156 protein-coding genes, 4 pseudogenes and 2 riboswitches are annotated in these 161616 nt (G+C 71.7%); of the genes and pseudogenes, 75 read left to right on the plus strand and 85 right to left on the minus strand.

From position 1 onward, the window contains the following. Nucleotides 1-8: 8 nt before the first annotated feature. The gene (locus NH2_RS14845; protein WP_245650582.1) at nucleotides 9-953 is read left to right on the plus strand and encodes a PfkB family carbohydrate kinase; all 945 of its coding nucleotides are present in this window, start codon (nucleotides 9-11) and stop codon (nucleotides 951-953) included. A 66-nt stretch (nucleotides 954-1019) separates the two neighbouring features. Here NH2_RS14845 and NH2_RS28800 read toward each other — a convergent pair whose 3' ends face one another. The 3 genes from NH2_RS28800 to NH2_RS14860 all read right to left on the minus strand — a co-directional run bounded on the left by NH2_RS28800 (nucleotide 1020) and on the right by NH2_RS14860 (nucleotide 2451). Next, nucleotides 1020-1196, minus strand: a complete 177-nt coding sequence (locus NH2_RS28800; RefSeq protein WP_157103788.1) for a hypothetical protein — start codon at nucleotides 1194-1196, stop codon at nucleotides 1020-1022. A 443-nt stretch (nucleotides 1197-1639) separates the two neighbouring features. Then, on the minus strand, nucleotides 1640-2185 hold the full coding sequence (locus NH2_RS14855) for a DUF4254 domain-containing protein (protein ID WP_157103789.1): 546 nt from the start codon (nucleotides 2183-2185) through the stop codon (nucleotides 1640-1642). Then, nucleotides 2182-2451: a hypothetical protein gene (locus tag NH2_RS14860; protein WP_157103790.1), complete on the minus strand. Its 270-nt coding sequence runs from the start codon at nucleotides 2449-2451 to the stop codon at nucleotides 2182-2184. Before NH2_RS14860 ends, NH2_RS14855 begins: the two co-directional genes overlap by 4 nt. A 163-nt stretch (nucleotides 2452-2614) precedes the next feature. On the opposite strand from NH2_RS14860, the gene NH2_RS14865 reads away from it, so the two are divergent. Next, on the plus strand, nucleotides 2615-3679 hold the full coding sequence (locus tag NH2_RS14865) for a DUF397 domain-containing protein (RefSeq protein WP_218021706.1): 1065 nt from the start codon (nucleotides 2615-2617) through the stop codon (nucleotides 3677-3679). Here the strand turns inward: NH2_RS14865 and NH2_RS14870 are convergent. Beyond that, nucleotides 3645-3935: a hypothetical protein gene (locus NH2_RS14870; protein ID WP_157103791.1), complete on the minus strand. Its 291-nt coding sequence runs from the start codon at nucleotides 3933-3935 to the stop codon at nucleotides 3645-3647. The two genes, NH2_RS14865 and NH2_RS14870, sit on opposite strands and share 35 nt — an antisense overlap. A 196-nt stretch (nucleotides 3936-4131) precedes the next feature. Here NH2_RS14870 and NH2_RS14875 point away from each other — a divergent pair, with 196 nt between their 5' ends. Continuing rightward, a complete protein-coding gene (locus NH2_RS14875; RefSeq protein WP_218021707.1) occupies nucleotides 4132-5031 on the plus strand; it encodes a GntR family transcriptional regulator in 900 nt (299 codons plus the stop codon). Further along, the gene (locus NH2_RS14880) at nucleotides 5028-5531 is read left to right on the plus strand and encodes a GNAT family N-acetyltransferase (protein ID WP_067653860.1); all 504 of its coding nucleotides are present in this window, start codon (nucleotides 5028-5030) and stop codon (nucleotides 5529-5531) included. Before NH2_RS14875 ends, NH2_RS14880 begins: the two co-directional genes overlap by 4 nt. A gap of 94 nt (nucleotides 5532-5625) precedes the next feature. On the opposite strand, the gene NH2_RS14885 is transcribed toward NH2_RS14880, so the two are convergent. Beyond that, nucleotides 5626-7368, minus strand: coding sequence for an ATP-dependent DNA ligase (locus NH2_RS14885; RefSeq protein WP_067653861.1), 1743 nt, complete (start codon nucleotides 7366-7368; stop codon nucleotides 5626-5628). A 104-nt stretch (nucleotides 7369-7472) separates the two neighbouring features. Between NH2_RS14885 and ramB the strand changes: the two genes are divergently transcribed. After that, on the plus strand, nucleotides 7473-8879 hold the full coding sequence (ramB, locus tag NH2_RS14890) for an acetate metabolism transcriptional regulator RamB (RefSeq protein WP_067653862.1): 1407 nt from the start codon (nucleotides 7473-7475) through the stop codon (nucleotides 8877-8879). A 3-nt stretch (nucleotides 8880-8882) separates the two neighbouring features. Here the strand turns inward: ramB and NH2_RS14895 are convergent, their stop codons facing one another. After that, nucleotides 8883-10712 (minus strand): acyl-CoA dehydrogenase, encoded by a 1830-nt coding sequence (locus NH2_RS14895; RefSeq protein WP_067653863.1) that lies wholly within the window; start codon nucleotides 10710-10712, stop codon nucleotides 8883-8885. A gap of 273 nt (nucleotides 10713-10985) precedes the next feature. Between NH2_RS14895 and urtA the strand changes: the two genes are divergently transcribed. The 6 genes from urtA (at nucleotide 10986) to NH2_RS14925 (ending at nucleotide 16651) form a co-directional block, all read left to right on the plus strand. Continuing rightward, nucleotides 10986-12248 carry an urea ABC transporter substrate-binding protein gene (gene urtA / locus NH2_RS14900; protein WP_067653864.1) on the plus strand — a complete coding sequence of 421 codons (1263 nt, stop codon included), beginning with the start codon at nucleotides 10986-10988 and terminating at the stop codon, nucleotides 12246-12248. A 70-nt stretch (nucleotides 12249-12318) separates the two neighbouring features. After that, nucleotides 12319-13203: an urea ABC transporter permease subunit UrtB gene (urtB, locus tag NH2_RS14905; RefSeq protein ID WP_067653865.1), complete on the plus strand. Its 885-nt coding sequence runs from the start codon at nucleotides 12319-12321 to the stop codon at nucleotides 13201-13203. Continuing rightward, a complete protein-coding gene (gene urtC, locus NH2_RS14910) occupies nucleotides 13200-14327 on the plus strand; it encodes an urea ABC transporter permease subunit UrtC (RefSeq protein WP_067653866.1) in 1128 nt (375 codons plus the stop codon). Before urtB ends, urtC begins: the two co-directional genes overlap by 4 nt. After that, entirely contained in the window at nucleotides 14324-15163 is an 840-nt protein-coding gene (gene urtD / locus NH2_RS14915) for an urea ABC transporter ATP-binding protein UrtD (RefSeq protein WP_067653867.1), read from the plus strand. Before urtC ends, urtD begins: the two co-directional genes overlap by 4 nt. Continuing rightward, the gene (urtE, locus tag NH2_RS14920; protein ID WP_067653868.1) at nucleotides 15147-15839 is read left to right on the plus strand and encodes an urea ABC transporter ATP-binding subunit UrtE; all 693 of its coding nucleotides are present in this window, start codon (nucleotides 15147-15149) and stop codon (nucleotides 15837-15839) included. The genes urtD and urtE overlap by 17 nt, the downstream gene beginning before the upstream one ends. 8 nt (nucleotides 15840-15847) lie before the next feature. Then, on the plus strand, nucleotides 15848-16651 hold the full coding sequence (locus tag NH2_RS14925) for a GntR family transcriptional regulator (protein ID WP_084505559.1): 804 nt from the start codon (nucleotides 15848-15850) through the stop codon (nucleotides 16649-16651). Here the strand turns inward: NH2_RS14925 and NH2_RS28805 are convergent, their stop codons facing one another. From NH2_RS28805 to NH2_RS14945, 4 genes are all read right to left on the minus strand, one after another. Then, nucleotides 16652-19351: an ABC transporter substrate-binding protein gene (locus NH2_RS28805; protein ID WP_157103792.1), complete on the minus strand. Its 2700-nt coding sequence runs from the start codon at nucleotides 19349-19351 to the stop codon at nucleotides 16652-16654. It abuts the gene before it with no gap. A 150-nt stretch (nucleotides 19352-19501) separates the two neighbouring features. Continuing rightward, a complete protein-coding gene (locus NH2_RS14935) occupies nucleotides 19502-20395 on the minus strand; it encodes a hypothetical protein (protein WP_067653873.1) in 894 nt (297 codons plus the stop codon). 22 nt (nucleotides 20396-20417) lie between these two features. After that, nucleotides 20418-20966, minus strand: coding sequence for a carboxymuconolactone decarboxylase family protein (locus NH2_RS14940; RefSeq protein WP_067653877.1), 549 nt, complete (start codon nucleotides 20964-20966; stop codon nucleotides 20418-20420). Between the two features lie 112 nt (nucleotides 20967-21078). Continuing rightward, nucleotides 21079-21831, minus strand: coding sequence for a TetR/AcrR family transcriptional regulator (locus tag NH2_RS14945; RefSeq protein ID WP_067653879.1), 753 nt, complete (start codon nucleotides 21829-21831; stop codon nucleotides 21079-21081). 60 nt (nucleotides 21832-21891) lie between these two features. Here NH2_RS14945 and NH2_RS14950 point away from each other — a divergent pair, with 60 nt between their 5' ends. From NH2_RS14950 to NH2_RS14960, 3 genes are all read left to right on the plus strand, one after another. Then, complete coding sequence (locus NH2_RS14950; protein WP_067653881.1) at nucleotides 21892-22299, plus strand: VOC family protein; 408 nt, start codon at nucleotides 21892-21894, stop codon at nucleotides 22297-22299. A gap of 193 nt (nucleotides 22300-22492) precedes the next feature. Then, nucleotides 22493-22960, plus strand: coding sequence for a hypothetical protein (locus tag NH2_RS14955; RefSeq protein WP_067653883.1), 468 nt, complete (start codon nucleotides 22493-22495; stop codon nucleotides 22958-22960). Further along, nucleotides 22953-23315: a hypothetical protein gene (locus NH2_RS14960; protein WP_218021708.1), complete on the plus strand. Its 363-nt coding sequence runs from the start codon at nucleotides 22953-22955 to the stop codon at nucleotides 23313-23315. Before NH2_RS14955 ends, NH2_RS14960 begins: the two co-directional genes overlap by 8 nt. A 1-nt stretch (nucleotide 23316) precedes the next feature. On the opposite strand, the gene NH2_RS14965 is transcribed toward NH2_RS14960, so the two are convergent. Beyond that, a complete protein-coding gene (locus tag NH2_RS14965) occupies nucleotides 23317-23991 on the minus strand; it encodes a polysaccharide deacetylase family protein (protein WP_245650583.1) in 675 nt (224 codons plus the stop codon). Nucleotides 23992-24048: 57 nt separating this feature from the next. Next, nucleotides 24049-25452 (minus strand): dihydrolipoyl dehydrogenase, encoded by a 1404-nt coding sequence (gene lpdA, locus NH2_RS14970; protein WP_067653887.1) that lies wholly within the window; start codon nucleotides 25450-25452, stop codon nucleotides 24049-24051. Between the two features lie 112 nt (nucleotides 25453-25564). Between lpdA and NH2_RS14975 the strand changes: the two genes are divergently transcribed. Beyond that, nucleotides 25565-27637, plus strand: a complete 2073-nt coding sequence (locus tag NH2_RS14975) for a prolyl oligopeptidase family serine peptidase (protein WP_067654169.1) — start codon at nucleotides 25565-25567, stop codon at nucleotides 27635-27637. A 1-nt stretch (nucleotide 27638) separates the two neighbouring features. Here the strand turns inward: NH2_RS14975 and NH2_RS14980 are convergent, their stop codons facing one another. Then, on the minus strand, nucleotides 27639-28502 hold the full coding sequence (locus tag NH2_RS14980; RefSeq protein ID WP_067653889.1) for an alpha/beta hydrolase family protein: 864 nt from the start codon (nucleotides 28500-28502) through the stop codon (nucleotides 27639-27641). A 22-nt stretch (nucleotides 28503-28524) separates the two neighbouring features. After that, the gene (locus tag NH2_RS14985) at nucleotides 28525-29157 is read right to left on the minus strand and encodes a TetR/AcrR family transcriptional regulator (RefSeq protein ID WP_369690047.1); all 633 of its coding nucleotides are present in this window, start codon (nucleotides 29155-29157) and stop codon (nucleotides 28525-28527) included. 303 nt (nucleotides 29158-29460) lie between these two features. Here NH2_RS14985 and NH2_RS14990 point away from each other — a divergent pair, with 303 nt between their 5' ends. The 3 genes from NH2_RS14990 to NH2_RS15000 all read left to right on the plus strand — a co-directional run bounded on the left by NH2_RS14990 (nucleotide 29461) and on the right by NH2_RS15000 (nucleotide 30984). Next, nucleotides 29461-30150: a ZIP family metal transporter gene (locus tag NH2_RS14990; RefSeq protein WP_067653898.1), complete on the plus strand. Its 690-nt coding sequence runs from the start codon at nucleotides 29461-29463 to the stop codon at nucleotides 30148-30150. Between the two features lie 160 nt (nucleotides 30151-30310). Beyond that, entirely contained in the window at nucleotides 30311-30559 is a 249-nt protein-coding gene (locus NH2_RS14995; protein ID WP_218021709.1) for a FitA-like ribbon-helix-helix domain-containing protein, read from the plus strand. Then, the gene (locus tag NH2_RS15000; RefSeq protein ID WP_067653901.1) at nucleotides 30556-30984 is read left to right on the plus strand and encodes a type II toxin-antitoxin system VapC family toxin; all 429 of its coding nucleotides are present in this window, start codon (nucleotides 30556-30558) and stop codon (nucleotides 30982-30984) included. The genes NH2_RS14995 and NH2_RS15000 overlap by 4 nt, the downstream gene beginning before the upstream one ends. Before the next feature lie 380 nt (nucleotides 30985-31364). Here NH2_RS15000 and groL read toward each other — a convergent pair whose 3' ends face one another. Continuing rightward, nucleotides 31365-32990, minus strand: coding sequence for a chaperonin GroEL (gene groL, locus NH2_RS15005; RefSeq protein ID WP_067653902.1), 1626 nt, complete (start codon nucleotides 32988-32990; stop codon nucleotides 31365-31367). Nucleotides 32991-33188: 198 nt separating this feature from the next. Continuing rightward, nucleotides 33189-33512 (minus strand): hypothetical protein, encoded by a 324-nt coding sequence (locus NH2_RS15010; RefSeq protein WP_067653904.1) that lies wholly within the window; start codon nucleotides 33510-33512, stop codon nucleotides 33189-33191. Between the two features lie 83 nt (nucleotides 33513-33595). Here NH2_RS15010 and NH2_RS15015 point away from each other — a divergent pair, with 83 nt between their 5' ends. After that, nucleotides 33596-34228 carry a suppressor of fused domain protein gene (locus NH2_RS15015; RefSeq protein WP_067653905.1) on the plus strand — a complete coding sequence of 211 codons (633 nt, stop codon included), beginning with the start codon at nucleotides 33596-33598 and terminating at the stop codon, nucleotides 34226-34228. A 23-nt stretch (nucleotides 34229-34251) separates the two neighbouring features. Continuing rightward, entirely contained in the window at nucleotides 34252-36303 is a 2052-nt protein-coding gene (locus NH2_RS15020) for an NAD(+) synthase (RefSeq protein WP_067654171.1), read from the plus strand. Here NH2_RS15020 and NH2_RS15025 read toward each other — a convergent pair. From NH2_RS15025 to NH2_RS15045, 5 genes are all read right to left on the minus strand, one after another. Next, the gene (locus NH2_RS15025; protein ID WP_067653907.1) at nucleotides 36300-37007 is read right to left on the minus strand and encodes a Clp protease N-terminal domain-containing protein; all 708 of its coding nucleotides are present in this window, start codon (nucleotides 37005-37007) and stop codon (nucleotides 36300-36302) included. The two genes, NH2_RS15020 and NH2_RS15025, sit on opposite strands and share 4 nt — an antisense overlap. Nucleotides 37008-37103: 96 nt before the next feature. Next, nucleotides 37104-37985, minus strand: a complete 882-nt coding sequence (locus NH2_RS15030; protein ID WP_067653909.1) for an RNA polymerase sigma-70 factor — start codon at nucleotides 37983-37985, stop codon at nucleotides 37104-37106. Nucleotides 37986-38119: 134 nt separating this feature from the next. Further along, a complete protein-coding gene (locus tag NH2_RS15035) occupies nucleotides 38120-38959 on the minus strand; it encodes a CDP-alcohol phosphatidyltransferase family protein (protein WP_067654173.1) in 840 nt (279 codons plus the stop codon). 59 nt (nucleotides 38960-39018) lie between these two features. Further along, nucleotides 39019-39732 carry a phosphatidylserine decarboxylase gene (locus tag NH2_RS15040; RefSeq protein WP_067653911.1) on the minus strand — a complete coding sequence of 238 codons (714 nt, stop codon included), beginning with the start codon at nucleotides 39730-39732 and terminating at the stop codon, nucleotides 39019-39021. A 156-nt stretch (nucleotides 39733-39888) separates the two neighbouring features. Further along, nucleotides 39889-40161: a GlsB/YeaQ/YmgE family stress response membrane protein gene (locus NH2_RS15045; RefSeq protein WP_067653913.1), complete on the minus strand. Its 273-nt coding sequence runs from the start codon at nucleotides 40159-40161 to the stop codon at nucleotides 39889-39891. 213 nt (nucleotides 40162-40374) lie between these two features. On the opposite strand from NH2_RS15045, the gene NH2_RS15050 reads away from it, so the two are divergent. Then, a complete protein-coding gene (locus tag NH2_RS15050; protein WP_067653915.1) occupies nucleotides 40375-41403 on the plus strand; it encodes a beta-ketoacyl-ACP synthase III in 1029 nt (342 codons plus the stop codon). Nucleotides 41404-41418: 15 nt separating this feature from the next. Here the strand turns inward: NH2_RS15050 and NH2_RS15055 are convergent, their stop codons facing one another. Next, the gene (locus NH2_RS15055) at nucleotides 41419-41874 is read right to left on the minus strand and encodes an SRPBCC family protein (protein WP_067653916.1); all 456 of its coding nucleotides are present in this window, start codon (nucleotides 41872-41874) and stop codon (nucleotides 41419-41421) included. Between the two features lie 117 nt (nucleotides 41875-41991). On the opposite strand from NH2_RS15055, the gene NH2_RS15060 reads away from it, so the two are divergent. The 11 genes from NH2_RS15060 to mnhG all read left to right on the plus strand — a co-directional run bounded on the left by NH2_RS15060 (nucleotide 41992) and on the right by mnhG (nucleotide 55789). Beyond that, the gene (locus tag NH2_RS15060; protein ID WP_067653917.1) at nucleotides 41992-43659 is read left to right on the plus strand and encodes an FAD-dependent oxidoreductase; all 1668 of its coding nucleotides are present in this window, start codon (nucleotides 41992-41994) and stop codon (nucleotides 43657-43659) included. 283 nt (nucleotides 43660-43942) lie between these two features. After that, nucleotides 43943-45379, plus strand: a complete 1437-nt coding sequence (locus NH2_RS15065; RefSeq protein WP_067653919.1) for a sensor histidine kinase — start codon at nucleotides 43943-43945, stop codon at nucleotides 45377-45379. A 36-nt stretch (nucleotides 45380-45415) separates the two neighbouring features. Continuing rightward, on the plus strand, nucleotides 45416-46822 hold the full coding sequence (locus NH2_RS15070) for a WS/DGAT/MGAT family O-acyltransferase (RefSeq protein WP_067653925.1): 1407 nt from the start codon (nucleotides 45416-45418) through the stop codon (nucleotides 46820-46822). Nucleotides 46823-46894: 72 nt separating this feature from the next. Beyond that, nucleotides 46895-47323 carry a hypothetical protein gene (locus NH2_RS15075; RefSeq protein ID WP_067653927.1) on the plus strand — a complete coding sequence of 143 codons (429 nt, stop codon included), beginning with the start codon at nucleotides 46895-46897 and terminating at the stop codon, nucleotides 47321-47323. A 10-nt stretch (nucleotides 47324-47333) separates the two neighbouring features. After that, a complete protein-coding gene (locus NH2_RS15080) occupies nucleotides 47334-49727 on the plus strand; it encodes an AAA family ATPase (RefSeq protein ID WP_067653929.1) in 2394 nt (797 codons plus the stop codon). A 139-nt stretch (nucleotides 49728-49866) separates the two neighbouring features. Further along, the gene (locus tag NH2_RS15085) at nucleotides 49867-52689 is read left to right on the plus strand and encodes a Na+/H+ antiporter subunit A (protein ID WP_067653931.1); all 2823 of its coding nucleotides are present in this window, start codon (nucleotides 49867-49869) and stop codon (nucleotides 52687-52689) included. Continuing rightward, a complete protein-coding gene (locus NH2_RS15090) occupies nucleotides 52686-53066 on the plus strand; it encodes a Na(+)/H(+) antiporter subunit C (RefSeq protein WP_067653933.1) in 381 nt (126 codons plus the stop codon). Before NH2_RS15085 ends, NH2_RS15090 begins: the two co-directional genes overlap by 4 nt. Continuing rightward, nucleotides 53063-54667, plus strand: a complete 1605-nt coding sequence (locus NH2_RS15095; protein ID WP_067653935.1) for a Na+/H+ antiporter subunit D — start codon at nucleotides 53063-53065, stop codon at nucleotides 54665-54667. Before NH2_RS15090 ends, NH2_RS15095 begins: the two co-directional genes overlap by 4 nt. Beyond that, the gene (locus NH2_RS15100) at nucleotides 54664-55200 is read left to right on the plus strand and encodes a Na+/H+ antiporter subunit E (RefSeq protein ID WP_067653937.1); all 537 of its coding nucleotides are present in this window, start codon (nucleotides 54664-54666) and stop codon (nucleotides 55198-55200) included. The genes NH2_RS15095 and NH2_RS15100 overlap by 4 nt, the downstream gene beginning before the upstream one ends. Then, the gene (locus NH2_RS15105; RefSeq protein WP_067653939.1) at nucleotides 55197-55457 is read left to right on the plus strand and encodes a monovalent cation/H+ antiporter complex subunit F; all 261 of its coding nucleotides are present in this window, start codon (nucleotides 55197-55199) and stop codon (nucleotides 55455-55457) included. The genes NH2_RS15100 and NH2_RS15105 overlap by 4 nt, the downstream gene beginning before the upstream one ends. Further along, nucleotides 55454-55789, plus strand: a complete 336-nt coding sequence (gene mnhG, locus NH2_RS15110) for a monovalent cation/H(+) antiporter subunit G (RefSeq protein ID WP_067653941.1) — start codon at nucleotides 55454-55456, stop codon at nucleotides 55787-55789. The genes NH2_RS15105 and mnhG overlap by 4 nt, the downstream gene beginning before the upstream one ends. 260 nt (nucleotides 55790-56049) lie before the next feature. Here mnhG and NH2_RS15115 read toward each other — a convergent pair whose 3' ends face one another. The 5 genes from NH2_RS15115 to napA form a co-directional block, all read right to left on the minus strand. Further along, nucleotides 56050-57375: a phosphatase PAP2 family protein gene (locus NH2_RS15115; protein ID WP_067653943.1), complete on the minus strand. Its 1326-nt coding sequence runs from the start codon at nucleotides 57373-57375 to the stop codon at nucleotides 56050-56052. A 61-nt stretch (nucleotides 57376-57436) separates the two neighbouring features. Next, nucleotides 57437-58594, minus strand: coding sequence for a glutamate--cysteine ligase (locus NH2_RS15120; RefSeq protein WP_067653945.1), 1158 nt, complete (start codon nucleotides 58592-58594; stop codon nucleotides 57437-57439). A gap of 10 nt (nucleotides 58595-58604) precedes the next feature. After that, nucleotides 58605-59294 carry a superoxide dismutase[Cu-Zn] gene (sodC, locus tag NH2_RS15125; RefSeq protein WP_067653947.1) on the minus strand — a complete coding sequence of 230 codons (690 nt, stop codon included), beginning with the start codon at nucleotides 59292-59294 and terminating at the stop codon, nucleotides 58605-58607. Nucleotides 59295-59383: 89 nt separating this feature from the next. Next, a complete protein-coding gene (locus tag NH2_RS15130) occupies nucleotides 59384-59968 on the minus strand; it encodes a LytR C-terminal domain-containing protein (protein ID WP_067653949.1) in 585 nt (194 codons plus the stop codon). A gap of 66 nt (nucleotides 59969-60034) precedes the next feature. Beyond that, on the minus strand, nucleotides 60035-60358 hold the full coding sequence (gene napA, locus NH2_RS15135) for a nucleoid-associated protein NapA (protein ID WP_067653951.1): 324 nt from the start codon (nucleotides 60356-60358) through the stop codon (nucleotides 60035-60037). 127 nt (nucleotides 60359-60485) lie between these two features. Between napA and NH2_RS15140 the strand changes: the two genes are divergently transcribed. From NH2_RS15140 to NH2_RS15165, 8 genes and pseudogenes are all read left to right on the plus strand, one after another. After that, nucleotides 60486-61073: a peptide deformylase gene (locus NH2_RS15140; RefSeq protein ID WP_067653958.1), complete on the plus strand. Its 588-nt coding sequence runs from the start codon at nucleotides 60486-60488 to the stop codon at nucleotides 61071-61073. Continuing rightward, nucleotides 61073-62059 (plus strand): N-acetylglutamate synthase, CG3035 family, encoded by a 987-nt coding sequence (locus NH2_RS15145; protein ID WP_067653960.1) that lies wholly within the window; start codon nucleotides 61073-61075, stop codon nucleotides 62057-62059. The genes NH2_RS15140 and NH2_RS15145 overlap by 1 nt, the downstream gene beginning before the upstream one ends. 10 nt (nucleotides 62060-62069) lie before the next feature. After that, nucleotides 62070-62885 (plus strand): exodeoxyribonuclease III, encoded by an 816-nt coding sequence (locus tag NH2_RS15150; RefSeq protein WP_067653963.1) that lies wholly within the window; start codon nucleotides 62070-62072, stop codon nucleotides 62883-62885. Between the two features lie 91 nt (nucleotides 62886-62976). Next, nucleotides 62977-63603, plus strand: a complete 627-nt coding sequence (locus tag NH2_RS15155) for a TetR/AcrR family transcriptional regulator (protein WP_084505563.1) — start codon at nucleotides 62977-62979, stop codon at nucleotides 63601-63603. Between the two features lie 28 nt (nucleotides 63604-63631). Continuing rightward, nucleotides 63632-63740: riboswitch (TPP riboswitch) on the plus strand. Further along, nucleotides 63733-65355, plus strand: coding sequence for a phosphomethylpyrimidine synthase ThiC (gene thiC / locus NH2_RS15160; RefSeq protein WP_067654175.1), 1623 nt, complete (start codon nucleotides 63733-63735; stop codon nucleotides 65353-65355). Its footprint overlaps the riboswitch before it by 8 nt. Nucleotides 65356-65614: 259 nt before the next feature. Beyond that, a pseudogene (locus tag NH2_RS30190) lies at nucleotides 65615-65761 on the plus strand (TetR family transcriptional regulator); the annotation flags it as partial. Nucleotides 65762-65802: 41 nt separating this feature from the next. Beyond that, nucleotides 65803-65949: a hypothetical protein gene (locus NH2_RS29515; protein ID WP_218021710.1), complete on the plus strand. Its 147-nt coding sequence runs from the start codon at nucleotides 65803-65805 to the stop codon at nucleotides 65947-65949. Then, nucleotides 65946-66740 carry a thioesterase family protein gene (locus NH2_RS15165; RefSeq protein WP_067653967.1) on the plus strand — a complete coding sequence of 265 codons (795 nt, stop codon included), beginning with the start codon at nucleotides 65946-65948 and terminating at the stop codon, nucleotides 66738-66740. Before NH2_RS29515 ends, NH2_RS15165 begins: the two co-directional genes overlap by 4 nt. A 93-nt stretch (nucleotides 66741-66833) precedes the next feature. Here the strand turns inward: NH2_RS15165 and NH2_RS15170 are convergent, their stop codons facing one another. Beyond that, a complete protein-coding gene (locus NH2_RS15170) occupies nucleotides 66834-67262 on the minus strand; it encodes a VOC family protein (RefSeq protein ID WP_067654177.1) in 429 nt (142 codons plus the stop codon). 86 nt (nucleotides 67263-67348) lie between these two features. On the opposite strand from NH2_RS15170, the pseudogene NH2_RS15175 reads away from it, so the two are divergent. After that, nucleotides 67349-67954, plus strand: a pseudogene (locus tag NH2_RS15175) (NAD(P)-dependent oxidoreductase); the annotation flags it as partial. Here the strand turns inward: NH2_RS15175 and NH2_RS15180 are convergent. Beyond that, nucleotides 67951-69315, minus strand: a complete 1365-nt coding sequence (locus tag NH2_RS15180) for an FAD-binding oxidoreductase (protein ID WP_067653969.1) — start codon at nucleotides 69313-69315, stop codon at nucleotides 67951-67953. The pseudogene NH2_RS15175 and the gene NH2_RS15180 overlap by 4 nt on opposite strands. Nucleotides 69316-69476: 161 nt before the next feature. Between NH2_RS15180 and NH2_RS15185 the strand changes: the two genes are divergently transcribed. Next, nucleotides 69477-70607 carry a response regulator transcription factor gene (locus NH2_RS15185; protein ID WP_067653970.1) on the plus strand — a complete coding sequence of 377 codons (1131 nt, stop codon included), beginning with the start codon at nucleotides 69477-69479 and terminating at the stop codon, nucleotides 70605-70607. A gap of 59 nt (nucleotides 70608-70666) precedes the next feature. Beyond that, complete coding sequence (gene thiD, locus NH2_RS15190) at nucleotides 70667-71521, plus strand: bifunctional hydroxymethylpyrimidine kinase/phosphomethylpyrimidine kinase (RefSeq protein ID WP_067653971.1); 855 nt, start codon at nucleotides 70667-70669, stop codon at nucleotides 71519-71521. Here the strand turns inward: thiD and NH2_RS15195 are convergent, their stop codons facing one another. Continuing rightward, nucleotides 71522-72220: a TetR/AcrR family transcriptional regulator gene (locus NH2_RS15195; RefSeq protein WP_067653973.1), complete on the minus strand. Its 699-nt coding sequence runs from the start codon at nucleotides 72218-72220 to the stop codon at nucleotides 71522-71524. A 74-nt stretch (nucleotides 72221-72294) separates the two neighbouring features. Between NH2_RS15195 and NH2_RS15200 the strand changes: the two genes are divergently transcribed. The 4 genes and pseudogenes from NH2_RS15200 (at nucleotide 72295) to NH2_RS15215 (ending at nucleotide 76379) form a co-directional block, all read left to right on the plus strand. Further along, complete coding sequence (locus NH2_RS15200; RefSeq protein WP_067653975.1) at nucleotides 72295-72948, plus strand: SAM-dependent methyltransferase; 654 nt, start codon at nucleotides 72295-72297, stop codon at nucleotides 72946-72948. A 65-nt stretch (nucleotides 72949-73013) separates the two neighbouring features. Beyond that, nucleotides 73014-73940 (plus strand): annotated as a pseudogene (locus NH2_RS15205) (dolichyl-phosphate beta-glucosyltransferase); the annotation flags it as partial. A gap of 68 nt (nucleotides 73941-74008) precedes the next feature. Continuing rightward, complete coding sequence (locus NH2_RS15210; protein ID WP_067653978.1) at nucleotides 74009-75949, plus strand: glycosyltransferase family 39 protein; 1941 nt, start codon at nucleotides 74009-74011, stop codon at nucleotides 75947-75949. A gap of 103 nt (nucleotides 75950-76052) precedes the next feature. Next, entirely contained in the window at nucleotides 76053-76379 is a 327-nt protein-coding gene (locus tag NH2_RS15215; RefSeq protein WP_157103795.1) for a DMT family transporter, read from the plus strand. A gap of 120 nt (nucleotides 76380-76499) precedes the next feature. Here NH2_RS15215 and NH2_RS15220 read toward each other — a convergent pair whose 3' ends face one another. The 8 genes from NH2_RS15220 to NH2_RS15255 are packed head-to-tail and all read right to left on the minus strand — an operon-like array spanning nucleotide 76500 to nucleotide 86530. After that, nucleotides 76500-77462, minus strand: a complete 963-nt coding sequence (locus NH2_RS15220; protein WP_245650585.1) for a linear amide C-N hydrolase — start codon at nucleotides 77460-77462, stop codon at nucleotides 76500-76502. 56 nt (nucleotides 77463-77518) lie between these two features. Beyond that, nucleotides 77519-78124 (minus strand): TetR family transcriptional regulator, encoded by a 606-nt coding sequence (locus tag NH2_RS15225; RefSeq protein WP_067653982.1) that lies wholly within the window; start codon nucleotides 78122-78124, stop codon nucleotides 77519-77521. 4 nt (nucleotides 78125-78128) lie between these two features. Beyond that, nucleotides 78129-78899: an enoyl-CoA hydratase family protein gene (locus tag NH2_RS15230; protein ID WP_067653983.1), complete on the minus strand. Its 771-nt coding sequence runs from the start codon at nucleotides 78897-78899 to the stop codon at nucleotides 78129-78131. Then, on the minus strand, nucleotides 78899-80059 hold the full coding sequence (locus NH2_RS15235) for an acyl-CoA dehydrogenase family protein (protein ID WP_067653984.1): 1161 nt from the start codon (nucleotides 80057-80059) through the stop codon (nucleotides 78899-78901). The genes NH2_RS15230 and NH2_RS15235 overlap by 1 nt, the downstream gene beginning before the upstream one ends. Then, entirely contained in the window at nucleotides 80056-82065 is a 2010-nt protein-coding gene (locus tag NH2_RS15240) for an acetyl/propionyl/methylcrotonyl-CoA carboxylase subunit alpha (protein ID WP_067653985.1), read from the minus strand. Before NH2_RS15240 ends, NH2_RS15235 begins: the two co-directional genes overlap by 4 nt. Before the next feature lie 9 nt (nucleotides 82066-82074). After that, nucleotides 82075-83673, minus strand: coding sequence for an acyl-CoA carboxylase subunit beta (locus NH2_RS15245; RefSeq protein ID WP_067653988.1), 1599 nt, complete (start codon nucleotides 83671-83673; stop codon nucleotides 82075-82077). Continuing rightward, nucleotides 83670-84821, minus strand: coding sequence for an acyl-CoA dehydrogenase family protein (locus NH2_RS15250; RefSeq protein ID WP_245650586.1), 1152 nt, complete (start codon nucleotides 84819-84821; stop codon nucleotides 83670-83672). The genes NH2_RS15245 and NH2_RS15250 overlap by 4 nt, the downstream gene beginning before the upstream one ends. Then, nucleotides 84818-86530, minus strand: coding sequence for an acyclic terpene utilization AtuA family protein (locus NH2_RS15255; protein WP_084505564.1), 1713 nt, complete (start codon nucleotides 86528-86530; stop codon nucleotides 84818-84820). Before NH2_RS15255 ends, NH2_RS15250 begins: the two co-directional genes overlap by 4 nt. A 103-nt stretch (nucleotides 86531-86633) precedes the next feature. On the opposite strand from NH2_RS15255, the gene NH2_RS29240 reads away from it, so the two are divergent. After that, nucleotides 86634-86786 carry a CG2302 family histidine operon protein gene (locus NH2_RS29240; RefSeq protein WP_169811493.1) on the plus strand — a complete coding sequence of 51 codons (153 nt, stop codon included), beginning with the start codon at nucleotides 86634-86636 and terminating at the stop codon, nucleotides 86784-86786. On the opposite strand, the gene NH2_RS15260 is transcribed toward NH2_RS29240, so the two are convergent. Then, a complete protein-coding gene (locus NH2_RS15260) occupies nucleotides 86783-87268 on the minus strand; it encodes an SRPBCC family protein (RefSeq protein ID WP_067653992.1) in 486 nt (161 codons plus the stop codon). The two genes, NH2_RS29240 and NH2_RS15260, sit on opposite strands and share 4 nt — an antisense overlap. A gap of 88 nt (nucleotides 87269-87356) precedes the next feature. Here NH2_RS15260 and NH2_RS15265 point away from each other — a divergent pair, with 88 nt between their 5' ends. Next, entirely contained in the window at nucleotides 87357-88442 is a 1086-nt protein-coding gene (locus NH2_RS15265) for a helix-turn-helix domain-containing protein (protein WP_067653994.1), read from the plus strand. A gap of 26 nt (nucleotides 88443-88468) precedes the next feature. Then, nucleotides 88469-89023, plus strand: coding sequence for a PIN domain-containing protein (locus tag NH2_RS15270; protein ID WP_501193508.1), 555 nt, complete (start codon nucleotides 88469-88471; stop codon nucleotides 89021-89023). A 46-nt stretch (nucleotides 89024-89069) separates the two neighbouring features. Here the strand turns inward: NH2_RS15270 and NH2_RS15275 are convergent, their stop codons facing one another. Beyond that, the gene (locus NH2_RS15275) at nucleotides 89070-89648 is read right to left on the minus strand and encodes a hypothetical protein (RefSeq protein ID WP_157103797.1); all 579 of its coding nucleotides are present in this window, start codon (nucleotides 89646-89648) and stop codon (nucleotides 89070-89072) included. A 443-nt stretch (nucleotides 89649-90091) separates the two neighbouring features. On the opposite strand from NH2_RS15275, the gene NH2_RS15280 reads away from it, so the two are divergent. Next, nucleotides 90092-91408: a lipase family protein gene (locus tag NH2_RS15280; RefSeq protein ID WP_084505565.1), complete on the plus strand. Its 1317-nt coding sequence runs from the start codon at nucleotides 90092-90094 to the stop codon at nucleotides 91406-91408. A gap of 55 nt (nucleotides 91409-91463) precedes the next feature. Further along, on the plus strand, nucleotides 91464-93011 hold the full coding sequence (locus NH2_RS15285) for an LVIVD repeat-containing protein (RefSeq protein WP_067654001.1): 1548 nt from the start codon (nucleotides 91464-91466) through the stop codon (nucleotides 93009-93011). Between the two features lie 290 nt (nucleotides 93012-93301). On the opposite strand, the pseudogene NH2_RS15290 reads toward NH2_RS15285, so the two are convergent. From NH2_RS15290 to thiO, 6 genes and pseudogenes are all read right to left on the minus strand, one after another. After that, nucleotides 93302-94057 (minus strand): annotated as a pseudogene (locus NH2_RS15290) (adenylate/guanylate cyclase domain-containing protein); the annotation flags it as partial. 386 nt (nucleotides 94058-94443) lie between these two features. Next, nucleotides 94444-95205 (minus strand): ABC transporter permease, encoded by a 762-nt coding sequence (locus NH2_RS15295; RefSeq protein WP_067654003.1) that lies wholly within the window; start codon nucleotides 95203-95205, stop codon nucleotides 94444-94446. After that, a complete protein-coding gene (locus NH2_RS15300) occupies nucleotides 95205-96149 on the minus strand; it encodes an ABC transporter ATP-binding protein (protein ID WP_067654005.1) in 945 nt (314 codons plus the stop codon). Before NH2_RS15300 ends, NH2_RS15295 begins: the two co-directional genes overlap by 1 nt. An 84-nt stretch (nucleotides 96150-96233) precedes the next feature. Further along, nucleotides 96234-97034 (minus strand): thiazole synthase, encoded by an 801-nt coding sequence (locus NH2_RS15305; protein ID WP_439951751.1) that lies wholly within the window; start codon nucleotides 97032-97034, stop codon nucleotides 96234-96236. After that, a complete protein-coding gene (gene thiS, locus NH2_RS15310; RefSeq protein ID WP_067654007.1) occupies nucleotides 97027-97242 on the minus strand; it encodes a sulfur carrier protein ThiS in 216 nt (71 codons plus the stop codon). Before thiS ends, NH2_RS15305 begins: the two co-directional genes overlap by 8 nt. Next, a complete protein-coding gene (gene thiO / locus NH2_RS15315) occupies nucleotides 97239-98456 on the minus strand; it encodes a glycine oxidase ThiO (RefSeq protein WP_084505578.1) in 1218 nt (405 codons plus the stop codon). The genes thiS and thiO overlap by 4 nt, the downstream gene beginning before the upstream one ends. A gap of 112 nt (nucleotides 98457-98568) precedes the next feature. Here thiO and thiE point away from each other — a divergent pair, with 112 nt between their 5' ends. Further along, a complete protein-coding gene (thiE, locus tag NH2_RS15320; protein WP_067654009.1) occupies nucleotides 98569-99285 on the plus strand; it encodes a thiamine phosphate synthase in 717 nt (238 codons plus the stop codon). 9 nt (nucleotides 99286-99294) lie between these two features. Here the strand turns inward: thiE and NH2_RS15325 are convergent, their stop codons facing one another. Continuing rightward, nucleotides 99295-99981, minus strand: a complete 687-nt coding sequence (locus tag NH2_RS15325) for an NUDIX hydrolase (RefSeq protein WP_067654011.1) — start codon at nucleotides 99979-99981, stop codon at nucleotides 99295-99297. A 124-nt stretch (nucleotides 99982-100105) separates the two neighbouring features. Between NH2_RS15325 and NH2_RS15330 the strand changes: the two genes are divergently transcribed. Genes NH2_RS15330 through NH2_RS15340 form a run of 3 tightly spaced genes read left to right on the plus strand, consistent with a single transcriptional unit; the run spans nucleotide 100106 to nucleotide 104922 of the window. Further along, a complete protein-coding gene (locus tag NH2_RS15330) occupies nucleotides 100106-101380 on the plus strand; it encodes a GlnX family signal transduction membrane protein (protein ID WP_157103798.1) in 1275 nt (424 codons plus the stop codon). Next, nucleotides 101377-102345: a glutamate ABC transporter substrate-binding protein gene (locus NH2_RS15335; protein WP_067654017.1), complete on the plus strand. Its 969-nt coding sequence runs from the start codon at nucleotides 101377-101379 to the stop codon at nucleotides 102343-102345. The genes NH2_RS15330 and NH2_RS15335 overlap by 4 nt, the downstream gene beginning before the upstream one ends. Nucleotides 102346-102351: 6 nt before the next feature. Further along, nucleotides 102352-104922, plus strand: a complete 2571-nt coding sequence (locus tag NH2_RS15340; protein WP_067654020.1) for a serine/threonine-protein kinase — start codon at nucleotides 102352-102354, stop codon at nucleotides 104920-104922. Between the two features lie 33 nt (nucleotides 104923-104955). Here the strand turns inward: NH2_RS15340 and NH2_RS15345 are convergent, their stop codons facing one another. The 4 genes from NH2_RS15345 to NH2_RS15360 form a co-directional block, all read right to left on the minus strand. Then, a complete protein-coding gene (locus NH2_RS15345) occupies nucleotides 104956-106143 on the minus strand; it encodes an acetate kinase (protein WP_067654023.1) in 1188 nt (395 codons plus the stop codon). 13 nt (nucleotides 106144-106156) lie between these two features. Next, a complete protein-coding gene (gene pta, locus NH2_RS15350) occupies nucleotides 106157-108226 on the minus strand; it encodes a phosphate acetyltransferase (protein WP_067654026.1) in 2070 nt (689 codons plus the stop codon). Nucleotides 108227-108313: 87 nt separating this feature from the next. Continuing rightward, nucleotides 108314-109072 (minus strand): HAD-IIA family hydrolase, encoded by a 759-nt coding sequence (locus NH2_RS15355; protein ID WP_067654185.1) that lies wholly within the window; start codon nucleotides 109070-109072, stop codon nucleotides 108314-108316. 49 nt (nucleotides 109073-109121) lie between these two features. Further along, on the minus strand, nucleotides 109122-109652 hold the full coding sequence (locus NH2_RS15360; protein WP_067654029.1) for an ester cyclase: 531 nt from the start codon (nucleotides 109650-109652) through the stop codon (nucleotides 109122-109124). A gap of 160 nt (nucleotides 109653-109812) precedes the next feature. Between NH2_RS15360 and NH2_RS15365 the strand changes: the two genes are divergently transcribed. The 3 genes from NH2_RS15365 to fgd all read left to right on the plus strand — a co-directional run bounded on the left by NH2_RS15365 (nucleotide 109813) and on the right by fgd (nucleotide 112358). Next, complete coding sequence (locus NH2_RS15365; RefSeq protein WP_157103799.1) at nucleotides 109813-110454, plus strand: TetR/AcrR family transcriptional regulator; 642 nt, start codon at nucleotides 109813-109815, stop codon at nucleotides 110452-110454. Beyond that, the gene (locus NH2_RS15370) at nucleotides 110451-111269 is read left to right on the plus strand and encodes an SAM-dependent methyltransferase (protein WP_067654035.1); all 819 of its coding nucleotides are present in this window, start codon (nucleotides 110451-110453) and stop codon (nucleotides 111267-111269) included. Before NH2_RS15365 ends, NH2_RS15370 begins: the two co-directional genes overlap by 4 nt. Before the next feature lie 78 nt (nucleotides 111270-111347). Next, entirely contained in the window at nucleotides 111348-112358 is a 1011-nt protein-coding gene (gene fgd / locus NH2_RS15375) for a glucose-6-phosphate dehydrogenase (coenzyme-F420) (protein WP_067654038.1), read from the plus strand. Here fgd and NH2_RS15380 read toward each other — a convergent pair. From NH2_RS15380 to NH2_RS15400, 5 genes are all read right to left on the minus strand, one after another. Continuing rightward, the gene (locus NH2_RS15380; RefSeq protein ID WP_067654041.1) at nucleotides 112355-112831 is read right to left on the minus strand and encodes a MarR family winged helix-turn-helix transcriptional regulator; all 477 of its coding nucleotides are present in this window, start codon (nucleotides 112829-112831) and stop codon (nucleotides 112355-112357) included. The two genes, fgd and NH2_RS15380, sit on opposite strands and share 4 nt — an antisense overlap. Next, on the minus strand, nucleotides 112828-113457 hold the full coding sequence (locus NH2_RS15385) for a DJ-1/PfpI family protein (RefSeq protein WP_067654044.1): 630 nt from the start codon (nucleotides 113455-113457) through the stop codon (nucleotides 112828-112830). The genes NH2_RS15380 and NH2_RS15385 overlap by 4 nt, the downstream gene beginning before the upstream one ends. 40 nt (nucleotides 113458-113497) lie before the next feature. Next, nucleotides 113498-114712, minus strand: a complete 1215-nt coding sequence (locus NH2_RS15390; protein ID WP_067654047.1) for an O-succinylhomoserine sulfhydrylase — start codon at nucleotides 114710-114712, stop codon at nucleotides 113498-113500. Continuing rightward, complete coding sequence (locus NH2_RS15395) at nucleotides 114709-115125, minus strand: rhodanese-like domain-containing protein (protein ID WP_067654050.1); 417 nt, start codon at nucleotides 115123-115125, stop codon at nucleotides 114709-114711. The genes NH2_RS15390 and NH2_RS15395 overlap by 4 nt, the downstream gene beginning before the upstream one ends. A 15-nt stretch (nucleotides 115126-115140) precedes the next feature. Beyond that, nucleotides 115141-115256: riboswitch (SAM riboswitch) on the minus strand. A 66-nt stretch (nucleotides 115257-115322) separates the two neighbouring features. Further along, entirely contained in the window at nucleotides 115323-115757 is a 435-nt protein-coding gene (locus NH2_RS15400) for an Rv0361 family membrane protein (RefSeq protein ID WP_067654053.1), read from the minus strand. A gap of 237 nt (nucleotides 115758-115994) precedes the next feature. Here NH2_RS15400 and NH2_RS15405 point away from each other — a divergent pair, with 237 nt between their 5' ends. Then, nucleotides 115995-117386: an FAD-dependent oxidoreductase gene (locus NH2_RS15405; RefSeq protein ID WP_067654187.1), complete on the plus strand. Its 1392-nt coding sequence runs from the start codon at nucleotides 115995-115997 to the stop codon at nucleotides 117384-117386. 71 nt (nucleotides 117387-117457) lie between these two features. After that, on the plus strand, nucleotides 117458-118333 hold the full coding sequence (locus tag NH2_RS15410; protein WP_067654056.1) for an amidohydrolase family protein: 876 nt from the start codon (nucleotides 117458-117460) through the stop codon (nucleotides 118331-118333). A gap of 46 nt (nucleotides 118334-118379) precedes the next feature. Here NH2_RS15410 and NH2_RS15415 read toward each other — a convergent pair whose 3' ends face one another. Continuing rightward, entirely contained in the window at nucleotides 118380-118862 is a 483-nt protein-coding gene (locus NH2_RS15415) for a DUF456 domain-containing protein (protein WP_067654059.1), read from the minus strand. A gap of 166 nt (nucleotides 118863-119028) precedes the next feature. Here NH2_RS15415 and NH2_RS15420 point away from each other — a divergent pair, with 166 nt between their 5' ends. The 3 genes from NH2_RS15420 to NH2_RS15430 all read left to right on the plus strand — a co-directional run bounded on the left by NH2_RS15420 (nucleotide 119029) and on the right by NH2_RS15430 (nucleotide 121017). Continuing rightward, entirely contained in the window at nucleotides 119029-119310 is a 282-nt protein-coding gene (locus tag NH2_RS15420; protein ID WP_084505567.1) for a type II toxin-antitoxin system RelE/ParE family toxin, read from the plus strand. Nucleotides 119311-119442: 132 nt separating this feature from the next. Further along, on the plus strand, nucleotides 119443-119820 hold the full coding sequence (locus NH2_RS15425; RefSeq protein ID WP_067654062.1) for a helix-turn-helix domain-containing protein: 378 nt from the start codon (nucleotides 119443-119445) through the stop codon (nucleotides 119818-119820). 99 nt (nucleotides 119821-119919) lie between these two features. After that, a complete protein-coding gene (locus NH2_RS15430) occupies nucleotides 119920-121017 on the plus strand; it encodes a CaiB/BaiF CoA transferase family protein (RefSeq protein WP_067654065.1) in 1098 nt (365 codons plus the stop codon). A gap of 267 nt (nucleotides 121018-121284) precedes the next feature. On the opposite strand, the gene yczR is transcribed toward NH2_RS15430, so the two are convergent. Beyond that, the gene (gene yczR, locus NH2_RS15435; RefSeq protein WP_067654068.1) at nucleotides 121285-122778 is read right to left on the minus strand and encodes a MocR-like transcription factor YczR; all 1494 of its coding nucleotides are present in this window, start codon (nucleotides 122776-122778) and stop codon (nucleotides 121285-121287) included. A 62-nt stretch (nucleotides 122779-122840) separates the two neighbouring features. Here yczR and NH2_RS15440 point away from each other — a divergent pair, with 62 nt between their 5' ends. Then, entirely contained in the window at nucleotides 122841-123089 is a 249-nt protein-coding gene (locus tag NH2_RS15440; RefSeq protein ID WP_067654071.1) for a hypothetical protein, read from the plus strand. A gap of 56 nt (nucleotides 123090-123145) precedes the next feature. Further along, nucleotides 123146-123679, plus strand: a complete 534-nt coding sequence (locus NH2_RS15445) for a methylated-DNA--[protein]-cysteine S-methyltransferase (RefSeq protein ID WP_067654074.1) — start codon at nucleotides 123146-123148, stop codon at nucleotides 123677-123679. A gap of 70 nt (nucleotides 123680-123749) precedes the next feature. Here the strand turns inward: NH2_RS15445 and NH2_RS15450 are convergent, their stop codons facing one another. Genes NH2_RS15450 through NH2_RS15465 form a run of 4 tightly spaced genes read right to left on the minus strand, consistent with a single transcriptional unit; the run spans nucleotide 123750 to nucleotide 126043 of the window. Further along, nucleotides 123750-124175, minus strand: coding sequence for a hypothetical protein (locus NH2_RS15450; protein WP_067654076.1), 426 nt, complete (start codon nucleotides 124173-124175; stop codon nucleotides 123750-123752). Continuing rightward, a complete protein-coding gene (locus NH2_RS29520; RefSeq protein ID WP_218021711.1) occupies nucleotides 124172-124450 on the minus strand; it encodes a hypothetical protein in 279 nt (92 codons plus the stop codon). Before NH2_RS29520 ends, NH2_RS15450 begins: the two co-directional genes overlap by 4 nt. 34 nt (nucleotides 124451-124484) lie before the next feature. Next, nucleotides 124485-124718, minus strand: coding sequence for a hypothetical protein (locus NH2_RS15460; protein WP_067654080.1), 234 nt, complete (start codon nucleotides 124716-124718; stop codon nucleotides 124485-124487). Between the two features lie 35 nt (nucleotides 124719-124753). Beyond that, entirely contained in the window at nucleotides 124754-126043 is a 1290-nt protein-coding gene (locus NH2_RS15465) for an adenylosuccinate synthase (protein ID WP_067654082.1), read from the minus strand. 219 nt (nucleotides 126044-126262) lie between these two features. Between NH2_RS15465 and NH2_RS15470 the strand changes: the two genes are divergently transcribed. Together NH2_RS15470 and NH2_RS15475 are read left to right on the plus strand one after the other, a co-directional pair. Then, nucleotides 126263-126922: a hypothetical protein gene (locus NH2_RS15470; RefSeq protein ID WP_067654084.1), complete on the plus strand. Its 660-nt coding sequence runs from the start codon at nucleotides 126263-126265 to the stop codon at nucleotides 126920-126922. Beyond that, the gene (locus NH2_RS15475; protein ID WP_067654086.1) at nucleotides 126919-127689 is read left to right on the plus strand and encodes a site-2 protease family protein; all 771 of its coding nucleotides are present in this window, start codon (nucleotides 126919-126921) and stop codon (nucleotides 127687-127689) included. Before NH2_RS15470 ends, NH2_RS15475 begins: the two co-directional genes overlap by 4 nt. Nucleotides 127690-127869: 180 nt before the next feature. Here the strand turns inward: NH2_RS15475 and NH2_RS15480 are convergent, their stop codons facing one another. Next, nucleotides 127870-129018: an FUSC family protein gene (locus NH2_RS15480; protein ID WP_067654088.1), complete on the minus strand. Its 1149-nt coding sequence runs from the start codon at nucleotides 129016-129018 to the stop codon at nucleotides 127870-127872. Nucleotides 129019-129025: 7 nt separating this feature from the next. After that, a complete protein-coding gene (locus NH2_RS15485) occupies nucleotides 129026-129463 on the minus strand; it encodes a DUF3151 domain-containing protein (RefSeq protein WP_067654191.1) in 438 nt (145 codons plus the stop codon). A 1329-nt stretch (nucleotides 129464-130792) separates the two neighbouring features. Between NH2_RS15485 and NH2_RS15490 the strand changes: the two genes are divergently transcribed. Next, nucleotides 130793-131614 (plus strand): Rv0361 family membrane protein, encoded by an 822-nt coding sequence (locus tag NH2_RS15490; RefSeq protein ID WP_174552836.1) that lies wholly within the window; start codon nucleotides 130793-130795, stop codon nucleotides 131612-131614. Nucleotides 131615-131699: 85 nt separating this feature from the next. Continuing rightward, a complete protein-coding gene (locus NH2_RS15495; protein ID WP_369690048.1) occupies nucleotides 131700-132722 on the plus strand; it encodes a fused (3R)-hydroxyacyl-ACP dehydratase subunits HadA/HadB in 1023 nt (340 codons plus the stop codon). Here NH2_RS15495 and NH2_RS15500 read toward each other — a convergent pair whose 3' ends face one another. The 3 genes from NH2_RS15500 to fbaA form a co-directional block, all read right to left on the minus strand. Then, nucleotides 132723-134213: a glycoside hydrolase family 183 protein gene (locus tag NH2_RS15500; protein ID WP_245650588.1), complete on the minus strand. Its 1491-nt coding sequence runs from the start codon at nucleotides 134211-134213 to the stop codon at nucleotides 132723-132725. Nucleotides 134214-134344: 131 nt separating this feature from the next. Beyond that, complete coding sequence (locus NH2_RS15505) at nucleotides 134345-135463, minus strand: BTAD domain-containing putative transcriptional regulator (RefSeq protein ID WP_067654094.1); 1119 nt, start codon at nucleotides 135461-135463, stop codon at nucleotides 134345-134347. 28 nt (nucleotides 135464-135491) lie between these two features. Next, nucleotides 135492-136526: a class II fructose-bisphosphate aldolase gene (gene fbaA / locus NH2_RS15510; RefSeq protein WP_067654095.1), complete on the minus strand. Its 1035-nt coding sequence runs from the start codon at nucleotides 136524-136526 to the stop codon at nucleotides 135492-135494. 249 nt (nucleotides 136527-136775) lie between these two features. Between fbaA and NH2_RS15515 the strand changes: the two genes are divergently transcribed. Next, on the plus strand, nucleotides 136776-137462 hold the full coding sequence (locus NH2_RS15515) for a DedA family protein (RefSeq protein WP_169811494.1): 687 nt from the start codon (nucleotides 136776-136778) through the stop codon (nucleotides 137460-137462). Nucleotides 137463-137465: 3 nt separating this feature from the next. Here the strand turns inward: NH2_RS15515 and NH2_RS15520 are convergent, their stop codons facing one another. The 9 genes from NH2_RS15520 to clpB all read right to left on the minus strand — a co-directional run bounded on the left by NH2_RS15520 (nucleotide 137466) and on the right by clpB (nucleotide 146805). After that, nucleotides 137466-138551: a glycoside hydrolase family 76 protein gene (locus tag NH2_RS15520; protein WP_084505580.1), complete on the minus strand. Its 1086-nt coding sequence runs from the start codon at nucleotides 138549-138551 to the stop codon at nucleotides 137466-137468. A 181-nt stretch (nucleotides 138552-138732) separates the two neighbouring features. After that, nucleotides 138733-139407, minus strand: coding sequence for a TrmH family RNA methyltransferase (locus NH2_RS15525; RefSeq protein WP_067654097.1), 675 nt, complete (start codon nucleotides 139405-139407; stop codon nucleotides 138733-138735). Nucleotides 139408-139416: 9 nt separating this feature from the next. Continuing rightward, complete coding sequence (locus NH2_RS15530; RefSeq protein WP_067654098.1) at nucleotides 139417-139737, minus strand: DUF4190 domain-containing protein; 321 nt, start codon at nucleotides 139735-139737, stop codon at nucleotides 139417-139419. A gap of 37 nt (nucleotides 139738-139774) precedes the next feature. Beyond that, complete coding sequence (locus tag NH2_RS15535) at nucleotides 139775-140467, minus strand: lysoplasmalogenase (protein ID WP_067654100.1); 693 nt, start codon at nucleotides 140465-140467, stop codon at nucleotides 139775-139777. Then, nucleotides 140467-141525, minus strand: coding sequence for a beta-ketoacyl-ACP synthase III (locus tag NH2_RS15540; RefSeq protein WP_067654102.1), 1059 nt, complete (start codon nucleotides 141523-141525; stop codon nucleotides 140467-140469). Before NH2_RS15540 ends, NH2_RS15535 begins: the two co-directional genes overlap by 1 nt. A 48-nt stretch (nucleotides 141526-141573) precedes the next feature. Continuing rightward, the gene (gene pyrE / locus NH2_RS15545; RefSeq protein WP_067654104.1) at nucleotides 141574-142149 is read right to left on the minus strand and encodes an orotate phosphoribosyltransferase; all 576 of its coding nucleotides are present in this window, start codon (nucleotides 142147-142149) and stop codon (nucleotides 141574-141576) included. Nucleotides 142150-142339: 190 nt separating this feature from the next. Beyond that, nucleotides 142340-143272 carry a TtfA family protein gene (locus NH2_RS15550; protein WP_084505581.1) on the minus strand — a complete coding sequence of 311 codons (933 nt, stop codon included), beginning with the start codon at nucleotides 143270-143272 and terminating at the stop codon, nucleotides 142340-142342. An 88-nt stretch (nucleotides 143273-143360) separates the two neighbouring features. Then, nucleotides 143361-144188 carry a DUF5666 domain-containing protein gene (locus tag NH2_RS15555; RefSeq protein WP_067654106.1) on the minus strand — a complete coding sequence of 276 codons (828 nt, stop codon included), beginning with the start codon at nucleotides 144186-144188 and terminating at the stop codon, nucleotides 143361-143363. Nucleotides 144189-144252: 64 nt separating this feature from the next. Beyond that, nucleotides 144253-146805: an ATP-dependent chaperone ClpB gene (clpB, locus tag NH2_RS15560; RefSeq protein ID WP_067654201.1), complete on the minus strand. Its 2553-nt coding sequence runs from the start codon at nucleotides 146803-146805 to the stop codon at nucleotides 144253-144255. A 204-nt stretch (nucleotides 146806-147009) separates the two neighbouring features. Between clpB and NH2_RS15565 the strand changes: the two genes are divergently transcribed. Continuing rightward, on the plus strand, nucleotides 147010-148170 hold the full coding sequence (locus NH2_RS15565) for an FAD-binding oxidoreductase (protein ID WP_067654108.1): 1161 nt from the start codon (nucleotides 147010-147012) through the stop codon (nucleotides 148168-148170). Between the two features lie 12 nt (nucleotides 148171-148182). After that, a complete protein-coding gene (locus tag NH2_RS15570; protein WP_067654110.1) occupies nucleotides 148183-148974 on the plus strand; it encodes an FAD-binding oxidoreductase in 792 nt (263 codons plus the stop codon). A gap of 4 nt (nucleotides 148975-148978) precedes the next feature. Here the strand turns inward: NH2_RS15570 and NH2_RS15575 are convergent, their stop codons facing one another. From NH2_RS15575 to NH2_RS15600, 6 genes are all read right to left on the minus strand, one after another. Then, a complete protein-coding gene (locus NH2_RS15575; RefSeq protein ID WP_067654112.1) occupies nucleotides 148979-150148 on the minus strand; it encodes a globin domain-containing protein in 1170 nt (389 codons plus the stop codon). 315 nt (nucleotides 150149-150463) lie between these two features. Further along, on the minus strand, nucleotides 150464-150868 hold the full coding sequence (locus tag NH2_RS15580) for a heat shock protein transcriptional repressor HspR (protein ID WP_067654114.1): 405 nt from the start codon (nucleotides 150866-150868) through the stop codon (nucleotides 150464-150466). Beyond that, on the minus strand, nucleotides 150868-152040 hold the full coding sequence (gene dnaJ / locus NH2_RS15585) for a molecular chaperone DnaJ (RefSeq protein ID WP_067654116.1): 1173 nt from the start codon (nucleotides 152038-152040) through the stop codon (nucleotides 150868-150870). The genes NH2_RS15580 and dnaJ overlap by 1 nt, the downstream gene beginning before the upstream one ends. A 24-nt stretch (nucleotides 152041-152064) precedes the next feature. Further along, on the minus strand, nucleotides 152065-152745 hold the full coding sequence (gene grpE / locus NH2_RS15590) for a nucleotide exchange factor GrpE (RefSeq protein ID WP_067654117.1): 681 nt from the start codon (nucleotides 152743-152745) through the stop codon (nucleotides 152065-152067). After that, nucleotides 152742-154589, minus strand: a complete 1848-nt coding sequence (gene dnaK, locus NH2_RS15595; protein WP_067654119.1) for a molecular chaperone DnaK — start codon at nucleotides 154587-154589, stop codon at nucleotides 152742-152744. The genes grpE and dnaK overlap by 4 nt, the downstream gene beginning before the upstream one ends. Before the next feature lie 148 nt (nucleotides 154590-154737). After that, nucleotides 154738-155373 (minus strand): HhH-GDP family DNA glycosylase, encoded by a 636-nt coding sequence (locus tag NH2_RS15600; RefSeq protein ID WP_067654121.1) that lies wholly within the window; start codon nucleotides 155371-155373, stop codon nucleotides 154738-154740. A 101-nt stretch (nucleotides 155374-155474) separates the two neighbouring features. Here NH2_RS15600 and NH2_RS15605 point away from each other — a divergent pair, with 101 nt between their 5' ends. Continuing rightward, nucleotides 155475-156107 (plus strand): maleylpyruvate isomerase family mycothiol-dependent enzyme, encoded by a 633-nt coding sequence (locus tag NH2_RS15605; protein WP_067654123.1) that lies wholly within the window; start codon nucleotides 155475-155477, stop codon nucleotides 156105-156107. Nucleotides 156108-156193: 86 nt separating this feature from the next. Further along, nucleotides 156194-156640: an SRPBCC family protein gene (locus NH2_RS15610; protein WP_067654125.1), complete on the plus strand. Its 447-nt coding sequence runs from the start codon at nucleotides 156194-156196 to the stop codon at nucleotides 156638-156640. On the opposite strand, the gene NH2_RS15615 is transcribed toward NH2_RS15610, so the two are convergent. The 3 genes from NH2_RS15615 to NH2_RS15625 form a co-directional block, all read right to left on the minus strand. Further along, nucleotides 156637-158154, minus strand: coding sequence for a dynamin family protein (locus NH2_RS15615; protein ID WP_067654127.1), 1518 nt, complete (start codon nucleotides 158152-158154; stop codon nucleotides 156637-156639). The genes NH2_RS15610 and NH2_RS15615 overlap by 4 nt on opposite strands. After that, entirely contained in the window at nucleotides 158151-160013 is a 1863-nt protein-coding gene (locus NH2_RS15620; protein WP_067654129.1) for a dynamin family protein, read from the minus strand. The genes NH2_RS15615 and NH2_RS15620 overlap by 4 nt, the downstream gene beginning before the upstream one ends. Nucleotides 160014-160089: 76 nt before the next feature. Further along, nucleotides 160090-161547, minus strand: coding sequence for a hypothetical protein (locus NH2_RS15625; protein WP_067654131.1), 1458 nt, complete (start codon nucleotides 161545-161547; stop codon nucleotides 160090-160092). Nucleotides 161548-161616 lie beyond the last annotated feature (69 nt).

A 161616-nucleotide genomic window follows, 5' to 3' on the forward strand; every position in this document is an offset into this window, starting at 1 on the left:
CGAGGAGAGTGGATGACGTGATCCTCACCGTGACAATGAATCCCGCATACGACACGACCTATCGGGTGGATCGGCTGGAGCGCGGCGGGGCCCACCGGGTCAGTTCGGTGGAGCAGCGCATCGGGGGCAAGGGGGTCACGGTGACGCGGGTGCTGAACCAGCTCGGCCGGTACGCCAAGGCCACCGGCTTCGCCGACCACGCCTTCGCCGCCGCCGCCGAGCTGGAGCTGCCGAACGACTTCGTCCTCGCGCTGCCCTGGGTCCGCCGCACCCTGATGATCGGCGAATCCGCCGACGGCACCGCCACCGAATTCGCCGAGCCCGGCGCGCGGGTCTCCAACCCGCACGCCGCCGACCAGCTCTCGATCCGGATCCGCGGTCTGCTCCCCGGTATCACCGGGCTGGTGATCGCCGGGACCCTGCCGATCGGTATCGAGGACACCCTGCCCGCCGAGCTCGCCGCCGCCGCGATCGACGCAGGCATCCCCACCGTCTGCGATCTCAGCGGCGAACCGCTCCGCCTCGCCGCCCGCGTCCCCGGCGTCGTGCTCTGCGGACACGCCAACGACCTGCTCTCCGCGTCCGGCGGCGATCTCGACTCCCTGCTCCCCGCCACCGAGAAGCTGATGGCAGGCGGGGCCGCGGCGGTAATCGCCGTCCGCGGCCCCGCCGATCTGGTTGCCCGCACCCCCGACGGATGCTGGTGGGCTCGGCTGCCCGATCCACCCGCGGGCAACCCGACCGGTTCCGGCGATGCCGCCACCGCCGCCGTCATCGCCGCGCTCTCGCACACTCCCCCGCCCCCGTGGCCCGCTCTCCTCACCGACGCCGTCGCTACCTCCGCTGCCGCGGTTGTTGTTCCGGCTGCCGGGGAGATCGATCGGGCGGTGCGGGAGCGGGTGCTTTCCCACGTTGTCGTCAGCGAGGCGGAGCCGCTGCCGCTACATCGATAATTACGCGCTGCGTGGAATTTTCGATGCGCACAGCCGGTCTCCATGACGGGAAGCGGCTATTCGGGTTCAGGGCTCGGTGGGGTAGATCCGGTGGTTGCGGTCCCACCACACAATGGTGAAGACGGCGCCGCTCAGATAGCCCCAGAGGCGGGGCAGGTTCCCGTGCCGGAGACGAAAGACCTCGTCGACGACGATCTCCAGGTCGCTCAACCTCCGCTGGGCATCCGTGCAGATGCTGGTCACCGACTGGCTGTGACGGAGTGGCCGCGACCCACCCTTCGAGTGCGTACTGAGCGCCTTCACCTCACGCCAGTCGAGTTTCGACATTCGCGCGAGGAGGTCGAGGATATCCTTTGCCTCTTCGGGATTCAGGTTCCAGTCCCGGTCACCGCTGTAGTCGTGGTCGATCTCGTGGGCCGACCAGCCCCGTCGGGCAGGTCCCCGCGAGTCTCGACCCATGGCCGCTCCGCGTGCGTCTTGTCGCTGTGTGCTGGCCGGTGAGCTTGCCGTACGAGGCGAGAACAGCGTCTACCGTCTCTTGCTGCTCACGCTTCAAACGATCGGCACTCCCCCACTGCCAATGTAGGCTGCGACGTCGTGGACATCGGTCATCGCTGCACCTTCCGACGCGCCGACGTGCTCAGTGTAGGTGCCGTTCGGTGGGAGACCGCCCGCCGAGAGCGTCACTACGCGCATAGAACCGCTAGTCGAAAAGGCAACGGATTCTCGTGACGCCGAGGCGAGCGGCGCGGGCGCCTTTCGAGCGCCGTCGCGGAGGGAGTGGGGAGACTCCGATCCGCACGGGAGCGGGAGAAGGGGGGAAGGCGGCGAGCGCCGGCCGTGAGGTCGATGGCGAGATCCTCGTAGCCGAGGGCAAGGTCGGCAAGTTGCTCCCATACCTCGTGCACGTGCCACTTGGGCGCGAAGGCAAGGATGGCGTGGGCGTAGGCGGACTGCCGGGCAAGGCGATCGAGGACCGAGCCGAGGGTCTCGGTGTGCATGTGCGCGCCGCCGCGCGCGACGGGAAGCCGGGTGGCGACCCAGTGGTCGATGGCGTACACGAGCCGCGCCCGACCGATGGCGATGTCATCGACCGCCGGGTCATCACGGAAGTCGCGCTCGTGCAGACCGGCGAGCAGGTGGACGCAGCGAAGAAGGGGATGGTCCGCGCGCGGTTCGGCTCGACAGGCGTGCAGCAGAAGCTCTTTGGTCGGAAGGGCGGGATGGTTCATCTCGCGGCCCCCTGCAGGCACGCTTCGCGCACGGGTTCGCTGAGACGTCCTTTCTCCCAGGGCGATTCATTGACCGCGAGGGTGACCGCCTCCAGCGTCGTGAGCCCGAACAGGCAGGTGAGGCCGTGCAGATTGGCGAGCTCCTCGACGGTGCGCATAGCGGCCGCCGCCTGCTCGGTGGTGAGCGTGCGCCCGCGCAGATAGGAGACGACCCACCCGTCCTCCGCCACGCGCCGGGCTTGATGCCTGCTTCGTTCGGTCACCATCCAGCGACCATCGATGACATGTATGGACATATCCCCTATCCCCTTGATTTCCCCCGGTCCCGACGGTGACGAGACCGTGTGACAGCGCCCAGGCTACTGTCGTAAACTATACAAGTCAACTTACGATAAGTAGTCCCTCGGCAGGCGGCAGTAGGATCCCGCCATGCCCTTGTCACCCGCGGTCGCGCGTTGGGAGCTGGCACGGCGCTTGCGGCAGCGGCGCCTCGAGCTCGGTATCGGCGCCGCGGCACTCACCAGGCAGCTCGACGTCTCGGCCGCCTACTGGTCGCACATCGAGAACGAGCGGAATCTGGTGCCCGAGGACAAACTCGAACAGCTTCTCGTCATCCTGGAGATCGACGAGAGCGAACAGCACGAACTACTGGCCCTGCGCGACGCCGCCAGGCAACGCGGCTGGTGGGCCGCCCACCCCGGGCTCTTCGACGAGGAGCTCACCCGCTACTACGGCATGGAGTGGGGCGCGCACACCATCCGCAGCTACGAGAGCGTGATGATGCCTGGGCTGCTCCAGGGCGAGGAGTTCGTTCGCGCGCTGATGAATTCGCGCGGCGCCACCGTCGCGCCGGTCGAGGCGGAGGAGCGGGTGCGAGCGCGGCTCACCCGGCAGCGCAGGCTCACCGACGCCGAGGACCCGCTGCACCTCACCGTCGTGCTCGGTGAGGCGGTGCTGCATCAGCAGCTCGGCGGGCCGGAGGTGCTCGGCAGGCAGTTGCGGCACCTGGTCGCGATGGCGGAGGCGTATCCGGCGACGATCGATATCCGTGTGATCCCCTTCGCCGACGCGGGTTTCGTGCCCGCCGGCTCCACCTTCCACCTGCTCGATTTCGATCGGCCCAGGTTGCCGACGCTCGCCTGGTACGAGTCGGCGGTCTTCGGGGAGACCGTGGTGGATGATCCGGCGCGCAATCAGAACCGGGTTCGCGACCTCACCTACCTCTTCGAGCGCATGCATCGCGAGCGAGGCGCTCGGGCGGGCCGAATCGCTTGCCCTGATCCGGGATCGGGCCGCGGCGCTGGAGGCTGGGCGATGAGCGGGTGGTTCGTTTCGTCGTACTCGAGTGATCGGCAGACCTGTGTCGAGGTTCGGTTTCGCGCGGGGCGGGTCGATGTGCGGGACAGCAAGTCGGCGGAGAGCCCGATTCTGAGCTGGTCGGCGGGCGAGTGGCGGGCATTCACCGCAGCCATTCGGGCGGGTGCGCTTCGCTGAGGTCCGGCAAGCGCACGGTCCGGCGGCCGAAGGCCGTGATCAGGTCGGTGTAGGTGTCGGCCAGCTCGGCCAGTCGGTACCAGGCGGCGTGAACACGGGGTGCCGCGAGATCGTCGGCGGTCATGAGCAGGCGGTAGGCACGAACCTGCGAGTACGCGATGCGGTCGACGACGGTGCCGAAGGATTCGGCAACTGGACGGGCATTCGAGCGCGGCGGAGGCAGGTGTTGGGCCGCCCATGTGTCGACCGAACCCACGAGACACTCCCGGCGACAGGGGAACTCGAGCTCCTGATAGAGCGCACCGAGTTCGGTTGCGTATCGCACCACCGGGTGTTCGCCCACGTGGTGCCCCCTGATCGCGGCGCACAGTTCATCCACCGATGGCGGTAGCCGGGATGCACCGCCGACTGATCGCGGTACCGGGTCATCACGCCCATCCCCTCCCCGTTCCATGCGCGTCCCCTTCGCATACTGGCTTGAGCCACTTCCTAGCCCGAGGCCAAGTAGACCATCGCGGCAGCGGCCTCGTCAACAGGTGGCTCAAGCCAGTATTCTCGGAGTTATGAGCGAGGATGGTCCCGTGGCGCGAGCGGTGCCCGCGAGCAGGCGGCTCGCGGAGGAACTGCGCGGCGCCATCGCCGCAGGTGAACTCGGCCCCGGTGCGCGGCTGCCGTCCGAGCGCGTACTCGCGGAGACTCATCGGGTGGCGCGCAATACCGCCCGGGAAGCCGTCCGGCTCCTGTCGGACGAAGGCCTGGTCACGGCGGTGCACGGCAAAGGTGTCTTCGTTCGAGGGCCGCAGCGGCTCCTGCGATTCGGGAGCAGCCGGTACTCGAATCGGTTGCGGGAACGGACCGGGTTGTCGCCGTACCGGGCCGAAGTCGCCGAGCAGGGCCGGGTGGCGCGGGTGGATTGCACCTCGATCACCCGGATCGAGCCACCGGAGCGGGTTGCGGTGCGGCTGGCGCTCGATCCGGACACCGATACCGTTGTTCGCCGGGAGAACTGGTACTACGCCGACGACGAGCCGGTGCAGGTCGGCGTGACCTACATTCCGTGGGCGGTCGCGGAGGGTTCCGTGCTGGCGAGTTCGGCGAACCTGGGCAAGGGCAGCCTGTACGCGCGTTTCGAGGAACGCGGGCACCGAATCGCCCGGATTCGGGAGGAGGTGTCCGCGCGAATGCCGACACCGGACGAAGTGCGAGGGCTGGCGATTCCCGACGGCGTTCCGGTGCTCGACGTGCTGCACACCGGGATCGACCAGAACGACCTGCCATTCGAGGTCACGCAGTTCGTCATGCGCGCCGATCTCAATGGACTCGACTACCGCATGCCGGTGGCGGACGAATGACCGTTATCGTGCGCCCGCGGGCGGCCATGGATCTGGACGCCTGCGCAAAGCTGCTGATCGAGGTGCATGGCAGCGACGGCTACCCGGTCGAAGGTGTCGCCGATCCGGTCTCCTGGCTGACCCCGGCCACCCTCGCCGGGGCTTGGGTCGGCGAACTCGAAGGGGCGGTGGCCGGGCACGCCCTGGTCAGCACGCCGAACGCCACCGATGACGCCGCGCGCCTCTGGGAAGAGCGGGAGCCCCGCGCGCAGATGCTGGTTTTCGGTCGCCTCTTCGTCGGCACGGCGGGCCGGAATCACGGTGTGGGCGAGCGACTCGTGCGCACGGCGATGGCTTACGCGGCCGAGCGGAACCAGCGGCTCGTGCTCGATGTGATGGACAAGGACAAAGCCGCCATCCGGCTGTACGAGCGGCTCGGCTGGGAGCACATCGGCACCGCAACCCACCACTTCGGCGCGGGCAACCGAACAGAAGCACAGTGCTACGTAGCTCCCTGCTGATTCACAGCCCAATGCCCGGAATTTGGAGTAACGCCGAGCAGGATGAACACCGTCGCCCTCGGACGATGGAATCGGATGGAATGGGTGGGCGGCGTCACGGCAGCAGCGCCCTGACCGCCTCGATGGTGTCGGCCTCGGCGGGCGTCTTGTCCGGCCGGTACCGCACCACCCTGGCGAAACGCAGTGCGACGCCGCCGGGGTAGCGGGTGCTGGTCTGCACGCCGTCCAGCGCGATCTCCACCACCAGCGCCGGGTGCAGCAGCACGGTGTACTCGTCCCGGCCGCGCTCGTGCCGCGGGAACTCCGCGGTCTGCCACTGCAGCAGCGCGTCGGTGAGGCCCTTGAAGGTCTTGCCGACCATGATCAGCTCGCCGCCATCCGGGTCGCGGGCGCCGAGGTGCAGGTTGGAGAGGTACCCGGTGCGCCTGCCGTAACCCCACTCGGCGCCGAGCACCACCAGGTCGAGGGTGTGCGTCGGTTTGATCTTCTGCCAGGCCCTTCCGCGCCTGCCCGCGGCGTACGGCGCGGTCAGCGACTTGACCATGACGCCCTCGTGCCCGGCGGCAAGGGCGCCGTCGAAGTACTCGGCGGCGGTCTCGGGGTCGGGGCGCGGCAGCGCGGGGATGCAGTGCTCGGCGGCGACCAGCTCCAGCGCCTGCCTGCGCTCGGCGAGCGGGGTGTCGAGCAGATCGCGGCCGTCCAGGTGCAGGCAGTCGAAGAAGTACGGGTGCAGCAGCAGCTCGCGGGTGGAGGCGACCGGGCGCACGGCGGGGTCGTCGCTGCCCGCAGGCACCGGGCGGGCGGCGCCGTCGGCCGGTTCCAGGATGGCGAAGCGGCTCATGGTCTCCTGGAACGGGCGCGGGCGGCCCGCGTCGGTGAGCGCGAGCGTCTCGCCGTCCAGCACCACCGAGGTGCAGGGCAGCGCGCGGACCAGGCGGACCAGCTCCGGCACGCCCGCGGTGATGTCGCGCAGGGTGCGGGTGTAGACGCGGACCTCGTCGCCGTCGCGGTGCACCTGGATGCGGGCGCCGTCCAGCTTGTGCTCCAGGCTCACCTCGCCGTCGAACTCGCCGAGCGCCTCCTCCAGGCTGGTGCCGGGCGCGGCGAGCATGGGCTGCACCGGGCGGCCGACCTCCAACCGGAACTCGGCCAGCGCGGCCGCTCCGCCGCGCCGGGCGGTGACGGCGGTGAGCGGGAGTTCGCCGCAGAGCATGTGCGCGCGACGCACCGCGGCCACCGGGATGCCCTCGGCCTTGGCCACCGCCTCGGCGACCAGCGCGGTGAGCGCACCCTGCCTGAGCTCGCCGGTGAGCAGCCGGATCAGGAACTCCCGCTCGTCCGGGGTCGCGCTGCCGAACAGCGTCGTGAGCAGCTCCTTCCGCCGGGCCGCCGAGCCGGTGCCGGAGATCCCGGCCAGCTCGGTGAAGGCGGCGTCGACCTCGGCCACGGTGAGCCGGGGTTCCGCGGCGGGGGCGACATCCAGCCCGGAGAGCGTGCGCCACCCGGTCCCGATGCGGCCCTGCCGCAGCTCGCCCGAGAGCCACGCGGTGACCGCGGCCAACTCGGCATCGCCCGCGGACGCCGCAGCCGGCCCGGCATCGCCCGCGGACGCCGTGGCAGGCCCGGCATCGCCCGCAGGCCGAGCGGCACCGCTCCCCGGCTCAGCGGCATCCCCCGGCGCGCCGACGCCCGCGAGCTCGGCTCCACCGGACGAACCTGCCGACGCACCGGACACCCCGGCGGCGCGCAGCACCTCGGCCAACGCTTCGATCTTCGTTTTCCGTGATCGGGTGGCCCGTACGCTCTCCGAGACCCGCACGACATCGGCGAACAGCACGTTCCCAACGTAGCCCCCGGCACCGACAGCAAACGACACCGCTGTGACCAGCATTGCTAATTTCGCCATGGCTCGCGTGCTAAGCAGTTCGTACACTCGACCGCATGGCCAAGACTTACGTCGGCGCGCGGCTCCGCCAGCTGCGCACCGAGCGGGGGCTGAGCCAGGTCTCGCTCGCGCAGAAGCTGGAGATCTCGGCGAGCTACCTCAATCAGATCGAGCACGATGTACGCCCGCTGACCGTACCGGTGCTGCTCAAGATCAGCGAGCTCTTCGGCGTCGACGCCACCTTCTTCTCCTCGCAGGACGACACCAGGCTGATCGCCGAGCTGCAGGAGGTGGTGCTGGACCAGGAGCTCGGCATCGAGGCCGACACCAAGGAGATCGCGGATATCGTCTCGGCGCACCCGAGCATGGCCCGCGCCCTGGTCGCCATGCACAACCGCTACCGCAATACCTCCGCCCAGCTGGCCGCGGCCACCGAGGACCGGTTCGCCGACGGCTCGGGCAGCGGGGCCATCAGCAAGCCGCACGAGGAGGTGCGCGACTACTTCTACCAGCGGCAGAACTACATCCACGAGCTGGACACCGCCGCCGAGGACCTGACCACCCGGATCCGCTTCCACGGCGCCGACGTGAACACCGAGGTCGCCAAGATGCTGCGCGGCCACGGGGTGCGGATCGCGGAGCGGATCGATCTCGGCGAGGGCGTGCTGCACCGCTACGACCCGGAGCAGAAGCTGCTGGAGATCGCGCCGCACCTCTCCGGCGGGCAGCGCAGCTTCAAGCTCGCGGCCGAGCTGGCCTATTTCGAGTGCGGCGAGCTGCTGCGGAAGCTGGTCGACGAGGGCAACTTCGCCTCCGACGACGCGCGCAGGCTGGCCCTGCTCGGGCTGGCGAACTACTACGCCGCCGCGATCGTGCTGCCGTACGAGCACTTCCACGAGGTGGCCGAGGACTTCCGGTACGACATCGAGCGGCTCTCGGCCTTCTTCACCCAGAGCTACGAGACGGTCTGCCACCGACTCTCCACGCTGCAGCGGCCGGAGCTGCGCGGGGTTCCGTTCTCCTTCGTCCGGGTGGACCGGGCTGGCAATATGTCGAAGCGGCAGTCCGCGACCGGCTTCCACTTCTCCTCCAGCGGCGGCACCTGTCCGCTCTGGAACGTCTACGAGACCTTCGCCTACCCGGGCAAGATCATGACCCAGATCGCGCAGATGCCGGACGGCCGCAAGTACCTGTGGGTGGCGCGCACCGTGGAGCGCCGCGCGACCCGCTACGGCCAGCCGAGCAAGACGTTCGCCATCGGGCTCGGCTGCGAGCTGCGGCACGCGGGCCGGGTGGTCTATGCCGACGGCATCGACCTGCCCGAGGTGCAGCCCACCCCGATCGGGGCGGGCTGCCGGGTGTGCGAGCGGGCCAACTGCCCGCAGCGCGCCTTCCCGCCGCTCGGCAAGAAGCTGGACATCAGCGAGCACCGCAGCTCGGTCTCGCCGTACGTGCTGCAGTGAGCGTCAGAAGGCGGCCTCGGCCAGCTCCATGATGTCGTTGTCCAGGTCGGCGAGGACCGCGCGGACGGCGGTCAGCTCGGGCAGCACGTTGCGCGCGAAGAACCGCGCGGCGGCGACCTTGCCGGTGTAGAAGTCGCGGTCGGGTGCGGGCGGCTCGGTGGCGAGCGCGACGGCCGCGGCCTCCGCCTGGACCAGCAGCCGCCAGGCGATGAGCAGGTCGCCGACGGCGAGCAGGAAGCGCACCGAGCCGAGCCCGATCTTGTAGAGCTCGGCGGAGTCCTGCTGCGATGCGCCGAGGTAGCCGGTGAGGATGCCCGCCATGGCCTGCACCTCGGCGAGCGCGGTGCCGAGCAACGCGCGCTCGCGCGCCAGCCGCCCGGTCTCCACCTCCAGGAAGGCCTGGATCTGCCCCGCGACGTGGCCGAGCGCGACCCCGCGATCCCGGATGATCTTGCGGAAGAAGAAGTCCTGCGCCTGGATGGCGGTGGTGCCCTCGTACAGGGAGTCGATCTTGGCGTCCCTGATGTACTGCTCGATCGGGTAGTCCTGGAGGTACCCGGAGCCGCCGAGGGTCTGCAGCGATTCGGTCAGGTACTGGTAGGCGCGCTCCGAGCCGACGCCCTTGACGATCGGCAGCAGCAGGTCGTTCACCCGGGCGGCGGTGTCCGGGTCGGCGCCGGAGACCAGCTGCGCCACATCCTCGTTCTGGTGCGCGGCGGTGTAGAGGTAGACCGCGCGCAGCCCCTCGGCGTACGCCTTCTGCATCATCAGGCTGCGGCGCACGTCGGGGTGGTGGGTGATGGTGACGCGCGGCGCGGCCTTGTCCGCCATCTTGGTCAGGTCGGCGCCCTGGACCCGCTGCTTGGCGTAGTCGAGCGCGGTCAGGTACCCGGCGGAGAGCGTGCCGGTCGATTTCACCCCGACCATCATGCGCGCGTTCTCGATCACCTGGAACATCTGCGCGATGCCGTCGTGCACCTCGCCGACCAGCCAGCCGACCGCGGGCACGCCGCCCCCGCCGAAGGTGAGCTCGCAGGTGGGCGAGGACTTGAGCCCCATCTTGTGCTCGACGCCGGTGACGACGACGCCGTTGCGCGCGCCGAGCTCGAGGGTCTGCGGGTCGAAGTGGAACTTGGGCACGTAGAAGAGCGAGAGCCCCTTGGTGCCTGGCCGCGCGCCCTCGGGCCGGGCGAGCACCAGGTGGAAGATGTTCTCGGTGAGGTCGCCGAGGTCGGCGCCGGAGATGAAGCGCTTGACGCCCTCGATGTGCCAGGTGCCGTCCGGCTGCTGGATGGCCCTGGTGCGGCCGGAGCCGACATCGGAGCCCGCGTCCGGCTCGGTGAGCACCATGGTGCCCTGCCAGCCGCGCGCGAAGCCCTCCCGCGCCCAGTGCTGCTGCTGCTCGGTGCCGACGGTGTAGAGCACCTTGGCCATGACCGCGCCCATGGTGAAGAAGGCGGCCGAGGAATTGGCGCAGGTGATCATCTCGTTCACCGCCCAGGCGAGCACCGCGGGGGCGGGGGTGCCACCCATGCCCTCCGGCAGCGCGAGCGCACCCCAGCCCGCGTCGTAGACCGCGCGCACCGAGCGGGCCAGCGGCTCCGGCACCGAGATCTCGCCGGTGGCCGGGTCGAAGGCGACCGGGTCGCGGTCGGCGGCGGCGAAGGACTCCGCCACCGGCCCCTCGGCCAGCCTGCGCACCTCGTCCAGGATGGCCCGCGCGGTCTCCGAGTCGAGGTCGCCGTAGGCGCCGGTGTCGAGCAGTTTGTCCAGTTCGAACACCTCGAACAGGTTGAACTCGAGATCCCGCAGATTCGCCCTGTAGTGACCCACCGCTCCTCCTGACCGAGCCGCGATTGACATTTTCCGCAGCCTGCCGCAGGGTCTCCGGGCTACGCAACCGTAGGCGTGCGGCCCCACCTCACCGCCGGTCCAAACCCGCTCTCGGCAAGGTTTCACACGGGTGAAACATCGGCAACGAATTCGTCACCGACAGATATTCCTCGGCAAACAACAGCGGCCTACCTTTTATCGCGGATACGGCCTCTGTATACATCCTGACGTGGGCGTATTCCGTTCGTTCGATGAGGAGAAGGGTTCGCCCCCATGTCAGATTCCCGCTCGAGAAAATTCCTGCGCGTCGCCGCGGTGCCGGCCGCGATCGCGCTCACCGGACTCCTGGTGACCGCCTGCGGCGCCAAGGACGACACCTCGACCGAAGGCTCGGGTGCCGCGTCCTGCGTGGACACCTCGCAGCCAACCATCAAGGTCGGCTCGCTGCACTCGCTCTCCGGCACCATGGCGATCTCCGAGGTCACGGTGGCGAACTCGACCAAGCTGGCGGTGGACCAGATCAACGCGGCGGGCGGGGTGCTCGGCAAGCAGATCCAGATCGTGCTGGAGGACGGCGCCTCGGACCCGAAGACCTTCGCGGAGAAGGCCGAGAAGCTGATCAGCTCGGATTGCGTCGCCGCGGTCTTCGGCGGCTGGACCTCGTCCAGCCGCAAGGCCATGAAGCCCAAGTTCGAGAGCTTGAACTCGTTGCTCTACTACCCCGTGCAGTACGAGGGGCTGGAGGACAGCAAGAACATCTTCTACACCGGCGCCACCACCAACCAGCAGATCATCCCGGCGCTGGACTACCTGAAGCAGCAGGGCGTGAAGTCGCTCTACCTGGTCGGCTCGGACTACGTCTTCCCGCAGACCGCGAACCGCGAGATCAAGGCGTACGCGGCGGCGAACGGCATCGAGATCAAGGGTGAGGACTACACCCCGCTCGGCTCCACCGACTTCTCCACCATCGTCAACAAGGTCCGCACCGCCGACGCGGACGCCGTCTTCAACACCCTCAACGGCGACTCCAACGTCGCCTTCTTCCGCGAGTACACCAATGCCGGGCTGCGGGCCGCGGACATGCCGGTGGTCTCGGTGTCGATCGCCGAGGAGGAGGTCGCGGGCATCGGCGCGCAGAACATCGCGGGCCAGCTGACCGCCTGGAACTACTACCAGACCGTCGACTCGCCGGAGAACAAGGCGTTCGTGGACGCGTACAAGGCCGCCTTCGGCGCGGACAAGCCCACCTCCGACCCGATGGAGGCGGCCTACGCCTCGGTCTTCCTCTGGAAGAACACGGTGGAGAAGGCGAACTCGTTCGCGGTCGCCGATGTGCAGGGCGCGGCCGACGGGGTCAGCTTCGCGGCGCCGGAGGGGCCGGTCACCATCGACGGCAAGAACCACCACATCACCAAGACCGCCAGGATCGGCGAGATCCGCCCGGACGGCCTCATCTACACGGTCTGGGATTCCGGCAGCCCGATCAAGCCGGACCCGTACCTCGAGTCCTACCCCTGGGCCGACGGCCTGAAGTAACTCCCCGACACCGGTGCGGGGCGGCACGCGCCGCCCCGCACCGGCTCGATCCCGAAGGGGGTACTCCTCGATGGACGTCATGATCGGCCAGCTCTTCACCGGGCTGAGCCTCGGATCGATTCTCCTGCTCGCCGCGCTCGGCCTCTCGCTGACCTTCGGTCAGATGGGCGTGATCAATATGGCGCACGGCGAATTCATCATGGCCGGCTGCTACACCACCTTCGTCGTGCAGAAGGTGATCTCGTCGGCCGGTGTCTCGCTGCTCGTCTCGCTGGTGATCGGCTTCCTGGTCGGCGGGTTGCTCGGCGCCGCACTGGAAATGGGGCTCATCCGCTGGATGTACGATCGGCCGCTGGACACCCTGCTGGTGACCTTCGGCGTCGGGCTGGTGCTGCAGCAGCTGGCCCGCGACATCTTCGGCGCCCCGGCCAAGAACGTGCTGGCGCCGGAGTGGCTCAGCGGCGGCGTCACGATTCTCGGCGCGGTGGTGCCGAAGACCCGCATCTTCATTCTGGTACTGGCGATTCTCGCGGTGACGGCGCTCGCCGTCGCGCTCAAGACCACCCCGCTCGGCAGGCGGATCCGGGCCGTCGTGCAGAACCGCAGCCTCGCCGAGACCAGCGGCGTCTCCAGCCGGTTCACCGATATCAGCACCTTCTTCATCGGGTCCGGGCTGGCCGGTGTGGCCGGCGTCGCGCTGACCCTGATCGGCTCGACCAGCCCGACCATCGGGCAGAGCTACCTGATCGACGCCTTCCTGGTGGTGGTGATCGGCGGGCTCGGGCAGATCAAGGGCACGGTGATCGCCGCATTCGGGCTCGGGCTGCTCAACTCCTACATCGAGTACTCCACCACGGCCTCGATCGCCAAGGTGATCGTCTTCGTGATCATCGTGATCGTCCTGCAGGTCCGGCCGCAGGGGCTGTTCACCGTCCGGACAAGGAGTCTGGCATGACCACGCTCACGCAACGGTGGCGCGCGAACTCCTCGGTCACCACGCTGGCCGGTTTCGCCGTCGCGGCGGTGCTGCTCTTCGCGGTGGCTCCGGCCGTGCTCAGCGACTTCCGGCTGAACCTGCTCGCCAAGTTCCTCTGCTTCGCCATCGTGGCGGCCGGGATCGGGCTGGCCTGGGGCCGGGGCGGCATGCTCACCCTCGGCCAGGGCGTGTTCTTCGGGATCGGCGCCTACATCATGGCCATGCACCTGCAGCTGGCCGATGCCGCGCGGCTCGGCAACGAGCTGCCGGAGTTCATGGATATCGCCGGGATCAGGGAGCTGCCCGCGATCTGGGTGCCGTTCGCCTCGGCGCCGGTGGCGCTGATCGCGATTCTCGTGCTCCCCGCGCTGGTCGCGGCGGTGCTCGGCTACGGCGTGTTCAAGCGCCGGGTGAAGGGCGCGTACTTCGCGATCCTGAGCCAGGCGCTGGCGGCCGCGCTCGCCATCCTGCTCACCGGGCAGCAGGCGCTCGGCGGGTTCACCGGGCTCTCCGATTTCCGCGCCTTCTTCGGGTTCAAGCTCTCCGACCCGGCGAACCGGCAGATGCTGTTCTTCATCGCCGCGGGCACGCTGCTCGTGGTGGTCGCGGTGGTGCGGCAGCTCATGCGGAGCCGCTACGGCGAACTCCTGGTGGCGGTGCGCGATCAAGAGGAGCGGGTGCGCTTCCTCGGCTACGACCCGGCCAATATCAAGATCGTGGCGTACGTGGTGGCGGCGTTCTTCGCCGGGATCGCGGGGGCGCTCTTCACCCCGATCGTCGGGATCATCTCGCCCGCCGACATCGGCGTGGTGCCCTCCATCGCCTTCCTGATCGGCGTCGCCATCGGCGGGCGCACCACGCTGCTCGGGCCGGTGCTCGGCGCGATCGGCGTGGCCTGGGCGCAGACCTCGCTCTCCGAGCAGTTCCCGTCCGGCTGGACCTACCTGCAGGGCGTGCTGTTCATCGTGGTGGTCGGCTTCATCCCGGCCGGGCTGGCCGGGGTCTGGCCGATGCTCAAGGGCCGCGTCGACTTCGGGCGGTTCCGGCGCAAGCCGGAGCCGGAGCCGGCGGCCCCCGAACGAGAGAAGGTGGCGGCGCCATGACTGCACCGGCCAAGGCGGGGATGTCCGCCGAGTACCTGGAGGTGCGCGGCCTCTCGGTGAGCTTCGACGGCTTCAAGGCCGTCACCGAGGTGGATCTCACCGTGCTCCAGGGCGATCTGCGCTTCCTGATCGGCCCGAACGGCGCGGGCAAGACCACCCTGATCGACGCCATCACCGGCCTGGTGCCCGGCACCGGGTCGGTGCAGAAGACCGGGGTGGAGCTGCTCGGCAAGAAGGTGCACCAGATCGCGCGCGCCGGGATCGGGCGCACCTTCCAGACCGCGAGCGTGTTCGAGCAGCTCACCGTGGTACAGAATCTGGATATCGCGGCGGGCGCGGGACGCTCGGCGCTGACGCTGCTGCGCACCCGCAAATCGGTGCTGCCCGCCATCGAGGAGGCGCTGGAGACCACCGGCCTCACCGCGCTGCGGGACAAGCCGGCCGGCGTGCTCGCGCACGGCCAGAAGCAGTGGCTGGAGATCGGCATGCTGCTGGTGCAGAACGCCACCGTGCTGCTGCTGGACGAGCCGGTGGCGGGTATGAGCGCCGAGGAGCGCGAGGAGACCGGGAACCTGCTGCGCCGGATCGGCGGCGAACGGGTCGTCGTCGTGGTCGAGCACGACATGGACTTCATGCGCTCGTTCGCGAACTCGGTGACGGTGCTGGCCGGCGGCAAGCTGCTCAGCGAGGGCACCGTCGAGCAGGTGCAGGCCGATCCGAAGGTGCAGGAGGTGTACCTCGGCACGGCGGCCGAGATCGACAGCACCGGAGCCGATCTGAGCGATGTCACGGTGATCGCCGTGGAAGAGGAGGCCGACGATGCTCGAACTCGATGACGTGCGCTCCGGCTACGGCCGCACCGAGGTGATCCACGGCGCCACGCTGACCGTGCCGGACGACAGCGTGGTCGCGGTGATGGGCCACAACGGCGCGGGGAAGACCACGCTGCTGCGCACCGCGGTCGGGCTGATCGGGGTGAAATCCGGGCGGATCGCCTTCGACGGCGAGACCATCACCAAGCTCGCGCCCTCCAAGCGGGTGCGCCGCGGCATCGCCTACGTGCCGCAGGGGCAGCAGAGCTTCGGCCAGCTCAGCACCATGGAGAACCTGCAGGTGGTGGCGGACGGCCGCAAGCGCGGCAAGGCGCTGATCGACGAGGCGCTCGACCTCTTCCCCGCGCTGCGCGAGCTGCTCACCCGCAAGGCCGGGCTGCTCTCCGGCGGCCAGCGCCAGCAGCTCGCCATCGCGCGGGCGCTGATCACCGAGCCGAAGCTGCTCATCCTGGACGAGCCGACCGAGGGGATCCAGCCGTCGGTGGTGGCGGAGATCGAGCGCACCATCATCGACCTCACCCGGCGCGGCGGGTTGAGCGTGCTGCTGGTGGAGCAGCACATCGGCTTCGCGTTGCAGGCGGCGCAGCACTACTACGTGCTGCAGTCGGGGCGGATCAGCTCCAGCGGGGAGGGTGGGGCGGGCGCGGAGAGCGCGGTGCGCTCCGCCATGGCGATCTGAGCGCCGCGATGGCGCGGATTCCGCTACGCGAGCGGGTCTACGACGCGCTGCGCCGCGATCTCGCGGGCGGGGTGCTGCCCGCCACCGAGCGGCTCCGGGAGGAGCGGCTCGCGGCCGAGTACGGCGTCTCCCGCACCCCCGTGCGGGAGGCGCTGGCCCGGTTGCTCGCCGACGGGCTGGTGCAACGGCACGCGGACGGGTTGTACCCCTTCCGGCCCCGGCTGGACGAGCTGGACGAGCTGTACGAGCTGCGGATCGTGCTGGAGGCGCGGGGTTTGCAGCGGGCGCTGCCCGCGTCCGCGGCGGCGGCGGGCGCCCCCGCGGGGGTCGACGGCTTCGCACCCGCCGGAGCCGACGCCACCAGCGGAGCGAAGACCATTCGGCCCACTGACGGGCCGGGCGCGGCCCCCTCGGCCCTCCCCGGGCACGACCTCGCGGCGGTGCGAGCCGAACTGGCGATCTGGCGGGCCCTGCGGGACGACCCGCCCGAGCCGGGCCCGGCGCTGGTCGGGGCGGACGAGAGGTTCCACCTGACCCTGCTGCGCGCGGCGGGGAATCCAGCGCTGGCCGATGCCCTGCACACCGTGTACGAGCGGGTCCGCCCGGTGCGCACCATGGACCTCCCCACCCCCGAGCGCATCACGGTCATGACCGCCGAGCACATCGCGGTCGCCGAGCACCTGCTCGCGGGCGACCTGGAGGCCGCGCTGCGCGCGCTCACCACCCACATCGACACCTCGCGCGCCCACGTCCGGCTGCGCGCCGAGCAGGCACTCGAGTACACGAAACTGGCCCGCGTCGTGCGCGACTGACTATTGGTCGGGCTGCGGGCACCAGTCCTCGGATCGCAGCTCGGGATCGGGCTCGGATGGTCCGCAGTATCCGCGGAAATCGGGGACGACCTCGCCGTTCACCACGCGCACGACGGTGATGGGCTTGTTCAGCGGGACGTTCCTGGCGATGTCGCCGCCGTAATCGATGGTGCCGGTCACGCCTTCCAGCGCTTTGCTCGGCTGGCCGTCGTCCTGCTCAGGTGTGTGGATAGCGGTGATCTCGCGCCAGACGGCACCCGTGCTGAGCGGGATCGGCGGCTGCGAGTCGCGCAGGTAGGTGGCCGCGGTGATGATCACCTGGGTGGCGTCGTAGGCCAGGGGGCCGTACGGGTCGGACGGCGGACCGCTGTCGCTCGGCTGGGCGGAGAAGAGTTCGTTCCAGGGCTCGTAGTAGTCCTGGGCGGCGCCGATGGCGGTGTTGGCGAAGGACAGGTAGTAGTACGGGATCGCGCGCGTCCGGGTGCGCATACCGTCATCGGCGACATGATTGGAGACATCGTCGTCGCCGATCAGCAAGCTGTCTTTGCCGCCACACCCCTCCGCGCCGGAGATGAACTCCTCGAAGTCGGCGCCGCGCGCGGCGAAGAACGTCACTCCCCGAAACCCATCACAGATATCCCGCCCCGCGGCCCCGGCATTGAGCCGGCCGTTCACCCCGGGAGGGGCGAAGGCGACCGACTCGACGGCGAATCCGAGAGCGTCGAATTCCTCGCGGGCATCCTGATTCAGGTTGGAGCTGTAGATATCGTCCGCATCGCTGGAGTAGTAGATGCGAACCGTCCTCGGCCGGTTCTCCTCGCGCACCCTCCGATCGGCGAACGCCGCGGCGACCCGGGCCTCACGCCTGTTGCTCGGGGCTACCTGGAAATACAGCGGTGACGACTGCGCGAGGGTGTCCGCGGACAGGGTGGAACTCACCATGGGCACCCCCATCCTCGTCAGCTCGTGGATCAGGGTCAGTACGGTGCCCCTGCTCTGGTCCAGTCCCACGACGCCGACCACGGTCGGGTCGCGGCGCAGCAGGGCGCGCAGCGGCTCGACGAGGCGATGTCCCTGGCCCAGTTGCTTGCCCGCGTTGGCGAGCAGCACCTTGACGAGTGGCGTCGAAGCGGGGCCGTTCAGCTGCCTGGCTTGCGCGACCGCCACTCCCTCGATGGACTTGCGCGGCCCGGCCGCTACGCTCGGTTCCCCGGCCGGTGCGGTGAATCCCTCGATCACGACGATGGTGATGAAGGGCCGGCCCGGATTGCTGCGGTGCTGGCTCTCGGCCTGCCTGTTCTGGTCGGCGATCACGGTTTCGACCTTCCGGAAGGCGTCGTCGGACGGCAGGAAGGAGAACGAGCCGTCGCTGATCCCGACGCATTCGCTGCCGGTCCAGATCAGGTCTCGATCACGCGAGCCGCAGTGCTTCTTCCACACCGCGTCCTGCCACCACAGCACCGTGCCCGCCGCCAGGGCGATCACGACGACCGGCACCCCGATCCGGGTCCAGCGGCTCAACCACCATGCCGGTCGCACCCGCCTGGCGACGGTGTCGATCGGTGACCACACCTTTTCGGGCCCCTCGACCGCCGGGGGTATCCGGATAGGCAGAAACCACGCCGTCTCCCGCCGTCTCCTCTGGTCGCGGAGCAGTGCGCCACGCCAGCGCTGATGAGCGATCTCGGCCTCGGCCGCATCGTGGCGAGGCCGCGCCGGGTCGACGGTCCCGGCATCCGGCGGTGCCGTGGTAGCGGCGGCGATCACCAGCAGCGGGTCGAAGAGCCCGGTTTGATTTCGGACGGCATTGATGGATTCCAGCAGTGCGAAACCGCCGTTGCCCGCGTCGGCATTGTCGACCAGCATTACCGGGTAGACCGTCTCGCGCCGCCGCCACACCTGCCAGAACCTCAGCCGGTAAGCCTGGCGCAGATCTTCGAGAAACGCGTGCAACAGCAGGAGCCGCACGGATTCCTGATCCTCGTTCTGCCATTCGTCCCGGGTCAGCCGGGAGGCGAAGCGCACGAAGTTCCCCGACAGCCCCGGCGCGAGGTAGGGCTGGCGGAGAAACCAGCGATAGTGGCCGGACAGCACCGGCACCCGCCCGGTCACCGCCACCTGGAAGACCACGGCGGTGAGCAGTCGCAGAAACCACAGCGATGCCCGCCACCACCAGGTGTCGGTGCGGCTCTCCTCGTCGGCGCGCTGTATCCAATGGCCGAGCCGGACCGCGAGGCCGCGCTGCTGCAGCAGCAGCCGCATCGCACGGTCCGGGTGGCGTTCGTTGGGGTCGACACCCAGATCCATCAACCACAGCAGCAGCGTGAAACGCTCGAATCGCAAACGCGGACCCCGGACATCGGGATTGCGCACGAAGCCTGACGCCGCCGTCTGCAGGATGCCGCGGATGCGGGCGACGGATTCCGGCGGCTCCAAGTCCGTGCTCGCCGAATCGCCCGGGCGGGAAAGATCCAGATAGCTGCGGCGCAGATCGCTCGGATACTGCGATTTGAGATTGTCGCTGATGGCCCCGAGCACATCGGGGCGATTGGCGTCCCGAACCAGACACAATATCGGCAGCCCCCGGCCCCCGGTGCCCCGCTGCCACGCTGACCGCGGCCAGCGATCACCGACCCGCGGCCGTCGGCACAGCTGGTCGATGACCTCGAAAAGCGCCGCAGCGCCCGGGAATTCTCGCATCGTCGCCCCTCGGAGACCTGACCACCACCGAACGCCAAGTGGCTTCGCTGATCCCTGACCCCGGCGATCCTACGGCCGAATCCATCGTAGCCAGCTCGAACCGATCAAACCCGATCGCGTTGAGACAGTGCGCCTTCGGCGAGCATCGCCTCAGCAGTCGGGTTGCAGCGGGAAGCAGGCGGGTGGCCTGGTGCCGGCGGCCGGTGCCGGGGTGCTGGTCGCGCTCGGTGCGACCGGCTCCCCGGTATCCCCGTCGTCGTGGATGAGCGCCGTCGCGACCACCCCGAACACCACGAAGAGCCCGAGCAGCGCCACCAGGATGATGGCCCAGGTGGTGGTGCGGTGGTGCCGGTGCGGTTCGCGCGGGACCGGCGCGACCCGCGGCACCACCGGCGGCGGGATCACCGACGGCCGCTGCTGCTCCGGCGACTGGTCGAATCCGGCGGCGAGCAGCTCGGCCCGGGGCGGCACCGCCTCGCCCGCGCCGAGTTCCCGGCAGGCGCCGAGTACCCCGTCGGCGGTCCAGGTGCGCGGCCCCTTCGCGAAGTTCTCCAGGTAGATGCGGAGCTCGGTGGCGTCGGCGGCATTGCCGACCACCACGTCGAGCCCGGGCCGCAGCGTGGTGCGGGCCGGGCGCACCACCACCCCGCGGAACGGGACGAGCACCGCCGCGCCGCAGACGTGGCCCGGGTCGCGCAGCCCGCGCTCCAGCGCCGCCCGCACCAGGTACGCGCTCTGCTCCACCCGGTCCGCGAGATCGCCCGAGCCGCTGTCCTCCAGGTCGAGCGGGGAATCGCTGATCGCCCACGGCTTTCCGGACCCGGCCGTGAGGATGCCGCTCTGCCTGCGCCGGAAGCCGAAGACCTCGAGCACCGTGAGCCCGGTCGGGGTGAAGAGCACCGCGCCGACCCGGCGGCTGCCGCCGTTCTCCCCGATCGGCACGTCGAGCAGCGCGAGCCCGGTACTCGGCAGGGCACCGAGACATTCCGCGAATTCCCGCTCGGCACCGGAGAGTTCCGCTCCGGGCCGTACCCGCACCAGCATGAGGTTGTTCCCCCCGACGATCCTAGTTTTTCAGTGCAGGCAAAGTATCCCGCCGAATGCGCAGGGTCGTGATGGTTGCGGCCAAACCCTCGTATTGATTGACCAGCAGGACGATTTCGATGAGCTCGCGCTCGCCGTAGTGCGCGGCCAGCGCCTGCCAGGTGGCGTCGTCCAGGTCGCGCTCGGCGACCAGCTGGTCGACCGCCGCGAGCAGCGCCCGGTGCTTGTCCGACCACCCGTCGGCGCTCGGCCCGGTGCGCAGCCGCGCCACGATCTCGGGCGTCACCCCGGCCCGGCGGCCGAGCCGCAGGTGGTGGTCGTACTCGTAATCGCAGTCGCGCAATTGGGCGACCCGCAGGATCACCAGCTCGGACTCGTGCCGCGGCAGCCGCCCGCCCGGCATGAGCTTGCCGGAGTAGTGCAGCCAGCCGCGGAAGAGCCCGCGGGTGCGGCCGAGCGTGCTGAAGAGCTGCGCGTCCCGCGTGCCGGAGGCGCGGGAGAGCGCCTGCCAGACGAGCCAGTTGATCGGACCGAGTTCGCTCAGCCGTCCGGGGGCGATCCGCGGGGTCATGCGCTGAGTCTAATTGCCCGGCCTTCGCCGGGCGGGGTCTAGTTGCCCGGCCTTCGACGGGCGGGGTTCGCGCCCTTCGGGGCCGTGCGGGCGCGCACCCGTTCGGGGTGGGTCAGCCCTCGATGAGGTCGGCGAAGCCGGCCAGTAGGCGGGCCAGGCCGAATTCGTAGGCGTGCTCGGCGCTGTAGGCGGCGTCGTGCGCCTGCCCGGCGGCGGCGCCGACGCGGGTGGCGAGGGGGTAGCGCTCGGGGTCGATGACCCGCTCCAGCACCGGGCCCACGCGGGACCACCACTGCGCGTCGTCCATGCCGGTCGCGGCGGCATTGCGGGCCAGGTCGATGCCGATCCTTGCGGTGGCGGCGACGAAACCGAGCAGGTGGGTCAGGGCGGCGTCCATGGTGACGTCGTCCAGGCCGAGGCCGTCGAAGGCGGCCAGCTCGTGCTCGTACTTGGCCAGCAGGCCGGGGCCGAGCGGCGGGCGGGTGGCGGGCAGGTCGGTCACCCAGGGGTGCCTGGCGAGCAGCGCGCGGTTGCTCGCGGCCACCGCCGCTATCCGGTCGCGCCACGGCAGGCCGGTGAGGTCGGGATGCCGCATGGCGGCGTAGACGCTGTCCAGCATGAGGTCGAGCAGCTCGGCCTTGCCCGGCACGTAGGTGTAGGTGGCCATGGGGGTGAGGCCGAGCCGGTCGGCGACCGCGCGCATGGTGAGCGCGCCGAGCCCGTCGGCGTCGGCCAGCGCGATCGCCGCCGCCACCACCTCGTCCACGCTGCGGCGCTGCCGCGGCCCGCGGCCGCGCGGGCGCTCGCCCGGCTCGCGCCAGAGCAGCTCCAGCGTGCGCGCCGGGTCGTTCTTCTCGCTTGCCATTCGCCCAGCTTACATGTACAACGTACAGAGTACCTAGTACAGAGTTAATCGGGAGGTCTCGTGCACATCACCGCATCGGCTGTTTCGCTCAATGTCCCCGACCCGCGCGCCTCGGCCGACTTCGCCATCCGGCACCTCGGCTTCGCCGAGCACATGTCGGCCGACGGCTTCGTCGCGCTGCGCCGGGCGGACGCGGGGTTCGACCTGATCTACCTGCGCACCGGGCTGAGCACCTTCAAACCGGCCCGGATCGCGGGCAGCGCGGGCGAGGGGCTGCTGGTGGCGTTCGTGGTGGACGATATCGACGCCGAGTACGCCCGGCTGCGGGCCGAGGGCGCGCCGATCGAGACCCCCATCGAGACCGAGGAGTGGGGCGAGCGCTATTTCCAGCTCACCGACCCGAACGGCATCGTGCTGCAACTGGTGCAGTGGGTCTCCGGCCCGGAGGCGGCCGGGCCGGAGCACTGAGTCGGAGCGCGGCGCAGAATACCGGCTCGGCGCTCACCACGCTGCGCCGGGACGGCCGCCCGCAGCTCTCCAATGTCCTGCACGTGACCGGTGCCGACGGGAAGATCCGCATCTCCCCTCACGCCGACGTGGGCGCACGGGTTGCTGCGCTGATCTTTACTGAACTAGTTCAGTAGACGGCTACACTGGACATATGACCACACGCACGTTCCCGTTCTCCACGCTCATCAACAAGCAGACGAGCGTGTTCCCAGCACTCGCGGACGCCGACGTAGTGCTGGAGCGGCGGGACGCGGAAAACCTGGTGCTCATGCGGTCCGAGCGGTTCCAGGCGATGGTGGTCGGGCTCGGCATGGCCGCGCGTTCGCTGGCCATCGTGGCGAGGGCGAATCGGACGCTGGCGGAGGAGACGTTCGCCGAGGAGCTGCCCTGGCTGGTCTGGCTCCCGGCGGAGGCGCGGGCCGAGTGCGTCCGGGAGCTGCTCGACCACCTGCTGGCGGGCGCCGAGACCGGCTTGCTGCTGCCCTTCGCCCGCGCGCTGCGCGAGTGGCAGGCGACGGCGGAGATCCACTCCGATCCGGAGCTCGCGCAGCGCCTACGCGGGCCCTTCGACACGGGCGAGTCCACCCTCGCGCCGCGCCCGGGTGCGGACGGTGCCTGACAAGCTGCGGCGCGGAGACGAGGCGCCCCGGCCGACGGGGTGGACGGTGCGACTGGTGGACCGGCAGGCTGCCCAGGGCTGGACAAGCCTGCTGAATCAGGCCGCCGAGAGCCTGGACCGGGCGTGGGTGGCCATTACCGGCGACCCACGTTCCCGTGCCGACCCGGGCAGGCAGCACCCGCTGAAGTTCGACCTGCGCCAGGTTCAGGTCGACGGCGTGCTGTTGGAGCAATGGCAGTACGAGGTCACCGGCGGCGCCCGGCTCTGGTACGCCATCGATGACGCCCGCCGCACGCTGTGGATCACGCAGGCGGGTACCGGTCACCCCAAAGCCACGGACAAGCGGCGGCGCTGAGTTACCCGCGCAGCTCCGAGACCCGGACGAACCGATACCCCCGCCCCCGCAACTCCCCGACGATCCGCGGAATCGCGGCCAGCGCCGCCCCGCTCCCGTACATGACGTGCAGCAGCACGATGGACCCCGGGCGCACCGCCCGGACCGCCTCGTCGGCGATCTCCGCGGCCACCGCCGACCTCGGCTCGACATCCCACATGACCGTGGTCCGCCCGTGCTCGGCCAGGTACCGCGGCAGCGCGAGGAACTTCTTGCCGTGCGGCGGGCGGAAGGTGATCTCGCCGGTGTACCCGGCGGCACGAATGGCGGTGTCGGTGCGCTCGACCTCGTCGCGCACGGTCCCCGGCGTCACGAAGACCATGCGGCGGTGGCTGTAGGTGTGGTTGCCCACCTCGTGCCCGGCGGCGACGATGGCGCGGCCCAGGTCGGGGTGGGTGTCGAGGGCGCTGCCATTGAGGTAGAAGGTGGCGGGGACGCCGAGGTCGGCGAGCGTACGGAGCACCTCGGGGGCACGTTCGCTCGGCCCGTCGTCGAGGGTCAGGGCGACCACCTTCTCGGTGCTGTCGACCCGATCGACCAGCTCCCCGCCGAGCTGGAACGAGCGCGCGTTGATCAGCTCGGAGAAGCCGAAGCCGAGCAGGAGAACACAGACGAGAACACCGGCCGACCATCGCACCCGCCCATCCAAACAGCGGCGCCCCGGCCGGGAAAGGCCGGGGCGCCGAAGCGCGGATCAGAAGTTGATCATGTGCCCCGCGAGCCCGTGGAACGCCTCCTGCAGCGCCTCGCTGAGCGTCGGGTGGGTGTGCACATTGCGGGTGAGCTCGTTGACCGTGAGATCCCACTTCTGCGCCAGCGTGAGTTCGGGCAACAGCTCGGAGACGTCGGGGCCGATGAGGTGGCCGCCGATGAGCTCGCCGTACTTCTTGTCCGAGATCAGCTTGACGAAGCCGGTCGGGTCGCCGAGGCCGTGCGCCTTGCCGTTCGCGGTGAACGGGAAGGTCGCGACCTGCACGTCGTACCCCTCGTCGCGGGCCTGCGCCTCGGTGAGCCCGAAGCTGGCGACCTGCGGCTGGCAGAAGGTGGCGCGCGGCATCATGCGGTAGTCGCCGAGCGGGACGGTCGGCGCGCCCGCGATGGTCTCGGCGGCGACCACGCCCTGCGCCTCCGCGACGTGCGCCAGCTGCAGCTTCGCCGTGACGTCACCGATGGCGTAGATGTGCGGCACATTGGTGCGCATCTCGTCGTCGATGGCGATGGCGCCGCGCTCGGTCAGCTGCACGCCGGTGTTCTCCAGGCCGTAGCCCTCGACCCGGGGCGCGAAGCCGACGGCCTGCAGCACCTTGTCCACGGTGACGGTCTCCACCGCGCCGCTCTTGTTGTCCTTGATCGAGACGGTGACCTTGGCGCCGTCGTCGTCGATGGACTGCACGGCGGCACCGGCGCTGATGGTGATGCCGAGCTTCTTGTACGCCTTGGTGATCTCCTTGGAGACGTCGGCGTCCTCATTCGGCAGCGCGCGGTCGAGGAACTCCACGATGCGCACGTCGACGCCGTAGTTCTTGAGGACGTAGCCGAACTCCATGCCGATGGCGCCCGCGCCGACGATGAGAATCGAGCCAGGCAGGTCGCGGGTGAGGATCTGCTCCTCGTAGGTCACCACGTTCTCGCTCAGCGCGGTGCCGGGTAGCAGCTTGGTGATGGTGCCGGTGGCGATGATGGCATTGTCGAACGTGACCGTCTCGGTGCCGCCCTTGGACAGCTCCACCGAGATCGTGTTCGCGTCGGTGAAGGTGCCCTTCCCGTCGAACTCGTCGATCTTGTTCTTCTTCATCAGGAAGTGGACGCCCTTGACCCGGCCGTCCGCGACCTTGCGGCTGCGGTCGTACGCCGCGCCGAAGTCGAACGAGACGTCCCCGGAGATGCCGAAGGTCTTGGCTTCCTTGGTGAAGATGTGGGCGAGTTCGGCGTTGCGCAGCAGCGCCTTCGACGGGATGCACCCGACGTTCAGGCACACACCGCCCCAGTATTTCTGCTCGACGATCGCTGTTCGCAGGCCGAGTTGAGCGGCGCGGATCGCGGCGACGTAACCGCCGGGACCAGCGCCGAGAACGACGACATCGTAGTGGGAAGTCACGGCATCGAGCCTAGTCCTGTATGCGCGGTCCGGCTCAGCCACCCGGGAGCGAACCCCGCCCGTGCGCCGCGCCACCGCGCCGCGCGGCGGCAGCATCCGCCACAATATGGGGATGACCGGCAGCGTTGACCCCAGTGCAAGCGACCCCCACCTGTGGCTGGAGGAGGTAACCGCCGAGCCGGTGCTGGATTGGGCGCGCGCCCGCAACGAGGTCACGGTCGAGCGTTTCGCCTCCTCGGACCGGTTCCACGGGCTGCAGCGCCGGATCCTGGACATGCTGGACACCGACACCAAGATCGCGTTTCCGAATCGGCGCGGCCGGTGGCTGTACAACTACTGGCGGGATGCCGGGCATCCGCGCGGGCTCTGGCGGCGCACCACCTTCGACGAGTACGCGGGCGGCGCGCCGGACTGGGACGTGCTGATCGACCTGGACGCGGTCGCGGCCGACGAGGACGAGAACTGGGTGTGGGGCGGCGCGGTGGTATTGCGCCCGGAGCAGAGCCGCGCGCTGATCAGCCTGTCCCGCGGCGGCGCGGACGCCAAGGTGGTGCGCGAGTTCGACCTGGAGAGCAGGCGCTTCCTCGACCCCGCCGACGGCGGCTTCTTCCTGCCGGAGGCGAAGTCCAGGCTGAGCTGGATCGACCGGGACACCGTCTACGTCGGCACCGACTTCGGCCCCGGCTCGCTCACCGACTCCGGCTACCCGCGGGTCGTCAGGCGGTGGCGGCGCGGCACCCCGGTGGCGGCGGCGGTCACGGTGTTCGAGGGCGCGGCGGCGGACGTCGCGGTCTCGGCCGGGTACGACCGCACCCCCGGCTTCGAGCGGCACTACGTCGCCAGGGCTACCGACTTCTACCACGAGGAGGTGTCGCTGCTCGGCCCGGACGGCACCCTGACCCGGCTGGAGCTGCCCACCGACGCCGACGTCTCCTGGTACCGGGACTGGCTGCTGGTCCGGCTCAAATCACCGTGGCGGCCCGCCGATACCGAGTTCCCGGCGGGCTCGCTACTGGTCGCCGACTTCCCGGCCTTCCTGGCGGGCGGCCGCCAGTTCGAGGTGCTCTTCGCCCCCGACCCGCGCACCGCGCTGCACACCTACGGCTGGACCGAGCACCACCTGCTGCTGGTGACGCTGCACGACGTGCGCACCGAGCTGCAGGTGCTCACCCCCGGCCCGGAGGGCTGGCAGCGCAGGCCGCTGGCCGACACCCCGCCCATGTCGACCACCGGCATCCTGAATCTGGACCGGCTGGAGTCCGGCGACGACTTCATGCTCGCCACCAGTGGTTTCACCACGCCGACGACGCTGCTCGCGAGCTCGGTGGGCGGCGAGACGCGCGAGCTGGCGCGCGAGCCCGCGTTCTTCGACGCCACCGGCATCGAGACCGAGCAATTCTTCGCCACCTCGGACGACGGAACGGCGGTGCCCTACTTCGTGATCCGGCACCGCGACCGCCGCGGCACGCCGGGCCCGACCGTCATGTACGGGTACGGCGGTTTCGAGTCCTCCAACACCCCCGCCTACGCCGCCAGCTCCGGCATGAGCTGGCTGGAGCAGGGCGGCACCTGGGTGGTCACCAATATCCGCGGCGGCGGCGAGTACGGCCCGGAGTGGCACACCTCGGTACTGAAGGCGAACCGGCACAAGGTGTACGAGGATTTCGCGGCGGTGGCCCGGGATCTGGTGCGCCGCGGCATCACCACCGCCGACCAGCTCGGCGCGGTCGGCGGCAGCAATGGCGGGCTGCTCATGGGGGTCATGCTCACCCGGTACCCGGAGCTGTTCGGCGCCATCGTCTGCCGGGTGCCGCTGCTCGACATGAAGCGGTACCACCTGCTGCTGGCCGGCGCCTCCTGGATGGCGGAGTACGGCGACCCGGACGACCCCGCGGAGTGGGAGTTCCTCGGCCGCTACTCGCCCTACCAGAACACCGACCCGGACCGCGCCTACCCGCCGATCCTGCTCACCTCCTCCACCAGGGACGACCGGGTGCACCCCGGGCACGCGCGCAAGATGGCCGCGCTGCTGGAGTCGCAGGGCCACCCGGTCTGGTACCACGAGAACATCGAGGGCGGGCACGGCGGCGCGGCCGACAACAAGCAGTCGGCCTTCCAGGCCGCGCTGCTCTGGGAGTTCTTCGGCCGCATGCTGCGCGACGGCGAGAGCCCCGGCCGGGGCTGAATCACCGGTCGCGCAGCCACTTCTCGACCCGGTCGACGGTGCTGCCGCACTCCCGGATCCAGCCGTTGTGGCCGAGCCGCTCCGGCTGGGTCCAGGTGGTCACCTCGGCCGCGGGCAGCTTGCGCAGCAGGTGCGCGGCCGAGGAGGCGGGGGCGATCTCGTCGCCGGTCATGGTGATGGAGAGGACCGGAAGCTTCAGCCTGCCGATCCGCTCCTCGTAGTCGATGTCCGCGCCCATCGGCACGAAACGGCCGGTGCGGGCGAGCCGGGCCCAGTCCGAGATCAGCACCTTGGACTGCCTGCCGAACCCGGCCGGGCCGCCGATCCGATCGCCCGGCCAGTACCCGGCGACGCCCGCGGTGAGCGCGACCGCGGCGGTTCCGAGCAGCATTCCGGGGCCGGAGAGGCCGCGAAAGCCGCGGTGATAGGGGGTGCCGGAGGCGACCAGGACGAGCCCGCCGAGCCTGCCCCTGACCCGCGCGGCGTAGAGCACCGAGAGCTGGCCGCCGAGGCTGTGCCCGAGCAGGTACGGGGTGCTCTGCGGGAAGCGGTTGCGGACCACCTGGAAAATGGCGGGGAAATCCACCGAGACCAGCTCGTGGTAGCCGTAGCCGCTGTTCGCGTCCGGCTCGGGGCGGCTGTCGCCGTTGCCGCGCAATTCGCCGATGGCGGTGTCGAATCCGCGCGCGGCGAGGTCGCGGGCGACGGTCTCGTAGTAACCGCCGGGGACGCCGAGGCCGGGCACGATCACCACCGCGGGGCGCGGGGCGTCCGGCGTCACCGGGTGCCGGTGCGTGCCGGAGGCGCCGAGCAGCCGCACCGGGACGGTGGACCCGTCGGGCATCTGGATCGGAACGGTCTCCATGCGCCGCACGCTACCGCGCTGCTCAGGCGCGGACGGCTCCGAGGATCACCCGGCTCAGCACCGCGATGACCTCGTCCAGCGGGGGGCGCGGGTCGGCGCCGCTCCAGGCGTCGACCACGTAGTTCACCGCGCCGATCACCGCGAGCACGCGCATGTCGTAGTCCCCCGCCGGGACCTCGCCGTGGCCGGCCGCCGACTCCACCGCCTCGGCCAGCATGGCGCCCCAGACCCGGCGCAGCTCCAGCCGGAACTTCTCCACCTTCGGCCCGGCGCCGACCACCTCGACCAGCGCCACCCTGGCCCGGCGCGGGTCGGTGCCGACCGATTCGATGTAGGCGCGGGTGGCGGCGTCGATGCGCACCAGCGCGCTCGCGTCCCCGGTCACCGCAAGCGCTTTGGCGACCGAATCGCGGCACTCGCGGTCGATTTGTTCGTAAAGTTCCAACAGCAGCGACTCGCGGCCGCTGAACTCCTCGTAGAACTGCCGCGAGGAGAGCCCGGCGTCCTTACAGATCGCCCCCACCGAACTGTTGGCGTACCCGTCCCGGGCGAATACCGTCAGGCCCGATTCCAGAAAACGCGCACGCCGTTGACGTTGCCGGTCCTCGACGGGCTGCCCGGCATACATTCGCCCCGTATTCGCATCCTGTGACATCGCCGCAGACAATACAGAAGGGCCCGATCCCCTCGTCATGGATCAGGCCCTTCCCCCGAACCTCCGGCGAACCGCGCGTTAGCCGGAAGTTGGCAGTGTGACTGCTAATCCATGTGCCTCCCGAACAGCGTGGGTACCAGGCGTTTGCCGATCCGAGGTTACGCACCGGCCCGGAATTTCGGGGCGGATTTTGGCGGAGTTTCTTAGATTTTTTTCGGAAGCATGCGCGGTAATCACCGAGCGGTGTTCGGCGGGCGGGAATGGGAGCGCGGCGAAATACGTCCGGCTCCCTAGGCTGAGCGGATGGGAACCGCACTGCTCTTCGGCCTCGGCACCGCCGTGCCGTTGGTGCTCGGCGCATTCGTCGGGCTGCGCTGGTCGTTGCCGAAACAGGTACTCGCGACGCTCATGGCGTTCGGCGCGGGCACCATGATCGCCGCGGTCTCCGAGGAACTCTTCGGCCCCGCTTTCGCTCAGGCCGGGGTGACCGTCGCCGGGCTCGCGCTCTTCGCGGGCGCCGGGCTGTACGTGGGGGCCAACCGCCTGCTGGAGACGAAGCTCGGGGCGAGCGCCGTCGGCTGGGCGCTCGTGCTCGGCACCGTGCTGGACGGGGTGCCGGAGAACACCGCGCTGGGGGTGACGCTCACCGAGTCCGGGGGGCTGGTGCTGCTCGTCGCGATCGCGGTCGGCAATGTCCCGGAGGCGATCAGCGGGTCCGCGCTGCTGCGCCGGGACAGGAACTTCCCGCCGCGCCGCGCCCTGCTGCTCTGGACCGCGACCGGCATCGTCCTGGTCGCGGTGACGGTGGCCGGAAACCTGCTCTCCGACAACCTCTCCGCCACCAGCATCAGCACCGTCCAGGCCTTCGCCGGCGGCGCCACCATCGCGGTGCTCGCCGACTCGCTCATGCCGGAGGCGTACCGGGAGGGCGGGTGGTGGGTCGGGCTCGCCACCGCGGCGGGCTTCCTGGTCGCCTTCGTGCTCGGGGGGTGAGCGCCCGCTCCGACATCAACTGCGGCGGCACCACACCACGCGACCTCGCCACAACCGACTCAGCAACGCGATAGCGCCTACGACACGATTGCCATCGATGATAGCAAGTGACACACTGGTGATATCACTGGGCGCGGGAAAGGCAAGACGCATGAGGAATGTGACGATCCGTAACCTGAGCGACGAAGTACATCGCGCCATCCGCCAGCGCGCGGCGGGCAACGAGCGCAGCGTCGAGGCCGAGATGCGCGCCATCCTCACCGAGGCGGTGAAACCGCCCGAGCGGGTCAAACTCGGAACGCTGCTCACCGGCGCGGTCAGCGACGAGAACCGGCTCACCGAGGACGAACGGGCCGTCTACTTCGGCCGCGACACGATCCCGCACGAGCCGACGGTACTCGACAGGTGATCGTCCTCGACACCAACGTCATCAGCGAACTCACCGTCAAGACCCCGAATGAGCAGGTCACGGCGTGGCTGGACGAGCAAGCGGCCGAGACCCTGTACCTGTCGGCCGTCACCATCGGTGAACTTCGGTACGGCATCGCGACGATGCCTGCGGGACGCCGGCGCGAGGCGTACAGCGATTGGCTCGAGAATCACACCGTGCCCGCGTTCGCCGGGCGCATACTGCCCTACGACCTGGCCGTTACCGAACGATACGCCCGGCTGATGGCACGGGCTCGCAACGCCGGGCGCGCTATCGCCATTGCCGACGGCATGATCGCCGCCACCGCGGCCACCGCCGGCTTCCCGGTAGCGACCCGCGACCTGGCGCCGTTCGAAGCCGCCGGTGTGTCCACCATCGACCCGTGGCAATGGTGCCCGCAATAGGCTCGCCTGATCGCGTGGTAAGGCACCGAAGGCTGCAGCCCGGGTGCGAGCTCAGGTGTATTGCCAATCTCGGCAATAGCCGCGGCTCTCCAATCGGCAGGTTCTCGACGCTGTCCGCGAGGTCACCCGCCTCGACTTCGAGATCGAGATGGCTCCCCGACGGCCCGGCGATCGCGCCGTCCTCTTCGCCTCATCTGAATTCGCACGACGGGAACTCGGCTGGCGGCCCGAGCACGTCGATATCGTCGGCATTGTCGCGGATGCCTCCGCTTTTCAGCAGCAATCCTGCTGAATGGCCGGACCGTCGGGCGACCGGTCGAAACACCGGAAGCCGGCCCGCCCCGAGGGGTGGACCGGCTTCCGGTGTGAGACAGGCGGACTCAGAAGTCCATGCCGCCCATGCCACCGGTCGGGTCGCCGGCGGGAGCCGCGGCCTTCTCCGGCTTGTCGGCGACGACGGCCTCGGTGGTGAGGAACAGGGCCGCGATGGAGGCCGCGTTCTGCAGCGCCGAGCGGGTGACCTTGACCGGGTCGGCGACGCCGGCGGCCAGCAGGTCCTCGTACTCGCCCGAGTCGGCGTTCAGGCCGTGGCCCGCGGGGAGGTTCGAGACCTTCTCCGCGACGACGCCGGGCTCGAGGCCGGCGTTGAAGGCGATCTGCTTCAGCGGAGCCGAGAGCGCGACGCGGACGATGTTCGCGCCGGTGGCCTCGTCACCGGTCAGGGAGAGCGCCTCCAGCGCGGGGGCGGCCTGCAGCAGGGCGACGCCGCCACCGGCGACGATGCCCTCCTCGACGGCGGCCTTCGCGTTGCGGACGGCATCCTCGATGCGGTGCTTGCGCTCCTTGAGCTCGACCTCGGTGGCCGCGCCCGCCTTGATCACCGCGACGCCGCCTGCCAGCTTGGCCAGCCGCTCCTGCAGCTTCTCGCGGTCGTAGTCGGAGTCCGAGTTCTCGATCTCGGTGCGGATCTGCGCGACCCGGCCCTTGATCGCCTCGGCGTCACCGGCGCCCTCGACGATGGTGGTCTCGTCCTTGGTCACCACGACCTTGCGGGCCTGGCCGAGCAGCTCGATGCCCGCGGTCTCCAGGGAGAGCCCGACCTCTTCGCTGACGACCTCGCCACCGGTCAGGATGGCGATGTCGGCGAGCTGCGCCTTGCGGCGGTCGCCGAAGCCGGGGGCCTTCACGGCGACCGACTTGAAGGTGCCGCGGATCTTGTTCACGACCAGGGTCGACAGGGCCTCGCCCTCGACGTCCTCGGCGATGATCAGCAGCGGCTTGCCCGCCTGGATGACCTTCTCCAGCAGCGGGAGCAGGTCCTTCACGGTGGAGACCTTGGAGCCGACCAGCAGCAGGTACGGATCCTCGAGGACCGCTTCCTGACGCTCGGGGTCGGTCACGAAGTACCCGGAGATGTAGCCCTTGTCGAAGCGCATGCCCTCGGTGAGCTCCAGCTGGAGCCCGAAGGTGTTGCTCTCCTCGACGGTGATGACGCCTTCCTTGCCGACCTTGTCCATGGCCTCGGCGATGAGCTCACCGATGGACGCGTCGCCTGCCGAGATACCGGCGGTGGCGGCGATCTGCTCCTTGGTCTCGACCTCCTTGGCGGTGTCGAGCAGCTTGGCGGTGACGGCCTCGACGGCCTTCTCGATGCCGCGCTTCAGGCCGAGCGGGTTCGCGCCGGCCGCGACGTTGCGCAGCCCCTCGCGCACCAGCGCCTGGGCCAGGACGGTAGCGGTGGTGGTGCCGTCACCCGCGACGTCGTCCGTCTTCTTGGCGACTTCCTTGACCAGCTCGGCGCCGATCTTCTCGTACGGGTCCTCGAGCTCGATCTCCTTGGCGATGGAGACACCATCGTTGGTGATCGTGGGGGCGCCCCACTTCTTCTCCAGAACGACGTTGCGACCCTTGGGGCCCAGCGTCACCTTGACCGCGTCGGCGAGGCTGTTGAGGCCACGCTCGAGACCGCGACGGGCCTCTTCGTCGTACGCAATTGTCTTGGCCATTGCGTTGAGATCCTCCATGTGGATGGCTGACACACAGGACGATCCCATGTCGGGTCGCCCCATTTACGCTGGCCAGGTTCGGTGCCCGCGACGGACGACCGAGGGTGTCGAGGTACCCGGTCTCACCGTCCCGACCTGGCACTCGCCTGTGGTGAGTGCCAAAGCCATTTCTAGCACTCGAGCATGCCGAGTGCAAGGTCAACCGGTCCAGCCTGGGTAGTCGGGGATCCACTGCCGGTCGTCGATGCGCAGCAGCAGCGCGACGAAGGCGTCCACCCGGCGCTGATCCGGATCGCGCGGCTCCTCGTTCTCCGTGGTGACCAGCTCCGCGTCGTGCAGCAGCAGCTCGGCCTCCACCCGCATGATCGCCCGGATGAAGGGCGGGGCGACCTCGGGTGGCAGGTCGCCGTTGACGATGTACTCGCCGTCCGGGCCGGATTCGGTGGACACGAACGTCAGCGCGCGGACCAGATCCGCTCGCCGCTCCCCCGCCACCAGGTCGGAATCCGGTTCATCCGCCATTGCTATATCTTATCCGGCCGCGGCCGGAATGCCGGTTCGCCGCCGCGGCGGGCCGGTACCGCGGGTCCGCCTACAGTGGCGAGGTGAGTGAAACACCCGGCCGTCCCGACGTCACCGGGGCACTCGCGCGGCTCTACGCCGACACGGTGCCGGTGTACTGGGCGGGCGATAACCCCTGGTCGACGGGGGGTACCGAGCCGCTGGACGGCATCTCGGCATACCGCAGAACCGCCCCGATGCCGCACTGGCACTACGTGACGCACGGCCTCTCCGATCTCTTCGAGCACGGGCAGCGCTTCGAGTTCACCATGCGGACGCTGAACACCGCGGACAGCACCGAGCCCCCGCAGTGGCCGGTGGATTTCCTGCAGAACCTGAGTCGGTTCGTGTTCCAGTCCGGCGAATGGTTCGAGCCGGGCGACGCGGTGAAATCGGCGGTGCCGCTCGGCGGCGACGGCTCGGCGCTGCGCGCGGCGGGGTTCGTGCCCGACCCGGAGCTCGGCACCGTCGGCGGGCTGATGTTCCTGCAGATCGTCGGGTTGACCACGGCCGAGTATCGGACCGCGCGCGGTCGCGACCTGCTCGACCTGCTGGCCCGGCTGGAGCCCGAGCTGCCGCTGTACGTCACCGACGTCGCCAGGGATTCGCTGGTGCCCGAGCCGCCGCCCGCGGCGCGCTGGCCGCGCTGGGGCGGGGGTCTGGCGGGCAGGCCGTGACGGCGCCGGGAAAGATGGACGCCATGACGCTGCCGTTCGACTCGCTGTACCGGCACGGTTTCGCGCGGGTGGCCGTCGCGGTACCGACCCTGCGGGTGGCCGACCCCGCCTTCAATGCCGCGCGCACCATCGAGCTGGCCCGCGAGGCCGCCGCGGACGGGACGGTGCTGACCGTCTTCCCCGAGCTCGGCCTCTCCAGCTACACCGCCGACGACCTGTTCCACCAGGACGCGCTCGACCTGGCGGTGCGGCAGGCGCTGGCCGACATCGTCGAGGCCAGCCGCGAGATCGCCACCGTGCTCGTGGTCGGGGCGCCGCTGCGGGCCCAGGGCAGGCTGTTCAACTGCGGCATCGTGATCGCGGATGGCGCCGTGCTCGGCGCGGTGCCGAAGAGCTACCTGCCGAACTACCGCGAGTTCTACGAGAAGCGGCAGTTCGCGGCGGCCCGCGAGGTGCTCGCCGATACCGTGGAGATCGCCGGGCAGACCGTTCCCTTCGGCGCCGACCTGCTCTTCCCGACGAATGTCGACGGCTTCACCTTCCACCTGGAGATCTGCGAGGACGGCTGGGTGCCGCTGCCGCCGAGCGGCTTCGCCGCGCTGGCAGGCGCCACCGTGCTGGTGAACCTCTCGGCCAGCAATATCGTCGTCGGCAAGGCCGACTACCGGCGCGCGCTCTGCACCGGGCACTCGGCGCGCTACCTGGCCGCCTACCTGTACTCGGCGGCCGGCACCGGCGAGTCCACCACCGACATGGCCTGGGACGGGCAGGCGCTGGTCTGCGAGAACGGCGACCTGCTGGCCGAGGGCGAGCGGTTCGCCGACCACCCCCGGCTGGTCACCGCCGACCTGGACCTGCAGCGGCTGGCCGCGGACCGGGTGCGCACCACCAGCTTCGCCGACAATGTGCACGACCACCGGGAGCGGCTCGGCCGGTTCCGGAGGGTTCCCGTCACCCTGCCGGTGCCGGGCGGCGCGATCCAGCTGCGCCGGGAGATCCCGCGCTTCCCCTACGTCCCCGCCGACCCGGCCGCGCGCAACGAGCGCTGCGCCGAGGTGCACCACATCCAGGTCGAGGGGCTGAGCACCCGGATGCGGGCGGCGGGCGCACAGCGGCTGGTGATCGGGGTCTCCGGCGGGCTCGATTCGACGCAGGCGCTGATCGTCGCGGCCAGGACCATGGACCGGCTCGGGCTGCCGCGCACCAATGTGCTCGCCTACACCATGCCCGGCTTCGCCACCAGCACCAGGACCAAGACCGACGCGCACCGGCTGATGGCGGCGCTCGGCGTCACCGCGAACGAGATCGATATCCGGCCGTCGGCCGAGCAGATGCTGCGCGACCTGGGGCACCCCGCCGCGGACGGGGCGCCGCAGTACGACGTCACCTACGAGAACGTGCAGGCGGGCGAGCGCACCTCGCACCTGTTCCGGCTGGCGAACATGCACGACGCGCTGGTGGTCGGCACCGGCGACCTGAGCGAGCTGGCCCAGGGCTGGTGCACCTTCGGCGTCGGCGACCACATGGCGCACTACAGCGTGAACGCCTCGGTACCGAAGACGCTGATCCGGTACCTCATCGCCTGGGCGGCGGCGACCGGGGAGTTCGGGGCCGAGGCGAACGCGGCGCTGACCTCCATCCTGGCCACCGAGATCTCGCCGGAGCTGGTGCCATCGGCCGACGGCGACGACGCGCCCGGCCAGAGCTCCGAGGCCACGGTCGGCCCCTACGAACTCCAGGATCTGCACCTCTACCAGCTGCTGCGCTTCGGCTACCGGCCGAGCCGGATCGCCTACCTGGCGCAGGCGGCGTGGTCGGACCGGACGCGCGGGCGCTGGCCCGACCTGATCCCGGAGGACCAGCGCAACGAGTACGACCTGGCCACCATCAAGCACTGGCTGCGGCTCTTCCTGCGCCGCTTCGTGCAGACCAGCCAGTTCAAGCGCTCCACGCTGCCGAACGCGCCGAAGGTCGGCTCCGGCGGCTCGCTCTCGCCGCGCGGCGACTGGCGGGCGCCGAGCGACGCGGTGGCGACGGCCTGGCTGGACGAGCTGGAGCGCAACGTCCCCGGCTAGCCGCCTGCCAGCCCGGCCAGGATCTCGACCAGGTGCGCCTCCACCCGCGCCTTCTCCAGTCCGAGGCCGCTGAGCACGCCGGTGCCGTTCTCCTGCTCCAGCAGCGCGAGCAGCACGTGCTCGGTACCGACGTAGTTGTGGCCGAGCCGGACCGCCTCGCGGAAGGTGAGCTCCAGCGCCTTCTTGGCGTCGGCGTCGAAGGGGATGAGCGGCGGGACCGGCTCGCCGGTCGGCTCGGGCAGCGCGGCGGCGGCGGCCGCGGCGACCGCGTCCAGGGTGACCCCCTGGGTCTCGATCTCCTTCGCCGCCAGCCCCTCCGGCTGGGTGAGCAGCCCGAGCACCAGGTGCGGCAGCCCGATCACGGTGTGGCCGGAGTTGCGCGCCGCCTCCTGCGAGGCGGTGACAGCGCTGCGGGCGCGCGGGGTGAAACGGCCGAAACCCGCGGCCGGGTCGAGACCGGCGTCCGGGCCCTTCGGCACGAAGCGCTTCTGCGCGGCCTGCTTGCTGACGCCCATGCTGGCGCCGATATCGGTCCACGAGGCGCCGGAGCGGCGAGCCTGGTCGACGAAGTGGCCGATCAGGTGGTCGGCCACCTCGCCGAGCGTCCCCGCGGTCACCACGGCGTCGGAGAGCTGTTCCAGGACGTCGTCGGGGCGGGCCTTCTTGATGCCGTCGATCAGGTCGTCGAGTCGGATGTTCGTCATGCGTCAACCATAGGTTGACGGGGCCTGCCCGTCAACCATTGGTTGACGATCAGAGACGGCGGGCGGATCGCCGACAGCTCCCCGCTGTGCAGCCGGTCACCGGAAGCGGCCGAGCTTCGCCGGGTTCAGCACGAACGAGAGCGCGACCAGCCGCGGGCCGTCCGGGAAGTCGCCGAACTCCGGGACAACGACCACGTAGACCGCGCCGTCCACCCGGGCCAGCAACCCGGCCGCGCCATTGACCTCGGCGGCCTCCAGGGTGAAGCCCGCGGGCGCCTTCCTGACCAGACCGAGCAGGAAGGCCGAGACCTTGTCCGCGCCGACGACCGGGCGCCGGGCCGCGCTCACCACGCCGCCGCCGTCCGAGGTGGCGACCACGTCGGCGGCGAGCAGCGCGCGCAGCCCCGCCACGTCGCCGTCCCCCGCCGCGGCCAGGAAGCGCTCCAGCAGCTCGCGGGCCCGCTCCGCCGAGACCTCGAAGCGACCGCGGCCCTCGCGCACCCGGACGCTCGCGCGCGAGTAGAGCTGCTGCGAGTTCGCCTCGGAGAGCTCGAGCATGGCGGCGATCTCGCGGTGCGGGTAGCCGAAGGCCGCGCGCAGCACGAAGACCGCGCGCTCCACCGGGTTCAGCCGCTCCAGCGCGGCGAGCAGGGCGAGCGAGACCAGTTCGCGCTGCTGCGCCGTCTCCAGCGGGCCGAGATCGGTGTCCGGGGTCGGCACCGGCTCCGGCAGCCAGGGACCGACATAGCTCTCCCGCCTGGCGCGGGCCGAGACCAGCCAGGAGCGGCAGAGGTTCACCGTAACGGTGGTCAGCCAGGCCTCCGCCGAGCGGATCTCGGCGGTCTCGGCGGCGGCCCAGCGCAGGTAGGTCTCCTGCACCGCGTCCTCGGCCTCGCTCGCGCTGCCGAGCATGCGGTAGGCGAGCGCGAAGAGCCGCGGCCGCTGTCGCAGGAATTCGTCGAGGTCCGAGCCGCTCACCGGCTCGCCCGCCGACCGCGGCCGGTGCCGGCGCTGCCCGCCCTGCCCCGCGGCGCCTGCCGACCAGCGCGGCCGCCCGCCATGGCGGAGCGGCAGCGGCCGGTGTCGGATCGGGGCATCGGTCGCGGCTCCGGTCAGCGCGGCCGCGGCGAGTTGCGGTTGTTCCCACCCGGCCTGCGCAGCCGGAGCCGCGCGGTGGAGATGGCCGGGCGCGGCAGGCTCGGCCTGCGGCGCCGGGCCGCGCGCCGCTGCGCCCTGCGCTCGGCCGGCTTGTCCTGCCAGGTCTCCGGCCTGGCCGCGACCCAGCGCTGCGAACGCCAGGCGAACGGGATGTGCACCAGGTACAGCCCGATCAGCACGAGCAGCAGCACGATCGGGAAGGTCACCAGCGCGGCGGCCGCGATCGCCACCAGCACCAGCAGCGCCGCCGCGGCCTGCGGCGCCACCCGCACCGACTTCATGGCCAGCGTCGGGATGGTGCTCACGCAGAGCAGCGCGGAGCACACGGTCCAGATGGCGACCTCGTAGAAGCCAACCCACCAGCCGTCGCCGAACTGCACCAGCAGGGCGATCGGGGTCAGCGCGATGAGCGCACCCGCGGGGGCGGGAACGCCGACGAAGTACTCGCGCGACCACTCCGGCCTGGTGTCGTCGTCCATCAGGGTGTTGAACCGGGCCAGCCGCAGCACGATGCTGACCGCGAAGAGCAGCGCGACGATCCAGCCCGCGCTGTACTCGTCGAGCAGCGCCACGTAGAGCACGAGCGCGGGGGCGACGCCGAAGGAGATGGCGTCGGAGAGCGAGTCCAGCTCGGCGCCGATCTTGGTGGTGGCGTCGAGCATGCGCGCCAGCCTGCCGTCCAGCGTGTCGAAGACCGCGGCCGCGCCGACCATGGCCAGCGCGGTCGACAGCTCGCCGTCCAGCCCGAACTTCACCGCGGAGAGCCCGGAGCAGAGCGCGAGGATGGTCACCATGCTCGGCAGCAGCCGGACGCTGCGCCTGCGGCGCCCCTCGGCGCGCCCCGCCTGCGCGATCACGAGAGGACGGCGAGGACGGTCTCGCCGCCGATGGTGCGCTGACCGGGCAGCACCAGCAGGTCGGTGCCTGCCGGGAAGTAGGTGTCGACCCGGGAGCCGAAGCGGATCAGGCCGTAGGTGTCGCCGATGGTGAGCACATCACCGGCGCGCGCCTCGTTGACGATCCGGCGGGCGATCAGCCCGGCGATCTGCACCACCACGACCTGCTTGCCGTCGGGGGTCTCCAGCACCATGCCGGTGCGCTCGTTCACCGAGCTGGCCTCGGCCAGGTCGGCGGAGCGGAACTGGCCGGGCTGGTGCACCACGGTGCGCACGGTGCCGGAGACCGGGGTGCGCTGCACGTGCACGTCGAGCACCGAGAGGAAGACGCTGACCCGGGGCAGCGGGGCGTCGCCGAGCCCGAGTTCCGGCGGCGGCACCGCGGAGTCGACGAGCGCGACCTCGCCGTCCGCGGCGGCGACGACGGCGCCCCTGATGTTCGGCGGCACCCGGTGCGGGTGCCGGAAGAAGCCCGCGCAGGCCGCGGCCGTCAGCAGTCCGGCCCTGCGCAGCCACGTCCGCTTGCGGCCGAGCGCCGCCACCGCGAGCGGAGCGGCCACGAAGGGCAGCCCGGCGGGGTGCAGCGGGGGGATCGAGGACCGGATCAGGTCGGCGATGTGGCCGGCTCCGGTGGTCTCTGGGGTGCCGGACGGGGTCGGGCGGCGTGCCACGGGCTCCTCTTTCGATGTCGGGTACGAGCACCACACCTTACGCCGGGGCGGCCCCCGGATCGTGGTCGGCGCGGGGCACATCCCCGGCAAACGGGTGGGCAGACGAGATCGGCGCCGCCCCGCGCGCGGGCGGCGCCGATCGGTTCGCGCCCTGGGTCAGCCGACCCGGCTGCGCCCGGTGACCAGGCTGACCAGGAACAGCAGGATGACCGCGCCACCGAGGCAGGTCAGGAAGCTGAAGATGAGGCCGCCGCCCTCGACGTCGACACCGAAGAGCTTCAGCAGGAAGCCGCCGATGAGTCCGCCGATGACACCGACGACGATGTTGAGCAGGATGCCCTGCTGTGCGTCCGTCTTCATGAACTTGCTGGCGATCCAGCCGGCCAGGCCGCCGATGATGATCCAGCCGATAATCCCGAGACCGAGCATTGTGTCCTCGCATCACTAGTTGGGTGCGCGCCGCTTCGAGCCATCGACGCGCTGGGCATCGGATACCCCCGGTCGACGGGAATACGCGCGCGTGTCACGGGGGCGAGATAATATGAGGACGCCTCATATCTGCGTTCCGGACAACACCCGGCAACGCAGGACGGCAATCACCGACGCCACCCGCCGGCTCGGCCGTGGGGACAGGAGACGCACATGGTCGCTCGAATCGCACAGACGACCGGAGTTGAGCACACCGCCATCCTCGGGCTCGGGGTGTACCGCCCCGCGCGCATCGTCACCAACGACGAGGTCGCGGGGCCGATCGACTCCAGCGACGAATGGATCCGCACCCGCTCCGGCATCCGCACCCGCCGCTTCGCCGACGACACCGAGACGGTGCGCAGCATGAGCGTCGCGGCCGCGAAGGGCGCGCTGGAATCGGCGGGGGTCGCCGTCGACCAGGTGGACACCGTGATCGTCGCGACCTCGACGCACCTCATGCTCACCCCGGCCGCCGCCCCGCAGATCGCCACCGAGCTCGGCATGGACGGCGCGGCCGCCTTCGACGTCTCGGCGGGCTGCGCGGGGTTCTGTCACGCGCTCGCGCTCGCCTCCGACCTGGTGCGGGCGGGCACCTCGGGGCACGTGCTGGTGATCGGCGTGGAGAAGCTGACCGACACCATCAACAGCAAGGACCGCTCCACCGCGTTCCTCTTCGCCGACGGCGCGGGCGCGGTGGTCGTCGGCCCGGCCGCGGAGCAGGGCATCGGCCCGACGGTGTGGGGTTCGGACGGCACCCAGAGCCACGCCATCCGGCAGGACAAGGACTGGCTGGAGTTCTTCGCCGAGATCGAGGAGAAGGGGCTGGACGCGGTCCGCCCCTACCTGACCATGGAGGGCACCGCGGTCTTCCGCTGGGCCGCGCACTCGCTGGAGAAGGTCTGCCGGGACGCCATCGACCGCGCCGGGCTCGCCACCGACGACCTCGACGCCATGATCCCGCACCAGGCCAACGGCCGGATCATCGAGATCATGGCCAGGGTGCTCGAGCTGCCGGAGAACTGCGCGCTCGCCAATGACATCGAGGAGACCGGCAACACCTCGGCCGCCTCGATCCCGCTTGCCATGGAGCAGCTGCTGCGCAGCGGGCAGTCCAAGCCGGGCGACACCGCGCTGCTCATCGCCTTCGGCGCCGGGCTCTCGTACGCGGCACAGGTGGTGACGCTGCCGAACTGGGCCTGAAGCCCGGGGCCGAGGTCAGGCCGGGGCCTCGACCGCGGCCTTGATCCCGGCCAGCGTCTTCCGCATGCCCTCCACCAGCTTGACCTCGAACGACTCCGCGCCGCCGAGCACCGCGTTGATGGCGGTGCGGGAGAAGGCCGTGGTGCCTTCGGACATGTCCCTGGTCTGGGTGAGCCGGGTGCCGGTGGCGGTCGGCTCGAGGGCGAAGCGCCAGGTGCTTCGATTCTCGGTGACCTTGAAGGCGAACTCGCGGTTCGGCTCGAAGGCCACGATGCGCGAGGTTGTCGGCCAGTACTTCCAGCCGTCCCGGTTGAGGTTGACGGTCCAGGTGCCCGGCTTCAGCGCGCCGAGCGGCACCATCCGCACGCACTGCGGGCTGAACTCGGGAATCCGCCTCGGATCGGCGACAACGGCCCAGACTCGCTCCGGCGGGGCGATGATGTCGACGGTCGCTTCCAGATTCTTCGGCAACGCTGCCTCCTGTTCGCGGTACTGACGGATACACCTAATCCTAGTCGAGCGCGGCGGGGCTGTTCGCCCTGGGCAGAGCAATGCGACAGGTCGGTTTCCGGCGCGCATACTCGTTGGGTGACCTCCCCCGCCGCCGATAAGCCGCTCATTCTCAGCGTCGACGACGATCCCGGCGTCTCCCGCGCGGTCGTGCGCGACCTGCGCCGCCGCTACGGCGCCGACTACCGGATCCTGCGGGCCGAGTCCGGGCAGGCCGCGCTCGACGCGCTGCGCGAGGTGAAGCTGCGCGGCCAGCAGGTCGCGGTGCTGATCGCCGACTTCAGGATGCCGGGCATGGACGGCATCGAGTTCCTGGAGCAGGCCATGGACCTGCACCCCTACGCCCGCCGGGTGCTGCTCACCGCCTACGCCGACACCAATGCCGCGATCGACGCCATCAATGTCGTCGACCTGGACCACTACCTGCTCAAGCCGTGGGACCCGCCGGAGGAGAAGCTCTACCCGGTGCTGGACGGGCTGCTCGAGGCCTGGCGCGGCAGCGAGCACCGCCCGGTGTACGGCACCAAGGTGATCGGCACCCGCTGGTCGCCGCGGTGCTCGGAGGTGCGCGAGTTCCTCGCCCGCAACCAGCTGCCCTACCGCTGGTACCCGGCGGACGAGCCGGAGGGCGCCACGCTGCTCGCCGCCGCGGGCAGGGACATCAGCTGCTGCCCGGTGGTGATCACCGCCGAGGGCGAGCCGCTGGTGCAGCCGACCGACGGCGAGCTGGCCGAGCGGGTCGGGCTGAACACCACCCCCACCGGCGAGTTCTACGACCTGATCGTGGTCGGCGGCGGCCCGGCCGGGCTCGGCGCCGCGGTCTACGGCGCCTCCGAGGGGCTGCGCACGGTGCTGGTCGAGCGCACCGCGACCGGCGGCCAGGCCGGGCAGAGCTCGCGGATCGAGAACTACCTCGGCTTCCCGGACGGCGTCTCCGGCGGCCAGCTCGCCGACCGGGCCAGGCGGCAGGCCGGGAAGTTCGGCGCCGAGCTGGTGACCACTCGCGAGGTGGTCGGGCTCGAGGTGAACGGCTCGGCCCGCACCGTGCGCTTCGCCGACGGCGGCACGCTCTGCGCGCACACCGTGATCATCGCGACCGGTGTGGACTACCGCAGGCACCCGGCGCCGGGCGTGGACGAGTTCACCGGCCGCGGCGTCTACTACGGCTCGGCCATGACCGAGGCGGCGGAGTGCGCCGGGCACGAGGTCTACATCGTCGGCGGCGCCAACTCGGCGGGCCAGGCGGCGGTCTTCCTCTCCCGCAATGCCGGGCGGGTGCACCTGGTGGTGCGCGCCGACTCGCTGGAGAAGTCGATGTCGCACTACCTGGTGCAGCAGATCGCCGGGATCGAGAACATCGAGGTGCACACCTGCACCGAGGTGACTGCGGCCGACGGCGACGACCACCTGCGCGGCATCGTGCTGCGGGACAACGAGACCGGGCGCGAGGAGAAGGCCGCCACCGAGCGGCTCTTCCTCTTCATCGGCGCCGCGCCGCAGACCGAATGGCTGGACGGCACGGTGGCCCGCGACCCGGCCGGGTTCGTACTGGCCGGGCCGGACCTCACCCCGGAGGGCGGCAGGCCCGCCGGCTGGGAGCTCTCCCGCTCCCCGCACCACCTGGAGACCAATGTGCCCGGCGTCTTCGTCGCCGGTGACGTGCACGCGGAGTCGGCCAAGCGGGTGGCCTCCGCGGTCGGCGAGGGGGCCATGGCCGTCATGTTCGTGCACCGTTATCTGGCATGACCGGGTCAGGCCCGGAGGCGGGAGCGAAGCGTAGCCACGGAGGGCCCCCGGTCGTGCCGCGTAGATCTGGCATGACCGGGTCAGGCCCGGAGGCGGGAGCGAAGCGTAGCCACGGAGGGCCCCCGGTCGTGCCGCGTAGATCTGGCATGACCGGGTCAGGCCCGGAGGCGGGAGCGAAGCGTAGCCACGGAGGGCCCCCGGTCGTGCCGCGTAGATCTGGCATGACCGGGTCGGGCCCGGAGTCACGGCGGGCCCTCCGATACAGCGTAGGAAAGGACCGATCGTGAGCGAGCTTGTCTGCGATCCGGCGGAGCTGAGAGAACTCTTCCTGTTCGAGAAGCTGAACGACGAGCAGCTGGCCTGGCTGTGCCGGGACGGGCGGATCGAGCAGCTGGAGCCAGGCGTCGCCTTCCGCGAGGGCGAGCCCGCCACCTGCTTCTACGTGCTCATGGAGGGCGAGCTGCGGCTCACCAAGCTCTCCGCGGGCACCGAGATCGAGCTGACCCGCACCGGCCACCGCGGCTCCTACGTCGGCGCCTGGACCGCCTACCTGGGCGACCGGGCCGACCAGAGCTACGTGTCGACCATGATCATCACCCGGCCTTCGCGGTTCTTCGTCCTCGACGCCGCGACCTTCTCGGCCATGATGCGCGAGTGGTTCCCGATGGCGGTGCACCTGCTGGAGGGCGCCTTCTTCGGCAACCGGGACAAGCACGAGCGGGTGGCCGAGCGGGAGCGGCTGCTCGCGCTCGGCTCGCTCTCCGCCGGGCTCACGCACGAGCTGAACAACCCCGCCGCCGCCGCGGTGCGCGCCACCTCGGGGCTGCGCGAGCGGGTCGCCGGGATGCGGCACAAGCTCGGCATGATGGCGCAGGGCAAGTTCCCGCCCGAGGTGCTGGTGACCCTGGTCCGGCTGCAGGAGGACGCCGCCGAACTGGTGGCGAAGGCCCCCGAACTCACCCCGCTGGAGGCCGCCGACCGCGAGGACGCGCTCGGCGACTGGCTGGAGGCGCACGCGATCGCCGACGGCTGGAACCTGGCGCCCAACTTCGTGCAGGCCGGGATCGACGTGGACTGGCTGGAGCGGGTGGCAGGCACCCTCGAGGGCTGCACCGAGCAGGTCTTCGAGGGCGCGATCCGATGGCTGAACTACACCATCGAGACCGAGCTGCTGATGAACGAGATCGCCGACTCCACCGCCCGGATCTCCACCCTGGTCGGCGCGGCCAAGCAGTACTCGCAGATGGACCGGGCGCCGTTCCAGGTGGTCGACGTGCACGAGCTGCTCGACAGCACGCTGGTGATGCTGAACCGCAAGCTCGGCGACGGCATCGAGCTGGTCAAGGAGTACGACCGCACGCTGCCGCCGATCCCCTGCTACGCCGCCGAGCTGAACCAGGTGTGGACCAACCTGATCGACAACGCGGTCTACGCCATGGACGGCTCGGGCACCCTCACCGTCCGCACCTACCGCGACGACGTCTGCCTCGCGGTGGCGATCGGCGACACCGGCCCCGGCATCCCCGCCGATATCCGGCGCCGGATCTTCGAGCCGTTCTTCACCACCAAGCCGGTCGGCGACGGCACCGGGCTCGGCCTCGACATCAGCTTCCGGATCGTGGTGAACAAGCACCACGGCGATATCGAGGTGGCCTCCGAGCCGGGCTCGACGGTCTTCACGGTTCGCATCCCGCTGGAGCGTCCGGCCGAGGCCGAATAGGCCAATAACTGCAACGCGTTCCACTACACTCCCGACATGGAACGCCTCACCGGACTCGATGCCAGCTTCCTGTATCTGGAGACCGGGACGCAGCACCTGCACGTGTGCGCGCTGCTGGTACTCGATCCCGGTGCGGACGGCGGCGACTACTCCTTCGACGCCTTCAAGGCGGAGCTCGGGCGCAGGCTGGCCTACGTGCCGCAGATGCGCCGGAAGCTGCGGGCGGTGCCGCTCGAGCTGGACTACCCGTACTGGGTCGAGGCGGGCGACTACGACCTGGACTACCACGTCCGGCGGTACGGGCTGCCCGCGCCTGGCGGCCGCGCGGAGCTGGCCGCGCTGGTCGGCGATATCGCGAGCACCCCCATGGACCGCAACCACCCGCTCTGGCAGGTGCGGGTGGTGGAGGGGGTGGACGGCGACAAGGTCGCGGTGATCCTCAAGTACCACCACGCCGCGGTGGACGGCGTCACCGGCTCCGAGCTGCTGATGGCGCTCTGCGACACCGAGCCGGGGCAGCACCCGGACCGGGAGCCGCCCGCCGCGCTCGGCCGGGAACCCGAGCCGAGCGACCTGCGGCTGCTCGCCGAGGCGGCGCTGCGCTTCCCGACCAGGGCCGGGATGCTGCGCATGGTGCCGAAGACCGTCGGCAAGCTGACCGGGATGGTGCGCAGGCGCCAGCGGAACCGCTCCGGCATGGCGCTCCCGCTGACCGCGCCGCGCACCCCGTTCAACCGCACCATCACCCCGCACCGCGTGGTCGCCTTCACCGAGGTCGAGCTGGCCGAGGTCAAGCGGATCAAGAACGCCTTCGGGGTGAAGATCAACGACGTGGTGCTCACGGTGGTCGGCGGCGCGCTCCGCGACTACCTGATCGAGCGCGGCGAGCTGCCGGAGGACAAGTCGCTGCTCGCCACCATCCCGGTCTCGGTGCACGAGTCGTCGCGGCACACGCGCGGGATCAACAAGGTCTCCTCGCTCTTCTGCCAGCTCGGCACCGATATCGCCGACCCGGTGGAGCGGCTGAAGCGGGTGGCGGAGGCGAACCGAGCCGCCAAGGAGGAGCACGAGGAGTTGATCGGCCCCGACTTCCTGCAGGACTGGACCCAGTACGCGCCGCCGAACACCTTCCGGATCGCCATGCGGCTCTACTCCTCGCTCGAGCTCGCGGAGCGGCACCCGGTGGTGCACAACCTGGTGGTCTCCAATGTCGCTGGGCCGCCGCTGCCGCTGTACTTCCTCGGGGTGCGGCTGCTCAGCTCGTATCCGTTCGGCCCGATCTTCCACGGCTCCGGGCTGAACATCACCGCGCTCTCCTACGACGGCAAACTCGACTTCGGGCTGATCGCCTGCCGCGAGCTGGTGCCCGACCTGGCCGAGCTGACCGACCGGATTCCCGGCGTGCTCGATGCGCTGCGCGCGGCCGCCGAGCAAACGGCCTGAGCGGTGCCAGGTACAGTGCTGCCGACGTGCCGGAGCCGCCGGCGCCGCGAACGACCAACGGGGGGATCCACCATGGCCCGACTCTCCGCCGCCGTGCTCGCCGCCGGTGTGCTCGCCCTGGTCGTGAGCGGCTGCGGGCCGGACGAATCGGCCGATGCGAACGGGTTGCGCAAGGGGAGCACCGGTGCCGCGGCCAGTACGACCGCGGCTTCGAGCAGTACCGCCGCGAGCAGCACTGCCGCCGCGCCGAGCAGCGCCGCGGGCACCACGACGCCCGCCGCCGCGCCGAGCGGGACCGGGGCCGACATCACCTGCGCCGACTTCAGGAAGCTCGAGACCGATCAGGAGAAGGCGGTGATCGAGCTGATCCTCGCCGAGAACCCGGACAGCCCGTTCGCGGGCAGCCCGAATGTCGCGCTCGGCACCGCCAAGCTGGTCTGCCTCTCGCCGAGCGTGGCCGACGAGCCCGTGGCCACGGCGGCAGGGCTCGTCGCCGGGTAAGAATGGGGCGGTGGCCGACCTTTCACTGACCGCCCGTCTCAACCCGTCCGCGGCGGATGCCCGCAGGGGGGTGGTGCGGCTGCATCCGGAGGCGCTCGCCGCGCTCGGGCTGCGGGAGTGGGACGGGATCGCGCTCACCGGGTCGAGGCGCACCGCGGCGGTGGCCGGGCTGGCCCCGGCCGGCACCCCGGCCGGGGTCGCGCTGCTGGACGACGTCACGCTCTCCAATGCCGGGCTGCGCGAGGACGCGACGGTGGTGATCGCGCCCGCGACGGTATTCGGCGCCAAGCAGATCCGGGTCAGCGGGTCACTGCACGCCACCCGATCGATCCCGGCGAATACCCTGCGCCAGGCGCTGCTCGGCAAGGTGGTGACGGTGGGCGACGCCGTCTCGCTGCTCCCCCGCGACCTCGGCCCCGACATCAGCTCGGCCGCCACCACCCAGGCGCTCTCCCGCACCTTCGGCATCGCCTGGACCACCGAGCTGCTCACCGTCACCGGCACCGAACCGGCGGGCCCGGTCAGCGTGCAGCCGAACTCGGCGGTGGACTGGGGGCCGGGCGTGGTGACGGCGGCGCTGCCCGGCTCGGCGCGACAGCCCGGCGGGCCCGGACCCACGTCGGAGCCCGGCGGTTCCGAGCAGGCGGCACGGGCCGGCGGCTTCGGGCCGGGGTCCCAGCGGGACGGCCTCGCCCCTGGGTCGGAGCCCGGCGGCTCCGGGACGGCGCCGGACCCCGGCGGGCCCGGGTCCGCGTCGCAACCCGGCGGGCCCGGGACGGCGTCTTCATCCGCCGTGATCGGGGGCGACCGAATTCCGCTCCCGGCCACGGTGACGCGGCGCAGACCGGCCCCCGCCGCCGCCGACCTGATCGGCGTCCAGGGCCAGTCGGCCAAACTCGCCGAGTGGCTCGCCCTCGCCCTGGACGAGCCGGAACTACTCCGCACCCTCGGCGCCTCCCCGCACCTCGGGGTGCTGATCACCGGCCCGCACGGGGTCGGAAAGGCCACGCTGGCCAGGGTGGTCGCCGCCCCGCGCCGGGTGGTCGAGCTGGACGGCCCGTCCATCGGCGCCACCGAGAGCGGCGCCCGGCTGCGCACGGTCGCCGCCGCCGTCGCCGAGGTGAGCTCGGGGCAGGGCGGAATCCTGCTGGTCACCGATATCGACGCCCTACTCCCCGCGACCGCGGAGCCGGTCGCCACGCTCATCCTCGACCAGCTCCGCGCCGCCGTCGCCACCCCGTGCGTCGCCTTCCTGGCCAGCACCGCGCACCCCGGTGAGATCGACGCCAGGCTACGCGGCCCCGACCTCTGCGACCGCGAGATCGCGCTCCCCCTGCCCACCGCGGCGGTCCGCGAGGCGCTGCTCGACTTCCTGCTCCGCGCGGTGCCGACCGGCGAGCTCCGGCTGGCCGAGATCGCCGCCCGCACCCCCGGTTTCGTCGTCTCCGACCTGGCCGCGCTCTGCCGGGAGGCCGCGCTGCGCGCCGCCTCCCGCACCGGCCGCGAGCACACCGACCCGCAGCTCACCCAGGCCGACCTGACCGGCGCGCTCGAGGTGATCCGCCCGCTCTCCCGCTCCGGCAGCGAGGAACTGGCGATCGGCAGCCTCGGGCTGGACGACGTCGGCGACATGGTGCGCACCAAGCAGGCGCTCACCGAGGCGGTGCTCTGGCCGCTGCGCCACCCCGACTCCTTCGCCCGGCTCGGCATCGAGCCACCGCGCGGCGTGCTGCTCTACGGCCCGCCCGGCTGCGGCAAGACCTTCCTGGTCCGCGCGCTCGCCAGCAGCGGGCAGCTCAGCGTGCACGTGGTGAAGGGCGCCGAGCTCATGGACAAGTGGGTCGGCGCCTCCGAGCGCGCGGTGCGCGAGCTCTTCCAGCGGGCAAGGGACTCCGCGCCGTCGCTGATCTTCCTCGACGAGGTGGACGCGCTCGCCCCGCGCCGCGGCCAGAGCAGCGATTCCGGGGTCGGCGACCGGGTGGTGGCCGCGCTCCTCACCGAGCTGGACGGGGTCGAGCCGCTGCGCGACGTGGTGGTGCTCGGCGCCACCAACCGCCCCGAGCTGATCGACCCCGCGCTGCTCCGCCCCGGCCGGTTGGAGCGGCTGGTCTTCGTCCCGCCGCCGGACGCCGAGGCGCGGGTGGCGATCCTGCGCACCGCGGGGCGGGCAGTCCCCTTGGCCGCCGACGTCGACCTGGCCGCGCTGGCGAAGGAGCTGGACGGCTACTCCGCCGCCGACTGCGCCGCGCTGCTGCGCGAGGCCGCGCTCACCGCCATGCGCCGGGATATCGACGCCGCCGACGTGACCGCCGCCGATATCGGCACCGCGCGCACCGCGGTGCGCCCCTCGCTCGACCCGGACCAGGTGGAGTCGCTGCGGCGGTACGCGGAGAACCGCGGCTGAGCGACAGGTGTGCCCGGAGATTGCCGTGCTGCCACCGGAGTGACGAACGCCGCTCCGGCCAGCACCGGCACCGGTCCTGGCCACGCGCCCAAGTAGGATCGGTCCGGACGACCGCCCGCCCGAGACGACGGAGCGTAGTTTGCTCGTAATCCTGCTCGCACATGCCCTCGCCGCTGTGGTGGCCCCGCTGTGCGTCCGGATCGCGGGTCGAAAAGCCTTCTATCCGCTCGCGGCGGTCCCGCTCGCCTGCCTCGGCTGGGTGGTGGCCCACTGGGGCACCACCCAGGTGGTGAGCGTGGCGTGGGCCCCCGCGATCGGGATGGACATCGACCTCCGATTCGATTCGCTCGCCGCCGTGATGGCGGTGCTGGTGCTCGGCATCGGCACCCTCATCCTCTGCTACTGCGCCCGCTACTTCGACGACGACGAGCAGCGGCTCGGCGCCTTCGCGGCCCAGCTGGTCGGCTTCTCCGGCGCCATGTTCGGCGTGGTGACCAGCGACAACATGCTGCTGCTCTACGTCTTCTGGGAGATCACGACGGTACTGTCGTTCCTCCTGGTCGGGCACACCGCGGACCGGGCGGCGAGCAGGCGCGCGGCCATCCAGGCGCTGCTGGTGACCGGCGCGGGCGGGCTCACCATGCTCACCGGCATCGTGCTGCTCGGCCACCTCTCTGGCAGCTTCCTGCTCTCCGACCTGCTCGACGGCGGCGCCCCGAGCGGGGTGGCGGCGAGCGTCGCGGTGGGGCTGATCCTGGTCGGCGCGCTGAGCAAGTCGGCCATCGTGCCGCTGCACTTCTGGCTGCCCGGCGCCATGGCCGCCCCCACCCCGGTCAGCGCCTACCTGCACGCGGCCGCCATGGTGAAGGCGGGCGTCTACCTGATCGCGCGGCTCGCGCCCGCCTTCGCCGAGTCGCCGGTCTGGCACCCGCTGGTGCTCACGCTGGGCGCGGTCTCGATGGTGCTGGCGGGCTGGCGCGCGCTGCAGGTGACCGATCTCAAGCTGGTGCTCGCCTTCGGCACCGTGAGCCAGCTCGGCTTCCTGGTGATGCTGGTCGGCATCGGCACCCCGGAGGCCGCGCTGGCCGGTATCGCCATGGTGGTGGCACACGCGCTCTTCAAGGCCTGCCTGTTCATGGTGGTCGGGATCGTCGACCACGGGGCGGGCACCCGCGAGCTGGGCAAACTCTCCGGCCTCGGCCGCCGCGAGCCGGTGCTGCTCGGCGCCGCCGCGCTGGCCGCGCTGAGCATGGCAGGCATCCCGCCGCTGCTCGGCTTCGTCGGCAAGGAGAGCGCGCTGGCCGCGGCGCAGCACGCCGAGGTACTCGCCGGGCCGGTCCGGATCGCGCTGCTCGCGGTCTTCGTGGCCGGCTCCATGCTGACCGTCGCCTACAGCGCCCGGTTCGTCTGGGGCGCCTTCGCCGACAAGGAGGGCGTCGAGCCGCCGAAGCACTGGCACCGCCCCGACTACGCCTTCCTGGCCCCGCCGGTGCTGCTCGCGCTGGCCGGCCTCGGCGCCGGGCTCGCCGCGCCCTGGGTCGACACGCTGCTCGCGCCGTACGCCCGCACGCTGCCGGGCCCGGCCCCGCAGCACCTCGCGCTCTGGCACGGCTTCACGCTCCCGCTGCTGCTCACCGCGGTCGTCATCGCGGGCGGGGTCGCGCTCTTCGCGGTGCAGGGCCGGATCCACGAGTCCGCGCACCCCCGGCTCGGCAATGCCGACCGGGTCTACGACGCGACGCTCAAGCGGATGGACCGGATCTCGCTGCGCATGACCGCCGCCACCCAGCGCGGCTCACTGCCGCTGAACCAGGCCACCATTCTCGGCACCATGACGCTGCTGCCCGCCATCGCGCTGGCCATCGCCGGGCCCAGCCAGTTCCGGATGCGGCTCTGGGACACCCCCATGCAGCTGGTGATCGCACTGATCATGATCTCCTCCGCGCTGGCGGCGACGGTGCTGCGGAACCGTCTCGCCGCGGTGCTCGTGGTCGGCGTCACCGGCTACGGCTGCGGCGTCATCTTCGCGCTGCACGGCGCCCCCGACCTGGCGCTGACCCAGTTCCTGGTGGAGACGCTGCTGCTGGTGGTCTTCGTGCTGGTGCTGCGGGCCTTCCCGGCGGAGCTGGAGGAGAGCAGGCTGGCCGCCTCCAGGGGCAGCAGGGCGGTGCTCGGCATCGCGGTCGGTTCGGTGGTCGCGGTGCTCGGCGCGGTGGCCGTCGCCGCGCGCGCCTCGACGCCGATCTGGCAGCTCATCCCGGAGGCCGCCTACACCCTCGGCGGCGGCAAGAACGCGGTCAATGTGCTGCTCGTCGATATTCGCGCCTGGGACACCATGGGCGAGATCTCGGTGCTGGTCGTGGCCGCAACCGGGGTGGCCTCGCTGGTCTTCCGGGTGCGCCGGTTCGGCAGCGCGCCGCGCGCCGCGGACGCCCCGAACTACGACCCGGACCGGGTGGGCTGGCTCTCCGCGGGCAGGCTCATCTCCCGGGAGAACCGCTCGATGATCCTGCAGATCGCCACCAGGCTGGTCTTCCCGACCATCATGGTGCTCTCGGTGTACTTCTTCTTCTCCGGGCACAACGCACCCGGCGGCGGCTTCGCGGGCGGGCTCACCGCCGGGCTCGCGCTCACCCTGCGCTACCTCGCGGGCGGGCGCTACGAGCTGGGCGAGGCGCTTCCGGTGGACGCCGGGCACCTGCTCGGCGCCGGGCTCACCCTCGCGGCGGGCACCGCGGCGGCCTCGCTGCTGGTCGGGGCGCCGCCGCTCTCCTCGGCGATCGTCGAGCTGACGCTGCCGCTCTTCGGCGAGGTCAAGCTGGTGACGGCGCTCTTCTTCGACCTCGGCGTCTACCTCATCGTGGTCGGGCTGGTGCTCGACGTGCTGCGCTCGCTCGGCGCCCGGCTGGACAGCGAGCTCGACGCCGACCAGCCGGTCGGCGCGAAGGGGGGCGCCGCGTGACCGCCAACCTGACCCTGCTCGTCGTGGTCGGCGCGCTCGTCGCCTGCGGCGTGTACCTGATCCTGGAGCGCTCGGTAACCAAGATGCTGCTCGGGATGATCCTCTTCGGCAATGCGGTGAATCTGCTCATCCTCACCGTCGCAGGCCCGGACGGTGAGCCGCCGCTGCGCAGCGCGCAGGTGGCCGACGCCGACATGGCCGACCCACTGGCCCAGGCCATGGTGCTCACCGCCATCGTGATCACCATGGGGCTCACCGCCTTCGTGCTCGCGCTCGCCTACCGCGCCCGCATGCTCACCACCACCGACGACGTGCCCGACGACGCAGAGGACGCCGATGTGGCGGGGCGGCGCGAGCGAGAGGACCCGGAGGATTGAGCCCAGAATTCGGCGTGCTGGCCCTGCTGGCTCCCCTGCCCGTCCTCATCCCGCTGCTCGCCGCCGCCGTCACGCTGATCTTCGGCCGCAGGCCGCGGCTGCAGAGCCTGGTGACGCTGATCGCGCTGACCGCGGTGGTCGCCGTCTGCGCGGCGCTGCTCTACCTGGCCGACCGCGACGGCACCACCGCCGTCCAGGTGGGCGGCTGGTCCGCACCGATCGGCATCACGCTGGTAGTGGACCGGCTCTCCGCGGTCATGCTGCTGGTCTCCTCGATCGTGCTGCTCGTCGTCTCCGTCTACGGCGCGGGCCAGAACATCAGGGACGGCGACGAGCGCCAGCCGACCTCGATCTACCGCCCCACCTACCTGGTGCTGACCGCGGGCGTCGGCACCACCTTCCTCGCCGGTGACCTGTTCAACCTCTTCGTCGGCTTCGAGATCCTGCTCGCCGCCTCCTTCGTGCTGCTCACCGTTGGCGCGACCGCCGAGCGGGTGCGCGCGGGCGTCGCCTACGTCATGGTCTCCATGCTCAGCTCGCTGATCTTCCTGGTCGGCATCGCGCTGGCCTACGCCGCCACCGGGACGCTGAACCTGGCCCAGCTGGCGCTGCGGATCGGGGCGGCGCCGGAGGGCGTGCGCAATGCGGTGTACGCGGTGCTGCTGGTGGCCTTCGGCATCAAGGCGGCGGTCTTCCCGCTCTCCAACTGGCTGCCCGACTCCTACCCGACCGCGCCCGCGCCGGTGACCGCGGTCTTCGCCGGGCTGCTCACCAAGGTCGGTGTCTACGCCATCATCCGCACGCACGCCCTCTTCTTCCCTGAGCAGGGCTTCGACACGCTGCTGCTGGTCGCGGGGTTGCTGACCATGCTGGTCGGCATCTTCGGCGCCATCGCGCAGAGCGATATCCGGCGGCTGCTCTCCTTCACCCTGGTCAGCCATATCGGCTACATGCTCTTCGGCATCGGGCTCGCCAGCGAGGCGGGGCTCGGCGGGGCGGTGTACTACGTGGCGCACCACATCCTGGTGCAGACCTCGCTCTTCCTGGTCGTCGGGTTGATCGAGCGGCAGGCCGGGTCGGTCTCGCTGCGCAGGCTCGGCGGGCTGGCCGGGGCGAGCCCGCTGCTCGGGCTGCTCTTCCTGATCCCGGCGCTGAACCTGGGCGGGATTCCGCCGTTCTCGGGGTTCATCGGGAAGGTCGCGCTGCTGCAGGCGGGCGCCGCGGACGGCGGCTGGCTGGCCTGGGTGCTGGTGGCGGGTGCGGTGACCACCAGCCTGCTCACGCTGTACGTGGTGGCGCTGGTGTGGAGCAAAGCGTTCTGGCGCCCGCGCTCCGAGGCGCCGGAGGGGCACCTGGCCATGTCCCGCCCCGCGAACCTGGTGGAGGAGACCACCGACGTGCTCTACGACGAACGCACCGACCCCGGCCGGATGCCCGCGCTCATGGTCGCCGCGACGGCGGCGCTGGTCGTGGTCGGCTTCGCCCTGACCGTGCTGGCCGGGCCGGTCCTCGGCATCGCCAACCGGGCCGCCGCCGAGCTGGACAACCCCGGCGTCTACGTGAGCGCGGTGCTCGGCGACGACGCGGAGGCGTACCGGTGAACCGGGAGAACCTGGGCCGGGTCGGCGTGGTGCTCTGGCTCGCGGGCGTCTACACACTGCTCTGGGGCACGCTGACGCTCGGCAACCTGGTCGCCGGGCTGCTGATCGGCATCGTCATCGTGCTGGTGCTCCCGCTGCCGACCATGCCGGTGACCGGGCGGTTCAACCCGATCGCCTTCGCCGAGCTGGTCGCGGTGAGCGCCTACTACGCGCTGCACTCCAGCCTGCAGGTGGCCTGGCTCGGCATCCGGCCCGGGTCGCAGCCGGTCTCCGGGGTGCTGCGGGTGCGGCTCGACATCCGGTCCGAGCTGGTGCTCGCGCTCTGCGTCGACCTGCTCAATCTCATTCCGGGGACCATGGTGCTGGAGATCGACCGAGACCGGCGGGTGGTCTACGTGCACGTGCTGGACGTGGGCAGCGAGGCCGCGGTCGCGCAGTTCTACCGCACCACGCGGCGGCTGGAGCGGCTGCTGATCTCGTCCTTCGAGCGGCGGCCGGAGCCGGAGATCCCCGTCGAGGAGGCGAAGTCATGACCGTCGTTGCCGGTATCGCCGCGGTGCTGCTCTCGATGGCCGCGCTGCTGACGCTGTTCCGGGTGCTCACCGGGCCGAGCACTCTGGACCGGGTGGTGGGGCTCGACTCGCTCACCGCCATCGCGGCGGCCGGGCTCGCGGTCTACGCCGCCTGGAGCAAGGAGACCTCGATGGTGCCCGCCATCGTGGCGCTGGCGCTGGTCGGGTTCCTCGGGTCGGCCGCGGTCTCCCGCTTCCGGGTCAGGGACGACCGGTGAGGGCGCTGGAGTGGGTCTCCGCGATCCTCATCCTCTTCGGCTCCGCGCTGGCGCTCACCGCGGCCATCGCGCTGGTCCGCTTCCGGGACACGCTCGCCCGCATGCACGCGGCGACCAAGCCGCAGGTGGTCGGGCTGGTGCTGGTGCTGCTCGGCGCGGCCATCCAGGTGCGCGGTGATGTGAACGCGTGGATGCTCGTGCTCATGATGCTGTTCGTGCTGCTCACCGCGCCGGTGATCGCGCACCTCATCGGCCGGACCGCGTACCGCGAGCAGCGCTACCGGGACGGATTGCTCCAGGTCAACGAACTCGGCGACGAGGAAGTGGGGTAGTTCCGGCCCGGCCGGAAGCGCGACCGCTCGCGCGGTGGCTAGTGCCGCCGGACGCGAGCCCGGCGGGCGGGGGCGGCGCACCTTAGCTGCCGGCCCGCGCGCGGGGCGCAGATCAGCTGGCGGGCGCGGGTCAGCTCGCGGGCGCGAGTCGGCGCGGGGGCGAGTCAGCGCGGGGGCGAGTCAGCGCGGGCGCGAGTCGGCGCGGGGGCGAGTCAGCGCGGGCGCGGGTCAGCGCGGGCGCGAGTCAGCGGGAGCGCAGGTCAGCGGGCGGGCACGGGGATGGGGGGCTCCGCGGCGACGGGCTTCGGCACCGCGAACCAGGTGGCGTGGAAGCCCGCGGCGACGGCGGCGAGCAGGGCCAGGATCGCGGTGCCCGCGAAGACCGGGTACTCCGCCATCGGGACGGCGAGGAAGCGGTAGGCGAGCAGCAGCGCGACGAGCACGGCGGCGGCGAAGAGCACGAGGCGCCAGCGGAACCAGCCGTAGCCCCGCTCGGGGTCGCGCAGCGCCGACTCGACGGCGAGGCAGAGCACCGCGCCCGCGACCAGGTCGACGCCGTAGTGGTACCCGAAGCCGAGCGTCGCGGTGAGCGTCGCGCAGAGCCAGAAGGTGCCGCCCCAGCGCAGCCAGCGCGGCGCGGGCGAGCCGTCGACGGCCCGGCGGCTGTGCAGGAAGACGGCGAGCGCCCACGCCGTGTGCATGGACGGCATGCAGTTGCGCGGCGTCACCTGGTCGAAGGGGAGCACCCCCGGGCTGCGGTCGATCGGCGGCACGAACTGCGGCCAGTAGTTCCCCGCCTGCAGCCCCGCGCCGTCCGCGCCGAAGGCGAACATCGGCCCGACCACCGGGAAGATCAGGTACACCACCGGGCCGACCAGCCCGAGCACCAGGAAGGTGCGCACCAGATAGTGCCCCGGCCAGCGCCCGGACGCCACCACTCGCCGCAGCTGCCACACCGCGACCACGATCGCGGCCAGCGGCAGCTCGATGTACACCCAGTGCAGCACCCCGTAGCCCACCGGCCCGAGCGCGTCGACCACCCGGCCGAGCACCCAGGACGGGTCGCCGAGCGCGTGATCGGCCAGCAGCACGTACTCGTCGAGCACCCCGGGGTGCGCCAGGATCGTGAGGTGCAGCCAGACGTCGCCGACCTTGGTCGCCAGGATGAGCAGCGCGCCGAGCGCGACCGCCCGCAGCGCGGTCCGGCGCCGCAGCCCGTGCCAGCGCCAGAGCGCGACCGCGGCGATCCCGGTCAAGACCCAGACCGGCCCGTTCCCGACGGTCGGCGGATCACCGGCGAGCAGCCGAGCGCCCGCGCCGAGCAGATCGATGCCGATCGCCGCGCCCGCCGCCACGAACCGGTCCCGCGGCCGCAGCCCGACCAGCGCGAGCACCAGCCCGGCCCACGGCACCGTCATGGACTTGGGGGTCCCGGCGACATCGCGCCACAGGCTGGTCAGCGGCCCCTCGAAGCCCTGCTCCAGCGCCACCGCCTGGAGCCCCGCCAGCAGCAGGGCGACCGCCGCGACGAGCATGATCGGCAGTAGCGCCCGGCGACTTCGCCGGACCGGGTCCTCGACAAGCATCCGCTCATAGTAAACGGCGTGTGAACAACACCGTCCCCGGTGCTTGAACGGAAGGTCTCCGTCAGGGATTCAGCTCACGCACCAGCGAATCCACCACCGCGATCAGATCGCCCTGGCTGGCCGCCGCCACCCGGCGTTGCCGCTGGTAGTTGGCGCCGTCGCGCGGGATCTCGGCGACCGCGCGCAGCTCGTCGGCGCAGCCGAGCGCGGCCGCGGTCGGCTCCAGCCGGTTCAGCAGGTCGTCCAGGTCGTCGGTGACCAGCCGCTCGTTGCTGTCCGCGTCGGTGATCACGATGGCGTCCAGCCCGTACCTGGCCGCGCGCCACTTGTTCTCCTGCACATGCCAGACCGGCAGCGTGGGCAATGTCTCACCGGCCTCGACCCTGGCATCCAGGTCGACGATCAGGCAGTGGATGAACGCGGCGAGCGCGGCGAGCTCCCGGTGCGTGGAGACGCCGTCGCAGATCCGCACCTCGATCGTGCCCCACTTGGGCGCGGGCCGGATATCCCAGTGCATGCCGCCGAGCTGCTCGAAGACCCCGGTCTTGAACTGGTCGTGGACGAAACCCTCGAACTGCGACCACCTCTCGAACTGGAACGGCAGCCCGGCGGTCGGCAGCTGCTGGAACATGAGCGCCCGGTTCGAGGCGTAGCCGGTGTCCGAGCCGGACCACATGGGCGAGGAGGCGGAGAGCGCGAGCAGGTGCGGATACGAGGGCAGCATCGCGTTCAGGATCGGGAAGACCTTCTCCCGGTGCGACACCCCGACGTGCACGTGCACGCCCCAGATCAGCATCTGCCTGCCCCACCACTGGGTGCGCTCGATCAGCTCGTCGTAGTGCTCGGAGCGGGTGAGCTGCTGCGCCGACCACTGCGCGAACGGGTGCGTGCCCGCGCAGAACAGGTCGACCCCGAGCGGGTCGGCGGCCCGGCGCAGCACGTTCATGGTGCCGGTGAGGTCGTCCAGCGCGGCGCCGACCGTGTCGTGTACCCCGGTGACCAGCTCGACGGTATTGCGCAGCAGCTCCTTCGAGAGCTGCGGCGTGCCGTCGTGCGCGCGCACCTCGCCGACCTCGTCGAAGACCGCGGCCGCGGTATTGGAGAGATCGCGGGTCACCTTGTCGACCAGCGCGATCTCCCACTCGATGCCGATGGTCGGCCGGGGCGAACCGTGGAACTCGACGTGCGTTCCGCTGCCCCTGCGATCAGCCCCGGGCATGCCGCTCCCCCTAGTGGATGACGCCGCAGGCGACGCGGCCCCCCGCGTCACCGGTGGCGAGGGTGGCCTCGTCCGGCCCGGCGACGCCGTCCGCGCGCTGGTACCGGTTCGGGATATTGCCGAAATTGTCGGCGTCGGCGTGCACCACGATCGCCTTGTCCTTGATGTCCGCGAGGGTGACGGTGTCGGAGCTGGTGACCAGCGAGGCGCTGCCGTCGCCGCGCACCTGCAGCGAGGTCAGGTCGCCGCTGGCCGGGTGGCTGTTCGCGCTGCCGACCTGCAGGTGCCCGCCCGCGGAGAGGAAGTCGCCCGCCGGGCCGCCGGTCGGGGCGATCGAGTTGGCCTCGCACTTGCCGACCTGGTGGATGTGCAGCCCGTGGAAGCCGGGCCGCAGCCCGCGCGCCTCGACGGTGATCTCCAGGTGGCCGCTGACCTCGGCGAAGCTCACGGTGCCGATGGTCTGCCCCGACGGGTCCTTCAGGTCGGCGGTCGCGCCCGACTCCGCACCGGAGTGCTCGCCGCCGCCGCCGTGCCCGGACTCGCCCGCCGGGGCCGGGGAGGGGGTGAAGACCGGCGGGGTGGTCCCCACCGCATCGGTCGACTCCTGGCTGTTCGAGCAGCCGGCCAGGCCGAACGCCGCGATCGCGAGCACCGGGGTCACAATCCGCCAGGACGGGCGACGGGACGGGGACGAGGCCATCGGAATGACTCCTTCACGGATGTGGACAGGTTCGTACCGTGCACGATCTTGCCAGGCTCCGATGCGGCACGGCCGGGGGCCCTCCGTGCTCAGTTACCCGTCACGATGACGATCACACCCGGCTCGGAGCCGGAGATTCCGGCGAACCGCGGCTCCGCGACCGCGCCGATCTCCGCCGCGATGGCCTCGGCGGCCGCCTGCTCGGCCGGCGAATCCCCGTAGAAGACCGTGGTTTTCGGGAGCGTGCCGCCCGCGTAGTTGCCGGTGGCGACATTGCTCCAGCCATTGGCGCCGAGTTCGCTCGCGGTGCGCCCGGCCAACCCGGCGACCAGGCTGTTGTTCAGCACCCGGACCGGGACCGCGCGGTTCACCGACGGCGGCGCGGGCGGAGGTGGCGGCGGGGCCGCGGTGGTGGTCTCGACCGCGGTCGGGGTCTCCGGCGGCGTCGAGGCGGCGCTGGTCGCCACCGCGCTGGTGGTCGCGCGCGAGGTGGCCGCCGCGGTGGTCGTGGGGGCCGCGGTGCTCGTCTCCGTGCCGGGCGCGTCCGATGCGCTGGAATCGGAGTCCGACAGCGACATCGCACCCAGCCCGGCGAACACGATGGCCAGGGCGATCAACACCATCGCCAGCGCGCGCAGCGGCGGCCCGCCGGAGGTGGGATTCGGGTTGCTCACGCCGTCGACCCTAGTCGTTCCGACCGGCGTTCGAGGCCGCTGCCTGCGACACGCGGCACACCCGGCTCAGACCTGAAAACCGAGGCGCCGCGCGGCCCTTGCCTTCTGCCTGCTCGCGCGGAGCCTGCGCAGCCGCTTCACCAGCATCGGGTCGGCGGCGAGCGCCTCCGGGCGGTCGACGACGGCATTCAGCACCTGGTAGTAGCGGGTGGGGGACATACCGAACAGTTCGCGGATCGCCTCCTCCTTGGCGCCCGCGTACTTCCACCACTGGCGCTCGAAGGCGAGGATCTCCTGATCGCGCCGGGAGAGGCCGCTTCCGTCCTCGATCACCGGCTCGTCGGCATCCTCCGGGGTACCGGATGGATTCCGGGCAGCTGCGCTGTCCATCTCGCTCCCTCGCCGAGTTCCCATCACGTGCTGGTCCGACCGAATCATTGAACCACGGGCCACGGACGGATTCCGGCCGAGCACCCGGCGTGTTCCCTGCCTTCGGCGTAACGGCAATAATTGCCGCATGGCAATCCTCCCGATCGTGATCGTCGGCGACCCGGTGCTGCACAACCCGACCGAAAAGGTCACCGAGGCGCCGGAGGAGCTGGCGCCGCTGATCGCCGACATGTACGAGACCCTGGACGCCGCCAACGGCGTCGGGCTCGCGGCCAACCAGGTGGGGGTGGCCAAGCGGCTCTTCGTCTACGACTGCCCGGACCGGGGCGCCGACGGCAGCACCGTGCGGCGCAGGGGCGCCGTGGTGAACCCGATCCTGGAGACCTCCGCGCTGCCGGAGACCATGCCCGATCCGGACGACGACGACGAGGGCTGCCTCTCCGTCCCCGGCGAGCAGTACCCCACCGGCCGCGCCGACTGGGCCAGGGTCACCGGCACCGACGAGAAGGGCGAGCCGGTCGAGCTGGAGGGGCACGGGTTCTTCGCCCGCATGCTGCAGCACGAGGTCGGCCACCTGGACGGCTTCCTCTACGTGGACGTGCTGATCGGCAGGCACGCCCGCGCCGCCAAGAAGGCGATCAAGCGGAACGGCTGGGGCACACCGGGGTTGAGCTGGCTGCCGGGTACGGTGCCGGACCCGTTCGGGCACGACTGATGAGTATCGAACCGCAGCCGGCGGAGCGGCTTCCCGCCGTCGGCGATCGGGTGGTGATGCGGTACCGGCTGCCGGAGGGGTATCCGCAGCCGCTCACCGATGTGCTCGGCGAGCTGGTCTCGGTGCACCCGCCGACCGTGCGCACCGGCGACGGCGCGCTCGTCGAGGTGGCGCCGGACAAGATCGTCGCGCTGCGGGTGGTCCCGGCGCGGCCCATCCGCACCTCGGAGATCAGGGCACTGGAGCACGCGGGCGCGGCGGGCTGGCCCGGGGTCGAGCAGACCTGGCTGGACGGCTGGCTGCTGCGCGCGGGCCACGGCTACACGCACCGCGCCAATTCCGCGCTGCCGCTCGGCGACGCGAGCGGCCCGGCGATCGTCGGCAAGGACACCCTGTACCGGATCGGCGCCTGGTACACCGAGCACGGCCTGCCGGTGCAGCTCTGCCTGCCGGACCGGCTGGCCGCTACCCCACCCGGCTGGCACACCTGGAACGAGACGGTGGTGCTCGGCATCGATATCGAGACCATGGTGCTGCCGCAGGGGCCGTCCATGGTGCGCATCTCGCCCGCGCCCTCGCAGGCCTGGCTGGAGCTGTACCGGTACCGCGGCGGCATCCCCGACCCGGTCGCCACGCCGCCGCCGCGGCCGGCGCCGGATGTGCTCAATGCCGTGCGGGACGGTTCGCTCGGCTTCGCCGTGCTCGGCGTCCCGCAGCCGATCGCGGTGGCCCGCGCCGCCGTCACCACCGCGCCGGACGGGCGGCGCTGGGCGGGGCTCTCCTGCGTCGCGGTCGCCACCGAGCACCGGCGGCACGGGCTCGGCGCGCTGATCTGCGCGGAGCTGCTGCGCTGGGGGCAGGAGCGCGGGGCTGGGTATGCCTACGTCCAGGTGGCCGCGGACAACCCCGAGGGGCTCGGGCTGTTCCGGGAGATGGGGTTCGTGGAGCACCACCGCTACCGATACGCCGCGCCGCGGCACAGCTGAGAGGGGCCTCGTGCGGCTCGCGACCTGGAACGTCAACTCCATCCGCTCCCGGATCGACCGGGTCATCGATTTCCTGGACCGGCAGGACGTGGACGTCCTCGCCATCCAGGAGACCAAGTGCCGGGACGACCAGTTCCCGTTCGAGCGGTTCGACGCGGCCGGGTACGAGGTGGCGCACCTGGGCGTGAACCAGTGGAACGGCGTGGCCATCGCCTCCCGGATCGGGCTGGCCGACGTCGAGGCGGCCTTTCCCGGGCAGCCGGGGTTCGACCGGGACGCCGGTGCGGCATTGCTCGCGGCGCCCGTTGTGGACCCGCGGGCGCTCGGCGCGACCTGCGGCGGGGTCCGGGTGTGGAGCCTGTACGTGCCGAACGGGCGAGCGCTGGACGACCCGCACTACCGCTACAAGCTGGAGTGGCTCGCGGCGCTGCGGCAGACCGGCGAGCAATGGCTGACCGCCGACCCGGCGGCGAAGATCGCGCTGGCCGGTGACTGGAATATCGCCCCGACCGACGACGACGTCTGGTCGCCGGAGTACTTCGCGAACAAGACGCACACCTCGCAGCCGGAGCGGGACGCCTTCGCCGCCATCGTCGAGACCGGGTACGCCGACGTCATGCGGCCCTTCGCGCCGGGGCCGGGCGTCTACACCTACTGGGACTACACGCAGCTGCGCTTCGCCAGGAAGGAGGGCATGCGGATCGATTTCGTGCTGGCCTCCCCCGCGCTCGCGGCCGGGGTCACCGACGCGGTGGTGGATCGCCAGGAGCGCAAGGGCAAGGGCGCCAGCGACCACGCGCCGGTCATCGCGGAGTTCACCGACTGAGATCAACGCTGGTAGGAGCGTTTTCCGGTAAAACCGTCCATATGGTCTTGTTCCGCCACGTGGCGAGTCCACGCTGCTAGGGTTACCGGCCATGGGTAGTGAGCCGGCCGTCCGGCCGCGGCAGCGGGCACAGCATCTCGGCCCGCAGCGCAGGCGGCCACAGGTGCTCGACACCGCGCTCACCCTCGCGGTCTCCGAGGGGCTCTCCGCCGTCACCATGGCCTCGATCGCCGACCGCATGCGGGTCACCCGCCCGGTGGTGTACGCCTGCTTCGCGGACCGGGTGCAGCTGATCGACGCGCTGCGCAGGCGCGAGGAGAACTACCTGATCCACGACCTGCTTGCCACGCTCCCCACCCGCGACCTCGGCGAGGACGACACCGCGCTGGTCGCCAGCTTCCGCACGCTGCTCGGCCTCACCGCCGCCCGCCCGGAGTCCTGGCGCTTCCTGGCCGAGACCCCGGACCCGGTGATCTCCGAGGAGTTCGGCCGGGGCAGGCGGCTCGCGGTGAGCCGCTGCACCGCCCTGCTGCGCGGCTCCATGGCCGGCTGGGGCACCGCCGGCGCCGAGCGCAAGCTGCCGGTGCTGGTCGACCAGTGGCTGGCCGCGGGCGAGGGGGCGGTGCAGACGCTGATGGCGGGCAATGCCGACTGGACACCGCAGGATCTCGGCGAATTCGTCGGCGGGCAGGTGTTCCGGATGCTGCGGGACGCGTAGCGAGTAGGGTCGGCCGCGCACAACTTCATCGTCGATAAACGGGGGCTCGCACCAGCGGGCTGAGAGGACGGCTAGGGCCGTCGACCGTATGAACCTGACCGGGTAATGCCGGCGTAGGGAGTGACCATCGTGACAGCTGTCGACAGCGTGACCACCGGGCCCATCGAGGGCAGCGCGAAGCACTATCTCGAGGTGGATGAGCTGCGGGTTCCGGTGCGCCGGATTTCGCTCACCAATGGCGAGCACTTCGACGTGTACGACACGTCGGGGCCGTACACCGATCATCGCGCGACCATCGATCTGGAGGCCGGGCTGCCCCCGCTGCGGGACACCTGGGAGAAGCCTGCGGTCGAGGGGCCGCACACCCAATCGGCCCTGGCGCGGGCGGGAATCGTCACCCCGGAGATGCGATTCGTCGCCGCCCGCGAGGGGGTCGAGCCGGAGCTGGTGCGCGCCGAGGTCGCCGCGGGGCGGGCGGTGATTCCGGCCAACCGCCGCCATCCGGAGCTGGAGCCGACCGTGATCGGCAAGAAGTTCCTGGTGAAGATCAATGCCAATATCGGGAACTCGGCGGTCTCCTCGTCCATCGCCGAGGAGGTGGAGAAGATGGTCTGGGCCACCCGCTGGGGCGCCGACACCATCATGGACCTCTCCACCGGGAAGAACATCCACGAGACCCGCGAGTGGATCCTGCGCAATTCGCCGGTCCCGGTCGGCACCGTGCCGATCTACCAGGCGCTGGAGAAGGTGAACGGCGATCCCACCCGATTGAGCTGGGAGCTGTACCGGGACACCGTGATCGAGCAGGCCGAGCAGGGCGTCGACTACATGACCGTGCACGCGGGCGTGCTGCTGCGCTACATCCCGCTCACCGCGAAGCGGGTCACCGGCATCGTCTCCCGGGGTGGCTCGATCATGGCAGCGTGGTGCCTCGCGCACCACCGGGAGTCGTTCCTGTACACGCACTTCGAGGAGCTCTGCGCGATCCTCGCGCGCTACGACGTCACCTTCTCGCTCGGCGACGGGCTGCGCCCCGGCTCCATCGCCGACGCCAACGACGCCGCGCAATTCGCCGAGCTGCGCACCCTCGGCGAGCTCACCGCGATCGCCAATTCCCATGGCGTGCAGGTGATGATCGAGGGGCCGGGCCACGTGCCGATGCACAAGATCGTGGAGAACGTGCGGCTGGAGGAGGAGCTCTGCGCCGAGGCGCCCTTCTACACACTCGGCCCGCTCGCCACCGATATCGCGCCCGCCTACGACCACATCACCTCCGCCATCGGCGCCGCCGTCATCGCCCAGGCCGGGACCGCCATGCTCTGCTACGTCACCCCCAAGGAGCACCTCGGGCTCCCGAACCGCGACGACGTCAAGGTCGGCGTGATCACCTACAAGATCGCCGCGCACAGCGCCGACCTGGCGAAGGGGCACCCGCACGCGCAGCAGCGGGACGACGCGCTCTCGAAGGCGCGCTTCGAATTCCGCTGGCGCGATCAGTTCGCGCTCTCGCTCGATCCCGATACCGCGCGGGAGTACCACGACGAGACCATGCCCGCCGAGCCCGCCAAAACCGCGCACTTCTGCTCCATGTGCGGGCCCAAGTTCTGCTCCATGCGGATCTCCGCCGACGTGCGGGAGTACGCGGAGAAGAACGGCCTCACCGATGTGGAGGCGCTGGAGGCGGGGATGGTCGAGAAGTCGGCGGAGTTCGCCGGGAAGGGTTCGCAGGTGTACCTGCCCGTCGTCTCCTGAGGCGGTTCGGTGCCCGCACCTGCGGAGCGCCGAGGGGCAGCGCGCTCACGGGTTCGAGGACAGCGGGCGCCGAGCACGATCCGTCCAGCGGATCCGACGGTATCGAGCGCGGGCGCGGGATGGCGCCGGCTCCGTACGCCTCGATCATTGCGCCGACGACCATATTCCCCTCCGCCCCCGGGTACCTTTCGAAAATCTCTGCACCGGGTGCAGAGATTTTCGAATCACCCACCCCTCTCCGCCTCGGTAGGTTGAACCCGTGCCCGGACTCCGCGAGCGAACGAAACAGCTGACCAGGCAGTCGATCGCGGAGACGGCGATACGGCTGTTCCTCGACAGCGGCTACGACCGGACTGCGATGACCGCGATCGCGAAGGCCGCTGAGGTGTCGCGGCGAACCCTGTTCGACTACTTCCCGCGCGGCTCGCGGCCGGGCAGATCACCGCGGTGCAGCAGGTCCTGGCCGAGGACAATCGACGGCACCTCGCCGGGGGAATCTCGGCGGCCGATCGCTACCGCGGCGCCCGTGCCGACGCCGAAACGGCATTCACCCTCCTGCGCCACGGCCTGCGCGGGGCAGAATCGGGATCATGACCGACGCCTTCTACCTTCCCGACCCGGACGACGAGCAGCGCTACCACTCGACCGAGCTGACCCGCGGCCCGTGGTCCCCGGACGCGCAGCACGCGGGCCCGCCATCGGCCCTGCTCGGGCATGTGCTGGAGCGGTGCGAGCCGAAGCCGGGGTTCCAGATCGGGCGGGTCGCGGTGGAGATCCTCGGGCCGGTGCCGCTGGCGCCGCTCACCGCGAAGGCGCGGCTGGTGCGACCGGGGCGCAGCGTGGAGCTGCTCGAGGCCACGCTCGAGTCGGAGCGCGGGCCGGTGATGCGGGCCAATGCCTGGCGCTTCAAGCTGGCCGAGCCGGAGCTGGAGCTGCCCGCCGAGATCCTGCCGACCGGCACCCGCCCCGGCCCGGAGCAGGCGCCGGAGCCGGAGCGCTTCCCCTCGACGCAGCCGGTCGGGTTCCACACCGGTATCGAGTACCGGTTCGCGGCCGGTTCGTTCGCGACGCCGGGGCCCGCGGTGTGCTGGATCCGGCTCAGGTACCCGATCGTCGCGGGCAGCACGCCGAGCCCGCTGGAGCGCACCCTGGCCGCCGCCGACTCCGGCAACGGGGTCAGCGCCGTCCTGGACTGGAGCTCCTACCTCTTCATCAACACCGACCTCACCGTCACCCTGCACCGCCAACCGGTGGGCGAATGGGTCTGCCTCGACGCCGTCACCCTCCCCCAGCGCCACGGCATCGGCCTCGCCGAATCCGCCCTCTTCGACGAGAAGGGCCCCCTCGGCCGCAGCACCCAAACCCTCTACCTCGGCCGCCGCTGACGGTCCACCGCGTCCGGCGATACTCGCACCGCCCCGGCGAGTTCGGGGAGTTCGGGGAGTACGCCGCCACCTACCGCTGACCGCCCGCGGCGCCTACGCCCCGCCGCCGCGGGCGGAGATCTGCTGCACCGCCCAACTGTTGCCGTCCGGGTCGTCGAAGAAGAAGAACCCGACATTGTCCAGCGGGTCCGGCACCTCGCGCGGATTCACCCCGACCACCTGAACATCCGAGACCGCGACCCCGCGCTCCACCAGCTCGGCGTGCGCCGCCCTGACATCCGGCACCACCAGCTGCAGCCCCTTGAGCGAGCCGGGCACCATCTCCGGCACCGCCCCGCTGCCGATCACGATCGAGCACCCCGACCCGGGCGGGGTGAGCTGCACGATCCGGATCGCCTCGCCGTCCGGCGCCTGCCCGATGGTGTCGTGGTCGATATCGAACCCGACCCCTTCGGAGTAGAAACGCTTGGCCCGGTCGATATCGGACACCGGGACGACGACGACCTCGAGGGTCCACTTCACCGGCGGCACTCCCTTCACTCGATTGGTGCCGCCGACGGTACTGGAGCACCGCGCATGTTTCCGAGACGCAGGGCGCGGTTTTCGGAGCGACCGGAACGGTGGGCAGGCTGGTGGTCGAGCAGGGCCTGGAGCGCGACCACGAGATCACCGCCTGCACCCGCGATGCGGCGGGCGTCGGCGCCCCGCACCCGAGCCTGCGGGTGGTCACCGGCGATGTCCTGGATGTGACCGCGGTGCAGCGCGCGGTGGCCGGGCAGGACGCGGTGATCGTCGTGCTCGGCAACGGCCGCAAGGGGGTCGTCCGCGCCGATGGCACCCGCACGGTCATGGCGGCCATGCGCCGCACCGGGGTCGAACGGCTGGTCTGCCAGACCACGCTGGGGGCGGGCGACAGCAGGGCGAACCTCAACTTCCTCTGGAAGTACGTCATGTTCGGGCTGCTGCTCCGCCCCGCCTACGCCGACCACCAGCTCCAGGAGCGGTACGTCCGGGAGGCGACCGACCTGCGCTGGACCCTGGTGCGGCCGAGCGCCTTCACCGACGGCCCCGCCACCGGCACCTTCCAGCGCGGTTTCGGGGCCGACGTATCGGGGCTGGCGCTGAAGATCTCCAGGGCCGATATCGCCGGCTTCCTGCTGGACCAGGTCACCGACGAGACCTACTTGAATCGGGCCGTCGGGATCTCGGACTAGCCGAGCGCGTGGTTCGCCACGAAGGCCGCGCCCGGCGCGACCGCGTCCCTGACCCGGCAGAGGCGGGCCCAATCCTCGCCGTCGTAGAGCCTGCCCGACTCCACCCGGTTCTCCGCGAAGGTCGGGATCAGGTTCGGCCGCGACCAGGCGGACATCGCCCTGACCACGCCGAACGCCGCCGCCCGGCCGGCGACCGCGGCCTGCGGGGTCGGCGCGACCGCCACCGCGAGCAGCGCGAACTCGCCGGGCACGTGGGCGAGCGCGCCGCCGTCGACGGCGGGCCTGCCGAGCGCGCCGCCCAGGTGCCGCAGCTCGGCGAACATGAGGCCGTGCGCGACGCCGTCGCCGACCTGATCCAGGAACGCCGAGACGGCGGCGGCGTCGAGCGGGCCGAGCACGCTGTGGTCGCCGACGCACGGGGTCGGGGCGGGCGGGTCCATGTGCGTGAAGAGCAGCTGCGCGGCGGGGATGCGGGCGAAGGTGTCCAGCTCGGGGGCGAGCGCGCGCAGCGGGGCGAGCACCGCGGCGGCGGTGTCGTCGTCGGCGAGCACGGCGCCGTCGATGATCACCAGGTCGCGGCCGGCGAGGAACGGCGGCAGCTCGGGCAGCGGCGGGAAGCTCATGATCCGCAGCGAGGTGGTCGCGGACTCCGGGGCGCTGCGGCTCCACTCGGCGTAGGCGGTGACCACCTCGGCGGCCATGGCCCGATCCCAGAGCAGCATGCCGGCGAAGACGTCGGCGTAGGGCAGCAGCTCGAATTCGACGGCCACCACGACGCCGAAGTTGCCGCCGCCGCCGCGGATCGCCCAGAAGAGGTCGGGGTGCTCGGTCGCGGTCGCCCGCACCAGGGTGCCGTCGTGCAGCACCACCTCGGCGGCGCGCACCGAGGTGGCCGCGATGCCGTGCCTGCGGGCGTAGAAGGAGAGCCCGCCGCCGAGCAGGTAGCCGATCACCCCGACGTCGGGGGCGCTGCCGTGCAGCGCGGTCAGCCCGTGCGCGGCAGCGGCCTCGATCACCTGCTGCCACTGCGTGCCGCCGAGCACCCGCGCCACCCGCGCGGCCGGGTCGATGGTGACGCCGGTGAACTCGGTGAGCCGGAGCAGCAGCACATCGTCGAGTCGGCGCTCGCCGAGCGGGGTGGCGCCGTGCCCGGTGCTCTGCGGCGCCACCCGCAGCCCGGCCGCCCCGGCGGCGCGGACCAGCCCGGCCACCTCCTCGACGCTGCGCGGCAGCGCGACGGCGGCGGGCCGCAGGTCGACGGCGAGGTTCCACGGGGTGCGGGCGGCGTCGTAGCCGGGCTCACCGGGCAGGTGCAGCTCGCCGTGGCCGCGGAGCGAGTCGAGCGGGAGGGTGCTGGTCATGGTCGGGCCTTTCGATCGGTGCGATGCGACCAACTCTGCGAGCCGCGAGCGGCCGGGAACATCCCGGACGACCGGGGAGAACCGACCCGTAGGTTCTGGTGGGTACCGGTCCCCAGAGATCTGGGATAGCGCAGGTCGCAGCGGTACCGCACACTGATTCCATGGCCAGAGGACTCACCGCCGCCCGCGTTCGGCAGGATGTGGACGTCGTCGCGCGCGCCGGCCTCGACCTGGACACCTTCCTCGCGGAGGCCAGCGCCTCGGTGGCGCGGGCGGTGCCGTGGGTCAGCGCCTGCATAGCCACCCACGACCCGGTGACACACATGCTCACCAGCGCCCGCAAATACGGCGACCTGCATACCCGCAACAGCCACGACCTGGAGTTCGGGCTGATCGAGTACGGCACGGTCGAGCCGACCGCCTTCACCGAGCTGGCCCGCGCCGACGTGCCCGCGGCCGGCGTGCACCTCATGACCAATGGCGAGGTCGAGCGCTCCGGCCGGATGAGCACCTTCATGAAGCCGCTCTTCGGCTACGCCGACGAGGCCAGGCTCGCCTTCCGCGACGGCACCGAGGTGTGGGGCGCCATGGCGATCTTCCGCGGCGACGGGGACGCCCCCTTCGACGCCGCCGAGGTCGATTTCCTCGCCTCGCTGGCCGCGCCCTTCGCGCACGGCGTGCGCACCGGCATGCTCGCCCAGCTGGCCGAGGCGCGCCCGCCCGCCACCGTCACCGGCCCGGCCGTGGTGATCGTCGGCGCGGACGACCAGATCGTGCAGATGAGCCTCGGCGCCGAGCAGCGCATCGGCGACCTGGACCACGGCGCCAACGGCGGCGACCCGCTCTCCCCGATCGGCGCGCTGATCGGCGCGGCCCGCCGCTACGGTCGCGGCGAGACCACGGTGCCGCCGCGCTGCCGGCTGCGCACCGGCTCCGGCATGTGGCTCGTGCTGCACGCGGGCCCGCTGACCACCCGCGACGGCAGGCAGGGCGAGGTGGTGATCACCATCGAGGAGGCGCGCCCGCCGGAGATCGTCGCCATCGTGGTCGCCGCCTACGGCCTGACCCCGCGCGAGCGCGACGTGGTGCAGCTGGTGCTGCAGGGCGTCGACACCAAGGAGATCGCGGGCACGCTGCACCTCTCCACCTACACCGTGCAGGACCACCTCAAGGCGGTCTTCGACAAGGCCGATGTGCGGTCGCGCCGGGAGCTCATCTCCAAGGTGTACTTCGACCAGTACGTGCCGCGAATGGGCGCGGAGCTCTCGCCGACCGGGTGGTTCGTCGCCTGAGCCGAGCGCCGCCCGGCAGCCCCTCGAGCCCGCCGAGCGCAGCGAGGCAAGATGAACCCATGCACTTGCTGCCGTTGCCCGCTTCCGGGCAGACCCCGGTCCGCGTCCTCACCATCGCGGGCACCGACTCCGGCGGCGGCGCCGGAATCCAAGCCGACTCCCGCACCATGGCGCTGTGCGGCGTGCACGCCTGCGTGGCGGTGGCCGCGGTGACGGTGCAGAACACGCTCGGCGTCAGCGGCTTCCACGAGATCCCGGCGGAGGTGGTGGCGGCGCAGGTGCGCACGGTGGTCTCGGATATCGGGGTGGGCGCGGCCAAGACCGGCATGCTCGCCTCGACCGCGATCATCGAGGCGGTGGCCGCGGTCTGCCGCGAGCTCGGGATCGGGCGGGACGGCGCGATACCGCTGGTCGTCGACCCGGTCGCCGCCTCCATGCACGGCGATCCGCTGCTGCACGCCGAGGCGCTGGATGCCGTGCGGCACACGCTCATTCCGCTCGCCACCCTGGTCACCCCGAACCTGGACGAGGTGCGGCTGCTCACCGGCATCGAGGTGGTCGACGACGCCACCGCCCGCGCGGCCGCCGAGGCGCTGCACGCGCTCGGGCCGCGCTGGGCCATCGTCAAGGGCGGGCACCTGCGCTCCTCGGCGATCAGCAAGGATCTGCTCTTCGACGGCGAGCGGTTCCACGAGTTCAGCGCGGCGCGCATTCCGACCGGGAACGATCACGGGGGCGGAGACACGCTCGCCGCCGCCGTGGCCTGCGCCCTCGCGCACGGGTACGGGGTGCCGGAGGCGGTGGAGTTCGGCAAGGAGTGGACTCGGCGCTGCCTCGAAGCGGCCTACGATCTCGGCGCCGGGCACGGGCCGGTCTCTCCGCTCTGGAGGTTGGGGGTTGCGCCGGGGGCGTGATCAGCCGCGTTCTACCGCCTGCGCGAGCGACGCGTCGAGATCCAGCACGATTCCATGCAGGCGGGAACCCGCCTCGACCAGCGCGGTGACGATCGCCCCGAGATAGGCGACGAACCGCTCGACCGGCATCGGCGCCGGCTCGGAACGATCCGACCCCAGCCACCAGTCGGTGGCCGAGGCAACCGCCCCGAACACCGAGTAGTTCACCAGCTCCAACCCGGACACATCGAGCTCGGAATCCCCGACCTCCGCGGCGACCAGCTCGGCCGCCCACCGCGCGGAGCGCCGCGCCGACCGCAGCGCCCGCTCGGATTCCCCCGCGTTCCGGGTGAAGTGGCTGTGCAGCAGGAACCGGAAGACGTTCGGGTGCTGATCAACCACGAGCACGTACTCGGTGACGGCCCGGCCGATCAACCCCCGCACCGGGTCGGCGGTGAGATCGGCGACATCGGCGATCCTGGCCCAGAGCAACTCGCGCATCCGGTCGACGACGGCGTCGTAGAGATCGGTCTTGTCCTCGAAGTGCCTATACAGCTTGGGCTTGGCGGCCCCCGCCTCGCGCGCGATGTCGCCCATGCTGACCCCGGGGCCGAGCGCGTCGAGCGCGCGGACGGCCGCGTCGACGAACTCCTCGCGCATGCGCACCCGGTGCGCCCGCCAGCGTTCGGTGCGGGCGTCGACCCGGGTGCTGCGCGTCATCCCCGCAGCCTACTTTTTTGCCGGTTCGGCACGGTAAGTGGCGGGAGCGGAGCGGGCGGCGGCACCATGCGACCATGCACGATCACCACGCGGCCCCGCCCGCCACCATCTCCACCCGCGAGCACTGGGACACCTTCTACCGCGAGCGGGACCGGGTCTGGAGCGGAAACCCGAACCCGATCCTGGTCCGCGAGGCAGGCGAGCTCACGCCGGGCACCGCGCTCGACCTCGGCTCCGGCGAGGGCGGTGACGCCATCTGGCTGGCCGGGCTCGGCTGGCGGGTGACCGCGGTCGACGTCTCCCAGGTCGCGCTGGACCGGGCCGCCGGGCACGCCGCCGACGCCGGGGTCGGCGACCGCATCACCTGGGCACGGCACGACCTGCACACCGGCTTCCCCGCCGGACGGTTCGACCTGGTCTCCGCCCAGTTCCTGCACTCCCAGACGGCGCGGCCGGGTGAGCGCGACGGCATTCTGCGCAGGGCCGCCGATGCCGTCGCCGTCGGCGGCGCGCTGGTGATCGGCTCGCACCAGGGGTGGCCCAGCTGGATGGACGAGCCGCCCTTCGCCCACGAGTTCCCCACCCTGGAGCAGGTGCAGGAGGCGCTGGCGCTCGGTGACGACTGGCAGGTCGTCACCGCCGAGCTGATCGAGCGCGACGCCCCCGGCCCCGAGGGACAGCCCGGCACCCGCGCCGACAGCGTCCTGCACCTGCGCCGCCTGCGGTAACGCTCGCAGGAACCTCACAGCCGGGCCCCAGCCCGGTGGCAGCGGCGACCCCGAGTCTCGTACCCATGACCGAGACCGTGACCGTCGCGCCGCCGACGGAGAGAAGCGCGACCGCGGAGCACCCACCCGTGCTGGACGTGGTCATCCCCGTCTACAACGAGGAGACCGACCTCGGCCGCTGCGTCCGCGGCCTGCACGCCTACCTGCGCACCGGCTTTCCCTTCCCGGCCCGCATCACCATCGCCGACAACGCGAGCACCGACGCCACGCTCGCGGTGGCCGATGCGCTCGCGGGCGACCTGCGCGGCGTGCGCGTCGTGCACCTCGACCGCAAGGGCCGCGGCCGCGCCCTGCGCACGGTGTGGGAGCACTCCGACGCCCGCGTCGTCGCCTACATGGACGTGGACCTCTCGACCGACCTGAACGCCCTGCTCCCCCTGGTCGCCCCGCTGGTCTCCGGCCATTCCGACCTGGCCATCGGCACCCGGCTGGCGGGGTCGTCGCGGGTGGTGCGCGGCCCGCAGCGGGAGATCATCTCCCGCTGCTACAACCTGATGCTGCGCGCCTGGCTGCGCGCCCGCTTCACCGATGCCCAGTGCGGCTTCAAGGCCATGCGCACCGAGGTGGCGCGCAGGCTGCTGCCGCTGGTCGAGGACAGCGAGTGGTTCTTCGACACCGAGCTGCTCGTGCTCGCCGAGCGCGCCGGGCTGCGCATCCACGAGGTCCCGGTGGACTGGATCGACGACCCGGACTCCCGGGTCGACATCGTCGACACCGCCCGCAAGGACCTGCTCGGTGTCTGGCGGGTCGGCCGCGGCCTCGCCTCCGGCGCGCTGCCCGTCGAGGAGCTGCGCCGCGCCATCGGCCGCGAGCCGCTGGTGCCGGGGGTGCCGCTCGGGATGGTCGGGCGGCTGGTGCGGTCCGCGGTGATCGGCGTGCTCAGCACCGCCGCCGACGTCCTCGTGCTGGCCCATCTGCTCGCGACGCTCGGCAGGTTCGTCGGCCTGCGCTGGGTGTTCCGCGATGCGGGCGCCCGCCCGACCCCCACCGGAGGATCCCGGTGACCGCCACGCTCGCCCCGCCCGCCGCCGCAGCGCCCTCGGTGCGCGAAAACCGCTGGGAGCGGCCCGCACTGGGCGCGCTGCTGCTCGGCACGCTGGTCGCCTACCTGATCAACCTGAGCGCCAACGGCTGGGCCAACAGCTTCTACTCCGCCGCCGTGCAGGCCGGTTCGGAGTCCTGGACCGCGTTCTTCTTCGGCTCGTCGGACGCCGCCAACTCGATCACCGTCGACAAGCCGCCCGCCTCGCTGTGGCTCATGGAGCTCTCGGTGCGGCTCTTCGGGCCGAACAGCTGGAGCATCCTGGTGCCGCAGGTGCTGCTCGGCGTCGCCACCGTCGCGGTGGTGTACGCGGCGGTGCGCAGGCCGTTCGGGCCGGGGGCCGGGCTGATCGCCGGGCTCACGCTGGCGGTGACGCCGGTGGCGGTGCTCATGTTCCGGTTCAACAATCCGGACGCGCTGCTGGTCTTCCTGATGGCCGCCGCGGCGTATGTGATGGTGCGGGCGGTCGAGGACGGGCGGACGCGCTGGCTGGTGCTGTGCGGTGCGCTCATCGGGTTCGGGTTCCTGGCGAAGCAGTTGCAGGTGTTGCTCGTGGTGCCGGGGCTGGCGCTGGTCTATCTGTTCGCGGGGCCGCCGCGGCTCGGCAAGCGGGTGCTCCAGCTCTTCGCCGCCGGCGCGAGCCTGGTCGTCGCGGCCGGTTGGTGGCTGCTCGCCGTGGAGCTGTGGCCCGCGGACTCGCGACCGTGGATCGGTGGGTCGCAGCACAATTCGATTCTGGAGCTGACGCTCGGGTACAACGGGCTCGGACGGTTGAACGGCCAGGAGACCGGCAGCGTCGGCCCCGGTGGGGAGTTGCCCGCCGGTGGGAACGGGATGTGGGGCAGCACCGGGCTCACCCGGATGTTCGAGGCGGCGCAGGGTGGGCAGATCGCCTGGCTCATTCCGGCCGCCATGGTGACGCTGATTGCCGGAGTGCTGTTGCGCGGCAGAGCCGGTCGCGGCGATCGGCAGCGCGCCTCGCTGCTGCTGTGGGGAAGCTGGTTGCTGGTCACCGGGCTGGTGTTCAGCTTCATGGCGGGGATCTTCCACCAGTACTACACGGTGGCGCTGGCGCCCGCGGTTGCCGCGCTGGCCGGGATCGGGGCGGTGCTCGCCTGGCGCAATCGCTCGCGGGCGCTGGTCCGGTCGGCGACCGCGCTCGCTCTCGCGCTGACCACCGCGACGGCGTGGCTGCTGCTCTCCCGCAGTGCGGAGTTCCTGCCCTGGCTGCGCTGGGCCGTGCTCGGCGCCGGTGCGCTCGCCACCGTCCTCGCGCTCGTCGCCCTCCCCCGCCGCGCCGCCGTCGCCGCCGCGCTGATCGCCGCCTTCGTCGCGCTCGCCGGGCCGGTGGCCTACAGCGTGCAGACGATCGCGACCGCGCACTCGGGGTCCATCCCGTCGGCCGGGCCGAACGTCGGCCGTGGCATGGGTGGGCCCGGTGGGATGCGCGACCGTGCTGGATTCCCGGCTGCCGCTCCCGGCGGCTCGGCGACAACGGGCACCGACGGCGCCCGCACCGGCGGCGGCGCGATGGGCGGCCTCCTCGGCAGCTTCGCCCCCACCCAGCGGGTCGTCGCGCTCCTGGAGAGCGACGCCGACAACTTCACCTGGGTCGCCGCGGCGGTCGGCTCGAACAGCGCCGCCGGCTTCCAGCTCGCCACCGAACTCCCGGTCATGCCCATCGGTGGCTTCAACGGCAGCGACCCCTCGCCCACGCTGGAGCAGTTCCAGCAGTACGTCCGCGAAGGAAGGATCCACTACTTCATCGGCGGCAACCGCGGCGGCCCCGGCGGCTCCAGCACCTCGACCAGCTCCCAGATCGCCACCTGGGTGCAGCGGAACTTCACCGCCACCGAGGTCGACGGCGTCACCCTCTACGACCTCACCGCGAGCGAGTAACCCGAGAACCGACCGGCGCGAGCGGCCCCACCGCTCGCGCCGATCGCGTGTCACCGGACGATGGACCTGCACGCCCGTCCCCATCCGTCCCCAGGAGAGCCCAGTGACCCCGTACCTCTTCCTCGCCGGCGCGATCCTCGCCGAGGTCTTCGCCACCAGCCTCCTAGGCAGCACCCAGGGTTTCTCCCGGCTGTGGCCGACGGTGGCGGTACTCACCGGCTACGGCATCGCCTTCGCCATGCTCTCCCAGGCCATCGCCAGGAATATGCAGGTGGGGATCGCGTACGCGCTGTGGTCGGGGGTGGGCACGATCCTGATCGTCGGGATCGGCATCCTGTTCCTGAAGGAGCCGCTCACGGCGGCGAAGGTCGCGGGGGTGGCGCTGGTGGTGGCGGGGGTGGTGATCCTCAATCTGGCCGGGACGCACTGAGGTAGTCGGCGCCGCCGATGTAGTCGGCGTGGCCGTGGGGATGGGTGGCATCCCCCGAGGCAGTGCGGCGGCTCGCCGAGGCGCTGCAGCCGGTGTGGGACTTGGCCGAAGCCGACAGCATCAGCCGAGCACCCACTGCGGCTCGGCGGCAGGCTCGAAACGGCTGCTGACGTCGCCGAGCAGCCCCGGCCCGACGGTCAGCTTGCGGCACTCGTCGAAGTCCAGTTCGGAGAGCCGGGCCCAAACGATGTCCGGGCTGAACGAGGACTCGTAGGCGTAGACCCCGCGGCCCAGGTCGGCAAGGGTGCGCCAGATCGTCGCCGCGATATTCGGCCGCTCCGGATCCGGCGCGCCGAAGGGCTGCGCGGCATTGCGCATGACGCTGAGCAGCGCGGCGTAGGCGCGGCCGGGGGTCTCGGCGGCGGGCAGCCGGTCCAGGTAGTACCCGGCCCGGACGAAGCGGTCGGCCGCCTCGGTGGTACCGGGCAGCGGCAGATCGCCGCCGAACCCCGCATAGCGGCTGCGCAGCTCGAGCTGCTGGTCGAAGGGCGGCGAGTTGGTCATCACGGTGTAGGCGCGGTCGTGGTGCAGATGCGGCTTGCCGTCCAGGTGCTCGATGACGAGCGAATCGCCGCTGGCGTCGTCCAGCGCGAGGTGCACGGTGCCGAGCCGCCCGGAGCGCGGCTCGACCAGCGGAACCACCTGCATGGGCTGCTCCGCGAGTAGCTGCACGCACTCCGCGACGGTGGCGCAGCGATCCAGGAAGTACTGCGCCCAGAGCGAGACCGCGAGCGCTGGCAAATCCGGAGCACGCTCCCCGAAGTCGGACTCGGCGAGCCAGAGCACGTGCGCCCCGAGCCCGCGCTCGTTGATGCCGTCGGTGCTCGCGCCGTCCCACACGGTGGCGACGACGCTGCCGTAAGTCGCCGTCCAGCGCAGCGGATTCGGGTCGCTACCGTGCCCGACCCGGGCAACCCCCCGGGGAAGCGACCAGAGGTTGGTGTCCATCTCCTCGGGCCAGTCCATATTCCGCCCGACCAGAACGCCCTGCTCGCTCGCCGTCCACATCACCCGTGTGCACATGCGCTCTCCTCGCGCTCGGCTACCGATTAGTTACCTAGCGCACATGCTACTGCGGATCAGCCCTGCAGCGCGGTATGCAGCGTGGCGGCCCACTGCTGCACGATCTGCTTCCGCCGCACCGAGTCGTCGGTGAGCACGTCGGCCAGCCCGAGCCCGCGGGCCAGGTCGAGGGTGGCCTGGACGAGGTGGTGCGCGACCGGGTCGGAGTCGTCCACCTCGAGCGCCTCGACCGCGCGCCGGTGCGCCGCCCGCCCGAATTTCGCCTCCAGCGGGACGATGCGCTCGCTCAGCGCCGGGTCGGCGGCGGCGTGCGTCCACACCTGCAGCGCCGCCTTGAAGAGCGGGCTGGTGTAGGACTCGACCAGCCCGGAGACGACCGCCTCGGTGCGCGCGGGGCCGGAGGTGGCGGCGAGCGTCGCCGCCTCCGCCCTGGCCTGGCCGTCGCGCACGTCGAACATGTACTCCAGCGCGGCGGTGATGAGGTCCTCGCGGGTCGGGAAGTGGTGCTGGGCGGCACCGCGCGAGACCCCGGCGCGTTCCGCGACCACCGCGACCGTCGCTGCGGCCCAGCCGAATTCGGCCAGACAGTCGATGGTCGCCTCGAGCAAACGCTGCCGCGTGGCGCGGCTGCGGTCCTGCTTGGGTTCGTGCGGAGTCACCATGGGCTCATTCTGCCCAGGAGGGCGGGCGGCGCTGCAGGAAGGCGGTCATCCCCTCGCGCACCTCGGCCGTGCCGAAGAAGCTCGCGGAGCGCTGCGCGAGCTCGTCGGCCGAGCTGTCGAAACCGGCCAGGATATCGGCATTGACCAGGCGTTTTGCCTCGGCCAGGCCCTGCGGGGCGCCCTTGCGCAGCTCGGTGCGGAAGCGGTCGATCTCGGCGGCCGGATCCTCGGCGGCAACGGTCACCAATCCGATCGCGGCCGCGACCCCCGGACCGAATCTCTCACCCGTCAGGTAGTAGCGGCTCGCCGCGCGCTGATCCAGCCGGGGCAGCAGGGTGAGCGAGATCATGAAGGGCGCCAACCCGATTCGCACCTCGGTGAGCGCGAAGCTGCTGCCGGGTCCGGCCACCACGATGTCGCAGCCCGCCACGATGCCCATGCCGCCCGCCCGGACATTGCCGTCGATCCGGGCCAGCACCGGCTTGGGAATCTCGACCAGCCTGCGCAGCACTCCGATCATGCTGCGGGTGCGCTGGTCCGCGGCGACCGCGGGGTCGGCGTCGCTCGCCTCGCTCAGATCCGCGCCGGCGCAGAAGGTATTGCCGGTGTGGGTGAGCACGATGCCGCGCACGGCGTCGTCGGCGGCGGCCGCGTCCAGCCCGGCGAGCAGCTCGGCGACGAGCCTGCCGGAGAGCGCGTTCCGATTGTGCGGCGAGTCCAGGGTGAGCGTGGCGAAACCCGTGCTCACCTCGTATCGCACCAGCGGCTCTGCCATCAGTACGACTTCGGCAGGCCGAGCGAGTGCTGGGCGACGAAGTTGAGCACCATCTCCCGGCTCACCGGCGCGATCCGCGCGATCCGGGCCGCGGCCAGCATGGAGGCCAAGCCGACCTCCTTGGTCAGCCCCGAGCCGCCGTGCGTCTGCACCGCCTGGTCCAGCGCCTTGATGCTGGCCTCGCCCGCGGCGTACTTGGCCATATTGGCGGCCTCGGCGGCGCCCATCTCGTCGCCGGTGTCGTAGAGCACGGCGGCCTTCTGCATCATGAGCTTGGCCAGTTCGACCTCGACCTTGGCCTGCGCCAGCGGGTGCGCGATGCCCTGGTGCGCGCCGATCGGGGTCTTCCACACGGTGCGCTCGCGGGCGTACTCGACGGCCCGGTCCAGCGCGTAGCGGCCCATGCCGACGGCCATGGCGGCACCCATGATGCGCTCCGGGTTGAGCCCGGCGAAGAGCTGCATGAGCGCGGCGTCCTCGCTGCCGACCAGCGCGGTGCCGGGCAGCCGGACATCGTCGAGGAAGAGCGTGAACTGGGTGTCCGGCTCGATGATGTCCATCTCCTGCGCCGTCTTCTCGAAGCCGGGGGCGTCGGTGGGGACGATGAAGAGCGCGGGCTTGAGCTTGCCGGTCTTGTGATCCTCGGTGCGGGCCACGATGAGCACCGCCTCGGCCTGGTCGACGCCGGAGATGTAGACCTTGCGGCCGTTCAGGATCCAGTCGCCGCCGTCCCGGCGCGCGGTGGTGGTGATCTGGTGCGAGTTGGAGCCCGCGTCCGGCTCGGTGATGCCGAAGACCATCTTCGCCGAGCCGTCGGCGAGCTTGGTCAGCCACTCCCGCTTCTGCTCCTCGGTGCCGTACCGGGTGATGATGGTGCCGCAGATGGCGGGCGAGACCACCATGAGCAGCAGCCCGGCGCCCTGCGCGGCGAGCTCCTCCATCACCAGCGCGAGCTCGTACATGCCCGCGCCACCGCCGCCGTACTCCTCCGGCAGATTGACCCCGAGGAAGCCGAGCTTGCCCGCCTCGTCCCAGAGTTCGTGCAGCGGTTCGTGGTTGCGCGCCCGCGGCAGCACGTAGTCCAGGTAGGGGTACTTGCCCGCGAGCGCGGCGACGGCCCGGCGCAGCGACTTCTGCTCGTCGGTCTCGATGAAACTCATGCGTTCTCCTGAGAAATCGCTGCTTCCGCGGCATCTTGCACCACCGCGAGGACGGTGCCGACGTCGACCTGATCGCCGACGCCGACGTGCACGGCGCTGAGCACGCCGTCGGCGGGGGCCGCGATGGTGTGCTCCATCTTCATGGCCTCCAGCCAGAGAATCGGGGTGCCCGCGCTCACCGCGGCGCCCACCTCGGCACCGAGCCGGATCACCGTGCCCGGCATGGGCGCCAGCAGCGAGCCGGTGGCCACCAGGTCGGCCGGGTCGGTGAAGCGCGGCAGCTTGCGCAGCGCCACCGGGCCGAGCGGGGAGTCCACCGCCACCAGCTCGCCGTACCTGGCGACGGCGAACTGCCTGCGCACCGGCCCGCGCTCGCCCGGCACCGCGAGCACCACCCGGTCGGGGGTGGATTCCAGCACTTCCAGCCCGTCGTGGCCGTCCACCGCGATCACCCCGCGGGTGACCCGGTAGCCGATCTCGCGCACGGCGCCGTCCCTGCCCTCGAACCGCTTGACGGTGGACTGCGAGGGCAGGTTGCGCCAGCCGCTGGGCAGCCCTGGCAACGCCCGCGCCGCCGCGCGATTGGCGGCGGCATCGGCCAGCGCGGCGGCGACGGCGGAGAGCTCGGTGCCGTCGGCGTCGGTGAGCGGCGCCGCGAGCGCGGCGAGGCCGTGCGTGGCGAAGAAGGCGGTGTCGGTGTCACCGGCCAGGAAGGCGGGGTGCCGCAGCACCCGGACCAGCAGGTCGCGATTGGTCACCAGCCCGTGCAGCCGGGCGCGCTGGAGCGCGTTGGCGAGCAGCCGGGCCGCCTCGCCGCGGGTCTCGGCGACCGAGATGACCTTGGCCAGCATGGGGTCGTAGTGCACGCCGACCACCGAGCCGTCGACCACGCCGGTGTCCAGCCGGATGCCGGAGCGCGCGGGGAGGTCGAACTCGGCGAGCACGCCGGGGATGGCGATCCGGTGCACGGTGCCGCTCTGCGGCTGCCAGTCCTGCGCCGGATCCTCGGCGTAGAGCCGGACCTCGATGGAGTGGCCGCGCTGCGCGGGCGGCTCGGCGGGCAGCGCGGCGCCGTCGGCGATCTCCAGCTGCCACCGGACCAGGTCCAGCCCGGTGGTGCACTCGGTGACCGGGTGCTCCACCTGGAGCCGGGTGTTCATCTCCAGGAAGAAGAAGTCGCCGCGCTCGTCGGCGAGGAACTCCACGGTGCCCGCGCCGGTGTAACCGATCGCCTCGGCGGCCAGCCGGGCCGCCTCGAAGAGCCGCGCACGCATCCCGTCCACCCGCTCGACCAGCGGCGACGGCGCCTCCTCGACCACCTTCTGGTGCCTGCGCTGGATCGAGCACTCGCGCTCGCCGACCGCCCACACGGTGCCGTGCGTGTCGGCGAGCACCTGCACCTCGATGTGCCTGCCGGTCTCCAGGTAGCGCTCGCAGAAAACGGTGGGGTCGCCGAAGGCGGACTCCGCCTCCCGGCGCGCGCCCGCCAGCTGCTGCTCCAGCTCGGCGAGTTCGCGGACCACCCGCATGCCGCGGCCGCCGCCACCCGCCGACGCCTTGATCAGCACCGGCAGCAGGTCGGCGGTGACCAGGGCCGGGTCCAGCTCGGCGAGGACCGGGACCCCGGCGGCGTCCATCATCTTCTTGGCCGCGACCTTGGAGCCCATCTGCTCGATCGCGGCGACCGGCGGGCCGATCCAGGTGAGCCCGGCTTCCTGAACCGCGCGGGCGAACTCGGCGTTCTCGGAGAGGAACCCGTAGCCGGGGTGGATCGCGTCGGCGTCCGCTGCCAGCGCGGCCTCGATGACGAGGTCGCCGCGCAGGTACGTCTCGCCGGGGGTGTCGCCCGGCAGGCGCACGGCCGCGTCGGCCTCGGTGACGTGCGGCGCGGCGGCGTCGGCATCGGAGTACACGGCGACGGTGCCGAGCCCCATCCGCCGGCACGTCGCGAAGACCCGGCGCGCGATTTCGCCACGGTTGGCGACGAGAACGGTTTCGACAGTCATGGGAACGCCCTACATCCGGAAGACGCCGAAGCCCGCGGCGCCCTCGATCGGTGCGGTGTGCACGGCGGAGAGCGCCATGCCGAGCACGGTGCGGGTATCGCGCGGGTCGATCACGCCGTCGTCGTAGAGCCGCCCCGACATGAACATGGCCAGCGACTCCGCCTCGATCTGCGCCTCGATCATGGCCCGCATCCCGGCGTCGGCCTCCTCGTCGAAGCCCTGCCCGCGCGCCTCGGCGGCGGCCCGGCCCACGATGGAGATCACCCCGGCCAGCTGCGCCCCGCCCATGACCGCGGATTTCGCGCTGGGCCAGGCGAAGACGAAGCGCGGGTCGTAGGCGCGCCCGCACATGCCGTAGTGCCCCGCGCCGTAGGAGGCGCCCATGAGCAGCGAGATGTGCGGCACCGTCGAGTTGGAGACGGCATTGATCATCATCGAGCCGTGCTTGATGATGCCCTTCTGCTCGTACTCCTTCCCGACCATGTAGCCGGTGGTGTTGTGCAGGAAGAGCAGCGGCGTATTGCTCCGGTTGGCCAGCTGGATGAACTGCGTGGCCTTCTGCGACTCCTCGGAGAAGAGCACGCCGCGGGCATTCGCCAGAATGCCGACCGGGTAGCCGTGCAGCTCGGCCCAGCCGGTGACCAGGCTCGACCCGTAGAGCGGCTTGAACTCGTCGAACTCCGAGCCGTCCACGACGCGGGCGATCACCTCGCGCGGGTCGAACGGGATCCTGAGGTCGGGCGGGACGATGCCGAGCAGCTCCTCGGCGTCGAAGAGCGGCTCGCGCACCGCGGCGCGCGGCGCCGGCCCCTGCTTGCGCCAGTTCAGCCGCCGGACGATGGAGCGCCCGATCCGGATGGCGTCCTGCTCGTCCACCGCGTAGTAGTCGGCCAGCCCGGAGACCCTGGCGTGCATATCGGCGCCGCCGAGCGATTCGTCGTCCGACTCCTCGCCGGTCGCCATCTTCACCAGCGGCGGCCCGCCGAGGAAGACCTTGGAGCGCTCCTTGATCATGACCACGTGGTCGGACATGCCGGGGATGTAGGCCCCGCCCGCCGTGGAGTTGCCGAAGACCAGCGCGATGGTGGGGATCCCGGCCGCCGAGGCGCGGGTGAGGTCGCGGAACATGCGCCCGCCCGGGACGAAGACCTCCTTCTGCGTCGGCAGGTCGGCGCCGCCGGACTCCACCAGTGAGATCACCGGCAGCCGGTTCTCCCGCACGATGTCGTTGACCCGCAGCGTCTTGCGCAGTGTCCACGGATTCGAGGTGCCGCCGCGCACGGTCGGGTCCGGCGCCACGATCATGCACTCGACGCCCTCGACCACCCCGATCCCGGCCACCGTGCTGCCCCCGACGTGAAACTCGCTGCCCCACCCCGCCAGCGCGCAGAGCTCCAGGAACGGCGAGTCCTCGTCGATGAGCAGCTCGATGCGCTCGCGCGCGGTGAGCTTGCCGCGCTTGCGGTGCCGAGCCAGCTTGTCCGGCCCGCCGCCCGCGACGGCCTTGGCGAACTCGGCGCCGACCTCGGCCAGCTTCTCGGTCATGGCGTCCGCGGCGGTGACGTACTCCGGCGCGGCGGTGTCGACGGTACTGCGCAGCACGGTCAAGACCGGTACCCCAATCGCTTCGCGGCCAGTGCGGTGAGGATCTCGGTGGTGCCACCGCCGATCCCGAGGATGCGCATGTCACGGTACTGCCGCTCGACCTCGGCCTCACGCATGTAGCCGAGCCCGCCGAAGAGCTGAACCGCCTGATCGGCAACCCACTCGCCGGCCTCGACGGCGGTGTTCTTGGCGAAGCAGACTTCCGCGATGAGGTCGGTCTCGCCCGCCGCGGCGCGCTCGACCACGTGCCGGGTGTACACCCGGGCGACATCGGTGCGGCGGGCCATCTCGGCGAGCGTGTTCTGCACCGCCTGCCTGCTGATCAGCGGCCGCCCGAAGGTCTCCCGGTCCCGGCACCACCGCACGGTGAGGTCAAGGCAGCGCTGCGCCTGGCTGTATGCCTGCGCCGCCAGCCCGGCGCGCTCGCTCACGAAGGCCTGCGCGATCTGGGCGAAGCCGCTGTTCTCCGGCCCGACCAGGTTGCCGACCGGCACCGGCACATCGACGTAGGAGAGCTCGGCGGTGTCCGAGGCGCGCCACCCCATCTTGTCCAGCTTGCGGCTCACCGTGAAGCCGGGTGTCCCCTTCTCCACCACCAGCAGCGAGACCCCGCCCGCGCCCGGCCCGCCGGTGCGCACCGCGGTGACCACGTAGTCGGCGCGGCAGCCGGAGGTGATGTAGGTCTTGGCGCCATTGACGATGTAGTGGTCGCCGTCCCGGACCGCGCTGGTGGTCAGGTGCCCGACGTCGGAGCCGCCGCCCGGCTCGGTAATGGCGAGCGAGCCGATGAGCTCACCGGCCAGCGTGGGCCGCACCCAGCGCTCGATCTGCTCCGGATCGCCCGCCGCGACCAGGTGCGGCACCGCGATGCCGCAGGTGAAGAGGGAGGCGAAGAGGCCACCGGAGGCGCCCGCGCAGTGCATCTCCTCGCAGACCAGCGCGGCATCGATGCCGTCGCCGCCCGCGCCGCCGACGGCCTCAGGGAACTGGATGCCGAGCAGCCCGAGCGCGCCCGCCTTCTTGTGCAGCTCGCGCGGGATCTCGCCGTCCCGCTCCCACGCGTCGAGGTAGGGGAGGACCTCGCGTTCGACGAAACCGCGGACGGTGCTGCGCAGTTCGCGCCGCTCCGCGGTGTTCCATGCAGTGTTCACAGCAGCTCCGTGGGAATCTCGACGTGCCGGGACCGCAGCCATTCGCCGAGTCCCTTCGCCTGGGGATCGAATCGGGCCTGGTAGGCGACGCCCTTGCCGAGCAGGCCGTGGACGACGAAGTTCAGCGCCCGCAGGTTGGGCAGGACGGTCCTGGTGACGGTCAGCTCCGCGGTCTCCGGGAGCAGGGTGCGCAGCGCGTCGACGGTGAGCGTGTGCGCCAGCCAGCGCCACTGCTCCTCGGTGCGCACCCAGACGCCGACATTGGCATTGCCGCCCTTGTCGCCGCTGCGCGCCAGCGCGATCGTGCCGAGCGGGCGGGTCTCGGTGTCGCTTGGTGTGAGCGGCTCCGGCAGCGCGGGGTCGGCGACCTCGAGCAGGTCGCGGGTGGCGGCGGGGGCGCCGATCCGCACGATCGCGCCGTCCGGCAGCACCGCGGTGTGCCTGACCGCCTCGGCGGGCACGTACCCCGGCGTGAAGACGCCGTAGGGCGCGCCGTTGCCGGGTGGGGAGGTGAGGGTGAAGCCGGGGTAGCTCGCCAGCGCCAGCTCCACCGCCACCGCGGAGAAGGCCCGCCCGACCTTGTTCGGGTCGGGATCGCGCACCACGCAGCGCAGCAGCGCGGAGGCGCGCTCCTCGGTGTCGGCGTCCGGGCGGTCGAGCCGGGCCAGCGACCACTCCAGCTCGGCCGGGCGGGTGGGCAGCCAGGACTCCAGCTGCCGCCGCGTGAGCTCGGCCTTGGCCTCGATATCGAGGCCGGTGAGGACGAAGGTCATCTCGTTGCGGAAGCCGCCGAGGGTGTTCAGCGAGACCTTGGTGGTTGGCGGCGGCGCCTCGCCGCGCACTTCGTCGATTCGCACCCGATCCGGGCCGTCCTGCGTGAGCCGGATGCTGTCCAGCCGGGTGGTGACGTCCGGCCCGGCGTAGCGCGCGCCCTGGATCTCGTACACGAGCTGCGCCGCGACGGTGTCGACGGTGACGGCGCCGCCGGTGCCCGCGTGCTTGGTGATCACGCTGCTCCCGTCCCGGCGCAGCTCCGCGATGGGGAAGCCGGGGCGGCCGAGGTCGGCGATCTCGGTGAAGAAGGCGAAGTTGCCCCCGGTCGCCTGGGTGCCGCACTCGATCACGTGCCCGGCCACCACCGCGCCCGCCAGCGCGTCGTAATCGTCGGCGGCCCAGCCGAAGTGCGCCGCCGCCGGGCCGGCGACCAGGGCGGCGTCGGTCACCCGACCGGTCACCACGATGTCGGCGCCCGCCTGCAGGCACTCCGCGATTCCCCAGGCGCCGAGGTAGGCATTGGCGGTGAGCGGGGCGCCGAGGCCGAGTTCGGCGGCGCGGTCGAGCAGGTCGTCGCCGGTGACGTAGGCGATCTTCGGCTGGAGGCCGAGTTTCGCCGCGACCACCCGCAATTTCTCCGCGAGCCCGGCCGGGTTCAGCCCGCCCGCGTTGGCCACCAGCTTCACCTTCCGGTCCATGGCGCGCCCAAGACAGTCCTCGACCTGGCGCAGGAAGGTCTTGGCGTAGCCGAGCTCGGGGTCCTTCATCCGGTCCCGGCCCAGGATGAGCATGGTGAGCTCGGCCAGGTAGTCGCCGGTGAGGACGTCGAGCCCGCCGCCGTCGAGCATCTCCCGCATGGCGACGGCGCGGTCACCGTAGAAACCGGAGCAGTTGCCGATCCGGAGCAGCTCCGGGTCGGCCGCGAGACTGGTCACGCGGGTGGCCTCCTGTGCGAGCGTGGTAGCGGTTCGAGGGTGACACCGGGGCTGTAAAAAAGCAAGCCCGCGCGCTTGTTAATGGGTTGGGTAGGCTGCGGGGGTGTCCTCGAACCTCACCGTGCTCCTGCTTCTCGCGCTGGCCGGGTTTCTGCTCGGCGGGGCGATCACCCTGTGGAAGACGCAGCGGTGGCCGGCTGTTTCGCTCGGCGTGTGCGCGGTGCTCGCTGGGGTCGGGGCATTCGTCTGGAGTTAGCCGTCGCGGATGTCGGCGCCCCGCTCGGCGAAGGCCTTGAAGTCCAGCATCTGCTGCCGCGACTGCTTGCGGAAGGAGCCAGGCATCAAGCGCCCGAGCAGTCGGACTATCCTGCTGTCGAACCGGTACTCGCTCTCACTCTCCCAGAGCGTCGTCTGCGGACCGGCCACGGTCAGCCGATCGCGCACCGCGCTCCACATACCCGGCCCGGCGATCTCGCGGTCGAAGTGCACGGTGACACCCTCCGGGATGTCCTCGAACCGCGCCGGCTCCCGGCGCGTGATCACCTCGACGCACTCCATCTCCCGCGACCCCTGCCGCATGACCACCCGCGACTCGGTGCCGAGCTGCCCGTGTTCACCGCGGATCGGCTCGTGCGACACCACCCCGCGCAGCCACTTGGGGATATTCGCCGGGTCGGCGAGCAGCTGGGCCACCCGTTGGCGCGGGAGGGCGATCTCGATCGAGGTGGTGTATCGCACGGTGCCGAAGTCTATCAGTCTTCACTTATATAGAAGGCCCGCGACCGCACTCTGGCACGCCAACGGCCTATGTGTGAAAATCCCACATATGGACGGTAAGGCCCTCGGAGCGCGGATCGCAGCCGCACGGACGAGCCTCGAACTGACGCAAGACAACCTCGCGAACCGCGCCGGCATCGAGCGAACCGCCCTTGTACGGATCGAGAAGGGTGAGCGGAAGGTGTCGGCGGTCGAACTCGTGTCCCTGGCCGCGGTCCTCGAAACTCCGTTGGCGTGGTTCGTGCGCGACCCATTGCCCACGGTGGTCAGCCGACGCTCCGAAGCGGTACCGACCCACGAGGTCACCGCCCGGCTCGATCGCGAACTCGAGTTGTTCGCCGGCGATGTCGCGACGCTGGTGAGCAGGAACGTGATCGAACCCGTCGCCGATCGCCCTACCTGGTCGACCCCGCGATCACACGCGGAGAGCGAGCGCCTCGCGGGCGAGGTGCGCAGGCACCTCTCAGCAGGGTCGGACCCGCTGCTCGATCTCGGCCGAGTTGCCGAGACCTTCGGCTTGTATTCGTGTTCGCTACCACTCGGCGCGGGTGGGGCAGATGGCGCACTCGTCGAGGTGGCGGAGGGGTGTGGCGCGGCGGTGATCGACGGCGATACCCGATCGGGACGCCGCCGCATGTCACTGGCGCACGAACTCGGGCACTGGCTGTTCGGAGACGTCTACGACGCGACAGCGGGCGACGCCGAACGGATGGTCAACTCTTTCGCCGCATACCTCCTGGCCCCGCGAGCGGGTGTGGCGAAGCTGCGGCAGGATCACCCGGGAGAATCGGCGCGCGACCGTGCGATCCGAGTCGCCGGCACATACCGAATGTCGTGGTCGGCGGTGATTCTGCACCTCCGGAATCTGAGTGAAATCACCGAAGACGACTATCGCAGCATGGAAGGGCGCGTACCGGTGCCCGGCGAGTTCGCGAAGCTGGCGATCGTCCTCGATACCGACGAACTTCGCCCGCCATCGGTGTCCCCGGGAATGGCCGCTGCGATAGTGGCCGCGTACGTCGACAGAAGGATGACTGCCGCTCGTGCCCTGGAACTGTTGCGGGGCAGCCTCGCCGACGAGGGCGAGCTACCCCCTCAGCGAGACGAAACCGCCACCGACTTCGCGAGCCTGTGACCGCGTCGACCGAGGGTCGCTGGGTGATGGACACCTCGACTTTCACGCACTTCTGCCGAGCCCGCCGTCAAGACATCCTGCAGCGCCTCGCTCCGCACGGCATCATCCTGCTTCCCGACACCGTCCTCACCGAAGTCGAGGCCGGGCGCGACCGTGGGTACGACATCCCGCCGATCGCGAGCTTTCCGTGGGTCGAACGGGGAATCCTGACGCTTGAAGAGGAGTACACCCAACTTCTCATCAAGGTCGACATGCCGTCCAAGAGGACGGATCCACCACGTAAGCATCTCGGTGAGTGCGCGGTTCTGGCATGCGCCAAGCATCGAACGATGGTGGCAGTGATCGATGACGGCGACGCCAGAACTCAAGCCAGGCAGCGCGAACTGCCGTACATCACAACGATGTGGATCATCGCCGAAGCGCACAAAACCCTCGCCGGCATCGACTGCGAGACCACCGAGCAGATCTACCAGGATCTTCTTGCCACGGACATGAAACTGCCTGCAGCCGGAACATTCCATGCGTGGGCGGCCAGGTTCGACATGCTGAACTGCCGGACACCGGTCATCGAGCAAAGCTGAGCTCCCCGGCGCAGCCCGCCGTTCGACGGGCCGCGCCGAGCGACGACTACCCCGCCGGAGCGAGCTCCAGCAACCGCCTGGCACCGCTGACCTCCGCACCGGCCCAGAACGTCTCCATACAATCACCCGCCACCCCGCGCAACCCCGATGCGGTCAGCGCACACGACTTGAACGCCCGCCCCGCGACACTCACCCGATGCCGCGCGGGCCGCATGCGCCGCCCGAGTTCGTCGGGCGGCAGCCCACCCCACAGCACCGTCTCGGAATGCCCGCCGCCGAGCGGTGGCACCAGGTCGGCGCGGTAGCTGTCGACGGCGATGGCGAGCACATCCGGCCGGATCTCCCTGACCGCGGCGGCGGGCCAGTGCTCCAGGTCGAGCGGGACGGCGCCGAGGATCTCCAGCGGGCGCACGGCGGCGGGGTCGGAGACCGGGACGATCACCTCCCACCCGGAGGCCCGCATGTCGAAGAGCCAGCCGCCGAGGTGCTGCACTACCTCGGCAACGGCGGGCGCGACGACCACCAATCGGTAGCGGAGGTCGCACCGGCGGGCGTGTGCCCGCCATTCGGTCGGTGAGTAGGTGCCGAAACCACGTTCGGGCAGGGCCGCGGATCGTACTGCCATGTTCCATCCGTTCTCGATGCCACACCGGCGGCAGCTCCGACCGATCCACGACCGCGCGGCACGAAGGCGCGCGCGATTCGCCTCGACGAGGAACGGGCGACGACGCACCGGGACTGGGGGGCTGGGCGTCGCGCTCGGGCGGAAGCGTGCCGCATCTACGGTAACGGGGTTACTGCGATCGGTTCGCGAAACGGCGGATTCCGACCGGTCCGCCCGGAGCCGGGACCGAGCGGCCACCCGGCTCACCGACATATTCCGCCATGAACTGCGGAAATCCCCCGCCGATGGCGGCGCAAGAGAATTGATACCGGCGGGACTCACTCCCCGGTAACCATGTTACTGTCCAGTCGGGACGCACCGTGACCCGCCGCACAGCGGCGGCCGCGAGGTGACCGAGGACATTCCGGCGAAGGGGCCGGGGTGGTGGCCAGGGAGAGTTCGGGATGGATCGACAGCAGCGGCGCTCGCGGTGGCGGGGCCGGATGACGGCGGCGGCGCTCGCGCTCGCCTGCGCCGCCGGGCTGACCGCCGTGGCGGCGCCCGCCACGGCCGAGCCGGTGCGCCCCTTCTACGTCCCGCCTGCGGCGATTCCGTCGGAGCCGGGGGCGATCATCAAGACCCAGCCGATGTCGCTCTTCGCCACCCTGCCGACCGAGCAGGGCTGGCCGGGCAAGGGCGAGCTGATCATGTACAGCACCACGCTGCAGGACGGCACCCCGGTCGCCGCCACCGGCACCTTCATCGCCGCCGCCGGGCCGTGGGCGGGCCCCGGCCCGCGGCCGACGGTGGTCATCGCGCCAGGCACCTCCGGCCAGGCCGATCGCTGCGCCATGTCGGTGGCCTTCTCCACCGGGCTCACCGCCTTCGCCGATCCGTCGCCGAGCATCTCGGCCAACCAGGAGCTGCCCTCGTCGGCGGCCTGGGCCGGGCTCGGCGCCAACGTGGTGATCCCGGATTACATCGGGCTCGGCACCCCGGGCATGCACACCTACGGCAACCGCTTCGAGCAGGGCCACGCGGTGCTCGACGCCGCGCGCGCCGCCAATACCCTCGCGGGCGTCGGCCCGGAGACCCCGCTGCTCTTCTGGGGCTACTCGCAGGGCGGCGGGGCCACCGCGGCCGCCGCCGAGTTGCTGCCGCAGTACGCGCCGGAGCTGAACCTCAAGGGCACCTGGGCGGGCGGCCCGACCGCCGACCTCTCGGCGATCCTCAACCAGATCGACGGCGCGCTGATCGGCGGTGCCATCGGCTACGCCATCAACGGCATGCTGGTGCGCTACCCGGACCTGCAGCGGGCACTGGACCGGGTGAGCAGCCAGGCAGGCCGGGACATGCTCGCCACGCTCGGCGAGACCTGCATCGGCGACCTGATCTTCAAGCACCCGTTCCTGCGCACCAACTCGCTCACCGTCGACGGCCGCTCGCTGAGCGAGCACCTGGCAGGCATCCCGGAGGCCGCGCCGGTGCTGGCCGAGCTGAAGGTGGGCCAGCTCAAGCCGCAGGCGCCGGTGCTGATCACCAGCGGCCGGAACGACGACACCGTGCCGTACGCCCAGGCCAAGCAGCTCGCGCAGGACTGGTGCGGCCGCGGCGGCACCGTCGAGTTCCGGACCAACGAGCTGCCGCCGATCCTCTCCGGGACGACCATCCCGAACCACTTCGGCCCCGAGCTCATCGACGGTTTCAGCCCGAACAGCGTGATCGCGTACCTGCTCGACCGGCTCGCGGACAAGCCGATCTCCGGCTGCTCCATCAACTGACCGGAAACATCGTTCTAGCATTCCGGGAACCTGAAACCCGGATCGAGGGTGCGTGATGGGGACAAGCCGGGTGCGCAGGGTCGCGGCGGTGGTGGCCGGGGCGGCGCTGCTGCCGGTCGGGGTGGTCGCGGCCGAGCCGCCGCCCGCCGGGATGCGGCACATCGCAACGGTGTCGGATACCGCGGCCGCGCCGGCGGAGTGCGGCCCCGGCTCGGCGCCGGAGACCGGGATGCAGGGCGAGGTGCCCGCCGCCGATCGGGCGAGCGGGCGCAGCGCCGCCGGGTACCGGTGCAATATCACCCGGATCGGCGGCTTCGACGGCCGCGGCGGCGGCATCGTCTCGGCCGCCTTCGAGCACTGCGTCTACGTCGGCAGCTTCTTCCCCGGCAGCCGCACCGGGCCCAGCCCCGGCGTGCAGGTGCTCGATGTCTCGGACCCGGCGAACCCGGTCCCCACCGCGAACCTGACCGAACCGGCCATGCTGGCAGGCACCTGGGAGTCGCTCAAGGTGCACGAGGAGCGCAGGCTCCTGGTCGGCGCGGGTGTCCCGCTGCTCACCGGGGCCGGGCTGCTCTCGGTCTACGACCTCTCCGACTGCGCGCACCCGCGGCTGCTCAACCCCGGGCCGGGCACCGCCGTCGAGCAGCCGCTGCCGATCATCGCGCACGAAGGCGGCTTCTCCCCCGACGGCCGCACCTACTGGTCCTCCGGCACCGCGCCGGGGCTGCTCAGCGCCGTCGACCTCACCGACCCGGCGCACCCGCGGGTGATCTGGCAGGGGTTGCCGGGGCTCTCGGTGCACGGCATCGGCTTCAGCCCGGACGGGGACCGGCTCTACCTCGCCAACAACTTCGGCGGGCTCACGGTGCTCGACACCTCCGCGGTGCAGCGCCGTGACCCGGACCCGAGGGTGCCGACGCTCTCGGCCACCAGCTGGACCGACGGCTTCGCCACCCAGCACGCCGTCCCGGTGAGCTACGGCGGGGTGCCGCACCTGTTCGTGGTGGACGAGGCAGGCTCCGGCGGGGTGAAGATCTTCGACGTCGCCGATCCCGCGCAGCCGCGGCCGGTGAACTCCATCAAGCTGGAGATCAACCTGCAGTCCAACCAGGACACCGCGCTCGCCTCCAGCTTCGGCGGCTCGCTCTTCTCCTACGACGCGCACTACTGCAGCGCCGACCGGCCGCGCGACCCCACCGCGCTGGCCTGCGGGTGGCTGGCCTCCGGGATCCGGGTCTTCGACGTGCGCGACCCGGGCGCGGTCCGGGAGATCGCCTACTACAACCCGCCCGCACGCACCGGGCAGCCCGCCGGGGCGAACTCGCCGCAGTCGCTGTTCTCCATCGCCGGGGTGCCGCTGCTGAACTCCGGCGCGCTGATCCAGGCGCTGTCCGCCGGGGCCTTCGACCCCGCGCAGGCGCTCGGCGGGCCGCGCGGCGACCAGGTGACCGGGGATCACTCCGCCGACCTGTGCTTCTCACCGCCCGCCTGGCGGGGGAACCAGCTCTGGGTGACCTGCTCGGACAACACCTTCCAGACGCTGGCGCTCGATCCCGCGGTGTACACGCCACCGGCGGATCAGCGGACGACGGCCGGGTCCTAGTCGGCGGAGTCCCGCTTGCGGCCGGACTTCGGCCGCCGCGCCGCTGCCTTCGCCGCGGCGGGGTCGCGGGGTGGTTCGGCCGGGGCCGCGCGCGCACCGGGCGCCGCACCGTTCGGGGCGCCATCGCTCGGCGCCGACCGGCCCGCACCGGACCGCACCGCGCCTCCGTTCCCACGCTCCTTCGCCGCCGCGCCCTTGCGCTCCTTCGGCGCGGCACCCTTGCGCTCCTTCGGCGCGGCACCCTTGCGCTCCTTCGGCGCGGCGGGCGCCCCCGCGCGCGGCTCGCCGACGCTCAGCACGAAGAGCCGCAGATCCTCCGGGACCCCGCTCAGCGGCGCCGCGAAGAGCCCGCGGCGGTACGGCTTGACGCTGCCACCGAGCAGCTCCAGCGTCTCCGGCCGCAGCGCGCGCAGGGTGGCCTCGGAGAGCATGGTGTTCCCGTTCCCGCCCGCCTCCATCACCCTGGCCGCGATGGTGACGTCGACACCGAGCCAGTCCCCGCCGATCTCCCGGGGCGAGCCGGTGTGCAGCCCCATCCGCATGCGCGGGCGGTAGTCGCCGAAAGCGACCGCGCCGAGCGCGCGCTTCATCGCGACGGCGGCGGCGAGCGCCTGGTCAGGGGAGTCGAAGACGGCCATCAGGCCGTCGCCCATCCGCTTCACCACCGACCCGCCGCGCTCGACCACCGGCGGCTCGATGGCCAGCGCCACCCGGCGCAGCAGCTCGAGCGTTGCCTCGTCACCGGCGGTGAGCGACCAGCGGGAGAAGGCGACCAGGTCGGTGAAGAGCACGGTGACCTCGGTGCTGCCCCGGCCGCGGCCGACCCGCTCCAGCATGGCCTGCCAGACCTGCAGCGCGCCGAATCCGACTTCGCGGGCCGCGCTCGGGGTGTCGCCGACCAGCCGGTCCGCGGCGCGGGCGACGGCGCGCGGCCCGCCGGGACCGGTGACCGAGAGCGGATCCCCGAACGCCGGGTCGCCGGGCAGCTGGTGCCTGGCCCGGCGCAGCGCGCCGATGATGTCCGGCCGCCGGTTCGCGGAGTGCATCAGCTCGGCCAGCCGTTCGCGCTGGAGCCGCGCGCGGCGGCCGAACGCGGAGGCGTCGGGCACCGCCTCCGGCTCCGGCTCGGGATCGGCACCGCCGGATGTCGGTCTCACGGTGCGAGGGTATCGCAGGGGGTGCCGGGAAAGCGGGGCCGAAGGTCACAGGTATCCGGGAAACGGCAGCGCAACGGCGGAAAAGGGCGATGGACGCACCGGGCCCGGTGTGGCTGGTGCCACACCGGGCCGGCGGCGACGACCGCCGGGCAGTGGCGGCCGATGCGGGGCCACGACCTCGGGTGAGGCCGGGGCCGCACCCGAGCGGCGAGGGACGTCGGCTCGGGTGGCTGTGCGGATCGCTCCCGATCGGGGAGTAACCGATTGTTCGCGGTTCAGGCGTCCCTGCGGTCCGCGTACACCAGCGCGGCGACATAGACCACCGCGACGAACGCGATGAAGTAGAGCAGGCTGCCCCACACGCCCCAGTGCCAGTTGCCGCCGACCTCGGCGACGGACAGGAACCGGTTGATGTTCTGGAAGGGCAGGAAGGGTCCCACATTACGCCCGAAGTTGCCGAACGCACTCAGCAATGGCTCCAGCAGCAGCGACCAGAGCACGATCAGCGAGATCGCCGCGGCCGACTGCCGCACCAGCACCCCGACGCCGACGGCGAGCACCACCGCGAGGAAGGCGTAGATCGGGATGCCGTAGACCGCCCGCCACTGGCCGTCGAAGGTGAGCGCGACGGTGGCCTCCGAGCCGCCGACCACCTTGGCCACCGCGACCGCGCCGAAGGCGACCACGGTGCTCAGCACCGCGCCGTACACCCCGACCAGCCCGGCCTTGGTGAGCAGCACCGTGTACCGGTTCGGCACCGCTTGGAAGGTGGTCCTGATGACGCCGAAGCGGTACTCGCTGGTGACGGTGAGCGCCGCCAGGATCATCAGCACCATGACCCCGAAGCCGGTGACGCCGGAGGTGGCGGTGCTGATGTCGAGCGCGGGCATGCCCGCCTCCGGGTCGCCCGCCGAGGTGCGCACCACCAGCGCGAAGAGCGCGGCGAGGCCGAGCCCGAGCGCCACGATCACCGCGGAGCACCACCAGGGCGACCTGGTGGAGGTGAGCTTGATCCGTTCCGCTGCCAGCACGCCCATCAGAGCGCACCTCCCATCACCTGGTCGACTCCGCTGCCGTGGTATTCGACCGCGCCACCGGTCATCCGCATGAAGGCGTCCTCCAGCGAGGCGCGCTGCGGCGCCAGCTCCAGGAGGGTGATGGCGTTCTGCCCGGCCAGCGTGCCGACCGCATCGCTGGTGACCCCGGCGACCACGAGCGCGGGGCCGTCGGTGCCCGCGCCGTCCTCGCGCACCGTCATCCCAGCCGAGGTGAGCAGGCTGCGCAGCTGGTCCAGCTGCGGGCTGCGCACCCGCACGGTCGCCTCCGAGGCCCGCTCGATGAACTCCTGCGTGGAGGAGTCGGAGATCAGCTCGCCGCGGCCGATCACCACCAGGTGGTCGGCGGTCTGCGCCATCTCGGAGAGCAGGTGGCTGGAGACCAGCACGGTGCGGCCCTCGCCTGCCAGCCGCTGCATGAAGCGGCGGATCCACAGGATGCCCTCCGGGTCGAGGCCGTTCACCGGCTCGTCGAAGAGCAACACCTCGGGGTCGCCGAGCAGCGCCCCGGCCAGCCCGAGCCGCTGCGACATGCCGAGCGAGAAGCCGCCCGCCGCCTTGTTCGCCACCTCGGAGAGCCCGACCAGTCGCAGCACCTCCTCCACCCGGTCCTTGCCGATGCCGTTGGAGGCGGCCATCCAGTGCAGGTGCGAGCGGGCGGAGCGGTTCGGGTGCACCCACTTGGCGTCGAGCAGCGCGCCGACGGTGCGCAGCGGGTTCTCGAGTCGCCGGTAGGGCACCCCCTTGACCAGCGCCGTCCCCGCGGTCGGGGTGTCGAGTCCGAGGATCATCCGCATGGTGGTGGATTTGCCCGCACCGTTCGGCCCGAGGAACCCGGTCACCTGCCCGGGCCGGACGGTGAACGTCAGATCCCGCACCGCGACCGTCTGGCCGTACCGCTTGGTCAGGCCCTTCAGTTCGATCATGGGACCCAGCATTCCGCACCGGGGGCGCTGCGCGCGTCGGCAGCAAGTCGCGGCGCGCGTCATCCTCGCGGAGGACGCCGCGGATTACAGCTCGGGGGAGGAGGCCTGTGCCCAGAAGCGCTTGGGGATGCGCCCGGCCAGCCGGGCGGAGTACCCGGAGCGCACCGCCTCGGCCATGGCGGCGGCCATGAGCGCCGGTTTGCGCGCCCTGGTCACGGCGGTGGCGAGCAGCACGGCGGAACAGCCGAGTTCCATGGCGAGCGCGGCGTCGCTTGCGGTGCCGATGCCCGCGTCCAGGATCACCGGGACCCCGGCCCCGGCCACGATCATCTCGATATTGTGCGGATTGCCGATGCCGAGGCCGGTGCCGATCGGCGAGCCGAGCGGCATGACCGCGGCGCAGCCCGCCTCCTCCAGCCTGCGCGCCAGGATCGGATCGTCGCTGGTGTAGGGGAGCACGGTGAAGCCGGCGTCGACCAGCTGCTCGGCGGCGTCGAGCAGCTCGACCGGGTCGGGGAGCAGGGTGCGCTCGTCGGCCACCACCTCCAGCTTCACCCAGTCGGTCTCCAGCGCCTCGGCGGCGAGCCGCGCGGTGAGCACCGCCTCGGCGGCGGTGCGGCAGCCCGCGGTGTTCGGCAGCGGGGCGATGCCGAGCCGCTCGAGCAGGTCGAGCACGCCGGTGCCGCCCGCGGCGTCGATCCGGCGCATGGCGACCGTGGTGAGTTCGGTGCCGGAGGCGAGCAGCGCCTCCTCCAGCACGGTCAGGTTCTCCGCGCCGCCGGTGCCCATCACCAGCCGGGAGCCGAACTCCCGGCCCGCGATGCGCAACGGCTCGAACTCCGCGGCCTGCACCGCGGCAGCCTCCGCCGTGGCGAGCTCAGCCACCCTGGACCGCCGTCAGCACCTCGATGGACCAGCCGCGGCCGACCGGCTCGTCCCAGCGCGACTTGGGGAAAACCGCGCCGTCCACGGCGAGCGCGATCCCCTTCGCTGGCAGCTCCAGCCGGGCCAGCAGCTCGCGCACCGAGAGCGGCTCGGCGAACTCGTGATCGGCGCCGTTCACGGTGACTCCGATCGGGATGGACGTCGTCATCCGATACCTCCTGTGTCTGTGCGGAACCCGGCCCCGGGCCGATCGGCGGTCGTCGGCACCGGCTCCCGGGTCGGGGGAGCCCCGGCGGCGCGGGCACCGACCGGCTCCCGGGAGCGCGGCACCCGGCCGCCCGCGGCGGCCGATGGGCCGTCCGCCCGGGCGCCGGCCCCGAACCGCTCCGGGTCGGCTACCTCGGCCTCGGGCAGCGAATCACCGTCGAGCAGCGCGAGGACCGCGTCGGCGGTGAGCGGCACCGCGAGCATGCCGTTGCGGCCGTGCCCGGTGGCGGCGAGCACCCGGTCGTCCAGCACGCCGATGAGCGGCAGGTTGTCCGGGCTGCCCGGCCGGGAACCGGCGCTCGCCTCGGCGAACTCGTACTCGGCGATGGCCGGGAAGACCGCCTCGGCATCGGCGATCAGGTCGCGCACCCCGCCGACGGTGACCGCGGTGTCGAAGCCGGCCTCGTACTGGGTGGCACCGACCACGATCCCGTCGCCGCGCGGCACCAGGTAGAGCGCGCGGCCGTGCACCCTGGCCCGGATCACCCGGGTCGGCGCGGGCGCCGCGCCCGGCCGGTGCCGGAGCCGGAGGATCTCGCCCTTGACCGGACGCACCGGCAGCCCGGGCCAGAGCCCGGCGGAGGCGGCGCCCGCGGCGAGCACCACCCGGTCCGCGTCGAGCGCGGCGAGGTCGTCCACCCGGTCGGCGTCGACCCGGACCCCCGCCATCTCGGCGGCGGCGCGCAGCGCGGTGATCAGCGCCCGGTTGTCGATGGCGGGCTCGTCGGCGAGCAGCCCGGCGCGCACCGTGCGGGCAAGCCCGCGCTCGTGCTCGCGCACCCCGGCGCGGTCGAGCAGCCGCAGCCGGTGGCCGTGCCCGGCGGTGAACTCGGCGATGGTGCGCAGGTCGGCGGCGTCGGCCTGGTCGAGCGCGACGGTCAGCGTCTGCTCGGCGACGAAGAGCGGGATGCCGGTGCGCGCGGTGAGCCGCGCGGCGAAGCCGGGCCAGCGCGCGAGCGCGGCGGCGCCGAAGCCGAGCACCCGCTCCTCCCCCGGCCAGCCCTCGGAGAGCGGGGCGAGCATGCCGCCCGCCACCCACGAAGCGCCGGAGGCGATCTCCGGGTCGGCGATGGTGACGGACCACCCGGCCTCGGCGGCCCGCCACGCCACGGCGAGCCCGATGGCGCCGCCACCGACGACGGCCAGAGTCCGCATCCGCTCCACCTGCCTCCCTGTCCGTCACCACGGTAGCGCGGGGAGCACCCCCCGCTGTCGGGTGCCCGGCACCGGTCGACGGGCGGGAGCGGGGTGACTACCGTCCTTGTCCATGCAACCCGGTCACCCGGTTCCGCCGATCACCCCCGCCCGGCCCGTTCCGCCGCGGGACCGGCTCGGCACCGCCCGGCTCTACCTCTGCACCGACGCCCGCCGCGAGCGCGGTGACCTGGCGAGTTTCGCCGAGGCCGCGCTGGCGGGCGGGGTCGACATCATCCAGCTGCGGGACAAGGGCTCACCCGGCGAGGCGAAATTCGGCCCGCTGGAGGCCAAGCGGGAGCTGGGCGCGCTGGCCGAGCTCAGGGCCGCCACCCGCAGGCACGGCGCGCTGCTCGCGGTGAACGACCGCGCCGATATCGCGCTGGCCGCGGGCGCCGACGTGCTGCACCTCGGCCAGGACGACCTGCCGCCCTGGTACGCCAGGAAGATCCTCGGCCCCGACGTGCTGCTCGGCCGCTCCACCCACGACCGCGACCAGGCCCGGCTGGCCGCGCTGGACGAGCACATCGACTACTTCTGCACCGGCCCGCTCTGGGCCACCCCGACCAAGCCGGGCCGGGCGGCGGCCGGGCTGGATCTGGTGCGCGAGACCGCCGAGGCCGCGCCCGCGCGGCCCTGGTTCGCCATCGGCGGGATCGATGCGGAGCGGTTGCCCGAGGTGCTGGCGGCGGGGGCCTCCCGGGTGGTCGTGGTGCGCGCGATCACCGCGGCCGACGACCCGGAGGCGGCCGCGCGGGCGCTCAAGTCCGCGCTGTCGGCGGATGCCTGAGCCGTGGGGTCAGGAAAGCACCTGGCAGCGGGTGAGCGCGAAGGCGGCGGAGCCGGGGGGCGGCGCCGCGGCGGATTCCCGCGCCTCGGCGTCCGGGTCGACGATCCGGGCGAGCTCGCCGGGGCCGGCCGGCTCGGCGTGCAGCCAGACGAAGCCGCGGTCGGCCAGGTCGACGGTGCGCGGCAGCGCCTTGGCGAGCCGGTCGTCCTCGGTGAGCCCGGCCGGGTCGATCCGGGCCGGGGCGGCCCGCAGCCCTGGCCAGGCCAGCGCGAAGCCGGGGTGCAGCGGGCGGTCGTCGACGTCCTCCTCCGGCACCCAGGCCAGCTCGGTGCTCTCCCGGTTCCCGATGAGGGCGAGGGTGAGCGGCGCGTCCGCGACGACGGTGGTGTAGGTCCAGCCGCTGGCCGCCTCCGCGGTGACGCGCTCGGCGCGCACCCGGACGTCGTCGGGGCGGATGCCCGCCTCCTCCCACGCCTCGCGCACCGCCGCGCGCACGGTCGTCTCGTGGCTGTCCCGCGCGCCGCCGGGCAGCGCCCAGGTGCCGCCCTGGTGGCTCCAGAGCGCCCGGTGCTGCAGCAGCACCGCCGAACCGCCGCCGGGCAGCGGCGCCCGCAGCAGCAGCCCCGCCGCCCCGAACCGGCCCCAGTGCCTCAGGCCGTCCGGGCCGAGCGACCAACCGTCTCCGTCACCACGCATCCGCACAACCCGCTCTCGTCCGGCCGCGGTGCTCCCGCCGGGGGCGTTGCACACACCGCGACTTCCGTACGACCACAATAAACTCCGAACGCGCGCAGGTGCTCGCCCGAAACTGGAGGTGGAGATGACGCCGGTGAACACCGACGTGCGGGTCTTCGCGGCCTCCTCCCCCGGCAAGCTGCTCGCCATGGGCATGCTGCTGGTGTTGGTCTGCCTCACCGCGGGGCTCACGACCTCGGACGAGGTCGGCGGCAGGCAGGACGCGCTGCGCACCCTGCTCGCCGACTCCGAACCCGACGCGTACTCCGCGCACAGCCTCTACACATCGCTCTCGGTGGCCGACGCCGCCGCCGGGACCGCCTTCATCGCGGGCGGCATCGAGCCGCAGCCGGTGCGCGACCGGTACAGCCAGGCGATCGGCGAGGCCGCCGCCGAGCTGGTCGCGCGCGCCGGGCACAGCGGCGAGCCGGTGGACGGGCCGGACACCACGCTGCGCACCGGGATCGCCACCGGCCTCCCGGTCTACACCGGGCTGGTGGAGACCGCGCGAACCGCGAACCGGAGCGGCTACCCGGTCGGCGCCGCATACCTCAGCGAGGCCTCCAACCAGATGCAGACCGTGCTGCTGCCGATGGCGGGCAACCTGCACGAGCACCGCTCGGCGGCGGTGGTGCAGGCCCAGCGCGACCACGTGCGCCCGCCGTGGACGGCGATCCTGCTGCTCACCGTCGCGCTGCTGGCGCTGTTCTGGGGGCAGCGGGAGCTCGCGCACCGCTGGCACCGCACCCTGAACCCGGGGCTGCTCGCGGCCAGCGTGCTGCTGCTCGTGCTCTTCGCCTGGACCGTGCTCGCCGGCTCGATCTCCGCGGTCGCCATGGTGCACGGCCGGGACCAGGGCGCGGTGCCCGGCTCCCGGCTCACCGAGAGCCGGATCCTGGTACAGCAGGCGCGCGCCGCCGAGACGGTGAAGCTGGTGCGCCGGGACGCCACCGGCGACTACGACCGCAGCTACCAGGCCGGGATGACCCGGCTCGGGGAGCTGCTGGACGGCTACCCGCCCGGCGCCCCCGCCGCGGGCGATATCGCCGCCGCCCGCACCGCCCTCGACCGCTGGCAGGCCGCGCACCAGCGAATGAACGACACGCTGAACCGCGGCGACTGGGTCGGGGCCGCCGTCGTCGCGACCGGGCCGGGCGCGGCGGATTCGGCGGCCCAGGTGGAGGCGCTCGACGCCGCGCTGGAGCACGCCGTCACCGAGACGAGGGACCGGCTGCGCGACGAGGTGGCGACCGCGTTGCGGGTGCTGAACCTGCTCGCGCCCGGCGCCTACGTCATCGGCATCGTGGCGGCGGTCTGCGTCGTCCTCGGATTGTGGCCGCGATTGCGGGAGTACCGATGAAGGCGACGCTCCCGCTGCTGCTGCTGCTCCTCGCGCTGACCGCGGTCGCCGGGTGCGCGGAGCCGGCCGTGCCCGCGGTGATCACCCGCACCGCCGAGTACACCGCCCCGCCGCTGCCCGCCCAGGCGGTGCCGATCACGCCGGGCGCCCCGCTGCCGACCGCGGCCCCGCTGGACTGCGGCGACCCGACCGCCAGCCTGCGCCCGACCGGCGCGCGCACCGGGCCAACGGTGGACGCCATCCGCAGCCGGGGGCGGCTGATCGTCGGGCTGGACGCGGGCAGCAACCTGCTCAGCTTCCGCGACCCGGTCTCCGGCAGCATCGTCGGCTTCGACGCCGATATCGCGCGGGAGGTCGCGCGGGATCTGCTCGGCGATCCGGACGCGGTGGAGTTCCGCAGCCTCGGCTCGGCGGATCGGGAGCGCGCGCTGGTGGAGCGCACGGTCGACCTGGTCGCCAAGACCATGACCATCACCTGCGAGCGGCGGCGCAGCGTCACCTTCTCCACCGTGTACCTGCGCGCGCAGCAGCGGGTGCTGGCGCTGGAGAACTCCGGGATCAACGGGATCGGCGACCTGGCCGGGCGCCGGGTCTGCGTGGTGCGCGGCACCACCTCGCTGGACCGGATCCGGCTGCAGCAGCCCGCCGCCACCGTGCTCACCGTCTCCACCTGGGCGGACTGTCTCGTGGTGCTGCAGCAGCGGCAGGTCGACGCGGCCAGCACCGACGACACCATCCTGGCCGGGCTGGCCGCCCAGGACCCGTACACCCGGGTGGTCGGGCCAGGGATCGCCGACGAGCCGTACGGGATCGGCATCCCCAAGGGCGACGACGACCTGGTGCGCGCGGTCAACGCCACGCTGGAGCGGATTCGCGCCGACGGCACCTGGAGCGCGATCCACCGCCGCTGGCTCGCCGTGCTCGGCCCCTCCCCCGCCCCGCCCGCTCCGACCTACCAGGACTGAGCGCCGATGCCCGATTCCGCCCCGGAGCACGCGTCCCCCGAGACGCAGCGCGTGCCGTTTCCCAGCGACGGGGAATCCGGTCCCGCGCCCGAGACCCGCCGCGTGCCCTTCGCGGGCGACGAGGCACGGCCCGCCGGCGCGGAGCAGGGCGGCCCGGAGACCCGGCGCGTGCCGTTCCCCGGGGACGGGGAGTCCGATCCCGCGCCGGAGCACGGGGATTCGCCAGGCACGCAGCGGGCGGCGGGTCCGGTGACCGGGGCACTCGCCCCGACCGGAACCGTCTCCGGCCGCACCGGGTCGGGGCGCAGCACCCGGACCACCCGCACCCGCGCGACCGTGCGCAAACTCGGCGCCGGGCTGGTCACCATCCCGGCGGTCCCCCCGGCCGACCCGCTCGCCGCGGTGCTCGACGACCCGGTGGTCGCCGAGGCCAAACGGTTCTGCTGGCGCTGCGGCTCCCCGGTCGGCCGCGGCCGCGACGGCGAACCGGGGAGCACCGCAGGCACCTGCGCGACCTGCGGCGCCGAGTACGACTTCCGCCCCGCCCTGCACCGCGGCGACATGGTCGCCGGCCAGTACGAGATCCAGGGCTGCCTCGCGCACGGCGGCCTCGGCTGGATCTACCTCGCGGTGGACCGCAATGTGGACGACCGCTGGGTGGTGCTCAAGGGCCTGCTGCACGCGGGCGACGCCGAGGCGCAGGCCGTCGCCATGGCCGAGCGCCGCTTCCTGGCCGAGGTGGCGCACCCGAGCATCGTCAAGATCCACAACTTCGTCGAGCACACCGCGGGCGCGGGCGCGAGCATCGGCTACATCGTGATGGAGTACGTCGGCGGCCGCTCGCTGCGCGACGTGCTCGACGACCGCCCGCGCCCGGAGCGCATGCCGGTCGCCGAGGCCATCGCCTACGTGCTGGAGATCCTGCCCGCGCTGGAGCACCTGCACGCCATGGGGCTCACCTACAACGACCTCAAGCCGGACAACATCATGATCACCGAGGACCGGGTCGAGCTGATCGACCTCGGCGCCGTCGCCCCCATCGAGGCGTACGGAAACCTGTACGGCACCAAGGGCTTCCAGGCGCCGGAGATCGCGAACACCGGCCCCACCGTCGCCTCCGACGTCTACACCGTCGGCCGCACCCTCGCCGTGCTCACTCTGCGGCTGCCCACCGAGCGCGGCCGGTACCTGGACGGCATCCCGGACCCGGCCGAGCACGAGGTGCTGCGCCGCTACCCGTCCTTCCACCGCCTGCTGCTGTGCGCCACCGACCCCGAGCCGGAGCACCGCTTCCCCTCCGCCCGGACCATGGCGGCGCAGCTCACCGGCGTGCTGCGGGAGATCCTCGCGCTGGACACCGGGGTCGAGCACCCCCAGCTCTCCACCGTCTTCAGCCCGCCGCGCGCGGCCTTCGGCACCGAGGGCATCGTCCGCCGCACCGACGCCTACCTGGACGGCATCGCCAGGAACGAGACGCTGGACGCCGCCGAGATCGCCGCCGCGCTCCCGGTCCCGCTGCTCGACCCCGCCGACCCCTCCGCCCCGCTGCTCGCCGCCACCGTGCACCCGGACCCCGAGCAGACCGTCCGCGCGCTGCACGATGCCCGCGAGCGCGCCGCCGCCGACCCCGGGAACGCCCCGGAGACGCTCGATCTCGAGCTGGCGCTGGCCGAGGCCAAGGTCTGGCTGGACGGCGGCGACGCCGAGCGCGCCCGCGCGGTGCTCGCCCGGCTCGGCGCCGAGGACGACTGGCGAATCCCCTGGTTCCACGGCGTCGCCCAGCTCCTCGACCGCGAGCACGCCGCCGCCTACCGCGACTTCGACCGCGTCCTCGGCCTGCTCCCCGGCGAGATCGCGCCCAAACTCGCGCTCGCCGCCACCGCCGAACTACTCGCCCGCGACGCGCGGCGCGACCCGGCCGAGCGCCGGTCCGCAGCCACGGACCGAGCACCCGCGAACGAGACCGCCGAGCAACCGCCGAGCGGCGGTGCCGCCGCGCCGCCACCGCCCGCCGGGCAACCACCCGCGGCGAGCACCGAGTTCCCGGCACCCGCCGACGACTCCGGCGATTTCGCCACGCTCGCCCGCCGCTACTACGAAACCGTCTGGCGCACCGACCGCGCCGTGGTCAGCGCCGCCTTCGGCCTGGCCAGGCGGTGGTCGGCCCGCGGCCGGACCGCGGAGGCGGTGCGCGCCCTTGACGAGGTCCCGCCCACCTCCAGGCACTACGCCACCGCCCGCACCACCGCGGTGGTGCTGCTGCTCACCGCGCACCCGCCCGCCGACCTCGACGAGGGCACCCTGCAGCGCGCCGCCGCCAGGGTGCAGGCGCTCCCGGAGGGCGAGCCGCGCGCCACCCAGCTCCGGGTGCTGGTCCTCGGCGCCGCCCTCACCTGGCTGCAAGCAGGCAACGAGCCGGAGCGCCCCACCCTCTTCGGCGCCCCCTTCACCGAGCGCGCCCTCCGCGACGCCACCGAGACCGGCCTGCGCTCCCTCGCCCGCGCCGCCCCCACCCGCGCCCACCGCTACGCCCTGGTCGACCTCGCGAACACCGTCCGCGCCAAGACCTGGTTCTGACCCGGGCGCACCCACCGCGGACCGCCGCCGGTGCTACCCGCCCACCACCGCGACCGCCGCCCGCGCGATGGCCAGCTCCTCATTGGTCGGCACCACCAGCACCGCCACCTCGGCCCCCTCCGGCGAGATCACCCGCGCCCCGCGCTCCTTCGCGATATTCCGCTCCGGATCGACCGCGATCCCGTACCGCTCCAGCCCCGCCAGCGCATCGGCCCGCACTCCCGGATCGTTCTCCCCCACCCCCGCGGTGAACGTAATGGCCTGCACCGCACCCAGCTCCACCAGGTAGGCCCCGAGGTACCGGCGCAGCCGGTGCACGTACACGTCGTAGGCCAGCCGCGCCGCGGCGTCATCGGCCTCGAGCAACCGCCGCAGCTCCCGGAAGTCGTTCACCCCGGCGAGCCCCTTCAGCCCGGACTCCCGGTTCAGCAGCCGATCCACCTCGTCCACCCCGACTTCGTTGCGCAGCAGGTGGGTGAGCACTCCGGGATCGATATCCCCACCGCGGGTGCCCATGACCAGCCCCTCCAGCGGCGTCAGCCCCATGGTGGTGTCCACCGCGCGCCCGCCGCGGATGGCCGAGGCCGACGCCCCGTTGCCCAGGTGGAAGACGATCTGGTTCAGCGCCGCCTGCTCCCGCCCGAGCAGCAGCGCCACCTGCCCGGCGACGTACTCGTGCGACGTCCCGTGGAACCCGTACCGCCGGATCCCGTACCGCTCGGCGGTCGCGGTATCCAGCGCGTAGGTGCGCGCGGCGGGCGGCAGCCCGTGGAAGAAGGCGGTGTCGAACACGGCGACCTGCGGCACCCCGGGCAGCAGCCGGCGCGCGCTCTCGATCCCGGTGCGGTTGGCCGGGTTGTGCAGCGGCGCCAGCTCGGCCAGCTCGGAGATGGTGGCGAGCACCTCGTCGTCCACGAGCGTGGGCCGGTAGAACACCTCGCCGCCGTGCACCACCCGGTGCCCGATCGCGGTGAGCCCGGCCCGCGCCAGGTCGTGCCCGGTCTCGGCGAACAGATCGAAGGCCACCGTCAACCCGGCCTCGTGATCCGGAATAGCCCCCGCGCGCTCCACTTTCCGCTCCCCGGCCCGGTGCTCCACCCGGCCGTCACCCTCGCCGATCCGCTCGATCAGCCCGGAGGCGAGCACCTCTCCGGAATCCGGGTGCAGCAGCTGGTACTTCAGCGAGGAGGACCCCGAGTTGAGGACCAGCACCGTCGACATCGCTCTCCTACCCCTATCCCTGCGCCTGGATGGCGGTGATCGCCACCGTGTTCACGATGTCGGCCACCAGCGCGCCCCGCGACAGGTCGTTGACCGGCTTGTTCAGCCCCTGCAGCACCGGGCCGATGGCGACGGCGCCCGCACTGCGCTGCACCGCCTTGTAGGTGTTGTTGCCCGTATTCAGGTCGGGGAACACGAAAACCGTTGCCTTTCCGGCCACCTGGGAATCCGGCAGCTTGGCGTCGGCCACCGTCGGCTCGATCGCCGCGTCGTACTGGATCGGCCCCTCCACCGGGAGCTCGGGCGCGCGCTGCCGCACCAGCTCGGTGCCGACCCGCACCTTGTCCACGTCGGCGCCGCTGCCGGATTCGCCGGTGGAGTAGGAGAGCATGGCCACCCGCGGCTCGATGCCGAAGCGCCGCGCGGTGGCGGCCGAGGAGACGGCGATATCGGCGAGCTGCTCGGAGCTCGGGTCCGGCACCACCGCGCAGTCGCCGTAGGCGAGCACCCGATCGGCCAGGCACATGAGGAAGACGCTGGAGACCGTGGAGACCCCAGGCACCGTCTTCACGATCTCCAGCGAGGGCCGGATGGTGTGCGCGGTGGTGTGCGCGGCGCCGGAGACCATGCCGTCGGCGATCCCCTGGTACACCATCATGGTGCCGAAGTAGGAGATGTCGGTGACGGTCTCGCGGGCCCGCTCGAGTGTCATCCCCTTGTGTTTCCGCAGCTCGGTGTAGATCTCGGCGAAGCGCTCCAGGTGCTCGGAGCCGAGCGGGTCGAGCACCTCGGCGGCGCCGATGTCGACGCCGAGCTCGGCGGCGCGGGCCCGGATCTTCTGCTCGTCACCGAGGATCACCAGGTCCGCGATCCGGCGCTGCAGTACCCGCCCGGCCGCGCGCAGGATGCGGTCGTCGCTGCCCTCCGGCAGCACGATGCGCTTGCGGTCGGCCCGCGCCCGCTCGATGAGCTGGTACTCGAACATCTGCGGGGTCACGATCTCGGTGCGCGGCAGGTCGATCCGGGCCAGTAGCTCGGCGGCGTCGACGTGCTCCTCCACCAGGGCGAGCGCGTTGTCCACCTTCCGCGAGTTCCCCGATGACATGCGGCCGCGGGTGCCGTGCGCGGCGCCCGCCGCGTCGTAGGTGCCGAGCTTCGTGGTGAGGATGGGCAGCCGCGGGCGCAGCCCGGTGATGAGCCGGGAGATGGCCGGGTGCGGCAGCATGCCGCCGTTCATGATGATCCCGGCGAGCGAGGGGAAGCCGTCGGCCTCGTGCGCCGCCACCACGCCGAGCAGCACGTCCGAGCGGTCGCCGGGGGCGATCACCACCACGCCCTCGGTGAGCCGCTCCAGGATGTGCTCGGCGGTCATGCCGCCGACCATCACCGCGAGCGCCTCCCGGTTCAGCAGCTCCGGGTCGCCGCTCCACAGCTCGCCGTCGACCGCCGTGCACAGCTCGGCCATGGTCGGCGCGATCAGCAGCGGCACCTCGGGCAGCGTCCAGCTCGGGACCTCGAACCCGGCCAGCTCGGCCCGGACAGCGTCCAATTGGTCGGGGTCGCAACGGTTCGCCACGATGGCGACGGACTGCGCGTGCTCGGCCTTCAGCTCGCCGGTGCAGAGCTCGACCAGCTGCCGCACCTCGTCCGGGGTGCGCCCGGCGCCGCGCACGACGAGCAGCACCGGCGCACCGAGATTCACCGCGATCCTGGCGTTGAAGCGCAGCTCGCTCGGACTGGCGACATCGGTGTAGTCGCTGCCGACCACCACCACCGCGTCACAGGCCGCGGCCATCTCGTGGAACCGCATGACGATCTCGCTGATCGCGGCGTCCGGGTCGGCGTGCACCTGGTCGTAGGTGACGCCAACCGCTTGCGCGTAGTCGACATCCGCGGTGCTGTGCTCCAGCAGCAGCTCCAGGATGTAATCCGGCTCGGTGGCCGAGCGGGTGATCGGCCGGAACACCCCGACCCTGGCCGCGGTGGCGCACAGCATCTGCAGCACCCCGAGTGCCACCGTCGACTTCCCGGTGTCGCCCTCCGGGGAGGCGATGTAGACGGTGGACGGAGCGTGGTCGGCCATGGCGACGAGCTTAATGAAGGAACCGGACCGATCGCCCGCCGCGAGCGGCCCAGGCATGAACTGTCGGCAACCGCCCCGCGAACGGTGTCAGTCGTCGAACGGGGTGCGGGTGCGGCCCACCAGATCGGCCACCGATTCGATCACCGCGGTCGGCCGGTACGGGTATGCCTCCACCGAAGCCAGGGTGGAGATGCCCGAGGTCACCAGGACGGTGCGCATCCCGGCCTCCAGCCCGGAGATGACGTCGGTGTCCATCCGGTCGCCGATCATCACGGTGGACTGCGAGTGCGCGTTGATCCGGCGCAGCGCCGAGCGCATCATGAGCGGGTTCGGCTTGCCGACGTAGTACGGGTCGCGCCCGGTGGCCCGCGTGATCAGCGCGGCCACCGAGCCGGTGGCGGGGAGCACGCCGTCGCGCGAGGGGCCGGTGGCGTCCGGGTTCGTCGCGATGAAGCGAGCACCCCGCTCGACCAGGCGAATCGCGGTGGTGATCGCCTCGAACGAGTAGGTGCGGGTCTCGCCGAGCACCACGTAGTCCGGGTCGCTGTCGGTGAGCACGTAGCCGATCTCGTGCAGCGCCGTGGTCAGCCCGGACTCGCCGACCACGTACGCGGTGCCGTTCGGCCGCTGGTCGTCGAGGAAGGTCGCGGTGGCCAGCGCCGAGGTCCAGATCGCCTCCTGCGGGATGTCCAGCCCCGAGTGCCGCAGCCGCGCCTGCAGGTCGCGCGGCGTGCGGATCGAGTTGTTGGTGAGCACGAGGAACGGGATCTCGTTCTCCCGCAGCTCGCGCAGGAACGCGTCCGCGCCCGGGATGAGGTGGTCCTCGTGCACCAGGACCCCGTCCATGTCGGTCAGGTAGGACAGGATCGGTTCGTCGTCGGCCAGCACGGAGCTATTATCGCGCGTCCCTTCTCGCCGCGCGGCGCGCCGCCCTGGTGGCGCGTGCCATCCGGACGAGGTAGGCCGGGGTGGGCGGCACCCAGGCGAGCTGCTTGGCGGTGCCGAGGTCGTCGCGGTTGGCCCAGTGCTCGATGACGAGTTCGTCCGCGATCCGGAGCCAGTGCGTCTGGGTGGTGGCGAAGGTCTTCCCGGTGGGCGGGAAGGCCTGCTCCACCTCGCCCTCGGCGTCGTAGGTGACGAAGGGGCCGGTGTGCCGCCCGGACATGGTGGTGCGCACCACGACGAGATCGCCGTCGGCCACCACCTCGTGCACCTCCCAGCGCAGGTCGGAGTAGGCGGCGCGGAGCCAGAGCGCGGTGGCGTAGAACCCGGAGGGGCCGGGCACGCGGCAGGCGGGCGGCTCGTCGATCGCCTCGCGGTTGGTGGCCTCGGGGTGCAGGACGGCGTGGAAGTCGGCCTCCGCGCCGGTCGCCATGATCTCGATGCTGCGCAGGGCGAGCGCGCGGTAATCGGTGGAAGTAACCATTCGAGGATTCCTCGCTGATCGAAGGGGTTGCGTAGATGGATCGGTTCCGGCGGCCCTGATGTCAACGGTCCGGCGGTTCCAATTTCGCCGAACATATCGTACAGTCGAAATATGAATTCGGACGGACAGATCGTCAAGCCAAATGTGCGACACTGACGACGTGGGAAAACGCAAGTACGAACAGGTGGCGCGGGCCGAGAACGCCGAACTGACCCGGCGCAAGATCCTGGACGCCGTGGCGCAGCGGCTGCGCGAGGCGCCGGCCGAGCCGGTCAGCCTGGAGCGGGTGGCCAAGCTCGCCGAGGTCTCCCGGACCACCATCTACGCCGACTTCGGCTCCCGCGCCGGGCTTTTCGACGCCTTCGTCCGCGACCTCTGGGAGCGCACCGGGCTCGGCGAGCTCAGCGCCGCCGTCACCGATGCCGAGCCGCGCGCGCACCTGCGCGCCGCCATCGCCGCCGCCTCCCGGATGAAGAGCCGCGACCTGGAGATCTACCGGGTGCTGCACGCCATGGACCGGCTCGACCCCGCCTCGGCAGGCGACGCCGTGCGGCACATGGAGGAGGACCGCCGCGGCGGCGTCGAGTACCTGGCGCGGCGGCTCGCCGACGGCGGCGTGCTGCGCGCCGACGTGACCACCGAGTGGGCCACCGACGTGCTGTGGGCGCTCACCGGCTTCGACGCCCTCGACCACCTGCTCACCGGCCGCGGGCTCGATGTCGATGCGGCCGTCGAGCGCCTCACCACCACCGCCGAACGCGCACTGTGCCGTCCGGCCGATGATCCGGAGCCCCGGCCGTGACCGACCCCACGCACCCCCGCTTCCCGCGCTCCGCGCGCTACCACCCGAACTGGCTGCGCGCCGCCGTGAGTGGCGGCGCGAACCCGCTGTGGCTCACCGAGTGGCTCACCGAGGCGGTGCAGCTGCGCCCCGGCATGCGGGTGCTCGACCTCGGCTGCGGCCGCGGCGCCTCCTCGGTGTTCCTGCACACCGAGTTCGGCGTCGAGGTCTGGGCGGTCGACCTGTGGTTCGACGCCGCCGAGCGGGCGCGGCGCTTCCAGGACGCGGGCGTCGCCGACGCGGTCCACGCCCTGCACGCGGATGCCCGCGCACTGCCCTTCGCCCCCGGCGTCTTCGACGCCGTGCTCAGCATCGACTCCTTCGTCTACTACGGCACCGACGACCTCTACGCCGGCTACCTGACCCGCTTCCTGCGCCCCGGCGGCCAGCTCGGCATCGCGGGCGCCGGGCTCACCGCCGACCCCGGCTGGCCGGTCCCCGACCACCTCGCCGCCTGGTGGGAACCGGCGCTGGCCTGCCTGCACACGGCGGAGTGGTGGCGGGCGCACTGGCAGCGCAGCGGCCTGCTCGAGGTCGAGCTGGCCGATGCCATGCCGGACGGCTGGCGGCGCTGGCTGGACTGGCAGCACGCCGTCGCACCGGACAATGCCGCCGAGATCGCGGCGCTCACGGCCGATCGCGGCCGCCATCTCGGCTATGTGCGCGCGGTCGCCCGCCGCCGCACCGACGTCGAGCCCGACCCGCCGATCACCGCCGTTCCGGCCGAGTACACCCCGCACCCGCTGCTGCGCGACCCCGCGCCAGGCGTCGGATAGCGGCGCTCCTCTATGGTCGATGGAGGCGGGCACCCGGCACGAAGTGCCCGCGGCAACGTGGCGACAGGAGCGGCGCACATGGCAGACCTCAAGCTCGGGTACAAGGCCTCGGCGGAGCAGTTCGGACCGCGGGAGCTGGTGGAGATCGCCGTCCTCGCCGAGGAGCACGGCCTCGACAGCGCGACCGTCAGCGATCACTTCCAGCCCTGGCGGCACAAGGGCGGGCACGCCCCCTTCTCGCTGGCCTGGATGGCCGCGGTCGGCGAGCGCACCAAGCGGATCCAGCTGGGCACCTCGGTGCTCACCCCCACCTTCCGCTACAACCCCGCGGTGATGGCCCAGGCCTTCGCCAGCATGGGTTGCCTGTACCCGGGCCGGGTCATGCTCGGCGTCGGCACCGGCGAGGCGCTCAACGAGATCGCCACCGGCTACAAGGGCGAATGGCCCGAGTTCAAGGAGCGCTTCGCCCGGCTGCGCGAGTCGGTCGCGCTCATGCGCGCACTCTGGACCGGTGACCGGGTGGATTACGACGGCGAGTACTACCACACCGTCGGCGCCTCCATCTACGACGTGCCCGAGGGCGGCATCCCGGTCTACATCGCCGCCGGCGGCCCGGTGGTGGCCCGCTACGCCGGCCGCGCGGGCGACGGCTTCATCTGCACCTCGGGCAAGGGCATGGAGCTCTACACCGAGAAGCTGCTGCCCGCCGTCGCCGAGGGCGCGGCCAAGGCCGAGCGCGAGCTGGACCCGATCGACAAGATGATCGAGATCAAGATCTCCTACGACACCGATCCCGAACTGGCGCTGGAGAACACCCGCTTCTGGGCCCCGCTCTCGCTCACCCCCGAGCAGAAGCACTCCATCACCGACCCGATCGAGATGGAGGCCGCCGCCGACGCGCTGCCGATCGAGCAGATCGCCAAGCGCTGGATCGTCGCCAGCGACCCGGACGAGGCCGTCGAGCAGATCAAGCCCTACCTCGACGCCGGCCTGAACCACCTGGTCTTCCACGCCCCCGGCCACGACCAGCGCCGCTTCCTCGACCTCTTCCAGCGCGATCTGGAGCCGCGGCTGCGCAAGCTCGGCTAGGCCCCCGGGCTCGGGACGCGCGGCATGGCCTCGGCGTCCAGTTCGAGCCGGTCCATCGTCGCCGCGAGTTCGGTGAGCGCGGCGACGATCTCGGCGAACCGCGCGGCCCCCAGTTCGGCGGCGAGCCGGTGCGCCACCCGCGCGTGCTGCGGCGAGATCCGGCGCACCGCCGCCAGGCCGGCGTCGGTGACGGCGACCAGCTTGGCGCGCCGGTGCGCCGGATTCTCCCGGTACTCGGCGAGCCCCTTGCCGACCAGCAGGTCCGCGATGCGCTGCACGCTCTGCCTGGTGATCCCCATGGCCCGCGCGATGCCCGCCACCGGGAGCGGCTCGTGCAGCACCGCGCCGAGCACCTGCCACCAGGCGGCGGTGAGCCCGGCGGGCGCCGCGAGCTTCTCGGCGATCGCGAGGAAGCGGCCGTTCAGCGCGAACGAGGTGATGGCCGCGGTGCTGAACAGCTCCTGCTCGGTCACGCCCCGTGCTCCGCGAGCACGGCGTAGGCGCTCGGGTCGCGCTCGGCGAAGAGCCGGAACCAGGCGTCGAGCACCGGCGGCTCGTAGACGTCGAGCGCCGCGAAGACCTGGTGCGCGAAGTGGAAGGGCGCCAGCGAGGTCGCGGTGATCACGTTGCCGTCGGTAACCGCGGGCTCGCTGCGGTAGTGCGCGCCGCCCGCGTAGCCGCTGCCGGCGAGGTAGCCGGGGTCGTTGCTGGTGTGCGCCCTGGTATCGAGCAGCCCCGCCTCGGCGAGCCCGAAGGTGGCGCCGCAGATGGCCGCCACCGGCCGCCCGGCGTCCAGGAAGTCGCGGGCCAGCGCGGTGAAGCCCGCCAGCTCGTCGCCCTGATCCCAGAGGTTCGCCCCCGGCAGGATGAGCGCCGCCGCCCGGTCGAGCTCGACCCCGGCCAGGTCCACGTCGGGCAGGATGCGCATGCCGCCGCCGGTGGTCACCGGCTCGGTGCCGCGGCCGACGGTGCGCACCACCAGCGAACCGGGTCGGCGCTGCAACTCGGGGTTGTTGAGGTAGGCGATGGCGGCCCCGACCTCCCAGTCGGCCAGGGTGTCGTAGACCGCCGTGTACACGATGCGAGGTTCCGAAGTCATGACAGCATCCTGTCGAACATGACAGGATGCTGTCAATAGCTCAGCCCAGCGCGTGGTCCAGGTCCGCGATCAGGTCCTCCACGTCCTCCAGCCCGACCGAGATCCGCACGACGCCGTCGGTGAGCCCGATTCCGGCCCGGCCCTCCGCGCCCATGGCCCGGTGCGTAGTGGTGGCCGGGTGCGTGATCAGCGTCTTGGCATCGCCGAGGTTGTTCGAGATGTCGATGACGCGCAGCCGGTTCAGCACCTCGAAGGCGCGCTTCTTGGCCTCGCCGTCGGCGGCGGCCAGCTCGAAGGTGACCACGGTGCCGCCGCCGCTCATCTGCGTGGTGGCCAGCTCGTGCTGCGGGTGCGTCTCCAGGAACGGGTAGCGCACCCAGCCGACCGCCGGGTGCCCCTCCAGGAAGCGGGCCACCTCGAGCGCCGCCTGGGTGGAGTGCCGGACGCGAAGCGGCATGGTCTCCAGCCCCTTGAGCAGGGTCCAGGCATTGAACGGGCTGAGCGCCGGGCCGGTGTGCCGCATGAGCGTCTTCACCGGGCCGTCGATGTACTCCCGCTCGCCGAGGATGGCGCCGCCGAGCACCCGGCCCTGGCCGTCGATGTGCTTGGTGCCGGAGTAGACCACCACGTCGGCGCCGAGCTCGAGGCTGCGCTGCAGCAGCGGGGTGGCGAAGACATTGTCCAGCACCACCGTCGCGCCCGCGGCGTGCGCGAGCTCGCTCACCCGCCGCACGTCGACCAGGTTCTGCATGGGGTTGGCCGGGGTCTCGAAGAAGACCGCCTGGGTGGGCACCGAGAGCGCCCGCTCCCACTGGTCCAGATCCTCGCCGTCCACGAAGACCGTCTGCACGCCCCAGCGCGGCAGGATCTCGTTGGCCACCACGAAGCAGGAGCCGAAGAGGCTGCGCGCGGCGACCAGCCGGTCACCGGCCTTCAGCAGCGCGCCGAGCGCGGTGAAGACCGCCGCCATGCCGCTGGCGGTGGCGAAGCACGCCTCCGCGCCGTCGATCAGCCGCATCCGCTCCTCGAAGACCGCGACCGTCGGGTTGCCGTACCTGGAGTAGACGAAGTGCTCGACGTCACCGGTGAAGGCCGCCTCCGCCGCCTCGGCGCTCTCGTAGACGAAGCCCGAGGTGAGGTAGAGCGCCTCGGAGGTCTCCTCGAACCCCGAGCGGCGCAGCCCGCCGCGCACGCCGAGCGTGGCCGGGCCGACACCCTCCGGCAGCGGCCGGTCGAAGGCGCCGCCGGTGATCACGACTGCCGCCAGGGCAGGCCGTCGGCGCGCCAACCGGCCGAGCCGCGGTGGCCCGCGCTGTCCAGCGGGCCCTCGAAGCCGTCGATGACGTTGTAGGAGGGGGCGATTCCGGCGCCGGTGGCCAGCCCGGCGGCGTTCGCCGAGCGCTGGCCGGAGCGACACAGGAACACGACGGGGGCCTCCGGATCGCGCCCGTCGAGCGCCCGGTTCAGCTGCTCCAGGAAGGCCGGATTGGGCGAGCCGGTGCCGTCCACCCACTCGATCAGCGCGGTCGGGCGCGCCAACTCGCTGGTATCCGGGACCCCGACGAACCGCCACTCCGCCTCGGTGCGGACGTCGATCAGCACCGCGGACGGATTGTCGCGCAACAACTCCCACGCCTGCTTCGGGGTGATGTCACCGGCATAACTCATGTCGAACCTCCTGTGAATCCACGCTTGCCGCAGGGAAATGCCGATACGGCCAGGTCGTCACCCGGAGCACCCCGCCGCGGAGGAGGGTTGCCGACCAGCCGAGCCGGGGCTTGGCGCTGGTTCTCATGACCTTGCGAACCGAGATTGCCCCGGGAAAGCGGGTGCTGTCAACACGGGTTCTCCCGCGTCCGGGCGCGTCATCCGCACACCAGCCAGCGGTCGCCCGCGCGGGTGAGGCTCCAGGTGGCGGTGGCCACGCGGCCGTCCACCCGCGTGGTCACCGTGATCCGGCCGCGGTCGCCCTGCACCACCGGATCGGCCAGCTCCGCGACCTCGATCTCGGTGCGCGTCTCCGGCCCGCCCAGCTGCTCGGCGAGCGGCGAGGCCGCCTCGTCGAAGCCGTCGCAGGCGGTGCCCGGCGGCGGCACCGTGTCGCTGCGGCCGCGCGCGTCGGCGTAGTTGCGCACCGCGGCGGCCAATTTGTCCGCCTCTGTGACATTCTTCTCAGCGGGCGAGAGCACCCCCGCGATCACGATTCCCACCAGGACCAGCACCGCGAGCACCCCGGCCGCCACGAACGGCACGATCGATCGGACTTCCGGCTCGGGGGCGTCGGGCTGCGGCTCGCTCATCCCTCGATGATCACCGATGACCTGGCCGGGCGGCGCACCGGCCCCGGCAGGATACGCGCTGCGTACCCGGGGCGCGGACCGAGCGGAGCAGGGCCGATAGAATGGGTGCTTGCGACTCGTGCCGGAGCCGCCCGCCGATGCTCCGGAGAGAATCGGAGCGCGGTCCCGGACCGATCTCAGGTTAGCCTGGGCTAACTAGACGCCAGATGAACGTATCGACCGAAGGTGCGCGTGAACATGACCGAACAGAGTGAGGCGGCCCGGCCGCTCCGCATTGCGATCGTGGGCGCAGGCCCGGCCGGGATCTACGCCGCCGACGCGCTGATGAAGTCCGACGCGGACGTCTCCATCGATCTCTACGAGCGGATGCCGGCGCCGTTCGGCCTGATCCGCTACGGCGTCGCGCCCGACCACCCGCGGATCAAGGGCATCATCACCGCGCTGCACAAGGTGCTGGACAAGGAGCAGGTGCGGCTGCTCGGCAATATCGACTACGGCACCGACATCACCCTGGACGACCTGCGCCGCTTCTACGACGCCGTGATCTTCTCCACCGGCGCCAATGCCGACCGCGCGCTCACCATCCCCGGCATCGACCTGGACGGCTCCTACGGCGCCGCCGACTTCGTCTCCTGGTACGACGGCCACCCCGACGTCCCGCGCACCTGGCCGCTGGAGGCCGAGAAGGTCGCGGTGCTCGGCGTCGGCAACGTCGCGCTGGACATCGCCCGCGTGCTCGCCAAGACCGGCGACGAGCTGCTCCCCACCGAGATCCCGCCGAACGTCTACCAGGGCCTCAAGCAGAACAAGGCCGTCGAGGTGCACGTCTTCGGCCGCCGTGGCCCCGCGCAGGCCAAGTTCACCCCGCTGGAGCTGCGCGAGCTGGACCACTCGCCCACCATCGAGGTGATCGTCGACCCCGCCGACATCGACTACGACGAGGGCTCCGAGGCCGCGCGCCGCCACTCCAAGCAGGTCGACATGGTCGCCAACACGCTCGAGCAGTGGGCCATCCGCGACCAGGGCAACCGCCCGCACAAGCTCTTCCTGCACTTCTTCGAGGCGCCGACCGAGGTGGTCGGCGACGCCGACGGCAAGGTCGTCGGGCTGCGCACCGAGCGCACCCAGCTCGACGGCACCGGCAATGTGAAGGGCACCGGCGAGTACCGCGACTGGGAGGTGCAGGCCGTGTACCGGGCGGTCGGCTACCTGTCCCAGAACATCACCCAGCTGCCCTTCGACGATCAGGCGGGCACCGTGCCGAACGAGGCGGGCCGCGTTCTGATCGACGAGAACGCCGACGGCAAGGCCCGCTACCTGCCCGGCACCTACGTCACCGGTTGGATCAAGCGCGGCCCGGTCGGCCTCATCGGCCACACCAAGGGCGACGCCAACGAGACCGTCGCCTGCCTGCTCGACGACAGCAAGGATTTCCCGCGCGCCGAGAACCCCGCCCCCGAGGCCGTGATCGAGTTCCTCGAGGGCAAGGGCGTGCCCTACACCACCTGGCAGGGCTGGTACCGCCTGGACGCGCACGAGCGCTCGCTGGGTGAGCCGGAGGGCCGCGAGCGGGTCAAGGTCGTGGAGCGCGAGGACATGCTGCGCGCCAGCGAGCCGAACAAGGTCTAGCTCGCGACGCCTGCCGGAACGCAGGAGTCCGGCAGGCGACAGCCGCGCCCACCTCGAGGCATTCTGTACACGTGTTCGATGCCCACGTCCACATCTTCGACCCGCGGTTCCCGCTGGCCGAGAACGAGGGACACCTGCCGTCCTCCTACACCATCGCGGATTATCGAAAGCGCATGGCGCGCTTCGACATCAGCGGCGGCGCCGTGGTCAGCGGCTCCTTCCAGGGGACCGACCAGAGTTACCTGAAGGCGGCGCTGGCCGAGCTCGGCACGGGCTGGGTCGGGGTCACCCGGCTGGACCTGGACGCCTCCGACGAGGAGATCCAGGAGCTGAACAAGGTCGGCGTGCGGGCGCTGCGGTTCAATCTGAAGCGCGCGGCCGGCGACATCACCCAGCTCACCCGGCAGGCGGTGCGCGCGCACGATATCGCCGGGTGGCACGTCGAGCTGTACATCGACGGTCAGATGCTGGCCTCGCTGCAACCCGTCGTCACCAAGCTGCCCGCGCTCTCCGTCGACCACCTCGGCATGTCCGCCGAGGCCGTGCCGTACCTGCTGGATCTGGTCGACCGCGGCGCCCGCGTGAAGGCCACCGGCTTCGGCCGTGTCCAGATGCGCGTCCCCGACACCCTGCGCCGCATCCACGCCGTGAACCCGCGGGCGCTCATGTTCGGCACCGACCTGCCGGGCACCCGCGCGGGCCGCCCCTTCCGCGACTCCGACGTCGACCTGCTCTGCGACGTCGTCGGCACCGACATGCACGCGGTCCTGGAGGACAACGCCCGCGCCTTCTACAAACTCCCCGCCCGCCGCCGCCCCGCCGGCTCCGACCCACGCCCCGGCCGCTGGCAGGCCGTTCCCGCGGACCCGCCGACCCTCCCCCTGCGCCGCGATCAGCTCCCCCCGCTCGACCCCAACGCCACGCTCCCGCTGCCGGTCATCGAGTAGCCGGCTCCCACCGCGCACGCCCCGGTGACCGATCGCGGTGGCCGGCTCAGGCCACGAACGCCCCGATCAGCCACACCCCGGTAGCGAGCAGCGCCCCGAACAGCTCGATCAGAATCGACAGCCCGACGCCCTTCAGCGCGTGCCCCGTCGACCTGCGCGCCTGCTGCTCGTTCGGCAGCCGCTGCAGCTCCGACAGGTACACCCCCAGCACGAACCCGAGCACCAGCCCGATCACCGGCACCACGAAGAACCCGATGATCCCCAGCACCGCCCCGATCAGCAACGTCCGATTCGGCACCCCCGCCGCCTTGATGTTCTTCCCCGGCCAGGTGTACTTCACCACGCCCGAGATCACCAGCAGGACAGTCGCTATCGCCAGGATCGTCCACGCCGTCGCACCGCCGGTGACGAACGCCCAGACGGCGATCGCTCCGAAGATCAGGATCACGCCCGGCAGGATCGGCACGATGATGCCGATGAGGCCGACCAGGATCACCAGGCCGACAAGGACCTCGCCCCATACGCTCACGCACGCATTGTCGTCTATGCACGGTTCGGGCGCACCCCGTCGGCTTGGCATCGCATTCCCGGCGCTGCCGATATAAAATTATGTATAATCGTGTCGTGACGGAGGCTCCCACACGCAGGCCAGTCGTCTTCATAGGTAGAGCATTGGAGGAGATCCGCGATTTCCCCTGGAAGCCAAGCACGATGCCGGGCACCACATCGACCTCGTGCAACAGGGCAAGATCCCGCCGGGCGCGAAGGCGGTGGCCACCATCGGCTCCGGCGTCTGGGAGATCCGCATCGCCGCGAACGACAGCTGGTTCCGCGTGTTCTATCTCGCCAACCTGGGCGGGAAGGTGTATATCCTTCACGGCTTTCAAAAGAAATCCAACCAGACTCCTCGGAACGCGGTCGAGACCGGGAGGCGACGCTATCGGATCGCGATCGAGGAGTCCTCGGCACCGGTCTGATCCCGACTCCTTCGCTTCCACGCCAACTGCATATGAACCACCCATCCCGCACCGCGCTCCGGTCATCGGTAGCGGGTCTTCCAACCGCTACGAGGCCGGTCCGGCCCCGTCGTAAGGGTGAGGCTTTATCCCATGACGCAACACGACGAGAACACGACTCAGGAGTACACATCCGTCTTCGACGCCTTGGCGGATACCCCCGCCGAGGCCGACAACCTGCGGGTGCGGTCGCATCTGATGAGCGCCATCAGTGACCGCATCGACGAGTTCGACTGGTCGCAGCGGGTGGCCGCCGACAACCTCGGCGTGACGCAGCCGAGAATCTCCGACCTCAAGAACGGCAAACTCAGCCGCTTCTCGATCGATACCCTGGTCAACCTGGCGAAGAAGGTCGGGCTGCACGTCAAGGTGGAACTCGTACCGGCCGATGGCCCATCTGGATCGGTGGAGGTTTCGTCGAGAGCGGATATCGCGGCACCGGTAGCGAGACCCGAGCACGTGTGCCGGTAGCCGCGCCGCCTGTGCCCACACGCTGGGGCACGTAGACCTCCCGCCCCTTGTTGTCATACTGTCAATACGAACGGCTGCGACGACGAACCGAGGTAGGGCGTGAGCACAGGAACCACCGGCAAGCAGGGCCCGCTCGCGGGCATCAAGGTGATCGAACTGGCCGGGATCGGCCCCGGCCCGCACGCGGCACTGCTGCTCGCCGACCTCGGCGCCGACGTGGTGCGCGTGCAGCGCCCCAATCTGCTGCCCGGGCACATGGATCGTCCGCAGTGGCGCGGCCGCACCATCGTGGAGGCCAACCTCAAGGATCCGGCCGAGATCGAGAAGGTGCTGGCGCTGGTCGAGAAGGCCGACGTCCTGATCGAGGGCTTCCGCCCCGGCGTCACCGAGCGCATGGGGCTGGGCCCGGACGTGGTGCTGGAGCGCAACCCGCGCGTGGTCTACGGCCGGATGACCGGCTGGGGCCAGCACGGCCCGCTCGCCGACCGCGCGGGGCACGACATCAACTACATCTCCATCACCGGCGTCCTGCACGCCATCGGCCGCAAGGGCGAGCGCCCGGTGCCGCCGCTGAACCTGGCGGGCGACTTCGGCGGCGGCTCGATGTACCTGGTCTTCGGCATTCTCGCCGCGCTGGTGGAGCGGCAGAGCTCCGGCAAGGGCCAGGTCATCGACGCGGCCATGGTGGACGGCGCGATCTCGCTCTCGCACATGATGTGGGGTATGCGCGGCGTCGGGGTGTGGTCCGAGGAGCGCGGCACCAACCTGCTCGACACCGGCATGGCGTTCTACGACACCTACGAGACCTCCGACGGCAAGTACATGGCCGTCGGCGCGATCGAGCCGCAGTTCTACGCCGAGCTGCTGAAGGGGCTGGAGCTCGACCCCGCCGGGCTCCCGCAGCAGATCGACCCGAACGCGCAGGACGAGCTGAAGAAGCTCTTCACCGAGAAGTTCAAGTCCAAGACCAGGGACGAGTGGGCCGCGATCTTCGAGGGCACCGACGCCTGCACCAGCCCGGTGCTCACCTTCAGCGAGGCCGAGCGGAACCCGCACCTGGTGGCGCGGAACAGCCTGGTCGACATCGACGGGGTGGTGCAGCACGCGCCCGCGCCGCGGTTCTCGCGGACGCCGCCCGAGGTGCCGAGCGCGCCGCCCACCGAGGCGACGCCGATCGACAAGGTCTGGGCGGAGTAGTCCGGCTCGCCGGTGGCGCGGAGTCGTCCGCGCCACCGGGAAGTTTTTCCACTGTGGCACAGGCGAATACGCACGCGCTCCACCCGCGTGGGCACCTTCGTTCGGGAGACCGAGCTGGATCGGCTCGCCGGTTGGATCCCGCCGGATGTGCCCAGCAGAAAGCTGATCTCGAAAATCCGTTCCTGGTGTTCCACGACGAGCTCGCGTTGGGGCCTCCTGATCTTTATCGTCATCGTTCTGAAGCCCTGGTGGAAAGGTGAGTAACCCTCAATAGGTGAGCGGCTGCAGAGGGTCGGCGGCGCGCGGAGTGAGGGCCTCGTAGGCGCTCGCGATCGACTTGACCGCCAGCCGCAGGTCCGCCTCCCGGTGCGTGTAGGGCAGGCGCAGGAAGCGCTCGAAGGCGCCCTGGACGCCGAAGCGCGGGCCTGCGGTGAGCAGGACGCCGTGGTTCGGGGCGGTGGCGGCGAGGGCGGTGGAGACCGGCGCGGGGAGCTGCGCCCACACCGACATCCCCCCGGTGCTCGGCGCGACCTTCCAGTCCGGAAGCTCCTCGGCGATCGCCTCCAGCAGCGCCGCCCGCTGGGCTCGGAGGTGACTCCGGCGCCGGTCGAGCAAGACATCGGAGATGCCCAGGAGGTGCACGAGGGCGAGCTGATCCATGACGGGGGTGCCGAGATCGACGGTGGAGCGGATGCCCAGCAGCTTGGTGATGAGCGCCTGATTGGTGCGGATCCAGCCGACCCGCAGGCCGCCCCAGAACGACTTCGAGGCCGAGCCGATGGTGATGATCTCCGACCCCTTCGCGAAAGCGGCTGCGGGGGGCGGGGGTGCGGAGTCGCCGAGGTCCAGCTCGCCCATGGATTCGTCGACGACGACGGTCATGCGGGTCTCCCTGGCGATGGCGGCGAGTTCGGCGCGGCCCTCGGCGTCCATGCGCATGCCGGTGGGGTTGTTGAAGTCCGGGATCAGGTAGGCGAGGGTGGCGGCGGTTTGCCGTGCGGCGCTGCGGATTCCGTCGAGGTCCCAAGCCTCGCCCGGCTCGTCGGGGCGGAGCGGGACGGGGACGGGGCGAGCGCCGACGTCGCGAATGGCCTCGATGCCGTTGGGGTAGGTGGGGTGGTCGATGAGCACCCGCGCCGCGGGCGAGGTGAGGACGTTGAGCAGCAGGCGGAGGCCGTGCTGAGCGCCGAGCGTGACCAGGATCTGGTCGGGGCCGGTGGGGAGGCCGCGCTCGGTGTAGCGGCGGGCGATGGCCTCGCGCAGCGCGAGCACGCCGACCGGGTCCATGCCGTGGGTGCCGAGGAAGGACGGGATGCCCTCGAGGGCGGCGGCGTAGGCCTCGCGCATCTCCGGCGGGGCGGTCATGGCGGCGTAGGTGAGGTCGATGGTGGGCTGCTCGGGCTGGGTCATCATGGCGAGGATGCTGCGGGAGGGTTTGCTGCCGTCGTGCTGGACGGCGGCGGGCAGCGCGACGGTGCTGCGCGAACCCTGCCTGCTGATCAGGTAGCCGTGCTCGCGGAGCAGCGCGTACGTGGAGGTGATCGTGGTGCGGCTGACGCCGAGCGTGGTCGCCAGGTCGCGTTCGCTGGGCAGCGCGACGCCGAGCGGGGCGCGGCCGTCGTGGATGAGCAGCCGGATGCCCTCGGCCAGAGCCAGGTAGGCGGGGCGGGAACCGCGTTTGCCCTCGGTGTCGTCGCCCGCGCTGCGCCAGTTGCCCAGGTCGCGGGTGAGGCTTGCCGCGCCGATCACTCTTGTCGCCATGGAGTCCAGTATTCGGTAAGTGGCTATGTATCGGCAAGTCCAGTTGGCGCATTCTCATTCTCATGACCGCACTTATCACCCTCTTCGCATTGGTCGGCTTCGGGTTGCTGGCCTACTACTACGCTCCGAGAGACGGCGAACCGCCCTGGTACCCGGAGCGCTTCCGTTCGTTCCCGGGGAACGATCCCGGGCCGTCCTCCTACGATCTGCACCGGCAGCTGGCCGATCTGGCTGCGCTGCGGGCCAGGAGGGAGGAGCAGTCCAGTTCGGCCGAGCGAACCGAAAGGTCCACTCGACGGGAAGTGGCCTGATTTCCTTCGGGCCGGTACGCGCCGAATGTGTCGGTGCGTACCGGCAGACTGGGGCCATGGGGACCGTCGTCTTCGATACCGAGCTGGGTGCGTGCGCGCTCAGCTGGCGTGGTGCCGCGGTGACCGGGTTCGCGCTGCCGGAGTCCGATCCGGAGTTGCTGCGGGCCCGGTTCACCGAGCGCGATGGCGTGCCGCCGGTGCGCGAGGCCCCGGCCGGGGAGATCGCGGACGCGGTCACCGCTATCCGCGGCCATCTCGCCGGGGAGCTGGATGATCTGCGGTGGATCGCGCTTGACCTCTCCGGGGTTCCGCAGTTTCATCGGGAGATCTATCGGATCATCCGAGAGGTGGGGCCGGGGCGGACCATCGGGTACGGGGAGGTCGCGGCGCTGGCGGGGGCGCCTCGTGGGGCGCAGGCCGTGGGGCGGGCGATGGGGCGGAATCCGATTCCGTTGATCATCCCGTGTCATCGAGTGCTCGCCGCCGACTATGCGCTGCACGGGTTTTCGGCGCCGGGCGGGATCGCTACCAAGCAGCGGATGCTCGCTGTCGAGCGGACGTCGGGGTTCGGGGAGCCGACGCTGTTCTAGGCGCCGCGGAACTCGATGTGGACGATCCTGGTGTTCTCGTCCCGGCCGTAGACGGTGACCTCGCGAATCATCAGCCTTCCCGACGACGAGGTGAACCAGCCTCCTGCCCCACCGCCACCCGATCCGACGATCCGGTGCCCGCGTCGGGCGAGCAGGACGGCGTACACGGATCGAGCGCGTGTGGAAATCGAGAGCGCTCGAGCATGAGGGCCAGGCCGGCCGCCGACGTCCGCACCGTGATCCGGTACGCCCGATCCCGGGTGATCTCGCGTTCGACGCGCAGCACGGTGGAGTCGGGCGGGAGAACCCGGTCGCCGTACTCGATCGCCTCCCGCGTGAATTCCGGGCTGGTCGACACCGTGACATCCGGGACCATCGCCCGATCGGCTACGTGGTAAAGCACCCGCTGGTTCACCCACAGTGCGAGCCCGGCCGACAGGCACAGGACGAGGAGCAGCGCCGCCCATCGGCCGATCCTGGTGAACGCCGAGGTCAAGGCAGTGGGTGCTCGCGGTAGAAGAGGCAGGGGTCGCCGGTGAGGGTGCCGTCCTGGCAGGCGAAGTAGGTCTGCAGGCAGGAGTTGGTGGTGCAGCCGAGCTGGAGTAGTTGCTCGCGGATGCGAAGGTTGCGGTCCTGAGGCGATTCGGACGGGGCCGGGGGTTCGGTTGTCACCGTGACGGCGCTCTCCTGGGTGCCGCAGCCGAGTAGGAGGAGCGCGGACGCCAGCAGCGGAAGCGTCCACCGGCCGAATGTTCGTAGCGATGCGTCCATGTCCCTCCCTCCGGTGTGGGAATACACCGTAGCGCTAAGTTCCAGGACCGAGAACCTTTCCCAGATCCGTCACCTGCAGATAGCCGCGAATACGTTCCCCGAACCGAGGAGCGGACGCCGCGCGGAGGGCCTCGGGTAGTGGCTTGCCCCTACGGGGCACCCAATAGCGCAGTTGCTCCTCCATCACCTGCCGCACCAGCTGCGGTGCGGAATCATCGACGAGCTCGAAGAAGTCGTCGGCACCGTAGACCTCGTACGTCACATACATGTGCAACAAGCGTGCGGTCAGGGGTGGAACGGCACTCAGCTCAGGACGTCGTGCCGAACGATCGTCTGGTCCCGCCCCGGCCCGACCCCGATGCACGAGATCCGCGCCCCGGACAGCTCCTCCAACCGCAGCACGTACGCCTGCGCGTTGGCCGGCAACTCCTCGAAGGTGCGCGCGTGCGAGATGTCCTCCCACCAACCCGGCATCTCCTCGAAGATCGGCTCGGCGTGGTGGAACCCGGTCTGCGTGGTCGGCATCTGCTCGACCCGCTCGCCGTCCACCTCGTAGGCGACGCAGATGGGCACCCGCTCCAGGCTGGAGAGCACGTCGAGCTTGGTGAGGAAGTAGTCGGTGATGCCGTTGACGCGGGTGGCGTAGCGGGCGATCACGGCGTCGAACCAGCCGCAGCGGCGGGCTCGTCCGGTGGTGACGCCGACCTCGCCGCCCTGCTTGGCGAGGAATTCCCCGTACTGGTCGAAGAGCTCGGTGGGGAAGGGGCCGGAGCCGACGCGGGTGGTGTAGCACTTGAGGATGCCGAGCACCGTATCGATCTTGTTCGGCCCGATCCCCGCGCCGACGGCGGCGCCGCCCGCGGTGGGGTTGGACGAGGTGACGTAGGGGTAGGTGCCGTGGTCGACGTCGAGCAGGGTGCCCTGCGAGCCCTCCAGCAGCACGGTCTCGCCGCGCTCCAGCGCCTCGTTCAGCTGCAGCCTGGTGTCGGCGATGCGGTGGGTGAAGCCGGCGGCCTGGGCGAGGACCTCGTCGACCACCTGCTGCGGGTCGAGCGCGCGCCGGTTGTAGATCTTGACCAGCACCTGGTTCTTGAATTCCAGTGCGGCCTCGACCTTCTGGGTGAAGATCTTCTCGTCGAGCACGTCCGCCACCCGGACGCCGACGCGGGCCACCTTGTCCTGGTAGCAGGGGCCGATGCCGCGGCCGGTGGTGCCGATCTTCTTGTTGCCCAGGAACCGTTCGGTCACTTTGTCGATGGCGACGTGGTACGGCATGATCAGGTGCGCGTCGGCCGAGAGCAGCAGCCCGGAGGTGTCGACGTCGCGCTGTTCCAGTCCGGCCAGCTCGTCCAGCAGCACACCGGGATCGACCACGACCCCGTTGCCGATCACATTGGTGACGCCGGGGGTCAGGATGCCGGACGGGATGAGGTGCAGCGCGAACTTGTCACCGTTCGGAAGCACCACGGTGTGGCCGGCATTGTTGCCGCCCTGGTACCGGACCACCCACTGCAACCGCTCACCGAGCAGATCGGTCGCTTTGCCCTTTCCCTCGTCGCCCCACTGGGCGCCGATCAGGACGATTGCCGGCATGGTGCTGACTCCTACGGTTCGAGGCGCAGCACCCGCTGTGCTGCAGCTACCTGCCGTACTGGGGCGGTGGCCGGGAGGACAGTCTAGCCGACCGCCCTCGCGCGGCCTCCGAACCGCTGTTCTCCCCGCTGTGGCGCGCGCGGCTAAGGTGGCACGGTGCGGACGGCGTCGGCCGGTCGCGGCGGGCGTCGTTCGGACCGAGGAAGGTGTACGGCCACGGTGAGTACCCACGTTCTCCGCTGCGCGGACGCGCCCGTCCCGATCGCGCTCGCCCCGCTGCCGACCACGCAGACCGACCCGGTGCCCGCCACCTCGGTGGTGGACGAGCTGCTCCCGGTGCTCGCCGCGGACAGCCAGCCCCGGCTCATCGTGCTCGGCCCCGACGCGGCGCTGGCCGCCGTGCTCACGCACCTCATGCGGACCGAGCGGTTGCACGTCGAGATCGGCTACGTGCCGGTGGAGCGGACCTACGGCTCGCGCGCCTACCAGACCGGCACCGGCAATGCCGCGGCGAAGCGCGCGCTGGAGGGCAGGGCCGCCGAGACCCCGCTGATCCGGGACGACACCGGAACCGTGCTGGTCGGGCGCGCCACGCTCACCGGGCCGGAGGGCGCTGCGCTGAAGGGCGAGGTCTACGTGGACGAGCAGCGGCTCTTCACCGGGACGGTCCCGGCGCTGCTGGTCTCGCCCTCGATCGAGGAGCCGGGGGTGCGGGCCTGCGTGCGGCGCCGGTTCCGCAGGCGGTGCTGGCTGGCGGGCCGGGCGGCGCAGCTCGGCACGGTGGGCGCGGTGGTGACCAGGGACGGCGTCGCGAGCGACCGGGTGGTCAAGCGTGCCAGCTTCTACCGGCACCACGAGCCCTGGCTGCTGGTGCGATGAGCCTGCCCGCGACCAGGCGCGCGGTGCGCCCGAGCCCGATCTTCCTGCTGGTCCTCGCCATCGCGATCGGCGGCGGGGTGCTGGCCTGGACCGCCGAGCTCGACTCGGTGCAGGCCAAGGCAGGCGTCTTCACCCTGGTGGTGGCAGGTTGGGTGGTGACGCTGTGCGTGCACGAGTTCGCGCATGCCTACGCGGCCTGGCGGGCGGGTGACCGGGAGGTCGAGATCCGCGGGTATCTCACGCTGAACCCGCTCAGGTACAGCCACCCGCTGCTCTCCATCGGGCTGCCGATCGTCTTCATCGCGCTCGGCGGGATCGGGCTGCCGGGCGGGGCGGTGTACGTGCGCACCGACTTCGCGTCCAAGCATGTGCAGCGGCTGATCTCGGCGGCCGGGCCGCTGGTGAACCTGGCCTTCGCGGTGCTGCTGCTGGCGATCGTGCGGCTGTTCGGCAGCTCGAGCGAGCACGCGGCGTTCTGGTTCGGGCTGAGTTTCCTGGCATTCCTGCAGGTCACGGCCACCCTGCTGAACAGCCTGCCGATTCCGGGGCTGGACGGGTACGGCGTGCTCAAGCCATCGCTGAGCTACCGGACGAGGCGCGGGCTGGAGCAGTTCGAGCCGTTCGGCATGCTGCTGGTCTTCGCGCTGCTCTTCACGCCTGCGATCAACGCGGTCTTCTTCGACGTCGTCTACTGGCTCTTCGAACTCTCCGGCGTGCCGGATATCTGGTCCCGCTACGGCGGCTACCTCACGCGGTTCTGGATCTGAGGGCGGGCCGCCCGGCTCACCGGGGAGGAGCCGGGCGACCCTGTTCGGCCGGCGGGATCCCACCGAGGTGGGAGCGCGGCCCCGCCGTCCGAAGTTTCGGGCCGAGCACCCCTCGTGGCTCGGCCCTACCAGAACGTTAGGGATTCGGCGCCGCCGGGACGCGAGTAGCGCACTACTCGACTACTCCACCGGGCGCACGTACGGGTTCTCCACCGTTGGCGGCAGCAGTGCGATGGCCGAGATCCGCTTCATTCCACAGACCTGCATGAGATCCACGACGGCTGACCTGAGCTGCGCGAACACCACGTGCGCGGAGAGCCCGGCGCCGGCGACCAGCTCCGGGCGGGCGGCCTTGGCGATGGTGCGCAGTACCCTGGCGGCCTCGGCCTGGTCGGGCTGCTCGCCCGGGTCGGCGAGCATCATCCGGCGCATGACCTCGACGGCGTGGCCGAGCTGCTCGACGGCGTCGATGAGGCGCTGGTCCAGGATCTCGTCGTCGCGGATCAGGGTGAGCGAGCGGCGCAGCAGGACCCGGACATTGCGCACCGCGTTGTCCAGCGGGTCGGCGGTGGCATCGACGCGCTCCAGCCGAGGGCGGGAGTTCCAGTACAGCGGGGAGATGCGGCTGATCTCCCTTCCGCCCTCCAGGGTGGAGCGCAGCGCGTCGATCTGCGGCTGGGTGGCGCGCATGGCGGTGAGCGCGCCGCGCACCTTCTCCTGGTCCTGCTCCAGCAGGCCATCGGCGCCCTGCAGCAGGGCATCGCGGGTGACGGCGAGGACGTCGGCGGCGTGGTTGCGGGCGCGGCGCACCGGATGCAGCGGGATCGCGGCCACCACGACCACCCCGACCAACCCGCCGACCAGGGCGTCGATCATGCGGGAGAGATCGCCGCCGGAGGCGGGCGGGAGCAGCGTCGCCACCAGCACCGCCGAGCCGGCGGCCTGGATGGAGATGATCGAGCCGCCGTCCAGGAAGATCGCCAGCGCCATGGCGGTCGCCACCACCAGCGCGATCTGCCAGACGCCGGTCCCGACCTGGGAGATGAAGACGTCGCCGATACCGATGCCGACCGCGACGCCGACCACCAGCTCCACCGAGCGGCGCACCCGGGCGCCGAACGAAATGCCGATCGAGACCACCGCCGCCGTTGGCGCGAAGAACGGCTGCGGGTGGCCGATCACGGTGTGCGCGATGAACCAGGCCAGCGCGGCGCCGACCGAGCACTGCAGGATCGGCAGCGCCGAGGTGCGCAACCGGGCCGCGGAGCGGCGGAAGCGGTCCGCGGAGCTCTGCCCCGCGGCCCTGACCCGATCGCGCGCCGCCGCCACCGGCGGGTCAGTCCAGGCCGAGCTCGGCCGCCGCCCGGGGATCGCAGTCCTCGAGCAGGTCGAGGCAGCGCGCGTGCTCGTCGCTCTCGCCGACCGCCTTCGCGGCCCTGGCCAGCGCGCCGACGCTGCGCAGGAAGCCACGGTTCGGCTCGTGGCTCCACGGGACCGGGCCGAAGCCCTTCCAGCCATTGCGGCGCAGCAGGTCGAGGCCGCGGTGGTAGCCGGTGCGGGCGAAGGCGTAGGCGGCGACAACGTCGTGGTTCACCTCGCCATCGCCCGCGCGCTCCAGCGCCGCCTCGGCCAGGCGCGCCCAGGCGATGGAGGCCGACGGGTGCGCGGCCGCGACGACGACCGGATCGGCCCCGCCGTCCAGCGCGTCCTCCGCGTCGTGGAGTTCCGGAAGCAGGACCGGCTGCGGGCCGAGCAGATCACCGAACGAGGTCATGGGGATCATTGTGCACCGCTCCCGGAAATGCTCGATAGGCTGGCGCGCAACTCACAAGACCTGGCCTGGAACGAGGGGTAGTAGGTGTCCCACCCGAACGACGAGAAGAACCCGGTATCCGGAGATTCCGCGCCTACGGAGGCTATTGCCGCGCAGGGGGGTGATGCGGTTACCGAGAAGGTGGAGGTGCAGGGTTCTGCTGCGGGGCAGGGGGATACCGGGGCGCGGGAGGCGGCTGAATCCGCGCGGACGCAGGTGTCCGGTGAGGCGCCGCAGGGAGCGGGCGATAGTGCGCCTGCTGGGCAGGAGTCCGGGGGCGGGCGGTCGGCGGGTGGTGCGGCGCAGGGGGCGCGGCCGGAGCCGGGTGATGCGGCGGCCGGCGGGGTGCCGGGCGCAGCCGCTGGTGCTGCGCAAACGGTGAGTGATGAGGCTGCGGGTGGCGAGGCCGCCGGTGGCGACCGGCAGGGAGCTGCGCCGGCGTCCGGTGGCGAGGCGGGTGTGGCGGCTCCGCAGGAGTCGGGCGGGGCTGGACCGTCGCCCGGGGCCGGCGGTGGCCAGGTTCCCGCTGAGCCGAAGCCTGCGCAGGGCGCGAGCAGTGCCGCCGCGGGCGGAAACAAGCCGCCACAGGCGCCGGAACCTGCGCGGGGCGCGGATAACGCGGGTGCCCCGCAGGGCGCTCCTGCGCAGGCACCCGGACGGGCCGGAGCGCCGCAGGGGCCCGGTTCGCCCCAGGGGCCAGGGGAAGGCAAGCCGCCGCAGGCGCCTGCCGAGGCTCGGTCACCGCAGGGACCTGCCGGTGCGCCCCAGGCACCCGGCGGAAACCGGCCGCCGCAAGCGCCGGAGGGAAACCGGCCGCCGCAGGGTCAGCCCACGCCCGGCTCGGCCCAGGGGCCGGGCGGGAACCCGCCGCCGCAGGCACCCGCCGGAGCCAAGGCACAGCAAGGCAGCGGTTCGCTTCAGGAACCTGGTGGAGCCAAGGCGCCGCAGGCGCCCGCCGGGGGCGCCCCGCCGCAAGCGCCGAGCGGGCCGCGGGCCGGCGGCGGGACGCCACCGCACGCCAACGGCACCACTCCGCCGCAAGCGCCGAGCGGCACCCCGCCACGAGTCGGCGGCGGCGCACCGCAAACGCCCGGCGGAACTCCACCGCAGGCCAGCGGGGCTCCGCAGGCACCCGCACAGCCCGGCGCCAAGCCTCCGCAGGCTCCCGCCGGGGGCAAAGCGCAGCAACCCCCGACCCCCTCGGGCGAACAACCGCAGGACGCCACCGCCAAGACCGAGAAGATCGCGCGCCCCGAGGCGAAGGACAACTCGGGCGACGAGACCGTCGCGATGCGCGTGGTCCCGGCCCCGGGAAATGCCGACGCCCCGACCCAGGCCTTCCCGGTCCAGCAGCAGGGCGGCCCGGACGGGGCCACGCAGCGCATCCAGCGCACCGACCGGGTGCCCGGCGCGGTCCCGCTGAGCAAACCGCCGACCACCCCGCGCCCGGCCCCGGGCCCGAAGCAGGCCGGCGCCCAGCGCCCGGCCGGCCCGAACCAGGTCGAGGAGACCCGCCCGTCGGACCCGCAGCGCCCGGCCGAACCCCGCCAGGTCGCCTCCGCCCCCTCCCCCGCCGACATCCAGCCGACCCGCCCGGCCCAGCAGCAGCAGCGCCCCATCGCCCCGCCGCAGCGGATCGAGCCGCAGCCGCAGCAACCCGCAGAACAGGGCGGTGGCGGGAAGAAACTGCTGCTGATCGGCGGCGCGATGGTCGTGGTGATCGTCGCCCTCGTGGCGATCATCGCCGCACTGGCGGGCGGCGGCGAGGACTCGCCGGAGACCCAGGTGCGGAACGCGATCGCGAAGTACACCTCATCGCTGGACCAGGGCGACCTGGCCGGGCTGCGCGAGTCCACCTGCGGTGCGCTGCACGACTACTACCAGGGCATCTCGGAGCAGGATTTCGCCGGTGTGCACCAGGTCTCGCAGCAGTCGGGGAGCATCCCGGTGGTGGAGAAGGTGGACGCGGTGCGGGTTACCGACGGCACCGCGCTGGCCCAGGCGACGGTGTTCATCCGCTCCGATCCGAACACCAAGACCGAGCGCACCTTCGACCTGCAGCGCACCGACGCGGGGTGGAAGGTCTGCGAGCCGCCGACCGGGGCCTCCTGAACCCCGAGCAATCACTGACCGTTCACGCCAGTAGCATCTCCGCATCATGCGCGATCAGACGACGACGCTTTCGGGAGTTAGGGACGTGGCGCAGACACCGACGCTCACCGGGCAGCGGTTCCGGGTACGGGACCGCTACGAGGTGGGGCGCGAGAAGATCAGGGAGTTCGCCAGGGCGGTGCAGAACGGGCACGGCGCGCACCACCGGGAGGCGGAGGCGGCGGCGCTCGGGTACGGCCGGGTGCTCGCCCCGCCCACCTTCGCCTCGGTGATCGGCCTCGCGGCGACCCGCGCGCTGCTCGACTCGGTGCTCACCGAGTACGACATCTCGCAGATCCTGCAGACCGACCAGGTCTTCGAAATCCACCGCCCGCTGCTCGCGGGCGACTCCATCGCCAGCGAGCTGCTCATCGATTCGATCCGCAATTTCGGCGACAACGACTTCGTCACTGTGCGGTTCGCGCTCAGCAACGAGCAGGGCGAGGTGGCGGTCTCCGGCACCACCACGATCGTGGCGCGCCGGGGCGCCGAGGTCGATGCCGACCTGGTGACGGCGGTGGAGAACATCGTCATGCACTCGCGCCCGATGGAGCAGGTAGGCGCGCTGGACGAGAGCGAGGCGCTGATCCCGCTCGGCATCGGCCCGGCCCCGGCGAACCCGCCGCGCCGGGAGCGGGCGCCGCGCACCGTCCCGGACTTCGCGGCGCTGGCCACGGGCGACGAGCTGCCCACCGGCACCGCCCGGCTCACCCGCGGCGACTTGGCGAACTACGCGGGCGTCGCGGGCGATCCGAACCCCATCCATTTCAGCGAGTACGCGGCCAAGCTGGCTGGGCTGCCGACGGTGGTGGCGCACGGCCTGCTCACCATGGGGCTGGCCGCGGGGTACCTCACCGACTGGCTCGGCGATCCGACCGCGATCGAGAAGTTCAGCGTGCGGTTCTCCGGCTTCGTCCCGGTGCACACGACGGCGCCGAGCACGGTCGAGTTCGGCGGCCGGATCAAGTCGCTGGATCCGGAGCGGCGCTCCGCGACGGTGCTGCTCTCCGGGACCTCGGAGGGGCGCAAGCTCTTCGGGCGCGCGGTCGCCGAGGTCCGGCTCGGCTGATCAGCCGAGCTCGGCGTGCATCAGGTAGACGTTGTAATCGCTCCAGGTGGTGATGGTGAAGTAGAGGTCACCGCCGCGCGACCACGGGTGGATGAAGCCGCCGTAGAGCTCCGGGTAGTCGAGCACGCTCACCGTCGGCGTGCTCGGTGACCAGACGCCCTGCGGCGAATCCGCCTCGCGCAGCACGATGGCGGCCTTGGCGGTGTCCAGGTAGCTCATCTGCCAGACCTCGCGCTCGGCGTCGAACCGCACCGAGAGCTCGCCCGCGGGCGCGTCGACCACCGGGGTGGCCGCGGCGCCGCCGCCCACCGGGGTCGCCGCGGCGGCGCCGCTTGTCGGAACCCAGGCCCCGTCCTTCCAATATTGGTAGGCGGTGGTGTTGAGCACCTGCTCCTTCGGCACCCTGGCCAGCCCGACGGCGCCGAGCCTGGTGTTCGGGGTGCCGAACAGGTAGACGTACTCGCCCTGCGGCACCATCGCGCTGACCTGGAAGTTCGAGACGCCGAAGATATTGTCCCAGCGGGCGTGCGGATCCTCGGTCCAGGTGCTTCCGCCGTCGTCGGAGTAGGCGATGCCGCCGTAGTTGGTGTAGAAGGTGCCGGGCGCGCTGTGCCAGGTGCGGATCGACATGTAGCTGAGGAACTGCCGGGAGCCGATGGCGAAGCCGGAGGTGGGGATGGTGGTGATCTCGACGTTGTCCAGCTTGCGGCTGGAGAGGATCTCGGCGGCGTGGCAGCGGGAGTCGGTGACCATGCGGTCGAAGGTGACGCCGTCGCTCAGCTCCCGGTCGGTGCTGAAGGCGAGGACATTGCTGCGCCAGTCGCCGCCCATGCCACCCGGCGGGTGGAAGCCGTTGCCGACGGTGTCGCCGAAGGCCATGGCGATCTCGCCGGGCGCGCTCTCCCACATGATGCCGAGGTCGGTGCCCTCCACCTGCCAGCGCTTGTCGGTGCGGTTGATCGAGGAGGCGCCGGTCTGCTTGGCGACCTCGCGCACCTCCCCGACCCGCGGCGCTGCGGGGGCGGGCGACTGCGGGGCCGGGTCGACCGGCGGCTGCACCGGTTCCGGCGCGGGCGGTTGCGGCGGCGGGACGGCGCCGGGGGCGGGCAGCGCGAAGTAGAAGGGCTGTGGGTTGAGCAGCAGCTCCGGGATGCCGAGGCGGCGGGCGACGCTAGGCGGCGGGTCCGGCTGGTCGGTGAGGTCGGGGCAGGGGTTGTGGCAGGGATCCTCGGGCAGCACCGTCTCCTGCCGGACCGGTTGCGGCGCGGGCGGTTCCGGCGGGAGCACGGTGACGACCGGGTACGGGATCGGCACCTCGAGCGTCTTCGGCACCAGCGGCTCGTGCACCGGCGGCGGGTCGGTGGCACAGGGGCCGGTGCCGGGTGCCCGCGCGGGTTCCTCGGCGGCGGCCGGGCCGCTCGCCAGCACGCCGGCGGCGCAGAGCACCGTGCCGAGCACCGCCATCGTCCGCATCCCCGCAGACCCCGTCATCAGCGCAGTTCCCCTCGTCGGCACAGCGAACCGGACCCGATCGCGAGAGACCCTACCGGCCGCGCCGACCCGGCACTCGCCGGACTCCTCCGCTTGCGCCCCCGCCGAACCGCGTCCGGCCGTCCGCCCGCTCAGCGATCGGCGTGAAACGTGAGCACGGTGGCGCCGATTCGGACCCGGTCGCCGTCCGCGAGCGGCGCGCCCTCGTCGATCGCCTCCTCGTTGATGAAGACGCCGTTCGCCGAGTTCAGGTCCTTGATCAGCAGCCCGGCCCTGGTCGGGGTGATGGCGGCGTGGTAGCGGCTGGCCTTGGGATCGTCCAGCACCAGGTCGTTGTCGGTCATCCGGCCGATCCGGATGCCGCTCGGCGGAATGAGGACGGCCCGGCCGTCGGCGAGCCGCAGCTGCCCGCTGCGCACGGTGCGCGGGGTCTCGGTGACGGTCTCGGTCATGGCCGCGGCGAGCTGGTCGGTGCGCCCCCGTTCGGCCGCCTGCAGCGGCTCCTGGCGCAGCACCCGCTGTTCCAGCTCGATGAGCGCGGGGCCGGGGTCGATGCCGAGCTCGTCGGCGAGCACGGTGCGCACCCGGCGGCAGGCGTCGAGCGCGTCGGCCTGCCGGCCGGAGAGGTAGAGCGCGGTGATGAGCTGGCCCCAGAGCGGCTCGCGCAGCGGGTGCTCGTTCGTCACCGCGACCAGCTCGCCGATCACCGAGGAGGCACGGCCGCAGGCGATCTCGGCGTCGAACCGGGCCGAGGTGGCGAGCAGCCGCTCCTCCTCCATGGCGGTGGCGAAGCTGTCCGCGAACTGCAGCCCGGCCAGGTCGGCCAGCGCCCGGCCGCGCCACTCGCGCAGCGCGGCGGCGAAGTGCTTGGCCGCGCCCGCGTGGTCGCCCGCCTCAGCCGCCCGCGCGCCCGCCTCCCGCGCCGCCTGGAAGCGGCCGAGGTCGCAGCCCTCCTCGGAGACCTCGAGCCGATACCCGGACGCCTCGGTGCGCAGCACCAGCGCCGGGTCGATACCGGAATTGCGCAGCGCCTTGCGCAGATTCGAGACGAAGACCTGCAGGCTCGCGGAGTAGGAGTCCGGCGGGTCCTCGTTCCACACCATCTCGGCGAGCGCCGACGACGAGACGGCCCGTCGCCGGTTCACCGCGAGCGCGGCAAGCAAGGCCCGCGGCTTGGGCCCGCCGAACGCCACCGGCACACCGCCGACGAGCAGTTCGACGGACCCGAGCACGCGCACATCGAGACTCATCTGCTCGAGCCCTCGTGGAATCAGGGGGTCAGGCGCTGATCGACTTCCCCGCGGACCTCAGATCATTGCACGCCTCGACCACGCGCGCCGCCATCGAGGTCTCGGCCTTCTTGAGGTAGCTGCGCGGGTCGTAGACCTTCTTGTTGCCGACCTCGCCGTCGATCTTCAGCACACCGTCGTAGTTCGAGAACATGTGGGCGGCCAGCGGGCGGGTGAAGGCGTACTGGGTGTCGGTGTCGACGTTCATCTTGACCACGCCGTAGTTCAGCGCCGCGTCGATCTCGGACTTGAGCGAGCCGGAGCCGCCGTGGAAGACGAAGTCGAAGGGCTGCGCGTCGGCGCCGAGCCCGAGCTTGGCGGCGGCCACCTTCTGGCCCTCGGCCAGCACCTCGGGGCGCAGCTTCACATTGCCCGGCTTGTACACGCCGTGCACATTGCCGAAGGTGGCGGCGAGCAGGTACTTGCCGTTCTCGCCCGCGCCGAGCGCCGCGATGGTCTTCTCGAAGTCCTCGGCGGTGGTGTAGAGCTTGTCGTTGATCTCGGCCTCGACGCCGTCCTCCTCGCCGCCGACAACACCGATCTCGACCTCGAGAATGATATTGGCCGCGGCGGTCGTCTTCAGCAATTCCTGGGCGATCTCCAGGTTCTCGTCGATCGGCACCGCCGAGCCGTCCCACATGTGCGACTGGAAGAGCGGGTGCTGCCCGGCGTTCACGCGCTCCTGGGAGATCGCGATCAGCGGGCGGACGAAGGTGTCCAGCTTGTCCTTGGGGCAGTGGTCGGTGTGCAGCGCGATGGTGACGCCGTACCGCGCGGCCACCACGTGCGCGAACTCCGCCAGCGCCACCGCGCCGGTCACCATGTCCTTGACGCCGAGGCCGGAGCCGAATTCCGCGCCGCCGGTCGAGAACTGGATGATGCCGTCGCTGCCCGCGTCCGCGAAGCCCTTGATGGCCGCGTTGATCGTCTCCGACGACGTGCAGTTGATGGCGGGGAATGCGAAGGAGTTCGCCTTGGCCCGGCCGAGCATCTCGGCGTAGACCTCCGGAGTCGCGATAGGCACTGGTGAGACCTCCGTGTTGAGCGGCACTGGCTGAGTGCGGCGAAAGAGACACATATGTCGCTCACCACCCTAGGCCAGGGCAGGTTCGCGCCGGGCAGCGGAGGTACCGCCGCCGCGCGAGCGAAACTCCGGAGAACCGGTACTGTTGTCAAGGTGATTTCGCTGGTGGCTCTCGGCACGATGGGGACTCGGTATGCCGGGACGGGTTCTCGGACGTCGAACGAGCGGATTCGCTAGCAGGTGTCCGGAGTGCGGGAATTGCTGGCGGTCGGCACCTTCGATCCGCTCGTCACGGCCGGCCCGGCGGTGGTGTGGGCGGTCGTGCTCACCTTCGTCTTCCTGGAGTGCGCGGTGCTGCTCGGGCTCTTCCTGCCCGGCGACTCCATGCTGGTCACCGCGGGCATCGTGATGGCGTCGCACGCCTCGGGCGAGGCGCACGTCTGGGCGCTCTCCGGTGGGGCCATGGCCGCCGCCATCGCGGGTAACCAGGTCGGGTACGTGATCGGCCAGCGCACCGGGCACCACATGGTGGCGCGGAAGAACGGCCGCTATATCAACGCCAAGAATTTGCAGCGGGTCGGCGAGTTGCTGCGCAAGCACGGCTTCCTCGCGGTGCTGGTGGCGCGCTGGATCCCCTGGGTGCGCACGCTCTGCCCGATGGTGGCGGGCGCGGCCGGGATGGACCACCGCAAGTACACGATCGCCAGCACCATCGGCGCCATCATCTGGGCCCCGGTGCTGTTGCTGATCGGCTACTACGCGGGCGGCTTCCTGCAGCGGCTGCCCTGGCTCATGCCGGTGGTCATCGTCGGGCTGGTGCTCGCGCTGGTGCTCGGCACGGTCTTCGGGATCAGGCAGTACCGCCAGGAGATGGCGCGGCCGATCGAGGACTACGACCTGGACACCATGCCGATCCAGGTGACCGGGGAGCGCTAGGCCCTAGAGCCCGGCGGCGGCGATCCGGTGGGCCGCCTCCATCAGCATCCAGCCGGAGAGCTGAACCGCCAGGTCGCGCTCCGGGACGGTGGAGGCGGTGACCGAGCCGCCGGTGGTGAAGCGGCCCGCGCCGACGCTGTTGCCGGGCAGTTGCGCGGGCTTGCTCCAGTCGTTGCCGAAGAGCGGCTCGCCCTCGACCTCCAGCCGGTTCGCCCATGCCGCCTCGGCCGAGGCCCTGACCAGCGCGGCGGCGATCCTGCGGTCCTCCTCCTGCACCGGGTCGTCGCCGGGCAGCATGATCGCGACCACCGCGAGGTAGCGCATGAGGATGCCGTTGAAGAGGCCGCCGTCGCCGCCACCGCCGCCGTTGATCACGTCGTTCGTCGACATGCGCGTGCGGACCGCGCCGAGCAGCCGGTGCACCCGGTCCAGGTGGCGCTGGGCGCCGGTGTGCGCGGCGAGCTCGGCATCCAGGCCGAGCACGACGCCCTGGCAGTAGCTGAAGACCGGCCGCTCGAGCTCGCCGGAGGGCAGGTGGATGCCGTCCAGGATGAGCCCGGACTCCGGGTCGCGCAGCGTGGCGTCGAGCCAGTCCGACATCTCCTGGGCGCGGCCCCGGTAGCCGAGCCGGGCGAGCGCGATGGCGGCAGGGCCGTTGGCCGGTGCGTTGAAGAAGTCGGAGCCGATGCGCCAGGGCAGGCCGCCGCCGCGGGCCGGATCCCAGCCGTCGTAGAGCGCCTTCTCCAGCGCGGTGAGGGCGCGGCGGACGGGCAGGTCCTGGGTGCGCTCGGCGCGCTCCAGGGCGATGGCGAGCCAGGCCATGTCGTCGTAGTACTTGTTGGTCCAGCCGGTGAGGTTGCGCAGCCGGTGGCTGCGGGCCAGCGCGGCCACCCGGCGGCGGCGGGCCGGGGTCGGGACCCGGTTGGCGGCGTCCACCGCGCAGTCGATGAGGTGCGCCTGCCACCAGTAGTGCCAGTTGAAGAAGGCGCGCTCGCGCCGGGTGGCGGGCCAGCCGACCACGCCGAGCGCGGTGCGCGGCAGTACCCAGACCGAGCGCAGGTGCCGGGAGAGGATCGCCGACTCGGCCATGTCCGCGCGCTCGGACCACAGCGCGGAGGTCGCCGCGCCGCTCGATTCGGACTGGGGGCGGCCGCTCCGCGAGGTCATACCGTCCATGGTGCCAGGTCGGCGCGGGGATTCGCGGCCCATTCGTGACCGTTCCGGTCGTGTCCCGGCGCGGCGCGCCGGAGCGGCATGCGCGCGGCTCTCGTCACCAGGCGGTGCTCAGGTCGGCGTGCTGGCGGATCCAGGCGTGCATGGCGATGCCTGCCGCGACGCCCGCGTTGATGCTCCTGGTCGAGCCGAACTGGGCGATCGAGACGGTGAGCGCGGCCGCGGCGCGCGCGTGGTCGGTGACGCCGGGGCCCTCCTGGCCGAAGAGCAGCAGGCAGTCGCGCGGGAGGGTGGCGGTCTCCAGCGGGACCGCGCCGGGCACATTGTCCACCGCGACCACCCGCAACCCGGCACGCCGCGCGTACTCCGCGAGCTCGGCGGTGCTCCCGTGGTGCTCCAGGTGCTGGTAGCGGTCGGTCACCATGGCGCCACGCCGATTCCAGCGCCGCCTGCCGACGATGTGCACCGCGGCGGCGGCGAAGGCGTTGGCGGTGCGGACGACGGTGCCGATGTTCGCGTCGTGCCCGAAGTTCTCGATCGCCACGTGGAACGGGTGCCTGCGCGCGTCGATATCGGCGACGATCGCCTCCCGCCGCCAGTACCGGTACGCGTCGACCACATTCCGCCGGTCCCCGGTTTCGAGCAGCTCCGGGTCGAGCCGCGGGTCGTCCGGCGGCGCGCTGCCGTACTCCGCGCGCCACGGCCCGAGCCCGTGCGGATGCTCCCCCCACTCCGTGGGTCCCACCTGCTCGGGCGTCTCGGGGTCGGGCACCCGGACATGCTAGTACGTCGAGGCGGTCGAGCTGCCGGCGAAAAGGGCGATGAGGAAGGCGGCGATGATCACCAGGATGGTGAGGACCAGGATGACGGTGCCGATGATGCCGCAGATGTAGCCGGCCAGGACGGTGCTGCGGCCGCCGACGGCGCCGCCGGAGTTGTCGATCTCCGCGAGCGCCTTGCGGCCCATCACGAGGGCAACCGGGGCGAGGAACTGGCACAGCACGAGGCCGAGCACGCCCACAATGACGATGGCGGTGGCCTGCGGGTGGTCCGGCGGCCGGAAGTAGGGCTGCTGCGGGTACCCGGCCGGGGGGTAGGTCATGCGCAGATAGTACGGCCGCGTGCTCGCGGTGCCCCGGCTACGGGATCGAGGCGTGCGCGGCGGGATCGGCGAGCAGGTACTGCGCCGCGGCGTAGGTGGCCAGGATGGCGCCCTCGGCCAGCCGCCGCGCGCGCTCGCCGCGCAGCAGCAGCCTGCGCAGCACGATGAGCCCGTCCGAGACGGTGAAGAGCAGCGCGCCGAGCCCGAGCCTGCTGCGCGGATCCTCGTCCGGCAGGACGACCCCGGCAACGGTCGGCGAGTTGGGCGCCAGATCGGGATCGGAGGCGAGCACCCCGGCCGCCCCGAGCGCCAGGCCGTACCCGGTGAGCGGCGCCGCCACCGCGGGCGCCTGCGCCCGCAGCAACCCGGCGGCCCCGGCCAGGGCCAGCAGCCGCGGCACCGCGGCGGCCGCGGTCGGCCGGGCCCCGCGCCGCCACCAGAGCGCGGCGTAGCAGCCCTGCATGACCCCGAACGCCGAGGCTCCCGCCACCAGCCTGCGGTCGTCGTCCGGGTCGATGAGCAGCACGTCGCCGACGGTGGCGGCGCCGAGCGCCGCGAGCAGCGTGCGCCGCCCGGCCGGGTCGATCGCCTTCCCCGCCACCGCGACATCCGCGGCGAGCAGCGGCATGAGCAGCGGCTTGCCCAGCCACTGCCAGCGCTCGCGGCCGGTGACGGCGCCTGCGACGGTGAGCGCCGCCGCGGCCAGGAACCCGGCCCGGAACGGCCGCATCAGAAGCTCGGCTCCCTGGGGGCGGGCGGCAGCGTGACCACCTGGCCCGCGTAGCTGAGCCCGGCGCCGAAGCCGAGCAGCAGCGCGGTCTGGCCGCCCTTGGCCTTCCCGGTCACCAGCATCTCCTCGATGGCGAGCGGGATGGAGGCGGCCGAGGTGTTGCCGGTGTTCTCGATGTCGTTCGCCATCGGGATCTCGTCGGCGAGGCCGAGGTTCTTCTTCATCAGCTCGTTGATCCTGGCATTGGCCTGGTGCGGGATGAAGACCTCGAGCTCCTCCTTGGAGACCCCGGAGACCTCCAGCGCCGTGGAGAGGGCGCGCGGCAGCGTCACCGCGGCCCAGCGGAAGACCCGCGGCCCCTCCATCCGGATCACCATGCGCCCCACCGGATCCGCGGCCGGATCGGTGCCCTGCAGTTCCTCCGCGCGGTCCTCGTAGGCGAGGATGTCGTAGTTCTGCGAGATGGCGAGCGCGTTCTCCCCGTCACTGCCCCAGACGGTGGGCGAGATGCCGTTCTCCTCGCTCGGGCCGATCACCACCGCGCCCGCGCCGTCGCCGAAGATGAAGGCGGTGCCGCGATCGTGCGGGTCCATCCCGACCGACATGGTCTCGACCCCGATGAGCAGCACGTACTTCGCCGACCCGGCCCGGATCAGGTCCGCGCCGACGCCGAGGCCGTAGCAGAACCCGCCGCAGCCGCTCTCCAGATCGAAGGCCGCGACCCCGTTGATGCCGAGGTCGTAGGCGATCGAGGGGGCGCCGTGCGGGGTCTTGTACGGCCAGGTGCCGGTGGCCAGGATGACGGTGCCGATCTCGGCGCGGTCGATCCCGCTGCTCACGATGGCCCGCTCGGCGGCGGCGACGGCGATCGTGCGGACCGTCTCCTCGCCGCTGATCCAGCGCCGGTTGCGGATCCCGCTGCGTTCGAAGATCCACTGGTCGGTGGAGTCGAGCACCTCGCAGACCTCGTCGTTGCTCACGAGGCGGGCGGGTCGATACGCACCGATACCGAGCATCGCCACATTCTCTCGGCCCTTGTTGACAGCAATGCTCACCACGGGTGACTCACACAACCCTTCGAAACGCACGATAAACCGCTCATCAGGCTAACCCAGCTCGAGATCGGCCAATCCGAGGATGGACCGGTACCCCAGCCCCTCGGCGGCGATCACCTGGTCGGCGCCGGTCTCCCGATCGACGACGGTGGCGACGCCGACCACCTCGGCGCCTGCCTCGCGCAGCGCGCGCACCGCGGTGAGCGGGGAGTTCCCGGTGGTGGTCGTGTCCTCCACCACGAGCACCCGGCGGCCCGCGACGTCCGGGCCCTCGATCCGGCGCTGCATGCCGTGCTCCTTGGCGGCCTTGCGCACCACGAAGGCGTTGATCGGGCGGCCGGGGGCGTGCAGCACGGCGAGCGCGACCGGGTCGGCGCCCATGGTCAGCCCGCCGACGGCCTCGAAGTCCCAGTCCGCGACCAGCTCGCGCAGCAGGCTGCCGATCAGCGGGGCCGCGCGGTGGTGCAGGGTGGCGCGGCGCAGGTCGACGTAGTAGTCGGCGCGGTTGCCGGAGGACAGGGTCACCGGGCCGTGCACGACGGCCAGCTCGCGCACGAGGCGCGCCAGCTCGTCCCGGTCGGCGGAGCCGGAGCGGTGCTGAGCCGTCTCGATGGCGTGGTCGATCATCTCGTCTCGCGTCCTTTCGCGTGCGTCGGACAAAATCCGGCGCGCCTGTCGCACGAGCGTCCGCCGGTCGCGGTCTCCGGTACGCGCGCGCAGCCATCGACGCACGATCCGGCTGTCGTCGGGATCCGGCTGCGGCCGGACCACGGACCAATACTGCGGTTGCAGGATACGTGCCGGGCGGGCGTACCGGTTACTGCGGGACCGGCCCCTGGTAGGGGCGGAACCCGGGGTGGAACGGGCCGCCGGGGCGGTCGCCCGGCTCGTCGCCGTCCGCGTCCGGCTCGGGGCCGCCCGGCCGCTCCTGGCGGCGCGGCTCGTCCCGCTTGCCAGGCACCACGGCCAGGCTGGGCCTGCGCTGCCCCGGTTCGGCGCCGGGGTCGGCGGCCGGTCGCTCGTCGCCGCGCGGCCGATCGGCGGATTCGGCTGCGGCACCGCGGTTTCCGGCCGGGTCGTCGGCGTCGTCCCCGCGGCGCGGCTTGGCCCGGCCGCCGGGGCGGCCGAAATCGCCGTCGCCGTAGGTGTCGCTCTCCGGCGGAAGCACGTGCAGCAGACCGGAAAGGCGAAGGACGGCGTCGATCGAGGTCTCCCAGTCGCGCGAGCCGGTGCCGATGGAGAGCATGCCGAGGGTCCAGTTGCCCTCGCTCCACAGCATCTGCACGATGTCGGGCAGCGACTCGATGAACGCGACCATCCGCTGATCCACGGCGTGCCTGGCGATCTCGGGGTTGGTCGCGAAGACCACCCGGTCGCCGATCGCGCCGAGCAGCTCCAGGTCGGCGTCCTTCGGCGGGGACGCGGTCTTCAGCCGCATGTCCACGTCGATGTCCGAGCCGATCTGCCTGCGCACCGCGATCAGCGTCGCCGAGTCCTCCAGGTCGAAGAGCACGAACTTCTCGCCCTTGCGGATACCGGAGACCACGTCGACCGCGGAGAGGTAGCCGAGCTTGGCCAGCGCCCCGCGGCGCCAGGTCGAAGGTAGCGCCGGCTCCACCGACACGTAGGTGTATCCCTGGGCCTTCGCCCACACCTGGCGCGCGTGACCGGTCCGCTGCCGTTGCGCCCGGTCGAAATACAGCAGGACGACCGCGCCAACCAGCGCGATCGCCGCCAACCCGAACCACATCTCCGTCATCGCCGCACAGCCTAACCAGCCGATCCCGTGATTGCCCCGCACCCTCGGCTCGTGGCGGCCCGGGTCGCTGTCCGCGCGGTCATCGGCCACCCCCGGAAAGCCCGGTGCTGATGATGATCTCGGCGAGAATATTGCCGTCGGAGCCCTTGTCGCCCTGCACCACGACCATCTCGCCGACCGGCAGGTCGGCCGCCTCGGTGACGCCGAGCGAGATCACCTGGGTGCGGGCGTCGGTGCGGACGGTGACGGTCTTGCCGTCCAGGGTGCTCAGGGTCAGGGTGCCGCCGTCGTTGGCGGTGATCGAGCCCATGGCGCTGCCCAGGTCGTCCAGGCCGGGCAGGCCGGGGATCTGGCTCGGCAGCGCCGGGAAGGACGGGGTGGTCTGGTTGCCCGAGGGCGGCGCGGTCGTGCGCGCGGGCGGGCGGGCGGCGGTGGTCGTGGTGCCGGAGGCGGTGGAATCGTCGTCGCCGCCGGTGAAGTACAGCCCGGCGAAGACGCCGAGCACCGCGATCAGCAGCACGACGGCGAGGCCGAGGCCGATCCACAGCCCGGTATTGCGCTTGGGCGGCGGCGGGCCGCCCCGGTACCCGGGCTGCGGGTAGCCGGGCGGCGGCGGGTTGCCCCAATTCTGCTGCTGCGGCTGGCCGTACGCCTGCGTCGGCGGCGGTTGCTGCTGGTAGGGCTGCTGCGCGGTGCCGCCCTGCCCCTCGTACGGGCCCCACTGGCTGTCGTAGGAGGGGAATTCGCGGGTGGCGTCCGGGGGTGGCGGCGGCGTCCATTCGCCGTACCCGCCCGCCGAGCCACCGAACACGTTCGTCGGCGGTGCGCCCGACGTACCCGGCGCGCCGAGGTGTTGGGTCGGACTGTCGTCCGGCCGCTGCCCCCAGGGGTCCTTCGGGTTCGTCATAGGTACAGGGTACGAACTGCGAGAGGCGCGGTCACCTGTATGGGTGACCGCGCCTCCCGCGTTCTCAGCGACCGACCAACAAACCGTCGCCGTCCGGGCTGACCGAGACCTTGACGGTGTCGCCGTCACCGACCTCACCGGCCAGCAGCTCCTTGGCGAGCGTGTCGCCGATGGCCTGCTGGATCAGCCGCCGCAGCGGGCGCGCGCCGTAGACCGGGTCGTAGCCGCGCACCGCCAGCCAGAAGCGGGCGGAATCGGTGACCTCCAGGGTGAGCCTGCGCTGGGCCAGCCGCTTCTGCAGCTGCTCCAGCTGGATGTCGACGATGTGCTCCAGCTGCTCCTCGTCGAGGGCGTGGAACATGACCACGTCGTCGAGCCGGTTCAGGAACTCCGGCTTGAACGCGGAGCGCACCGCGTTCATGACGAATTCCTTCTCGCCGCCTGCCCCCAGGTTGGAGGTGAGGATGAGGATGGTGTTGCGGAAGTCAACCGTGCGGCCCTGGCCGTCGGTGAGCCTGCCCTCGTCCAGCACCTGCAGCAGGATGTCGAAGACGTCCGGGTGCGCCTTCTCGATCTCGTCGAAGAGCACCACCGTGTACGGCCGCCTGCGCACCGCCTCGGTGAGCTGGCCGCCCTGGTCGTACCCCACGTAGCCGGGCGGCGCGCCGACCAGCCTGGCCACCGCGTGCTTCTCGCTGTACTCGCTCATGTCGATGCGGATCATGGCCCGCTCGTCGTCGAACAGGAAGTCCGCGAGCGCCTTGGCGAGCTCGGTCTTGCCGACGCCGGTGGGGCCGACGAAGAGGAACGAGCCGGTCGGGCGGTCCGGGTCGGCGACGCCTGCCCGCGCCCGGCGCACCGCGTCGGAGACGGCCTGCACCGCGTCCAGCTGGCCGACGACCCGCCTGCCGAGCTCGTCCTCCATCCGGAGCAGCTTCTGGGTCTCGCCCTCCAGCATCTTGCCGACCGGGATGCCGGTCCACGAGGAGACCACCTCGGCGATGTCGTCCGGGCCGACCTCCTCCTTGAGCATGAGCTCGCCGGTGCCCGCCGCCGAGGTCTGCTCGGCCTCGGCCAGCTGCTTCTCCAGCGCCGGGATCCGGCCGTAGCGCAGCTCGGCGGCCTTGCCCAGGTCGCCGTCGCGCTCGGCCCGCTCGGACTCGCCGCGCAGCGACTCCAGCTCCTCCTTCAGGGTGCGCACCTTGTCGATGGCGTTCTTCTCGTTCTGCCACCGGGTGGTGAGCTGGTTCAGCTTCTCCCGGTCGTCGGCGAGCTCCGAGCGCAGCTTCTCCAGCCGCTGCTTGGAGGCCTCGTCGGTCTCCTTGCCGAGCGCGACCTCCTCGATCTCCAGCCGCCGCACCGCGCGCTCCACCACATCGATCTCCACCGGGCGGGAGTCGATCTCCATGCGCAGCCGCGACGCCGACTCGTCGACCAGGTCGATCGCCTTGTCCGGCAGGAACCGCGAGGTGATGTAGCGGTCGCTCAGCGTCGCCGCCGCCACCAGGGCGGAGTCGGTGATCCGGACGCCGTGGTGCACCTCGTACCGCTCCTTGATGCCGCGCAGGATGCCGACGGTGTCCTCCACCGACGGCTCGCCGACCAGCACCTGCTGGAAGCGCCGCTCCAGCGCCGCGTCCTTCTCGATGTGCTTGCGGTACTCCTCCAGCGTGGTCGCGCCGACCAGCCGCAGCTCGCCGCGGGCCAGCATGGGCTTGATCATGTTGCCCGCGTCCATGGCGGACTCGCCGGTGGCGCCCGCGCCGACGATGGTGTGCAGCTCGTCGATGAAGGTGATGATCTGGCCCGCGCTGTTCTTGATGTCCTCCAGCACGGCCTTGAGCCGCTCCTCGAACTCGCCGCGGTACTTCGCGCCGGCGACCATGGCGCCGAGGTCGAGCGAGACCACCGACTTGCCGCGCAGCGACTCCGGGACGTCCCCGGCGATGATCCGCTGGGCCAGCCCCTCGACGATGGCGGTCTTGCCGACGCCGGGCTCGCCGATCAGCACCGGGTTGTTCTTGGTGCGACGGCTCAGCACCTGCACCACGCGCCGGATCTCGGTGTCGCGGCCGATCACCGGGTCGAGCTTGCCGGAGCGGGCGGCCGCGGTGAGATCGGTGGAGTACTTCTCCAGGGCCTGGTAGGTGCCCTCCGGGTCCGGGCTGGTGACGCGGGCACTGCCCCGCACCGCGGTGAAGGCCTCGCGCAGCGCCTCCGGCGTGGCGCCGCGGCCGGTGAGCAGCGTGCTCACGTCGGAACCGCCGGAGGCCAGCCCGACCAGCACGTGCTCGGTGGAGACGTACTCGTCGCCGAGCTCGGTGGCGAGCCGCTGCGCCGCGGTGATGGCGGCGAGCGCCTCCCGCCCGAGCTGCGGCGCGGTGGTGGCGCCGGTGGCGCGCGGCAGCCGCTCGACGATCTGCTGCGCCTCGCGCCGCACCCCGGCCGGGTCCACCCCGACCGCCTGCAGCAGCGGGGCGGCGATCCCGTCGGTCTGGTCGAGCAACGCCACCAGCAGATGCGCCGGACGGATCTCCGGGTTGCCCGCGGCGGATGCCGACTGCAGTGCCGCGGTCAGCGCCGCCTGGGTCTTGGTGGTGGGATTGAACGAGTCCACGGTCACCTTCCTGGCTGTAGTTCTGAGGTTGCTTCGTTCAACGTGCAAAAGGTTGAGTCTGTTCCGCTCAACTCTAGATTTTTCCGCGGCTCCGCGCATCCCCCGGTGGCCGCATCCGCCTGCCGCCGCCCGCCCGGCACACCGATGACCGGTTTTCGGGGATACTCATTGTCGAGACAGTTCGAAGAAAGGACCCCCGACGTCGTGGATGCGCGTTCTGCTGCGCTGGTCCGCGCCAACTTCCGGGCAGTGCTCGACGCACCGCACGGTGCCGAGCGGTTGATCAGCGCGTTCTACGGTCACCTGTTCGCGGAGAACACCGCCCTGCGGGAGCTCTTCCCGCCGACGATGGAGATGCAGGCGAAGCGGGTCACCACCGCCGTGCAGTTCGTGCTGGACAACCTGGAGCACTGGGATCGGGCCCAGGGCTTCCTGGAGCAGCTGGCGAGGGACCACCGGAAGTACGGCGTCGAGGCCGCGCACTACGACCTGGCGGGCCGCGCGCTGCTCGCCGCGCTGCGCACCTACCACGGCCGGGAGTGGACCGTCGGGCTGGAGGAGGGCTGGACCGACGTGGCCATCCTGATCTCCGCCTCGATGGCGATCGGGGCGAACTCGGACAAGTCCCAGCCGTACTGGGAGGCGACCGTGGTCGGGCATCGGCGGGTGCTGGAGGACCTCGCCATCGTGCGGCTGCAGTCGGACAGCCCGATCCCGTACCTTGCCGGGCAGTACGTCCCGGTGATGCTGCCGCAGCGGCCCAAGATGTGGCGCTACCTCTCCCCGGCCATCCCGTCCAACCCGTACGGCGAGATCGAGTTCCACGTGCGCAAGGTGCAGAGCGGCTGGGTCAGCACGGCGGTGGTGAACGAGACCGCGGTCGGCGACCGCTGGCAGATCGCCGGCCCGCTCGGCAACCTGCACATCGATCGGGAGAGCGGCCGCGACGTGCTGCTGATCGGCGCGGGCACCGGGATCGCGCCGCTGCGCGCGCAGCTCATCGAGATGAGCCGCAGCGGGGTGAACCCGCGGGTGCACTTCTTCATCGGCGGCCGCTACCCGTGCGACCTCTACGACGTGGAGAACATGTGGCAGCTCTCGCAGAGCAACCCGTGGCTCACCGTCGTCCCGGTCTGCGAGCAGAAGACCAATCCGTGGTGGTATCCGCACGCGCCGAGCGAGGAGCCGTACGGCATGCACCGGCGGCTGATCGGTAATCTCGGGGCCGTCGTGGCGAGTTTCGGCGCGTGGGCCGACCGGCAGATCCAGATCGCCGGGTCGGCCCGGATGATCGCCGACACCCGCCGCGCGCTGATGGCCGTCGGCACCCCGGAGTCGATCATCCAGAGCGATCCCGTCGGATAACGGAAGAGAGACATGGACATCGACCCGAGCCCGCTGGACGGCCCCGACCCGCGCGCGGTGGGCGACGGCGAATGGTCGGCGACCGTGGTCGGGCACCACCGGCTCCGGCACGACGTCGCGGTGATCCGGCTGATCGGCGAGTTCGTCCCCTTCCGGGCCGGGCAGTCGGTGCAGGTGCGGGTCCCGCAGCAGCCGACGGTGAGCAGGCGGTACTCGCCCGCGCTCCCGCCCTCGCTCGACGGCAAGCTGGAATTCCACGTGCGCACGGTGCCGGGCGGCTGGCTGAGCGGCTCGATCGTGGCCGACACCCAGCCCGGCGACGAGTGGCGGATCAGCGCACCGATGGGAAGCTTCACCGTCGACCCGGCAGGCGACGAGGTGGTGATGATCGCGGGCGGCACCGGGCTGGCGCCGATGCGCTCGCAGCTGCTCGAGCTGGCCAGGGCCGAGCAGCCGCCGCGCACCTACCTCTTCGCCGGCGGGCGCTCGCCGCGTGACCTCTACGCCGACGACATGCTCTTCCTGCTCGCCACCGAGCTGCCCTGGCTCACCGTGATCCCGGTGGTGGAGCGGCCGGACGACCCGAACTGGCGGGACGAGTGGTTCGAGCGCTCCCGGGTGGACATCGGCTTCCCGGCGGAGGAGCGGCTGCACGGCACGCTGGCCGACGTGATCGGCACGCACGGCGCCTTCGACCGGCACCAGGTGCTGGTCTGCGGCTCGCCCGGGATGACGCGGGCCACCGTGGAGAAGCTCATCGATATCGGCACGCCGGTGGAGCGCATCCAGTACGAGGGGCTGTAGCCGCTCAGAAGAGCGGGTCGTGCCGGATGTGGTCGGCCGGGGTGCCCGCGGCCATCAGCCGGAACTTGCTGGTCTGCACCATCGAGGGCGGGCCTGCGATCTGCACGTCCCGGTCGGTCCACGGGGTGTAGGCCGCCACCACCTTGCCCACCTGGCCGGTGAGCCGCGGCTCCAGCCCCGGCAGGTCGCGCTCCGGGTCGGTCGGCCCCTCGTACCACCAGGGGTTCTCGTCGCTCTCGACGACCGGGGTGACGGTGAGCCACTTGTTCGCCACCGCGAGCTGGCTCAGCGTCTCCAGGTCGTAGAGGTCGCACGGGTGGTGCCCGCCCGTGAAGAGGTGCACCTTGGGGTTGGTCCGGCGCTGCGCCATGGCCATGAGCTGGGCGCGCAGCGGGGCAAGGCCGGTGCCGCAGGCCACCATGAGCATGGCGCGCTTGGTGTTGCGCGGCAGCCCGAGCCCGCCGAGCGGGGAGCCGAGCAGCCACTGGTCGCCGACGGCGGTATTGGTCACGATGGCCGGGCTGACCCAGCCGCCGGAGACCCCGCGCACGTGGAACTCGACCTCGCCGCTCGCATTCGGCGGCACCGCGGGCGAGAGGTAGCGCCACATCCGTGGCCGGGAGGGGATCTGCACGCTCAGGTACTGCCCGGCCGCGTACTGCATCGGCTGGTCCAGCTGCACCCGGACAACGGCGAGGTTGCGCAGCACCTCGCGGCGCTCCACCACCACCCCGCGCCAGGCCGACGGCGTCGTCTCCTTGGCCGCCGCGCCGATCATGGTGTTCGCGATGGCCTCCAGCCCCGCGTCCCACGCCTGCTCGACCTCGTCGGTCCACAGCTCGGTGCCGGTGTACTGCCGCAGCGCCTTCTTCATGGACCAGCCCACGGCGATGTAGTGCTCCGGCCGGACCCCGTACTTGCGATGGTCCCGGCCGAGCTGGGCCAGGAACGGCTGCAGCTTCTCCGGCTCGTCCAGCTTGTCGAGGGCATAGGTGATGGCCTGGACGAGGCGGTCGCGCTGGGCATCCATGGCGGCCGGGAAGAAATCGCGGATCTGCGGATAATCGGTGAACAAGATCGCGTAGAAAGTCCGCGCGAGCGCCTCTCGGCCCCCCTCTTCCGCGGCCACCGCCTTGAACGTCGTCCTGACCAGCGCGACGGTCCGCGAATCCATTTGTGTCACAACCCCATTTCGCAACTCGAACTCTACCGGGGAACACTTGTCGGCAGCCGATGGAAACGAGTCTAGGGGGAAGTTTGCCAGCGTGGGAGCGATGCGCTGGAATATCACGCGCATATTTCATAAAATACTGAGTGGCCTGTTCAAAAAGCGCAATAAACCGACCGGAAGTTTGTGTTGGCAGGGAAATTCGGTCGGACTTCAGTCTAATAGGGCCGAAAAGCCAAGAGCCCTCGACGGGCTCCGCTCCGGGAGCGGGTGCGCCGTCGAGGGCTGTTGATTTGCTGGCGAATTCCGGAATTCGCCGTGCTACCGCGCGTGTCTATTGCGCGGCTGCCAGACCACCAGTGCGGTACTGCGTTGCTGGGGCGCCAGATCCGGCCGGTAGCCCGCCCGCAGGCGTTCCACCTCCGCCGCGAGCTCGGCGAGCTGTTCGCGCAATTCCTCCACCTGGTTGGTCAATTCGATGATCCGTTTGATACCGGCGAGGTTGACGCCCTCGTCCTGGGAGAGCCGCTGCACCTCGCGCAGCAGCTCGACGTCCCTGGCCGAGTAGCGCCTGCCGCCGCCGGAGGTCCGCTGCGGCGTGACCAGGCCGAGCCGGTCGTACGTGCGCAGGGTCTGCGCATGCATACCGGCCAGCTGGGCCGCGACCGAGATCATGAAGAACTCGGCCCGCGCCGCGTTGGACACCTTCTTCGGATCCTCGGACATCACGCACCTGCCCATCCTGCACGGGGATCGAAGCCGCTGGTCTTCTCCGCCTCCTGGTACCGCTGCAGCGCCTGGACGGCATTGTCGTCCAGCTTCGGCGGCACCGCGACCTTCACGGTGACGAGCAGGTCACCCGCGCCGCCGCTGCGCTTGGGCACACCGCGCCCGCGCACCCGCAGGATCCGGCCGTCGGCGGTGCCCGGCGGCACCTTCACCCCGACCCGGCCGTCCAGCGTCGGCACCGAGACCGTGGTGCCGAGCACCAGCTCCGCGTAGCTCACCGGCAGCACCAGGGTCAGGTCGTCGCCATTGCGGCCGAAGACCTTGTCCTGGCTGACGTGCACGGTGACGAACAGGTCGCCCGATGGCGCGCCGCGCAGCCCGGCCTCGCCCTGCCCGGCCAGCCGGATGCGCTGCCCGTCACCGACGCCGGGCGGAATCCGCACGGTGATGGTGCGGGTCCGGTTCTGCACGCCGGTGCCGCGGCAGTCGACGCAGGGATCGTCGATCAGCGAGCCGGTGCCACGGCACTCGTCGCAGGGTTCGCTGAACCCGAACGCGCCCTGGTTCCGGCTGACCACGCCCGCGCCGTTGCAGTTCGGGCAGGTACGCGGGCTCGTCCCCGGCTTGGCACCGCTGCCGTGGCAGGTGGTGCACGGCGCCGGGCTGGTCATCCGCAGCGGGACCGTGACGCCCTGGGCCGCCTCGCGGAAGCCGAGGGTGGTCTCGGTCTCGACGTCGGCGCCGCGGCGCGGCCTGCTCGCCGCGCCGCGCGGGCCGCCGCCGCGGTTGAAGAGCCCGCCGAGCAGGTCGCCGAGGCCGCCGTCGCCCGCACCGGCCGCGCCGGTGCCGAAGATGTCGCCGATGTCGAAGTTCTGGGAGAACCCGCCACCGGCGCCCGGCTGGAAGCCGCCCCCGCGGCCGAAACCGCCGCCCGCGAACAGCTTCCGTGTCTCGTCGTACTCCCGGCGCTTGGCCGGATCGGAGAGCACGGCGTGCGCTTCGCTGACCGCCTTGAACCGCTCCTCGGCCCGGTTGTCGCCGGGCCTGGCGTCGGGATGATTATCCCTGGCCAGCTTGCGGTAGGCCTTCTTGATCTCGTCCTGCGAGGCGTCGGCGGAGACACCCAGCTCCTTGTAGAAGTCCTTTTCGATCCACTCCCGCTGGCTCACCGAGCATCTCCTCCTCTCGCGTCTCTATCGTCCGGTCGTCTCGGCATCAGTTGCTTCCGATGCCGTTGCGTCCTCGCCGGTCGCGGATTCCGCTGAATCACCGGTCTGCTCACCCGATTCTGCCGTCTCTCCCGGCACCGCGTCGGTGACTCCGACGAGCGCGTGCCGCAGCACCCGCTCCCCGAAGCGGTAGCCCTTGCGCATGACGAGGCCGAGCACCGGGTCGGCGCCGTCGCCCTCGTGCTGCACGGCCTCGTGCAGGGTGGGGTCGAAGGGCTCGCCCGCCGCGCCGAACTCCTCGAGCCCCTGCTTGCGCAGGGCCTCGGCGAGCTTGTCGGCGACCGACTTCAGCGGGCCGGACTCCAGGTCGCCGTGCGCGCGCGCCCGGTCCAGGTCGTCCAGCACGCCGAGCAGCTCGGTGACGACGGCGGCCTTGGCCGAATCGGTCGCGGCCTTGCGGTCGCGCTCGACCCGGCGCCGGTAGTTGGCGTACTCGGCGGTGAGCCGCTGCAGGTCGGCGGTCAGCTCGGCCTCCTTGCCCGCGGCGGGGGCCGCCGCCGCGGGTTCGGCGCCGTTGCCGTTCGTCTCGCCGCCGTTCTCGGTGCCCGGCTCGGGAGCCTTGTCGGGCTCCCGCACCTCACCGGACTCCGGATCGATCTTGCGCTTGTCGACGAAGGTGACCGGCTCCTGCTGCTCCGAGCTCACTTCTTCTCCGTGTCGACCGGCTCGTCCACGACCTCGGCGTCGACCACCTGGTCGTCGGCCTGACCCTGCTGGGGCTGGCCGTCAGCGGCCGCGCCCTCGGCGGCCGCGGACTCGTAGATCGCCTGGCCCAGCGCCTGCGACTCGGTGGCGAGCTTCTCCACCGCGGCCTTGACGGCGGCGATGTCGGCGCCCTTCAGCGCCTCGTTCGCCTCGGCGATGGCCGCCTCGACCTTGGACTTGACGTCCGCGGGCACCTTGTCCTCGTTGTCCGCGATGAACTTCTGGGTCTGGTGCACCAGCGACTCGGCCTGGTTGCGGGTCTCCGCCTCCTCGCGCCGCTGCTTGTCCTCGGCGGCGTGCGCCTCGGCGTCCTTCACCATCCGGTCGATCTCCTCCTTGGACAGGCCGGAGCCGTCCTGGATCTTGATCGTGTTCTCCTTGCCGGTGCCCTTGTCCTTCGCGGTGACGTGCACGATGCCGTTGGCATCGATGTCGAAGGTCACCTCGATCTGCGGCACGCCGCGCGGGGCCGGGGGAATACCGGTCAGCTCGAAGGAGCCGAGCAGCTTGTTGTGCGAGGCGATCTCGCGCTCGCCCTGGAACACCTGGATCTGCACCGACGGCTGGTTGTCGTCGGCGGTGGTGAAGGTCTCCGAGCGCTTGGTCGGGATGGTGGTGTTGCGCTCGATGAGCTTGGTCATCACGCCGCCCTTGGTCTCGATGCCGAGCGAGAGCGGGGTGACATCGAGCAGCAGGACGTCCTTGACCTCGCCCTTGAGCACGCCCGCCTGCAGCGCGGCGCCGACGGCGACGACCTCGTCCGGGTTCACGCCCTTGTTGGGCTCCTTGCCGCCGGTGAGCTCGCGGACCAGATCGGTGACCGCGGGCATCCGGGTGGAGCCGCCGACCAGCACCACGTGGTCGATATCGGCGACCTTGACCCCGGCGTCCTTCACGACCTGCTGGAACGGCGCGCGGGTGCGATCGAGCAGATCGCTGGTGATCCGCTGGAACTCGGCGCGGCTCAGCTGCTCGTCCAGGAAGAGCGGGTTCTTGTCCGCGTCGACCGTGATGTACGGCAGGTTGATCGAGGTGCTCTGCGAGGAGCTGAGCTCGATCTTCGCCTTCTCCGCGGCCTCGCGCAGCCGCTGCATGGCCATCTTGTCCTTGGTCAGGTCGATGCCCGCGCTGCTCTTGAACTTCTCGACCAGCCAATCCACGACGCGCTGATCCCAGTCGTCACCACCGAGGTGGTTGTCGCCGGAGGTGGCGCGCACCTCGACGACGCCCTCGCCGATCTCCAGCAGCGAGACGTCGAAGGTGCCGCCGCCGAGGTCGAAGACCAGGATGGTCTGCTCGGTCTCGCCCTTGTCCAGGCCGTAGGCGAGCGCGGCCGCGGTGGGCTCGTTGACGATGCGCAGCACGTTCAGCCCGGCGATCTGGCCGGCTTCCTTGGTGGCCTGGCGCTGGGCGTCCTCGAAGTACGCGGGGACGGTGATGACCGCGTCCGCGATCTCCTCGCCCAGGTAGGCCTCGGCGTCGCGCTTCAGCTTCATCAGCGTGCGCGCGCTGATCTCCTGCGGGGTGTACTTCTTGCCGTCGATCTCGACGTTCCAGTCGGTCCCGATGTGGCGCTTGACGGAACGGATGGTGCGGTCGACGTTGGTGACGGCCTGGTTCTTGGCGGGCTGGCCCACCAGCACCTCACCGTTCTTCGCGAACGCGACGATCGACGGGGTGGTCCGCGATCCCTCCGAGTTCGCGACGACGACCGGCTCGCCGCCTTCGAGAACGGCGACGACCGAGTTCGTGGTCCCGAGGTCGATTCCGACCGCACGAGCCATGGTTGGTTCCTCCTTGTTGACGTGCCAAGCTGAGTAACGCTGAGCGTGGTCGGCTCAATCCTGCACCCATCTCCGACGGGCGTCAACCGAAACTTGAGCTTGCCGCACTCAACTCTGTCGAAAGGGCTCAACCGGGGGCGCGCGCGATCTATTCCCGGACCGCGGCGGCGAGCTGGTCGTCCAGGGTGACCCGGACCAGGGCGGCGGCCAGTTCGGCCCGCGTGCCGCGCGGGGCGAGTTTCCCCAGTTCCTTTTCGTCCTCGGGCAGGCCGATGGCTGCGGCGCCCTGTCTCGCGCGCTCGTCGAAGTAGGGGCCGATCCACGGCCAGATGTCCTGTGCCTCGCGCAGGAAGATGGCGGCGCCGGTCGGGCCGATGCCTTTGAACTCCTGGATCAGCTCGGCCGCGCGCTCGCGGTCGCCGTCCGCCCGCTCGGCGAGTTCGCGCAGGTCGCCGTGGTAGCGGTCGAGCACGGCGTGCGCGTTCTCGCCGAGCCTGCTGGCGGTGCTCTCGTCGTAGCGGCGGTAGTGGCCGCGGCCGAGCGCGTCGACCAGCTCCTGCCACCCGGCGTCGGCCACCTTTCGCGGCGTGCCGAAGCCGCTGCGCACCAGTTCGCGCCCTGCGCCGATGGCGAGGTCGGCGGAGATCGGCGCGCTCAGCAGGTCGGTCAGCATCAGCAGGCGGAACAGCGGCGCGGGTTTGTTGTCGAGCGTGATCCCGGCCTCTGCGGCGAAGGTGCCGTCCGTCTTCGTCAGCAGCGTCTGCACGACGTCTTGTCGGCTCATGGTCGCCCTCCTCTCGGGTCACCGGGGGCGTACCCGGTCGCGGACCGATCAATTTCGGCGGGCCGCGGCGTCGGCACTGCCGAGACGACGAGGAGGATCGGATGGAGCGCGCCGAGATCATGGGGTGGACCGAGGAGGTGCGGCTCGCGGTGGCCGGGCTGCTGGCGACGCTGGAGCCCGCCGAGTGGCAGGTGCCGTCGCTGTGCCCGGCGTGGACCATGCACGAGCTGGCGGCGCACCTGACGCTCTCCACCAGGGACACGCTGCGCGGCGCGCTGCGAGCCGCCGTGCGGGCCCGCTTCGACTTCGACCGGATGACCGAGGCGCAGGCGAAGGAGCGGGCGGCGCTCTTCACCCCCGCCGAGCTCGTCGCGCAGCTGCGGGCGGACGCCGCCTCCGCACGCCGCGCCCCCGGCGCGGGGCCGCTCGACCCGCTGGCCGACTTCCTGGTGCACAGCCAGGACATCGCCCGCCCGCTCGGCCGCGCGCACGCGGTGCCGCTCGCGCCCACCCTCGCCGCGCTCGACCACGTGCGGAGCAGCGTGTTCTGGGGCGCCCGCAAGCGGCTGCGCGGCATCCGGCTGATCGCCACCGATTGCGACTGGGCCGGCGGCGACGGGCCGGACGAGCTCCGCGGCACCGCCTGTGACCTCTTGCTGGTCGCCAGCGGGCGGCCGGCCGGGCTGGTCGCGATGACCGGGTCGGGGGTGCAGCGGGTGGCGGCGGCGCTGTAGCACCGCCGCGGTCCGCAATCCGTGCGCCGGGCGGGGCCGCGTGCAAAGCTGGTGATCATGAACGGTTTCCGGGCGGGGGTGCGCCGATGACCTCGGACGCCGGACTCGATCCCGCCGCCGTCGAGATCGGCACCTTCCTGCCGCGATCGCCGGAGGTGGTCTGGCGGGCGCTCACCGAACCGGCGCTGCTGGAGCGCTGGCTCATGCCGTCGGTGGGGTTCGCGGCGACGCCGGGCACGCACTTCCTGTTCACCCTTCCGGCCAGTTCGCCCGGGGAGATCGCCTGCGAGGTGCTCACCGCCCGCGCCCCCGAGCAGCTCACCCTGGCCTGGGTCGACGTGCGGGCGCCCGAGCCCGCGCGCTGGCCGCTCGACCTCACCGTGCGGCCGCAGGGCCGCGGGTCGCGGCTGCTGCTCACGCAGACCGGTTTCGACATCGCCGACCGGCGGCAGAAGATGGCCCGCAATGCCATGGAGCGCGGCTGGCGCTCCGGGCTGAGCAGGCTGGCAGCGCTCCTGGACGACCTCGGCTAGAGCTGGCTGAGCGCGCCCTCGGCGCTGCGGGCGGCGGTCAGGCAGGCGGTGCTGGTGGCCTGGTCGGCGAGCGGGTGCTTGGCCCGGGAGCGCCACTTGCGGACGGCGTCGAGCGCGGCGGCGCGCAGCGCGCTCGGCGCGGCGTCGGGCGGCAGCCCGAGCCGCAGGTGCGGTGCGATGCCCGCGCCGCCGACCAGCCGGTGCAGCTCGGCGAGATCGGCGGCGGGGAGCGGGAGTTCGTCGGTGCGCAGCCGGCCGAGCAGGCGGAGCTCGGCGAAGCCGTGCACGTCGGCGAGCAGGGTGCGGACCCGGGGCAGCAGCCGGTCGGCCTCGGTGCCCGGGTAGCCGCGCAGCACCCGGTCCAGCGCGGTCAGCGCCGAGTGCGCCTTGAGCTGGTCGGCGCGCTGGCCGAACTGGGTGTCGAGCACGCCGCGCAGCTCGTCCACGCCGCTGCGCGCGGTGAGCTCGGCGGCGAGCGCGGCGGAGTCCCTGATCCCGAGCCGGATCAGCGTCACCGCCATCCGGATGCCGAAGAGCCCGAACCGCTCCGCGATCTGGAAGCGCAGCTCCGGCGGGACCGGAAGCGGAATGTCGGGGCGGGCGAATCGGTCGGCGGAGAGCAGCGCGGCGCCCAGCTCCGCGGCAGGCACCGCGGCCAGCGCCTCGAAGGCGGCGTACTCCTGCTGGCGCAGTGTGGCGGCGGCGAAGGCGAGCAGCCCCGCCACCGGGATCACGGCCTGGCACAGCCCGGTTCGCTCCAGCTCGCCGGCGAAGCGGGCGGCGACATCGCGCGCCGAGTGCAGCGCGTCCAGCGCGCCCGCGCCGATCTCGTCCGCCCTGGAGACCACGCCGATCACGCCGAGCGGGCCGGAACCGCCCGCGGTGCCCGCGCCGACCCGCTCCAGGAAGCGCACGTCGGCATCGTCCAGCCTGCGCAGCAGGTAGACCACGGCATCGGCGCCGGGCAGCGCGACGGCCGCGTCGTCCTCCGGGGTGAGCAGCCGCGCGGTGCGCCGGGAGACCTCGCGGGAGAGCGAGGAGGTGCCGGGGGTATCGATGATCGTGGTGGCGGCCAGCGGCGCGGCGGGCCACTCCACCTCGAGGTGATCGATCTCCCGCGGATGGCCGCTCTGCCAGCGCAGGCCGTCCAGGTCGAAAGTGAGGCCGTGCGCGCCGCCCGCCCGGCGCACCACCACGTTGGCGCGGTCGCCGTCCGGCGCGAGCGCGGTGACGCTCGGCGTCGGGCCATTGCGGTACCAGGTGACCACCCGGGTGCACTCGGTGGCGTCGGTGGGCGCGATGTCCTGCCCGACAAGCGCGTTCAGCAGCGTCGACTTGCCCGCCTTGATCGAGCCGGCGAGCGCGACCCGCAGCGGCTGCTCCAGCCGGCCCGCGCAGTCGCCGAGCAGCGCACGCGGCCGCGCGTCCCTGGCGAAGGCGCGGCGCGCGGTCTCGATCAGCGCCTGCGCCTCGGGCACGAGCCCGGCGGCGCCACGGGTGGTTCCGGAGGTCATCCGGTTACCGTACCGGCGGATTGCCCGGCAATTGCCGTGGTGTCGGCGGGTGCCATGGCGGTGGCGTGGCGGCGCAGTTCGGCGACCACCCGCAGCTGCCGCTCCAGCTCCGCGCAGCGCTCGGCGCGGCGGGTGGACTCCACGCCCGCGGCGTCCTGGGTGGCGCGCAGCGAGTCCTCCAGCGAGCGCAGCGCGCGCTCGGCGACGCCCGTGTAGTGGTCGCGCAGCGCGCGGTGGATGCGGTGCAGCCGGTCCTTGGATTCCTTGCCCGCCTGGAAGGCGACATCGTCGACGAAGCGGCGCACCGCCGTCTTCGCCTCGCTGCGGCGGCGCGCCAGCCTGGCCTGCTTGTCGTCCCGGAAGGCCTTGCCGCCGACCAGCACACCGGCGCCGAGCGAGATCGGGTTCAGCATCGCCAGCCCGGCGAAGGTGCTCGCCAGCCCCACCATCAGCACGCCGCCGTAGGAGCCGCGCATGCCGACCAGCAGCTTGCTGCCGAAGCCGATGTCGGACTCCAGGTCGGCCAGGGTGCCGGAACCCACTCGGCTGTCGCCGGATTCGAGCGCGCCGCGCACGTCGGGCAGCTCGACCGCGCCCAGCTCGGCGAAGTGCTCGGCCACCCGCTCGGCCAGCCGGGCCGCGCGCTCGTGGGTGAAGAGCAGGTTGTCGCCGAGCGCGCTGTCCACGCTCAGCCCCAGCCACTCCGCGATCCGCTCCCAGTGCCTGCCCGGGTCGTGGTCGTCGATCCACTCCTCGCCCTCGCGGGCGATCGCGCGCAGCCGTTCGCGCAGGTCGTGATCGGTGTCGCCGGCCAGGTCGGTGATGCCGTCGCCGAGCGTCTGCTGCCAGGCCGCGGTGCGGCGGTGCAGCTCCTCGGCGGCGGCCTTGGCGGTGCGCAGCTCCTGTAACGCGGCGGCGCCCTTGTCCGGGTCGCGCAGGGCGACGAGTTCGCTGCCGAGCGCGAGCGCGAGATGTTCGGCGGCGGCGGCGATATCGCGGGCCACCCCGGCGCGCACGGCGGCCTGATCGCGGGCCACCACCTCGTCGCGCAGGAACTGGTAGAGCTCGCCGAAGCCGGACTCCAGGCCGAGCTGGCGATCCTGAGTGCGCATGGCGTGCTCGCGGAGCAGGGCGGAGACCGCGATGATCGGGAGGTCGAGCTGCGCCCTGTCCAGATGGCCGGCGTCGGCCTCGTGCACCCGGCGCCAGTGCGGGTACAGGTCGGTCTTGGTGAGCAGCAGCGCGACCGTGGGGCACAGCTCGCGCACCTGGCGCAGGAAGGTGAGTTCGGGCTCGGTGAGCTCGGTGGAGGCGTCGGAGAGGACGAGTACCGCGTCCGCGGTCGGCACCATGCCGAGCACCGTCGCCGCGCCGGGGCCGGAGCCGCCGACGCCGGGGGTGTCGACCAGCACGATGCCATCGGCGAGCAGCGGGTTCGGGGCGTGCTGCTCCAGCCGCAGCACCCGGCGGCCCTCGGCCAGCGGGGTGCGCGCGTCGATGCCTGCGACGGCGTCCGGCGGGATCGGGACCCGCAGCTCCGGCGACCCGGCCTCGGTGCCCGCCAGCACCAGCGCGACGCTCTGCTCCTGACCGTGCGCGAGCAGCATCGGCAGATTAGTGCCGCCGCCGTCGCCGACCGGGCAGAGCTCGACGTTCAGCAGGGCGTTCACGAATCGGCTCTTGCCCTGGCCGAGCTGGCCCGCGATCACGATCCGGCGGCGCGGGTCGCGTACCCGCTCGGCGGCCGCCTGCAACCGGTCCACCAGGTCGGCGCGGCCCGCGGCGCGAGCCGCCGCGATGGTCTCGGTGAGTACCGGGAGCAGCGGGAGGGCGGGGGCGTTCGGCGTCGGTGCGGTCATCGGCTCGCCTTTCGTCGCGCGGAAAGGCTGCCCGTCCCTCGCCGTGGGACGGGCAGCCTGTGGATCATGGCCTCGATCAGTTGAACAGGCCGTCATCCGTGTCCGTGGCGAGGTGCGCGTCGCTGCCGCTCTGCGAGCTGCCGAACAGCGAGCTCTCGCCGGTCACCGAGCTCGACCCCGTCGCGCCGCCGGTGCCGCCGCCGGAGAACGAGGTGTCGCCGAAGGCGCTGGAGACGTCGACCGAGTGCCAGGCGCTGTTCGCCGACGAGGCGGCGCCGGAGAGCGAGCCGCCCAGTTCGGCGCCGGAGTTCGCGGCGCCGCCGATGGCGCCCGAGGCGCTGCCCGCTGCGGTTCCGCCGATGGCGCCGGTTGCTGTGCCGCCGAGGTCGGTTTCCAGGCCCGAGGTGAGCTGGCCGCCCAGGTCGGCGGTTCCATCGACGGTGCTGCCGAGGGTGGACTCGAGGCCGGTGGTCAGCTGGCCGCCGAGACCCGCCGTGCCGTCCACCGCACCGCCCAGGCCGGACTCCAAGCCGCCCGCGAGCTGGCCGCCCAGGCCGGCCGTGCCGTCCACGGCGCCACCCAGGCCGGACTCCAGCCCTGCGGCGAGCTGGCCGCCGAGACCCGCGGTCCCGTCCACCGCACCGCCCAGGCCGGATTCCAGACCCGCGGCGAGCTGGCCGCCGAGGCCCGCGGTTCCATCCACCGCGCCGCCGACACCCGCGGCCACCTGGCCGCCCAGGCCGGCTGCACCGTCGACGGCACCGCCGAGGCCGGTCTCCAGGTCGCCGGTCAGCTGGCCGCCGAGGCCCGCTGCGCCGTCCACCGCACCGCCGAGGCCGGTCTCGAGGTCGCCGCCGAGGCCGGCGGCTCCGTCGAGCGCGCCGTCGAGGCCGGTGACGACGCCGCCGGTGACGTCGGAGAGTCCGGTTTCGAGACCGGCCGCGGTCTCGCCGCCCGCGGCGAGGACGCCGCCGACGGTGCTGGCGAGGCCGGTCTCCAGGCCCGCGCCCGCCTGCGCGCCCGCGTTCAGGGCGCCGTCCAGGCCGGCGCTCAGGTCGCCGCCGAAGCCGGTGGCGGAGTTCAGGGCGCCGTCCAGCGTCCCGCCGAGGTTCGTCGTCGCATCGACAGCGCCGCCGAGACCCGCGCCGAGATCGGCGGCCGCGTCGGCCACGCCGCCCACCCCCGCGCCGAGACCGGCGGCCGCGTCGACCGTCCCGTCGAGGGCCCCGCCGACTCCCGCGCCCAGACCGGCAGCGGCATCGACCGTACCGCCGAGGCCGGCTTCGAGGTCGGCGGCTGAGTCCAGAGCGCCGTCGAGAGCACCGCCGACACCCGCACCGAGACCGGTCGTCGCCTCCACCGCGCCGTCGAGGGCGCCATCGACACCCGCGCCCAGACCGGCGCCGACACCCGCGGCCGCGTAGACCGTCCCGTCGAGGGCCCCGCCGACTCCCGCGCCGACACCGGCAGCCCCGTCGACCGCGCCGTTCAGCGCGCCACCGAGACCCGCGCCGACACCGGCAGCAGCATCCACGACCCCGTCGAGGGCACCACCCAGACCGGCCGCGGCATCGACAGCACCATCAACGGTGCCACCCACCCC

Source organism: Nocardia harenae NBRC 108248, assembly GCF_001612885.1.
Taxonomy (GTDB): Bacteria; Actinomycetota; Actinomycetes; order Mycobacteriales; family Mycobacteriaceae; genus Nocardia; species Nocardia harenae.

Bases quoted from the DNA above. Each gene is read 5' to 3' on its own strand.
- NH2_RS14855 (WP_157103789.1), bottom strand. From the start codon at position 2,185: ATGAACCATCCCGCCCTTCCGACCAAAGAGCTTCTGCTGCACGCCTGT.
- NH2_RS14860 (WP_157103790.1), bottom strand. From the start codon at position 2,451: ATGGTGACCGAACGAAGCAGGCATCAAGCCCGGCGCGTGGCGGAGGAC.
- NH2_RS14865 (WP_218021706.1), top strand. From the start codon at position 2,615: ATGCCCTTGTCACCCGCGGTCGCGCGTTGGGAGCTGGCACGGCGCTTG.
- NH2_RS14875 (WP_218021707.1), top strand. From the start codon at position 4,132: ATGCGCGTCCCCTTCGCATACTGGCTTGAGCCACTTCCTAGCCCGAGG.
- NH2_RS14880 (WP_067653860.1), top strand. From the start codon at position 5,028: ATGACCGTTATCGTGCGCCCGCGGGCGGCCATGGATCTGGACGCCTGC.
- ramB (WP_067653862.1), top strand. From the start codon at position 7,473: ATGGCCAAGACTTACGTCGGCGCGCGGCTCCGCCAGCTGCGCACCGAG.
- urtA (WP_067653864.1), top strand. From the start codon at position 10,986: ATGTCAGATTCCCGCTCGAGAAAATTCCTGCGCGTCGCCGCGGTGCCG.
- urtB (WP_067653865.1), top strand. From the start codon at position 12,319: ATGGACGTCATGATCGGCCAGCTCTTCACCGGGCTGAGCCTCGGATCG.
- urtC (WP_067653866.1), top strand. From the start codon at position 13,200: ATGACCACGCTCACGCAACGGTGGCGCGCGAACTCCTCGGTCACCACG.
- urtD (WP_067653867.1), top strand. From the start codon at position 14,324: ATGACTGCACCGGCCAAGGCGGGGATGTCCGCCGAGTACCTGGAGGTG.
- urtE (WP_067653868.1), top strand. From the start codon at position 15,147: ATGCTCGAACTCGATGACGTGCGCTCCGGCTACGGCCGCACCGAGGTG.
- NH2_RS14925 (WP_084505559.1), top strand. From the start codon at position 15,848: ATGGCGCGGATTCCGCTACGCGAGCGGGTCTACGACGCGCTGCGCCGC.
- NH2_RS28805 (WP_157103792.1), bottom strand. From the start codon at position 19,351: ATGCGAGAATTCCCGGGCGCTGCGGCGCTTTTCGAGGTCATCGACCAG.
- NH2_RS14935 (WP_067653873.1), bottom strand. From the start codon at position 20,395: ATGCTGGTGCGGGTACGGCCCGGAGCGGAACTCTCCGGTGCCGAGCGG.
- NH2_RS14940 (WP_067653877.1), bottom strand. From the start codon at position 20,966: ATGACCCCGCGGATCGCCCCCGGACGGCTGAGCGAACTCGGTCCGATC.
- NH2_RS14945 (WP_067653879.1), bottom strand. From the start codon at position 21,831: ATGGCAAGCGAGAAGAACGACCCGGCGCGCACGCTGGAGCTGCTCTGG.
- NH2_RS14955 (WP_067653883.1), top strand. From the start codon at position 22,493: ATGACCACACGCACGTTCCCGTTCTCCACGCTCATCAACAAGCAGACG.
- NH2_RS14975 (WP_067654169.1), top strand. From the start codon at position 25,565: ATGACCGGCAGCGTTGACCCCAGTGCAAGCGACCCCCACCTGTGGCTG.
- NH2_RS14980 (WP_067653889.1), bottom strand. From the start codon at position 28,502: ATGGAGACCGTTCCGATCCAGATGCCCGACGGGTCCACCGTCCCGGTG.
- NH2_RS14985 (WP_369690047.1), bottom strand. From the start codon at position 29,157: ATGTCACAGGATGCGAATACGGGGCGAATGTATGCCGGGCAGCCCGTC.
- NH2_RS14990 (WP_067653898.1), top strand. From the start codon at position 29,461: ATGGGAACCGCACTGCTCTTCGGCCTCGGCACCGCCGTGCCGTTGGTG.
- groL (WP_067653902.1), bottom strand. From the start codon at position 32,990: ATGGCCAAGACAATTGCGTACGACGAAGAGGCCCGTCGCGGTCTCGAG.
- NH2_RS15010 (WP_067653904.1), bottom strand. From the start codon at position 33,512: ATGGCGGATGAACCGGATTCCGACCTGGTGGCGGGGGAGCGGCGAGCG.
- NH2_RS15020 (WP_067654171.1), top strand. From the start codon at position 34,252: ATGACGCTGCCGTTCGACTCGCTGTACCGGCACGGTTTCGCGCGGGTG.
- NH2_RS15025 (WP_067653907.1), bottom strand. From the start codon at position 37,007: ATGACGAACATCCGACTCGACGACCTGATCGACGGCATCAAGAAGGCC.
- NH2_RS15035 (WP_067654173.1), bottom strand. From the start codon at position 38,959: ATGGTGACCATCCTCGCGCTCTGCTCCGGGCTCTCCGCGGTGAAGTTC.
- NH2_RS15045 (WP_067653913.1), bottom strand. From the start codon at position 40,161: ATGCTCGGTCTCGGGATTATCGGCTGGATCATCATCGGCGGCCTGGCC.
- NH2_RS15050 (WP_067653915.1), top strand. From the start codon at position 40,375: ATGGTCGCTCGAATCGCACAGACGACCGGAGTTGAGCACACCGCCATC.
- NH2_RS15070 (WP_067653925.1), top strand. From the start codon at position 45,416: ATGGAACGCCTCACCGGACTCGATGCCAGCTTCCTGTATCTGGAGACC.
- NH2_RS15075 (WP_067653927.1), top strand. From the start codon at position 46,895: ATGGCCCGACTCTCCGCCGCCGTGCTCGCCGCCGGTGTGCTCGCCCTG.
- NH2_RS15105 (WP_067653939.1), top strand. From the start codon at position 55,197: ATGACCGTCGTTGCCGGTATCGCCGCGGTGCTGCTCTCGATGGCCGCG.
- NH2_RS15115 (WP_067653943.1), bottom strand. From the start codon at position 57,375: ATGCTTGTCGAGGACCCGGTCCGGCGAAGTCGCCGGGCGCTACTGCCG.
- NH2_RS15120 (WP_067653945.1), bottom strand. From the start codon at position 58,594: ATGCCCGGGGCTGATCGCAGGGGCAGCGGAACGCACGTCGAGTTCCAC.
- sodC (WP_067653947.1), bottom strand. From the start codon at position 59,294: ATGGCCTCGTCCCCGTCCCGTCGCCCGTCCTGGCGGATTGTGACCCCG.
- napA (WP_067653951.1), bottom strand. From the start codon at position 60,358: ATGGACAGCGCAGCTGCCCGGAATCCATCCGGTACCCCGGAGGATGCC.
- NH2_RS15140 (WP_067653958.1), top strand. From the start codon at position 60,486: ATGGCAATCCTCCCGATCGTGATCGTCGGCGACCCGGTGCTGCACAAC.
- NH2_RS15145 (WP_067653960.1), top strand. From the start codon at position 61,073: ATGAGTATCGAACCGCAGCCGGCGGAGCGGCTTCCCGCCGTCGGCGAT.
- NH2_RS15155 (WP_084505563.1), top strand. From the start codon at position 62,977: ATGGGTAGTGAGCCGGCCGTCCGGCCGCGGCAGCGGGCACAGCATCTC.
- NH2_RS15165 (WP_067653967.1), top strand. From the start codon at position 65,946: ATGACCGACGCCTTCTACCTTCCCGACCCGGACGACGAGCAGCGCTAC.
- NH2_RS15180 (WP_067653969.1), bottom strand. From the start codon at position 69,315: ATGACCAGCACCCTCCCGCTCGACTCGCTCCGCGGCCACGGCGAGCTG.
- NH2_RS15185 (WP_067653970.1), top strand. From the start codon at position 69,477: ATGGCCAGAGGACTCACCGCCGCCCGCGTTCGGCAGGATGTGGACGTC.
- thiD (WP_067653971.1), top strand. From the start codon at position 70,667: ATGCACTTGCTGCCGTTGCCCGCTTCCGGGCAGACCCCGGTCCGCGTC.
- NH2_RS15195 (WP_067653973.1), bottom strand. From the start codon at position 72,220: ATGACGCGCAGCACCCGGGTCGACGCCCGCACCGAACGCTGGCGGGCG.
- NH2_RS15200 (WP_067653975.1), top strand. From the start codon at position 72,295: ATGCACGATCACCACGCGGCCCCGCCCGCCACCATCTCCACCCGCGAG.
- NH2_RS15220 (WP_245650585.1), bottom strand. From the start codon at position 77,462: ATGTGCACACGGGTGATGTGGACGGCGAGCGAGCAGGGCGTTCTGGTC.
- NH2_RS15225 (WP_067653982.1), bottom strand. From the start codon at position 78,124: ATGGTGACTCCGCACGAACCCAAGCAGGACCGCAGCCGCGCCACGCGG.
- NH2_RS15230 (WP_067653983.1), bottom strand. From the start codon at position 78,899: ATGGCAGAGCCGCTGGTGCGATACGAGGTGAGCACGGGTTTCGCCACG.
- NH2_RS15235 (WP_067653984.1), bottom strand. From the start codon at position 80,059: ATGAGTTTCATCGAGACCGACGAGCAGAAGTCGCTGCGCCGGGCCGTC.
- NH2_RS15240 (WP_067653985.1), bottom strand. From the start codon at position 82,065: ATGACTGTCGAAACCGTTCTCGTCGCCAACCGTGGCGAAATCGCGCGC.
- NH2_RS15265 (WP_067653994.1), top strand. From the start codon at position 87,357: ATGGACGGTAAGGCCCTCGGAGCGCGGATCGCAGCCGCACGGACGAGC.
- NH2_RS15270 (WP_501193508.1), top strand. From the start codon at position 88,469: ATGGACACCTCGACTTTCACGCACTTCTGCCGAGCCCGCCGTCAAGAC.
- NH2_RS15275 (WP_157103797.1), bottom strand. From the start codon at position 89,648: ATGGCAGTACGATCCGCGGCCCTGCCCGAACGTGGTTTCGGCACCTAC.
- NH2_RS15280 (WP_084505565.1), top strand. From the start codon at position 90,092: ATGGATCGACAGCAGCGGCGCTCGCGGTGGCGGGGCCGGATGACGGCG.
- NH2_RS15285 (WP_067654001.1), top strand. From the start codon at position 91,464: ATGGGGACAAGCCGGGTGCGCAGGGTCGCGGCGGTGGTGGCCGGGGCG.
- NH2_RS15295 (WP_067654003.1), bottom strand. From the start codon at position 95,205: ATGGGCGTGCTGGCAGCGGAACGGATCAAGCTCACCTCCACCAGGTCG.
- NH2_RS15300 (WP_067654005.1), bottom strand. From the start codon at position 96,149: ATGATCGAACTGAAGGGCCTGACCAAGCGGTACGGCCAGACGGTCGCG.
- thiS (WP_067654007.1), bottom strand. From the start codon at position 97,242: ATGACGACGTCCATCCCGATCGGAGTCACCGTGAACGGCGCCGATCAC.
- thiO (WP_084505578.1), bottom strand. From the start codon at position 98,456: ATGCGGACTCTGGCCGTCGTCGGTGGCGGCGCCATCGGGCTCGCCGTG.
- thiE (WP_067654009.1), top strand. From the start codon at position 98,569: ATGCAACCCGGTCACCCGGTTCCGCCGATCACCCCCGCCCGGCCCGTT.
- NH2_RS15325 (WP_067654011.1), bottom strand. From the start codon at position 99,981: ATGCGTGGTGACGGAGACGGTTGGTCGCTCGGCCCGGACGGCCTGAGG.
- NH2_RS15330 (WP_157103798.1), top strand. From the start codon at position 100,106: ATGACGCCGGTGAACACCGACGTGCGGGTCTTCGCGGCCTCCTCCCCC.
- NH2_RS15335 (WP_067654017.1), top strand. From the start codon at position 101,377: ATGAAGGCGACGCTCCCGCTGCTGCTGCTGCTCCTCGCGCTGACCGCG.
- NH2_RS15340 (WP_067654020.1), top strand. From the start codon at position 102,352: ATGCCCGATTCCGCCCCGGAGCACGCGTCCCCCGAGACGCAGCGCGTG.
- NH2_RS15345 (WP_067654023.1), bottom strand. From the start codon at position 106,143: ATGTCGACGGTGCTGGTCCTCAACTCGGGGTCCTCCTCGCTGAAGTAC.
- pta (WP_067654026.1), bottom strand. From the start codon at position 108,226: ATGGCCGACCACGCTCCGTCCACCGTCTACATCGCCTCCCCGGAGGGC.
- NH2_RS15355 (WP_067654185.1), bottom strand. From the start codon at position 109,072: ATGGACGGGGTCCTGGTGCACGAGGACCACCTCATCCCGGGCGCGGAC.
- NH2_RS15360 (WP_067654029.1), bottom strand. From the start codon at position 109,652: ATGGTTACTTCCACCGATTACCGCGCGCTCGCCCTGCGCAGCATCGAG.
- fgd (WP_067654038.1), top strand. From the start codon at position 111,348: ATGGCAGACCTCAAGCTCGGGTACAAGGCCTCGGCGGAGCAGTTCGGA.
- NH2_RS15385 (WP_067654044.1), bottom strand. From the start codon at position 113,457: ATGACTTCGGAACCTCGCATCGTGTACACGGCGGTCTACGACACCCTG.
- NH2_RS15395 (WP_067654050.1), bottom strand. From the start codon at position 115,125: ATGAGTTATGCCGGTGACATCACCCCGAAGCAGGCGTGGGAGTTGTTG.
- NH2_RS15400 (WP_067654053.1), bottom strand. From the start codon at position 115,757: ATGAGCGAGCCGCAGCCCGACGCCCCCGAGCCGGAAGTCCGATCGATC.
- NH2_RS15405 (WP_067654187.1), top strand. From the start codon at position 115,995: ATGACCGAACAGAGTGAGGCGGCCCGGCCGCTCCGCATTGCGATCGTG.
- NH2_RS15425 (WP_067654062.1), top strand. From the start codon at position 119,443: ATGACGCAACACGACGAGAACACGACTCAGGAGTACACATCCGTCTTC.
- yczR (WP_067654068.1), bottom strand. From the start codon at position 122,778: ATGGCGACAAGAGTGATCGGCGCGGCAAGCCTCACCCGCGACCTGGGC.
- NH2_RS15440 (WP_067654071.1), top strand. From the start codon at position 122,841: ATGACCGCACTTATCACCCTCTTCGCATTGGTCGGCTTCGGGTTGCTG.
- NH2_RS15445 (WP_067654074.1), top strand. From the start codon at position 123,146: ATGGGGACCGTCGTCTTCGATACCGAGCTGGGTGCGTGCGCGCTCAGC.
- NH2_RS29520 (WP_218021711.1), bottom strand. From the start codon at position 124,450: ATGGACGCATCGCTACGAACATTCGGCCGGTGGACGCTTCCGCTGCTG.
- NH2_RS15460 (WP_067654080.1), bottom strand. From the start codon at position 124,718: ATGTATGTGACGTACGAGGTCTACGGTGCCGACGACTTCTTCGAGCTC.
- NH2_RS15465 (WP_067654082.1), bottom strand. From the start codon at position 126,043: ATGCCGGCAATCGTCCTGATCGGCGCCCAGTGGGGCGACGAGGGAAAG.
- NH2_RS15475 (WP_067654086.1), top strand. From the start codon at position 126,919: ATGAGCCTGCCCGCGACCAGGCGCGCGGTGCGCCCGAGCCCGATCTTC.
- NH2_RS15485 (WP_067654191.1), bottom strand. From the start codon at position 129,463: ATGACCTCGTTCGGTGATCTGCTCGGCCCGCAGCCGGTCCTGCTTCCG.
- NH2_RS15490 (WP_174552836.1), top strand. From the start codon at position 130,793: ATGCGCGTGGTCCCGGCCCCGGGAAATGCCGACGCCCCGACCCAGGCC.
- NH2_RS15500 (WP_245650588.1), bottom strand. From the start codon at position 134,213: ATGACGGGGTCTGCGGGGATGCGGACGATGGCGGTGCTCGGCACGGTG.
- NH2_RS15505 (WP_067654094.1), bottom strand. From the start codon at position 135,463: ATGAGTCTCGATGTGCGCGTGCTCGGGTCCGTCGAACTGCTCGTCGGC.
- NH2_RS15520 (WP_084505580.1), bottom strand. From the start codon at position 138,551: ATGGCCGAGTCGGCGATCCTCTCCCGGCACCTGCGCTCGGTCTGGGTA.
- NH2_RS15530 (WP_067654098.1), bottom strand. From the start codon at position 139,737: ATGACCTACCCCCCGGCCGGGTACCCGCAGCAGCCCTACTTCCGGCCG.
- NH2_RS15535 (WP_067654100.1), bottom strand. From the start codon at position 140,467: ATGCGGCCGTTCCGGGCCGGGTTCCTGGCCGCGGCGGCGCTCACCGTC.
- pyrE (WP_067654104.1), bottom strand. From the start codon at position 142,149: ATGATCGACCACGCCATCGAGACGGCTCAGCACCGCTCCGGCTCCGCC.
- NH2_RS15550 (WP_084505581.1), bottom strand. From the start codon at position 143,272: ATGTGGTTCGGGTTGGCGGCGATCGCGCTGGTTGGCGCGGTCGTCCTG.
- NH2_RS15555 (WP_067654106.1), bottom strand. From the start codon at position 144,188: ATGACGAACCCGAAGGACCCCTGGGGGCAGCGGCCGGACGACAGTCCG.
- NH2_RS15570 (WP_067654110.1), top strand. From the start codon at position 148,183: ATGGACATCGACCCGAGCCCGCTGGACGGCCCCGACCCGCGCGCGGTG.
- NH2_RS15575 (WP_067654112.1), bottom strand. From the start codon at position 150,148: ATGGATTCGCGGACCGTCGCGCTGGTCAGGACGACGTTCAAGGCGGTG.
- NH2_RS15580 (WP_067654114.1), bottom strand. From the start codon at position 150,868: ATGTCCGAGGATCCGAAGAAGGTGTCCAACGCGGCGCGGGCCGAGTTC.
- dnaK (WP_067654119.1), bottom strand. From the start codon at position 154,589: ATGGCTCGTGCGGTCGGAATCGACCTCGGGACCACGAACTCGGTCGTC.
- NH2_RS15600 (WP_067654121.1), bottom strand. From the start codon at position 155,373: ATGAGCCGACAAGACGTCGTGCAGACGCTGCTGACGAAGACGGACGGC.
- NH2_RS15605 (WP_067654123.1), top strand. From the start codon at position 155,475: ATGGAGCGCGCCGAGATCATGGGGTGGACCGAGGAGGTGCGGCTCGCG.
- NH2_RS15610 (WP_067654125.1), top strand. From the start codon at position 156,194: ATGACCTCGGACGCCGGACTCGATCCCGCCGCCGTCGAGATCGGCACC.
- NH2_RS15615 (WP_067654127.1), bottom strand. From the start codon at position 158,154: ATGACCTCCGGAACCACCCGTGGCGCCGCCGGGCTCGTGCCCGAGGCG.
- NH2_RS15620 (WP_067654129.1), bottom strand. From the start codon at position 160,013: ATGACCGCACCGACGCCGAACGCCCCCGCCCTCCCGCTGCTCCCGGTA.